Genomic DNA, 224781 nt, shown 5'->3' with positions numbered 1-224781 from the left:
CGGCAAGCACCTGCCGGGTCCGGTCCTTCCGACAGGCCGCGACCACCGCATCGCGTCCCGGCCCCGGCAGCTCGAACGCCTCGGCCACCGCCGCCACCACGGGCAGGTAGTAGTCACACGACGTCAACACCCCGTCAAACCGCAGCACGTCCCGAAGACCTCGCAGGTACTCCACCAAAGCGTCCGCATCGTTGGTCTCAGCGGTCACGATGTTGTCCGCGCCCAGCAGCGGGTGCGCGTTCGGCGTCGAGACCGACCGCAGATAGTGCTGCAGATCCCTGGTCACGAAGCTGAAGCGATGCCCTCCCTCCCGGATTCCGCGAGGGAGCAACGTGCTCATCGACCCCACCCAGCTCTCAACCATCAACAGGTGCCCCATCAGAACGTCCTCACCCTGCCAATCAACGATAACGATAACGATTATCATTTTAGCTTTTGCAGGTGTGACCCTAGGGCCGGAGATCGACAGCCGTCAAGCGGTCCGAGACAAAGCGCCGCGCCAAGGCAAGGCCCCCGTAGGGGTCGCATCTTCAAGAAACCGTTTACTGAGGATCCCCTCGGCGGATCGGAGGCGGCCCGATTCGCCTTCAAAATCTCGTTCAGAAACCCGCTCGTCCAACAAGCCCTCGAACGCCGTTCCCTAAGAAGATTCGCGGGCATGACCACTGAGCTGAAGCCCTCGGAGCTGCTCACCGCCGAACCGGCCGCAGCCACAGATATCCGGATCGGGTACGCCCGTTCCTCGACCGCTCGGCCGGCGCTGGATTCCCAGCTCGACGCGCTCGCCCAGGTAGGCGTCACCAGAGTGTTCTCCGAGAAGATCTCTACCCGCGCCACCAGACGACCCGAACTGGAAGCGGCGGTCGCGCTCGCCCACGAGATCCGTGGCTCCGGGGTGTCCGGGTCACGCTCGTCGTCCACGAACACAAACGCCTCGGTCGCGGCATCGACCTGGCTACCCTGGCCGAAGGGCTCAAGGCGCACGACGTCGGGCTGGAGTTCCTCACCGGCGAACTGAAAGGCTCCCACGATCCTGCCGGTGTGGCCTTCACCGTGCTCGCTGCCTTGTCCGGGATGGAACGCGTGCGTATGTGGCGCTGGCCCGCCATCAAGGATCTGAGACACTTCACTCACATTTCGCGCGGGTCATGCCGCCTGCGCCACAGTCGACTTCAGATCCATGACGTCGACGATCGCCGTATGAGGCGCGGATCAGAACCCGGCTTCGAGGATCCAGGACTCCGACTACGAGCGGAGCTCAGAACGTCAGCAAGGGCACGTTGAACAGGTCTGGTTGGCGTGGGCGGGAGAATCCCGGTGCGGTCACCTCGACCAGGTACATCTCGGTGAGGAACTGGATCGTGGCGCCGAGGAGATGGCTCGTGTGGGCGGTGGCTGAGTGGGCCTTTAGCCCGACGGATACATGGATGTGAGGCAAGACGGTTCCCGTCTCCTCGTCGTACGCGAGGGTGCCGCCGCCGATGGCCTCGACATTCTCGAGGTGGACAGCACTCCAGACCGGGGCGTCGGGGTTGTCGAGTTTCTCGCAGGTGCCGACGAGTTGGACGTCGCGCATGCCAGCGATGAACATCGGGATGAAGCCCTGCCGTACGTCGTACTCGGTGCAGAACTCGGCGAGCGCGGTGTAGAAGTCGTCGCCGTGGTCGAAGTGGACGGCGAATGTCCGGCCCATGGTCAGTTCAGCGGCGCGCAAGATCAGCTCCTTCGAGGGTGTCGATGTAGGCAACGTAGCGAACAGCGGCGCTCAGACCGCGAGTGGACAGCAGCCGGCTCCGAGGATGGGCGATGTCCTCGACGCCGGCCGCAGCGAGCTCCTCGCATCGCTTGCGGAACCATGGCCAAGGCACGTTCAGGTAGCCGGCGACGGCCTCGAGCCGCCTGGCCGAGGTCGGCTGAGCAATCAGCGAATCCGCCGCCAGATACGCATCGACATCCCGGTACGTGGACCTGCGCGATGGTGGCGCGCCGGCGTGGACATACCACAACCCATTGCCGCCCAACCAGTTGGCGACGAGCGCTTCCTCGCCAAGGACAAATCCCTCGACCGCGCGATGCTCAGGCTCCGGACTCAGTTCGACGGTGATCCCGAACGCTTCCACCAACGCGATCGCAAGCAGAAGCATCACCCGCTCGTACCTCGGCGACGCTGCCACGTCGTCCTCTGGAATGCAGAATCCTCGCCGCATGCCGGTGAACCATCTAGACGTTCGCCGGAGGTACTCGAACTTGTGCGACCACAGCAGCCACGATGCCGCCTCCTCACCACGTCGCTCCCGCGTCCAGAAGAACGGCGCCCCTGACAACCGGCCTAGATGCCGCGTGATGTGCCGCGCGCAAAAGCGCGACCCCAACCACTGACCCGACACCGCGTTCAACATCGGTAGCTCATGCATGGCCGGCTCCGAGGTGGACCTCGCCTCGTAGTGAGCCAACCGAGTCTGACTACCCGCCAGGACTGCATCATCAGCCAGGAGGGCCGTGTCGGCGTTGTTCGTTGCCCACATGATGCCGATCGTCATGTCGTCGATCACCGTCGCCGATGAGATCGGCTGCGGACCGGTACGACGCCCGGAACGGTCAACGAACCGCCGGCCGTCCGAGACGTAGTACCGATGATCGCGGTCAACCGCCAGCACCATCGAACGGCGGTCAGGCCGACGCAACGCAGTCGCCAGATCCTTGCCAGGATCAACCAACATCCAACCGCTACCGGTCTCTGCCACTTCACAGCGATGGGCAGCGAGCTCAACACCCGTGTACGCACGTCCGGTGGGCAGGCTGATGGTAGTGGTCTCGCCGAGCGCAGTGGCGTCACCCAACAGCTCCAGGACCGAGATCGCCGCCTTCTGGACTTGGCCGGATCGGATGATTCGCCGCTTGTAAAAGCCGAGCTGGGCCGACGACGTCGCCCCCAGCACCTGGCACAGGGCGTGGCGCACGTCCGCGGACGGCCAGGTGTACCACCCACGCTCCCAGTCCGAGATCGACTTTGAGGTGACCGCCGACTCGCGTCCGGTAGCTCGGTAGATCGCGAGGTTGACCCTGTCGGCAAGTGTCGCTTGGGACAGCTCTCCACGGGCTCGTTTGAGCAGCTCGTTCGGGCGCCGCTCGTGATCAGCCACGCCCGCCTCCGTCCAACGCCAGCTCCGGAGCCAGATAGTGATCACGAGAAGGTGGTGTGATCGGATCCTGACCTCGATCCAGCCCGATGTACGCCGCCGCCAGCTGGCGACCACCCAATCGATCAAGGACCCGGATCCGGACCGTCGCCTCGAAGGCCCTCGGCGGCCTCTGGCGCCTCCCTATGATGACGAGCCGGCCTCCGCGGAGCTGCCCCGCCTGCTCGAAGATCCAACGCTCAGCGATGCTGCGCGCCGTCGCCTTGGGCGACCTACTGAACGCCCCCGCCCGCGCCGCGACCACAACCCATTGGCCATCGCACCCGCGTGTCGCGATCTCGAATGCATACCCTCGTCTACCCCTCATGCCCCTCCTCGGGTCCTTGGAGGAAGGATGGCGCGGGCGCCCGAGACAGCGTCACGGCATCGAAAGACATCTCCGGGACGTCTCACCTCACCTCAAAATGTCCCGAAATGTCCTAGGTTAGGTCTCGTGCCTAACGAACGACTGCGAGCGGCGATGGTGGAGAACGGCCTCACGCATCATGCCCTCGCGGAGGAGCTCGGAGTCAACGTCAAGACGGTCGAGCGTTGGGTCGTCGGGGAGATCGTCCCGTTCCCGCGCAATCGTCACCAGTTGGCTGTCCGGCTCGGCCGCGACGAATCGTACCTCTGGCCAGACGCCCTACCGCGCGATCGAGCCGCTGCAATCTCAGAGAGCGAGATCGTCAGGGTGTACCCCCATCGCTCGGACGTGCCGCGCGATGAGTGGCGGCAGTTGTTCGAGTCAGGCACCGAGGAGATCGGGGTGCTCGTCTACGCCGGCCTGTTCCTGGCCGAGGATGCGAGCCTGCAACGAATCCTCCGCAGGAAGGCCAAGGCCGGCGCCCGGGTCCGAATCCTGCTCGGCGATCCCGACGACTCACACGTCGCCGAACGCGGAGCGGAGGAAGGCGTCGGCGACGCGGTGGCGGCCAAGATCCGCAACGCCGTCGTCCTTTACCGCGACCTGCCCCAGGTCCCCGGCGTCGAGTTCCGAATGCATCGCACAGTCCTCTACAACTCGATCTACCGAGCCGACGACCGACTCTTCGTGAACACCCACGTGTACGGGGCACCCGCCGCCCAGGCACCGGTGTGGCACCTGCGGAAGATCCCCGGCGGCGAACTCGCCAAGCACTACCTTGACAGCTTCGAGCTGGTCTGGGCCGACGCGATCCCGATGACGGAGGCTTGATGCCTAAGCGAATCGACTACTACGACGACCCGACCGCGCCGGCCGCGAACAGCATGGTTCCTTCCGTCAACGTCGTCATCGAGAACGACGCCGGCGACATCCTCTTGATCGAACGCTCCGACAACGGCAACTGGGCCGTCCCGGGTGGCGCGATCGACCTCGGCGAGTCCATGTCGCAGGCTGCCGTACGCGAAACCAAGGAGGAAACCGGCATCGACTGCGAGATCCTCGATGTCATCGGCATCTACACCGACCCCAAACACATCATCCTCTACACCAGCAACGGCGAAGCCCGCCAGGAGTTCTCCATCCTCCTCCGCGGCCGCGCCACCGGCGGCCACCCCACCACCAGCAGTGAAAGCACCAAAGTCCATTGGGTTCCCCAAGCCGACATCTCCAGGCTCCAGATGGATAGATCGATGCAAAGACGGATCGCTCACTACCTCCAGCGCCGCGGCACTCCGTACTTCGACTAGGCCCCAGCAGCAAGCCGCCGCTGCACATTACGCGCAGCCATCCGAAGCGCCGGCCCCGATCTGAGGATCGACCGGTGGACGACATGATCCCGCGGATACCGAGACAAGATCTCGCTAAGCCGATCCTCGACCCCAACTGTGCAACCGCGTACATCTGCGGTCAGGTCGCAGTACGTCAACGCCTCGAGCAACTGATGATCCGGCAACTCGAACTCGGCCCCCAGTTCAGCTATCCCCCGCTCCTCAGCCTCGATCATCGCTCCCGTGTGATGAGCCACCAGCCGACACACGACCTCATCAACGTCCAGCACGTCACGCAGGTATCGAGCGCCGTCCAGCGGATGAAACCCCGTCGACCGAACCGCCGACGAGTACCCGATGTCATGCAACCAAGCAGCCACTTCGACGCGCCCCGCCTGCTCTCCCAACATCGCCGCCAGCAGCCGAGCCCGGCCAGCCACGCCCCGAGTGTGCGCCCACCGCCGCGGCAACTCATCAGCGAGCACGCCACGTGCTACCGAGGCCGCCTCCTCAACACCCATCACAACCCGACAGTACGACGGACTCCGCCGAACCGCAGCCGCACCTAAGTCCATTTGTCCTGTCGAGTGCCCCGCCGGCGAGAGACGCCGCAGGGGAGATCGCCCCTCCGCCTCCCCCGGAAGGCGGCTTCACCCAGGAGGCCGATCAACGGGCGCCAGCCCGCCAAGGGTGCGGCACCGAGGTCGCTCACCATTCTTGACCAGGACTGGGAGGAGGAGTCTGGTCGACGGTCAGGCTTCAGACGTCGCCCATTCTCGGGTTGCCCTTTGACCAGATGTCTTCGAGGCTCACGAGGTAGGAGTCGAACATCTCACTGGGGTCGGTGCGGCGATAGTGGTAGACCGGGGACTGGGCGGCGGGGATGCCGTAGGCGTGCTGGTTGACCAACAGTTGGTCGTCGGCTCGGTAGATCGAGTTGTAGAGGACTGTGTCGTGCAGTCTCAAGTCGACTCTGGTGCGCCGTACGAGCGGGCGCAGCAGAGTCAGTGCGTTGCGGACCTTTGCTGCCATCGCCTCCCCGATCTCTTCCTCGGCACCCCGCCGCATGACGTTTGATCCGTCAGGTGTTCCGAGGACGATCCTGATCCGGACGCCATCCTCGGTCTTGTCGCTGAGGAGGCGGACTATGCGAGCGTCCTCTGCCAGGAAGAGTGCGCTGTACGCGAGGATGTCGATCTCGTTCTTGGCGGCTTCGAAGAACGAAAGCCAACCCTTCTGGCTGATCGCCGTACGGCGGGGATAGACAGCGGTGATGTCCGCCGGCCTGCTCGCGGACATCGGCTGGAGCTCGGGCCAGAGCATTTCCTCATCGATGCCAAGGAGCCTCGACAGGGCGGCGCGACGCTGCGGATGCGGTACCTGGCCTCGCATCCAGTTCCGCACCGTCTTTGGGTCGACGGACAACTCCACCGACAGGTCCAACTCTGTGAGGTTTGCGCTGTACATGGCCCGCCGAAGGAGCTCGTTCACGCAGAACACCAGCCTTACCCATGGGTAGATGTCTGTAAATGTCTGCTTGGACAGTAGCACGGAAATGTCCGTAAATGTCGGTCGATGGGGTTCTGCTGTCTGCGCGATCGCGACGACGCTTGGGTCATGCTCGACAACCTCGTCGGGCAGCTCGCAGAAGTTGATCAGGGAGTGCGAAGGGTGAGTCGAGTCGACGATCAGTTGGTTCGAGCGCGCGTGTGGTTCGGCCGGTGGCCGTTCATCGACTACACGGGTGGTCTCGAGGCGGGTACGGCGAACGCACGCACGATCAGCCGACGATTCTTCGGACTGCCGGTGGCAATCGATCCTGCTGCCGTGGATCGCGAGGGAGCTGAGCGATGATCGGCCGACGATTCCCGGTCGCGCCCGGCTACGTCCGCAGGTACCCCGGTCTGAGCGCGCGAGAACTCGGCGAGTTGCAGCGACGCCTGGCAGAGGTGGCCAAGCGGCACGGCCGCACATTGGGCACGGTTTACGTCGAGGAGCTCCCGTCCGACCCCAAGGCCTTCGAGGAGCTGCTGGTGTCGTTGAAGAGACTCGACGCGCCGGCCGTCGTCATCCCTTCGAAGGCACACCTCGGCCGGTGGGATCTCCCGGGATCGAAGTACGAGCAACTCCAGCAATCAACAGAGACCAAAGTCATCGTCGCTGACCAGTCTCCCTGATCGGGCGTGCCCGGCTCCCTGCTCGCAGGTCCTGACGCCTGCGTCAGCCGGGTCGCTCCATGGAGGCCTCGTCCGCGTGCCCCGAACTCCCCTGCGCGTCGCGCAACGGGGCCTCCCCCACTGCCGGCCGGCGAGCGTGCCGCACCATGTGCCGCGCTCGCCAGCCGTTCCACCTTCCCCAGTCCAGCGTGGCCAGCCATCTGGCATCGAAGGACCCGACATGGTTGCGGAGCGCCGTACCGACTGGCCGCAGCGGCAAGCAAGCGAGTACGTCGACCATGGCTGGCCGATAGCCCGTCTTGCCCTCCAGCACGACGGCACTGCGCGTGCGGACTCCTCGACTGCATCGAGCTGCACCTGCCGATAGCGCATCCACCGGTCCTCACGACTGCTGACTCCACCGCTGCCGCCCTTCGCCAGCACCAGATGGGCGATCGCTCTCCTCACCTGGCCCTTCGACTTGGGCTCCCCGCACATCTCGGCGCCCCGTTGCATCACCAACTCAAGTCCCAGTGTCCAACCGCCCTCGCACCAGTGACTCGACGGTGGCAACTCGTCGTAGCGCCGGGATCGGTGCCGCACGGCTCGATCGAAGCTGCCGCTGGTCGGGTGTTCGCCGGCTCATCCGGCTGGGTGATTGCCCTCGGCACCTACACCGAGGCGACGGGCCCTACCCTCTGGCAGCCCTACCGACCGCACAGCCCAATCGACACCGTGCTCAACACCACCAATTGGGCCGGAGCCGAGGCATCCATCCCGCGCTTGGTCGACGAGGCAGCGTGGTGATCACAGCTGTGGTCCATCTACGTCTTCGGCTGATCGGTGTCCGGTGATGCCGTGGTACGGCGCTCTGCCTGTCCAGGAGTACCCGGTCTCGACGCTGACGGTCTTCTGGTTGACTCGGGCAACCCTTCGCGATACGCCGCTGACCCTGACGTAGTCGCCCTTCCGAATCGTCTCTTTCGAGTAGGTTGGTCCGGCTGCATCGAGTTCGTCGCGGATGCCGTGCCAGTAGTCGAGCTGCGATGTGAGATCTGCGCGAGCAAGGCGTAGCGTCTCGGCAAACCTGCCCTCGGCCGGCGGGTGCACCTGTTCGTAGCCGCCGATGACTCGGGTATACCCGTCAAGCTGACGCTGGACCTTCCGGAGTTGTGTCTCGAGCCGGTCGATGCGCCGGCCCACGGAGATCGCCGAGTAGCGGCGGTCGGTCGCATCAGCCAAGGCTTCGGCTCGCCGCTGCGCATCGTCGGCTGCACGCGATTCCTCGACGGACTTGCGCGTCAGATCCTGGATACGTTGCAGATCGCGGCGATGGCGTCGCTCGGAATGGTGGCCGATGAGAATCGGCTGTCCGAGTGGGATGCCGTCGGCGATCCGCCGGGACGCGTTCGACGCAGCCTCGGCCGCGGCTCTGCGACGCTCGGCTGGTGTCTGAAGTAGCTCGGCCCGCCTCCGTGCCCGCGCGTCGCGTTCTGCCTCGCGGTCCTGAACGGGCCGCGAGACGGTGTTGTCGATGGTCACCGCGACGTCGAACCCCGCGTCTCGCAGCGCTTCCTCGGTTGCGTTGATGACCGCGGACTTGGCCGGTTGGTCGCGTGAGCGCGGGAGGTACCACGCCTCTAGGTGCGGCGACCATCGCCAGTTGTTGGCCTTGAAGATGTCGCGTGATCCGTCGCCTTTGCGGGTGCCGTGGGCGAGTGTGCCGTCGGCCTGGGTGTGGGCGATCTCGATGCGCTTGGTCATGAGTCGCACCTGTCGTCGAGATGGTCGTCAAGGGTTGCGAACCAGCTGATGACTTCGCTGGCGCGATAGCGGAGGTGCCGACCGACGCGTTTGCCGGGTGGGCCGTAGCCGAGGGTTCGCCACCGGTACAGGGTCCGCTTGGGGATGTTGAGGTACGCCGCGACCTGGTCGACGTCCCAGAGCGGATCTGAGTCAAGCGCGGCTGACATCGGCACCCCCGCCGCCTGTGTGCGGAGTTGCTGCGCTCTGTTCCTTGGCGGCCTTGATCACGCGCCGAACGTCGCGCACCGTCCAGCCGAGGATCTCGGCCGCCGCCTCGGCAGATCCGCAGACCCGGGCGAGCTGCGCGATCTCACCGGCCGACGCTGCCTCGGCGTCCGCCAGGCGCTCGTCGTGCCGCTCGATGGCGCGCGCCTTGGCTTCGACCGCGCGGTTGAGGGATGCTTGTGCTCTGATCGTGCGTGCCGTTGCGGCTTCGACCCGTGCCTGGCGTTCGCGTGCTCGCCGCAGTGCGGCGATCCTCTCGCTGGCTCCCATCGCTTCGTCATCTCCTCGCGACTCACAGCGCCGGGCCTGGGGCGTCCGGTGGGAGGAACAGCGAGTCGAGCGGCCGTGCCGCGACTGGTGGCAGCGGCGTGCGGTTGGTCTTCAGGTGCTTGTTCGTGGACTCGATCAAATCCCTCGCGGCGTTGACGACCCGGGCGCCGGTTGCCTTGATCACGCTGCCCGGATCGTCGGGGTCGACCAGGGCCGCCCAGCCCGCGACGTAGTCGAACGATGAGGCCTCGGTGCCGACTCCGTGGTGGGCCAGCACGATGTAGGCGACCGACTCGGCCTCGACCTCGCGAACACCGCGGCGCGTCTCGTCTGGCGTTGCGCCGGTGCCGGTCGCGGAGTGCAGGCGCATGTGCCCGACCTCGTGCGCCAGCCTCGCGACGGCGGTGTAGTCGTCGAGGTGATCGCCGAGCACGATCTGCTTGGCTTTGTAGTCGGTGTAGCCGTCGGATCCGTTGCCGGACGGACGCACCTCGAGCGCGAAGCCATCTGCGTAGACCTCCCGCGTCAACGCGTCCCACAGACCAACCGGAACCCTGCGGCTGTGGGGTGCCGGCGTGCTCGGAAGTTCGAGAGGGCGGCCGACGGTGTCCGTGACGTCGTACACGGTCGCGACTCTGAACCCGATCACCTGCTGATGGACCTGCCCGTCCACGGTGGGACCGTTGTCAGCTGGCGAGGTGCGCGAGTGCACCGGCTTCAGGATCCTGATCGCATTACGCCCCACGACCTGGCGACCTAACTTCTCCCACATCCCTGCGTTGGCCACCCAATTGGCGTGCGGCATCTGCAGGTTGATGAGAACGACGTTCCCGAAGCCGAAGCTGGGAAACAGCGCCGCGGCGTCCAGCCACTTGGCCCAGTCCGCGCCGGTTCTCATCTTGCGTATCTCTGTCTCGAGCGCCTGGTGCAGGTCCTCCGCGCTCACCACTTCTTTGCCCACCGCAACCTCCCAAGGATCGGTTCGACGTGGGCTCAACGGTCCAGCCCCGCCGGCTCCTGTCCTGGATCCGCAATCGGGGTGCTGCTGGGAGTAGTACGACGCAGCACGTTCGGCACATCGAGGTACGGCGGAGGCACCCGCAGGTGCTCCTCACCCGCCGGCCGGGCCAGACGCGACGTGCCCGCCAATCGACTCGCAACCGACGACGCGACCGCCAGGTGATCGACGCTCCACGCCAATGCCTCGGTCAACTCGTCGAAGTGGATCGGGAGCCCCGTCGAGACCCAGTGCGTCTGCAGCAGCCTCGCCCCACCACCCGGCCGGCGCAGGTACCGGAGATCGCGCCTGGCGACCTCGTGCCGCGGCACGAACAATCGCGCCTCCACAATCAAGCCTGCGACCGCGACCTGCTGTTGCCGGGCCACCTGGTCCGCCGACCACACGAGCTCATCGATCGCGTCCAGAAGCCCCATCGCGGCCCGCTGATTCGGTACCAGCTCAGCCGGCTGCAGCAGGCCTCCCTGCGGCCGGACGACGCGGTCGAGCGCGGCTCGCAGGTCAAGGAACGCGGCTTCCCCGGGCGTCCTGCTCTGCCCGCTCAAGTCGGACATCCGGCGCTGCCAGGACTTCGCGACACGGATCGCGCCCTCCTCGACCGCGCCCAGGCCGGCCCTCAACGTCTTGAGCTCAAGCTGCTGCCCCGCATCCAGACCGGCGGCCGGGGCCCCCAGGAGCTGCTGGACGAGGTACGACGAATACCCGCACACAGTTCGAAGCTGTGACGTCATCGAACGCAGATCCCGCGTCAACAAGGTCAACGGCGCGACGCAGGCGTGAGCCCGCTCCCACCGCGCCGCGCACCGAGCGACCAGCGACGAGTCATCGAACGGCACCGCCGGCGCGCCCGCCGTGAGACCACCAAGCGGCCCCAGCCGCGCACCCCGCACCCCGTCGGGCTGCACCAGCACCTCGAGCTCTGCCATCACCCGGGCGACATTCCGCTGGACTGGTGACCAGGAGGGCAGATCACGCGCGACCACCTTGGCGGCGATCAATGCGATCGCCGCGACCTCCGACCGCGCCACCGCCAGGTCGTCGGCTTCATCCAGCATTCCTGCGGTGTTGGAAGCCTGTGTCGCCAGCAGATCAGCACCCGCACCGATCGCCCGCGCCAGCCGACCGAGCGAGTTGTCCGGCACACTGGCCGGCCGGCCAACTCGTTCCGCGCTCCGCAGGCGAACACGCAGCCAGCGCAGGTGCCGCGACGTCGCCGCAAGCACCGCCCGCCACCCAGCCACCACCTCGGCACGATCCACGTACCTCCCGCGCTGCGCGTTCACCGCCATCCGCCGCGCCGTCCGCAGCAGGTCCTCATATGTCGCGCGCATCCCGAACCATCCCAATGTCCGCCGCGGCCGTCCGCAACGCATCGCCGAGCGCAAGCCGCCAACTGAGCTCCTCGACCGGAACGTCGATCTCGTGCACCAGCGCTCCTGCCTCGTCGAGCAACGCCGCCGGCTCAGCGTCGAGATCACCCTCGTACGGACCGTACGGCGCGATGTCGAGCAACTCGCACATCCGATACCGACTGAACGCCGTCATCGCCCACCGCCCATCAACCGCGGTAGCCTCCATCGCCTCCACAATCGCCTCCGCCCTGGTCACCAGTTCGACCACTCGACGACGCAGCTCGTCGTTGCTGGACAGGTTGCTGTTCATGCGGGTCCCTTTCCGTTGTAGTCCTGGAATGTGTGATCCAGGACCACCGGACGACACCGGCCGGCGTCACACGAAGTCGGCCGCACTTGCCGAAAGAACTTGAGTCCGTCTGGATCACGCCCACTCAACGGATGCCGCCGACAACTTTCCGGCCGAACGGCCAGACCGACCGCTGGCACACATCTGGCACCCGAGGAACGAAGGCCGTGAATCAACTCAGAATTGACCAGTTCCGGTGGTGCGCGGGGCGAGTTCTTTTGCCATGTTTCGCGGCGCGCCACAGGGCTGCTGGTCATGGGGACGCGAGCCGACGGCTGGTAACTTCCGGTTGTCATCGTCGCATCTAAGTTGACGGCTTTGGGGTGTCTTGTGTGAGTGTTCCGGGCTCTGCCCATCTGGTCCTGGCGCCTGGTGTGGTGCATCTGGACGAGCCGTCGGCGGTGTTCGAGGCGATGTTGTCCGGGTGGGCCAGGCAGCAGATGTCGCGGCTGCTGGCCGATGCCACGATCGAGCCGAGACTGTCGCTGGTACGACGGTTCTGCGAATTCGCCGGGGCGCATCCGTGGGAATGGACGGCCGGTGACGTGGAGGATTTCACGGCCAGTTTGATGTCGGGTGATGACCGGTTGGCGCCGTCGACGATCCGGGGGTATCACCTGACGTTGCGGCTGTTTTGCGACTATCTGCTGGATGGCCGTTACGGCTGGGTCGGGCAGTGCGAGGAGCGGTTCGGGGCGGTTCCGTCGCAGGTTTGCCACGACTACAACACCGCCGTGCACCTGGTCGACTACGAGGGTAAACCCGGGCGCCGGCCGTTCACCTACGACGAATTGCAGACACTGTTCGACTTCCTGGATTCCCGGGTCGAGGTGATCGCCCGATCGGGCCGCAAGGGCGCGTTGGCGGCATTGCGGGACGCGCAGATGGTCAAGACGGCCTACGCGTTCGGGCTGCGGCGGCGCGAGTTGTGCTTCCTCGATGTCGCCGACTTGCGCCCGAACCCGCGGATGCCGCAATGGGGAACCTTCGGCGCGGTGCATGTCCGCTATGCCAAGTCCAGCCGCGGCAGCGCACCCCGACGGCGCACAGTGCTGGCCGTCCCGGAGGTCGACTGGGCCATCGACGGGCTGCGGCAATGGGTCGACCAGGCGCGTCCGCTGCTACGGCCAGGGACCCGGCAGGAGTTGTGGCTGACCGAACGCAACCAGCGCGTTTCGGTCAAGACGATCGACAAACGGTTCGCGTCCCTGCGCGCCCAAGCCGGGCTGCCGAGCGATCTGACGTTGCACTGCCTGCGGCACTCCTACGTGACCCACCTGATCGAGTTCGGCTACCCCGAGCGGTTCGTCACCGAACAGGTCGGCCACTCCTACGCCTCGACCACCGCGATCTACACCTCGGTATCCAACGACTTCAAAACCAACACCCTGCAGGCCGCACTCCAGCGGGTCTACGGCACACACACGACCAACACGCACGACAACGAGAACGACGCCCAGGGCAACGGCCGGGAGGACGACTGACCATGGACACCAAGACGGTGATCCGGTGGAACCTGCGCCAGGTGATGGCCGAGAACGGCATCTTCCAGACCAGCGACCTGGTGGAGCCGCTGCGTCAACGGGGCGTCGAGATCTCCCGGCAGATGGTGCACCGGGTCGTCACCAAGACCCCGCAACGGATCAACGTCGACCTACTCGCGGCGCTGTGTGACATCTTGGACTGCACCCCCAACGACCTACTCGAACTGCGCCACGAACAGGCCCGTTCCGCACCCGCGGCCGGCGAGACCGGTCCCGGCACAGGGCCTGGAATCGGTGACCTGCGCCCGGTCCGCGCACGCGTTCGCCGTCCCGATGAGTGAGCCTTCCTGCTTCGACTGCGGCCGCCCCAGCACCCACACCCGGCTACCGCACGCCTGGATGTGCAAGACCTGCCGCCGGCGGCGCCACTACCATCCCCAACCCTGCCCGGGCTGCGGGACGACCCGCCCGCTGGCCTACCGATTCACCGACCCCACTGCCCGCGCCGACGACAGCGAAGACACCTCAATCGTCTGCGCGTCCTGCGCCAGCGCCGAGTCGGTCTTCGCCTGCCACGAGTGCGGCCGAGAAGACCACCCCTACGGCGCCAACCGCTGCGCCCGCTGCATCCTGCGCGAACGGCTCACCACGCTCCTGACCGACCCCGGCACCGGCCAGATCCATCCCCGGCTAAGGCCGGTATTCGACGAACTGGTCAACTCCGAACGCCCCCAGACCGGGATCTGGTGGCTGCGCAGGCAACCCGCAACCGGCCCACGGCTGCTCGGCCAAATGGCCCGCCGCGAACTCGACATCAGCCACGACACCTTCCGCGCCCTGCCCTGCGACCGCACCCACAACTACCTGCGTGAACTCCTCGCGTCGCTCGGCGTGCTGCCCGCCTACGAGCCCCGGATCGAACGGATCCCGCCCTGGCTCGACCACAAACTCGCACCGCTGCCCGCCGACCACGCCGACCTGGTCCGCCGCTTCGCCCACCGGCACGTGCTGCGCCGACTACGCACCATGGCCCGCCAAGGACAGCTCACCAAGACGGCCACCGACAGCGCCCGCGACCGCATCTCCGCAGCAATCCGCTTCCTCACCTACCTCCACGCACACGACACCACCGCAGCCACCGCCACCCAAGAACAACTCGAGCGCTACCAAACCAGCCACGCCATCAGCCTGGCCTCGGAATACACCTTCATCACCTGGCTGCGGCGCAGCCGGACCAACACCCGGCTGCGCATCCCCTACCTCCCCGCCGCCGCACCGACAGTCAGCATCTCCGACGAGCAGCGCTGGCAGCACGTCGAACGCCTGCTGCACGACCACACCCTGCGCAGCTACACCCGCCTCGGCGGCCTGTTCACCCTGCTGTTCGCCCAACCCCTCTCACGCATCGTCGCCATGCGCACCAGCCAGATCACCACCGCCACCGACAACCACGCCGACAGCCGCGTCGACGTCACCTTCAACACCCTCCCGATCCAGATGCCCACCCCAGTCGACCAGATCATCGAGACCACCTACAGCAGCGAGGCCAAAGCCTCTACGCCTCCCGCGGCAGCCAATGGCTCTTCCCCGGCGGCAAACCAGGACAACACCTCCAGACCGAGAACATCCGCGCCCAACTCGTTGCCATCGGCATCAAGCCCTACGAGTCACGCAAAGCCGCACTTTTCCAGCTCGCCGGCCAGATGCCCGCCCCAGTCCTGGCCGAACTCCTCGGCATCGCCGACACCACCGCCGCCGACTGGGCCAAACTCGCCGCCCGCGACTGGACCGGCTACATCGCCGACCGCGGGCCGGCCCTGAACTCGCCCCAGCCCGAATACGACCCCTCCGCCGACACCGCCCTGCCGACACGGCAGGAATCCGGCTCGGTACACGTCGCCCGTTGACCCGGTTATGGAGCACCCGACGCATCGACTTCTCGACAGATCCGGAGGCCCGCGACAATGCTGAGCATCCATCGGCTGACCGCCGGAGACGGCTACAAATACCTGCTTCGGCACATCGCCTCCGGCGACATCGACGTCCGCATGGCCACCCCGCTGACCGCCTACTACACGGCGTCGGGATACCCACCCGGGCGATGGATCGGCGCCGGCCTCAGCGGCCTCGGCGACAGCCGACTCCGGCCCGGTGACGAGGTGACCGAGGCCCAGATGGCGGCCCTTTTCGGGCGCGCCGAGGACCCGCTCAACGGCCGCCCACTCGGCCGGCCACATCAGCCATCCAAGGGCCCCTCAGGGCGGATAGCAGGCCAGATCCGGGCGCTCGATCCCGCACTCGACGCGGCCGCCAGAGACACCGCGATCAAGCAAATTCGCAGGCTTGAGATGCGCCAGAAGACCAAGCAACCGGTCGCAGGCTTCGACCTCACCTTCTCCCCCGCCAAATCAGTTTCGGCCCTCTGGGCGACCACCGACGTCGGCGTTCAGGAGCAGATTGTCGTCGCCCACCACGAGGCCGTGCACGACGTCCTCTCCCTGATCGAACAGCACGCCGCCTTCACGAGAACCGGCCACGGCGGTGTCGCTCAACTCGACACGCGTGGCCTGATCGCCACTGCCTTCGACCACTGGGACACCCGCAGCGGCGATCCCCAGCTCCATACTCACGTCGTCGTCGCCAACCGCGTCCAGGGCCCCGACGGCTCCTGGCGAACTCTCGATAGTCGCGTTCTCCACCGTTGCATCGTCGCGATGTCGGAGATTTACAACGTCTTCGTCGCCGACAAGCTGACGCAGCGACTCGGCGTGACCTGGGAGCTGCGCGAACGCGGCGCGCAGCGCAATCCGGCGTTCGAGATCGACGCCGTACCCGACTACCTGATCCGCGAGTTCTCCGCCCGAACCGAACAGATCGAGGCCAACCTCGCGGCCCTTCTCGACGAACGCGACGACCAGATTCCCCCACCGACCTGCCGCGAGATGTACGTATTGCGCCAGCAGGCGACCCTGATGAACCGCCCACCCAAACACCTCGCCCGACCGCTCGCCGCGATGATGACCGACTGGCGAACACGCGCCGACCAGGCCATCGGCCGCGACGCCATCGCCGCGATCCAGCACGCCCTCGACCAGGCCGCCCAGCGGCCCCTGACCGCAGCCGACCTCAGCCCGGACACGATCGAGGCCTACGGCGCAGCGACCGTCCTCACCCTGCAGACCAAGCGCGCGACCTGGAACCGCTGGAACCTCCTGGCCGAAGCCGCCCGCCAGACCCGGCTCCTCCGCCTCACCCACGCCGCTGACCGGTTCGCCGTACTCCAAGCCATCGTCGAACGCGCCGAACACCACTCGATCAGCCTCACCACCCCCGACCTCGTCACAGTCCCGGTCACCAGAGCCAGCGGCGAGAGCGTCTTCACGATCCACAACGGCGAGATCTTCACCTCACCCGTCATCCTCGGCGCCGAAGCTATCCTGCTCGACCTGTCCCGAGACTGCGCCGGCCCAACGATCGCCGCGACCGCAATGAGCACAGCAGGCCTGAGCGCAGACAAGGTCCGGGCACTGCACCGCATCGGCACCAGCGGACAGAGAATCGAGGCCCTGATCGGCCCTGCCGGCACCGGCAAGACCAGTCTCCTGTCCGCCCTCACCACCAGCTGGCAAGCCGTCCACGGCGAAGGATCGATCATCGCCCTCGCCCCCTCCTCCGCCGCATCGACCATCCTGTCCGACGCCATCGGCACACCCACCGAGAACATCGCCAAATGGATCTACGAATCCGCCGGCCTCGGCGCCGAACAACGCCGCGACCAGATCCACCACACCGAACACGCCGCCCAACTCGCCCACCGAGCACGCCGCAAACGCCGCCACCAGCGCCTCACCATCCAACTCGCCGCGCTACGCGCCGACCAGGACCGCTGGAGCTTCCGCAAGGACCAACTCGTCATCGTCGACGAAGCTTCCATGGCCAGCACCATGGAGCTCGCCACCCTCGCCCGTGCCGCCAACGCCGCGGGCGCCAAACTCCTCCTAGTCGGCGACGACCACCAACTCTCCGCCGCCGATACCGGCGGTGCCTTCCGCCTCATCGCCCGCGACACCGACGCCGCCGAACTCAGCGACGTCTGGCGCTTTGCCAACCCCTGGGAACGCGATGCCAGTCTCGCGCTGCGTCGCGGCGACCTCGGCGCCATCGACGCGTACGACGACCACCACCGCCTCTCCGCCGGCCCGAGCGATGCCATGGAAGACGCCGCCTACAAGGCCTGGAGTATCGACACCGCCAGTGGCAAGACCAGCCTTCTCATCGCCGCTGACAACGCCACCGTCGCCCGCCTCAACGCCCGCGCCCGCCTCGACCGCATCACCACCGGGCAAGTCGAACCCGACGGCATCGAACTCCACAACGGTAACCACGTCGGCCTCGGCGACCACATCGTCACCCGCGTCAACAACCGCCGCCTCCGCCACAACACCGGCTTCGTCAAGAACGGCGACCACTGGACCGTCATCCACCGCTGGCCCGACGGCTCCCTCACCGTCCAGAACCACTCCGGCGAGACTGTCACCCTTCCCAGCACCTACGTCCAGCAATCCGTCGAACTCGCCTACGCCACCACAGCCCACCGAGCCCAAGGCGCAACTGTCGACACCACCCACCTGATCGTCACGGCCAATCTCACCCGAGCTCTCCTTTATGTCGGCATGACACGCGGCCGCGACGCCAATCACGCCTACGTAGCCACCCGCCAAGCCACCACCGACCTCCACGAACCCCACGTGGAACAGAGCATGCAAGACATCCTCGAGGCTGTTCTCAACGACCCCGGCACCGAGCAATCCGCCCACGAGGTCATGCGCCAAGAGCTAGACAACGCCACGCGCCTCGACCGCCTAATCCCGATCCACGAGCACCTCTGCCAACTCGACGCCCGCACCCGCTACCACCACGCCATCACCACCAGCGGACTCGACCCCACAGACCAAGCCGCCGTGCAAGCCTCTCCGGCGTACGGCGCGCTGCTCGCCGAACTCCGCCGCGCCGAACACCTCCAACTCGACATCCTCCAACTCGTTCGCCGAGCCGTACAGCAATCCCCTCTGCACAACGCGCACGACATCGCCGCAGTCCTCCACAACAGAATCGACCACCTGGTGACCCGTCGAGAACGCCAGCGCCAGCAAGCTCCCTGCCTGATCGCCGGCCTCGTGGCACCCGCGCACCACGTCAGCGATCCGACACTGACCCCACCGCTGCGCGAGCTCGAGTCGCAAATCGCACAGCGCGCCAACTGGCTCGCGGAGCGCGCAATCACAGACTGCCCGCCATGGGCAGAGGCCCTGCTGCAAAGTCTCTCTGGCGCGTCGCAGCCCGTACAACTCGACTACCTACGCGCTATCGCGGCCTATCGCGAGCGCTACCAGATCCGCGAGACCGGCAGCTACGGACTGGGGCCCGCCACAAACAGCGCCGCACAGCATCGCCACCGTTCCCGCCTCCTGCACCACCTACGTGACCGACAGCCGTCGTCCACGCGACCGCCATCGAAAAGTCAGAGCGAGCCGCCTCGTCCTCCCACTCCTGCGGTCCCGGACAGCTAACCCATCCAACGCGGAGATGGTCTGCCCTGTGGCCCAGCTCGCTCGGTAAGGGCTACTCATCTACCTGCTGCACTAGCAGTTCTCGGTCTCACTGGTCGCATAAATGAGGGAGATACTCACAGTAAGATCGCGGTGACAGCTCGCCGTGCACAATGGGTCCAGTCATCACCGGGAGGACGTCAGCAGATTGCGACCAGCAGCGAGCTCACATCGACGAACTCTTGGATGAGAGTCCCCCGAGCCCACAGCCGATCGCAAGCCAGCAGTGCACCTCCAGCGTGGATACGATTCCGGATCCCTGCGTGATCCCCGACTCAGGTGCCTACAAACTAGCGTTGCCCCCTAGCACAGACTTGCGATTTTAGCAAGTTTCAGCTATAGTTCCGGGCATGCCAGTAGACCCAGGGATACTCGCCGGCCGCATCCGCAGCGCCATTCGAACTTCGGGACTCACTCAACAGTCGCTCGCAAACGCGATCGGACTGGATCCAACCGCGCTATCTAAGGTGCTGAGCGGCAAGCGACGCCTTAGCGGATTGGAGCTTGCGCTCGTCGCCGAGGCTACTGGGACACCCGTCGACGTCCTGCTTGGCAACAAAGACGGCGAGGACACGCGCATCTCAGCCCGCGCTCAGCCCCATTCGAGCCCTGCTGTACAGCAGGCATTGAGCCGCGTCGAGGATCTACTCGAAATTGACCGAATTCTCTGCGATCTCGGCCTAGGCGCAATGCCAAGTCGTTTCCCACTGAGGAAAGTTCGCGGCAGCGCGGTCCATCAGGCTGCCGAGCTCGCTAGCGCCGTTCGTAGCATCGCGGGCGTCGGAGACTCAGACATCGGGGAGCTCGACAACTTTTGTGAGCAGAAGCTTGGCATAGACGTCGCCGTTGAGCCACTTCCCGCAGGGCTCGATGGCCTCAGCGTATCCCGAGGTGATTACCGTCTAGCGCTTGTGAGTAGCGCTATTCCTGCCACGCGTCAACGCTACACACTCGCTCACGAGATTGGTCATATTGCTGCAGGTGATACGGATGGCGATACTGCCGGAATCACCATAGACGAGGATCTTTATGGACGTCGCAGCACAGCCGAGACAAGGGCAAACAGCTTCGCCGCAGCGTTCCTTATGCCCGAGAAGGGCCTGAGGCAACTGCTCGGATCAGGGGGTCCAACCGAAGCAGCGATCGGCGCATTGCTTGCTCAGTACCGTGTCAGCCTCGATGCGCTTGCATACCGCCTGCACAATCTTGGTCTGGTGAACGCGGCCGGTCGAGATCGTGTTCGGAGCATGGCTGCCCGCAAGCTGGTACTTCTCTCCGGGCATGCGGAGGAATATCAACGGCAACTGCAAAGCGTCGGATCTCGCCGTCTACCCACTGGCCTGCTTCAGCGGGCAGTGGAGGCATACACCACGGGCGGCATCAGCGTACGTGTGCTCGCGCGACTTAGCAGCGTTCCCGAGGACGTCCTTCTAAATCAACTGGAACCTCTGCCGCCGATGACCGAGGAGGAGATGGCGGATAAGGATCCGGTTCTGGTTCTATGACGAATCGGATCGGCGAGCGTAAACTCGAGGGGTGAATCCGCGTCGGCGAAGGTCTCGTGCGCAGGTATCCTCAACTGATCAACTGGTGCTGATCGATGCGTGCACTTTTCAGAATTTCGCCGTTGTCGACGCGCTCTGGATACTCGAAGGCCGATTTGGCAGTCGGGCAGGCTGGACTGAGGCGATACGGCACGAGGTCAGCCGTGGAGTCGCTGCTGAGCCCCTGCTCCAGCGGGTCGTCGACCTCGAATCCGGCTGGCTTGGGAGCCCGATCCGCCTCGATCAACCTGGTGATGAAGTAGTTGACCTCATCCGTCGCGGCTTGGGCGGAACGTCTGCCGAGCCGCTCCGCCATCTAGGCGAAGCGGAGGCGATTCGCGCACTTGAGCGAACAGACGTTCGTGACCGGATCTTCATCACCGACGACAGGCCGGCAGCCGACTTCGCTCGTCGTCGCCCAAGCGGACTGCACGTGATGGACACAGCGGACGTCCTGGCGGACGCGCACGCGCTAGGCGAGGTTGGTTGCCCCCAGGCGTACGAGCTGCTCAAGGCAATCTGGAACTATCCGCGCGAGGTCCGGGTTCCCCCACACCACGAGGTCTGCTGATCAGGGCGCCACATGCCCCAGAGCGGGGGCATCGCGGTCTGCTATTGCGCAGTTTGCGATTTTCGCAACCCTTGCGCTAGGATTCTTGCGATTTCAGCATCAGCTGTACGGCTCTTGGCATGCCTGTCCAAGGCCGCATGCCTCCATCAAAGGCGGCAATCGAAGGTGCGGCTGATTGCAACGGCACACGAAGGGGATCACCTGTGACTGGGTTCATCGACGCGCGGGCGACCGAGCGCCAACTGCCGGACGCTGCCACGCCGGGTATCGCGGATGCCAGGCTCCTGCCTGATGACCAGTTCTCAAGCGCGTGGTCGGCCATCGTCCTACCGGCAGACATGAAGGGTCGGCTCTTACGGACAGCGGTTGCTGGAATACACCTACGCGCTGCGGTGCCGTTCGATGCCCTCCCGCTGCACGGCGTCATCTTGCTGACGGGCCGTCCGGGCGTGGGCAAGACCACGGTCGCGCGGGGACTGGCCGACAAGGTGGCCGACACGGTGACCGGTGCAGCCGAGTGGCTCTTCCTCGAGATCGACCCGCACGCGTTGGCCAGTTCCTCGCTGGGACGCAGCCAGCGCAGCGTCGAGCAGCTGTTTGGGACTGTTCTAGACGAGCACGCTGCCGCCGGGCCGACGATCATCCTGATCGACGAGGTGGAGACGATGTTCACCGATAGGAACGCGCTGTCAATGGACAGTAACCCCATCGACGTCCACCGCGCAGTGGATGCAGCGCTTGTCGGCCTAGATCGGTTGGCTCGTCGGCACCCCGACGTACTCGTCATCGCGACGAGCAACTTCCCGCGGGCCATCGATGCCGCCCTGGATTCGCGCGCTGACTCGATCTTCGAGGTGCCGCTGCCTGATCGCGACGCTCGCCGAGCCATTTTGGAGCACACCGCTGCTGCGCTGGCTGCGGCCTTTCCGGGTGGGGCCGAGTTGCTCGAGCCCAGGGTTCTGGACCGCGCCGCCGACCTGGCGGACGGATTGGACGGTCGTCAACTACGGAAGGTGGTGGCCGCTGCTTGTGCACTCCGTCCGAAGAGTAAGGGCGACCCAGATCAAGTCACCGGCGCGGACCTGATCGCCGCGATCACCGAGATTCGAAGGGGGCGGGGATGAGCGTCATCTCGCGAAGGATCGCGTCCGTGCCGGTGCGTACGTCGGTGGAAACGTGGAGCGCGATCACCGCGCTGCTCACGATGGCCAATCACGAGGCGCGCAGGACCCTAGTTGCGATCACCAACATCGCCGCCATGCTGATCAGCGAGGAGTACACCCGCGATACACCGATCATCGTTGTGCCCGCCGTCGGTGACCGGATTCGCGTGTACACCGTGCACGGGACGGCCGCGATCGAAGCCGAACGCGATCCCGCCACCCTAGCCACCTGGCCGCTGGCCACGCCTGGCTGGACGCTGTCCCTACCCGCTGGCATCGACGACATCGACGACGTCCGCACTGCCCTGCAGGCCTACCCCTCCATCGACGCGCGAGACACCACTGCCGGCGTTTCTCTCGAGGCTGCCTCTCAGGCAGATCGCACGCCTGGATTGGTATCGATCAATTACGACGAGATGGAGCGACCGTGAGCACCCGTGTGCGGGTCAACACCCACACCTACGCGGCGACCCACGTCGCCACCAACATGCTCCGCAGCATGAAGCAGATCATCCGCGAGAGCGGCCTTAGTATCACCAGGCTTCAGAACGAGTGGTCGGTGCTGGAGGCCGGTGTCGCGACCTGGCTGGACACCCAGCACCTGAAGGGCCTCGTACTCGAGGTCTACGACCCCCTCAAGGCCCGCGGAGCAGATCTGGTCGGTCGGTTTGACTTCACCATCGACTACGGCTACTACGGCGATGGCGACGGCGATCTGTGGCTCGACCCAGACACAATCTCGTACACGGTGCGAAAGAGCGACTCCTACCCGAGCCGGTGCGAGTACCGGTTCGTTGCCGATACCTCGCCAGGTCACCCAGCCGTCGACGGCTGGTCCACCACCACGCTGCGGTCAACTGCCGGATTTAGCCGGCACTCGGTCGGCACCGCCATCGGCGGCGGCAGCCTCGGTGCCGGCCTGAGCTACTACACCAGGAGCAGCTGATGATCAGCGTCAACGAAGCCTTCTTCAAGTTCCGCGGACGACTGGAGACCACCACTGCCGAGGACGCGTCCGCCAGCTCCCGCCAAAAGAGGCTGCGCCAGCAACTCGACGCAGCGCTAGACATCGACGACGACTTCCTCACCGGCGCATACCGGCGACACACCAAAACCAAACCTCTCCGCGACGTCGACATCATGATCGTCCTTACAGACACCACATACCTAAACAAGCACCCACACGACGTACTGGAAGTAGTCCGCGAAGCGCTCGTTCCGCACTACGGCAAAGACCGCGTGAGCTGCGACCGCCGAGCGGTCCGCGTCGACTTCGGAGTGAACCTCGTTGACGACGTCAGCGACGAGGTCGTGTCCTTCGACGTCGTGCCCGCCTTCACGTCCGGCGACCACTACCTCATTCCTGACGACCTCACAGGCGAATGGATCCACACCAACCCAAAGGTCCACGCGGCCAAAGCAACCGAGGCGAACAAGAACTTCGCGGATCAATGGAAGCCGCTGGTCAAGATGCTCAAGAAATGGAACGAGGGCCAGGCCCATCCAGTGGAACCTTCATTCCTCATCGAGGTGATGGCACTGCAACTCATGGTCGGGCCGTGGACCGGCAACCACGCTCGAGAACTGCGGCAGTTCTTCGCCAGCGCAGCAGATCGGCTCGATCAGCGCTGGCCCGATCCGGCAGGTGTAGGCCCGGACATCTCCGACGTCCTCGACGCCGACGCCACCAAAATGGTGAACGCACGCAGGGCACTGCGTGAAGCCGAGAGTGCCTGTACCGCCGCTATCAACCTGGAACGGGCCGGACGCACCGGCGACGCACTCGCAGCCTGGCGCGCCCTGTTCGGCCCGCTGTTTCCCCTGTCATGACCAACAGGTCCGCCCCTCGACCCGTTCCAGCAGGCGAATCTGCGCGGATAAAGCAGCGACAGAACGAAGAAGAACATCTCCGCCGCCTTCTCGCCTACAGCCGCCACTACCAGATTGCCCACCGGTGGCGGCGCGCTCGAGCTCTCGGAACCGTTGGTCTCGCCTCAGTTGGCCCTATCCTCGCCCTCGCAATCCCAGCCAGCAGTGAAGTCGTGGCAGCAGTAAGTGCCGGCTGGCTGGTCCTCGGCCGTACCCTCCTGACCTGGCTGGAGCAACGCAGCACGTTGGACGCGGTCCGAACCCAGGAACTCTTCGACACCAGCCTCTTCCACCTGCCGTGGAACACCCCCCTCGTCGGCAGGCCACCCGCACCCGAAGATCAGGCGGCCGCGGCGCGTCACATCAAGGACGACACCAAATACCGGGACTGGTACAGCATTGAACTCGGCAACACACCGTGGCCCGCCGATGTCCTCCTGTGTCAGCGGCAAAGCATGGTTTGGAGCCGCCGGGATCACCACGCGTACGGCACTACCGTCCTGATCACCGGAACCTCCTGGTTCCTCGTCGGCCTTGCCGTCGCTCTCGTCGGAAACCTCACCCTGGCCGACTACCTGATCAAGATCTTCCTGCCCAGCGCGCCCGCATTCCTCGACACCCTCGATATCGCACGGCAGCACTGGACCCACAGCGCCGCCAGGCGGCAGATCGAGGAAAGGATCCACGACCTGTGGCAGGCGTACCTCCATCGGTCGTCAAGCCTCAGAGCGGCAGATTGTCGCGAAGTCCAAGACTCGGCATATCTCCTCCGTCGGGACGGACCACGCGTGCCCAACCTCTTCTATAGGCTCCGACGATCAACATCAGAAGCCACCACAAAGTCTGGAACGGCAGCGATCCGCAACACCAGCCCGTAGATTCCGAGCACTGAGAAGTCAAGACCTACTCTCGGTGCTGCCCGCTTGCGCCGGGAGGGGCGAAGGTGCTTCGGCTAGCTGCGTTTCTGCTATCGCTGGTCAGATTGAAGTGCGTGCTGGACACCGCTGCGTGCCGCGGTCGCGTCGGTCAAGATTCAGGGCGGTGGTTGGTTCGGGTGCAGCCGAGGAGGGAGGTCCAGTCGCGGAGGCGGCGCAGCGCGAGGGTTAGATCGCGGTGGAAAGCGAGAGGGTCGGTGGGCGCAGCGTCATCTTGGTAGCAGGCTTCCCAAAAGGTACGAAGAGCGGAGAGTTCCTCAAGAACGGCGCCGTGTTCGGGCCAGCAGGGTGGGATGACCTTGTGGTCGAGGCTGTAGCGGTTCGTTGCCCAGTCCACCCATTCGGTCAGGCGCTCTAGTTCCTGCTGCGTGCTGGTCGGGTCGAGGTCGCGCCAGCAGACGACGAAGGGGTCGCTTCCGCCGGCAAGGCTGAATGCTCTGGCGAGCTCGTCGTTGGGTTCCATCAGCGCACCGATGCTTGGTTGATGCTGTGGCGGATCTGGTCTGCGTCTCGGCGGTCGGTCCAGGGCGTCATGTTCAGCAGGATTGGTGGGGCGGTGCGAGCCAGGAGGATTCCGGTGCCGAAGGGCAGCGTCCGAATGACGTCGGGTGGGAGGATGGGGATCCGGCGGGTGCTGGTGGAGATGGTGCGGGCTCCGTCGGCGCCGCGGCTCCAGTTGCGGACTTCTTCGTCGCGTTCGCCGCAGACGGCGGCGAGGTCTTGGAGGTCGCGCGGTTGGGCGGAGCCGCCGAGGATGAGGCGCAGCGTGGCGGCGTCCCACATCGCGGCGGCGGCTTGTTCGCCCCAGCGTTCGCGGGCTTGGGCCAGGGATTGGATGACGACAAGGGTGGAGATGCCGGAGCCACCACCGTCGGCCATCAGGGATGGCAGCGACGGTACGGCGCAGAGGTTGGCGATCTCGTCGAGCACTAAGGCTAGGGGTGGTTCGAGGCGGCCGCCGGGGTTGTGGGCGGCGAGTTGGCGGGCTGTCTCGGTGATGTCTTCCAGCAGTGCGGCGATGAACGCTGAGGTGGCGCTCGCGCCGGCGCCGGTGCCGAGCAGGTAGATGGTGCCGCGTTGTTTGATGAAGGTGGCGGGGTCGAGGCCTTCGCCTCGTGGTGGGTCGAAGGAGCGGCGGACGGCGGGGTCGGCGAGGGCGGACAGGGCCGAGCGGACGCCGGCCCAGATGGCGTCGCGGGTGCGGCCGTCCATGCGGACGATGCCGTCGAGGGTGTCCCCCCAGCCTTCGGCGGCTTGCTCGGAGCGGTTGAGGATGGTGACGGCTTCGATGGCGGAGGCTGGTTCGAGGCCCCAGCGGTAGAGCTGGTCGATGCCGGTGTCGTCGATTGCCGCGGCATGCAGGAGGCCGCGCAGTGCCATCTCGGTTTGGCCGTGCCAGAAGGCGCCGTCGGTGACGCCGCCTTTGGTGAAGCCGGCGCCGGCGGCCAGGCCGCTGGCGCGGACCATCGCGGTGGTGGGGTTCTCGCAGCCGCGCACCGGTGACCAGCGAATGCCCTCGACGCGGCCCAGGCCTTGGGGGTCGAAGATCGCGACCGGGCCGATGGCGCGGCGTGACTCGAGGGTGGCGGCGAGGTTGTCGGGGCGGGTGGAGGTGGTGACGACGGCGCCGGGGGCGTCGATGATCGCGCTGATGATCTGGTGCAGGCCTTTGCCGGACCGGGGTGGGCCGACGGCGATCATCGAGTCCTCGACCGACGCCCAGCATTCGCGGCCCCGGGAGCGACCCAGCAGGACCCCGGCCTCGCCCGGCGACCTGGTCGGTGCTTGCGGCCGGGCCGAGCGTCCTCGCCGGACGACCTGCCGACGGCCGACGGCTGCCTCGACGTCGGCCCTGGACGCGAGACCGGCGCGAGTGGCGAGCGCCTTCGCCCGGTTGGCAGAGCCGGCTCGCCGTCCAAGCCAGAACCGGCCGACGAGGTAGGCGCCGGCGAGCGGGGTGCCGACCAGTAGCGTGAGGACGCTCCAGTACGCCGCCGGGGCGAGTTCGGCTGGGGTGAGTCCGAACGCGGCCGCCGGGTCGCCCGGGTGCACCACGACCCGCAAGGCGTCGATCCAGTGCGAGGTTACCCAGTGGCCGGTGGTGAGGAGGCTGGCGAGGCCGCCGGCCAGGTAGAGCACTCCTCCGCAGGCGAGCAGCACTCCGCCCGCGATGAGGAGCAGGTCGGTGGTGTCGCGGGGTGGGTGTGGGTTCATGGCGGTCTACATCCGGGCGTCGGTGTCGAAGAGTTCGACTTCGCGGGCGTGGCGGACGAGTTGGACCACAAAGGATCGGTTGGGCAGCCGCCACAGCGCGCGGCCTTTGGGGAGTTTGGCGATGGTGGCGATCTCGACGTCGGTGAGGCCCAGCAGGCTGGCGGTGCGTTCGAGTTGGTCGGGTTCTTGGCGGAGCATGATTCTGGTGGAGCAGTCGGCCAGCAGGCCCTCGGCGAGTGCGCGGGCTTCGGAGCCGAGGTCGCCGACGGCGGCCAGGTCGGACAGGCGGTGGACGATCAGGATGTTGGAAACACCCAAGGCGCGGGACAGCTTCCATTGCTCTTGCATCCGGCGCAGCAGCGCGGAGTCTCGCATCACCCGCCAGCCTTCGTCGTACACGATGTAGCGGTTACCGCCGACGGGGTCGGCGACCGCGGCCTCGAGCCAGGATGACGCGCAGGCCAGGGTGAGGCGCAGCGCCTGGTCGTTGCCGCCGGCTCCGAGCCAGGACGAGTCCAGGGTCACGATTGGCAGGGACGGGTCGAACTCGGTGGTTGATGGGCCGTCGAACATCCCTGACAGGTCGCCGTGGACGAGGCGCCGGATCGCGTGCGCGACCTCACGCCCGTCGGTGGTCAGGCCCGTGGTCTTCAGCCCAGCGTTCTCGGCGCGCGCCGTGTCGGGCGTGAAGAGTGCCACGACAACGTCGGGAATCGTGGGCGCTTGGACCTGCTGGGAGACGGTCTCGAGAGCCAGGTCCAGCGCTGTGTGCTCGACGGCGGCCAGTGGGCGGCCGAGGGTGGATTCGGCGAGGGTGCCAAGCAGGGCGCGGCGGCGTGACCACACGATCCGGTCCCACTCGTCGGCGTCGACCACGCTGGGTCGGCGGCCGGCGTCGAGTGGGTTGAGGCGGGTCGGCAGTCCCGGCCCGAGTTTGATCGCTGCCCCTCCCATGGCGTTCGCGACCGGTGTCCACTCGCCTTTCGGGTCGCACGGGACGTAGGCCTTGTGGCCGAGGGCTATGGAGCGGCTGATGAGTGCTTTCGCGGTGGATGACTTGCCGCTGCCGATGACACCGGCGAGCAGCACGTTCGGGTTCGTGATGACCCTGGCCTGATACAGCACCCAGGGGTCGTAGACGAACGACCCGCCGCTGAACACGTCGGCTCCGATGTAGGTGCCGTCGGCACCGAGTCCTCCTTCGGCCAGAAACGGATATGCGACCCGCAGCACTCTGGTGGTCGCTCGATGTCTGTCGACCATCAGACGTAGGCGCCGGCCACCGCCTGGTCCGTCCGGCGGTCCCTCCACCGCGCTGGCCCGTGGCACGACTTGCTCCGCGTGTGCGGACTTGCGGTTGGCGCGCCGGGTTGCCCGGTCGGCGCCAGCAGGCTCGTAGTAGGCAGACTGTTTCGTCATCAGAGTCCGATCCCGAACGGGAGCGCCGCGGCCAGGAAGCCCTCGACCTGCTGGCCGACCAGGCGGCGCAGGTCGAGGAGGGCCTGGGTGGCGGCGATCTCGATCTCCATGCAGGCGTCGTCGAGGGCTTCTGCGGTGTCGGCCGAGACGACGAGCAGGCCGAGCCATCGGACGTCGCCGTGTCCTGCCGCGAGGTCGCGTTCGCGTTGGGCGACGTCGGCGTCGAGTTGCCGGTCGTCCTCGGTCTCGAGTTGTCCGATCTTGGAGCGGGTGGCTCGGTCGGTGACGCGTTCCACCTGGTGCCGGCGGGCGTCGCGCAGGGCCTTGGCCATCGGGATCGGCTGCAGTACCAGGGTGAAGGTGCGGCGGATCCCTGGCTTGAGCAGCAAGGGACTGAGGAACGACGGCGTGGTCCGGACGCGCGGCCATTCGGTGACGACATACACGCGGTGCAGCGACGAGTCGGTCCGAAGGTGATCCCAGGCGCCGTCGACTCCGAGCGGGCCGGCGTCGGCGGCGTCCAGGTGGTCTGGGCTGGGGATGGTGCGGGTTGCGGCGGGGTCGAAGGCGACACGGAGACTCATGGCGAGGTCGCCGGCGCTCAGCCAGCAGCCGACCACGCCGGCCGCGGCGAGCGCGGATTGGAAGGCGCGTGCCTCCGATTCGAGCACCGCGGTGGCGCCGGTGAGTCCTCCGCCGTGCTTGCGGACCTCGCGTGAGACCGCGTCGAGGTCGACCGCGAAGCTGAACAGGGTCTCGTGTTTGGCTGCGGCCGGGGCTGCCTGCTCCAGTAGGTCCGTGTAGATCGCGCCGGCCGGGGTGCTTGGGTCGACGTGTCGTTTCCTGGCCCACTCGGTCAGTTCGTCGCCGGGGTCGGGCAGGGTGCGTTCGAGGATCTGGGCGCGCGCGATCCGGTGGCCCTGGCACAGTCCGGCGATCAGGCGCCCGTACGCGGTGACGCGTCGGTCCTGTTCGTCGGAGTTCTGCAGCAGGTGCGCGGGGCCCTCGATCTTCGCGACCGCGATCAGCCGGCGGCGGCGCGGGTCGTGCACCACACCAATCCCGGAGCCGCTGGTCAGGATCCGCAGCGCTCCGCCCTCGCCAGGCAGCTGCAGGTGACCGTGCCGTCGCGGCTGCATCACGTGCGCCCGGAAGGCGTGCTGTCCGCGCATGGAACGCAGTACGTGGAGGCCGCGGAGGATCAGCCAGCGATACACCGGCAGATCCTCGACCCGGGCGAACGCGACCACAGCGCACATCCCCGCCGCCGTCAGTCCGCCGAGCTTGCCGACAGCGGACAGCTGGCTGACCACCGAGAGCGTCGCAGCCACCACGGAGATCAACAGGAGTGTGACCTGGACCGGTCGAAGCCCGAGCAGGACGGCGTTTCGCTCCGGACGTGGGAATCGGGTCGACAGGGTGTTGGGACTCGTCATCGGCCTTCGCCACCCTGGTTGTCGCCGTCCGACTGCTGGCCAGGGCCGGCTGAGCCGTCGACGGACACCTGACTTGTCGCTACCGCGGTTGCCGTCGAGGCTTCGCCGCCGGCGACCGTGCCGGGCGCTGATGCCGCGGTGGCTCCTCCAGTCACTCTGCTCGGTTCGTCGCCACCTGACGACGACCAGCCGGTGGCGGCCGCTGCATCAGCCGAGCGATCATCGACCGGGTCGCTGTCCTTGCCGACCACATCGTCTGGGTCGTCGCCTCCGATGGAGCCGCCGAACTGGTCGGCGCGCCACTGCTGCGCCTGGTCGAGCCGTTCCCGCAAGGCGTTCGTGCCCGCGGTGCCTTGCTGCAGCGCATGGGCGGCGGCATGTCCCTGGTCGCCGGCCCAGTGGATGAACGAGAACGTCGCCAAAGGAGCGAACGCCGCCATCGCGACCAGCAGGATCCCGGTCAGGAACGTCCCGATCGACGCCTCGCCGTCGGTGTCGGTGTTGCCGGTTGCCGACAGGCCGACGGCGAACACGACGGCCATCGCGATCTTGGAGAACAGCAGCGCGCCGACGACCTCGATCCACCGGCGCAGCCAGTGCCGGGTGGCCGACCAGGTCCAGCTCGCCATCGCGATCGGTGCGAACACCACGAAGGCGACGATCGCGACCTCGCGGATCAGCATCACGAAGTACAGCGAGATGGTCGCCAGCAGACCCAGCAACACGGCGGTCAGGATGAACCCACCAAGGGTTGCCGCGGTCGGCAGTGCGCTGAGGTCGACCATCCGCTTCAGGCCGGCTTCGGTCGCCTGATTGCCCAGGATCGCGACGCAGATCCCGTCCACCACCTGGCCGACAGACGCCACGACCGCGACGGCGAGCGGGACACCGGCCGTGCCCAGCAGCGCACCCAAGAGCGCGTGACCGAGCCGTCCCGGCTCTCGCCGGATGACGGCGGACACGCACTGCAGCACGAAGACACCGACGAGCAGTGGCAGCGAGATCGCTGTCATGAGCCCGAGGTTGTCGCGCCACCACTGCTGGTCGAAGCGTGGCGCCGTACTGAGGCTGAAGGCCTGGAAGGTGTAGGACACGGTGGTGGTCAGGCCTTTGGCCATCCAGGTCAGGAACGAGTTCCACCAGGAGTCGGTGACGGCGTCAGCGCCGCCGGAGGCAAGGCAGCTGATCGGGGTGAGCAGGCACTCGGACCAAGACACGCGCATGTCTCCCGGTTCAGTTGAGGTTGATGCTGCTGAAGAAGCGGATCAGCCCGTTGGCCGAACCGATGAGGATCGCGGCGCCAGCCGCGACCAGGCAGCCGGTCTTCCCCTTGCCGGCGTAGTGGGCGTTGCTGTTGAAACTGCCCATCGCCCAGGCGACGGCCGAGATGACGAACGCGGCCACACAGATGACCAGGCTGAACGTCAACAGCGCACCAACCAACTGCCTTAGAGCCGGCAGCCCGGGCAGGCCGTGGGAGTTCGGGCTGATCCCTGGGTCCTGCAGAACGATCAGGTGCTGGATGAACCTGCTGCGGTTGAACACGTGGAAGTCCTTCAGTTGGTCGAGTAGATCGGAGGGGCCCAGCCGAGGTAGGTCGCGCCCCACTTGGACTCGATGAGTCCGACGTCGACGAGGTACACCCCACCCTCGCCCGGGACCCGGTCGTTGATGTCGTTGGAAACGACACGGCCATTGCCGACGTACACCGCGACGTGGCCGTACGGTCCCCCGGTCTCCCAGAAGACCAGCGCACCGACCGGCGGCCGCCGATCGCCGCGGTGTGCGTTGCCGGTAGCCACCATGTGCCGCCACTGCTCGGCGGCCGAGAAATAGCCCGACCGCGGCCGTCCCCAGATGTTCGCCGCGAGCCGGGCGCACAGTTGGTAGTAGCCGTGTCCGCCGACCAGCCGCAGTGCCCGGGCGACCGCCTCGTCGGCGCCGGCCAGCTCGCCAGCAACAGTGCCGGTGTTGATGCCCGTTTGGGCGTCAGGGTCGGTCGGTGGCTGGCAGTCGGCCGGCAGCGGCTCTGTAGGGGTGGCGACGCAGGTGTCGGCGCCGCTCGCTGCGATGGCGAGCGGAGCGACCATGCCGAGGCCGCTGACCAGCAGGCAGCCGGCCAGCGTCAGCTTGACGATCACGGCAGGACTTGCGCGGTCGCGGACCAGAACTTGCAGGTCGGCGTACACACCACCGCCACACTCGCCTGCCGATCCACGACCAGCGTCTCGGTGTCCAGGACGGTCGTCTGCGTTCCCTTGATGACGAAGCCGCGCCAGCCCGGCTTGGCGTTCCGCTCGAGCTCCTTGAGGCGCGGCGTGGTCTCGGCGGTGATGTCCGCGACGGTGCCGCGGGCCTTGCGCAACTCGAGATGCTTCCACTCCGACCAGGTCGGCAGCAGGCTCGTCGCGACCCGGGGAGCGGCGCCGGACGGGTCGGCGAACACGCTGACCGCGTTCTCCCAATCGACCTGGCTGTGGCGGGTGGTGTCGTAGGTCCAGATCGCCCGGGCATAGGCGATCGCGAACTCGTGCGGATCCGTCGTCGTCGGCCGCTTCCACTCCTCCAGCCGCGCCGGGCCCTGCCCGGACTCGCCTGGCACCACCGTGCGGCCTGGGTCCGGCGTAGCCGATCCGTCCTCCGGGGAGTCTTGCCAACGCAGGGCCAGGGCAAGGATCAGCGCGACGGCTCCCAGGCCGATCACGACAGGGATCACGATCTTCGATCGGGACGACTGCTTCACTTGGTTTCCTCTCTTCGGGATCTCGGTACGGCGCAGCCACGCGAACACGGCAGCGGCGATCGGCGCCGGGACGATCCGCAGCGCGGTGAGCACGCGCAGCTCGAACCTGAGCTGCGCGCGGTAGTACCGGATGAGCCAGTGGTGACGGGGTACTTCGTGGTGGTTGTGCGTCATGCCGGGCCTCAACGGTTGAGGCCGGGAGACTTTTCGTCAGGCCGCTGTGAGAAGCCCTGATCCGGCCCGTCGGCGGTGGCCGAGACGGACCGGTCCGCCGAAAAACCGCCGGTCACGGCCGGCCGCGGCCCGGATCCAGCGCCGTACGGCCGGGTCGGCGAACACCTGACCGGGTGCCTCGCCGACGGCGAGGCGTGCCAACGCGGACGCCTTCTCCGCGCCACCCCGCAGCAGCCACGCCAGCCCCTCCGCCTGCGCCCCCGTGGCGCCCGCGCGCCGGAGCCGAGCGATCATCACCGAGCGATAGAACGGCGGACCATCCGCGGCCACATGGATCAACCGGCGCACCACCGCCGCCGGCATTCCTTCGTGCTCAAGCTCGGACGCGATCCGCTCCAGATGCGGACCCAGGGACGACCGGTGGATCGCCTCGGGCTCAGGCGGCTGCTGCGTCAGCGGGTGCCGGCGGCGGCGAATGACCTCGGCACGTACCGCGTCTTGCAGCCGCCAGCGGATCAGGTTGGCCAGGTACCCCCACGACACCCCGGCCGCCGGCGGGTTGTCCGCGAGCTCCAGGCACCGCTCCCACGCGATCACCCGGGCGAGCTGGGCCGCCTCATCGTGGCCCAGCGCCATCCTCAACCGGCTCGACAACGGCACCACGATCCGCGCCTCGATCCCGGCAGCGAGGCGCCGCGATGGCTCCGGCGCCCAGCCCGAACGAGCCGCGTCGGCGATGAGGTCCTCCAGCTCAATATCCATCGAGTGACTCCGTCTCCAGGGGAAAGGAGGCGCCGGGTTGTAGGCCCCTCGTCGTACTGCGGTGCCACCAATCTGCTGTCCGTTGCCCCAGACAAGAACCTGGATTCCGGAATCAAGGAGTCCTGGAGGTCTCCGGCGGATCAGCCCCAGCCTCCAAGCTCCTGACCCTGCGGCCCATTCGCCGCCGCGTCGCGAGCTGCTCTCTGCGCAGCCCCACGGCCGCGACGACCTCGCGCGACACGATGTGCTCCTCCAGGCCGACCTTTCGCGACAGCCGAGTGATCTCCCCGGCTACCAGACCAGGCGGCATCCGGGCCACCAGCGGCGCCACCGCCCGTACAGCATTGACCTGTCCGCTGACGTGATCGAGCACCCGTGCCCACCGCGCCAACTCCACGTCGATCGCGAACTGAGCCAACGGCCGGGTCCGGCTCAAGACCCCGCGCAGCCGGCCGCGATCCGCGGCGAACAATGACGACGGATCATGGTCGCTCGGAAGCTCAGCGACCATCACCACCCCGAACGCACTCGACAGCGCGTCGAGGCTTCGCGCTGCGCCAAGCCGCCCGGCCGGGTTGCCGTCGAACGCCACGATCACCGTGTCCACCTTCGACGCCCGCCGAAGCATCATGGCCTGCTCACGACTGACCGTCGTACCACAGGGCGAGATCCCGGCCCAGCGCGCGCCTAGCTGGCTCACCGCGAGGGCGTCCATCGTGCCCTCGCCGAGAACCGGTAAAGCGCCGTCGCTGAGTCGCCGCAACTGAGCGTTGACTCCCAGCAACGCGTTCGCCTTGGTGTAGATCGAGGTACTCGGTGAATTCAGATATCTCACCGGACCACGACGACCACGACCGATGAACCCGACCGGATTCCGATCTCGGTCCTCGGCGACGAACATGATCCGCCCACGAAACCGGTCAATCAGATACCCAGACCGCGTCGCGGTCGCCAGCCCCGCCGCCAAGAGCACCTCGTCGGCGAAGCCTTCCCGACGCAGATGGTCGACCAAGCCCGTCCAGCTATCGGGCGCATACCCCAGCCACCAACCGGACTCACCAGCCAGGATCTCTTCGCCGATCCCACGCTCGCGTAGGTGCCGAACTGCCCAACCATCCGGCCTGTCTCGCAACTGATGCCAGTAAAACCTCGCCGTGGCCTCAGTGGCGCGAAGCAACTCGCTACGGCTGGCCACCGCGCATCACAACCCCGGCCCGCGATCGGGAGGATCCGGATCAACGCGTGGTACCGCAGCCACGCTTCTCCCGCTCGCGCGGTAAAGCATCAACGGCAGCGGCTTCGACAACGCATCACGCAGCCGCTCCGGCCCCGACTCACACAACGCCAGGGTCGCCGGCGAGTGCTCAGCCGGCATCCCCACCGCACGGACCCGGTCGAAGAAGAACGCAAGATCTAGCAGATACCCCGCGGCCTGGTTCCGCTGCGCCTGATCCCCGCTCAAAGCGACGATCACGTTGTCGGTCGCGCTGAACCGACGCAGCATTCTCGCTTGTGCCGTCGACAGCCCAGCGCCACACACCGGGATCCCAATCCACCGACCATCCGTCTGCCGACTCACCTTCGACACCGCGAAGGCATCCACAGGATCATCGACCACCACAGGCGTCGCACCTTGGCCCAGCAGGTCCAGTTGTTCCTCGACCCCGACGAGCACATTCGACGGCCGATGTACAGCAGTCACCGGACTCACCGACCGAGCCTGCCCATCCGGACCGATCCCAACAAACCCCACCGGTAGGAGCCGACCATCCCGAGCCACCAGCATCAACCGATCCCGATGCTGATCAACCGCCTCCCCATCGTCCGTCCAACGCACCAAGCCCGCACGCACCAAGGTCCCGAAACCGAACCCCTCACCCCGCAAGTGGTCAACCAGACTCGTCCAGGTATCCGGCGCATACCCCACCTTCCACACCGAGTCAGTCGCCGCCACCTCCTCAACACCCCAAGACTTCAAATACTCCACCGGCCAACTACTCGTTGCCCGAAGCAACTCCCGCCGATAGAACCGCGCAGCGGCAGCATTCGCCTCCAACAACCGGCGCCGCTCCTCCAGGGACAGCACAAATTCATTCACTTGGACCTCCACCAGCCCGACAGTTCAGGCCTCGAAGATCGCCGCACCCCCACTCAGACAGAACCCTGATCACGACTTCCAGGACACCGTTGAGTCGGGACGGACCGCGATGGAGTGTGTCAGAGCAGGCCAGGATCTTGTTTCCCATCAGGTGCCTCGAGCAGAGAGTCGTCGATCGGATCTCCCGACTTGAACGCTCGGCGCCGATGGTGCGTCGGATGAGTAGTCGCTGCGTGATGCCTGTCGTCCCAAAGCCCCGCTGACCGGGCCAATTGCGCACCTGCAGCGTCGATCGCTTCCTCGAGCAGACAGATCAACCTCGCGATGGACCACGCCTGCTCGCTTCGGCGCTGCGGGGCAGAACCCGGCTCGACTACACGTTCACCAACGACACGTCTCGCTGCATCCATAACGCCGAAGATCGCCTTGCCGTATCCTTCGCAGAACCCGGATGGGAAGATCCAGGACGCCGGCTCGCTAAGCCAAGGCTCGCTCACGCCCACGGGGAAGTCCGAGCTCCTCAGTCAACCTGATCTTCCCCGCGTAGCCGCCCAATTGCTCGGGTTGAGTACCGCGACTCCTATGTCACGAAGCGGATGCGACACGCTCAGAGGAAGTGGTGCCATCCGAGCGTGGGCTCGTCGAGTTGGCAGATCGACAGATCGAGCCCGATGCCCGCCCGCACTCGAGCTCGGTCAAGGTTCCATTCGCACGCCGACTAAGGTCCACTCCCGCTCCTCGGCCTGGTGCACGGTCATGGCGACACGACGCTCGTCTGGCTTCTTTCGAGCCGCAATCGCGGGAAGGGTCTGGTGCTGGGTGGGCTCGGCGCCCCCCAGCCGACGACGTGCACGCCCGTCAAGATGACCGCGACACGCCTCGAAGAAGTGGCTTGTCGCCGTCTGCGACACGTGCGCGGCGTCTGGCGCTCTCATGAGAACGCTCGGCGGTGTCCGCGAGGCCTTGAGGAATTCAGCCATGATGACGCCCGAACGACGTGCCCACCTCGCTCGCCGATTCGAGTACTGGTTCCAGCGGGACAAGGAGTTGCGCGAGACAACCCGACTGCCAACTGCCGTCTGGGGTACGAATGACCTGTCGCTGCCCGGGCTCGCTCGACTAAGTTGTCCTGATCAGACAGCTACTCGTTGCCACCACCTCGGACGCCACGGTCCGGGTCATCGCAATTGTCACGATTCTGGACGCGTCACTGCCTCGTGGGGGCACACGCGATGCCCGGGATCATCGGTCGCAGCAGCGAACGTTTGAGTGCTCACGGCGCAAGCTGTGCGCGGATCAACGCCCTGAACGAGGCGCAGCGGGCGCTGGTGAGCAAGCCGACCTGATCGGGGCCGGATCCGCGGCCGCGCAGTACGGCGTACCCGTCGCGCGACCGGCGGTCCTGTGTGGGCGGGGCAGACGTACCGGGTGAACGAGAAGGGCCAGGAGTACTTCACGGCCCCGATCAGCGGCTCCATCAGCCCGGCCGGCGACCCGAACCGGTACATCCGGTCAACGTCCGGCGGCCCCGGTGGTGGCGCGATCTCGGCCGGGAGCGTGGTCGAGGTCCATCAGCACATCACGATGAACGGTATAGATCCCGCCCACGCGGACCTGATCGCGTCCCGCGTCATGGCCAAAGCCGAGCTGGCAGCGAGGAGCTACTGATGGACGATCTTGAGGCGTTCGCGACGGGCTACGCAGCCAGCCTGCGGGTCACAAGGGACAACGGGTCGCCACTCGAGTCGGCGACAGCACAACTGAACATCTTCGCGCTCGCCGACGCGCCAGGCCTCCTGCAGTGGGCAGCCGTCGAGCTCGGGGCCATGATCGCGGACGGACCAGAAGCCGCCGGATTCTCGGCGGAACAGACGCGAACCGGCGTAGCCTACCAACAACTCGCCCGCCCCGCGATACCGGCAGATCCGGAACGTCTGGCGACCTTCGACACCCTCCAGGATCTCCGTGACGCTGCCGTCGCGGCCGGCTTGCCGCTCACCGCATGGATCGAGGACCCCACTCCCCTGCCTGGCACCGAGTCTGGGCGGTGCTCCGACTCGTCGTACCTCGTCCGCTTCGAGAGTGTGGGCGCGCAACTGGAGGTCGTCGAGCGAGTCCGTGCGGTTCTTCCGGAGCTGCGCTCCAGCGACGGCGAGCCGTGGCCCGTACTCGTCGGTCCCAACTGGATGATCTTCGCGCGAGAGGCAGAGAACCTCGGTCAAGTCCCTGGAAGTGGTGTAGTGCTGCGTGATCCTGGGTTGGGGTTAGGCGGTGAGTGCGGGTAGGGCGTCGGTTTCGATCTCGGTTTGGGTGTTGTTGATGGTGGTTAGGCGTGAGCGGGCGAGGACGTCGAGTCCGAGGTAGCGGCGGCCTTCGGCCCATTCGTCGGTTTGTTCGGCCAGGACTGCGCCGACGAGGCGGACGATGGCGTCGCGGTTGGGGAAGATCCCGACCGCGTCGGTGCGGCGCCGGATCTCCTTGTTCAACCGTTCGGCGGGGTTATTCGACCAGATCTGAGTCCACACGTCCTTGGGGAACGTCGTGAACGCCAGGACGTCTTCACGGGCCGCGGCGAGGTGGTCGGCGACGGCCGGGAGTTTCTCGCCGACGTAGTCGAGCAGCCGGTCGAACTGCGAGGCCACGGCGGCGGCGTCGGGCTGGTCGTAGACCGAGTGCAGCATCGCTTTCACCGCCGGCCACATGCTCTTGGGGCAGATCGACATCAGGTTCGCGGCGTAATGGGTGCGGCAGCGCTGCCACGTGGCGCCGGGAAGGTTCGCGGCGATCGCCTCCCGCAGGCCGGCGTGCGCGTCGGAGGTGACCAGGCGCACTCCGGCGAGGCCGCGGGCGACGAGGTCGGCGAAGAACTCGTTCCAGGCCGCCCCGGTTTCGCTGGTGGCCACGCGCAGGCCGAGGACCTCGCGGTGACCGTCACCGTTGACGCCGGTCGCGAGCAGGACAACGGCGTTGACCACGCGGCCCCCTTCGCGGACCTTCATCGTCAACGCGTCCGCGGCCACGAACGTGAACGGCCCAGCAGCCTCCAGCGGCCGGTGACGGAAGTCCTCCACGACCGCGTCCAGATCGGCCGCCATCCGGGAAACCTGCGACTTCGACAGCGAGTCGATGCCAAGAGTCTTCACCAGCTTGTCCATCCGCCGCGTGGACACGCCGGCGAGATAGCAGTCGGCCACGACGGTGATCAGGGCCGACTCGGCGCGCTTGCGACGCTCCAGCAGCCACTCGGGGAAGTAGGTGCCCTTCCTGAGCTTCGGGATCGCGACGTCGACGGTCCCGACGCGGGTGTCGAGATCGCGGTGACGGTAGCCGTTGCGCTGCGTCGTACGGCCCGGAGACGGGCGTCCCCACTCCGCACCGACCACAGCATCGGCATCGGCGGACAGCAGGGCGTTGATGATCGACTGCAGCAGCGAACGCATCAGATCAGGGCTCGCCTCGGCGAGCGCTTCGCCAAGCAGGCCGGCAGGGTCGACAATGTGTGGTGCGGTCATCGTGATGGTCCTCGAGGATTCTGTGGAAGGTTGACTCGAAGGATCACGCGGTGACCGCTTCCTCGTCCACGACGAGCTCGGCGACCGCGCTACACCACTATCGGGGACTCAACTAGAACCTCTCCGAGCGCCTCCACGGCGACGTCATCTGACCTGTGGATGAGTGGCCTCACCGCCGGCGGATTCCGGGCAAGCTAGAGCCGTCGTCAGCGCAGGTTCTTCGCGATCGCGCGTGCGAGTTCCTCGTGGCGGACGCGGCCATTCCATTCCCTCACAGGCCAAGGGATAGCAAGGCTGTCACCGATCTTGAGCTGCAGCTGCCACCTAGTCAGCCACTCGGTTTCCCCGGACTCTCCCTCGTGACCGATGAGTCGGCACCCAGCGACTTCCGACAAAGGGATCAGGTCACCGAAGACGGTCGCCTTTCCCTTCACCGTCCATGCCGGTGCACCCCAGAACCAGTCTCGACCCGGCCTCGACGCCCTAACTCCGATCACGGACCCGTTGACGAGCGCCAGGCACTCCCACGTCACCCGCTCGTCAGGCGACTTGGGTTCTCCCTCCTGGGTGTACGACGCGACGGCTTGGGTGACGTCTGCGTCGTCTATCAGGGCAGCAAGGCACTGCATGACTTCGAGCGGCGGCTTCATACCGTTGGCGGTGAAGTGCTCGCCAAGCTTGGCGAGCGCCTCGGGGGTTGATTCCATCGGGACTCCTCGGTAGGGCAGTTGCAGATCACCAGGATGCCCGTCGAGCGCTGGGATGCAGGTTGGGACTCGCGATGGAGCATCACCAAAACACGGCGTTGCCTGAGGGTGCTGCTCGCCTGGAGGTCCTAGTGTTTGAGTGAGTGAAGCCCCGAGAGGATCGAAGCTATGGCACGCAAGTTCGACTACCCAATCGTGGTCGCTGACCTCACTGAGCGGGTAGCCCCTGGTACGACCATCGACCCTGGACTCCTCGGCTACCTGGCTGTCAGGCCCGTTGCCGATGATCCAGAGGGCTCGATCCAGATCTGGGCAGCGATCCGTCCTGAAGCCGACTTTGACACGTTCGCCGAGTGGGCCGACCAACGGGTTGAGCGCTTCATGGAGTACGGCGCCGACGCCGATGGCTGGTTCGAACAATCAGACGGCAAACTCGCGGTGTGGGCACGGCTCCACGACATGCCGCCGCTCGACTAGGTTGGCTCCTTGGCAATTCCTCACCTGATTCGCCAGACTCGGGCGCTATGACAGTTCAGGAGCCACCGGAGGAGCCACGGACGGAGCTCGTCGACAAGCTGCTCGCAGGCGCACTGAGTTCGCTCCCCGTCGCTGGCGGGGCGGCTGGGGCCTGGTACGAGTACGTGATGGAGGGGCCATACAGCCGGCGCCTGGCCGGGTGGAGAGCACGTATCACCGAGGTGGTAAACGAACTCGTGCTGAAGGTCGAACGCCTCCTGGACAACGAGGTGTTCCTCGACGCCTTCATCCAGTCCACACGGATCGCCCAGACGACCCACCAGCAGGAGAAGCTCAGGGCGCTGCGGAACGCGCTGGTGAACTCGGTCGCTCTCGACGCTCCTGATGTGGACGAGCAGGCTCGATTCTTCCGAATGGTGGACGACTTCTCTGCTCGCCACATCGTCCTGCTCCGGTGGATCAACGATCACGAGAGCACAACCGACCAAGTCGACAGCGGCCAGCGTGTTACTGGCTCGGGAGTGTGGGCTCATCGGTTGCCAGCCTTCGCTGGCAGCGGCGAGATGCTGGCCTTGATCGTTGACGACCTGCAACGGTCGAGGCTGATCACCTTTCCGGACGGGTTCGCCGAACTGGGGGTCATCGGGGACACCCACTTCGTCGGCCGCGCGTCTGAGCTTGGTCAGCGTTTCCTGCGCTTCATCTCTGAGGGCGACGTGCAGACCACGAGACCCCGGTGACTCCGGGACGACGGCTGCGAAGTCCGGGACCGGACTTGACGAGGTCTCCTTGTCTCGCGTACGCGCGCGTGCGCGAAGAGGCGCCTTGAGCCCCCAGATCGCGACTCTCGTCCGACCGGACTCCACCGGACCGGACTTCCGCCGGCCATCCGTGGCTGTGACGCCCTCATGGCGTGATCGTCACCGAACCGGCACAAGGATCGGCAGCGTGGGAGAGGCCCAAACGACACGCCGATGCAGTCGAATCGTCCCTGTGGCTTGGCTCATCGTCTCCGAGGTCGCAGCGACCCTGCGCGTATCACAAGACCACGTCCGTCGCCTGATCCGGCGCGGGGAGTTGCCCGCTACGAACGTCGCCACCTCCGGCCGACCGCTGTACCGAGTGTCTGAAGAGAACATCGAGCAGTACATGAGCGAGCGGCAGACAGCACCTCAACCGCCGGTCGGACGGCGCCGGCGGCGACGTCGGGATTCGGCGGACTTCAGCGCCAGGCGCAGGTAGTACGCATTGCGCTTCGACTCGACGGCCTTCACCCGGTCGGCCGGCGACATCAGGCCCTCGGGGTCGGCTTCATCGACCTCGCGCTCGAACCGCGCCTCGAGGCATTGGCGGGCGGCCGGGTGCGAGCGGAGCGGTCGATGGTCTGCGCCCACGACTCGTGAGCTGCGATCTTGGTGGGCGATGCTCTTCAACCGAGACTCCTTCGATGTTCCGCGGGTCCGCAACCGCCGTGAATGATGCACAGACAACGACAGAGGGGGTTGCATGGCACACAGGCAACGGCTGCGCCTGACGCTCCGGAACCGGTCGAACGACCACGAGTGGACCAACCAGAGGGTCGATGTGACCGAGGACCCCGATGACCACGACGCGCTCCTCAAGCACCTCGAGGCGATGGCCCGCGACCTCGACGGCCGCGGCCGCGGCGACGCCTGGTGGCTTGACCAGTACGAGCTCCGCCTCCAGGGGATTGACCAACGTGCCCATCGCGCCGGGTCGGTACCGTCGATGAACGCCGCAGCCGATGTGAATTGCCACCGAAGATTGACCGGTCGCCGGGCGGCGAGACCCTGCACGAGTTCTTGGCTGGAAAAGGCCTGCGGTGATGGTTGGAACCGTCGGAACTGGCTCAGTGTGATTGTCCGCGGGGCGGCTCCTGCCAAGGCGTCGCAGAGAGCGACAACTGCATCATGGACCCAGCTGCCGTCGCAGGCGTCAGGCGCTGGGATGGGGATTCGCTGAACGCTGGCGATCACGTCTCGTCCCAGTGCCAGCGAGAGTCCTTCGGGGTCCTCGTGGTAGTTGAGGTAGCGGGCGACATCGACCTCCGGATGGCAGACCTCGTGCAGCTTCACATCGCCGAGGAAGTCGTTGGGTTCGATGACCCAGTCCTCTCTGACCGCAGTCGTCGGCTCGAGGCGGACGCGGTACAGGTAGAACTCGCTACCGCGATCGGCCCGGTCATTGATGCGCCGCAGCATGTTGTGGATCGCGGCCTCGTACGTGCCGACGTGGAGAGCCTTCGCCCGCTGACGCTCGGCCCAGGCAGCGACCTGTCGGTCTCCGCCCATCCTCAGCCGAGTCTCAGCGGTCGGCTTGGCCGCCGGGTCGCAGTCACTCGTCGGCCAGTCCGCCCATGTGCTGGTGTGGTATCACAACAGCCGGGTGACGCGGTCGTTGTCCAGCGCGGGGTCGGCGGGATCGACTGTTGCCTGCGGAGCGTCCTCGTGCTCGCAGGTCATGCCGCAACCGGGGCACTTTTCCTGTCCCTGCTCCCATCGGTCGATCCAATCCAGATCGACGACGAATCGCCGACCGAAGCCCCCGCACAACATGTGCCGGTCGCGCGAGAAGTCGATCGGCCGTTCCATGGCTTCATTCTCCGACGGGTCGGGGATCTCGACTCGCTTCTGGCGACGCCACCATTTCGAGCTCGACATCCCACCCGACTCCCATGTCCGCGCAGGTGCTCAGCGCTAGATGCAACTCCGTGGGTCGACCGCCGATAGCCCACCTCATGTTAGGTATTAATTGGGAAGATGCTAATCACAGCGTCGATCACGTGGCTGCGATTCCGCGTGCTCTCGCCACCGCCGCGCAATCGTTTGCGCAAAGACGGGTCCGACGTTGGCACTGGCGTGTCACCAAGGGGCAACGGGGCGATCAAGGTGGGGCAAGCGAAATGGCGGCGCGTCACTCAGCGAACGGGCGGCCGTCGTCCGTGCAGGCAGGCCTTAGCCGAACGACACATCACCTGATCGCGCCGCCGGGATCAGTGCAAGGTCACAACCGATCCGGAAATCTACGATGCCGCGCCTTATTGTGCTAATTCCAAGATAATAAGCGGATCAGCGAATCTAGTTTCGCAAGGGATGGAGAAACAGCGTCAACGACGTTAGTTACTGGCGCGACCATACGCAGACGCTTCAACTTACTATGAGCCAAGAATTCAGCGAGCGCGCGGGCGCTCTCCACGCTCGTTAGCACCGCGTTCGCTGCGCTGGGGACCTGTGCCCCGCAGGAGTCAACGTCAAGCGGTGGCTGCCGTCTATCAAACAGCGTCACACCGAGTTGACGCTTGAGCTGCTGAACTTGGCGAGACAGCGCCGGTTGGGTCCGAACTATCGCTTCCGCGGCCGCAGCAACGGACCCGGCCCAGCTACTGCGACGAAGCGATGAGGAGCCGCACGTCCATCGAGCCATTATGACCAGTGTGCATGGGCGCTATACAAAGTTGGCATTAGACGACATGACTCGGGCCGTTGGATGCTGACGCCGTCCCGGTGGGAGGAGGCTCCAACCCTCGCGCCAGTGGAAAGGGGCCTTGGAGTTGGTTCCAGCCAAGCCGAAGCCTCTTCATCTGGTTTGAACGGTCGTGGAAGAAACACCATCCGACTGTTCCTGTTAATGGGAGGTATTATCACATGAGTTATCACCATCCTCCGAAGTGGCTTCGCCCACTACGATCGCGACCCACGCTGTTGGCGGCGCTCGTCCTGCTTGTGGCCTCGACGGGTCTGGAGGCCAGCGCACGTTCTGCCCCAGCCGACGTGGCCAAGACGCCCCTCCAGGAATCTGCGACGCTCTCGACCTTGCAGCCATCGGCCTGCGCGTCGCAGGCACTGACGAATCTAGGGGCCAAGTGTTACGAGTTCACCGCCCCGGAGAACTGGGACAACCCCACCGGCAGGACAGTGCGGCTCCCAGTGGCCGTGGTCAGCAACGCCGACACCGACCCGAATGCGACGCCGGTCTTCAATATGCCCGGTGGCCCAGGTGGGTCCGGCCACATGACAAGCGAGAACGGCATCCGCTCGCAACTGGCGGAACTTGCCCCGCATCGGCTGGTGCTCGTCGGCAACAGAGGGTTGGAGATCGCTGAGCCTGCCCTGCTCTGCAACGGTATGGCCGACCGCCGCGGCTTTCGGCAATTCTCTCCGGACGTCTTCGGCATCAAGGGTCTACGGCAACGGATCGATCAGTATGCCGAGACCGTGTCGGCTTGCTACCAGAAACTGAAAGGCGAGGGCATCGACCCCACCCAGTACACGGACTACCACATCGCCCGAGACTACGACGAGATCCGCGAGGCCCTCGGCTTCGACAAGATCGATCTCTTCGGCGGGTCTACCGGCGGCGGCACGGTCGCCACATACATCACCTACCACGGGGCACACGTCCGATCGGCCATCATGCGGTCCCCATGGTTCCCGGCACTCCGCAACAGATCACTCTTCGACCTGATCATCGAGTCGAAGCAGTACGCCACCGACATCCTCAGCGTTTGCGTGCGCGACAACGAGGAGTGCGCATCCAGGTTCCCCGACTACTTGATGGCGATCGATCGCGCCCGCGCGATCCTCGACAAGAAGCCGTACGTCACGTCTGTCGCGAGTGAAGTCGAGCCCGGCGGCCGGCTCAACATCCGGATCGACGGCGCGACGTTCCTGACGACCCTCTATATGGAGGCGGATCTCAACCTCGCAGGCCGCTACAACCAGTTGCCCAAGGCGCTCGAGGCCATCGAGCGGGGCGACTATGCGGCCCTCGATGACTACTTCGGACTCGATGATGTAGACACGCGTCCCGACCCTGTCTCAGAAACTGTTGGTGGGGCGAATGGGCACAGGTATGCCAATCTCTGCGGCTCGATGGGGAAGAACCGTCCTACGCCCGAGGAGACCATCGCCATGATCGAGCGCGAGCCGGCTCTGCTGGCTTGGTCGTCGACGGTGCTCTGCGCCTGGTGGGGCGAAGACAGCGATGTGCCCCCCAGTCTGAACACGCTCCCCGCGAGCGATGTGCCGGTATTGGCAATCCACGGTCAGCTGGATCCGTGCTGCGGTACCAGGACGACAGATTTCCTCGCCCAGTCGATGCCCAATCTGCAGCGCGTGGTGCTTCAGGCGCAGGGCCACGGCGCGGGCGGCGCATGCCGTCGGAGCGTCATCGCACAATTCCTCGAGTCGCCAAACGAACCGGTGGACGATTCGTGTAAGAACGATCAACCACTTCGGCCGTGGGTCTTCTACGGCAACTGATCCCGCGTCCACTCAAGAAGGCAACGGCAAAACGATGAGTGGGCTGGCATCTCGACCGCGCGCGGCGAGATGCCAGCCCACCCTAGACGCGGATGGTTTGACTGAATCGCCCTGGGGCTTCTTGTAGACTCCCGAGCCTGGAAACGAGGATGGCGCCATGCCGAAGGAGCAGGTGTCCGGGAAGCCCCAGACGTGTCGTTACACCCCGGAGGAGAAGGCAGCAGCGCCCTGGATGGTCTACACGCTGCGAGCAGAACTCAAGACCGAGCGCGGGACGGTCCAGCTGGTCGCGACCCAGCTCGGGCACGGCGTGGAGTCGGTCCGGGCAGTGGGCAAGCAGGCCTGCATCGACGAGGGCCACGCACCTGTGGTCACCACGGCCGAGGCCCCGGTGGCCTTGGCCCGGACCCGTCCTCGACCGGGGCATGTTGGCGGTGCCGCAGCTCCAGCCCGGCGACCTGGCAGCTGCGCCTGGTCGACCCGGTCCAGAACTCCGCCACGTGGTCGGCATCGACGCCAACGGCCCCAACAGGTCCTCCCGATCACCCAGCACACCGATCCCGCTGATCGCGTCCGCGCCATCGGCCACCGCCACCGCCAGGTCGGTGAACACCCGCCCAGGGGATGCAGCGGGACACCCCGGTAGGTGCCGGTCAGCGCCGGGCTGATGCCGTCGACCAGACCGGTGTACTCCGCCAGCTCCCGCAGCAGACCGAGCCCGGCGTGCGACACCACGCCCTGCCCGTCCGCGCTGACCACGACTCGACGTACCCGCTTGCTACTCTCCACCCGCGAAGTGCCTGTTCTGTTGGTGATCCTCGACTGTCGCAAGCCGAGGTCTCCTTACAGCACAGGCACTCTCGCGTTCCCGGGCACGTCAACAGTACCCGCGTGAAACAGCTGGATTAGGGCGCGAGGTCGCCATATCGGTGGAGCCTGAAGTCGCTCAATCGCTTCACGAGGCGGTCGAGTTCGTGGGCGGCATGGTGCCCGGCGTCCCACGCGGCATGCACCGTCACGGTCAGGCGGCCGCGAGAAGTGCCTACGTACAGAGGTGCGAGATCGAACCATGGGTCGTCAGTACCAACGGCCACGCCGCGTCCAGAGGCGGCCAATGCCTGGACCACCCGCGGATTGGTGCACTCGACAATGTCGGGATTCGCAAGCCCCGCCTCAACGAACGCCTCGTCAACTATGCGCCGGGGTCGCGAACTTGTGTCGAGCATGATCAGCCGATGTTCGGCCAGCTCATCCAGAGACACCTCACCAGCGTGAGCGAGCGGATGACAGGCGTTGACGTAGGCCCGGACAGGCACAACGGCAACCTTCCGTGTCGCCAGATACCGGGGAGGCGGAGCAGAAACGAGCGCGAGGTCATTCCCCGACCTGAGGCGCCCGATAGCGTCGGCGTACTGAGCCTCTTCAACCGTGATCAAAGGATCGGCCGGTCCCAGCGTCGCCAGAAACGGAGCGACCATATCGATCACCGTTGTTGGAGGCGCCGCCATTCTGACCCGTGCCAACCTTCCCTCAGCAAGAGACTCGGCCAGCGAGCGAGCAGCCTCGGCGCTAGCCAGCACGGCTCGCGCGGCACCCAGAAATCGCTGGCCGGCAGCCGTCAGTATCAGCCGGTGGCGTTGGCGGTCAAAGAGCGCGATGCCTAGTTGACGCTCAAGCTGCTGAAGTTGCCGAGACAGGGCCGGTTGAGCGATCACAAGCGCCTCCGCCGCAGCGGTCACAGAGCCAGCGTCAACAACCGCGACGAAGGCGGTCAGCAAGCGGAGGTCCATGACACCACCATGCCCGGTCGGCATGGAGAAGGGAAGAGATCGGCATTGGACGGCATGCTCCTGGCCGTTTAAAGATGTCTCTAATCAGGAGAGCCCAGTTTTGAATGTGCGGATCGAGCCCCTCGGAGATCGAGGTTGCCAGTCTGACCAGCACCGGGCGTCGCCTAAACGGCCTGGCATAGCGGACCAGACCTGAGCCTGCCAACTTCGCACCTGTATCCCGGAAGGATCCACGCCATGACAAACCCAGACCCCCGTCCGGCGGGCATGCTGAAGAGTGTGCTGAGTCGCCGGTCTTTCGTGCAGGCGGCCGGGCTGGGGGGTTTGGTCGCGGTGAGCGGGGCTTGCTCCTCCGTGGCCGGCCGCTCGAGCGGCGGTCAGGATGGCGGCACTAGTGACGGCTGGGCGGCCAGCTTGACCGCTGAGCCGGCCAGCCTGGACCCGATCATCGACTTCAGCGTCGCGGGGCTCATCGCGCAGGGACATATTTACGATCCGCTCGTCGACTACCTCGGGGTCGACTTCACCAAGTCCATGCGGCTGGCGACCAGCCAGAAGGTTCTGGACAGCCTGACCTGGGAGTATAAGCTGCGCGAGGGCGTCAAGTTCCATGACGGGACCCCCCTCACCGCGGACGACGTGGTCTTCACCCTTCTCCGGGCTCGGGACGAGGCGCGGTCGACTCGGCAGCGGTACGTCGCGCCGATCGCCGACGTTGTGGCTGTCGACGACCTGACCGTGCACATCAAGACATCTCAACCCTTCGTCACGCTGCCTTACAGCCTTCCGTTCGTACCTATCCAGTCGCGGGCATACTTCGACAAGGTGGGGGCAAAGCAGGCGGGTATCGAGCCGATCGGCACCGGCCGCTACAAGGTTCGCAAGTGGGATCAGGGAGCGAACCTCGAGCTAGTGGCATACGAGGACTACTTCGACGGGCAGGTCACGCCGTCCACGTTGACCCTGCGCGGCATCACCGAACCTGCGACTCGCACCGCAGAACTATCGGCGGGCAGTCTTCAGGTCGTGACGGGTGTCCCTGTTGACCTGGCCAAGCCTCTCGAGTCCGACGACTCGGTTGAGCTTGGGGTCGTCGATGGAGCACGTCAGGTGTACTTCCTTCTGAACACCCTCAAGGGACCGCTGACTGATCCCCGCGTTCGACAGGCCATGAACTTCGGTGTCAACCGCGACACCATTGTTGACGACATCCTCGTCGGCTACGGCGAGTCCCGAACAGGCCCCTGGGCTCCGGATTTGCCTGGTTTCAATGCGAAGGCGGCGTCGTTCTACTCCTACGACCCGGATCGCGCGCGGTCGTTGCTCCGCGCCGCAGGCGCCGATCGTGTCCGTGCGACCTGGCAGATGTGGAGTGGGGTTACGCAGAAGGACGTCGACATCGCCTCCAGTATCGCATCCCAACTCGCGGAGGTGGGCTTCGATATCAAGGTGCAGACCACCGACTCCGCTCGCCTCGCTGAGCAGCGAGGCGCTGGTCAATTCGAGATGACTGTGTCGACGTGGTCCAAACAGGCCGACGTGGAAAGCATCCTGTCCGGGCTGACTTTGCAGTCAACGTCCAACAAGTTCTTCCACAACGAGCAGTTCGATCGCTTGCTGTCCCACGCCCGGGAGACGCTGGACGACAAGGCGCGGTACGCGCTGTACGAACAGATGTACCAGCTGCTGGTGGAGGACCCGCCTTATCTGTATGTCCACGCTCAAAGCGAAATCTACGCCAAGGCCAAAGGCCTGAACTGGACCGCCACCCCGTTCGCCGGCAACGCCGGCAACACCCTGTTCGTCTCCGCCAAATAGAGTCGTCATGGCCATCTACGTCTTCCGCAGGCTCCTCGGGCTCGTGCCCACCCTGCTCGGGGTGTCAGTGATCGTCTTCCTGCTGTTGCGGGTCATGGGTGACCCCACCGCGCTACTCCTCCCACCGGATGCCTCTGAACAGCAGCGGGCAGCGTTCCGAGCCGAGCTGGGGCTGGACCAGCCCCTACCGCTACAGTTTCTGAACTTCCTCTGGAATCTCGTGCAAGGGGATCTCGGGCCGTCCTTCTCGTTCAACCAGCCGGCACTGCAGGTGGTTCTCGACCGCATGCCTGCGACTGTTCTCCTGGCCGGCGCGGCGATGCTCATCACGGTGCTGGTGGGGATCCCCGTGGGACTGCTTGCCGCTCTCAATCGGAACCGGCTCTGGGCTCGAGGGTCGATGGGCTTGGTCCTGCTGGCGCAGGCGGTACCGACGTTCTGGCTCGGCATCGTCCTCATCTACGTCTTTGGGGTCTATCTGGACTGGTTCCCGATCTCCGGGATCGGGGATGGTTCGTGGCGATATTTCGTCCTCCCTTCCATCACCCTCGCGGCGTTCATGGCGGCGTTGACCACTCGGCTGACTCGCTCGGAGATGCTCGACGTCATGCACCAGGACTACCTGCGGACCGCGCGCGCTAAAGGGCTCCCACAGCGGCGAATCGTCGGGATTCACGCTCTGCGCAACAGTCTGGTGCCGATCGTGACCGTGCTGGGTTTGCAACTGGGCAATGTCCTAGCCGGCGCGATCGTGACTGAGGCCGTCTTTCAGTGGCCCGGGGTGGGGTCGCTTCTCGTTCGTTCCATCGAGCAGCGCGACTATCCCGTGGTACAGGCCGCGGTGCTGGTCATCGCAGTCGTGTACGTCGTAGTGAACCTCGTGACCGACCTTCTCTACGGCGTCATCGACCCTCGCATTCGCGTCTCGGAGGCAGACAAGTGACCGCGGTAGAGCTCACCATCACACAGACCCCTTCCAGGCGCCGCAAGGTCAGCGCGCTCACACTCGGAACTTTCATTTTGGTGACACTGGTCGCCCTCGCCCTCCTTGCCCCTCTCATCTTCCCGGGCGGACCGAACGTGCAACAGCCGGCGGCACGTCTGCTGCCGCCGTGGTCGCATGACAACTCGGGCGCGTTCCACTTGCTCGGCACCGATGGACTTGGACGGGACCTCTTGGTCCGAGTGATCTACGGGGCGCGATCCTCGCTCTTCGTTGCTGCCGTCGGGGTCGCCGTCGGGAGCGCGGTCGGCGTGGTAATGGGTCTCATCGCCGGGTACTACGGCGGCTGGTCGAGTTCCGTCATCATGCGCACCGCTGACATCCAGCTCGCTTTCCCCTACCTCCTGCTGGCCCTCGCGGTCGTCGCCGTACTGGGAGCAAACCTGGCAAACCTCGTGCTCGTCCTGGGGCTGACCACGTGGGTGTCCTATGCGCGGCTGATCCGAGGACAGGTCCTGGGCATCCGGGAGCGCGAGTTCGTGGCGGCCGCGAAAGCGCTGGGAGTCAGTGACCTGCAGATCATCCGCCGCCACGTTCTGCCGCACGTGTTGTCGCCATTACTCATCATCACCAGCGTGGAAGCAGGTCGATTGATCCTGCTGGAGGCGACCCTCAGTTTCCTGGGCCTCGGCGTACAGCCGCCGACGCCCGCTTGGGGAGCCGACCTGGCCGCCGCCCGCCAGTACATCACCGTCGCTTGGTGGGTCGGAACCTTCCCCGGCGTCATGATCGTCATCGCGGTTCTTGCGACCTATCTCATCGGCGACGGGTTACGCAATCGTTTCGACCCCTGGCAACACCATGCCAGATAGACGCCTCCCTCCCCTCAAAGACGCCGCGAACGGAGAACTCGCCACTGTGAACGTGGAGCCCGAACTGCAGAACCTCCTGGTCGACATCGTCAAGACCGTCAGCGTGAACCCTCCCGGCGACGAGTCGGCAGTGGCGAAACGGCTCGTCCAAGAGTTCGACGCACCCCAGTGGTCGCTGCGGGTGCTGGAAGCCCAAGAAGGACGTCCCAACGTGTTGGCCACCTTCGAAGCCGAACGCGAAGGTCCCACGCTCATCTTCAACGGGCACATGGACACGTTGCCTCCCGGCTCCGGCTACCTCGGTGAACCGTTCTCGGCTCAGGTCGAAGACGGGAAGCTCTACGGCCGCGGATCGTTGGACATGAAAGCCGGCGTCGCGGCGATGGTGCGCGCCGCAATCACCTCGGTCCGAGCCGGCGAGGTCACTCGCGGACGCCTCGTGGTGGCCTGCGTAGCCGACGAGACAAGCGGAGGGACCGCCGGGACCGGCTACCTCGTCTCATCCGGCGAACTGACCGGAGACGCCGCCATCGTCTGTGAGCCCAGCGGGTCCAGCATCCGGCTGGCCCATCGGGGATGCTTGTGGCTCGACATCACCATGCACGGCGAGTCGGCCCACGGAGGCCGGCCCTGGTTGGGCCGCAACGCCATCGTGGCGGCCGCCGAGCTCATCGTCCGTCTCGAGACCCGGCTGCCCGAGGTCTACGCCGTGACAACGCACCCGTTGGTTCCAAGCCCCACTCTGAACGTCGGCCGGATCGAGGGTGGTGACAAGCCGAATCTCGTGGCGGACCGCTGCGTCATCTCGGTCGATCGCCGCCTCGTGCCAGGAGAGACGTTCGAGGTGGCCGAAGCACAGATTGTCGAGGTCATTGAAGACCTGCTGAGCGACCGGCCGGGCTTCTTCACCTATGAGGTCGAGCGGCGGCTCGAGGTCAACCCGGCTGAGGTCGATCCCGACTCCCGAATCGTCCGGGAGTGCGCGGCGGCCTACCGCGCCGTCACCGGAGAAGACCCCGCGCTGGGCGCGACCGCCGGGTTCGAAGACGCGCACTACCTCCTCGACGCTGGCATCGAGACCGCAATGTTCGGGCCCTACGGGCGTGAGGAAACCAGCACGGACGCCTTCAGCACCAGCAGCGGATCCAACTCGGAGTCGGTGTCGCTGGCGGAGGTCCAGGAGGCCGTCGAGATCTACCGACGCATCATCCGTAGCTACCTCGGGGAGGCGAGCCAGGCATGACTGGAGCGGAGTCACTACGCGAGGTCCCGCGAGCAGCACCAGACGTCACCAGTCACGAGTCCACTCTTGAGGCCGGCGAGGTCTCGCGCCGACGACCGACGATCGCGGTCACTGTTGGCTACGACCTCCCTCATAACGCCGAGCGCATCGGCGTCCGAGCAAGTGTCCTCCACGCCCTCCTGGCGGCCGGAGCCTCAATCCGGATCGTCCCGCCGCTGGGCGAAGACGTCCTCGCCTCTGGGGTGCTCGACGAGCTCGACGGGATCCTGCTTCCTGGCGGCGTGGATCCCGACCCCGCACTGTGGGGCGAGGAGCCGCACCCGACAACGGTGATCGATGACGCCAGAGATGCCCTGGAGCTCCCACTCGTCAGGGCGGCCGTCGACCGACGCATCCCGGTCCTGGGGATCTGTCGTGGCGCCCAAGTCGTCAACGCGGCATTGGGGGGCACGCTCCTCCAAGACATCCCGCCCGGACCCATCGATCATCGCGGCCCTGCGGACCGCAGTCTGCACGTCCACGGGATGCGCATCCAGCCCGGGACCCGCTTGCACGAAGTGCTCGGGACGGACGAGATCGCGGTCAACTCGGTGCATCATCAAGCCGTCGCCAAGGTGGCGTCCGGACTCCGTGCGTCGGCGTGGTCGGAGGACGGATACATCGAGGCGATCGAATGGAATTCTGAAGAGTACTGGCTGCTGGCAGTTCAATACCATCCTGAAGACCTGCACCGCGACGAAGTCCATGCGCGCCTGTTCTCCAAGTTCGTGGACGCCGCGGTGGGGTACCGCGAAGCCGCCAGGCGGTCAACATCGTGAGGAGTCGACTGCAGATGGCCCAACCGGCTCGTTCTCACTCGACCGGATCGGGAACAACCTCACCCGTTGCTGCTGGTCCGCCAGCCACCGGCACGGTGACACACGACGATTCGACCAGCAGCCCGCGTCCGGACGGCGAACACCGCAGCGGTTCGCCAGTGCTGGAAGTCGATCACCTCAGCGTCGAGTTCGCTGCAAGCAGCGGCGTGGTCCATGCTGTTCGCGACGTCAGCTATTCGATCGGCCGCGGAGAGACGCTGGCCATCCTCGGTGAGTCCGGCTCCGGGAAAAGCGTCAGTGCGCAGGCCGTGATGGGCATCCTCGATTCTCCGCCTGCCCGCATCACCGGCGGAGCCATCCGCCTCGACGGCGAGGACCTGCTCCAGCTGCCTGAGGCTCGGCGACGCCGCCTGCGCGGCGCCGGCGTTTCCATGGTTTTCCAGGACGCGCTGACCGCTCTCAACCCGGTCTTCCCGGTGGGTTGGCAGATCGCTGAGATGTTCCGGGTGCACCGCGGCGTTCGCCGCGCAGAGGCACACCGAAGAGCGGTGCAGCTCCTCGACCGGGTCGGCATCCCGCGCGCAGCCGACCGTGCCGCCGACTATCCCCACCAGTTCTCCGGCGGTATGCGACAACGGGTCATGATCGCGATGGCCCTGGCGCTGGACCCGCAGGTACTCATTGCTGATGAACCGACAACCGCGCTCGACGTCACCGTCCAACTCCAGATCATGACCCTGCTCAAGGACCTGCAGGCAGAAAGATCCATGGCACTGGTGTTGATCACCCACGATCTGGGAGTCGTCGGCCACGTCGCCGACCGTGTTGCGGTTATGTACGCCGGCTCCATCGTGGAGACCGGTCCCACACGTTCGGTGCTGAGCAACCCAGCTCATCCCTACACTAAGGGGCTGATGCGCAGCGTGCCGACGGCATCGGCCAAGGGCGCGAGACTGGAACCCATCGCAGGTTCGCCACCCGACCTTGCGCGCATCCCGTCAGGGTGTGCATTCCATCCGCGCTGCCCTCGAGCCGAGGCGGTGTGCAAAGAGCGAACGCCGATGCTGACGACCGTCGCAGGCGCGCGGCACAGCGCGTGTCACTTCGCCGAGGAGGTCTTGCATGCCCGCACACCGTGACCAGCAGGAACCTATCCTCGAGATCGATCGCTTGGTCAAGCACTACCCTGTCCGCAGAGGTTTGCTGCGGCGTCAGGTCGGTGCGGTGCAGTCGGTTGACGGTGTGTCCCTCCGACTCTTCCCAGGCGAGACCCTCGGCTTAGTCGGAGAGTCTGGATGTGGGAAGTCCACGCTGACGCGTGTGGTCCTCGCCTTGGAGAAGCCCTCGTCGGGCGAGGTCCGCTACCGCGGGAGTGACGTCTTCAAAATGACCCGGCCCGAGCGGCGGCAGTTCCGGCGCGAGGTACAGGTCGTCTTCCAGGACCCCTACGCATCCCTCGACCCCCGCATGACTGTCGACGACATCGTCAGCGAGGGCCTGCGGGCTCATCCCGAGATAGCCGGGAAGTCGGGACACCGCGAACGCGTCAAGGAACTGCTCGAGCGAGTGGGGCTCAACGCTGACCACTCGGGTCGTTATCCCCACGAATTCTCGGGAGGACAACGACAGCGAATCGGCATCGCCCGGGCACTAGCGGTAGAACCACGCGTGCTGCTCTGCGACGAGCCGGTGAGCGCCCTGGACGTGTCGGTCCAGGCCCAGGTGATCAATCTGCTCGAAGATCTGCAGAACGACCTGGGACTTTCCTACCTGTTCATCGCCCACGATCTCTCGGTAGTCCGGCACATCTCCGACCGAGTCGCCGTCATGTACCTCGGACGCATCATCGAGACGGGCACAGACCAAGACATCTACGCGGCCGCTACTCATCCGTATACACAGGCCCTACTCTCGTCCAGCCTCGACGTCGACCGAGCCAGCTCGCAGAACTTCACCCCCATCCTCCTTGGCGGCGAATTGCCAAGTGCTGCCGACCCGCCCACGGGCTGCCGATTCCGGACACGCTGCTGGAAGGCTCGCGATGTCTGCGCTGCAGAAGACCCTCCACTGGTCGACCGCCACGGTCACCCATCGGCCTGTCACTTCGCAGCTGAGCTGCACAACGAAAGTGAACCACGCGACAGCACAAGAGCCCTGGAAAACTCCTGATGCTGGCCCATCCCGCGCAACCTGCCCACACGAGACGCAGCGGACCAGCAAGGCGTCACGCTCGCTGCCAAACCACAGGATTCAACCAAAGGAGCAGACGTAGTGAAGACGTCCCCGACGCCTCACATCGACCAAGTCGTCGACTTCTCCACCCGACTCACCTACGACGACATCCCCGAGCGAGTCACCACCCAGGCAGCCAGGTTGCTGATGGACACAGTTGGCTGCATGTTCGGCGGAGCACAAACAGACCTAGGTCGTCGGGTCGTCGATGCCCTAGTACCGCTCAGCGGCCGAAACGATGCCACGATCGTTGGGACGCCTCACCGGGCTGACCCGGTCACGGCCGCCTTCGCCAACGCCGTCCTCTCTGACGCACTCGATTATGAAGACACTCTCCGGGCGCATCCCAGCGCGGCCGCCATCCCAGCTGCGCTGGCTCTTGCGCAGGCGCGAGAACTCGACGGCCGCCGACTCATCGCCGGGATCGTCGCCGGCTACGAGGTCGGGGTACGCGTGGCGGACGCCATCCAACCAAGCAACGAGCAAAGTCGTCTGGTGCCGTCCAGCTTCTCCTGGATGGCATTCACAGCGGCCGCGACGGCGATAAACATCGCCGGTCTGGACCCACGGCAGGCCCGCCACGCCTTTGGGTACGCCTCCACCGGCAGCCCCCTACCCGTCTGGATCAGTAAGTCGCGGCGCCCGCTGCACGACGTCAAGAACAACTTCGGAGAGCAAACTCGCGCAGGGGTCCTCGCCATCCACATGGCCGAGCGTGGTGTGGAGACTCCCGTGGCCACTCTCGACAGCGATCTCGGGTTCTGGCGGATGGTCGGCTCCGATCGATACCGCCCAGAGTTGCTCGGCGACGGGTTGGGGACGGACTGGCGTATCGAAGAGACCTATTTCAAGGGCTACCCAGCTTGTCATTACCTGCACTCGATGCTCGATGGCCTCACGGAACTCCGCGACCGGCACGCTCTGCAGGCCGACCACATAGCCGAAATCACCATCGGCTCGTTCCGAGAAATGGTCCAGTGGTTCGACGACCCCGAGCCGCAAAGCATCGTCGACGCCGAATTCAGCGCGCCCTACACGGCGGCGATGGTGCTCCAAGGCCGTCGCCCAGGCCCCGACTGGTACGACCGAGCGACGATGACTGACCCGACCGTTCGGTCACTCACCAAGCGAGTAAAGCTGCACGAGGATCCCGAGATGGAGAAGATCTGGCTCGAACGGCACAGTTACGGCAGCCGAGTGCACGTGCGAACCACCGACGGTCGAGAGCTCGACATCGTCAAAGAGGACTGCCGCGGCAGCAGGAAGCATCCAATCGCCGACGTCGAGCTCGCACAGAAATTCCTCGCCATGACGACACCCGTCTTAGGGATCGATGCGGCCGAGCGCCTACGGAATGAGCTACTTAACGCGTCGGAGTGGACCCAGGTCGTCGACCTCGCATCCGCCCACGCATCGAGTTGAGGTTTCCATGCCATGACGGCACCCAAGACACCCCGGCACCGGCCATGATCAGCCCATCAGCATGGCCTCGCCGCAGCTTTGACTGCATAGTGATCGGGCTGGGAGTGGTCGGCGCAAGCGTGACGCGGGAGTTGGCGCGCCAAGGGCTCAGCGTGTTGGCCGTTGACCGCGCACAAGGCGTCGGAGGCGGTTGCTCGTACGCTAATGCCGCAATCTTGGCTCCAAGCCACGTCACGCCGCTCGCGACGCCAGCACTACTGCGGGAAGCCCCCGTCCAGATGGTGCGCCGACCTCCCGCAGTCAGGGTCCGGCCCGATCTACGGCTGCTTCCCTGGCTTGGGCGACTTGCGTCGGCGGCTGGTCGCGCCGATGCCGTGGAGGCCAAGCTGCGAGACCTAGCGTTCGAAAGCACGCAGCTTCATTGTCAGCTGGCCAGCGACGGCCTCAATCCCACACTCCGCAAGACCGGAGCACTTGACGTCTTCATGCAACAACCGCGCCGGCGGCAGACAGCACTCCTGACCGCTGTGGCTCTCAGACAGCGAGAGCCAGCCCTAGCGCGCGTGGTGGCCGGCACCTATGACTCAGAGGAGTGGACGCTCGAGAGCCGTAGCTTCGTAACAAGCATGCTCGCCGACGCCGACGCCGCAGGCGCGGTGACGTCGTTCGGAACGACCGTCGAACGTGTAGTTATACGCTCTGGGCGGGTCGCAGGCGTACAGGTGGACGGCCGAGAAATTCCGGCCAACCATGTCGTCCTGGCCGCAGGTCTCCAATCTGCTGAACTAGCAGCACAAGCAGGGGTCCGCCTCCCATTGCGCGGCGGTCGAGGGCATGTGGTCGATGTCTCGGTCCCCCACCGAGGTCCAAAGATTCCCGTGCGGCTCAAAGAACACCGGATCGTCATCACCCCGCTCGACGACCGAGTGCGGGTTTGCGGAGCCATCGAGTTCGGCAAGGAAACCCGCCCGGTGGACCAGCGGCGCGGGGAGGCCCTCCGCGAGCTCGCCATCAAGGTACTACCGGTGTTGGCAGACTGTCCTGTCGTCGATCGTTGGTCTGGTGAACGTCCCTGTACATGGGACGGCGTGCCCGTCATCGGGATGTCCAACCTAGTGCCCAACCTCGCGGTTGCTACCGGTCACGGCATGTGGGGAATGATCTTGGCGCCCATCACAGGTCGCCTTGTCTCCCAAGCCATAGCTAACAGCTCCCCCACAGAAGACTGGCTCAGCCCCGACAGGTTCACGCCGAAGGCAGCGATGCCCCGGCAATCCGGCTCTTCGGGTTGAAAGTAGTTGAGGGGTGCGTCACGGGCGCCGACACCGTTCGTTTGGTCGTCAGCACATCTGCCGACCCCAGCCCCTGGATGCTTACGGCCGGATTAGTGGACTCGCCGAGAAGAGGACCGCCGCGACAACGGCCAGCCCACTTTGAAGTCCGCTCTTACAACCTCGCGCGGCGCAACGCCACCTAACTCCCCGTTCGGCACCCAACTCACCGATCCCATCACCAGCATCGAAGGACATCCAACTATGCGCATCTCGGCCGTCAAGGAGATCAAGACCAAGGAAGCCCGAGTCGGTCTCACCCCAGCTGGCGTCGCCGTGCTCGTCGCTGACGGTCACAACGTGTTCGTCGAGCACAACGCCGGAACCCTTTCCGGCTTCTCCAACGACGAGTACGAGCGAGCCGGTGCCAAGCTCGTCGACCAGGCCGAGGCCTGGGCCAACGCCGAACTCCTGGTCAAGGTCAAGGAGCCCGTCTCCGCCGAGTACGGTTTTCTGCGCGACGACCTCACGTTGTTCGCCTATCTCCACCTCGCGGCAGACCGCCCGCTCACCGAAGCGCTCCTCAACACTAAGACCCTCGGGATCGCCTACGAGACCGTCCAGGACCACACTGGCCTGCCGCTGCTCACCCCCATGAGCGAGATCGCCGGCCGGCTCGCCGCCCACGCCGCAGCCACCTACCTCGCCGCCCCCGAAGGTGGCCCGGGCCGCCTCGTCGGCGGATCGCCCGGCGTCGTCCCATGCCGCGTGGTAGTCATCGGCGGCGGTGTCGTCGGCACCCAGGCCGCCCTCCTTGCCCTGGGCATGCAGGCCGAGGTCACCGTCGTGGACACCTCCGCGACAAGGATCCGCGAGCTCGGCAACCTGCTCGACGGCCGCGCCCGCGTCGTCATGAGCGACCCCGCCACCCTCGCCCGCGAACTCATCGGGGCCGACGTCGTCATCGGCGCCGTCCTGGTCCCCGGCCAGGCCGCACCGAAGGTCGTCTCCCGCACCGACCTCGCTCTGCTCCCCGAAGGTGCCCTGCTCATCGACGTAGCGATCGATCAGGGCGGCTGCTTCGAAACCTCACGACCCACCACCTACGCCAACCCCACGTACGAAATCGACGGAATCCGCCACTACTGCGTCGCAAACATGCCCGGCGGTGTCCCGCAGACCTCCACCCGGGCGCTGACGAACGCGACCTTCCCGTACCTGCGACGCCTCGCCAAACTCGGCCCCGCGGATGCTCTCGCCGCAGACCCAGCCCTAGCGCTTGGTCTGAACACTCAAAATGGCCTCATCATGCACAAGGGAGTCGCCGATGCCCTCCCCGATCTGCCAAATGCCTGACCCGAGACAAGCAACCGAGATGCCATCAACAATGCGGCCCGATGCTGAACTCACCTCGTCGTCCAACCGACCAGTCTCCAGAATGACCGTGCAGCAGACCCGGACGCTCGTGCTGGCTCGTGTATTCGCTCACCGGACCGATACGCCTGACATGGCGCACGCTGCGACAAGAGGTTCGACGATTGAACAGCGATCCTCAACGCAACACATCTCCAGTCCGAGCTCTCGTGACTCGCCGAAGCGTGGGGCGAGGTCCCGGAAGCCTGCGAACTTGCCGAGTCAGTGACAACAGATCCGCCGACATCTGTCCGCTGCTCCCGGTGAGGAATCCTCACAGTGGCGCCTTACTCACCTCTTTACGCACCTCAATCACCGCGAGAGGATGGTCAGCGATGAGAACAAGTGCGCAGCCCAGAGTCGATGAATCCCTTACCAGGAAGAGATTTCGCTCGCCATCGGCAACCAACGCTCATCCTTCGCTGGAAATCAGCGGTTCCGGGATTCGATACAGGCGACAGTGATGAGCCCGGGCCGCTGCGGCTCTTCCAGGGCGTCCTATCCCCCCGGAGATGTCACTCGTCCGTGGCCGGGGGTTCACGCGGGACTACGACTGACTGGAACGGCATGCCTTGGTCGTGAGCGTGCAGCGAAACTCAGTGGCCGGGCTCGCGCGAGATGTCCGCTTCCGAGAGGGGCGACCAGCCACTGACCGACGGCACTCGGTGTCAGTCGGTAGAGGGGTGGGGTTGACCCGGTTCGGCGGACAGGGTTGGTGTGGGGTTGGTTCACGCTACCTGTTCGTGGGTGGTGGCGTGGGTTGCTTCGAAGGTGGCGGGGCTGAGGTAGCCGAGGGTGGAGTGGCGTCGGCGGGTGTTGTACCAGCCCTCGATGTAGTCGAAGATCGCGCTGGTGGCGGCCTTGCGGGTCGGCCAGGTACGGCGGTGGATCAGTTCGGTCTTCACGGTGGCGAAGAAGGACTCGGCGACGGCGTTGTCCCAGCATTATCCGGCTAATCGGGGTTCTGCTGGGCAATTGACCGGTTAACGGGAGTCAGTTGCGGAGTCGGCGGAGTTGTTCTTCGTGGCTGCGGACTTGTTGGGCGAGGGTGTTGACTGCGGCGCGGAGCGTGGCGATCTCGTCGGTGATCGAGGTGATCGGTCCGTCTGGGGCGTGCTTGTGGTGTTCGACGATGGCGCGTAGTGCCGTGTTGCGGTAGAGCGTGGAGCGGCTGATCCCGGTGGCGGTGGCGATCGCGGTGAAGGTGATGGGTCGTCCGTCGCGGGCCAGGTCTGTGCAGGCACGCTCGACCTTGTTCAGGGTGTGGCTGGTGGTCATCCGGCGGTGGCCTTCGTGTCGGCGATCAGGGCGTCGAGGCGGGCGATGAGCTTGTGGTGGCGGTCGGCCTCGTCGATCCATCCTCGTTGTTCGGCGTCTCGGGCGAGCGCTTCGGCATCGACGCGTTGGGCGGCGAGGATCGGCAGGGATGACGGGTCGGCGCGGTAGCTGGGGCAGTGTTCGCAGATGTTGGCGTAGCTGCAGGCGCCCTGGGCGGGGGCGCGCAGGCAGAAGCCGCCGGCCATGCGTGACTTCAGCAGTGGTGTGGTGCGCCAGTCCTTGCCGCCGGTGATGTCGGCCAGCGGCAGCTGCACTCTTCCGGCCGGGCTGTTGCCGTCAGGCGGCGGCAACGTTTGCCGTTTGGCAAGTTCCAGGGCGCGTTCGTATTCGGTGCGGACGGTGGAGTCGAACAGCCGGCCGTAGCGCAGGCTCATCTCGGCGCTGACGTGGCCGAGCAGCGCCATCAGGGCTTGCAGGGACACTCCGGCGTTGACCAGGGCGGTCGCGTAGGTGTGCCGCAGTTGGTGGGAGGTGACGTGGTCCAGGCCCGCGGCGTGGGCAGCGTGGTCGAGTTCGCGGCGGACGCCCTGCTGGGTCAGCCTTCGCCCGAGGTAGGTGAACAGGAACTGCGCGGGGCGCCGGTAGCGCGGGTGCGGCATCGGTCGGCCGTGGGAGCGGATCTGGGTGATCCGGTCGATCAGGTCGAGGGTCTCGGTGTCGAGCGGGACCATCCGCTCGGTGTCCATCTTGCCGAGGGGAACCTTGAGCCAGGTGCCGTTGCCGTCGATCTCGTGCACGCAGCCCAGTTCCAGGTCGAGCAGCTCACCGATTCGCAGCCCGCAGGCCCGCTGCAGGCGCAGCGCCAGCGCGGCGAGTTCGTTGTCGGGATGCTCGGTCAGCGCAGCGGTCAGGCGCCGGTCAGCGTCGATGGGCAGGTAGCGCGGCAGGACCTGCGGGAGCTTGGGGATGTCGTCACGGAAGATCACCTTCCTGGGTGGGGCGTCGTCCCAGCCCCACTCGGTGACGTCGGTCAGGAATGTGGTCACGGCCATCACGCGCCGGTTGCGGTCGCCGATGCTGATCGGCTGCCCGTCCTTCTCGCTGACGATGTCGAGCAGCGAGGCCAGCCAGGGTTCGATGTGCCGGCGCCGGTCCAGGTTTCTGACGCTGGTCAGGTCGGGATCAAGGCTGGTCAGGAAGACCCCGAAGTGCTTGAGCCGGGTCGCCATCGCCGAGACGGTCTTGGCGCGACAGGTTGCCTTCTTGCGTTCCAGATAGCCGATCAGCTCGGCCCGGATCGGCGCGGCGACCTGCGCGAGGCGCTCGTCCAGCGGGACCGGGCCACCGGATCGGGGCAGCGAGTCGAGGATACCGAGATGGAACAGGACGGTCTGGGTGTTGCTGATCGCCGACAGGTAGTGGCGGTGGCTGGTCCCGGTGCGACGGGTGCGCTCGCGACAGGCTGCCGCGAGCCCGTCCAGGTCCTCTTGGAGCAATTCCTCGATCCGACGACCGGTCTGGATCAGCAACCGCACGGGGACCTGCGAACCGGTGCCCAGACGGACCCGCATCGTGAACCCGAGGCTCTCCGCAGCGTTCAGGAAACGGTCGACCTCGGCCTGCAGCGGGCCGCCTTCGATCTCCCGCCAGACCGAGGACAGCTTGCGTTCCAGCAGGTAGTCATACCCAGGGCGCAGACCCTGGTGGAGCATCAGGAACGTGATCAACGGGCGAGTCGACTGGTGCTCGGCCAACCGGTCCTGCAACGGCTGGGCGGCCCAGGCCTGCGGGTCAGGCCAGCGGCGCAGGAACCTGCGCGCGGACCGCTCGTAGGACGCGTTGCCGCGCCCCGTTGCCTCCAGCCGCTCGAGGTAGGCGGCCAACAGGTCCTCGCCGCGCAGGCGGGGCTCTGGGGCATCAACGGTTCTGGGCGCGGAGACGTTCGCGTGCTGCATCGAACTCGGCTTTCACGTGGGCCGGAGCAAGATGGACATACCGCGCGGTGGTGTCGACGTGCGCGTGCCCGAGCAGCGCCTGCATCACCGCGAGATCGACCCCGGCCTCTGCCAAGACGGTGCCGAACGTGTGCCGCAGCGCGTGCGGGTGCCCGCCCGTCACGCCCGTCAGATCCCGGTGGTAGCGGAAGATCGTGCGCAGCCCGGCCGGAGTCAAGCCCTGCCCGCGATGCGGGCCCTTGGCAACGAGGACGAGCCGGTCAGAGGTCGACTCGGGGCGTTCGGCGAGCAGATACACGTCGATCACCGAGGCGACGTCCGCGTCCAGCGGGACCCGTCGCTGCTTGGCGCCCTTGCCGGTGACCGTGACCCACCGGCCACCGATGTCGACATCCTTGACGTCCAGGCCAAGGACCTCACACGACCGCAGGCCGCACCACAGCATCAGCCCGGCGATCGCCCGGTCGCGCCACGTGCGCAGGCTCCCGACCAACTCGGCGGCCTCCGGCCCCGACAACGCGACCGGCAGCATCTTCGGTTCACGCAACCGCAACGCCGAACGGGGCTTGCGCCGCCGGGTCGTATGCGCGAGCAACCCAGATCGCTCCCCAGACACCGTCCAGCGCGCCTCCCGCCCCCGCGGCACCGGGTTCTTCGCATCCGGGGACCGCAGCCCGGCGAACGTGAACAGCCCGGAGATCGCCGCCAGCCGGCGGTTGATCGTCGTAGCCGCATACCGATCCACCCGCTGGCCGGTCATCGCGACCACGTTCGGGCCCGGCCGGCCCGGGACGGTCGCCTCCCGACAGGCCTTCAGATAGTCGAGCAAGACGCTGGTCGTCACCGCCTCCAGGTCGAGGTCCCGCTCGGTCAGCCAGCGGCAGAACGCGAGCAGGTCGTACCCGTAAGCCCGCACCGTCGCAGACGAGTAGTTCCGGTCCAGCAGATGGCCCAGATAGTCATCGACCAGCCCGAAACGCGCAGCCACTCCACCGGCGAGCACCCAGCCCTCACCGCGTTCCTCGAGCCGCAGCGCGGCCCTGGCGTCCATGAGCAACACATGTAGCACCACCGACCCACGCCACCACCGCAGCCACCAAACCACGGCGTGTCGCTGACCAGCAGGAACACCGTGATTAGCCGGTTAAGAGGGAGTCGCCGACGGTGCCGATCGACGGAGCCAGGCCGTGCAGTTGCAGGGTCTCGGTGAGGTGCACAGATGTATACTGAGATCCGGCGTCGGAGTGGTGAATCGCCTTGTTTTGCAGGGGATTTCCCTGCCTGGCGCGGAACACCGCGGCCTGGGAGATAGCTCGTTCGACGAAAGCAGTGTGCTTGGACCTCGAGCACTCCCAGCCGGTGATCAGCCCGGCGTAGGCGTCGATCACGAACGCCGTGTAGGCGAACGTACCGCCGGCCAGGCGCACGTAGGTGAAGTCGGCGACCAGCAACCGGTTCGGTGCCTCGACGGCGAACTGCCTGTTGACCAGGTCCGGCGCCCGGTCCGCGGACGGATCGCTGATGGTGGTGCGGACCTTCTTGCGCCGGGTCACACCCCGCCAGCCGTGGGCGCGCATCAACCGCTCCACGGTGCACCGTGCGACCTGGATGCCTTCGCGGTTGAGGTGAGCCCAGATCTTCACCGCCCCGTACAGCGACTCCGGCGACCGCCGGCCGTCGGGACCGGGCTCGTAGTACCCGGCCAGGATCTCGGTCATCGCCAGCTCCCACAAGGCGCGTTTCGACGGCGCCCGAGCGGCCCAGGCGTAGTAGGTTCTCGGGGCAATCTGGCAGCCGTGCGCACTCAGCGCACGGCAGATCGAAGCGACCCCGAACCGAGCCTTGTACTCGGTGATGAACCGGCAAATCAGCGCTGTCGCGGGTCGCTCTCCCGCACGAAGAAACTCGTCGCCGCCTTGAGGATCTCGATCGTCTGTTCCAGCTCGGCGTTCTTGCGCTTCAGCTCCCGGTTCTCCCGCGCCATCTGCGAGCTCACACCGTCGACCTCACCGGCATCGACCGCCGCCTGACGAACCCACCGGCGCAGCGTCTCCGGCGTCATCCCCAACCGACCCGCGACCGTAGTGATCGCCTCCCACTCACTGGCGTAATCACCTCGGTGCTCGGTCACCAACCGGACCGCCCTCGCCCGCGTCTGCTCGTCGTACTTCCTCGGCATGAATGCCACCTTCCCAACGAAGGAGGTGCGCATCAAACCCGGGGTGGTTCACCGACCTTGATGGCGGTGATCTCCGAGACCCGGGCGCCGGTGTTGTAGAGGGTGGCGAGCATGACGGCGTCGCGGTGACCGCTGTAGGTGCTGCGGTCGGGCGCGGCGAGGACCGCGGTGATCTGGTCGCGGGTGAGGTAGCCGAGTATCGGCTGGTCGAACCGTTTGGCCGGGATCGCCAGCACGCGTTGGGCGATCGGCAGCGATGCTGGGTCACGGAGTTGGGCGTAGCACATGAACGAGTGGATCGCGGCCAGGCGGGCGTTGCGGGTGCGGGTGCTGTTACCGCGCTCGGTTTCGAGATAGTCGAGGAAGTCCAGCACGAGCGGGGCGTCGATGTCGTTCAGTTCCAGCGCAGATGCTGGCGTGCCGGTGCGCTGCTCGATGAAGCTGAACAGCAGCCCGAACGCGTCGCGGTAGCTTTCGATGGTCCGAGCGCTGGCGCCGCGCTGGTCGATCAGACGGCGCAGGAAGAAGTCCTGCACAAGCTGTGCGAAGCTGATCTGCGGCGGTCTCATGACACACCTGCCGCATCGGTGCGGGTGAAGGCTTCGAACCGGTCGGCGATGATGCTCATCAGCTCCGGCACGGCAGACAGGTACCAGTACAGGTCGCGCACCTCCACGTGGCCGAGATAGGTCGCCAGCGCGCTGATCTTGGCATCGACGTCGACACCGTCGGCGTGCCAGGTCTGGATGCGGCGGACGACCATCCGATGCCGCAGATCATGAATACGTGGCGCGTGGGTGCGTCCGTGGGCGCTCCAGCCCAGCCGCTCGCGCAGCACCGTGAATGCGTGGTGTGCGGCGTTGTAGCCGATGCGGTCGCTGCGGTCGGTGCGGAAGAACGCCTGGTCATCGCCCGGCCGGCCGTGCAGACGTCGGCGGTGATCGGCGTAGTCTCGTAGCGGCCCGACCGCGCTCGGGTGCAGCGGCACCAGCCGCGTCCGGCCGCGTTTGCCGGTCACAGTGAGGACCCCGGCGTCCAGGTCGACGCCGCCGCAGGACAGTGCCAACGCTTCGGGGATCCGCAGCCCGGTGCAGGCCAGCAGGACGAACAACACGGCGTAGCAGTGCGGCCGCAGCCCGCCCACCGGGGCCAGCCCGGCCGCGGCCTGGATAAGATCGGCGATCTCGTCGTCGGAGTAGATATGCGGAGGCGAGCGGTGCCCGGTAGGGCCGAGCAGCCCAGGCGGCGGAACCTGCGTGGCGCCGTCGCGGGCGGTGAGGTGACGCAGAAACCCACGCACGGTGGTCAGCCGCCGGGCCGGGTTGCACGGATCGGCCGAGCGGGTCGCGCACGCCCAGTCCAGGCTCGCTTCCAGCGGGATCGGCCCGTCATGGCCGCGTTGGTCCAGGTATCGGGCAAACGAGCGCAGCATGCGTTCCTGGGTGGGTGAGCGGTATCCCAGGCCACGGCGCAGCTCGATGTAGTCCGCGACGAGCACGCCGACACGCCCGCTCACGACGTCACCGGCCAGGGCAGCGCGACCTCGCGCAAGGCCACAACATCCACCGCCGCGTAGATCCGGGTGGTGGCCAACATCCGGTGCCCGAAGACGTCGGCGATCTCGTGCAGGCTCGCCCCGTGATCCAGCAGCTGCGTGGCCAGCGAGTGCCGCAGCAGGTTCGCCCCGCCCGCCGGCGCGGCCACACCCGCGCGCCGCAGCGCGTTGTCGACCGCCCGGCCGACGATGCTGTCGCTGATCGGCGCACCCGGGCGAAGGCGATGCAGCACGAACACCTCTCGCACGTGCGTGTCCGGACGCGCGTGCTGCAGGTAGTCGGCCAGCGCCGAGCCCACCTCGTCCGGTAATGGAAGCAGCGCGCCGTGGCCGGTCTTCCGGGCGCGTATCCGCACCGTCGCGTTACGCCAGTCGATGTCCTCCAGCCGTAGCTGCACGACCTCGCTGGTTCTCAGTCCCAGCCGCGCGCTGCACAAGATGATCGCCCGGTCACGCAGCCCACGCGGTGAACTCGCCTCCAACGAGGCGATCAGCCGCTCGAACTCATCCGGGCCCAAATGCCGGACCAGACCCGTCCGGCGACGTGGCACCATCGGGACCACGTTCACCAACTGGTCGTCGCACAGGCCCTCGACATACAGAAAGCCGAAGAACGACCGCAACGCTGACGCGGCCAGCTCCACCGTCCCCGCCCTATAGCGATATGTCAGCTCACCGACGAACTCCCCACCTCACGCGGGCCAATCTCCGTCCCCGTCCCAGCAGCGCCGACGAGCACGGCCTGCAAGAACGCCCGCACATGCTCGACATAGTTGCGCCGCGTCCCCGCGCACACGCCGCGGACGCGGCCCAGATACTCATCGAACGCTACAAGCGGATCCTCTAGCCTCCGTCGATCGACCGTCACGCTGATCATCAGCCGCTCCTTGCCTCCCGAACTGATCGGACACAAGAAGCATCACGGTTATGTGCAGCAACAACGAGCGCCCACGAACGCAAGACACCAGCTCAGCGCCAGGACCGAACGCGTTCACCCAGCCGGACTGCACATAACGACGGACTGAGCCGAATAGGTTATGTCGCCACACCATCGAGTGTCCAGCGCGGCCAGCTGGTCGGGATCGACCGCGAAGTCGCGGCCGATCAGGTCCGGGCGGTCCGCGGCGTCCGGGTCAGTGATCGTGGTCTTCTTCCACCGTCGCGGCACGTGCCCGTGGCGCCCGGCGGCCCGCATCAGCCGGGCCACGCGTTTGCGAGAGCACCGCTCGCCTCGAGCCCGCAGCTCGTGGTGGACCCGCGGCGAGCCGTAGGTCTGGGTCGACTCGTCGTGGATCTCGATGATCTTGCCGGTCAGCTCGGCGTCGCGCCGCTCGCGCATCGAGGGGACATTGGCGCGGTGGGCGTAGTAGGCGGAACGGGAGACCTTCAGCAACTCACACGCCCGCTTCAGGCTGTGGTCGCCCGCCTTCTCCGCCTCGATGAACGAATAGCAGTTCACCGGGTCTCCTTCACGAAGAAAGCCGTGGCACGCTTGAGGATCTCGACATCCTCACGCAGCCGGCGGTTCTCCCGCCGCAACTGCGCGAGCTCGTCCTTCTCACTCGAGGTCAACCCGTCGCTGCGGGTGCCGGCGTCGCGCTCGGCCTGTCTCAGCCACGCCCGGACCGCGGTCTCGGTCAGATCAAAGTCCTTCGCAACCTGACCAACCGACCGATCGCCGCGCTGACACAGCTCGACAATCTCGGCCTTGAACTCAGACGTGAACGAACGACGAGGCCGCGGCTTCTTCTTGCCCATGGACTCCATGATGTACACCCTTCCGGAGCACGAGCTCCTGATCTCGGATGTCCGTCAAAACGGGTCAGGCCCAGGGGAGGCGAGGCCTCGGCACGTGGACACTCATCGTTTAGCTCATTTAATTGAACGGGAATCACTGGTCAACGTCGCGATCTTGCGACAACCGAATTTTCATGTTTCCGCAGGTCACGCGCATCTTCGGCAACCGCTGAGAGGACACGGCAGTCCTGGCCCGGTAAAGCGGTGGTTAGGGGTTCGAATCCCCTCACCGGCTCTCTCGCAGTGGTGTTATCCACGCCGGCGCTCTCGGGACGACGACGCCTCGTCGCGCGGGCAATTGCTAATCGATGCAAGCACAGCTGTGAGGAGACGGGGGCAGGACCGTTGACGGGGCCGTCCGTGGTCGCTGCGGTCGGTTACGTGTCCTGGTCGGCTGTTGGTGGCCGCGCTGCACGCGGGTGGCGGTGCTCGGCGGGCTCGTGATCGCCGTCGCGCTCTGGTTCATCACCGCTCTTTGCAGGCCTGTCGGTTCGTGCTCGGGGCGATTGTGCCAGGTGGGTGGCGCTCGTGGCCTGGACGCCCTCGACCGCGTCCAGAAGGGCGCGGACCTTGGTCGCTTCGGGTACGTCGAGTTCGGTGTGGATGTCGAGGGCCACCAGCCAATGATGGCGGGCCTTGTCGGCCGAGCGTCCATGGTAGGCGTGCGCCAGGCCGTCGTACGCCCGGGCCTGCTGGTACCGGGCACCGACACCACGGGCGACCACCAGAGCCTCCTCGTGGTGCGTGCATGCCTCGTCCGGCCGGCCGGCCATCTGGGCGGTGTATCCAAGGTTGTTCAGGGTCTCCGCCTCACCGAGGCAGAGGCCGTGCCGACGTCGCAGGTCGAGGGCCTGGTGCAGGTGGTCGAGCGCCAGGTCCAGCTGATGTCGTTGCCGGTAGAGGCAGCCGAGGCTGTCCAGGGTGGCGGCCAAGCAGTCACGGTTACCGGTCTGCCTATGGACCGCCGCCGCCTGCTGGAGCAGCGCGAGCGCATGCTCGTCCCGGCCGAGGAGTCGGCAGACCTCACCGAGCCTCTGGGCGGCCCGGGCCTGACCGTCCCGGTTGCCCAGCCGGCGGTGCAGCACGAGCGCAATTCCGAGATGCTCGAGCGCCTCGTCGTACTGTCCCAGCCGAGCCTGGATGCCGCCGAGGGCATGACGGGTGCGAGCCAGGTTGAGCATGTCGCCGAGCTGACTGTAATTGGACAGGGCCCGTCGGCAGAGGTCGAGCGACTCGTGATACTGATCGGCGGCCAAGCTGACCAGACCGAGGCTGTACAGCACGTGTGCCTCGCCCGCTGGGTCGTCGATCCGGTCGTACAGCACGAGAGCCTGCCGCAGCAGTTCCCTGGCCGACTCGATCAGGCCCCACCGGGCATGGACGCTGGCGAGATAGCGCAGCGCGTCCGCCTGCCCATGGTCGTCGCCACACCGGCGGGCCGCCGCCTGGGCGTGCCCGTGCAGGCGCTCCGCGTCGGCGAACAGCCCCTGGCTGTCGAGGTGCCGGAACAGGATGCGGGACAGGTCGACGGCATGCGCCGGCCAGCCGTCGGTCGCCCGGGCCGCCACCGCCAGCAGGTTCGTCCGTTCCCGGCCGAGCCATTCGGCGGCGGTCGCCGGATGGTCCAGGCCAGGAACGCTGCTTGCCCGGTAGAGCCTGGTCGGCAGCCGGCCTGCCGACGGGTGGCAGGCTGCGGTCGCGGACCGAGCGGAGCCGGAGTAGTGGTCGAACAGCCTGGTCAGAGCGGACCGGCGGGAGGACTCGCTCTCGTCCTCGGCGGCGGCGGTCGCGGCGTATGCGCGGATCAGGTCGTGCAACCGGTACCGGTCCGGCCGCGGACTCTCCAGCAGATGTACGTCGACCAGTTCTTCCAGCAGCCTGCTCGTCTCCGACAGCGGCGTGTCGGCCAACGCGGCGGCGGCATGACAGTCGAGGTCCGGCCCCGGGTGCAGGCCGAGCAACCGGAACACCCGTCGCTGGTCGGCGGCGAGCTTGCCGTACGACAGACCGAACGCGGCGGCCACACTGCTCCGCCCGGCCACCAGCTCACCAAGCCGGGTCCGCTGGTCGCGGAGCCTGTCGGCCAGGTGGGCCATCGTCCACGCAGGGCGGGCGCGGAACCGTGCGGCCGCAATCCGAACCGCCAACGGCAGCCTTCCGCACATATCGACGATCTGTTCGACCGGATCACCCGGGGCAGTCTCACCGGCGATCCGGTTGAACAGGCCGATGGCCTCCACCGACCCGAGAACGTCCAGCGACAGCAGCCGAGCACCGTCCAAGCCGGTGAGCCGCCGTCGGCTGGTTGTCAGCACGAGGCACCGGCCTGCGCCGGGCAGCAACGGCCGCACCTGCTCTTCGCTGACGGCGTTGTCCAGCACGATCAGAACCTGCCGCCGCGCGAGTTCGCTGCGGTACAGCGCCGACCGCTCAGGCAACGAGTGCGGGATCTGGCTGCCGGCACAGCCGAGGGCCCGGAGCATCCGGTCGAGTGCCTCCTCCGGATCGACTGGCCTGCCGCCGTCAGAGCCGCCGTGCAGGTCGACGAAGAGCTGCCCGTCAGGAAACTCGCGGGCGAGCCGGTGGCTGGCCCGGACCGCCAGCGCCGTCTTGCCGACCCCGGCCATGCCGTCGATCACGATCACCGCCGGCAGGCCATGGTCGCGAGAACCCTTGAGCAGCGCGGTCAGCTCTGCCGCACGACCGGTGAACGTGGGCAGGTCGGCCGGCAGTTGGGCCGGCGGAGCAGCCGGACGTACGGCGTCCGGCCGGCAGTCGCCGCGCAGCAGTGACTGGTGCACCGTCCGGAGCTGCGGCCCCGGTTCGATGCTGAGCTGTACGGCCAGCATCTTGCGGGTCTGTTCGAACAGTTCGATCGCGTCGGCGGTCCGGCCAGTCCGGCCCAGCGCCTCCATCAGCAGGCCGACCAGGCGCTCCCGGAGCGGGTATGCGGCGACCATCTCGGTCAGCTCAGCGACCAGACTTGGTCCCTCACCCAGCCGGAGTGCCACGTCGTACTGCTCTTCCTGGCCAGCGAGCCGCAGTTCGGTGAGCGCCGCTGCGGTCGCGGCCGTGCTGGCAGTGGGTGACGTGTCGGCGAGCGGCTCGCCCCGCCACAACCGGTCGGCCTGGCGGTAGGTAGCCAGGCTGTCGTCCAGTGCGCCGGTCCGTGCCGCGGACCGTGCGGCGGTGAGCAGTCGCTCGAATCGCCAGCGGTCCAGTTCCTGCTCGTCCACCCGCAGCAGGTATCCCGGCCGGCGGGTGACCAGCCGGTCGGCAGCCGACGCGGCGCGCAGTGCCCGGCGTAGGCGGGAGACGTACCCGTGGACAAGGTCTCGCGGCTCGGCCGGCGGCTGCTCGGGCCACAGCTCGTCCACCAGCCGGTCGACGCTGACCAGGGTGTTCGGCGAGCAGAGCAGCAGCGCCAGCACCGTCCGGATGCGCGGCGGGCCGATCACCAGTTGCCGGCCCTGCTCACGGGCTTCGAGTGGACCCAGAACCAGGAACTCCATGGCACCCCCCAGGCGCTCTGGGTAGTCATCTTCGTCCATCGGTGCCCGTCCGGCCAGTGGTGGCGAGCCAGGCGACCAGCTTTCAGCCAGGTTCTGACCAGGCGACCACGGCAGCCTGAGCGATGCCGCGCCGCACACCGTGGCGCGGATCCAGCCCTAGGGGAAGGATTTCGGATGCGATCTCGACTACTCGCCGTTGCGGCGGGACTGACCCTCGCCGCGGCAACCCAGGTGGTGCTCGCGGCTCCGGCCAGTGCGGCGTGCGGCCACGACACCCACCCGGACCTGTACAGCGGCGGCGGAATCTACTTCCAGGAGAACGGCACCTACATCCGCACAGGTCCGCACGAGGGCTGTACTGCCTTGGGCATCGGCTATGCGGGCGAAGGTATCGACGTCCACTGCGTCGTGTACAGCGAACACACGAACTGGCAGGTCTGGTTCTTCGTCCGCGACCTCGACGATGGAACCGCCGGCTGGGCACGCCGCAACGACTTGCGCATCCCCAACACGGTCACCGTCCCGTTCTGTGTTCAGTGATCCTGCGATGAGGCGGACCGGCGGTCGCCCGGCGGCCGCCGGTCCTGATGTCTGCACGGCACTATCCAGTCCGCAGATGGACAGTGCGGCGACGGAGTGCTGCGGTCCTGCACGGCACAACCACAGGTCGTCGCACCAAGGCCGCCCTGACCGCCAACAGTCGCACCGAAATGACAGTGATTCCCCGGACGCGGCAGGCCGGTCCTGATCCTTAGCCTGCAAGGACGGGGCCCGTGACACGGGTCGGGGGGAGGATTCGACATGTGCAAGAAGGTGTCGGCCGCATTGTCTGCGCTAGCAGTCGTGTATGGCATTACCACCACGGACGTGCCGGCGGCGCAAACTGCGACCACCGGCAGGGTCTCCGTCGTCTACGGGAACTGGAACTGCCCGAACGGCGGCAAGGTCACCGCGATCCAGGCGTCGAACGCGGGCCTGTGGAAGACGAACTGGGACCGGGGCGATGCCGTCATCACCCCGAAGGTGCACTTGGGTCAGAGCAACACGATCAACGCAAACCTCTACTGCAGCGCAACGCGGGCACGACGCGGCGTGTACGTGTACGCCACCAACCGCACCTTCACACCCACGGCGAACGATCAGACATTCTGGCTGTGATCCTTGCCCGCGCTCAGGTGGTGGGTGCGCGAGCGGCACCGGCAGCAGCGGATTCTCCGGATCGTGCCGTTGCTGCCGCACGGCAGTGTGTACGTCGACGACGACGTGTCCGGCGTACGGGCCGAGATCGGGACCGGACGTGAACCGGTCGCGGGTTGATCGCGCCGTACCTGATCGTCGCCGAGAGGAACGTGATGTCACTGCCGCCGGAGCCGTGCGGGTTCGAAGACTCGGGCTGTCCACGAAGGAGATCGTCGAGGTCCAGTCGTTGATCGCCGAGAAGATCAACCTTCGCAACGCCATCGAGAATCGCTGACCGTCGAGCAAGCTTTCATGCATGCAAGCTGTCAGCCGTTGCCAGGCTCCGGTGGGGCGCCCGGAGCCTGGGCGGGGCGGGTTCAGCGGGCGAGCGGTATCGCGAGGTCGACGACGCGCGCGTTGCTCGGGAACGAGCCGAGGCGGGTTGCCTTGCCGGTGGTCAGGCCGATGTCGTACAGACGCATACGGCCGCCGGTTTCCAGTACGGCGAAGCCGCGGTTGCCGTCGCGCCGGGTCGAGATGTCGAACCCGGCCCATGGGCCGACGTCGATGGTGAGCTTGCCAGTGGCGGCGAGCAGCCCGGCGTTCGCGGGCGACTGGATGACTACCTGGTCGAGCATGGTGTCGATGTCGAACAGCGTCGTCGCGGTGTTCGGGTCGAGGTCGTTGTTCGTGTACGCCGCGGCCGTCACCTGGGTCGCCGTCGTCGGCGGGGCGGGCGGGACGCCCGGGTAGGCGAGCGTGCCGTCGGTGGCGGTCGTGCCGGCGGCCGGCGTACCGGCGGGGTCGTCGAGGTTGTGGCGCAGGTTCTGGCCGGTGTCGCTGATCACCCGCAGCCGGTTCGCGGCCGGGTTGAAGTCGACGCCGAAGTTCTGGCCGGCCAGCGGGACGGTGAGCTGGGAGACCTTGGTGGTCTGGCCGAAGTTGCGGGTGGTGTTGATGGTGTAGATGCCGCCCCGGTCGCCGACGCCGTACAGCTTGCCGTCCTGGACGCGGTAGTCGATGCCGACCAGGCGCTGGTCGTCCTTCAGTCCCTGGACCTTCGCCGTACGGCGGATCTTCTCGGCAGAGGTGACGCGGAACGTCACCAGGCGACCCTTGTCTGTCAGGCCGACCGTGTCTGAGCTCTGGACCGTCGCGGCCGGTGCCGTCGCGGTCTGCTGCGCTGCCTCTGTCCTGGCGCCGGCCGTGGCCTGTGTTGCGTTGCTGAGGAGCAGGGCTGTTGCGGGTAAGGCGATCGCGGCCAGCGTCGCCGCGAGGACCCGGACGCGTCGTCGTGATTGATGCATGCTGATTCACCCTCTCGATCGCGGCGCCGAACCACCCGGCGCCTCAACCACCTCTTCGACACCGTCCGTCGATCGGATGTGCTCGGGCGGTGTGGTGTCCGATAGACGGCAAGTGGGCTGGTACGTCGAGCCCGGGTGCGGCCGCTGTCACCCGGGAGGGATGAGGTTTGGGCTGCTCCTCGCGTCGAGAATCGACAGCAACTGGAGGAGGCAGCATGTGGTACGTGGTCATGTTCTCCCTGCTGGCGATTCTCTGCGTGGTCGTGGTTCTGATCCGCAATGCTCGCGCGCACGCGCGCGATGACGCCGCCTCGCCGGGGAGGGTCGCCCAGACCCACACCGCGTCGGGACATGCCGCCTCGAGCCACACCGAGGAGGACCGGGCTCGGCGCGAACGCAAGCGCCGGCGTGCACAGTCGAAGGCTGATCGCCGCAAACGCCACTGAATCATTGGCTAGGGCGGGCGTCGCTTGGGCTGACTGGAGCAGATCGACAGGAGGTGTCGCGCGCCGGCGGCGTCACGCACGCTCAGGTGACTGGCCATGCCGCTGTAGTGGGGGTCTACGTCCTGTCGATTTGTACCTCGTGGGTCTGTGGGGAGGATCGTGTGCCCGCACTGACCAGTCGCACTCCCCTAGTCCGCTCCCGGGCGCCGAAGGGCGCAACCCCAGATCGGCTGATCAGAACGTTGCTTGATGCGGCGCTAGTTGCTGTGAGCAACGGCAGTGCGGCGGGCCGGCGGTGGCAGCGATTCGCTGCCGGTGCGTCGGCGAGCCATGCGGTGGAACCGATTCACTGCCCTGCGTCCGCGAACCGTGCGGCAGAAGCGATTCAATGCCCTGCGCCGGCGAACCGTGCGGTTGAACTGATTGACTGCCGGTGCGTTGGCTGCAGCGATTCACCGCCGGTGCGGCGGCGACCAGCGCGGTGGCACCGATTCACCGCCGGTGCGGCGGCGACCAGCGCGGTGGCACCGATTCACCGCCGGTGCGTCGGCGAGGTGTGCGGTGGCACCGATTCACCGCCGGTGCGGTGGAGAGCGCGGTGGGGCCGAGCACTGCCGGGGCGTCGGCGAGGAGCGAGGTGGGACCGGTTCACTGCCGGGTGCGGTGGCGTGGAGCGCGGTGGGATCGGTAGACGGATTGCGTCGGTGGCGGTGCGGGGGTTGGCGGGTCAGCGCTCGGTTGCCGTCGGTGGGCGGGGGAGCCCGGGGACGGCAAGGCCGAGAGCTGGGTCGTCCGCATCTACCGTGGCTTGCAGGTGTTCTGTGGGGTGCATGGTTTGCGGTTCTTGGTGTCTTGGGGTGGCGACGGGGTTGCGGGATCGTTGGGGCAGGTGTTGGAGGGTTTGTTCGGTTGGGGTTTGGGGGGTTGGGGGCAGGCGGGGCGGGTTAGGACCTGGCCGACTACTTGGCGCATTGCTGGAGCCCAGCCGACGGCGGCTGTTGTCGGCTCCTGCGCCGGGGTTGGAGCGGTGGACGGCGCGGAGGTTCGGTCGGATGGCGCCGGGGTTGGTGAGTCGGCCGACGACCCGGAGTCGGCTGGCGCCGGGGTTCGGTCGGCGGATGGCGCCGGTGAGGGTGAGTCGGTCGGCGACTCGGGGGTGGACGGGTCGGGCACGGAAGGCGCGGGCTCGGTCGCCTTTGGGTCGGACGGCTTCGGGTCGGAGGCCGTCGGGGCAGACGGCTTGGGCTCGGGCGGTCGTGTGGTGTCGGGGTCGGACGGTCGCGTGGTGCTCGGCGTTGATGGCCGGGTCGGATCCGAGGTGGTGGGGCGGGTCGTAGTCGGGGCGGTCGGGCGAGCGGTGGTCGGGGCGGTCGGGCGGGTCGTAGCCGGGGCGGTCGGGCGGGTCGTAGCCGGGGCGGTCGGGCGAGCGGTGGTCGGGGCGGACGGGCGGGTGGTGGACGGGCGGGACGTGGGTGGGGCGGACGGGCGGGTCGTGGGTGGGGTTGGGGTGGTGGGGTTCCAGAGGGGCGGTTTGGTTTGGTTGGTTGGCCAGGGGATGGGGCGCCAGGGGCGTACTGGTGGCGGGGTGGTTGGGTCGGGTGGGAGTAGGTCGCCGGTTGATGGGAGGGCGGTTATCCGGCCGGACTGGTACATGCGGGACAGGGCTAGTACTACGCGGACGTAGGAGGCGGCGTTGTTGTAGCGGCGTACTGCTTGGGCGGCGCGGGCGGGGTTGGTGAGGTTGGAGGTGTTGGTGCAGAGGTATTGGGCGGCGCCTTGGGTGGCGTCGAAGAGGTTGTTGGGGTCGGCGAAGCCGTCAGCGTTGGCGTCGGCGTTGACCGCGCGCCAGGTGGTCGGGATGAACTGCATCGGGCCGACCGCGCGGTCGTAGGTGGTGTCGCCGTCGAGGGCGCCGTTGTCGGTGTCGCGGATCAGGGCGACGTTCGGGCGACCGTCGAGGGGGATGCCGCGAATCCGGCGGGTCGCCGAGCCATCGGCACGCAGCTGGGCACCGCCGAACCGGCCGTGGTTCGACTCGACCCGGCCGATCGCAGCGAGCAGCGTCCACGGCACCCCGCAGCCGGGGTCGCTGACCGCCAGCCGTGCCTCAGCCTGCTTGTACGCCCGTACCGCGACGTCCGGGATCCCGCTCTCGCCGAGCGTCTTGATCACCGGTGCGCCGGCAAGCACCATCTGCACCGGTTTCGCGACCCGGCCGGGCCCGGCGGGGACCGCCTCCAGCTGCTCCGGTTCGACGTACTCGGCCAGCACCTCGTCCTCGATGAACGGGTCGTAGCGAACGGTCACCGCAGGATCGGAAAGCGGTGCAAACGCCAACCCTGCAAGGGTGACCACCGCGGCGATCGAGCCCCCCAACTTCCAGCGACTCTGGTCGGCCGGCACCCGGCGATGCCGAGCAGGGTGTCGTCGCAGTACAGGTACACGCATGATCCCGATCCCTCCGCCGTTGCTCTCCGAGGTGTTCGGGGCGGGCGGCGGAGCGGATCGGAGGAGGTTCAGCCGGTGATCTGGCCGGCGAGCTTCTCGGCGTCCTTCTGGCTGTAGTTGCCGGTGATCTGGAGCTTGCCGCCGGGGATGGCGGACTGCACGGCCGGTGCGGCGACGACCTGGTTGCGTACGACGATTGCGAGCTGGTTGAGCGGGGTCCGCTGGGTGGCGAGGTCGCCGGTGAGCTTGGCGAAGAGCTGGGCCCCCGAGTCATCAAGTGTCAGGTTCACCAACCACCCGGTGTTCTCGGGCGCCTGCCCGGCCTTCACCTCGGTCACGTGGCTGCCGTCGAGCTCGACCTTGCCGAGCACGTAGTTGAAGCCATCCAGACCGCACACGCTCGGAGACGCGGCCGGCGATGCGCTGTCGCAACCACCTGGCGAAGCCTTCAGCACGCGCCGGAACTGCACTGCGTCAGCAGACGACGGCTTGATCGCTACGGCCGGCGGGTCAGGCTCGTTGGCCAGCCGTACGACGACCACCGCACCGACCGCCAGCACAGCGATCAGGATCAGCACGAGTACGCCGACCAGCACAACCGGACCGCGGCTCCGCTGAGGTGGGACGCCATAAGCCATGACAGCAGATGCTATGCGCCGATGAAGTCACCCACGGAGCAGCCGGGAGGCGAGTTCGGCGTTGCGGTGGGCGAACGCCTGCCAGAGCAGCGGGGTGGCCGCCACCCGATCGCGCGCGACTGCCTCGGAGACGAGACGCTGGGTCCACGTACACATCCGGCCGGCGCGTACCCGGAACTGCACCAACACACCGCCGGCCCATCCGTAGACATCTGCCTCGCGCGGCTCCAGCCAGGACACCTTCTGCTCGGCGACGATCCAGTCGATCGCCGCGATCTCCTCCTGCAACTTCGCCGCGAACTCGAACCGGAGCTCGGCGGCCGCGCGATCCCGCCGCCGTTCCAGCTCACCCCGTACTTCGTCGACTGCCGCAGGTTCACGTTCGAGTACGGCGATTGCCGTGCGAGCGAGCGTCTCCCGATCGGCCGCGCCGACCCCGAGCAGTTCGGCGAACTCGCGCGCCGAACCCTTCGTCGTACCCGCGTAGGTCAGCGGCAGCACCCGATGGAGCGCGGACAGCGCCAGCCGGACCTGGACCCCGCCGAGGTAGGGGCCGAAGTGCGGCGCCGGCCCGGTGGGCACATGGGTGAACCGCAGCTCGGACCGCTGAGGGCCTTCGTCGTACCGGATGTAGCCGACGACTTCCTGACCGCCTTTGGTCCGGTTCCAGCGCGGTTTGGAGTGCTCGAGCAGGTTGCGTTCCAGCCAGGCCGCCTCGTGCGCCGAGTCGCACCACACGCCCTCGACCCGGTCGATGCGCTCCACCATCCGGCGCAGCCGCGGCCGGTCCCCGAGGTTCGTCCAGTACGACTGCACGCGTCGGCGCAGGTTCACCGCGCGTCCGACGTACAGCACCTTCCCGGTCGCATCCCGGAACCGGTAGACGCCCGGCCCCACCGGGAGGCTTCGTGCCGCAGTCCGTGCCGAACTCACCCGGTCATTGTCACTTGCCGGCGACCAGATCGAGCCCGACCGTGCCGTCGGCCCGCCGAAGTTCCATGCGGTCGTGGTCGATGGTGTAGGTGAGTTTGCCCTTCAGCCTGGCCAGTACGGCGTCCTGCAGCCGAAGCGCCTCGCCCGAACAGCCCTCGTTGGTGACGATCAAGTCCCCGAAGGTCAACGTGGTGCCGCTCTGCGTGACCGTGCCGTGGAACTGGTTACAGCTGGTCGTCCCACTGACCTTGCCGCCGACGATGGTGAGGGTGGCCGGCGGCACGCTGTAGTAGTGGTCGACGATCTCCTTCGTCACCAGGCCGTCGACGTTCCAGATCGTCCCGGCGAGCGGAACGTCGGGTTCGACGACCTCCCGGTCCTGCAGCACGATCGTCGTACTCCCCCGGGTGATGGTGAGGCGGTCGCCCTCGACCTTCCAGGTGGGGCCCTCCGACAGCAGCTCCCCAAACCATTTCTCCTGAGCGTCCACGGCCGCACCGCAGCTCATCTCGGTCCCGCCGTACGCCGTCATCGCCAGCGTGCCGCCGTTGAGCGAGGCCTCGCCGCCCATCTGGTTACACCCGGCATGGAAGCCCAGCGTGCCGTCCCTCGTGAAGTCGAGTCGGAGTCGTGTCCCGCGAACGAGCTGCTTGTCCTTGCCGTCCTCGGTGACCCGCACCGACAGGTACGACGTACCAACCGGTGAGCCGGTGGTGTCACCGGCTGCCCCCACCTCGTTACCGCAGGCGGTCAATGCCATCCCTGCCAGCAGCACCAGCCCCAGGATCTTCATACTCCGAGGACGTCAGACGGACCCCGTTCGTTGCATGACCCGATCGTGTGATGGGATCTGTGGCTGGGTTCCCCGGGTCGTCGGGTTACCGTCCAGGCGCAGGTCGCCCGCTCGGGGAGCGTCCCGGGGAACCCACCACTCAGTTCTTCGCGACCATCAGCCAGCTGACCTGGATGTCGGGGGCGCGGGTCGGGGCGATGGTGACGGTGAGCTTCCCATCGGCGCCCACTTCACCGGCGTACGACGCTGCCGTCGGCGTCGCCGTGAACAGGCGCTCGGTGTCGACGACCGTGCCGTTGACCGAGACCGAGGCGGCGCGATTCGCCCACGGCCAGGGGTCGTAGTAGCCGGCGTGGACTGTGTAGCTGCCGGGTTCCAGACCGCCGAAGGTGTAGACGAGCGGCTCGTGATTCTTGGCGTAACGCAGTGTCGTGTAGAGATCACCGGTGCCGGAAGGCGCGCTGGAACCGGTGTATCCCCAGGTAGTCCCAGTAGCTGGGTCCGTCCCCAGCGGTTGCTCGGGAGCGGAGTTCAGCAACGGCGAGGCGACCTCGGCCAGACGGGTCCAGTCCGGCGTGGCGGTGCCGCCGGCGTTCACGGCGTACCGCAGACCGCGCGGGACGACGACCACGGACCGGGTGAAGGTCCGCCCATCGGCAAGTGTCCCCTTCAGTTGCGCCGGACCGGGCTGCGCGATCGAGGCCGCGTCCCAGGTGACGCCGACCTGCGACGAGCCGCGAGCCGTGGTCACTGTGACGGTGCTGGGCAGCGTGCTGGTGTCGTTGAGCCACACGTGGTCCGGGATGGCCGACGTGACAGTCCAACGTGTGTAGGGCTGCAGATCCTTGAGCGTCCACTCCTGGTCCGGGCCGATCGTCAGCGCACCGCCCTCGCCGAAGCTCATCGGCATCCACACGTACGGCGCGTTCGCAAGGTCACTCGGTGTCCACCGGTCACCCATGAAGACGAACTTGTTGTGCTTGCGGTCGACCGGGATCACGTTGGTGCTCTGCGACCGGTACGTGTTCGCCGCCCCGGCGCCCGGCACCGGGTTCCCGCGATCGGTGAACTGGCCGAGGATGTTCTGCGAGGTCGCGTACCGCGCCGGGTTCGGGTCCCAGCCGGTCGCGCCCGACGTCACCAGGTAGTAGGTCCCCTCGGACTTGAACATCGCTGGCGCCTCGCGCTGGTTGCACGGCAGTGTCCGGACGAAGTCCTTGCCCTGTACGGCGTTCTCCGGCGCGGCGGACAGGTACGTGTAGGACTTGTTCAGCCTGGAGATGTACATCGTCCGGTTCTCCTCGGACGAGTAGATGATGTAGCCGGTGCCGTCGTCGTCCACGAACAGGTTCATGTCCCGGGCCATCCCGCCGGCCGGGTCGAACGCGGACGAGGTGCCGCACCACGGCACCGAGTCGCTCGGAACCCGGTTCAGCCGGTAGGAGTCGATCCAGCGGAACGGGCCGACCGGCGAGTCCGCGATCGCGACACCTGCCTCGGCCCGGGCGTACGTCGAGGTGCTCGTCGGCGACGACGGCCCGTCGGAGTGCACCCACATCACCCACTTGCCGGTGGCCTCGTTGTAGATCACCTTGGGCCGCTCGAGGATCGACGGCCGCGCCCAGCCGTCCTCGCGGACGCTGTTGGTCGACAGGTCACGCCACACGATCTCCTTCTGCGCGGCCGTGTATCCCTTGTAGAGCTTCGCGAAGTACTTGTCGTTCTCGAACTGGTCGACCGAGCTCAGCGCACGCAGCGCGAGACCCTCGTCCTTCCAGTTGTAGAGGTCGTACGACGAGTAGACGTGCACGCCGGGGCTGTCGAAGTACCCCTCGCTGCGGTCCTCGCCGTACCAGTAGTAGATCCGTTGTCCCCGGTTGTCGGTCGCCGGCACGACCTGACCGCCGTGGGCCTGGACGACCTGCCCGTTGGTGTCGAGCCACGGCTGTCCCGGGCGGAAGGACTCGTACTTCTCGGACGCTGCGGCGGGGGCGGCACCGGCGACCGGGACCAGCAGGATCGCCAAGGCTGCAACGGCTGTTCGGAACATCGTGACTGTCTCCTCACCAGGCGAAAACGTGCGCCTCAATCTGCTGCGCCGACCTCGTGACTTCAACGGTCCGTACACGTTCGAACACAGTCGATCCGCTCAGAACTCTTCCCGGTAACCGTTTCAAACGGGGTCTTGCTCCGCGGCTGGATCGTGCCGCATGCTGTCGGCCAGTCCGCGCGCTCACCTGTGGGGGATGGGGCCGGGCGGGTGAGGACTATCTTGGCCTGGGGGCTCCATCATGTTTTCCGCCAGAAGAATGCTGGCCGCAGTGTGCGTGCTGTTGCTGGCGCCGGTGACGACGATCGAGCCGGCACGCGCTGCAGTCGCGCCGACCGGTTTCAGTGAGCAGGTCGTGTTCGGCGGGCTGACGGACCCGACGAACGTCGCGTTCTCCGCGGACGGCCGGGTCTTCGTCGCCGAGAAGAGCGGACTGGTCAAGGTCTTCGACTCGCTCGACGACAGCACCCCGAGCGTGTTCGCCGATCTGCGCACGAAGGTCTACAACTACTGGGATCGCGGCCTCCTCGGCCTGGCCCTGCACCCTGACTTCCCCGCCGACCCGCGCGTCTACGTCCTCTACACGTACGACGGGCTGATCGGCGGCACCGCCCCGAAGTGGGGAACTGTTGGCGGAACCAACGACCCGTGCCCGTCGCCGCCCGGCCCGACCGGTGACGGCTGCCAAGCCAGCGCCCGGTTGTCCGTGCTGACGCCGAACGGCACGGCCGTCGCCGAGCAGGTGCTGATCGAGGACTGGTGCCAGGTGTTCCCGAGCCACTCGATCGGGTCGATCGAGTTCGGTCCGGACGGCATGCTCTACGCGGGCGGCGGCGACGGCGCGAACTTCAACTACGCCGACTACGGCCAGGACTCCCTCCAGTCCTCCGACATCACGCCCGACAACCCGTGTGCCGACCCGCCGTCGCCGACCGGCACCGCGCTGACCCCGCCGACGGCCGAGGGCGGTGCGTTGCGCGCCCAGGACATCCGCACCAGCGGCGACCCGGCCACGCTCGACGGATCGATCATCCGGATCAACCCCGACACCGGCCTGGCCGCGCCCGGCAACCCGATGCTGAGCAGCCCGGACCTGAACGCGCGCCGGATCGTCGCGCACGGTCTGCGCAACCCGATGCGCTTCGACTTCCGCCCCGGCACCAACGAGCTCTGGGTCGGCGACGTCGGCTGGAGCGCGTGGGAGGAGATCAACCGAATCGTCAGTCCGACCGCGGGCGTGACCAACTTCGGCTGGCCCTGCTACGAGGGCTCGGCCAAGCAGAGCGGGTACGACGCGAACGACCTGAGCATCTGCGAGAACCTGTACGCCGCCGGTTCGTCGGCGGTGGCAGCGCCGTACTACGCCTACCACCACTCCCAGAAGGTCGTGGCCGGTGAGAGCTGTGGCACCGGCAGTTCGTCGCTCACCGGGATGTCCTTCTACGAGGACGGAAACTACCCACCGGAGTACGACGGCGCGCTCTTCTTCGCCGACTACAGCCGAAAGTGCGTCTGGGCGATGCTGCCCGGCGCCGACGGCTTGCCCGACCCGGACGAGACCGTCACGTTCGCCTCGGGCTACGGCACCACCAGGCTGCAGACCGGGCCGGGCGGCGACATCTTCGCCGTCGACTACGACAACGGCCGGATCATCCGCTACGTCTACAACGGCACCAACAACCCGCCGACCGCGATCATCAACGCGGACCCGACCTCCGGCCCGAGCCCACTCACGGTCACCTTCGACGGCACCGCCTCGAACGACGCCGACGGCGACGCGCTCAGCTACGCGTGGGACCTCGACGGTGACGGCCAGTACGACGACTCGACCGCAGCGACCGTGCAGTACACGTACACGGGCAGTCGCACTGTGACTGCCAGACTGCGGGTGAGTGACGCCCAGGGCGGCATCGGCACCGCGACGACCGAGATCGACGTGGCCAACGGCCCGCCGACCGCGACCATCACCGCACCGACCCCATCGACGAAGTGGAAGGTCGGCGACACGATCAGCTTCGCCGGCACGGCGACCGACGCCGAGCAGGGCACATTGCCCGGGTCGGCGCTCACCTGGGCGCTGATCATGAACCACTGCCCGAGTGACTGCCACGCGCACCAGATCACCACGATGACCGGGAGCAGCGGCACGTTCACGGCACCCGATCACGAGTATCCGTCGTACCTGGAGCTCAAGCTCACCGCCCGGGACGCCGGCGGGCTGACCAGCGTGAAGAGTGTGCGGCTGGATCCGCAGACCGTCGGCCTCACCTTCGCGACCCAGCCGGCCGGCATGAAGGTCACGTACTTCTCGAAGACGGTGGGCACGCCGACGACCAGTACGGCGATCGTCGGGTCGAACGGATCGCTGTCCGCCGACCTGCTGCAGCCGTCGGCCGGCAAGCTCTACCGGTTCGCGTCCTGGTCCGATGGCGGCGCGCGGAACCACAACTTCACCGCGCCGGCCACGCCGACGACGTACACGGCGACGTACGTCGCGAAGCGGAACCTGGCGCTCAACCGACCGGTGGCCGTCTCCAGCGTCTACACCGCGGGACGTGAAGGACCGAAGGCGGTCGACGGGTCGATGACGACGGCGTGGTCGAGTGCGCGGAGCGATCCGCAGTGGCTGCGGGTCGACCTCGGCTCGGTGAAGCTGGTCGACCGCGTGCTGCTCAGCTGGCTGGGGTCGGCGTGGGCGAAGTCGTACCAGATCCAGGTGTCCGGGAGTGGGCGGACGTGGAAGACCGTCTACTCGACCACGGCCGGGGACGGCGGCACCGACAGCCTGACGTTCACCCCCAATTACGCCAGGTACGTGCGGATCAACGCGACGGCCCGGGGTGTCGCGGGGAGCTACTACTCGCTGTGGGAGTTCGGGGTGTTCCAGAACGCCGGCCCGATCAGCGGGATCGGCGGGAAGTGCGTCGACGTCTACCAGGCCAACTCGGCCGACGGGACGCCGACGGTGCTGTACACCTGCCACAGCAACGCGAACCAGCAGTGGACCCAGTTCGAGGACGGCACCATCAGGGCGCTGGGCAAGTGCCTGGACGCCCGCGGTACGGCGCTTCGCACACCGGCTGTCCTGTGGACCTGCGACGGCAGCGCAGGCCAGAAGTGGCTGCCACGCCCGAACGGCACGCTCATCAACGTCCGCGCCGCCCAATGCCTCGACGCCACCGGCGGCTCCAGCGCCAACGGCACCCGCCTGATCCTCTACACCTGCCACTCCTCCCTCAACCAGAAGTGGGTCCTGCCGTAACCACATCACGACCCGTCGTTGGGGTGGTGTTCGGTCCGGGGCCAGCAGGTGTTCACCTGCGGCGAGGAATGTCGCGGTGACGTTCCAGGGAGGGACCCATGATGCGACGGTTGGTTGTGGTGGGCGCGGCGGCTGTGGTCGCGACGGCTTTGGTGGCGGGTGGCGCCCAGGCTGCGAGCCCGGAAGCGCAGGTCGTCGGTACGGCGACGCTGCCGGACATCCCGCTGGCGGCGTTCTCCAACACGTTGCTGCCGGGCAGTGTCGCGAACGACCGGAGCGTCGACCTCGGCGGGATCGGCAGCGACCTGTTCCCCGCCGGGCGGCCGGGTGAGTTCTGGACCGTCACCGACCGCGGCCCGAACGGCCAGATCAAGATCGACGGCGTCAACCGCCGTACCTTCCCGGTGCCCGGCTTCGACCCGGCGATCGTCAAGGTGAAGGTCTCCGGCAGCAAGCTGCAGGTGCTGACCGCGATCCCGATCACCACCCGCCACGGCGCGCCCGTGACCGGCCTGTCCAACCAGGTGAGTCGCGACGAGATCCCTTACACGTACGACGCGTCCACCCGGCTGGACCTGAACCCGAACGGGCTGGACACCGAGGGCATCGTCCGGGCGCACGACGGGACGTTCTGGCTGGTCGACGAGTACAGCCCGTCGCTCGTACACGTGTCGGCGCGCGGCATGGTGCTCGCCCGGTACGTGCCGAAGGGCCTGTCGCTGACCGGCGCCGACTACCCGGTGATCGAGGCGCTGCCGTCGATCTTCCTGACCCGCAAGGGCAATCGCGGCTTCGAGGGTCTCGCGCAACTGCCCGGCGGTGATCTGGTGCTGGCGTTGCAGAGCCCGCTGCTCAACCCGACCAAGGCGGTCGGCGAGGCTTCCCGGACCACGCGCCTGCTGCGCTTCTCGCCGCGCCGCGGGAAGGTCACGGCGGAGTACGGGTACCAGTTCGACCCGGTCGGGGTGGTCGACCCCGGTGAGGACGACACCACGGAGCTGAAGATCTCCTCGGTCGTTGCCGCAGGCCCCGAAACCCTGTTGGTCCAGGAGCGCACCGACAACGCGGCCCGGCTGCAGACCGTCGTCCTCAAGTCCCGCTACGACATCCTCGGCAGCCGCTGGGACGACGCGGCCACGACACCCTCGCTGGAAGCCTCGGCGAACCCGCCGGTGCTGCCGAAGAAGCTGTTCCTCGACCTCAACACGATCCCCGGCGTGCCGAAGAAGATCGAGGGCGTCGCGTTGGTCACCCCGCACACCCTGGCTGTCATCAACGACAACGACTTCGGCATGACCGACGGCCCGGCCGCCTTCGACGCCGCCGGCAACCTCGTCGACAGCGGCGTCGAGACCAGGATGGTGACCATCCGGCTCAGCCGTTGAGCCGCTGGTCGTAGCAGAGCCTGGCGATCCAGGTCCAGCCGAGGATGATGGCGATGCCGAAGGCAACGATGGTGGGGCGGGAGCCGGCGCCGGCGGAGAGGCCGGCGAAGGCGCCGAAGAACAGGATGCCGGTGGCGGCGGAGTAGCGGCTGAAGGCTGTGCGGCCGATGCTGCGGTAGTGCGCGGCGACCACCAGGCAGGCGGCGATCAGGCCGGTGAAGCCGATGGTGCCCGCGACGAAGTGTCCCATGCCGCGGGTGCTGATCTCGGCGTAGTCGGCCGGGGTGCCCGCCGGGAAGCCGGCCGCGGGGTCGGCCGGGAAGATCGCCGCCAGCAGCAGGCCGACGCCGTCCGCGCCGAGCAGTCGGGGTGCCCACGTGCTGCCGCGGCCGGTGAGGGTACGGCGAAGCCCGATCGCGGCGCCGAGCGACAGCAGGCCGCAGACGACGAAGTTCGCGGTCTGGATCCAGCCCGGACCGCCGTTGGCCAGCAGGCTGGCCGGGTGCCGGGTCGGGTCGAACCCCTCGCGGGTGAACGCCTGACCCAGCCAGACGGCGACGTACAGCGGACCCGCCACGATCCCGCCGGTCAGCAGGGCACGGGTGGAGACACGACGGGTGGCCGGAACCGTCAACTCGTTGGTGGTCATCGCAGGGGTCCTTCCAGGTGGTCTGAGGTGGTCCTTCACCCGTGCGTCGATCGACCCCTGCCGAAATCGACACCCCTAGCGAAGAATCTCCAGGTGGCAGCGCCCAAGCCTGGTTCGACGACTTCTCATTGGTCCGCGAGTAGCTTCTCGTAAACCTCGGGGGACCACCCGGCGGCCGTCTTGGTGCGGAGGTTCGCGCCAAGACGGTCGTAGAAGCGGTAGCCGGCCTCGTTCTCCAGGCGCAGGCCCCAGCTGATCGGCATCCGGTCGGGCAGGGCGTGCTTGGCCAGTGCGAGCATCAACTGGCGGCCGACGCCGGCGTCGCGGAACTGCTCCCGGACGTACAAGTCGTCCAGCGCGAGCATGTCGCCACCGACCCAGAGGTACGGGCGGCGCAAGGACGACACATAACCGGCCGGCGTCCCGTCGACCTCGGCGATCAGGACGATCACGTCGTCCCGGCCGAGGAAGCCCTGCCAGTCCCCGACGCCGGCGGTCACGTCCTTCGCCTGGTTCTGGTAGCTGGCGAGCTCGACCAGCATGGTCCGGACGAGCTCGGCGTCGGCGGGCACCGCGCGGCGGATCTCAGTGGGCATGAGCTGCTCCTGTCGAAGGCTTGGCGACCGGTACGACGACCAGCGCGAGAACGGCTGCTACCGCCGCAGTGATCGCGGCGAAGGTGAATCCGCGGCCGAACCCGGTCGTCACGGTCCCGGCGAGGCTGGCTGCCGCGATACTCGACACGACCGCCACCCCGAGCGACGCACCGAACTCGTGGAAGGTGCTCAGGATGCCGGACGCCAGCCCGGCCTCGGTGTAGTGGATCTGCGCGAACGTGGTGGTCGAGGCCGCGACGAAGGCAGCGCCGATACCGCCGGCGCCGAAGCTCGTCCCGATCACGACCATGGCAGCACCCTCCCAGATGGCGGGGACAGCGATGCCGATCGCGGCGATGGTGAGCCCGATCATCGCGACCGGACGGGCGCCGACCTTGCCGATGACCTGACCGGCCACCTGGGCGCCGATGATCGTCAGCACGGCGATCGGCAGGAACAGCAGTCCGGTGCGCAGGGCGCCGTACCCCTCGTAGTGCTGCAGGTAGAACGACCCGAGGAAGAAGACCGCGATCATCAGCGCGGTCGCGACCAGGATCAGGAACGTGCCGGCCGCCACCGGACGGCGGGTCAGGATCCGCAGGTCCATCAGCGGCGAGCTCGCGACCCTCTGCCGCCAGGCGAACAGCGCGTACAGCACGACCGCGCCGGCCAGCGTGCCGAGCGTCGCGGCGGACAGCCAGCCGCGGTCACCGGCGTTGATCAAGGCGTAGATCGCCGTACCCGTGCCCGCCGTGACCAGGATCGCGCCCAGCACGTCGAGCCGGCCCTGGCGCTCGGCCGGACGGTCGGCGGGCAGCATCCGCAGCAGGATCGCGAACACGATCACGCCGATCGGCACGTTCACGTAGAACACCCACTGCCAGCCCGGGCCGGCGGTCAGCACGCCACCGAGCAGCACGCCGATCGCGGAGCCGCCGCCACCGATGGCGGACCAGATCCCGAGCGCCTTGTTCCGCTCGTCGCCGTCGAAGGTCTTGGTCACCGTCGACAGCGCGGCCGGGGACAGCATCGCGGCGCCGATCCCCTGCGCGATCCGGCCGCCGATCAGCAACTCGGCGCTGTTCGCCAGGCCGGTCGCCAGCGAGGCCGCGGTGAACACCGCGAGACCGGCCAGCACGATCGTGCGGGAGCCGAACAGGTCGGCCGCCCGTCCGCCGAGCAGCATCAGGCCGCCGAACATCAGCGTGTAGGCGCTGACCACCCAGGTCAGGGTCTCGCGCTCCAGTCCCAGGTCCGTGCCGATGTGCGGCAGCGCGATCGCCACCACGGTCACGTCCAGGATCAGCATGAACTGCGCTGTCGCGAGCAGTCCCAGCATCCGCCACCGCCGCGGGTCGACCGCGGTGATCTCGGGTTCCGTCATGGTTCGTTCCCTTGTCTCTGCGATTATCTCGAACACTGTTGTTCGACTTAATTGCGCTACCATAACTCGAACAGTGGTGTTCGACAAGAGGAGGCCGGATGCCGGCGAAAGCAGCGAGTACGGCGACCAAGCGGGCCGACGCGCAGCGCAACATCGCGGCGATCGTCGAGGCCGCGACCGTCTGCCTCAGCCGTGATCCGTCCGCGAGCACCAGCGAGATCGCCAAGGCGGCCGGCGTCGGCCGGGTCACTCTCTACGGCCACTTCCCGTCCCGGACCGACCTGGTCGACGCGGTGTTCGTGCACGCGATCGAGGGCGGCGAGGCCGCGCTCGGCCAGGTCGACCTGTCCGGCGACCCGCGCGCGGCGCTCGCCCGGCTGATCGAGTCGAGCTGGCACCTGGTCGACCGGTTCCGCTCACTCCTGATCGCCGCGCAGGACGCGCTCCCGCCGGGCCGGGTCCGCGAACTGCACGCCGACCCGATGGTTCGGGTGGAGCGCCTGATCGAGCGGGGGCGGAAGGAGGGCGTGTTCCGGACCGACCTCCCGACCACCTGGCTGGTCGGGACCATGCACAGCGTCATGCACGGCGCGGCCGAGGAGATCAACACCGGCCGCGTCACGCCCGACAAGGCCGCGGAGTACATCACCGCCACGGTCCTGGCCGCCTTCACCGCACCGGGCGAGCGCGTCCCGAGCTGACGTCCTGGGTACTGCGATGACTGTGCTCAACGTTGCCGACCTGGCGGAGCTGCAGAAGCGGCGGAGCGAGAAGTGGTCCGGCCACGCGCCGGGCGTGATCGCCGCGACGGTCGCGGAGATGGACTTCGACCTCGCCGAGCCGATCGCGCGGGTGCTGCACGACGCGATCGACCGCAGCGACATCGGCTACGCGTTCGAGGTCCCGCAGGCGCTGCAGGACGCGTTCACCGGGTTCGCGAAGCGGCGGCTCGGCTGGACCGTCGATTCGGACCGGATCAGCTTGGTGCCCGACGTGATGGCCGGGCTGATCGAGCTCTGCCTGGCGCTCGCGCCCGGTGGTTCGGTCGGGTTTGCGACGGCGGCGTACCCGCCGTTCATCCAGCAGTTCCCGCAGGCCGGTCTGCGGACGGTGCTGATCCCGCTGCGCACGGACGGCTGGTTCGATCTCGCGCGACTCGAGGCGGAGTTGCGGGACGGTCTGCGGGTGCTCGTGCTCGCGAACCCGCACAACCCGACCGGGCGGGTGCTGCCGCGGGACGAGCTCGCGCAGATCGCCGAGCTCTGCGCGTCGTACGACGCCTGGGTGTTGGCGGACGAGATCCACGCGCCACTGGTCCTGCCGGGCGCGACGCATGTGCCGTGGCTCGAGGTGTCCGACGCGGCGCGCGAGCGCGGGATCTCGCTGACCTCGGCCTCGAAGGCGTTCAACCTCGCTGCGTTGAAGACAGCGCAGGTCGTGACTGCGTCGGATCGCGCACAGGACGTCGTACGGCGCCTGCCGTACACCGCCGAGCAGGCCGGGCTGCTCGGCGTACTGGCCGCCGAGGTCGCGTTTTCGGACTGCGACGACTGGCTGGACGCCGTACTGCGCCAACTGGCCGACAACCGGTCCTACCTCCGCGACAACCTCCCCGACGGCATCACGTGGACCCCACCGGAGGCGACGTACCTCGCCTGGCTCGACTGCCGCGACCTTGATCTCCCCGAGGAGCCCCACGACTTCTTCCTCCACCGCGCGCAAGTCGCCCTCGCACCGGGCCGCGACTACGACCCCTCAGCCTCCGCCTTCGCCCGCCTCAACTTCGGCACCGGCCCCAACCTCCTCCAAGAACTCGTCTCCCGCCTACGCTCAGCCGTCCTCGACTGAGCCGATGCGTCAGGCGGCGGCCAGTTCGGGTTCGGGGGTGGTGGGGAGGGGAGTGACGTCGGCGGTCGGGGTGGCGGCGGCGTCGTACTCGGCGGTCAGGCGGCGGTAGGTCTTGGTGAGGAAGGCCAGCAGGACGACGATCAGCATGATCGCGCTGCCGATGACGAACGTGAGGGCCAGGCCGCGGGCTTGGCCGTCGCCCAGCAGCCAGCCGAAGGTCGAGTGGCCCGGCGTGGAGTTCATGTAGGGGACCAGCAGGAACTGGGCGACCGGGCCGATCACGAAGGCGGCGACCGGGGTCGAGGCCGTCTCGATGCTCTGCGCGAAGCCGAAGATCCGGCCCTGGGTCTCGAACGGGACGACGCGCTGCAGGATGGTCTGCTCGGCCGCCTCGGCGATCGGGATCACCAGCATGAAGCCGAACATCCCCAGCACCAGCAGCGACTGCCACTCGCGGATCGAGATCGTCATCCCGACCACGGCGATCGCGACGTTCGCGATCAGCAGGATCCGCAGCGGCGAGCGGCCCAGGCCGAAGCGGGCCACGAACGCGCCGCCGGCGATGAAGCCGACGCTGGTGACGCCGAGCACGATGCCCCAGGCCTCGACGGAGAACAGCTCCAGGCCGTACGGGTCCATCAGCGTCATGAACACACCCAGGATCAGGTTGTTGAAGGTGCTGAACAGGACCAGCGGGACCAGCCCCGGTACGGCGCGCATCGTCCGCCACGAGCCGCGCAGGTCCAGGTGCTTGCGGTTGTGCCGGGCCGGCGGCGCCTCGTCGATCCGGATCGCCAGCAGCAGGTGACTCAGTACGACGGCCGTCAGCACGACGGCGATCACGACCGTGCCGCCCATCCCCAGGAAGCCGACCGACAGGCCGCTGAGGATGCTGGTGACCAGGTGGGAGACGCCGGTGACCGTGCCGACCATGCCGTTGGCCTTGTCACGCCGATCCTCGGGGACCAGCAGCGTCACGGTCGTCGACAGCGCGATGCTCCGCAACCCGCCCGCCAGGCTGCCGACCAGCACGAACCCGGCGAAGACCCAGAACCAGGGCTTCGACCAGTCGGTGACCGGGACGGCCAGGTAGACCAGGCCGGCGGCGGCGAACGCGACGCCGGTGATCGAGCTGGAGAGCACCATGACGGTCTTCTTGCGGTGCGCGTCGACGATCGCGCCGAAGATCGTGCCGAAGACCGCGCCGGCCAGCATCGAGCTGCCGGAGACGATCGACGCGACCAGCACCGACTCGGTCACCAGGTACACCCAGAACGCCAGCGCGAAGGACAGGAACGTGGTGGTGACGTTGGCGATCAGGGTGTTCGCCAGCAGCCGCTTGAAGGTGCTGTGGTGCTCACTCATGGTGACTCCCAGGTCGTGATCCGCTGTGCTCTCACTGATTCGTCGGATCGGGGGCGCGAGATTTGACACAGTCGGCGGAAAGAATTTCGGCGCGCGGCTAAGGTGCGGTCCATGCCGCCGCTGACCCAGTCCTCCAAGCTCGCGAACGTCTGCTACGAGATCCGCGGACCGGTCCTGGAGGAGGCACAGCGGCTGGAGGCCGCCGGGCACCGGATCCTCAAGCTCAACACCGGCAACCCGGCGCCGTTCGGGTTCGAGTGCCCGCCGGAGATCCTCGAGGACATCGTGCGTAGTCTCGCGGACGCGCACGGTTACGGCGACGCGAAGGGGCTGCCGGCCGCGCGCCGGGCGATCGTGCAGCACTACCAGCCGTGGGGGATCCACCTCGACATCGACGACGTGTACATCGGGAACGGTGTCTCCGAGCTGATCCAGATGGCCGTGCAGGCGCTGCTCGAGGACGGCGACGAGGTCCTCATCCCGGCGCCTGACTACCCGCTGTGGACCGCGGCGGTCGCCCTTGCCGGAGGTACGCCGGTGCACTACCGCTGCGACGAGCAGTCCGACTGGATGCCCGATCCGGCTGACATCGAGCAGAAGATCACCGACCGCACCAAGGCGCTGGTGATCATCAACCCGAACAACCCGACCGGCGCCGTCTACGACCGCGAGCTCCTGGTCCAGCTCACCGACATCGCGCGCCGGCACGGCTTGCTGGTCTACGCCGACGAGATCTACGACAAGATCCTGTACGACGACGTCGTACACACGCCGGTGGCTTCACTGGCTCCCGACGTACTGACGCTGACCTTCAACGGGCTGTCCAAGGCGTACCGGGTGGCCGGCTACAGGTGTGGGTGGATGGCGGTGAGCGGGCCGAAGCACCAGGCGGCGAGCTACCTCGAAGGCCTGACGATCCTGTCGAACATGCGGTTGTGCGCCAACATGCCTGCGCAGCATGCGGTCGCGACCGCGCTCGGCGGGAAGCAGTCGATCAAGGATCTGGTGCTGCCCGGCGGACGACTGCTGGCTCAGCGCGACACGGCGTACGAGCTGCTGACCCAGATCCCGGGGGTGAGCTGTGTGAAGCCGAAGGGGGCGCTGTACGTGTTCCCCCGGCTGGATCCGAAGGTGTTCGGGATCACCGACGACCGGCAGTTCGTGCTCGACCTGCTGCGGGCCGAGAAGATCATGATCGTGCAAGGCACCGGCTTCAACTGGCCCGAACCCGACCACATCCGCATCGTCACGCTCCCCCACAAGGACCAGCTCCACGACGCCCTCACCCGAATCGCGACGTTCCTCGAGAGCTATCGCCAGCGGCCATGACGGCACGCAACTGCTCGAAATCCTCAACCGGCAGCTCGACCAAGCCGCGCCGGAGCTGGTAGCCCCAGTTGGGTGGCCGGGTGAGCTGAAGATCCAGCTCGCGCAGCGGCGCCGGCTCGACCGGCAGGAAGTCGACCTGGCGTCGCCACGGGCGGATGGTGCCGCGGGCGCCCATCGACATCGGCTCGGCCAGGTAGGGCTCGGCGTCGGCGACAATGCCGAGCGCGGTGAACGCGCGGAGTGGCGTCCGGTCGCCGAGGCGGTTGGTCGGGGAGTAGATGACGAAGCCGTCGCCTCGGCGCAGGCGGGCGACGTTCGGCCGCTTGCCGTGATTGAGCTGGATGAAGCTGTGCTGTACGGCGATCCGCGCATGCTCCGCGGACACGACGCCGAGCCAGGCTCGTTCGGGGTTCATGGTGTCAGTCTCCAGGCGGATATCTGACACGGACTGTCTTATATCTGATCGGCTGCGGCGGGCTCGACCGGGCTAGGGTGCCGCCATGCCCTTGTTCTCGTTTGAAGGTAAGAGTCCTGTGGTGCATCCGGATGCGTGGATTGCGCCGACGGCGACGTTGGTGGGCGATGTGGTGGTCGAGGAAGGGGTGTCGATCTGGTACGGCGCGGTGGTGCGAGCCGATCTGGGGCGGATCACCATCCGGGCCGGGGCGAACATCCAGGACAACACCGTCATCCACGTCGGCAGCAACGGGTGTGAGATCGGGCCGAACGCGACCGTCGGGCACCAGTGCCTGGTGCACGACTGTGTGATCGGCGAGCAGGCGCTGGTGGGGAACGGCGCGATCGTGCTCGACGGCGCGGTCGTGGGCGAGCGCAGTCTGGTCGCGGCCGGGTCGACGGTCACGCCGGCGGCGGTGATTCCGCCGGAGTCGGTCGCGATGGGCAGCCCGGCGAAGAAGATCGTGCCGCTGGAAGGCGTCGCCAAGCTGTTCGTCGACCACAACGCCGCCGTCTACCACGACCTGGCCCGCCGCCACGCGGCCACGGTCAAGCCGGTCGACTGAGCGACGCCGGCCGAGTCGGCCGATTCAGCGGCGGCCCCCGGGGCGGGACTCAGGTGGACTCCCGCCACGGGGGTTCCGCTGGTGCGGGCTGGCTGCTTAACCCGACACACCTCCAGTACCCAGGTCGGCGCGCAGAATTCTTGTCTCCGAGGCCACACCGCTGGTAATTTTGCGCGTCTTGTAACGCTTGCAAGAAAGGGTCCGGAATGCGTGGAGAGCTCGACCGGGCCGCCAAGGTGCGGTTCGCGCGCGAGGCGGTGGTCGCGCAGGTCCGCGGCCTGCCCGACCAGCTCCGCGCCCGGCTGACGGACGGACCGCGTACGCCGTTCGTCCTGCCCGACCCACCGGACACCGCGTTGACCTGCGACGTGCTCGAGCTCGCGAGGTCGTCGTACCAGGAACCGTTGCTCGGTCACTGCATCCGCACCTGGTTCTGGGCGAGCCTGCTCGGCGCCCGCGACGGGATCAAGACCGACGACGAGCTCCTCTACGTCGCGTGCCTCCTGCACGACATCGCCCTCACCGACGACTACCGCCCACCGGAGTCGGCCGCGTGCTTCGCCGTACACGGCGCCGAAGTCGCCCGTACGACGCTGGCCGGGCTCGGATCGCCGTACGCCGACGACGTCGCCGAGGCGATCGCCCTGCACATGAACATCAACGTCGCCCAAAGCCCCGAAGCCCACCTCCTGCACGCCGGCGCCCACCTCGACGTCGCCGGGACCCGAGCCGGCGACCTCCCGCGCCCCGCGATCCGCCAGGTCGTCGCCAAGCACCCGCGCGACGGCTTCCCCACCTGCTTCGCCACGCTCATGCGTCGCGAGTCCACCGAACGCCCCAACTCCCGAGCCGCCCTGCTCTGGCGCCTCGGCATGCGGCTGCCGCTCAACCACAACCCCTTGGACCGATGAGCTGATTAGGGTTGAGCGGGTGCGCAGGACTCTGGTGGGATTCGGTGCGTTCGGGCTGTTCTGGGGTGCTTGGGGCGCGATCCTGCCCGCGGTGCGGAGCGAGTCGGGGGTCGGGGACGGTGAACTCGGGCTCGCGTTGCTCATGGTGGGGCTGGGCGCACTCGCCTCGATGCGGTTCACCGGATACCTGATCGATCGGTACGGCGGCCCGGTCCTGCCGGTCGTGGTCGTGCTGTTCGGCGCGACCGGCGTACTCCCCGCGCTCGCCGACTCAGCGGTGACGTTGAGCGCCGCGCTCTTCCTGCTCGGCGCGACCTCCGGCGCCACCGACGTCGCGATCAACGCGACCGGGTCCCACGCGGAGGCGGTCACCGGCAAACCGTTGATGAACCTTGCCCACGGCATCTTTTCCGTCGCGGTCGTGGTCGCCAGCCTCGGTACGGCGGCCTTGCGCACGGCCGGCGCGGACGCGTTGCCGGTGCTCGGCGGAGTCGGACTGATCGTCGCGGTCGTCGGCTGCGCGCTCGCTGCCGGGTCTCAGGAGAACCTTCACACTCCAACAGAGCCAACCACGAGGCGCCGGCTCGAGCCCGTGCTCCTGGTCTTCGGCGGGCTCTGCGCACTCGCGTACGTCGTCGAAAACGCCTGGCAGAGCTGGAGCGCCGTACACCTCGACACCTCACTCGACGCTGCCCCCGGGTTGGCGTCGAGCGCCCCGGCCGTGTTCGCCGCCGCGGCCGCGACCGGGCGGATCGCGGGGAACGCGCTGCTCCGGCGACTCCGGCCTGTCCAGCTGCTGGTAGCCGGCGGCGTCCTCGCGGCGTTCGGATCAGTCGTCGCCGCGACGGCCGGTACGGCGTGGCTGGCGTTGATCGGGATCGGTGTCGCCGGCCTCGGTACGTCGGTCTGCGCGCCGACCATCATCGGCATGGCCGGCGCGTGGGCCGGTCCGGAGCGGCGAGCCGGTGCGATCTCGACGGTCACCACACTGGCCTATCTCGGCTTCCTGCTCGGTCCGGCAGCGGTCGGCGCGGCGTCGTCGGCCTGGTCGTTGCCGGTCGCGCTCGGCGGCGTCGCCGTACTCGCGCTGCTCGTCGCGGCCCTCGGTCCGGTCGCCGCGCGGCAGTCGGAGCGAACCTTTCAGTCCTGATCAATGGTGTCGCGACCGACCCGTTCGCGAACTACGGTGGGCAGCAACTGAGGGGAGAGATCTGTCATGACCGAGATCGCGAACACCGGCGCAGCGGTGATCGACCGCGCCGACGGACGAGACGACGGCGAGGACTGGACCGAGAACTACGAGTTGCTCCCGGGTGGGGCCGGCATCTCGATCATCCTGGAGTCGACCACGAAGGAGGGCGTCGGCCCGCGGTTGCACCTGCACCCGTACGCCGAGACGTTCATCATCCGGCGTGGTTCGGCCATGTTCACCGTCGGCACCGAGCAGGTCGTCGGCCGCGCCGGCCAGATCCTGGTCGTCCCCGCCGACACCCCGCACAAGTTCGCCACCGGCCCCGGCGGCTACGAAGCAGTCCACATCCACGCCAACCCCACCTTCGAAACCACCTGGCTGGAGTAGTCGCACGAGCGGCACGGCCGCTGCCTAGGCGACCGACCGGATCTGGCGGACGAGGAGGCCGGCCAGGAGGGTGACGGTGGCGGCCAGGAGGTAGAGGACGGGGTAGCCGCCGAGGTGTTTGACGATGGGGGCGGCGATCGCGGGGGCGAAGACCTGGGGCAGGGAGTTGGCGATGTTGATGACACCGAGGTCCTTGGCGCGGTCGCGAGCGTTGGGGAGGATCTGGGTGAGCAGGGCGAAGTCGACGGAGAGGTAGACGCCGAAGCCGGCGCCGAGGATGATCGCGCCGAGGACGGCGCCGGGCCAGGTGGGCCAGAAGGCGAGCACGACGCCGGCGAGCGCCATCACCACACCGGACCAGGTGACGAAGATCTTGCGGCGGGCGATCCGGTCGGACCAGGTGCCGAAGACGACCGAGGTGACCAGGACGCAGACGCTGTAGATCGCGGTCAGGATCAGTACGGCGTTGTCCGGCTCGTCGACGCCGACCTCGTCCTGCAGGTAATAGAACAGGTACAGCGTCCCGAGCGCGTTCCCCACGTTGAACAGGAACCGGGTCAGCCACCCCCACCCGAAGTCCGGGTAGCGCCGCGGGCTGATCCAGAACCCGCGCAGAAACGACCGCACGGCCAACGGCGGCCGCGACGTCAGCCGCTCGTCACCACTGCCGACCAAGTACGGCACGACCGACAACAGCAAGAAGACCGCGCAGGCGACATACCCGGCTCCGATCCCACCGAAGTACGTCGCAAGCCCCGTGCCGACCAGTGCGCCGAGGACCTGCGACAACGCGACCCAACCCCCGACAGAGCCCCGCTGCAGCGTCGGCACCCGGTCCGGCACCGCGGCCGTAATCGCCGCCAGCAACGCGTTGCCGAACAGTTGCACCAGGCACCAACCGACCAGCATCCACGCAACCGACGCGACCCCCGACAGGACGAGCAGTCCGACGGCGCCACCCACCGCGCCCGCCAGCACCCACGGCACGCGGCGCCCGAGCCGCGACGTCGTACGGTCGGAGATCGCGCCAGCAACCGGGTTCGCGACCACCGAGACGGCAGCGCCGACCCCGGTGACCAGCCCGAACACGAACTCCTTGTTGCCCGGCGCAACCGCCTCGGACTGTTTGGCCAGGATCACCTGGATCGGCCCCAGCCAGGCCGCGAACACCCCGACGTTCGCCAGTACGACGGCCGCCGTCCAGCGCGACCGGACCCGGTCGACCGGTTCCGTGAACGCCGTCGGGACGACGCCCGGCTCCGGGATCATCCTCGGCTCTGCACGATCACGTCACGGAACCAGTGGTACGACGCTTTCGGCGTCCGCACCTGGCTGTCGAAGTCGACGTGCACCAGGCCGAACCGCTGGGCGTACCCGGCCGCCCACTCGAAGTTGTCCAGCAGCGACCACTGGAAGTACCCGCGGACATCGATCCCGTCGTCGATGGCCTGCTTCAGCGACCGCAGGTACCCGTCGAGGTAGTCGATCCGCCGCTGATCGTCGACCGGTTCGGCGAACGAGCAGCCGTTCTCGGTGATGTAGAGCGGTGGCAGCCGGTCGCCGTACCGGTCCTTGAAGATGCGCAGGATCTCGCCGAACGCCGACGGCACGATCGGCCAGCCGAAGTCCGTCTGCGGATATCCCTCCAGCGAGCGCGGCTCGAACGGCAGGCCGGGCGGCAGCAGGATCCCGTCGGTGGCAGCGGTGTCGGCCTGACCGGTCGCGGCGCCGACGGACACCGGCGCGTAGTGGTTGATGCCGAAGAAGTCCAGCGGACTCGAGATCACGGCCAGGTCGTCCTCGACCGGCCCCGGCATAACAGCCTCGAAGCCGGTCGGGTAGGTCCCGAGCAGCACCGGGTCGGCGAACAGCCAGTTGATCAGGTTGTCGTAGAGGCCGGCCGCTTCCTTGTCCCCGACGCTGTCGCTGGCCGGCCAGGTCGGCGCGTGGTTGCTGGCGATCCCGATGTTCGTCGCACCGGCCGCCCGCAACGCCTGCACTGCGCGGCCGTGGGCCAGCAGCTGGTGGTGAGCGACCGGGAGCGCGTCGAACAGCAGCTCCCGGCCGGGTGCGTGGGCGCCCAGTGAGTACCCCATCAGCGTGAGCACCATCGGCTCGTTGATCGTGATCCACATCGGCACCCGGTCCGCGAAGCGGGCAGCCAGGATGCCGGCGTAGTCGGCGAACCGGTCCGCGATCGAGCGATCAAGCCACCCGCCCGCGTCCTCCAGCGGCTGCGGGGTGTCCCAGTGGTACAGCGTCGGCGCCGGCTGGATCCCGGCGCCGAGCAGCGTGTCGATCAGCCGGTCGTAGAAGTCCAGCCCGGCCGCGTTCCCCGGTCCCTGGCCGGACGGCTGGATCCGCGGCCAGGCGAACGAGAACCGGTAGCAGTCGACCCCGAGCTCCCGCATCAGCGCGACGTCCTCGGCGTACCGGTGGTAGTGGTCGCAGGCCACCGTGCCCGTGTCGCCGTTCAGGATCCGGCCCGGCTCGGCGCAGAACGTGTCCCAGGTCGACGGCCCGCGGCCGTCTTCGGCCACGGCCCCCTCGATCTGGTACGCCGACGTCGACACCCCCCACCGGAACCCGGGTCCGAAGACGAGCTCAGCTGTCATTCACGTCCTCCTGGTCGCGGGCCGGGGCCGGCTCGGGCTTGCGGACGATGACCGCCGTACCGTAGGCGGCCACCTCGCTCATCGTGTTGGCGATCTCCGTGCAGTCGAACCGCATCGCCAGGATCGCGTTCGCGCCCATCTGCTGGGCCATCTGGCACATCCGCATCACCGCGACGTGCCGCGACTCGGCCAGCATCTGGGTGTACTCCGGCACCTCGCCACCGGCCAGCGACCGGAACCCGGCGGTGAAGTTCGACCCGAAGTCGCGGCTGCGCACGGTCAGCCCGAACACCTCGCCGAACACCTTCTCCGCGGTGTAACCGGGCAGGTCGTTCATCGTCGAGACCAGCACCGGGTACGGCGAACCCTGCGGCGCGACATGCGGTGCCGGCTGCTGCGCCGGCTGGTAGTTCCCCGGCGCCTGGCCGTACCCCGGCTGCCCGTAGCCCGGCTGCGGCGGACCCTGCTGGTAGCCGCTCTGCTGCTGCGGCGGCGCGTAACCGGGCGGCGGGCCCTGCTGGTACCCCTGCTGCGGCGGGTACGGCTGGTTCGGGTTCGGAGGGAAAGTCTGGTTCATGCCCCTCATCCTGACAGGCCCGGGTTACTCATTGCCGGTAGACCTGAAGCTCGTAGATCGAGTACCCGTACGACGTCGCCCGCTGCGTCCCGGTCACCCGGACATACCTGGCCGACACCGCGCCGAACCGGACCACGTCCTCCCCACCGTTCCCGGTCGTCGTCGCATACACCTGCCGCCACGAGGACCCATCCGACGACACCTCGACCCGGTACGACCTCCCGTACGCCGCCTCCCACTGCAGCACCACCCGCCGGATCGTCTGCTCGTTGCCGAGGTCAACCTTCAGCCACTGCGGATCGGACCAGTCGCTCGCCCACCGCGTGGTCAGCTTGCCGTCGACTGCCAACGCCGGCGGCGAGTTGTACCAGCCCTTCTCGTAGCTGCTCGCGGACGCCGTCTTGCCGACCGCCAGGTTGCTCACGTCGTCACCCCGGCGGGCGGGGAACTCGATCACCTGCTGGTACGTCGGCCGGTTCACCCACGCGATCCGGTCCTGGGTGATCCCGCCCATCGGGTTGTGCGCGATCTGGTCCGCGCAGAACTGGTCGCCCGCCGCGCAGTCCGCAGTCGCCGGGTACGTCGTCGCCGCCGGGACCTTGGTTGCCGCCAGCAAGGTGTCGGCAAGGACAGTCCGGCACGCCGCCAGTGCGCCGCCGCCGCAGTACGTGACCGGCTGTGGCGTCTGCACCGGATCGCCGAGCACCTTGCGCAGGTCGCGCTGAACGAAACCCCACCATCCGTTCTGGAACGCGGAGCCTTGTGCACTCGGCCGCTCGTCGATCTTCAGGTTCGCGACCAGAGCGCCGTAGAGGTCGGGGCCGAGGTCCTTGAACTGGGCCGGGACGAGCAGCGGCCACCAGGCATCGAGGATCCGGATCGCCTCGCTGTGGTCGTAGACCTTCGAGGAGGCGTTCGGCGTCTTGCGATGACTGCCGGCGGCCTGCCACGCGGTCAGCTTGGCGATCGCGTCGGCGACCGCCGGGTCGGTGACCGGAGCCGACTTCAGAACCCGCAACAGGTACGGCAGGACCTGGTCGCCCCGGAGGTCGACGGTCGCCGCGTCGTCCATCGCCTCGACCAGCTTGCCGCGGGTGAACTTCTGCCCGCTGCCGATGACGGCCTCGATCCGGTCGTCCAGCGGCTGGCTCCGGTAGACCGAGTTGTAGCCGAACTGACCGTCGGACGCGGAGAACCCGGGCGCCTGCTTGTTGTTCCAGCTGGTCAGGTAGTCCTGGTTCACCACCTGCGGGTGCTGCGCGGCCGGGGTGTAGGTCGCACGGTTGGTGTCCGGGTTCCAGCCCTGCCACTCGTACGAGCTCCAGGTCGGCAGGTTCGGGTCGCCACCGGCCGCGCGGACCGGGTTGTCACCGGAGTTGTAGTACGCGATCGAGGTCTTGTCGGTGTAGAACCAGTTGAAGGTGTAGCCGATGTTGTGCGCCGCGGCCTTGAAGTCGGCCGCGTCGTGGATCCTGTCCGGGTCGTTGAGCTGCATGAACCCGAGTGCGGACCCGGCCTCGTTGCCGTAGGTCGAGCGGTTCTTGGTGAACAGCACCGGCCGGCCGCCGACCGTACCGCGGTGCGTGACGATGCCGTACTTGGTGCGCAGGGCAACCAGTGTGTACGAGCCGGCCGGTTCGGACGATCCGAGGCTGGAGTACCACTCGTTGTGCCGCTCGAGCCGCTCGATCGGCGTGCACTGGCCGCGGTACTCGTAGTACTGCGAGTTCTTCGTCGGCGTCCCGCCACCGGGCTCGCACAGCGGTACGGCGAACGTGTCGGTGATGTCCTGTCCCGCCGAGGTCGCGCTCCACGAGTAGTCGGGGCCGCGGCCGATCAGCGTGTAGAAGTTCAGCCCGGCGAACGCGATGCCGCGCGAGCTGACGCCCGGACCTTGGAGCTCCTGCCGGAGCAGCAGTTGGGGTGCGAAGTAGCCGGTCTGTGGTCCGTAGACGGCGACCGGGTTGCCGCTCTCGGTGTGTGCGCCGGAGACGAGCAGGGCGTTCGACATGCCCTTGTCGCCGAAGCCCTCCGGGAACAGGCCCTTGTCGAAGATGCCGCGGAGGGACTCCGATCCCTTCGGCGCCGACTTGCTCGCCGTTCCGGCGGTCTGGTCGATGACCTGCGGTTCCGGCGTGACCGAGCCGCGATCCGGCATCGCGCGACCTGCCGGGTTCGGGCCGGTCTCGCCGTACGGGAAGGTCGCGCCGTTGTGCACGGTGGTGTTGGCCTCCGGGTCGTTCTGCGACCGGAACGACTCCCACACCTTGGTGCCTTGGGCAACGCCGTACTTCGCCTGTGCCTCGAGCAACGCCAGCGCGGACGTCACCTCGTGCCCGCCGCCGGTGCCGAAGATGCCTGCGACAACGGCCGCTGTGGCGACTACGTCGGTCACCTTCCACTGCGGCGTCGGCCAGTCCAGACCGAGTGCGACGTACTCACCGGGGTAGGCGATGCCGACCGTGTTGATGTAGTGGTTGACCCCGGCCACCCAGGCCAGGATGTCCTGCTGCATCTTCACGCCGTCGGCGCCGTACCGCTCGTCGGCGTCGTCGAACTGCTTCTGCAGATCGGCTTCGGTGTACGGCGCGGTCCGCCAGAACTCCTGCTCGAACGCTCGATTGGCCGGCGCCCCGCCCGCGAACGGGGTCAGCTGGCCGCGACCGAGATGCCGGAACACGTCCATCACGAACAGCCGGTCCTGCGCTCCGGCGTACCCGGCGCCGAACATCACGCCCGCCCGCGTCGTGCCGGTGACGTGCGGGATGCCGCGCGACTTGTCCCGCACGATCGTGACGTCCGAGCGCAGCTGGACGGTGCTCGCGACATCACCCGCCTGCACCCCGAACGACGCGTCGTCGAAGTACGCGCCGAGGCCGTCGTCGGTGATGCCCTGAGAGTTCCAGACCAGGTTCTCGTACGGCTTCAGCGAGTCGCTGAAGTGCGCCGGCCGGGTCCCGAACGCCTTGAAAAGAAGGAGATCCGTGAAGGTCGCGTGACCGTTCTGCCCGGGTGTGACGATGTCGCCACACTGCCCGACGCAGTAGTCGGCCGGGACGGCAGCGGCGGCTTGGGGCGCCGCTTGCGTGGGCGCGGGCAGAGCAGCGAGTACGGCGACCGCGGCTGCGGCGGCGATCGTCGTACGCAGTGAACGGCGTGGAGTTCGCGGGGCGGTGCGAGGCGACACGGATTCCTCCCTCGGGACGCGGGCCGGCGGCAGGGGAGTTACGAAAACTGAGAATGACTCACCAGTAGCTTCGGGTCAAGATGCTGCCCGGTCCGAACGCGATTGAGTCTCGCCAACCACAGTCAGTCACCACTACTGTGTGCAGCACCATGAGCATTCACGATCGCTATCGGCTCAGTGTGGTGATCAATGCCAAGGGGACGTACACCCCGCTGGGGGTGTCCCGGAGTTCCCACGGGGTGGCGGAGGCCGTCGCACAGGCACTGCCTGAGTTCTTCGTCATGGACGAGCTCGGCGACCGGGCCAGCGAGGCCATCGCCCAGGTGACCGGCGCCCAGGCCGGAGCCGTCGTCCACTGCACCGCCGCGGGCATCACGCTCGCCGTGGCGGCCACCATGACCGGCGGCGACCCGCGCCGGATCGCGTCGTTGCCGGACACAACGGACATGCACAACCGGGTGGTGCTGCCGGCCAACCACGTCGTCAACTACGGCCACTCGAACCTGCAGGGCATCCGGCTGGCGGGTGCGCACGTCGACCTCGCCGGCGACGAAAACCGTTGCAGCGTTGACGATCTGGAGGAGGAGCTCGACGGCCCGGACATCGCCTGCCTGTTCCTCGTCTCGTCCCGGCTGACCCAAGGCGAGCCGATCGACCTGGTGGCCGCCGTACGTGCTGCGCACCGGCGCGGCGTGCCGGCGATCGTCGACGGTGCCGCGCAGTTCCCGCGGATCGCGGACCTGCTGTCGACGGGCGCGGACCTGGTGCTGGTCAGCGGGCAGAAGTACCTCGGCTCCCCTACCGCCGGCCTGGTCGCGGGCAGCTGGCCGCTCGTGCAGTCGGTGCGGGCGCAGGACAAGGGCATCGGCCGGGTGATGAAGCCGACCAAGGAGGCCGTCGTCGGCGTGCTGGCCGCGCTCGAGGAGTGGCAGGCCTTCGACCGGGTCAAGTGGGAGGCGGACCAACTCGCGAAGGTGGTCTCGTTCGCCCGGGCCGCCGAGGAGATCCCGGGAGTGTCGGCAGAGGTGCTGCCGGATCCGACCGGCCTGCAGGTGTCCCGCGTCCTGCTGAAGGTCGCCGACGCGAAACGCATCGCGACCGAGCTGGAGGCGGGATCACCGCCGATCTACGTGCTGACCGACCGGGCGGACGACGACGAACTGGTGCTCGAGCTCATTCCACTCGACGACACCGAGATCGCCGCCATCCTCGCCCGGCTCTGGGCCGTCCTGACCCAGTAGGTCAGTGCTGGTAGATCAGTGCTGGTAGGACCTGTTCTCGGTACGGCGGGGGCCGTTGGGGCGACGCGGACCGTTGCCGCCGCGACCCGGGCGGTTGTTGTTGAACCGCTTGCCGCCGCCCTTGCCGAAGCGCTGCGGTTTCGGCGCCGGCAGCTTCACCGGGTAGCCCGACGGCGTGCTGCCGCCGGTCAGCTCGGTGACCAGCTCGTCGCCCGGACGCGCGCGCACCGGTGAGGCGTCGACACCGGCGGACTCGGCCAGCCGGATCATGCCGCGCCGCTGGTGCGGCAGGACCAGGGTGACGACCGCGCCCTTGCCACCGGCCCGCGCCGTACGGCCGGCCCGGTGCAGGTAGTCCTTGTGGTCCGCGGCCGGGTCGGCCTGGACGACCAGCCCGACATCGTCGACGTGGATACCGCGGGCCGCGACATCCGTTGCCACCAGCACCGGAACCGAACCGTCCTTGAACTGGTCCAGCGTCCGGTTCCGCGCGCCCTGGGTCAGGCCGCCGTGCAGCGCCGCCGCCATCACGCCGCGGTCCCGCAGCTGGGTGGCGACCCGGTCGGCGCCCAGTTTGGTGCGGACGAACACGATCGTCCGGCCGTCCCGGCTGGCCAGCTCGGCCGTCAGCGACTGCTTGTGCCCCGGCTCGATCACCAGCAGGTGGTGCTCCATCGTGGTCACGGTCGCCTGGCCGGACTCGGTCGAGTGCGTGACCGGGTCCTTCAGGTACGTCTTCACGATGGTGTCGACGTCGTTGTCCAGCGTCGCCGAGAACAGCAGCCGCTGGCCGTCGGCCGGGGTCATGTCGAGCAGCGTGGTGACCGCCGGCATGAAGCCCATGTCGCACATGTGGTCGGCCTCGTCGAGGACGGCGATCTCCACCGCGCCGAGGTCGGCCGCGCCCTGCTCACACAGGTCGATCAGCCGGCCGGGGGTCGCGATCAGGAGGTCGACGCCGCGGCGGAGCGACTCGATCTGCTTCGGGTACGGCAGGCCGCCCGCGATCAGCTTCAGCGACACGTTCATCACGTGCGCCAGCGGCTCGAGCGCGTCGTGCACCTGCATCGCCAGCTCGCGGGTCGGGACCAGGACCACGCCGCGCGGGCGGCGGGACTCGGTGTGGCCGCCGGACAGCCGCATCAGCGTCGGCAGGCCGAAGCCGAGCGTCTTGCCGGAGCCGGTCTGGCCGCGGCCGAGCACGTCCTTGCCGGCCAGCGCGTCCGGGATGGTCGCGGCCTGGATCGGGAACGGCGTGGTGATGCCGTCGCGGGCCAGCCGCTGGACCAGCCGCGGGGCCAGGCCGAGCGCGGCGAACTGGTTGTCCGGGGCAACAGTGCCCAGGTCCACCGGCTCCTCGCGCCGCTTCTCCTGCACGACCGGACGCTCGTCCCGCCGCTCGTAGCGCGGCTTCTGGTACGACGGACGGTCGTCGCGGCGCTCGAAGCGGGGCTTGTCCTGGTACGACGAACGCTCGTAGCGCGGCTTGTCGCCGTACTGCTGCTGCGACCGCTCGGAGCGGTTGTACTGCGGACGGTCGTCCCGGTTGTACCGCGGCCGCTCGTCACGGTTGTACTGCGGACGGTCGTCGCGGTTGTATCGCGGCCGCTCGTCACGGTTGTACTGCGGACGGTCGTCGCGGTTGTACGGCCGCTCGTCGCGGTTGTACTGCGGACGGTCGTCGCGGCGGTAGCGCGGGCGGTCGTCGTCGTACTTGCGGGGCTGGGTGCTGCGGTCGGCGCGGTAGCCCTTCACCGGACGGTTGTCGCGACGCTCGTCACGACGGTCCTCGTCCCGGGCCGGGGTGTTGCCCATCCGCTCGCCGTACGACTGGTTCTGGAACTTCTTGTGCCGGGGCTTCTTCGCCCGGCCGTCGGGCTGGTTGCTCTCCGGGTGGTGCTGGGTCACGCAAACTCTCTCTCAACGTCACGGACGAGGCCCACGGAGCCGCACGCAAAGGCCGGCCAACGGATGCTGGCCGGACTGGACGAACAAGCAGGAGATAGGCATCGACCTGCGGGTGCTATCGCGTTGCACCCATGTCGCCGGGGATCATCAGCGGGATGCTGAAACCGACGGGTCGGAGCGCCTGGGGAAAATCTCTGGTGACGCGACATACGCACCGACTCGAGAAGTATACCCGACTCGGCACGCTCCCCCGACCACGCCGATCCCGCCAGACCACCGGCAGCACTGGTACGACGCGACCCACTTCAAGTCAGGTTGAATTCTTGGCCGGCGGTCCTAGGGTGGCGGTATGGCGGAGGAGAACGTTCCGAGCAAAGAGCACTGGCTGTCCATCGGGGAGATCGCTCATCGGTCCGGAGTCGCCGCGTCGGCCTTGCGGTTCTACGAGGACCAGGGGCTGATCAGCTCGCGACGGACAGCCGGCAACCAGCGCCAGTACCAGCGCAGCACGTTGCGGCGGATCGCGTTCGTGCAGGCGGCCCAGCGGGTCGGGCTGGCGCTGGCCGAGATCAAGGGCGCGCTGGACTCGCTGCCGGACGACCGGACGCCGACCCGCGCGGACTGGAGCCGGTTGTCCAAGTCGTGGCGCAGCCGGCTCGACGAGCGCATCTCCGAGCTCGAGCGGCTGCGCGACGACCTGGACGGCTGCATCGGCTGCGGCTGCCTGTCCCTCCAGCGCTGCAACCTCTACAACAAGGCCGACCGCCTCGCCGAGCGCGGCCCCGGCGCCCGGATCCTCAACGTCGGAATCCCCGGCGAGTGACCTCGATGTGCCGGGCGATGCGCCGCGCGTCCCGCCCGACACCGCCGATCAGCGGCGACGACCCCGCGGACAGGAAGAACAGGCCGACGAAGTAGAGCCCGGGCTCGGCCCGGACGATCCCGCGATCGTGCCGCGGTTCACCGTCGGGTTCGAGGACCGGGAGCCGGATCCAGTCGAACGCCGGCCGGAACCCGGTGCTCCAGATCACAGTGGCGGCGCCCAGTCCCAGCAGTACGACCCGACCCGGATCACCGCCCACGAGACCGGCCACGTGCTCGGCCTGCCGGACCACTACTCCGGTCCGTGCTCCGAGCTGATGTCCGGCGGCGGCCCCGGCCCGTCCTGCACCAACGCCTACCCGGACGCCAACGAGCGCGCCCGCGTGGACCAGCTCTGGGCCAACGGCATCGCCTCCGCCGCGGCAGCCGCTTACCAGAAGTAGTCCCACCCAGGCCCTCCGGCCCGGAACCGCCCGGCAGGGGACGGTCCCGGGCCGGAGTCCTCCGTACGACGCTTTGAACGTCTAGCCTGCTGTCGTGCTGAGCCGCCTGGGGATGTGCCTGACACTGATCGGCTGCTCGGCAGCCCTGTCCGGATGCGGAGTCGAGGCCGGCGGGATCGTCGGCATGACGGTCGACAACGCCGGCCGGCCGGTGGCCGTCGTCCAGATGTGCGAAGGCCATATCGACGGCGCCACCCTGTACCTGTCCCGCGACAACAACGAGAGCGAGCACTTCGGCCGGTGGGAAGTCAGCCCGCCGGTGACGGGATTCTCCCAGTTCGACCTCAATGCAGGCGGGAACGGCTGGCGACTCGTCGGCACGCTGAAGCCGCGCGATCCGGCGACGAAGTACACGATCTACGGCTGGTCGAACGACAGCAGTCGGTCGGCGGCCCACCTCGAGTTCAGTGAGCAGGACCTGAAAGGCCTCCGGCCCGGCACCGTGCTGGCGCCGTCGCTCGACGACTTCGACACGCTGGAAACCCGCTCCGTGGCCGACTTCCGAAACAAGACCTGCGAGAACTGGTTCTGACCCGCCGGGTGTGACCGCGGAGATCACGGACATCCGGACCACCAACAGCACCGCGCCGCCCGGCCTCCGCGTCAGGTACCCGTTCTGACCGGGCCGGTGGAGCCGCGGACGACCAGCTCCGGGCGGAACAGGAACTCCGTGTGCGGCGTCGTGTGGCCGCGGACTTCTTCCAGGAGTGACTGGACCGCGGCGAGGCCCATGGCCTGGACGGGTTGGCGGATCGTGGTGAGGGGTGGGTCGGTGAACTCCATCATCGGGGCGTCGTCGTAGCCGACGACCGAGATGTCGCCGGGGACGGAGAGGCCGCGCTGGCGGGCAGCGCGGATGACGCCGAGCGCCATCATGTCGGAGCCGCAGATGACCGCGCTGACTCCGGCGTCGAGCAGCTGCTGCGCGGCCGCGGCGCCGCCCTCGACGCCGAACATGCTCAAGGCGACCAGCTCGTCGAGCTCCGGATCGGTCAGGCCGAGCTGCGCCTTCATCGAGGTGCGGTAGCCGGCCAGCTTGCGCTGGACGACGATGAATCGCTCCGGCCCGGACGCGAACCCGATCCGGCGGTGGCCGAGGGCGACCGCATGGGAGACCGCGAGCTCCATCGCGGCGTACTCGTCCGACGACACGAACGGCGCCTCGACCGCGGGCAGCCAGCCGTTCACGAACACCACCGGCAGCCGCCGGTCCACCAGCGACTGGTAGCGCTCGTGGTCGGCTCCGGTGTCCGCATGCAGGCCGGAGACGAAGATGATCCCGGAGACGCCGCGCTCCAGCAGCATCTCGACGTACTCCTCCTCGGTCGCGCCGGACGGCGACTGCGTGCACAGCACCGGGGTGAACCCGCGCTGCGACAAGGCCGACTCGATCACCTGGGCGAACGCCGGGAAGATCGGGTTGATCAGCTCCGGCATCACCAGCCCGATCAGCCCCGCCGATCGGCGCCGCAACCGGGTCGGCCGTTCGAACCCGAGAACGTCGAGCGCGGTCAGGACCGACTGCTTGGTCTCCTCCGCCACCCCCGGCTTGCCGTTCAGCACCCGCGAGACCGTGGCCTCGCTCACCCCCGCCTTGGCCGCGATGTCCGCCAGCCGTGCTCTGCTGCTCACGCCCGGCACTGTACCCAGCCGATCGCTGATCTTGCAGCAAGATCCTGCAAGAACTTGCAGGATGCGTGGAGCTGTCCACAACGTGAACAGTACGGACACGTCACACGCCGTACACCTTGTCAGGACGAGCCGGGCGGGTGAGGATAGGCGCACCCCCAGCCCGGGGGCCTTTACTCGGATCGTCCGGCACGTTCCTGCCGGTGAAGGGATGTACATCGTCATGGCCACTGTGTCTTTCAAGGCAGCCACCCGGATCTACCCCGGTGGTGACACCCCCGCCGTCGACAAGCTCAACCTCGAGATCGAGGACGGCGAGTTCATGGTTCTCGTCGGCCCGTCGGGTTGCGGCAAGTCCACCTCGCTCCGGATGCTCGCGGGCCTCGAAGAGGTCAACGAGGGCTCCATCTACATCGGCGACCGCGACGTCACGCACCGTCCGCCGAAGGAGCGGGACATCGCGATGGTGTTCCAGAACTACGCTCTCTACCCGCACATGTCGGTCGCCGACAACATGGGCTTCGCCCTGAAGATGCAGGGTGTCTCCAAGGAGGACCGCGCCAAGCGCGTGATGGAGGCCGCCAAGCTGCTCGGCCTGGAGGAGTACCTGGAGCGCAAGCCGAAGGCGCTGTCCGGTGGTCAGCGTCAGCGGGTCGCGATGGGCCGCGCGATCGTGCGTAACCCGCAGGTCTTCCTGATGGACGAGCCGCTGTCGAACCTCGACGCCAAGCTCCGGGTCCAGACCCGCACCCAGATCGCCGAGCTCCAGCAGCGTCTCGGTGTCACGACCGTCTACGTCACCCACGACCAGGTCGAGGCCATGACGATGGGCGACCGGGTCGCCGTACTGAAGGACGGCCTGCTGCAGCAGGTCGACACCCCGCTGAACCTGTACGACCACCCGAAGAACAAGTTCGTCGCGGGCTTCATCGGTTCGCCGGCGATGAACCTGCTGAACGCCGACATCACCGAGGGCGGCGCGAAGCTGGGCGACTACGTCATCCCGCTCGAGCGCAGCCTGCTCGCCAAGGCCGGCAGCGACAAGACGCTGACCGTGGGTGTCCGGCCGGAGGCCTTCAAGGTCGCCGACCAGGGCCTGCCCGTCCACGTCGCGGTGGTCGAGGAGCTCGGCGCCGACGCGTACCTGTACGGCACCGCGGAGCACAACAACGAGCACCAGCAGATCGTCGCCCGGATCGACGCCCGGATGCCGGTCGAGAAGGGCTCGACCGTTCACCTCGCGGCGGTGCCGGACAAGCTGCACCTCTTCTCCGCCTCCACCGAGGAGCGCCTGACCGCCTGATCCGATCAGCGCGGTACGACGGAACGCAGCTGCGGCCCCGGATGGCTCGACCATCCGGGGCCGTGGTCCGTCTAGGTCACCTTCCGCCGCTGTTCGTCCTGGGTGGCCGGGTGGTCGGCCGGGTTCAGGTTGGTCTGCTTCAGCAGGTAGTGCGGGCGCTTCTTGGTCTCGTAGTAGATCCGGCCGATGTACTCGCCGATCACCCCGAGCATCACCATCTGCAGCCCGCCGAGCCCGACGATGGCCGCGATCAGCGTGACGTACCCGGGCATCTCCACCCCGCGCAGCACCGCGACCGCGATCACCCAGACCGCGTACCCGGCGGCGACCGCGGTGAGCAGCAGGCCGATGTAGATCGCCAGCCGCAGCGGCCGGTTGTTGAACGACAGCAGCCCGTCCAGCCCGTACTCGAGCAACCGGCGGAAGGTCCACCGGCTCTTCCGCTCGGCCGGCTGCTTCACGTTGTCGTACTCGAACAGGATCGACTCGAACCCGATCCAGGCGAACAGCCCCTTGGAGAACCGGTTGTACTCCCCCAGCTCCAGCAGCCCGTTCACGGCCCGGCGGGACAGCAGCCGGAAGTCGCCCACCCCGTCGACCAGCTCGACGTCGGCCCACTTGTTGATCAGCCAGTAGTAAGCGCGGGCGAACAGCGTCCGGGTAGCCGGGTCGCCGACCCGGTTCCGGCGGGCGATCACCTGGTCGAAGCCGCGCTCGTACAGGTCCAGCATCCGGCCGATCAGCTCCGGCGGGTGCTGCAGGTCGGCGTCCATGATCACCACCGCGTCGCCGGAGGCGTACCGCAGGCCGGCCAGCATCGCGGCCTCCTTGCCGAAGTTCCGGCTGAAGGACAGGTACCGGACCGCTGGATCGTTGTCCGCGAGCTGCACCAGGGCGTCGAGCGTCCCGTCGCTGCTGCCGTCGTCGACGTACACGATCTCGTAGGGCCGGCCGAGCTCGGCGAGCTCCCGGCTGACGGCTTCATGGAACCGGTCGACCACGTCGACCTCGTTGTAACACGGCACCACGAGACTCAGCCGCATCAGCCGTCCCACCTCCCTCGCCAGGACCGATTCTTGTCCAGACCGGAACTACGCGCTACTTTGGCGCTCGATCGAGCGGGTGGGTACGGGGACTGAACTGAGGGGCGACCAGTGGACGGCGGAGCGGAGCAGGACCCGAGGCGCTCGGCTCTCCTGCCTGCGCTCGTGGCCGGTGTGCTGGTGGCGGCGGTGTTCGCCGCCTCCGGATTCATCCGCGGTACCTTTCCCTTCGGTTCACTGTCCCGCAGTACCAACGATCTCGGTACCCAGTACATCCCCTTCTTCGCCCACCTGTGTGACGTCCTGCACGGCCGCGCCCAAGGTGACCTGCTCTTCAACTGGCAGAGCGCGTTCGGCGTCGGGTTCCTGGCCGACTACGGCGTCGACCTCGGCAGCCCATTGTCCTTGCTGGTGGGTCTCTTCCCGCGCGACCAGATCGACCTGGCCGTCTACGTCATCACCGTCCTCAAGCTGAGCCTGGCCGCCGCCGCGATGGCGGTCCTACTACTCAAGATGTCGCCAGGACCCCGTTGGGTTGCAGCTATTTTGGGAGCGTCGTACGGCGTCTGTGGGTGGGCGATCGACGACGGAGCGTACGTGCCGATGTGGCTGGACGGCCTGATCGCGCTGCCGATGTTCTTCCTGGTCGCCGAGTGGTCACTGCGCCGGACCAACCGGCTGCTCAGCGTGCTCGTGGTCGCCGTCTTCTGGGTCTCCAACTTCTACACCGCCTACATGGCAACGATCGCGGCCGGGCTGTACCTGATCGCGCGGGTGCTGACCAGTGACCTGACCTGGTGGCTGCGACTGCGCGGCGTCGTCCGGCACGGTATCGCGTTCGTGCTCGGGATCGCGCTGGCCGGGCCGATCCTGCTGCCGATCTTCGCCGCGAACGACGACGCCACCCCGTCGCCGTCCGGCATCTTCACGCCGTCCCCGGTCGACATCTTCCTGTCCCGCCTGCTGCCGCTGTCCGAGGGCGTCGGCCGCACCGCCAGCCTGTACGTCGGAACCGCCGCCCTGCTCCTTGCCCTGACGTTGCCGTTCAACAAGTTCGTGCCGATCCGGACCAAGCTGGTCTGGATCGTGACGACCGCCGCGATCGCGCTGTCGTTCAGGTGGACGCCGACGCAGGAGATGTGGCACGGCTTCGACACCCCGAACGGCAGCCAGTACCGCGAGGCCTTCGTGCTCTGCGGCGTGCTCATCGTCGTGGCCTGGATCTCGGTCGCCGCTCGGGTGCCCGGCCCGTTGGCTTTGCTGGGCGGCGGGGCTCTGCTCGCGGTCATCGCCGTACTCTCCGACGGCAGTCCGCTGCTGACCGATCACGCGATGACCGTGCTGATCGCCTCCGGCGCTGTCACGATCGCTGCACTGGGCACCATCTGGGTCGTACGGCGCTTTGCCGCCGGGCGACGCGTCAAGTGGCCGATCGCGGCGGCGTTCGCCGTCGTGATGGCCGTCGTCGCGGTCGAGACCACGTGGACCGCGGTGGTGACGGACGAGGAGCGAGCGAAGCTCCTCAGCTCGTCGGTGCCGCCGTGGAACCAGCACCAGACCGAGCGGTCCGAGGCGATCCAGGGCGCCAACGCCTGGCCGCAGTACCGGGCCGATCCGGGGACGTCGGTGACGCCGAACGACCCGATGCTGCTCGGCGGGCAGGGCGCCGGGCTCTACAGCAGCCTGCTCCCCTACTCGGTGAACCAGACCCTGACCGGCCTCGGCTTCGGCTGGACCGGGTACGGGCGCGCGTCCGACGATCTGGAGCACCCGGTGACCGACGCGATCTTCTCGATCGGCGCGCGGATGCACCTCGAGGCGGGCGGCAAGGAGACGATCACCCGGTCCCAGGTGCCGCCGCTGGTGACGGTCCGGCGGCGGCTCGGGGCGACGGCCGCCTCGAACGCGTTCGTCGCCCAGGAGCGGCTGCTCGGGACGCAGGTGTACGAGGTGCCCGAGTACCGCGGCAGCAAATCGATCACAGGCGGCGACGTGAAACTGGTCGGGCGCTGCACACCTGGTACGACGGCGTTCCTGCACCAGCCACGGGTGTCCGGCGCGGCCCGGCTGACCGACGGCGAGCAGTGGCATGAGTTGACCGCGAGCCGCCGGCCGGGCATCAACACGAACAGCGAGATGGTTCGGCTCGGCACGGTCCCGGCGTCCGGGGTGGTGTCGGCCGAGATCAAGTTCAGCGGCTCCCCGTCCGGGATCACCGCCACCGGCGCGCTCGGCTGCCTCGACGAGCAGCGTCTCGCGAAGGCGGTGCGGATGCTGCGGTTGAGCGGGGCGACGGACGTCGAGGTGGGCGGTCACTCGATCAGCGCGACGCTGCCTCCGGGCACCCAGGGGTACGCCGTGATCGCCGTACCGAAGCTGCCGGGTTGGAAGTGCTCGGCCGGCGGCGGCAAGGCGCAGACGCCCCGGGACTACGGCGGTCTGGTCGCCGTACAGCTGACCGGCAACGCGGACCGGATCGACTGCACCTACACGCCGCCCGGTCTCCGTCGTGGCCTCGCACTGGGCGCAGTCGCCGCCGCCATCACGCTCGGGCTCGTGCTGTTCGGCCGCCTCCGCCGCTCTAGGAGGTGATGTCCCGGCGGTAGAACACCGCTCCGCCGAGGACGATCAGGACGACGGCAAGAATGCCGAGGTACCAGGCGCCGTGCTCGAAGGACAGCGTCTTCTCGATGCTGCTACACATGTAGCTGCCGTCGGATCCGGTCGAGCACTGGTTCACGAAGTACGTCGCGTCGTGCCGGACGAAGGCGTCGAAGTTGAGCTTCACCAGCCACGGCTGGGCCTGGTTCAGGAATCCGGCGAAGACACCCTCGATCAGGACCAGGTATCCCATCGCCACGCCGATCGCGGCCGCGGTGTGCCGGAGCAGCAGCCCGACCACCCCACCGAGCGCGGCGCCGACGGCGACCAGCAGGACGGCCCGGCCGCCCGTCGCAGTGAGGTCGCGCCAGACCTTCCCCGTCGTACTCGAGGTGTCTCCGAGTTGGTCGACGATCACGTACGTCCCGAACGTCAGGATGGCGAGCACGCCGACCGCCACCGGGACGAACCCGATCGCGGCGGCCAGCAACTTGCTGCCGTACACCCGCAGCCGCCGCGGCTCGAACGTCAGCCAGTTGCCGATCGCGCCGGTGCTGAACTCGGCCCCGACGAAACTGGCCCCGATCAGGAACGCGGCGAAGACCAGCAGGTACGACGACCCGAGCAGCAACTCCGGCATCAGTTCGGCGAACACCACCCGCGGCTTGCCGAAGTCGTCGATGACCGGCTCCCGGAAGTTGCAGAACTCCGCCTTCGCCGGCTTCGGGTCCGGCTGGTTCTCCCAGTCCGCCTCGCAGCGCTTGCGATCTGCCTCGCCGTTCTGCACCCAGTACTCGTGCGCGGCCTCGAACTGCGCCTGCGACGACCGCTGCTCCTCCGCGGACATCGGGCGGGCGTCGTTCCAGACGACGACCATCAGCAGCACGGTGATCGCCAGCACCCCGAGTACGCCGATGACCGTCAGCCGGCGCGCGGTCAGCCGGCGGAGCTCCACTCCGGTGAGGCGCAGCATCACAACCCCTCGCCTTCGGTGAGCTCGAGGAAGACCGACTCCAGGTCGGCGCGGACCGGGATCAGCTCGGACACGTACAGCTCCTGCTGCGCCAGCCGGCGGGTCACGTCGGCCGGGTGCTCGGCGCCGTCGACGAGCAGGTAGCTGCCGTCGGCGCGCACCGTCATCCCGGCCGCGGTCAGGATCCGGGTCGCCGCCTCGTGGTTGTCCACGGCAACCTTCACGGTTCCCGCCGTACCACCGCCGATCACCTCGGTGACCGAGCCGGCGGCGAGCAGCCGGCCGTGGCCGATGATCGAGACGGTGTCGGCGACCTGCTCGACCTCGGCCAGGATGTGCGAGCTGACCAGCACCGTCCTGCCCTGGTCGCCGAGACTGCGCATGGTCTCGCGGATCTCCCGGATCCCGGCCGGGTCGAGCCCGTTGGTCGGCTCGTCGAAGATCAGCAGGTCGGGCTCCTTGAGCAGCGTGGCCGCGATCGCCAGCCGCTGCTTCATGCCGAGCGAGTACGCCCGGAACCGGTCCTTGCCGCGCTCGCCGAGCGAGGTCTGCTCGAGCACCTCGCCGACCCGCTGCCGCGGCGCGCCGATCGCCTCGGCGAGCAGCTCGAGATTCTTCCGGCCGCTGAACGCCGGGAAGAACTTCGGCGACTCGACGATCGCGCCGACCCGGCCGACCACGTCCGGCAGCTCGGCCGGCACCGGCCGGCCGAACACCGTCATCGTCCCCGCGTCGGCCCGGATCAGCCCGAGCAGCATCCGGATCGACGTGGTCTTTCCGGACCCGTTCGGGCCCAGGAACCCGTGCACCCCGCCGACCGGCACGTCCAGGTCGAGGCCCTGGACCGCCACCACCTTCCGGCCCCGCCGGTTCCGGAAGGTCTTGCGCAGGCCGCGTGTGCTGATCGCCAGCTCCGGCATCTGACCCCCTTGTCGCCGTTCCGACGCACAGCTTGGCAGGTTTGTTCGCAGAGCGCTCGTAAAAATACCCCCCGCCGGTATCACCCAAGGACTTGCATCTGATACCCCAAGGGGGTAACTTCTTGCCTGTCGACATACCCCCAAGGGGTAGCAGTGAGGAAGCTGAAGGAGCCGGAGATGACCCACGACGCCGAGCACGTGCACGGATACACCGCCGAGAAGACCAGCCACCTGAAGCGGCTGCGGCGGATCGAGGGCCAGATCCGCGGCCTGCAGCGGATGGTCGAGGAGGACAAGTACTGCATCGACATCCTCACCCAGGTGTCGGCGGCCACCAAGGCGCTGCAGTCCTTCTCGCTGGAGTTGCTGGACGAGCACCTGGCGCACTGCGTGGTCGAGGCCGCGCAGAAGGGCGGCGCCGAGGCCGAGGAGAAGGTCCGCGAGGCCTCCGACGCCATCGCCCGTCTGGTCCGCAGCTGAATCGAGATCCCGAGCAAGGAGAACCACTATGACCACCACGACCTACTCCGTCTCCGGCATGACCTGCGGGCACTGCTCCGCTTCCGTCACCGAGGAGATCAGCAAGATCGCAGGGGTGCAGGAAGTCAGCATCGACCTCGTCGCGGGTGGCACCTCCGCGGTGCACGTGACGAGTGAGTCCGCTCTCGACGAGGTCTCCGTCCGTGAGGCCGTCGACGAGGCGGGTTACGAACTGGCGGCGTCGTGAGCCGGGCCGCCGCGCTCCGGCTCGGCGCGTTCGCCGGTGCGCTGGCGCTCGCCTTCGGGGCGGCGTTCGCGGTCGGCTCCGCGGTGGACCCGATCGCGGCGGCCGACACCACCGCCCCGGCGCACAACGAGGAGATGGGCGGTATGGAGGAACCAGCAGCAGGACACGGGGCGGGGCACAGCGAGTCCGGTGGGCAACTGCCCGGGCTCTCGGTCTCCGAGGCCGGCTACACCCTCACCCCCGCGACGACGTTCTACCAGCCCGGCGCCAAGACCGAGCTGCGCTTCACCATCCAGGGCCCGGACGGCAAGCCGGTCACGCAGTACACCGAGACGCACGAGAAGGACCTGCACCTGATCGTGGTCCGGCGTGACCTGTCCGGTTTCCACCACGTGCACCCGACCCGGGACGCGAGTGGGACCTGGAGCATTCCGTTCACGTTCACCGCCGGTGGCACGTGGCGGCTGTTCGCCGACTTCCAGCCGGCCGGTCTCGACCGGACGCTGACCCTCGGCACGGACGTCAACGTCTCCGGCCTCTACATCCCGGTCCCGCTCAGCGAGCCGGCCAGTGTCTACAGCTTCGACGGGTACGACGTGACGCTGGCAGGCAACCCGGTTGCGGGCAAGGAGTCCGAGCTGACGTTCACGATCAGCCGGGGCGGGAAGCCGGTCACCGACCTGCAGCCGTACCTCGGCGCCTTCGGGCACCTGGTGTCCCTGCGCAGCGGCGACCTCGCCTACCTGCACACCCACCCGTCCCAGGACGCGAAGCCGGGTATGAAGGGCGGGCCGCAGATCACCTTCGGCACCACCTTCCCGACCGCAGGCACGTACAGCCTGTTCCTGGACTTCCAGCACGCGGGCGCGGTCCACACCGCCGAGTTCACCGTGCAGGTGGGCGCCGACGGCAAGACCCAGATCGTTCCGCCCACGTCGCTGCCGTCGGCAGAGCCGTCCATGAAGCAGTCGGGGCAGCCGTCGGGGCAGCCGTCTGCTCCGGGGCACGAAGAGACCCCGCACGGCCACTGAGAGAGGAGGCACACTGCAATGACCACCACAGAATCCGGTCAGTCCGTCGAGCTCATCATCGGTGGCATGACGTGCGCCTCGTGCGCCGCCCGGGTGGAGAAGAAGCTGAACCGGATGGACGGTGTCACCGCGACCGTCAACTACGCCACCGAGAAGGCGAAGGTCACGTTCGCGGACGGCATCACCACCGACGACCTGGTCGCGACCGTCGAGAAGACCGGCTACACCGCCGCGCTTCCGGCGCCCGCGGTCAACGCGCCGGACGCCGAGGAGCCGGACGAGCTCAAGCCGCTGCGGCAGCGCCTGTTCGCCAGCATCGCGCTGGCGGTCCCGGTGATCGCGTTCGGCATGATCCCCGCGCTGCAGTTCGACTTCTGGCAGTGGGCGTCGCTGACGCTGGCCTTCCCGGTGGTCACGTGGGCGGCGTGGCCGTTCCACAAGGCCGCCTGGACCAACCTGCGGCACGGCGCCGCCACGATGGACACGCTGATCTCGCTGGGCGTGGTGAGCGCCTTCCTGTGGTCGCTGTACGCGTTGTTCATCGGCGGAGCCGGCGAGCCGGGGATGAAGATGCCGTTCACGCTGATCCCGTCCCGGGGCGGCGGTGCGGAGGAGATCTACCTCGAGGTCGCGGCCGGCGTCACCACGTTCATCCTGGCCGGCCGGTACTTCGAGGCCCGTGCCAAGCGCCGGTCCGGTGCAGCCCTGCGGGCACTGCTGGAGCTGGGTGCGAAGGATGTCGCCGTACTGCGGAACGGTTCCGAGGTCCGGATTCCGGCGGACCAGCTGGTGGTCGGCGACCATTTCGTCGTACGGCCGGGTGAGAAGGTCGCCACTGACGGCGTGATCGTCACCGGGAGCAGCGCGGTGGACGCGTCGATGCTGACCGGTGAGTCGGTGCCGGTCGAGGTCGGCGAGGGCGACGCGGTCGTCGGCGCCACCGTGAACGCCGGCGGCCGGCTCGTGGTCCGGGCGACCCGGGTCGGGTCGGACACCCAGCTGGCGCAGATGGCCCGGCTGGTCGAGGACGCCCAGAACGGGAAGGCCGCGGTCCAGCGGCTGGCCGACAAGGTGTCCGGGATCTTCGTGCCGATCGTGATCGGGCTGGCGCTGGGCACGCTCGGGTTCTGGCTCGGGAACGGGTCGCCGGTGGAGGTCGCGTTCACCGCGGCGGTCGCCGTACTGATCATCGCCTGCCCCTGTGCGCTCGGGCTGGCCACGCCGACCGCGCTGATGGTCGGCACCGGTCGCGGCGCGCAGCTGGGCATCCTGATCAAGGGCCCGGAGGTGCTCGAGTCCACCCGCCGGATCGACACCGTCGTGCTGGACAAGACGGGCACCGTGACCACGGGCCGGATGGAGCTGGTCGACGTACTGCTGGCGCCGTCCGAGGACCGGGCCGAGGTGCTGCGGCTGGCCGGGGCGCTGGAGCACTCCAGCGAGCACCCGATCGCTGCCGCCATTGCACGAGGAGCTGCTGCCGAGGTCGGCACGCTGCCCGAGGTCGAGGACTTCGGGAACGTCGAGGGCCTTGGCGTCCAGGGCATCGTCGACGGGCACGCCGTACTGGTCGGACGGACCCGGCTGCTGGAGGAGTGGAGCCAGTACCTGCCGGACGACCTGGCGCACGCGAAGGAGCACGCCGAGGCCGAGGGCAGTACTGCGGTTGCCGTCGGCTGGGACGGTCAGGCGCGGGCAGTGCTGGTCGTCGCGGACACCGTGAAGGAGACGTCGGCGCAGGCCATCAAGCAGCTTCGTGAGCTTGGACTGCGGCCGGTGCTGCTGACCGGTGACAACGAAGCGGTGGCGTCGAAGGTGGCGGCCGAGGTCGGCATCGACGAGGTGATCGCCGAGGTGCTTCCGGCTGACAAGGTCGACGCGGTCAAGAAGCTCCAGGACGAGGGCCGCGTGGTCGCCATGGTCGGCGACGGCGTCAACGACGCGGCTGCCCTGGCCCAGGCCGACCTCGGCCTGAGCATGGGCACCGGCACCGACGTGGCGATCGAGGCCAGCGACCTGACCCTGGTCCGCGGCGACCTGCGCGCGGCGGCGGACGCCATCCGCCTGTCCCGCAGCACGCTGCGCACCATCAAGGGCAACCTGTTCTGGGCCTTCGCCTACAACGTGGCCGCGATCCCGTTGGCCGCTGCGGGGCTGCTCAACCCGATGCTGGCGGGGGCCGCGATGGCGTTCAGTTCGGTCTTCGTGGTGTCGAACAGCCTGCGGTTGCGGCGATTCCGTCCGCTCACCTGATCCACGCCGTACTGTCGCTGGCCAGTAGTCCGTCGTCCAACGGGCTGCTGGCCAGCAGCAGTTCGTCGTACGGCTGAAGCTCGATCGGCTCCGGGGTCAGGTTGGTGATGGAGATCAGGCTCTCGCGGGTGAAGGCGAGGACGCCGGGTGGGGTGTCGAGCCAGCGCAGGGTGCCGTCGCCGAGGTGGGTGCGGCGGAGCTTGAGGCCGGTGCGGTAGAGGGTGAGCATCGAGTTCTGGTCGTCGTGCTGAGACTCGGCCGTGAGGTTCTTCCAGTCGGCAGGCTGCGGGAGCCACGGTGTCCCGGCGCCGAAGCCGAACGGCGGCTCCTTGCCGGACCAGGGAAGGGGCACTCGGCAACCATCGCGACCGCGGTCGGTGCCGTTGGAGCGGGTGAAGATCGGGTCCTGCAGCAGGTGGTCGGGCAGGTCCTCGACCTCGGGCAGGCCGAGCTCCTCGCCTTGGTAGACGTACAGGCCGCCGGGGAGCGCCATCGCGAGCAGGGCGGCCGCGCGGGCCCGGCGTTCGCCGAGGACCAGGTCGGTGCGCATGCCGTGCTTGCGGTCCTGGTGTGAGAACGACGTGTCCGGGCGGCCGTACTTCGTGACCGGCCGGGTGACGTCGTGGTTCGACAGCACCCAGGTCGGCGGGGCGCCGATCGGGACGTGGGTGGTCAGGGTGAGGTCGATCGAGGCCTTCAGCTCGTCGGCCTGCCACGGGCGGGACAGGAAGTCGAAGTTGAAGGCGGTCTGCATCTCGTCCGGGCGCAGGTACAGCGCGAACCGCTCCTGGTCCGGCATCCACATCTCGCCGACCAGGAACCGGTCGTCGTACTCGTCGGTGATTCGCCGCCAGCCCCGGTACACCCCGTGCACCTCGTCGTGGTCGGTGTACGACTCCTCGACGCTGTCCAGGTCCTTGAACAGTACGGCGGCGCTGTCGATCCGGATCCCGTCGACGCCGCGGTCCAGCCAGAACCGGAGGATGTCGTGGAACTCCTCGACCACCTCGGGGTTGCGCCAGTTGAAGTCGGGCTGCTCGGGGGCGAACAGGTGCAGGTACCACTCGCCGTCCTCGACACGGGTCCAGGCCGGGCCGTTGAAGATGGACTGCCAGTCGTTGGGCGGCTGGTCTCCGTTGCCTTGGCGGAAGATGAAGCGCTCGCGCTCGGGTGAGCCGGGGCCGGCCTGGAGGGCCTGGACGAACCAGTCCTGCTGGTCGGAGCCGTGGTTCGGGACGATGTCGATGATGGTGCGGATGTTCAGCGCGTGCGCCTCGGCGATGTACGCCTCGGCCTCCGCCAGCGTCCCGAACGCCGGATCGATCGCCCGGTAGTCCGCGACGTCGTACCCACCATCCGCCATCGGCGACGGATACCAGGGGTTCAACCAGATCGCATCCACCCCCAACTCAGCCAGATACGGCAACCTCTCCCGCAACCCCGCCAGATCCCCGATCCCATCCCCATTCCCATCAGCAAAACTCCGCAGATAAACCTGATAAATCGCAGCACCCCGCCACCACGCGTCCGCCATGAAATCTCCTTATCCTTTGAGGCTTCCGGCGGTGAGGCCGGACATGATGCTGCGTTGGAAGATGAAGAACACCAAGATGGTGGGCAGGCTGGCGATCACCAGGGCGGCGATCAGCACGTTCTGCGGCATCTGCGCGGACAGCGACGCGATGCCGACGCTGATCGACATCTTGTCCGGCTCCGGCAGCACCAGCAGCGGCCAGACGAAGTCCTTCCACACCGTGACCACCGACAGGATCGACACCACGCCGAGGATCGGCCGCGACACCGGCAGCACGATCGACCACAGGATCCTGGCCGGCGACGCCCCGTCGATCTCCGCCGCCTCCAGCAGTTCCCGCGGAATCGAGTCGAAGAACCGCTTCAGCAGGAACACGAAGAACCCGTTCGCTGCCGCCGGCAACCAAATGGCCCACGGCGTGTTCAGCAGGTCGAGGTGCAGGATCGGCAGGTCCTTCGCGGTCAGGTACGTCGGCAGCAGCAACACCATCGGCGGGATCATCAAGGTCGCGAGCATCGCGCCCAGCACCACCTTCCCGAACACCGGCCGCAACTTCGACAACGCGTACGCCGCCGTGACGTCGACCGCAAGCGTGATCAGCCAGGCGCCCCCGGCGTACAGCACGGTGTTCTTCAGGAACACCCCGAGCTGCAGCTGCTCCCACGCCTCCTTGTAGACCCCGAAGTCGTAGTCGTCCGGGAAGAAACTCGGCGGGATCTGCGCCAGCTCGTCCGGCGACTTGAGCGCGCCGGTCACCATCCAGTACAGCGGGAACACGAAGGCGCCGGTGAATCCGACCACCGTCAGGGTCAGCGTCGCCCAGTACATGATCCGGCCGTGCGGAGTCCGCAACGCCTGTGGTGAGACGAGGGTTCTCATCGTTCGGCCTCCCGGGACACGCGCAGGTAGATCGCGGAGAACACCATCAGCACGACCATCAGCATCAGCCCGAGCGCGCCACCGCCGCCGAAGTCGCCGAAGTTGAAGGCGTACTGGTACATCAGGTAGGCGACCGTGACGGTCGCGTTCTCCGGGCCGCCGCCGGTCAGCAGGTACGGCTCGATGAAGACCTGCATGGTCGCGACCACCTGCAGCAGCAACATCACCAGCAGGATCAGCTTGGTCTGCGGGATCGTCACGTGCCAGACCCGCCGGAACAGGCCGGCCCCGTCGAGCTCGGCCGACTCGTACAGGTCCCCCGGGATGCTCTGCAACGCGGCCAGGTAGATCAGCGTGCCGGTGCCGAGGTTCATCCAGGTCGAGACGAGCACCAGACTGACGAGCGCCGTACTGGTCGAGTCGAGCCAGCTCAACGGCGGGATGCCGAACACGTCCAGGACCTGGTTGAACAGGCCGGATCCCGGGTCGTAGAACCACTTGAACAGCAGTACGGCGACCGCCGGGGGCAGCATCACCGGGAGGTAGACGACGAACCGCAGGTACGCCTTCGCGTGCTTGAGCTCGTTGAGTACGACGGCCAGCACGAACGGCACGGCGTACCCGATGACGAGCGCAAGCCCGCTGAACACCGCCGTGTTGATCCAGGCCGACCGGAACGCCGGGTCCTCGATCACGGTCCGGAAGTTGTCGAACCCCACCCACTTCGGCGGGTCGACGAAGTTGTTCTCCTGGAAGGACAGCAGCACCTCCCACACCATCGGGTACCAGGAGAACAAGGCGAAACAGATCAACGCCCCACACAAGAACCCGTACGCCGTAAGATTCCGCCCCACCGCCCTCCGCAGAGCGCCGTGGTCGCCCGGTGACTGCGGGTCCGTCGTCCGCACCGGGTGCGAACGACGGACCTGCTCCTCGGTAACGGTCATCTAGGTGTTCTTCGCCAGGATCTTGTTGGCCTTGGACTCCGCGTCGGCGAGGAGTTTGTCGATGTCGGCGTCCTGGCGGGTGAGGACGGCGGACATCGCGACGTCGAGGACGGCGTACAGCTCCTGCGCCTTGGGCGGCTCGAGCTTGTTGGTGATGCTGGACTGGGCGGCGACGTACGGCGCGAAGTGGTCGACCGGAACGGTGGCGTACTGCTTGCGAAGGGCAACGATCTCCTTGCCCGGCGCGGAGTCGCCGTACAGGTCCGGGATCGGCAGCCCGACCGGGCGGCCCTGCTCCTTCGACCGCTGGTAGTTGAACTGCCCCTTGCCGGGCGTGAGCTCGTGGAACTCAAGCCACAGCAGGCCGGCCTTGATCTTCTCCGGCGTCGCCTTTGGGTTGAACATGTAGCCGTCGCCACCGCTCAGCGACGCCTTGCCCTCGGACTCCGGTACGGCGGTGACGCCGTAGTCCTCGAACTTGCCCTGGAAGTCGTTGTTCACCGACTGCACCACGTCCGGCGCGCCGATCATCATGCCGAGCTTGCCGGAGCCCATCATCCGCATCAGGTCCTCCCACTGGAGGAGCTGCTTGCTGCCCATCGAGTTGTCGTTCCAGCGCATCTGCTTGAGGTTCTCCAGGACCGCCTTGCCCTCGGCGCTGTTGAACGCGGCCGTCTTGCCGTCGTCGCTGACCATCGAGCCACCGCGTGCGTACAGGCTCGCGGCGAAGTGCCAGCCGCCGGTGTTGCCCGCGGAGTACTCACCGAAGCCGACGTACCCGGCGCCGAGGCCGGCGATCTTCTTGGCGGCCGCCTGCACCTCGGACCAGGTCTTCGGCGGCGCGTCCGGGTCGAGACCGGCCTGGGTGAACAGCTTGCGGTTGTAGACCAGGCCCATGTTGTAGTTGTTGCGCGGCAGGCCGTAGGTCTTGTCGCCGTCCTCGAACACGCCCAGGACGTCGTCGCGCAGGTCAGCGGTCGCCTTCACGGTGCCGACGTGCTCGCTGATGTCGGCGGCCTGCCGGGCTTTGATGATCTTCTGCACGTCGGTGTAGTAGACGTAGAAGACGTCCTCCTGGGTGCCGCCGGCCAGCTTCGCCTGGAAGGTGTCCGGGTTGATGCAGGGGAACGCGTCCTTGCTCTGGACGGTGATGTTCGGGTGCAGCTTCTGGAACTCGGCCACGTCCGCGTCCCAGGCCGCGCGTTCCTTCGGATTGCTCTTCGGCGGCTGGCAGCCGACCGTGATCGTGACCGGCCCGTCGGCTCCCGCTGAGCTCTGAGCGTCCGGTGTGTCGTCCCCCGATCCACAGGACACGGCCCCCAGGCCCAGTCCCACCGCCAGCAACAGGCCGAGGCCGCGGCGCGTTGTCGTCATCTTCCACCCTCTCCCTCGATCGTGAGCACACCGTAGGCAACTCGACGCGAGCGCGCAATACCTCGACTTTAGAATGCAAAATCGTGACTGCAGTCAGGAAGTCGAGCCCAACGCAAACAGCCGCCGACCGGCCAGCGGTCGACGGCTGTGGAGTTGCGGGTACGGCGGGCGGCTCAGCCGCGGGCGCGGGTCGTCGAGGCCCGGACCACCAACTCGGGTTCGAAAAGGAGTTCGTCGGCGGGTACTGCGGCGCGCTCGATCAGGGCGACCAGCATGTCGACGGCCGCCCGGCCCATCGCGTCGATCGGCTGCCGGACGGTGGTGAGTGGCGGGTCGGTGCAGTTCATCATCGCGGAGTCGTCGTACCCGATCACGGAGACGTCGTCGGGCACCCGGAGGCCGGCCCGGCGGACCGCGCGAATGGCGCCCAGGGCAAGGATGTCGCTGGCGCAGACGATGCCGGTGACGCCGTTGTTGACCAGCCGGGTGGCGGCCGCGTGCCCGCCCTCGAGCGAGAACATCGTGTGCTCGACCAGGTCCGGATCGGACTCGTCCGACGCGGCGAACGCCTCCAGCTTGCGCCGGGACGGAATGTGGTCGCGCGGGCCGAGCACCATGCCGATCCGCCGGTGGCCGAGCGCCCGCAGGTGTCCGATCGCCATCTCGGCGGCGACGTAGTCGTCCGAGGACACCTGCGGGAAGCCGAGGTGGTCGACGGCCGCGTTGACCAGCACGGTCGGCAGCTTGCGCTCCTGGATCAGCTCGTAGTGCTGGTGCGGCGCGTCCGCCTGCGCGTAGAACCCGCCGGCGAACACCACGCCGGACACCTGCTGCTGCAGGAGCAGGTCGACGTAGTCCGCCTCGGACACACCGCCGACCGTCCGGGTGCAGAGCAAGGACGTGAAACCTTGCTGCGCCAGCGCTCCCCCGACCACCTCGGCGAACGCCGGGAAGATCGGGTTCTGCAACTCCGGCAGCACCAGGCCGACCAGTCGTGCGCGATCCCCGCGCAACTGGGTGGGGCGCTCGTACCCGAGCACGTCCAGCGCGGTGAGCACGGCCTCCCGGGTGGCTTCCGACACTCCCGGCTTCCCGTTCAGGACCCGGCTCACGGTGGCTTCGCTGACGCCGACCTTCTTGGCCACCTCTGCAAGTCGTCGTGTCATGCCGCAAACACTACGCCAGATCACGCAAGTTCTTGCAACGACTTGCGCTCCTCGCTGAAGCCTCAGGATTCCTGACAGACTGGGGGCCGTGCCCCGATTCGTCGCCACCCGCCCGGACACCGGTCTGCTGTCGCTCCCGTGGGATGTCCCGCTGGAGGACTGGCCCGAGGACCAGCTGGTCGCGCTGCCGCGCGGTATCTCGCGGCACGTGGTCCGGTTCGTCCGGGTCAACGGCACTGTCTACGCGATCAAGGAGGTGCTCGAGCATCTCGCGCTGCACGAGTACCGGCTGCTGCGCGACCTGGAACGGCTGGAGTCGCCCTCGGTCGAGCCCGTCGGCGTGATCACCGACCGGATCGACCGCAACGGCGAGCCGATCGACTCGATCCTGATCACCCGGCACCTGCAGTTCTCGCTGCCGTACCGCGCGCTGTTCTCCAGCACGCTGCGCCCGGACACGGTCAACCGGCTGATCGACGCGCTGGTCGCGCTGATCGTCCGGCTGCACCTGCTCGGCTTCTTCTGGGGCGACTGCTCGCTGTCCAACACGTTGTTCCGGCGCGACGCCGGCGCGTTCGCGGCGTACCTGGTGGACGCCGAGACCGGTGAGCTGCACCAGGACATCTCCGACGGGCAGCGGGCGCACGACCTCTACACCGCCGAGATCAACCTGTTCGGCGAGCTGCTCGACCTGCAGGAGGGCGGGCTGCTCGACCCGGACATCGACCCGCAGGAGACGGTCCAGTCCATCCAGGACCGGTACGAGGCGCTCTGGGGCGAGCTGACCGCGCCGGAGGAGTTCGCCACCGACGAGATGCACCGGCTGGACTCGCGGATCCGCCGGCTCAACGAGCTCGGGTTCGACGTCGCCGAGATCGACATCATCACCGACTGGGACGGCAGCCAGGTCCGGATCCAGCCGAAGGTCGTGGACGCCGGCCACCACTCCCGCCGGCTGCTCCGGCTGACCGGCCTGGACGTGGAGGAGAACCAGGCCCGCCGGCTGCTCAACGACCTCGACTCGTTCGCCGCCGCCACCGACCAGCAGAACGAGGACGAGGAGATCGTCGCCCACCAGTGGCTGACCGACGTCTTCGAGCCGGTGGTGCGCTCGGTCCCGCGCGACCTGAAGCGCAAGCTCGAGCCGGCCGAGGTCTTCCACGAGGTTCTTGAGCACCGGTGGTTCCTGTCCGAGGAGGCCGGCCACGAGGTCGACACGATGGAGGCGGCGCGCTCGTACGTCGACGACGTACTCCGGGCCAAGCCCGACGAGAAGCTGGCCCTCCCGACCCCGGCCGCCTCCGAGGCGGACTGACGCTGCAACGTTCCGCTCTTCCACCGCGTGGTTAGGGGTGGGAGGTACCAATGGAACGGCCGGAGTTCGATGCGTGGGTGGGACAGCGCGGCGCGGCGTTGTTGCGGTTCGCGTACCTGATCACACGCGACCACAGCCGGGCCGAGGAGGCCGTGCAGGACGCGCTGGTGGCGGCGTACTCGCGGTGGGCACGGATCTGCCGCGACGGTGACCCGGAGTCCTACGTACGGCGCTCGATCGTCAACGCCGACATCTCCCGCTGGCGACGGTTCTTCCGCCGGGAGAGCCCGACGGCGGATCCACCGGCGGACTCGCCGAGCCCGGATCATGCGGTCGCTCAGGCCGAGCAGGACGCGGTCTGGGCGTTGTGTGCGACGTTGCCGGCCAAGCAGCGGGCGGCCGTCGTACTGCGGTACTACGAAGACCTGCCCGACGCCGAGATCGCCGAGATCCTCGAGTGCAGCCCGGCGACCGTGCGGTCGCAGATCCATCGTGCGCTGGCGAGCCTGCGCACCACTCTGACCACAGCCGAGGAGGTCAACCGCTGATGGACGCCCACGAGAAGCTGATCGTGACGAGCTTGTCGAAGCATGCGACGGAGGCGCCGTCGGACGACGACCTGCTGGCCGCCGTCCACTTCCGGCTCCGGCGTCGCCGGACCGGTCGCACGATCGGCGCCGCCGTACTCGCGTGTGCAGCGGTCGCGACCGCGCTCACCGCGACACATTCGATCAACGAGATTCGCACGGACCCTCAGGTCGCGCGGCCCGGGACGCCGGACGCCGGGTGGCGGTGGGAGTCGTACAAGACCGTGCAGGTCCAGGTGCCTGCGGACTGGACTCAGCACGTCTCCGGGCCGGCGCCGTGTCCCGCATTCCCGTCGCCGGGCAGCAGGCCGATCATCGGCCGGAACAACGACTGGCTCGGCAACTGGGGCTACACCTGCGAGGAGGCCGTCCTGCCGGTCGAGCGACGGCAGCAGTACGTGTGGTTCAACGACGTACAGGCACCTGGCATCAAGCAGTACGACGCCGGTTGGACCGAGGAGACGCGGTTGGTCGCCGGGGTGAAGATCAGCGTGCTGACCACAGACGACGCTCTCCGCAAGCGCATCCTCGACTCGGCCCGCCCGATCACCGGCACCGACTACTACGGCTGCTCCCCGACCGACTCGGGCCCTCGCGGCACCGGCCTCGACGCCACCGACCGCATCACGTCAGCCGGCATCTGCGAGTACTGGAACAACACCCTGGTCGCCGCCTCCACTCTGACCGGCGCCCAAGCCACCAGCCTCGCCCAACGCCTGGCCACCGCCCCGAAGGGCGCACCCCCGGGCGGCTGGGCACCAGGCTGCACGGACGACGACCAACGCACCTTCGTCGTCACCCTGCACGGCCGCACCCAGTCCTACCCAGTCCGCATCACCTACGCCCTGTGCTACGTCTCCGGCACCTTCCAGTTCCCCACCACCGACGGCATCACCGAACGCCACACAGACGCAGCCACCCTCGACCTCGTCCGCCAGAACGTCCACCACCCCCACCAACCGAGCGACCTCTTCGACGGCCCCCGCCTGACCCCGTCACCCCGCTGACCGTCGTGCCTCAAGGCAACCGACTGTTCAGTCCACGCCCGGGCTCGCGGTGGGAAGACCGATGGCCTTGGCAGTGGCCAGCAGCCGACGGTCGTAGGAGACAAAAGCCGTGAGATCGTCGCCGAGGACAGCGTCCGCGGTGGCTAGGTGGATAGCGTCGAGCGACCGGATCCCCGGGTCCTGATATGCCGCCGCAGTGGTGCGCACCGTCTCGTCGACGTCATACACAGCGATCTGCGCCAGCACGGAGGGCGCCGCAGTGAGCAGAGCCGGCTCATGGCGCCGGAGCGCACGCGGGAGCTCCACCTCGACCAATGACGACGAGACGAAGATCCGATCGACCTGTTCGTTCAGCCAGTCAACGAGTGCGTCCGACGCGGCCTCCCGGCGGATGAGCTTCACCACCGCCGCAGAGTCGAGATAGATCATCAGTAGCGCTCCTCGTTCCGCATCTCCTCCAACAGCGCACCCGACTCGTAGTCGGTCCGCACCTCTCCGCGCGGGCGCGAGAACCGCCTGTTCAGCCGGGCCGGACGGAAGCTTCCGGTAGCGAGCAGCCGTGCCGTCGGCGACGGCACGGCTGGGATGAGGCGAGCGACGACCACACCGCGCTCGGTGATCTCGATCTCCTCGCCGTGCTTGACCCGGGCCAGCACTCGGGCCGTTTCCTGGTTCAACATCCGAATTGGGACCTCAGCCATGGCCGCATCATAGTACATATTTGTCTGACACCATCCTCTCCTCGTCGGTCGCCAGAGAAGATAGAGGTGTTGCGACCCGGATCAGGCGTTGTCCACAGGGCTATTTCGAGCGGTAGAGACGCCGACGTGTGCTGCGCGCAGGTCGGCCGGCCCAATCGACCAGGGTCGTAGTTTCATCACTTGATTCCTGAGGTGGAGAAGCCGCTGACGAAGCGGCGTTGCATGAACATGAAGAGGATGAGGACGGGGAGGACGTACATGACGGCGCCGGCGGCGACCAGGTTGTTGAGGGGGAGGCCCTTGTCGTTGACGTAGCCGGTCGCCATCGCCACCGCCAGCGTGGTGCTGTCCTGGCTGAGGAACATGGCCGGCCCGACGAAGTCGCCCCAGGCGCCGGTGAAGGACAGGATCACGCTGGCCGCGATCACCGGCCAGGACTGTGGCAGGAAGATCCGCCAGAAGATCCCGACGTACCCGCAGCCGTCGATGATCGCCGCCTCCTCCATCTCCCGCGGGATGCCGGCGAAGAACTGCCGGAACAGGAAGATCAGGAACGCGCTGCCGCCGAGCCCCCACGCCACCCACGGCCAGTACGTGTTGACCATGTGCAGCTTCGCGAAGATCAGGTACGTCGGCACCAGCGTCACGATGCCCGGCAGCATCATCGTGGACAGCAGGACGACGAACAGCTGCTTCTTCCCCGGCGCGGTCAGCCGGGCGAACCCGAACCCGACCCAGGCCGAGCTGAGCGTGGTCAGCGTCGTGGTGATGAACGCGATCGTCAGTGAGTTCTGCAGGGCGCCGACGAAGTTCACGCTGGTGACCGCCTCGGTGTAGTTCGCGAGCCGCGGCGTGTTCGGGAACCAGGTCGGCGGGAAGGACGCCATCTCGGCCGGCGACTTCAGCGAGGTCTGCACCAGCCAGTAGATCGGGCTGAGCATCACCAGCACGACGCTCAGCAACACGATGTAGAGCGCGTAGCGGTAGGACCGGGTCATCGCTTCCCCTCCGGCTCGACGGTGTAGAAGACGGTCCGGGCACTGACTTTGATGATCACCAGCGTGACGAGCAGGATGACCGCGAACAGCATCCACAGCATCGCTGAGGCATAGCCGAAGCGGGACGCGGAGAAGTACTGCGCGAACACGTGGATCATGTACATGTAGTTGCCCTGCGGCACCGTCCCGGCCCCACTGAGCGAACCCGAGGACAGCAGCAGTGGCGCGAACGACTGCAACGATCCGATCACCCCGGTGATCACCTGGAACAGGATCACCGGCGACAGCAGCGGCACGGTGATCCTGGCGAAGGACTGCCAGTACGACGCCCCGTCCACCTGAGCCGCCTCCTGCAACTCCTTCGGGATGTCCTGCAACCCTGCCAGCGAGATGATCATCGCGCCGCCACAGCCCCACATCACCAAGCCGTACAGCACATAGCGGGCGTTCGGATCGACCAGCCAGGTGATCGGATCCAGGCCGAAGCTACTCAGGATCCCGTTCGCCGCCCCGGCGTCCCGGTCGAAGATCAGCCGGAACGTCAGCGCCGCACCCACCGGCGGGACCACCGCCGGTAGGTAGATCAGCGCCCGGAACAGCCCACGGGCCCGGATCGGCTGGTTCAGGATCACCGCGAGCAGCAGGCCGGCCAGGATCGACAACGGCACCGTGACGAGGGTGAACACGCCGGTCTTGGCCAGCGAGCTCAACGTCAGCGGATCCTGGAAGATCTCGACGTAGTTCGCGAAGCCGACGAAGTGCGTCTTGGGCGACAGACCGTCGGAGTCGGTCAGGCTGAGCCAGAACGCGTACCCCAGCGGGAACACGGTCAGCGCGACGAACCCGATCAGCCACGGCGCGACGAACAGGTAGAAGGTCCGCGCCCGCCGCAGGCTCGGCGGCCGTTTCGGAGCCTCGACAGCCGGCGGCGCCTCCGGACGTCGTACCTCGGTCAGGACCGAGCTCACCGGAGCCGCTTCTTTCCGTCCTCGAGCTGCGCGTTGATCTGCGAGTTCAGCGTGTCACCGAGCTGCGCCGCCGAGACCGTGCCCTTGATTGCCTTGGGCAACTCACGGCCGATCACGGTGTTGATCGCGTCCAGCCGCACGTACGGCGTGAACGACATCACCGAGAAGTGCTCCTTCTCGGCCATCTGCACGTCGTAGGCCTGCTTCTGGTACGGCAGCTTCTGCGGCATGAGCTTCTGCAGCGACTTCAGCGGCGGGATGCCCCAGCCCCCGGCCGCCCGCGCCTTGGCCGGGTCACCGGCCAGGAACCACTCCATCACCGCGAACGCGGCATCCTTGTTCTTGCTGGCCTTCGGGATCCACAGCCCGGTGCCACCGAAGCAAGGGCTGACCCGGCGGCCGGTGTCGAACTGGGGCGCCGGCGCGAAGCCCGCGACCTTGGCGGACTTGGCGTCGCCGGAGAACAGGCCGCCGAGCCAGTAGCCGCTCAGTGTGGCCGCCATCCGGCCGGCCTGGAACGTCGGCCCGTCCCAGCCGTTCGGGTCGGGGTTGAGGACGGTCGGGCCGATGCCTGCCTTGGCGTACTCCAGGTACCAGCTCAGCGCCCGCTGGGCCTCCGGGCTGCTGAAGTCGACCGACGCGAGGTCGTCGGCGGTGAGCTTGCCGCCGGCCAGGTCGGTCAGCCAGGTCAGCTGGGTGAACAGGCCGAGCCCGTTCGGGTTCAGGCCGTAGACGCTGACCTTGGCGCCCTGCCGCTTGGTCAGCTTCCGGCCCTCTTCGAGCAGGTCGTCGAGCAGCAGCGGCGTGGTCGCGCTCGGCCGGGCCACCTTGGCCGCGTCGAACAGGCCGCCGTTGTACCAGAGCGTGCAGTCCTGCGAGTAGTCCTTCGCGAACCCGTACCGCGGCCCGCTGCCCTGCTTCTGGCCGTCGTACCGCCAGACGTCGTTGACCGGGTCGATGTCGTCGGCCTTGATCAGCGTGCTCTTCTCGAAGTACGGATCGAGGTTCTCCGCGACCTGCCGGGCCACCAGGTACGGCGTCTCGGTCGCGCCCATCCCACGGACGACGTCCGGCGGGTTGCCGCTGGCCAGCATCGCGGTCAGCTTGGTCAGGTCGTACTCGACCGTCTTGACCGTGATGCCGAGCGCCTGCGAGGCCGCCTTGGCCTCCTTCGGGCCGAACTCACCCGACTGGGACATCACGGTCACGGTCCCCTTGACGGCCGAACCCGAGCCCGTGCCCGATCCCGCGGCCGGCGTGTTCGTCGAGGACGCGGGCGAGCAGCCGACCGCGAGCGCGCCGCCGACGGCGGTCCCCGAGAGCGCGAGGAACCGGCGGCGGGAGAGCCCTGGATTCGTGGTGGTCATGTCGAACCTCTCATTCCGAAGTCATTCCGAAAAGTCGTCGAAGAGCCGGCAGACCGGACCGGAGGAGGGGCCGGCCCGGTCTGCCAGCGGCTCGCTGTCGTCCTCGGGCCGGTAGCCGAGCTCGTGCCGGGCCGAGGTGATGTCCCAGTGGTTGCGGGTGTTGGCGGAGACGCCGAAGTGCACGCCGTAGTGCTCCCGGGCGTTGAGCGCTGCGAGCACCAGTCGCCCGGCGTCGCCGTCGGACAGCCACTGGCCCAGGTAGCGCCGCTCGGTCAGCGGCCAGCCGGTCAGACCGAGTCGCAGGCAAGTGACCGAAGCACCGGTCCGCGCCGCGTGCGTCCGGCCCAGCGCTTCCAGCACGACCTTGCCGAGGCCGTACGGACAGCACGGGCGCGGATCGACCCGCGGATCGACCGGCCAGTACTGCGGCCGGTTGTACTCACCGACCACATGCAGGGAGCTGGCCAGCACGATCTTCGGTACGGCGTGGGCCGCAGCCGCCTCCAGCACGGCCTGGGTCGGCCGGACGTTGGCGGCGTACACGCTGTCCCAGGTCTGCCACGGGCTGCTGTTCGCGGCCAGGTGCAGCACGGCGTCGGCGCCTTCGAAGGCCCGGTACGCCGCATCTGGGTCGCCGATGTCTGCCTGCAGGACCTCCTCGCCGGACGCGGCCGGCGCAGACCGGTCGACGAGCCGGAGCCGGTAGTGCTTGCGCAGCTGAGGCAGCACCACCCCGGCCACCCGGCCCAGTCCGCCGGTGATCACCACCAGCGGCTCACGGTCGTTCCGCACAGCGCTCATGTCGTGCCATCCATGTCGCCCGGCCGGGACCGATACCCGATCTGTGTCGGGAATTGTTCGAGCAGTTCCGGGTCTGTGTCAAGAGTGTGAACACACCATGTCAATTTTGTTGACGTCGACCGGACCGGGCGTCGATACTCGACGACGTGGCTGCCAAGGACACCGGATCACTGCGAGCGCTACGGCGTACCAACTCCGAACGGATGCTGTCCGCCCTGATGGATCACGGGGCGTTGCACCGGGCGGAGCTGGCTCGCATCTGCGGCCTGTCCCGGACCACCGTGTCGACGATCGTCGCGGACCTGATCACCGGTGGGGTGGTGATCGAGGTGGTCGGCGACCAGGTCGCCCAGGCCGGGATCGACGCCTCCGAGGTCGACGGGCGGGCCCGCGGCTTCCTGCGGGCGAACCCGGACGCGGGCGCCGCGGCCGGCCTGGACTTCACCCTCGAGCGCGTCTGGGGTCACGTCACCGACCTGTCCGGGCGGACGCTCGCCAGCGCGGGCGTCACCACGCCGCGGGACACCCCGTGGCAGGAGCGGCTGACCGCCGGCGTCGCGCTGCTCGATGACCTGCTCACCGAGACCGGCCTCGATCGCCATGACCTGGTGGGTGTCGCGATCGGTGTCCCCGGTCCGATCGATCTGCAGACCGGAGTGGTCGGGCCGTCCCTGCCGGGTCAGGCCTGGGCGGGCGTGAACGTGTCCGCCGAGTTCGGGCGGCATCTCGACGTGCCACTGCTGGTGGACAACAACACCCGGCTCGAGGCGGTGGCCGAGTTCACCTGGGGCGCGGGCCGGGGTGTCCGGGACGTGCTGTTCCTCGGGCTGTCCACCGGGATCGGGGCCGGATTGCTTGTCGACGGCAACCTTCACCACGGGGGCGCCCGCGGCGGCGGTGGCGAGGCCGGGCACATCTCCGCGGACCCGGCCGGCGCCCCGTGCCCGTGCGGGAACCGCGGCTGCCTGGTGCAGTACGCGTCGCTGACCGCCGTACTGAAAGCCCTGCAGCTGAACGACATCGACGAGTTGCTCGCCTCGGCGAGCGCCGGCGACCCGGAGACGGTGCGCGTGCTGCGGGAGGCCGGTGAGGTGACCGGGCGGGTGCTGGCGAACATCTGCAACCTGATCAACCCGGGCGTGATCATCATCGGCGGCGAGCTCGCCCGGACCGGCGACCTGATCCTGGAGCCGATCCGGGCCACCCTGCGCCGGTCCGCGATGGCGCTCACCCGCGACGCCGAGGTGGTCGCCGCGGAGCTCGACCTCGGGGTCCGCGCGGGCGCGTCCGGCGCCGCCGCCCTGGTCCTGCGACAGACCGACCAACTCGTCGCCGCCCTGCTGGCCGGCGCAGAACTCCGAACGAATGAGGCCGTGTGAAGATCGTCGGGTACGAGACCTTTCTGGTGGCGCCGCGATGGCAGTTCCTGCGGATCGACACCGACGAAGGCATCAGCGGCTGGGGTGAGCCGATCGTCGAAGGCCGGGCCGAGGCGGTGCAGGGGGCGGTCGGCGCGCTGATGGAGTACCTGGTCGGCACGGATCCGCTGCGCATCGAGGACCACTGGCAGACGCTCGCCAAGGGCGGTTTCTACCGCGGCGGTCCGGTGCTCTCCAGTGCGCTGGCCGGGATCGACCAGGCGCTGTGGGACATCAAGGGCCGCTACCACGAGACGCCGGTGCACGAGTTGCTCGGCGGTCCGGTCCGCGAGCGGGTCCGCATCTACACCTGGGTGCACGGCCGCGACAACGCGCAGATCGTCGACGACGCCCAGGCGAAGGTGGCCAAGGGATTCTCCGCGATCAAGCTCAACCTCGCGGAGGCGCTGCCGCCGATCCCGTCCGCCGCGCAGATCCATGCGATGGTGAGCCGGGTCGCCGCGCTGCGCGAGGCGCTCGGCGACGCGGTGGACATCGCGCTCGACTTCCACGGCCGGTTCAGTACGGCGGCCACCCGCCAGATCCTGCCGTTGCTCGAGCCGCTGCTGCCGATGTTCGTCGAGGAGCCGGTGCTGCCGGAGTTCGCCCGGGACCTGCGCCGGGTCACCGAGTCGACCAGCATCCCGATCGCGATCGGCGAACGCCTGTACTCACGCTGGGACTTCCGCGACGTCCTCCCGGCCGGCATCGCGGTCGCCCAGCCGGACATCTCGCACGCCGGCGGCATCTCCGAGGTCCGCCGGATCGCCGCGATGGCCGAGGCATACGACGTCGCCGTCGCGCCGCACTGCCCGCTGGGCCCGATCACGCTGGCCGCGAGTCTGCAGGTCGACCTGGCCACGCCGAACTTCCTGATCCAGGAGCAGAGCCTCGGCATCGAGTACGGCGGTGGCAGCGCAGGGCTCGACTACCTGGTCGATCCGCAGGTGTTCGCCTTCGTGGACGGCCACATCGTGCGGCCCGCCGGTCCAGGCCTCGGCATCGAGGTGAACGAGGAGGCCGTCAGGGCCGCCGCGGCCGAGGGGCATACGTGGAGATCACCGGTGCTGCGGCACTCCGACGGCTCGTTCGCCGAATGGTGACCCGGGCGCACACCCCGCCGATGGGGTGGAACAGCTGGGACTGCTTCGGGACCACGGTCACCGAGGCCGAGGTGCTCGCGAACGCGCAGGTGATGCATGACAAGCTGCTCGCGTCCGGCTGGGACACCGTGGTCGTCGACATCGCCTGGTACGACCCGACCGCCCGCTCGCACGGGTACAACACGGACGCGCCGATCGTTCTGGACGACCACGGCCGCCAGTTGCCGGCGCCGAACCGCTTCCCCTCGGCGGCCGACGGCGCCGGCTTCCGGCCGCTGGCCGCCGCGGTGCACGACCTCGGCCTGAAGTTCGGTCTGCACATCATGCGCGGCATCCCGCGTCGCGCGGTCGAGCTGGATCTGCCGGTGCTCGGCACCGAGTGGACCGCGCGCGAGATCGCCGACCCGGAGCACGTCTGCGCGTGGAACCCGGACAACCTCGGCCTGAACCACGACCACCCCGGCGCCCAGGCGTACTACGACGCGCAGGTGGCGCAGTTCGCCGCGTGGGGTGTGGACTTCATCAAGGCCGACGACATGCTGGCGCCGTACCACGATCGTGAGATCGCGGCGTACGCGAAGGCGATCGAGCGCAGCGGCCGGGACATCGTGCTGTCGCTGTCACCCGGCACGCACCTGTCGACGCACCACCTCGACCACCTGCGGGCGAACGCGCAGATGTGGCGGATCTCCGACGACCTGTGGGACCGCTGGGAGGACGTGCACGCACAGTTCGCGCGGCTGGCGCGCTGGGCGCCGTTCCAGCAGGCCGGCGGGTGGGCGGATGCCGACATGCTTCCGCTCGGGCACATCGGGATCCGGGCCGAACGCGGCGACGACCGCGCCAGCCGGCTCACCTGGGACGAGCAGAAGACACTGCTCACGCTGTGGGTGATGGGCCGGTCGCCGCTGATGATGGGCGGTGACCTGCCGACGACCGATGACGAAACCCTTGCCCTGCTGGCCAACCCCGCGCTGTCGGAGCTGCTGACCTCGTCGTACGACGGCCGCGAGGTGATCCGCGAGCCGCTCGACGACGGCGAGCTGATCGTGTGGACCGCCCGATCGCAGGAGTCCGCCTACGTGGCGATCTTCTGGACCGGGGAGTCCGCGCGGAAGGTGTCCGTGCCACTCGAGTCCCTGGCAGCAGCATCCGGCCAGGCGCACGACCTGTGGGACGGGACTTCCCAGCCCGTCACCGGACACCTCGAGTACGACGTGCCCGCGCACGGCGTGCGCTGGCTGAAACTCAGCGCGGCGGCATCCTGAGGGCGCCGTCGAGGCGGATGACCTCGCCGTTCAGCAGCTGGTTGTCGATGATGTGACCGACCAGGGCGGCGTACTCCGCCGGGCGCCCGAGCCGGGACGGGTGCGGTACCTGCTGCTCGAGGACCGTGCGGGTCTCCTCCGGGAGGCCCGCCAGCATCGGCGTCTCCATCGTGCCCGGCGCGATCGTGACGACCCGGATCCCCTTGTCCGCAAGGTCGCGCGCCGCGGTCAGCGTGAGGCCGACGATGCCGCCCTTGCTGGCCGCGTACGCCGCCTGCCCGACCTGGCCGTCGTACGCCGCGATGGACGCCGTCATCACCACGACACCGCGGTCACCGTCGGCGCCGGCCGGCTGCGCGACCATCCGCTCGGCGGCCAGCCGGAGCACGTTGAAGGTGCCGATCAGGTTCACCTCGACGACCTGCCGGAAGGTTGCCAGCGGCAACGGACCCTTCCGGCCGACGACTCGGCCCGGAGTGGCGATCCCTGCGCAGGTGACCACCACGCGGAGCTCACCCAGCTCGGCGGCCGCGTCCAGGGCCGCGGTCACCGCGGCCTCGTCGGTGACGTCGGCCGGGGCGAAGACGACCCGGTCGCCGAGCTCGTCCGCGATCGCCTTGCCCGGGGACGACGGCAGGTCGACGATCACGACCCCCAGTCCGTCGGCGGCGAGCCGCCGTACGGTCGCCTCACCGAGGCCCGAACCACCGCCGGTGACGAGTGCGACGTCGGACGGGGCAAGCTTCATTTGACGCTCCTGAGCAGGTCGCGGCTGATCACCAGCCGCTGGATCTGGTTGGTGCCTTCGAAGATCTGGGTGACCTTGGCCTCGCGCATGTAGCGCTCGGCCGGGAACTCGCGGGTGTAACCGTACCCACCGAGGACCTGGACCGCGTCCGTGGTCACCTTCATCGCGGCGTCGGTGCAGACCAGCTTGGCGATCGCCGCCTGCTGGGTGAACGGCTTGCCGAGGTCGCGCCGCCGGGCGGCCTGCAGGTACGTCGCCCGGCCCGACTCGACCGCGGCCGCCATGTCGGCGAGCAGGAACTGCATGCCCTGGAAGTCCGCGATCGCGTGGCCGAACTGCTGCCGCTCCAGCGCGTACGACGCGGCCACGTCGAGCGCAGCCTGGGCGAGGCCGATCGCCGCGGCGGCGATGCCGAGCCGCCCGGAGTCCAGGGCGGACAGGGCGATCCGCATGCCGTCGCCCTCGGCGCCGATCAGGTTCGCCGCCGGGACCCGGACCTGGTCGTAGTTGACCAGCGTCGTGGTCGAACCGGTCATGCCCATCTTGCGCTCGGGCGCGCCGAAGCTGAGCCCCTTGGACGAGGCCGGCACGTGGAACGCGGAGATGCCGCGCTTCGGGTCGTCCGACGTCCGGGCGAAGGTGGTGTAGAAGTCGGCGTGCGAGCCGTGGCTGATCCAGGCCTTGGTGCCGGTCAGGACGTAGTCGTCGCCGTCGCGGACCGCCTTCGTGGTCATCGAGCTGATGTCGGACCCGGCCTGCGGCTCGGACAGCGCGTAGGCGCCCAGCTGCTCACCGCCGACCATGTCGGGCAGCAACCGGGCCCGCTGCTCCTCCGTGCCGAAGGTGGCGACGGCGTAGCTGGTCATTGTGTGCACCGACACCCCCACACCGACCGACATCCAGGCGGCGGCGATCTCCTCCAGCATCTGGAGGTACACCTCGTACGGCTGCTCGGCGCCGCCGTACTGCTCCGGGTAGGGCAGGCCGAGCAGGCCGGCCTTGCCGAGCGTGCGGAACGCGTCCCGCGGGAACGTCTCGCTCTCCTCGGCCTGCGCGGCGTACGGCGCCAGCTCGTGCTCGCACAGGTCGCGGACCAGGGCGAGCAGGTCAATGGATTCCTCAGTCGGCAACAGCCGATCGACAGCCATCAGGCACCCCTCTCAACGGCTGACGAAATGATACTCGTAACGATACTGAAGCCCAAAGTTCCGTATCGTTCTATGCTGTCTCGATATGACAACAGTCGTTCCGGGGCGGCGTACCCGCAGGCAGTCCGAGCTGCTCGACCGGCTCCTGTCCCTGTTTCTGACGCAGGGCTTCAGCCGGTTCACCCTGGACGACCTGGCCGCCGAGCTGCGCTGCAGCAAGACGACCCTCTATGCGCTCGCGCCGAGCAAGGAGCAGCTCGCCGTCGAGGTGGTGAAGCACTACTTCAAGAATGCCACCGCTCAGGTGGAGTCCGCGGTGGCCCGGCAGACCCGGCACGACCGGCGGATCGCGGCGTACCTGAACGCGGTCGCGGACGCGCTCCGGCCGGCCAGCCGGACCTTCCTCGACGACGTGGCCCGGTTCGCGCCGGCCCGCTCGGTGTACGAGCGGAACACCCGGATCGCCGCCGACCGGGTCCGGACGCTGATCGAGGACGGGATCAACCACAAGGCGTTCCGCCCGGTCGACATCGCGTTCGCCGCCGAGATGATCGCGCACACCATGCAGGCGATCCAGCGCGGCGACATCGCTCGCCGGACCGGCCTCAACGACGCCGAGGCCTACCGCGAGCTCGCCTCGTTCGTCCTGCATTCCCTCAGGTTGGATTGAGCTTGTAGTTTTTCCGGATGGAACTCAGGTTGGGGCCGCTGCTGCGGTACGTCGACGACACCCGGGCCACCGTCTGGGTCGAGACCAGCGAGCCCTGCGAGGTCGAGGTGCTCGGCCACCAGGCCCCGACCTGGTCGGTGCACGGGCACCACTACGCGCTGGTCCGGATCGAGGGTCTGACGCCGGCCAGCGAGACGCCGTACGAGGTCCGGCTGGACGGGGCGAGAGTGTGGCCCCCCGAGGACCAGCCGTACGGCGCGAGCGTGATCCGGACACCGCGGGCGGACGGGACCTTCCGGCTGACGTTCGGGTCCTGCCGGCGGTCGGCGCCGTTCGACGCCAAGGGGTTCAAGGCGTTCGGCCCGGACGCGCTGGTCGCGCTGGCCGAGCGGATGGCGGCCGGCGTCGAGGAACCGCCCGACGCGATCCTGCTGCTCGGCGACCAGGTGTATGCCGACGACCCGTCGGACGTCGTACTCGAGAAGTTGCGGGAGGCGCACGGCGGGCGACAAGGGTCCGAGGTGGCCGACGAGATCGGCAACTACGAGGAGTACACCTGGCTGTACGACGACGCGTGGCTGACGCCGGCGGTGCGCTGGCTGTTCTCCACGGTCCCGCTGTGCATGCTGCTCGACGACCACGACCTGCGCGACGACTGGAACACCTCGCTGACCTGGCGCCGCTGGGTAACTGCACAGCCGTGGTGGCATGACCGGGTCGTCGGCGCGTACGCGTCGTACTGGGTCTATCAGCACCTCGGCAACCTCTCGCCGGAGCAGCTCGACCAGGACGCGACGTACCGGGCGATGCTCTCGATCGAGGACGACGAGGAACGTACGGCGTACCTCGACAGCTTCGCGTGGGCAGCGGACGAGGACCCGGCCTCCACGCGATGGAGTTTCGTCCGCGACTTCGGCGCAGCATCCCGCGGAGTCCGGCTGGTCGCCGTCGACTCGCGCTGCTCGCGGCACCTCGAGCCCGACGAGCGGGCGATGGTCGACGCGCACGAGTGGGAGTGGGTGCGCCACCACACCGTCGAGGCGTCCCGGTCGATCCACCACCTGCTGCTCGCGTCGACGCTGCCGTTCCTGCTCGCGCCCGGGCTGCATCACCTGGAGGGCTGGGACGAGGCGATCTCGTCCGGCGCCTGGGGATCGCGGGCGGCGAAGGTCGGCGAGCGGATCCGGCAGGGCATGGACCTGGAGCACTGGGCGTCGTTCCGGAAGTCGTTCGACGACGTGACCGATCTGCTGGCCGCTCTGGCCGGTGGCGAGGACCCGCCGGCCTCGATCCTGATGCTGTCCGGCGACGTGCACTGCAGCTACCTCGCCGAGGCCGACCTGCTCGCCATCGACCATCCCAGTACGGCGATCCGCCAGCTCACCATGTCGCCGTTCCGCAACCCGGTCCCCCGTCACATCCGATGGGCCAACCACCTGCTCGACAAGCGGTTCATGACGACGTTGCTGCACAAGCTCGCCCGGTCGGCCGGCGTCCGGGATGTCGCGGCCGAGTGGCGGATCGCGCGGGGGCCGTGGTTCGGCAACGGCGCGATGACGGTGACGCTGTCCGGCGAGGACTGGGCGGTCGACGTCGACCACGCCGAGCTCCGCGGCGACCGTCAGTTGCTCGACCGGACGTTGACCTACCGACGCTTAGACTCGCCTTCCAATCGTTTGATGTCCTGAAGCTGCCACGGCCGGTTCGCCCGCGGCTTGTCACGGAAGGCTTATGACATGCGATCTTCCACCCTCAGACGTACGGCGGCAGTCGTCGCCGCTACTGCTTTGTCTCTGGCTGCGCTGCCACTGGCGCAGGCCGACCCGGTCAAGCCGCCGCGGCTGTCCGCGGCCAAGATCACGTCCACGCTCAACGAGGAGGTACACACCCCCGGCACGGCCTGGATGACCCGGCCGGACGGCAAGGTGCTCGTCTCCTACGACTCCACCGTCACCGGTTCGAAGCTGACCGCCCTGACCAACGTCACCAAGAAGCTCGGCGAGAACGTCGTCGTCGAGAAGCTGCCCGGCAAGCTGACCAAGTACGTCACCGGCGGCACCGGCATGTGGGGTGGCGAGGTCAAGTGCTCGGCCGGCTTCAACGTCCAGCGGAAAGGCAAGTACTACCTGCTGACCGCCGGGCACTGCGGCAACGAGGCGACCACCTGGTACCAGGACGCCGACCACGACCTCCACCTCGGCAAGCTGCACCACTCCAGCTACCCGTGGAACGACTACGCCCTGGTCATCTACCCGACCGTCATCCGTCCGCCGGGCGGCGCCGTCTACCTGTACAACGGCCGCTCGCAGGACATCACCACGGCGATGAACCCGGGCATCGGTCAGCTGGTGTACCGCTCCGGCATCACCACCGGCCTGCACAGCGGCCGGGTGACCGGGCTGAACGCCACCGTGAACTACGGCGACGGCCGGGTCGCGGGCCTGATCCGGACCAGCGTCTGCGCCGAGCCCGGCGACTCCGGCGGCCCGCTGTTCTACCGGCACTGGGCCTTCGGCCTGACCTCCGGTGGCTCCGGCGACTGCGACTCCGGCGGTGTCACCTACTTCCAGCCGGTGGTCGAGGCCCTCAACGCGTACGGGGTGTCGGTCTACTAGACGCAGGATTTCCCTCACGCTCCGAACTCGCCTGAATACTCAGGGACAAAAGCGGGTACTAATGCACACGGTTTAAGTCAAGGACGCACCCGCCCCGAGCGCGTCCTCATCGTGAGGAGGCTGAAACCGTGAACATTCTGCCCATCCGCCGTACCGCTGCCATCCTGGTAGCAGCCGGACTGACGGCCGCCGGCCTGCTGTCGACGCAGGCCTCGGCCGCTCCGGTCGACCCGTCGACCCTGTCGGCCTCGGCCATCAGCGCGACCCTGTCCAGGGACGCGTCCATCCCGGGCACCGCCTGGCAGACCAACCCGGACGGCCGGATCATCGTCTCGTACGACGAAACGGTCACCGGTGGGAAGCTGACGGCGCTCACCAACGTCACGAAGCAGTTCGGCAACCGGGTCACGCTGGAGAAGATGTCCGGCAAGCTGTCGAAACTCATCCGCGGCGGCGACGCCATCTACGGCGGGCAGTACCGCTGCTCGCTCGGCTTCAACGTCCGCAGCGGCAGCACGTACTACTTCCTGACCGCCGGTCACTGCACCAACATCGCGTCCAGCTGGTACGCGAACTCGAGCAAGACCACGCTGCTGGGCTCCCGCTACGGGACGAGCTTCCCGGGCAACGACTACGGGATCGTCCGGTACAGCACGTCGTACACCAACCACCCCGGCACGGTGAACCTGTACAACGGCTCGTCGCAGGACATCACCTCGGCCGGGAACGCGTACGTCGGCCAGGCGGTCAAGCGCAGTGGTAGCACGACCGGTCTGCGCAGCGGCTCGGTCACCGGCACCAACGCGACGGTGAACTACGCCGAAGGAACCGTCACCGGCCTGATCCGTACCAACGTCTGCGCCGAGGGTGGTGACTCCGGCGGTGCGCTGTTCGCCGGCACCGTGGCCCTGGGCCTGACCTCGGGCGGCTCCGGCAACTGCTCCTCCGGTGGCACGACCTACTTCCAGCCCGTCACCGAAGTTCTCTCCCGCTACGGCGTCAGCGTCTACTGACACCAACGCAGAACAGCGCCCCGGATCCACCATGGATCCGGGGCGCTGCCCGCCTCGCGCTTCCCCACCGCACCTGCTTTTTGGTCTTGCTTTTCAGCTTGCTCGGCGGCGGGAGATCTCGTACAGGGCGACTCCGGTGGCGATGCCCGCGTTGAGGGACTCGGTGGCACTCGTCATCGGGATCGAGACGATCAGGTCGCAGTTCTCCCGGACCAGGCGGGCCAGGCCCTTGCCCTCGGAGCCGACCACGAGAACGAGCGGCTCGGTGGCCGCCTCGAGCTCGGGGAGCTCGACCCCGCCGCCCATGTCCAGGCCGACGACCAGCAGACCGGCGTCCTTGTAGGACTTGAGCGCCCGGTTCAGGTTCGTCGCACGAGCGACCGGGATCCGGGCCGCCGCGCCGGCCGACGTCTTCCACGCCGACGCCGACATGGACGCCGTACGGCGCTCCGGCACGAGCACACCGTGGGCGCCGAACGCGGCCGCGGACCGGGTGATGGCGCCCAGGTTCCGCGGGTCGGTCACGCCGTCGAGCGCGACCACGAGCGGCACCTCCTGCGCGTCGTACGCCCGGGAGAGCAGGTCGTCCGGGTGCGCGTACTCGTACGGCGGGATCTGCACCGCGACACCCTGGTGGGCGCCGCCGGCGGTGACCCGGTCCAGTTCGGCGCGCGGAACCTCGAGGACCGAGATGCCGTGCTCGACCGCGACGTGCAGGGCCTCGCGCAGCCGGGCGTCCCGTTCGGTGCCTTCGGCAACATGCAGCGCCGCGACCGGGACACCGGCCCGCAACGCCTCGACCACCGGATTGCGCCCGTACACCCACTCGACCGATGAGTCGGTGTCCCGCCGGGCCGGGCGACGGGTGCGCTCGCGCTCCTGGGCGCGCTCCTTCGCCTTCGCCCGCTTGTGCGCGGGGTGCTTGACCCGGTCCACCGCCTTCGGCGTCGGGCCCTTGCCCTCCAGGCCACGGCGGACCCGGCCACCGGACCCGGCGGTCGGGTTGCCCCGCGGCTTCTTGCGGATTGCTCCCTTGCGCTGGCTACTGCCTGGCACGTCAGCTTCCTTCGTTGTTGGTTGCCGGCCCGGAACCTGACACGGCGATCGACCAGCGTGGTCCCTGAGGGGTGTCCTCGACGACCACGCCGAGCGCCTTCAGCCGGTCGCGGATCTCGTCCGACGCGGCATAGTCCTTACGCTCCCGGGCTGCCTGCCGCTGCTCCAGCAGCGCCTTGACCAGCCCGTCCACCACCTCGCTGAGCTCTTCGGTGGCACCGGTCCGCGAGGCCCACGGCTCGGCCAGCGGGTCCAGCCCGAGCACGCCGAGCATCCCGCGCACCGCGGCCAGACTCTCCCGCAGGGCCGGCGAGTCCCCGTCCGCGACCAGCTTGTTCCCGTCCCGCACGGTGTTGTGCAGTACGGCGAGCGCGGCCGGCGTCCCCAGGTCGTCGTCCATCGCGGCGACGAAGTCCGACGGCAGCTCGGCGGCCGGCTCGGCCCCGCCGGTCACCTCGGTGGCCCGGGTGACGAAACCCTCGACCCGCTGGAAGCTCTTCGCGGCCTCGTCCAGCGCCTCGAAGGAGAACTCCACCACCGACCGGTAGTGCGACTGCACCAGGTACCAGCGCAGCTCGATCGGGCGGACCCGCTCGACCACGTTGCGCACCACCGCGCTGTTGCCCATCGACTTCGACATCTTCTCGCCGGCCGTGGTGACGAGCGCGTTGTGCATCCAGAACCGGGCGAACTTCTGGCCGACCGCGGTCGACTGGGCCAGCTCGTTCTCGTGGTGCGGGAACCGCAGGTCCAGCCCGCCGCCGTGGATGTCGAACTCCGCGCCCAGGTACTTGCCGGCCATCGCCGAGCACTCCAGGTGCCACCCCGGGCGGCCGCGGCCCCACGGGGTCGGCCAGGATGCCGTCCGCGGGGTGCCCTCGGTGTGGCCCTTCCAGAGCGCGAAGTCGCGCGGGTCCCGCTTGCCACGCGGGTCCGCGTCCTCGGCGGCCTCCATGTCCTCGATCCGCTGGTTCGACAGCTCGCCGTACGACGGCCAGGACCGGACGTCGAAGTAGACGTCGCCGGACCCGTCCGGGGCGATGTACGCGTGCCCGCGCTCGACCAGCTGGTCGATCATCTCCAGCATCTCCGGGATGTGCCCGGTGGCACGCGGCTCGTACGTCGGCGGGCGGCAGCCGAGCACGTCGTACGCCCAGTGCAACTCGCGCTCGAACTCGTAGGCGTGCGCCCACCACGGGACGCCGCGGTCCGCGGACTTGGCGAGGATCTTGTCCTCGATGTCGGTCACGTTCGCGATCACGGTGACCTCGTACCCGGAGCGCTCGAGCCAGCGCCGCAGGACGTCGAACACGACCTCCTTGTAGATGTGCCCGACGTGCGGGGCACCCTGCACCGTCAGCCCACAGTGGTAGATCCCGACCTTGCCCGGCTGGACCGGCTCGAAATCCCTCACTGCTGCTGTCGCGGTGTCGTACAAGCGAAGTGTCACCGACCAAGGGTAACGGGATCGGATAGGGTAAATACTCACCGGCAGTCGAAGATCGAGGGTTGATTCTTACCAAAGCCGGGTAAAACCTCTGCCGAGCGCTCTGTTCCGCCCCTCATCGCTCTGTGGAGGTTCACCGTGAAGTCCGCCCTTTTCACGGGTGCCGCCGTCACTCTTGGCCTGCTCCTGGCCTCGATCGGCTCCGCCCAAGCCAGCACCACCGCGTCAACCGCAGCACCCCAGCCCACCCCGCAAGCCCGCCAGCACGGCATCACCAAGGCCGGCGAGGCCTACATGGGCTGGCTGCTGAACACCACGACCAGTGCGGCACCCGCCGTCATGGCCCCCGCTGCCACCGTCGAAGGCATCGACGTGTCCAGCCACCAAGGCAACGTCAACTGGACCACCCAGTGGAACAACGGCAAGCGGTTCGCCTACGTGAAGGCGACCGAGGGCACGTCGTACAAGAACCCGTACTTCGCCCAGCAGTACAACGGTTCCTACAACGTCGGCATGATCCGCGGCGCGTACCACTTCGCGCTGCCGAACAACTCCAGCGGCGCCACCCAGGCCAACTACTTCGCCACCAACGGCGGCGGCTGGTCCGGGGACGGCAAGACCCTGCCGGGCGCCCTCGACATCGAGTACAACCCGTACGGCGCCACCTGCTACGGACTGAGCCAGTCCGCGATGGTGAGCTGGATCCGGGACTTCCTGACCACCTACAAGTCCCGCACCGGCCGCGACGCCGTCATCTACAGCAACCTGGACTGGTGGACCCGCTGCACCGGTAACACCACCGCCTTCAACACGACCAACCCGCTCTGGGTGGCCCGGTACGCCTCGTCGCCGGGCACGCTGCCGGGCGGCTGGCCCTTCTACACCTTCTGGCAGTGGACCTCGACTCCGCTCGACCAGAACCGCTTCAACGGCGACATGACCCGCCTGGTGGCGCTCGCCAACGGCTAGCAGACAAATCGGTTGCGACGGTCGCATAGTCTCGATCGGTGAGCTACTCGCTGCCGATCGAGACTGACCGTCTGACCCTTCGCCGCTACCGCGAGACCGACTACGAAGCCCTCCTGAAACTGCAGTCCAACGACGACGTGACGCGCTTCCTGCTGTACGACTCGAAGACGCCGGAGCAGGTGCGCGAGTCGCTGGCCGACCGGTTGGCCGACGTACCGATGGACGAGGACGGCCAGGCGTTGACGCTGGCCGTGATCCTGCGCGAGACCGGGCAGCACGTCGGCGAGGTGTCGCTGTTCGTGCAGAACGCGGCGCACCAGGGCGGGGAGATCGGGTTCGTGTTCCACCCGGAGTTCCACGGGCACGGGTACGCCGCGGAGGCCTCGGTGGAATTGCTGCGGCTCGGGTTCGAGGAGCTCGGCATGCACCGGATCATCGGCCGGCTGGACGCCAGCAACACCGCGTCGGCGAACCTGCTGAAGCGGCTCGGGATGCGCCACGAGGCAACCTTCGTGAAGAACGAGTTCCTGAAGGGTGAGTGGACCGACGAAGCGGTCTTCGCGATGCTCGCGGACGAGTGGAAACAGTGCTCGTAAGTCGCTCGTAAGTATTTGACCGGACAAGACCACAACCGCGGCACGCGTTCACCGCGACAGCGGGGAGCGCCGGGTCTACGGTCGATTCATGACCGTGCTCATTGCCCCGCTGCCGCGCGGCGGATCATGGGGCTGTGACTCCCCATGATCGGCGCCCAGAGTCTCACCGCCTTGCTTGCCGGCGTGGTCGTGCTGACCTCCGGCACCTTGCCCAGCGAGGCCGCGAAGGTGCCGCAACTGCGCGACATCGCCTACCACACGTGGACGTCGACCGACGACTTCCTCGCCGGTGCCCACTCCGGCACCACCGTCGCCGACGGCACCCTGACCTTCGGGACGCCGGACGGCAGCACGTCGTACGTCGACCCGTTCGGTGACGGCGCCGCGAAGAGCTACGACCGGACCACCTGGACCTCGCCGGTCGTCACGCCCGGGTTCGGCCTGACCGAGCTGATCGCGTCCTGGAACGCGACCACTCCGCCCGGCACCTGGGTCGAAGTCGCGATGTCCGGCCGCACCGACCTCGGCACGTCGACCAAGTGGTACGTGCTCGGCCGGTGGTCGAGCGGCGACGACACCGCGGCCGGCGACATCCACCGGACGTCGGTGCCGTCGCAGGGCGACACGAACGGATCGGTAGCCGTCGACACCTTCGTCGCGGCCAAGGACCGGTCGCTCGACCGCTGGCAACTGAAGGTCTCGCTCTACCGTCTGGCCGGTACGACGCAGACCCCGTCGGTCCGGTCCGTCGGGGCAGTGGCGTCCCGGCTGCCCGATGCGAAGAAGGTTGCCGTGAGCCCCCTTGGCGGCGCCGAGGGGATCGTGCTCGACGTCCCGACGTACTCGCAGGAGACGCACATCGGGCACTATCCGCAGTGGGACGGCGGCGGCGAGGCCTGGTGCTCGGCGACGTCTACGGCCATGGTGCTGGACCACTTCGGCGCCGGCCCGACCGACGAGGAGACGGCCTGGGTCGACCCGGACGACGCCGATCCACAGGTCGACCACGCGGCCCGCTCGGTCTTCGACTACGCCTACGACGGCGCCGGGAACTGGCCGTTCAACACGGCGTACGCCGGGACCCGTGGCATCGACGGGTTCGTCACCCGGCTGCGGTCGCTGACCGAGGCGGAGCAGTTCATCAAGGCCGGGATCCCGCTGGTCGCGTCGCTGTCGTTCAAGAAGGGCGACCTGCCCGGAGCCGGCTACGGGACGAACGGGCACCTGATGGTGATCGTCGGGTTCGACGCCAACGGCAACGTGGTGGTGAACGACCCGGCGTCGCACCTGATCCCGAGCAACGACGAGGTCCGGACGACGTACGACCGGGCCGCTTTCGAGAACGCGTGGGTTCCGCACTCCGGCGGGCTCGTGTACGTCATCCACCCGGCAGGGATGCCGCTACCGCCGGCGGGGCCGCAGGCCAACTGGTGACAAGCGACGGCGCCCGCCACACCGGGGCGGTGTGGCGGGCGCCGTTCTCGACCTGGGCTCAGCGGGCGAACAGCGCGCCCGTGAGGTTCGTGGTGAGGTTGCGGAGCGAGTCCGGCAGGTACTGCAGGTGCCAGCCGCGCGGGCCGCGATACCAGGCGAAGCCCTCGTCCTCGTCGACGTCGTCGTCGGTCGCGACCAGCGCGTCGATCCAGCGCTCCGAGCCGCCGAGCACGACGGCGTACGGGAGAGCTCGCGAGCACAGCTCCGCGTGCTGGTCGTTCGGCAGCTCGCTGACGTCCATCTCGAGCAGCTCACCGCGGATCGCGGCGACCTGGCCGAGCACCCGGCCGGCGGCCGGAGCCTTGGCCGGCATGTAGCGGCCGACCACGATCAGGCCGACGCCGACGGCGGTGATCGCCAGGCCGACCAGGCCCCAGGTCGACAGCAGCGCGAGGAGGACGGTCAGCGCGACCCCCAGCACGGTGACGACGATCCCGATCGTCGCCCACAGCGAGCGGGTCCGGTCCGGCCGCTCGGTGAACCAGCCGCGCTTGACGACCCCGTCGTACAGGGCGTCCTGGACCTGGCCGAGGTTCGCCCGGACCTGGCGGCCGAGCTCGGAGACCAGCACCGAGTCGGAGTCGCCGAAGATCGCCCGGATCAGGACGTTCTCGTAGCGCTGCAGCTCCTCGGACGGGGCGTTCGCGACCCGGCGCAGCTCCCAGTCCGGCCGCGCGTACTCGGAGTCGTGCTCCTGCTCGATGATCGTGATGTGCCCGCGGACGGCCAGGTCGATGATCGTCGCGGTCACGTCGACCGGGTCGATCCGCTCGTCGATCAGGGTGCCCACCTCACCGGGCCGCAGGTTCGACGGCGGGGTGAAGTCGATCCGGGTGTCGTTGCCGAGGCTGAACAGCGACGCCGGTACGACGCGGCGCGGGTCGACGCGGTCCTTGCCACGGAGCCGGTAGAGCACCACCAGCGCGATCGCGCCGAGCAGCAGCAGGCCGAGCGCGGTCAGCAGCTGCGCGGTGTCGGTGGAGAAGGCGCGCTTGAGGCTCTTGCGGTACTCGACGATCGAGTTCGCGGCCACCTCGCCCTCGGGGAAGCCGACCGTCATCCGGACGGTGTTGCCCGGCGGCAGGCCCTGCTGCTGGAACGTCGGCCCGGCCGTCTCGCCGATCTGTGCCAGCGTGCACGGGGTGTTGCTGTCGACCGCGCCGGCGAAGCAGGAGACGTGGGTGACCTCCGGCGTGCTGAAGACGATGTTCGCCTGCTGGACGGTCAGGTTGATGCCGGTCAGCGGGGCGAACCGCACCTCGGTGCCGTTCAGCGTCTCGGCGACCGCGCCCTTGACCGTGTAGGTGAAGTCCAGTTGGGTGCTGCCGCTGACGTCCGCGACCGCGATCGAGGTGACGTTGTCGTTCGTGCTCAGCTCGGTCTGCTTGTCCTGGCCGCCGGCCGTGACCTTCAGGTCGGAGATCTGCTGCACATGGTCGACGTCGTCGGGCAACTGGTCGCGGGTCACCACGAATCGGGTGAACGTCCCGGTCACGTTGCTGAGCTTCCAGGTCTCGGAGACCTTGAGCAGGCCGTCGCGTTCGACCCGGATCTGGCTGTCGAAGTTGGTCACGACCGGGTCGGCGGCACCGTGGGAACCGGTCGCACCGGCCGGGACGCCGGTCAAGGCGGAGAGACCGAGGGCACACAGGGTTAGCCCGAGCAGACGTAGACGCATCGCCCAATCACACCGTATAGAGAGGGTCAGTTGACTCGGGCACCATATCGTGAGCAGCGCCGGGGGCAACGTGATCCTCGGCTCCGCTAGCGTCTGGCGGGTGTCAGGCAACCAGTGGGGACCACCAACTGGCCCACCACAGGGCCCCGGGCAGTACGGACCACCGCCGCAGCAGCCGGGTCAGTACGGCGCACCGCCGGCGTATTACGGTCCGCCCCAACAGCCGCAGTACTACGGTCCGCCGCAGGGCAGCCCGCAGTACGGATGGGGCCCGTTGCCCGGTGGTCAGCAGCCTGGCATGCCGCCGAAGAAGTCGAGCGGCGGCAAGATCGCGGTGGTCTTCGGGCTGCTCGCCGTACTGGGTGCGGCGGGTGTGTTCATTGCCATCAAGGCCACGCAGGGCGGGGACGACCCGTCGGTGGCGCAGCCGGTGGCCACGAGCGCTCCGACGTACTCCACGCCTTCGGTGCCGGTGGCAACCACCTCTCGGCCGACGATCCCGCCGCCGACCCGCGCCACGACAACCCGAACGACCTCGCCCAAGCCGGTCGAGGTCGACCCACTGCAGTTCGTTGCCGCGCACCGGCTCTACAAGACCGGTGTGATGCGGCCGGTGAACTGCAAGGAGTCGCGGGGCGGCCTTGCCAACGGGTCCAAGGCGCACGCGTACTACAAGGCGATCAAGGGCTGCCTGGACCGCGCCTGGCCGCGACAGGTGGCGGCGTCCGGCCGCACCTTCCGGTCGCCGGGCCTGGTGTCCTGGGTCGGCTCGGCGAACTCGCCGTGCGGCAACTCCGACCGGAGCCTGTCGTTCTACTGCCCGTCGAACCACACCATCTATATGGACGTGGCGGACGACGTGAAGTACTGGAGGCAGAACCAGCCGTTCACCCGCGCGCTGGCCACGCACACGGTGGCACACGAGTACGCGCACGCGGTCCAGCAGATGACCGGCATCCTGCCTGCGTTCTACCGGGTCCGGTACGACGCTCCGAACCAAGCGGCGAAGCTGCTGGTGAACCGGCGGATGGAACTCCAGGCGTCCTGCCTGGGCAACGCGTTCCTCGGAGCCAATCGGAACAGCTACCCGATCAAGGGCGAGCTGTACCGGCAGTGGCTGTGGGTGGTGACGCAGAGCGGGGACGTGTCGTACCTGCCGCGCGACCACGGCAGCAAGGCCAGCCACGGGGCCTGGAGCCGGGCCGCGTACGCCAGCCGCAACCTGGGCAAGTGCAACACGTTCACCGCCAGCCCAGCCAAGGTCAGCTAGCTCATCTGTTGAGCAGGGCAACGGTTGGTGGACCGGGGCTCGGATAGCGTCTGCCCCGTGTCAGGCAACCAGTGGGGCCCGCCGCCCGGGCCGCAGCAGCAGCCTCCCTACGGTGCACCCCACGGTGGACAGCCGTGGCAGCAGCCTCCGCAGTACGGCGGTCCGCCGCCGGGCGCGCCGTACCAGGGCATGCCTGCGCAGGGTCCGCCGTACGGGCAGCCGCAGTTCGGCTGGGGCGCGCCGCCTGGTGGGCCGGGTGGACCTGGTGGACCGCCGCGGAAGAAGGGTGGTGGCGGGGGCAAGGCTGTCCTTGTCGTGCTCGGCGTCGTGGCGCTCGGGGCGGTCGGCCTCTTTGGAGTCTCCAACGCGCTGAAGGGCGACGGCGACCCGTACACCAGCCCGACGTACGGGACCTCCAGCTACAGCCCGACGTACGGGCCGTCGAACAGCCCGTCGGTGTCGCCGACTCGGACGACCAGCGCGCCGGCCCGGACCACGACGCGGCCGACCGCGACCAAGCCGACGGCGCCGCGGACGACGTCCAAGCCGAAGCCGAAGCCCGGGCCGACCGACACCGACCTGGTGCTGCGCAACCAGCTGTACAAGGCCGGGGCGATGAAGGCGGTGAACTGCAAGGAGTCCAGGTCCCGCCCGTCGAACGTGTCGGGCGCGCGAGCCAACTACGCCAACCTGCTGAAGTGCCTGAACCGCTCGTGGCCGGCGCTGGTCGCCAAGTCCGGCGCCCGGTTCCGGCCGCCGACGGTGCAGCCGTTCAGCGGGACCGTCAGCACGCCGTGCGGGATGGGCAACGACTCCGGGCCGCCGTTCTACTGCGGCAGCAACGAGACCATCTACATGAACCTCAGCGAGGACATCGGCAACTACAACCGCTACCCGCAGGCGTACCAGAAGGTGTGGGCGCGGATGTGGATGCTGCACCAGTTCGCGCACGAGTACGGCCACCACGTCCAGAACCTGACCGGCATCCTCGCCGCCAACCACCGGATCCGGTACGAGGCCCCGACCCAGGCGCTGGAGCTGGAGGGCAGTCGGCGGCTCGAGCTGCAGGCGTCCTGCTTCGGCGACATCTTCATCGGGTCGAACCGGCGCACGTACCCGATCACCGGGGAGGCGCTGTTCCAGTGGAAGTGGCTGATCCTGCACTGGACCGACCACAACAACGACCACGGCGACGGGGTGAACCACCGGTACTGGGCGACCCGCGGGTTCAACAGCCGCAACCCCAGCGTGTGCAACACCTTCGCGGTGGGCTCTGCGAAGGTGCAGTAGGGCTGGTCGCTGTGCCTTTGGAACGGGTGCGGCACCTCACAACGTCATGACCGGGGCGGTGCGGCGGGGGAAGGAATTCGGAGTGGTCTCGGTCACGAGGCGGCGGGCTGCAGACGGCGACCTGCCGGGCTGGCTAGCCTGGTGCGCCCCGGATCCCGCAAAGTATGTCCGGGGACCTGCATCTGTCCGGGGGGATCTAACGACCGGGCGCGGCGTCGGCACCCCGAACAGCGCCGGATGCACCACCGTGACGGCTACACCCAGCAAGGTCGTGAGGAGTATCGATGTCGGACAACTGGAATCCACCCCCGGAGCGCGAACCGGCTGACGGCGACCAGCCGGCCGGTCCGCCGGAGCAGCCTGCCGGGGATGGCCAGTCGCGCAGGTGGTGGAGCGACAGCACGGACGCCAAGCGCGAGTTCCAGGACCCCAACCAGTCCCCGGACGAGCCCCCCGCCAACAACTGGTTCGGCCAAGGCTGGGAAGGCCGCCGCCCCCCAGGCCAGGACGACCCCTCCACCTGGCAAACCCACCCCAACCAATCCCGGCCAACCATGCCAGGCCCCAACCAGCCCCGCCCCGAGCAGCCGCGGACTGAGCAGTCCGGCGTGGACCAGCCCCGGCCTGAGCCCTCACGCCCTGACCAGGCTCGGCCCGACCAGTCCAGCCTGGACCAATCGCGCGCCGACCAGCCTCGTCCCGAGCAGCCCGGCCCCACGCAGCCCGGCCCTGCCGAGCCTGGTCCGGCCCAGTCCGGCTCTGCCCAACCCGGCCCAGCTCAGTCCGGCTCAGCCCAGTCCGGGTCGCAGTCGCGCCCGGGGCAGCCTGCTCCGTGGGCGCGTGAGCAGGGCCCAAGCCAGCCCGGCCCGCAGTCGGGTTCCGGTCGCCCCACTCCGCCGCCAGGCCCCAGCTGGTCCGGTCCGCACCCGGGTCCGAACCAGCCCGGTCCGCAGCAGGGTTCGACGTGGTCAGGTCCACAACCAGGTCCGAGCCAGTCCGGTCCCACCGCCAACCGACCTGCGCAGGGTCAGTTCGGTCCACCTCAACCCCGCTCGGGCCAGCCAGGTCCGGGACAGGCCGGGGGTGGGTTGGCGGGTTGGCAGCCTGGGGGTCCGGAGCGGGGTGAGTCTTCGGGGCCGCACTCGGAGGGGTCGTACCTTTGGGCGCCGTCGCAGCCGCCGCAGCAGCAGCCGCAGTCGCCGTGGAGTAATGCACTGCCGCCAAACCGGCAGCAGGGCGGGCCGCGGCACGCGGCTCCGCGTCAGCAGCAGATCGGTCCGATGGGTCAGCCGGTCCAGCAAGCCCCGACCTGGCAATACCCGCCGATCCCGATTCCGCAGCCACCCGGCCCCGGCCGCCGGCGCAAGCCGAGGACCCGCACCCGCGGTCTCCTGATCGGCCTCGTCGTACTCGCCGTGCTCGTCGTCGGATCCGGCGTCACGCTCCTGGTCCGCAACACCGGCAACGACACCCCACAGACGACCGACAGCCCCTCGCCGACGCAGAGCCAGTCAGAGTCGCCGTCCCCGAGCCCGACGCCGACCGAGGCCCCCGCACCGGCCGAGGACGAGATCCTCACCGCGAACAAGCTGTACACAGTCGGTCCGATCGCGGCCTCCAAGTGCGCCGAGCCGCCGTTCGCACCGGTCAACATCACCACCGCCCGGGCCTACTACGCCCGCCTACTTCCATGCCTCGACCGCACCTGGTCGCTGGCGCTGAAGAAGATCGGCGTCGGCTTCCGCTCCCCGAAGGCAGTCGTGTACGTCGGCAAGCTGTCCTCCCCCTGTGGCATGCAGCGCAGCGTCCGGTCGTCGTACTGCGCCGCGAACGCGACCATCTACATCCCGTTCACGGTGGACAACCGGTACTACCGGTCCAACCCGGTCTACGCGCGGGCGATCATGCTGAACACGTTCGCGCACGAGTACGGCCATCACGTCCAGAACCTGTCCGGCATCCTGATGGCCTCGGTGACCCGGCAGCAGAAGCTGACGCCGAACCAGAAGCTGCTGGAGAGCCGTCGCCGCGAACTGCAGGCCACCTGCCTCGGTGCGGCGTACCTGGGCGCCAACGCGGCGTTCATCCCGATGCGTAAGCCGCTGCTGGACAACTGGCGGTTCCTGATCGCCCACAGCGGTGACGACTACGCCCGCCCGCGGATCCACGACCACGGCAACCGCGTCAGCAACTACCAATGGTCGATTGCCGGGTACAACAGCAAGCAGCCCAACTCCTGCAACACCTTCACCGTCGACGAAGCCCGCGTGGCGTAGTCAGCGCCGTGTAGTCAGTCAACAGAGAAGCCCCGGATCCGCAGTGGATCCGGGGCTTCTCTGTGTTCGTCTCAGAACAGGCGGCGGGCCGTGGTGAGCGAGCCGCCGAACGAGGTGACGAAGTTGCTGAGCGACTCGCCGATGTCGGACAGGTGCCAGTTCTCCGGTCCGGAGTACCAGCCGATCCCGGCGTCCGGATCGTCGTCGTCATCGGTCGCCGCGATCTCCAACGCCCACTTCTCGGTCAGCCCGAGCACAGCGGCGTACGGGAGGCACCGGGACGCGAACTCGAGCCGGTGGCTGTGCGGCAGGTCGGCCGACGTCTCGTCGAGCAGGTACTGCTGCAGGCCGGCCACGCGTCCCAGCACGGCCGCACCACGCGCAGTGCGGGCCGGCGCGACCTGACCGACGAGCGCGAGCACCAGGCCGGCCAGCATCACCGCGAGGCCAACCAGTGCGTACTTGCTGACGATGGCAAGCACGATCGTCAGTACGACGCCCGCACCGAGCAGCACCACGCCCGCAGTGGTCCAGCGGTTCCGCACTGCGTCCGGCCGAGTGGTGAACCAGCCCTGCGTGACGACGTCGGCGTACAGCTGCTCACGCACCAGGTTGAGTCGCGGCCGCAGCGACGGGCCGAGCGCGGAGACGACCACCGAGTCGCCGTCCGCGAACACCGCGTCGAGCAGCGCCTTCTCGTACGGCAGCAGTTCGGGACCGCCCTGGTTGAGCCGGTGCAGCTCCCAGTCCAGCTTGCCGAACTGGCTCTGCCGCGGCAGCTCCACGATGGTCAGGTAGTTGCGTACGGCGAGGTCCAGCAGCGTCGCGGTGATGTCCACGACGTCGGCCGTCTCGTCGACCACGGTGCCGACCTGCCCCGGGCGAATACCGTCCGGCGCAGCGAACTGCGGCCCGTCCGAGCCGTCCAGCACCGGCCGCTCCGGCGCACCGCCACCAACCTTGTCCGCGTCGCGACCGCGGAAGAACCACAGCGCCGCGGCAGCAAGCAGCCCGAGGCCGAGCACGACCGCGGCGAGACCGAGCGTGCCCGAGTCGACCGTGAACGCCCGGCCGAGGCTCCAGCGGGTGCTGAACTCGGCGTTCGGCTGCACGGTCGCCTGGTCGCTCAGCCCGGTCAGGAAGGTCAGCCGTCCACCCGCGGGTACGCCGTTCTGGTCGATCTGCAGCGCCGCCGACTCGGCCAGCTGGGACGACGTGCACGGCATGCTCGAACCGACCCGGCCGGCGATGCACGTCACCCAGGTCGCGAACGGGACGTCGACGGTCACCGAGGCCTGCGGGATCGCCGTACCGAAGCCCTGCACGATCGGCCAGCTCACCTCGCGGCCCTCGGTGGACTCGGCCACCACGTTGTCCACGGTGTAGCTGTAGACGATCTTCGACTGACCGGACACGTCCAGCGTGAGCCGGCGGCCGTCGTCGATGCTCTCGTCCTGGAACCCCTGAGCCGGCTGGCCGTTCACGGTCGCCGACACGTCGCGGACGTCGTACGTCCGGTCCCGCTCGGCGTCGGCCCGGACCCGGGTGGCCAGGGTGCGGCTGAACGTCGCACTGCCCGCGGTCAGGTCGACTGTCTCCTTGACCTGCAGGACGCCGTCCTTGGTCAGCGTCGCCTGGGCGGAGTAAGCCGTGATCTGGTCGTCGGTGGCGCGCGTCGGCGCGGCCTGGGCCGGCAACATGCCGAGGGCAACGAACGGGGCGGTCAGGGACATCAGCAGGGCAGCCGGCAGGATGCGGCGCTTCAGTGACATGGGTCGAGAGTAGTCTCGTGCCGGTTCGTCCAGCGAACTCGAGTCAGGACCGTCCAGCGGCAGGAGGGCAACACCGGTGAGCAGCCCATACGGCTACGGGGGCCGGCCACAGGATCGGCCCGTGGGTCCACCGCCTGGCGTCCTCCCACCTCCGCAGGCCGCGCCGTATCCCCAGCAGCACGGGCAGTTCCAGGGCGGGCCAGGGCAGTTCCAGCCGGGGCCGCCGCCGGGACAGGCGCCGTACCCGGGTCAGTGGCCGCAGCCGTACTACGGGGGTCCTGGGCAGTTCAACGGGTTCCAGCCGCCGAAGCGCCGCGGTGGCGCGACCCGGCTGATCCTGTTCGGCTTCGCGATGCTCGTCATCGTCGGCGGCGCGCTGGCCGCGATCAGCGTGATCCTGACCGGCGGTGACAGCGACGACAACGCCGCCACTCCCGAGATCACCGGCCCTTCGATCGTGCCGACGCCGACCAGCAACCCGCAGAAGGGGTCCGCCGAGGACTACCTGCTCAACGCCCAGATCTACCGTACGGGCGCGCTGCCGGAGCAGAACTGCAAGGCCGCCAGCCTCGGCAGCGGCAACCTCGCGGCGCAGAAGGTCTACTACGAGAAGTTGTTCGCCTGCCTCAACGACGCCTGGCGGCCGATCTTCAAGGAGCTCGGCGAGGAGAAGGAGGACCCCGGCCTGGTCGTGTTCGACAAGCCGGTCGTGACCCCGTGCGGCAACTTCGCACCGCTGTCCGGTCGCGTCCTCGCCTTCTACTGCTACGGCAACTCGGTGATGTACACCGACGTCCAGCAGATGAACAAGGCGTTCGGCCCGCAGCAGGATCTCGCCTACCTGATGACGATCGCGCACGAGTACGGCCACCACGTCCAGGGCGTCACCGGGTTGTTCTACGCGCGAGCGGCGTACCTGCAGGACCATCCCGACAAGAAGCTCGAGTACTCCCGCCGCAACGAGCTCCAGGCCTCCTGCTTCGCCGGCGTCTTCAGCAAGGCCGTCGCGTCGACCTACCCGCTGACCGACCGCATGTCCGAGTTCCGCGAACAGTCCAGCAACAGCTTCGGCGAGTCTCCCAGCGCCCCCGAGGACGAACGCACCCACGGTCTCGCCACCAGCCAAGGCTTCTGGATCCAGAACGGCTTCAACATCTCCGAAAACAAGGCCTGCAACACCTACGCCGCCCGCACCGACCTGGTCAAGTGACCCACCCCCTGCGCTGACTTGTGGATTTCGGTCGTTCAGAGGGCTCTGGATCGACAGATTTCCACAAGTCGGCGAGTTGTCCGGGTGTTAACCCGGGGGCGTATTATCCGGGCGTGACGTTGCGACGCGGGGAGGCGGCGCCGCACGCGCGGACGCTGGTGGATGTGTTGCAGGAGACGGCTGCTGCGTTTGCGGACGAGCCGGCACTGGATGACGGCAGTGTGAGTCTGAGCTACCGGGAGCTGCTGGAGCAGACGGGGAAGTTCGCGGCACGGTTGACCGAGGGTGGGGTCGGGCCGGGCGACCGGGTCGGGGTGCGGATCTCGTCGGGTCACAACGACTTGTACGTCGCGATCCTCGGCACACTGCAGGCCGGGGCGGCGTACGTGCCGGTGGATGCGGACGATCCGGACGAGCGGGCGGAGCTCGTGTTCGGCGAGGCGTCCGTGGCGGCGATCGTCACCGACGACCTCGAGCTCACCTTGATGCGTCCGACGCCGGGACCGCTGCCGGACAACGACAACGCCGACGGGTACTACGACTATCCGTACTCGGCCCGCATGGACTCACCGCAGACCGCGGCACCCCGAGCCGACGGCCCCGAGCCGGGCGACGATGCGTGGATCATCTTCACCTCAGGCTCGACCGGCGTACCCAAGGGTGTCGCCGTCTCGCACCGATCGGCCGCGGCGTTCGTGGACGCGGAGGCGCGGATGTTCCTGCAGAAGGAGCCGATCGGCGCGGACGACCGGGTCCTCGCCGGCCTGTCGGTCGCGTTCGACGCGTCCTGTGAGGAGATGTGGCTGGCCTGGCGGCACGGGGCCTGCCTCGTCCCGGCGCCGCGGTCGCTCGTGCGTAGCGGTATGGACCTGGGCCCGTGGCTCGTCGCGCAGGGCATCACCATCGTGTCGACGGTGCCGACGCTTGCGGCGCTGTGGCCGCCGGACGCGCTCGACCAGGTGCGGCTGCTGATCTTCGGCGGTGAGGCCTGCCCGCCCGAGCTCGCCGAGCGCCTGGCGACCGACGGCCGCGAGGTCTGGAACACGTACGGCCCCACCGAGGCGACCGTGGTCGCTTGTGGCGCGCAGCTGACCGGCGAGGGACCGGTCCGGATCGGCCTCCCGCTGGACGGCTGGGACCTCGCCGTGGTCGATGCCGAAGGCAACGAGGTGGAAGAGGGCCAGATCGGTGAGCTGATCATCGGCGGTGTCGGCCTGGCCCGGTACCTGGACCCGGCGAAGGACGCGGAGAAGTTCGCCCCGATGCCGACACTCGGCTGGGACCGCGCGTACCGCAGCGGCGACCTGGTCCGGTACGAGCCCGAGGGACTGCTGTTCCAGGGTCGCGCGGACGAGCAGGTCAAGCTCGGCGGTCGCCGGATCGAGCTCGGCGAGGTCGACGCCGCCCTGCAGGCGTTGCCCAGCGTGTCCGGTGCAGCCGCCGCGGTCCGCGCCAGCGCCGCGGGGAATCAGTTGCTCGTCGGGTACGTCGTACCAGAAGACCCCACGCACTTCGACCAGCAAGCGGCCACCGAGCAGCTCCGCAAGGCCCTGCCCGCGGCGCTCGTCCCGCTGATCGCCGTCGTCGACACGTTGCCGACCAGGACGTCCGGCAAGGTGGACCGCAACGCGCTCCCCTGGCCGCTGGAGAACCTGGACACCGAGGGTCCCGCAGCCGAGCTCGAGGGCACGGCGGGATGGCTGGCGGAGCGTTGGACGAAGGTCCTCGGCGCGAAGGTCACCGGACCCGACAACGACTTCTTCCTGCACGGCGGCGGCAGCCTGGCCGCCGCACAACTGGTGTCGGCCCTGCGCGAGCGCTACCCGGACGTCACGGTCGGAGACATCTACGAGTACCCCCGGCTCGGGGCGCTCGCGGACCGGCTCGACGAGGCGACCCCGATGGTCGCCGAGCCCGTCGAGCTCCGCGAGATCCGGCCGACGCCGCGGGCGACCCAGCTCCTGCAGACCGCGCTGACGCTCATCCTGCAGACCGTCGTCGGCGTCCGCTGGCTCGTCTACCTGTTCACGCTGAACAACCTGCTCGCCGAGTTCGCCGGCCCGCTGCCCTGGCTGCGGACCGTGTCCTGGTGGTGGATCCTGGCCGGCTGGCTGATCCTGATCACGCCGGCCGGGCGGATGGGGATCGCCGTCGTCGGGGCCCGCATCCTGCTGCACAACCTGAAACCCGGCACGTACCCAAGGGGCGGCAACGTCCACGTCCGGCTGTGGGCGGCCGAGAACCTCGCGGACGCCGCCGGCGCCGCCAACCTCGCCGGCGCACCCTGGATCGCCTACTACGCGAGAGCCCTCGGCGCGAAGATCGGCCGCGGCGTCGACCTGCACACGCTGCCACCGGTGACCGGCATGCTGACCATGGGCCGCGGCGCCTCGATCGAGCCCGAGGTCGACCTGGCCGGCTACTGGATCGACGGCGACCAACTGCACGTCGGCCCGGTGACCGTCGGCGCCGAGGCGGTCGTCGGCTCGCGCAGTACGCTCCTGCCCGGCGCGGAGATCGGCCGGAACGCCGAGATCGCCGCCGGCTCGGCCGTGTCCGGCAAGGTGCCCGCGAGCGAGCGCTGGTCCGGCTCCCCCGCGACCCGCATCGGCCGAGCGCGGCACCCCTGGCCCGACCACCGCCCGAGCCGCGCGCCGTGGTGGGTCCTCGCGTACGGCGCTCAGTCCGCCCTCATGTCGTTGCTCCCGGTGGCCGCGGCCGCGGCGGCCCTCGTCGTACTGGGCAATGCGCTCGAAGGCACGACGACGCTGCAGGCTGCAGCCCTCGAAGGGCTCAAGGCCGTGCCGCTGATGACGGTCGTCGGCTTCGCGACGCTGGCCGTGCTGACGCTGATCGGCGTACGGCTGCTCGGCATCGGCATCAAGCCCGGCCACTACCCCGTCCGGAGCCGGATCGGGTGGCAGGTGTGGGCGACCGAGCGGCTGCTGGACGCGGCCCGCACTCTGCTCTTCCCGCTGTACGCCAGCCTGCTGACGCCGTGGTGGCTGCGCGCGCTCGGTGCGAAGGTCGGCCGCGACGTCGAGGCGTCGACGGTGCTCCTGCTGCCGAAGATGACCACCGTCGGTGAGGGCGCGTTCCTGGCCGACGACACGATGATCGCGTCGTACGAACTGGGCGGCGGCTGGCTGCACGTGGCCGGCGCGAAGGTCGGCAAGCGCGCGTTCCTCGGCAACTCCGGCATGACGGCACCGGGTCGCAGCGTGCCGAAGAACGGCCTCGTCGCGGTGCTGAGCGCGGCCCCGAAGAAGTCCAAGGCCGGTACGTCGTGGCTCGGATCGCCGCCCGTGAAGCTGCGGCGCCAGGCGGTCGGGGGCGACCAGAGCCGGACCTTCAACCCGCCGGGCAAGCTGAAGGTCGCCCGGGCGCTGGTCGAGCTGTGCCGGTTCGTGCCGATGATGTGCACGGTGGCGATCGCGCTCGGCGTGCTGTTCACCTTGCAGGCGCTGGACGTGGGGATCGGCCCGTGGTGGACCGTTCTGCTGTCCGGTGCGGTGATCCTCGCCGCCGGCGCGGTCGCGGGCGGGATGGCGACGGTTGCCAAGTGGCTGATCGTCGGCCGGACCCGAGCGGTCGAGTACCCGTTGTGGAGCTCGTTCGTCTGGCGCAACGAGGTGGTAGACAGCTTCGTCGAGCTGGTCGCCGCGCCCTGGTTCGCCAACGCCGCCGCCGGCACGCCGGTCCTCAACCTCTGGCTGCGGACGCTCGGGGCCAAGATCGGCAAGGGTGTCTGGTGCGAGACGTACTGGTTGCCGGAGGCCGATCTGGTCACCCTCGGCGACGGCGCCACGGTGAATCGCGGTTGCGTGCTGCAGACGCACCTGTTTCATGATCGAGTTCTCTCCATGAGCACAGTCACCTTCGGGCCGGGAGCGACCCTCGGGCCCCACGGCATCGTCCTGCCGGCCGCCAGTGTGGGAGCAGGAGCTACCATCGGGCCGGTGTCTCTCGTGATGCGTGGTGAAGGTGTGCCCGCCGGGACGCGCTGGGCCGGAAACCCGATCGCACCCTGGCAGGGCTGATGGTTGCCCGCAACATCGGGCAGCCCGGGGCGTCCAGTGCAGGCGACCCGTACGTGTCCTCGCACGGCAACGGCGGCTACCACGTCGAGTCCTACGAGCTCGACCTCGACTACCGGGTCAACAGCAACCGGCTGACCGGCAAGGCGACCATCACCGCGGTGGCCAACCAGGCGCTGTCCCGGATCAGCTTCGACCTGGCCGGACTGCGGGTGTCGAAGGTGTCGGTGAACGGCCGCCGGCCGCAGCGCTACACGCACCGGGCCGGCAAGCTGCACATCTCGGCGAACATCATGGACGGCGCCGAGTTCGTCGTCGACGTCCAGTACGCCGGGAATCCCAAGCCGGAGGACAGTCCGTGGGGTGAGCTGGGCTGGGAGGAGCTCACCGAGGGCGTGATCGTCGCCAGCCAGCCGAGTGGCGCGGCGACCTGGTTCCCCTGCAACGACCACCCCGGCGACAAGGCCCACTACCGGATCTCGGTCACCACCGACTCGCCGTACCACGTGGTCGCGAACGGGCGGCTGGTGTCCCGCCGGGTGAAGGCCAGCCGGACCACCTGGGTCTACGACCAGGCTGCGCCGATGGCGACGTACCTGGCGACCGTGCAGATCGGCCGGTACGACGCGATCGAGCTGGCCGCGTCACCCGTGACGACACGCGCTGTCCTTCCCACCTCGTTGACGCGCAACGCCCGAGTGGATCTCGGCCGGCAGCAGGACATGATGAAGCTGTTCTGCCGGCTGTTCGGGCCGTACCCGTTCGGCGCCTACACGGTCGTGGTCACCGATGACCCGTTGGAGATTCCGCTGGAGGCGCAGGGCATCTCGGTGTTCGGCAGCAACCATCTCGACGGCCGGCGCGGGTCCGAGCGGCTGGTCGCGCACGAGCTCGCGCACCAGTGGTTCGGCAACAGCCTGACGCCCGCGAGCTGGCAGCACATCTGGCTGAACGAAGGATTCGCCTGCTACGCAGAGTGGCTGTGGTCTGAGGCATCGGGTGGCCTGACCGCGACGCAGCAGGTGTCGAAGGCGCACACGCGGTTGCGGGGCCTGCCGCAGGACCTGCTGCTGTCGGATCCCGGTCCGGAGCTGATGTTCGACGACCGCCTCTACAAGCGTGGCGCGATCACCCTGCACGCGCTGCGCCAGCACCTCGGCGACGACGCGTTCTTCGAGCTGCTGCGGACCTGGACCAGGACCTACCGGCACGGCTCGGTGACCACGGACGACTTCATCACAATGGCCGTGTCCTACAGCCCGGACGAGGACGCCGTACGCGAGCTGTTCGAACAGTGGCTGGACGCAACGGATCTGCCGGCGCTCAAGACGACCGGGCGACCTCGGCAGCGGCCTTGACGAAGCGCTCGGTGAGCGGGGTCCGCGTGGCCCAGGCCGTACCGATCCACCAGGTTGCGGCCCGGCCGCTCAGTGGCACGAGACGGAGCCCCGACGGCGCGATCCGCTCGGCCGACACCGGTACGACGGCCGGCCCGGCGCCAGCCGCGACCAGAGCCAGCACGGTCTGCAGGTCGGCCGCCTCCTGAAGGACACCGGGATGGCAACCGAGCTCGGCGTACAGCCCCTGGATCTGCGCGGTCAGCCCCGGACCGCGCGCCGGGACGAGCCGGACGAGTGGCCGCCCGTCGAGCCAGGAACCGACATCACGCGGTACGTCGACACCGTCAGCGACCGCGAGAGCGAGCCGGTCGCGTCGTAACCGCAGGTGTTCAAGGCCGGCCGGCACCGGCAGCCGGACGAATCCGATCTGCAGGCTGCCCGCGAGCAGCCGCTCGCACTGGACCGCCGACGACATGTCGTCCAGTGACACTGCGACACCAGGCCAACGGCTGCGGAAGAGCGCGACCGACCGTGGCGCGAGGTCGATCCCGGACAACCCGAACCCGATCGCCAGCGACCCCTCGCTACCCGCTGCGACCAGCGCCGCCCGCCGATCGAACGCCTCGGCTCGGTCCAGCAACTCCAGAGCGTCAGGAAGCAGCAGCTCCCCGGCCGGGGTCAGCCGGGCGCCGTGCCGGCCGCGGCTGAACAGGACCGAGCCGACCCGCCGCTCGAGCACCTGGATCTGCTTGGTCAGCGCGGGCTGGCTGGTCGACAACTCCTCGGCCGCGGCCCCGAAGTTGTGCAGCCGGGCGACCGTGACGAACGCCCGGAGCAGTCGGAGATCCATAACTCCACGATATGGAATCTGACCAAACAACTATTGGACGTGATGGAACGGTCGGCGTTTCGATAGGGGTATGAACTTCTTTCGGAGCGCCGTCGTCCAGTTCGAGCCGGTGCCGGACCAGCCGGCCGCCAACCTCGCGATCGTCGAGCGGCTAGCCCGCCAGGCAGTGGCCGACGGCGCCAAGCTGGTGGTCTTCCCGGAGATGTGCCTGCTCGGCTACTGGCACCTCCGCCGGCACACCGCCGAGCGGCTGCACGAGCTCGCCTCGCCCGCGGACGGGCCGCTGGTCGACCGGGTCCTCGCCCTGGCCAAGGAGCTGGACGCCGGGATCGGCGTCGGGTTCCTGGAGGATGCCGACGGCAAGCTCTTCAACTCGTACGCCGTCTGCCTGCCGACCGGAGCAGTCCACGTGCACCGGAAGCTGCATGCGTTCGAGCACGAGGCGATCGCCAGCGGGTCGTCGTACACGGTGTTCGACACGCCTTGGGGGTTCCGGGCCGGGATCCTGATCTGCTGGGACAACAACCTGGTCGAGAACGTCCGGATCACCGCGTTGCTCGGAGCAACCGTCCTGCTGGCGCCGCACCAGACCGGCGGCACCAGCTCCCGCAGCCCGCACGGGATGAAGCCGATCCCGCTGGAGGTCTGGGAGCGCGGGGACCGGACCGAGCTGGAGGCCGCGTTCAACGGCCCGAACGGGCGCGGCTGGCTGCTGCGCTGGCTGCCGGCGCGGGCGCACGACAACGGCCTGTTCGTGCTGTTCAGCAACGGGGTCGGCCGGGACGACGACGAGGTCCGCACCGGCAACGCGATGATCCTGGACCCGTACGGCCGGATCGTCGCCGAGACCCCGGTGCCGGCCGAGTCCGTGGTGGTCGCCGACCTCGACCTGGACCTGGTGCCGCTGGCAACCGGCCGCCGCTGGCTCCGCGGCCGGCGTCCCGAGTTGTACGGCGTCCTGACACAACCGACCGGGGACGAGCTGGACCCGCGGGCCGCCCGGTTCTCACCCGATCCGGTGAGCCTGCGAACGCTGGACGGTCAGTAGACGAGCGCGGTGGCGATGGCCGCGACGCCTTCGCCGCGGCCGGTCAGGCCGAGCCCGTCGGTCGTCGTCGCACTCACCGAGACCTCGGCGTCGCACGCGGCGCTCATCGCCTTCTCGGCCTCCTCGCGGCGACCGGCGAACCGCGGCCGGTTGCAGATGATCTGCACCGACACGTTCCCGATCTCGAACCCCGCGGCGCGCACCCGGCGAGCGGCCTCGGCCAGCAGCGCGGCCCCCGAAGCACCGGCCCACTCGGGCTCCGACGTACCGAAGTTGGACCCCAGGTCGCCCAGCCGCGCCGCGCTGAGCAGCGCATCGCAGACCGCGTGCGCCGCCACGTCGCCGTCCGAGTGCCCCGTCGGTCCGGACGTCTCCTCCGGCCACAGCAACCCGGCCAGCCACATCGGCCGGCCCGCTTCCAGCGGATGGACGTCGACGCCGGTCCCGACCCTGGGAACCTTCACGTCAGCCTCCTGTCCGCCAGTAACGCCTCGGCCAGCAGCAGGTCCCGCGGCCGTGTCACCTTGAACGCGTCCTCGGACCCTTCGACCGTCAGCACGGTCACGCCGAGCCGCTCACACAGCATCGCGTCATCCGTCGCCCCGGTGCCACCGGCCGCATGCGCACGACGCAGCACCGCGGGGTCGAACCCCTGCGGCGTCTGTACGGCGACCAGCGTCGAGCGATCGGGCGTGTCCACGACCTCGCCGGCCCCGGAGACCTGCTTGATCGTGTCCGTCACCGGCACCGCCGGTACGACGGCCGCGGCCCCGCCACGCACCGCCTCGACCACCCGCTCGACGACCGCCGCCGGGACGAAGGCCCGGGCCGCGTCGTGGACCAGGATGCAGTCGATCCCGTCGGCCGGGACCAGGTCCAGGGCCGCCCGGACCGAGTCGGCCCGCTCGACGCCACCCGGGACCACGAGCAGCCGGGCGGCACCGGCGTACGGCTCGAGCTCCTTGTGGACCGCGTCCTCGGTGCCGGGTGGAACGGCGACCACAAAACACGTGAGGTCGGCGGCGGTCGCTGCCCGCAGTCCACGAACGGCGTGGACCAGCAGCGATTCGCCACCGACCTCTCGAAATGCCTTCGGGGTCTCACCACCGAGCCGGAGCCCGAGACCGGCCGCCGGGATGATGGCCGCGGTGCTCATCGGGAGCAGTCCGCGCAGGGCGGCAGGATCACGTGTTCCGTCTCGGTCTGATCGGGTGGATCAGGAAGCGAGAACCTCGTCGAGGATGGCTTCCGCCTTGTCCTCGTTGGTGTGCTCGGCCAGGGCCAGCTCGGAGACCAGGATCTGGCGAGCCTTCGCCAGCATCCGCTTCTCACCGGCGGAGAGACCGCGGTCACGTTCACGGCGCCACAGGTCGCGAACGACCTCTGCCACCTTCATCACGTCGCCCGAGTGCAGCTTCTCGAGGTTCGCCTTGTACCGTCGCGACCAGTTGGTCGGCTCCTCCGTGTGCGGTGCGCGCAGCACGTCGAAGACGCGCTCCAGGCCAGCCTGATCCACGACGTCACGCACGCCGACGAGATCGAGGTTGCACGCGGGGACCCGGACGACCAGGTCGTTCTGAGCGACGATCCTCAAGACCAGATAGGTCTTGTCCTCACCTTTGATCTGACGGGTCTCGATGTCCTCGATGACGGCCGCACCGTGATTGGGGTAAACAACCGTCTCGCCGACTGTGAAAGTCATATGTCACGTGCCCCTTTCCAAGGTCCATCCTACCACGTGGCAAATGGTCCGGCCGGGACGTTTGCGCTGGTCAGGGGCCACTTCCCGGCTTGACAAACGCTCTCACCCGTGCCTTGTGCGCGCGTGAAAGGTTGCCCGGGACACCGGTGCGACGGACCGTGACGCCAGCCCGCCGTCGAGCCCGGACGAGGCGAGAGCTACGCTTTGACGCGCCGGAGGCCGCTGCCTCAGGGCGTCGAACAGCTTTGCAGGAGAGGGATCCCAGTGCCGATCACGTTGTCCTCGCGGTCCGTCCGGCGCGCCGCGCTGGCGGGTGCCGCCGCCACCCTGAGTATCGTGCTGACGGCCTGCGGCGCGAACTTCAACGCCCAGACGCTGCAGCCCTACCAGGCCGCCGAGGGCACCAACGCCGACTCCGGCTCGATCGCGGTCCGCAACGCCCTGGTGATCGCCTCCGAGGACGGCAAGGGCGAGTTGCACGCCGTCATCGTCAACAACGGCTCCGAGGACGACACCCTGGTCGGGATCGCCCAGGCGCCGGCCCAGACGCAGGACGGGCAGGCCGGCGGCGACCAGCCCGGTGAGGTCACGTTCGGCAACGTCAAGGAGCTGGACCTCAAGGCCGGTACGTCGACCCTGCTCCCGCCGGCCGCCGGTGAGGGCACCGAGGCCACGGCGACGCCGACCCCGGGCAGCACCGAGACCCCCGCGGCCCCGGGCGAGCCGATCACCGTGACCGGCGCGAAGCCCGGCCAGATGGTCAACGTGACGATGACCTTCGGCAAGGCCGCCCCGATCACCACCTACATCCCGGTCCTCGCGGAGGACCACTACTCGCCGTCGCCGCGTGCCGACGGCGAGGGCGGCCACGGCTGAGCCTGACCTGACCCGGCCACCGAACAGCCGAACGGGCCGCCCCGGCGCGGGACGGCCCGTTCGTCGTGCCGGCGGGACCTGTGGCCGAGGTCCCGGCGGACGGATGCGGCCCGGTACGACGGATCGGTCGTCGTACCGGGCGGGTTCGCGGGTCAGCCCGCGGACTCGGCGGCCTTGGACAGGCTCGGGATGATCTTGTCCAGCACCCACGGGACGCTCAGCACGCTGACGGCGCTCATCCCGGAGATCACCTGCTGGTCCTCCATCACGTAGGCGCTGCCGCGCTTGACCGCGGCCAGCGAGGAGTAGACCGGGTCGGCCTGGAACTTCTGCGCGCCCAGCCCGTCGACGTACGCGACCACCACGTCGGCGTCCACGTCGGTCACCTTCTCCTTGCTGATGGTGAGCGCGAACTCCTTCTTGGTGTTGGTTTTCTCGAGCGCCTCAACACCCGGCGCGTTCACGAAGCCCATCTCGTTCAGGATCTGCACCCGGGGGTCACCCGGCATGTACACGTAGTTGTCGGCGCCGAACGAGCCGACGGTGATGGTCTTGCCCTTGAACTCCGGGTGCTCGCTCGCGACCTGCTTGATCCGGTCCTGGATGCCGCTGATCAGCTTCTCGGCCTCGGCCTTCTTGCCCAGCGCCTCGCCGACCAGCAGCGTCTGGTCCTGCCAGGTGGTCTGCCACGGGGCGCCCGGGTAGGCGACGGTCGGCGCGATGTCCGACAGCGTCTTGTACGTCGCCGCGTCGAAACCCTCGTACGGCGCCAGGATGACGTCCGGCTTCAGCGCCGCGATCTTCTCGAACGGGAACTTGTCGCCGGTGTCCAGCAACTCGGTCTTCGACGCGTCGAACTTGTCGGCGTCCCACGCGGTCACGCCGGCCGGGGTCGGGCCGTAGGTCACCTTCGGCATCCCGACCGGTGTCTCGCCGAGCGCGTAGACCACGTCCTGGGCGTTCCAGCCGAGCGTGACGATCCGCTCCGGCTTCTTGGTGATGGTGGTCTCGCCGAACGTGTTCTTCAGCGTGACCGGGAACCCGGCAGCCGCCGTACCGGCCGAACTGTCGGCCTGCTTGTCGGCGTCGCTCCCACAGGCGGCCAGCGAGGTGGTCACGACCAATGCAGTAGCGATCGCGGTGACGGCCCGGGTACGGGACCAGGACATGGGACTCTCCTTAGTGACGACTTGCCTCAACTAAGGAGAGCCTAAGCTAACCCCACGAGCCGTCGCGACCTGTGGGGATGTGACTCAGGACTCGAACTTGTAGCCCAGGCCACGCACCGTGACGAGATGCTGCGGGTTCGACGGGTCCTTCTCCAACTTGGACCGCAGCCGCTTCACGTGCACGTCCAGGGTCTTGGTGTCGCCCACGTAGTCGGCGCCCCAGATCCGGTCGATCAGCTGCCCGCGGGTCAGCACCCGGCCGGTGTTGCGCAGCAGCATCTCGAGCAGCTCGAACTCCTTCAGCGGGAGCCGGATCTCGGTCCCGGACACCGTCACCACGTGCCGCTCCACGTCCATCCGGACCGGCCCGGCCTCCAGCGTGTCCGGCAGCAGCTCGACGTCCTGGCCGCGCCGCAGCACGGCGCGGACCCGGGCCAGCAGCTCGCGCGGGCTGTACGGCTTGGTGACGTAGTCGTCGGCGCCCAGCTCGAGCCCGACCACCTTGTCCACCTCGGTGTCCTTGGCGCTGACGATGATCACCGGGACGTTGCCCCGGCTACGCAGCGCCCGGCACACCTCGGTGCCGGACAGCCCCGGCAGCATCAGGTCGAGCAGGACGATGTCCGCACCGGCCCGGTCGTACTCGTCCAGCGCATCCGGCCCGGTCTCCGCGACGGCGACCTCGAACCCTTCCTTGCGCAGCACGTACGACAACGCGTCGCTGTAGCTCTCTTCGTCTTCGACGACCAGCACTCGGGTCACGAAGCTGTCTCCTTTGCGATCAGGGGGCCTGCAAGGCAGGCCGCTCACCTGACGGGGTAGGCGTCAGGTTTACGGCCGGCTCCTCCTGGCTGGGGGAACCGGTCTGGCCCGGCGCGGGTTCGAGCCGCAACGGGAGTCTCACAGTGAAGGTGGAGCCCTGGCCCTCGACGCTCCAGACCCGGACATCGCCCCCGTGGATAGAGGCGATGTGCTTGACGATCGAGAGGCCGAGGCCGGTCCCACCGGTCTCACGGCTCCGGGCCCGGTCGACCCGGTAGAACCGTTCGAAGATGCGTTCCAGGTCGCTGCTCGGGATCCCCACGCCCTGGTCGCTGACGGTCACCTCGACCAGGTCGCCGATCGGGTGCGCGGCGACCGCCACCCGGGTGCCGTCGGGGCTGTAGTTGACCGCGTTCTCGACCAGGTTGCCGATCGCCATCGCCAACTGGTCCGCGCTGCCCATCACCTCGAGCTCGGGCTCGGTCTTGACGATGATCTTGATGTCGCGGTCCTCGGCGTCGATCTGGCAGCGGTCCACCGCGCTCTCGATCACCACGTTGATGTCGACCGGGCCGGGGTTCTCCAGCGGATCGTCGCCCTGCAGCCGGGACAGCTCGATGATCTCCTTCACCAGCCGGCTCAGCCGGGAGGCCTCGACCCGCATCCGGTCCGAGAACCGCTGCACCGCCTCCGGGTCGTCGGACGCCTCGGAGACCGCGTCGGCGAGCAGGATCAGCGCGCCGACCGGGGTCTTCAGCTCGTGGCTGACGTTGACGGTGAAGTCCCGCCGGATCGCGTCCAGCCGCCGCTCCCGGGTCCGGTCCTCGACCAGGACCAGCACCAACTGGCTGCCCAGCGGCGCCACCCGGGCGCTCACGTACTGCGTCGCGCCGAGCCGGCCGCGGACGATCTCCAGGTCCTGCTGGCGGATCTCACCGTCCCGCCGTACCGCCCGGACCATGGTCAGCAGGTCGTCGACGACGAGCCGCTCGCCCCGGACGATGCCGAGTACGTGCGCCGGGGCGCTGGCCTGGAGCACCTGATCTTCGGGGCCCATCACGACCGCGGACGACCGGAGCACGGACAAGACGGTGGCGACGCCGTTCGGGACGATCGGGTCCGGGGACTCCGGAATCTTGCGCTGGGAGCGTTCGCTGAGCATCATCGCACCGAGCGAAAGCAGGGCCAGGGCCGCGCCGATGACGCCGCCCAGCACCGCAGCCAGCGTGGGGTCCACGGCAACGATGCTACGCGGGCAACCAGCAGGGAAAGACCGAATGATCACCGGATGACCGGGGGACGACCTAACTGTTCATCATGCGTTCACCACTCGTCGCCGTCCGGCAACCTCGACGGCATACGGTCACGATGTGGCGGGTACCAGGTGCGTGCCTCCCACTCCGCCCACCGTGGCACCGGACACCACAGATCGGAAACGAACACAATGCGTGACACCTACCACGAGCAGCTCGACGACATCCTCGCCGAGCTGGAGCGGATGACCCGGACGGTGTCCACCGCCGTACGACGCTCGACCGCCGCGCTGCTGGAGGCCGACATCCGCAAGGCCGAAGAGGTCATCGCGGCCGACATCCAGCTGGACGCGGCCGGCGAGGGCGTCGAGGACAAGGTCTTCGAGCTGATGGCCCGGCAGTCCCCGGTCGCCAACGAGCTGCGGATGCTGGTCGCCGCGCTGCGGATGGTCGCCGACCTGGAGCGGATGGGCGACCTGGCCGCGCACGTGTCGAAGATCGCCCGGATGCGCTACCCGGCGCCGGCGATCCCGGACGAGCTGCACACCGTCATCGCGGAGATGGGCTCGGTGGCCGGCAAGATGGTCGACGCCGCCGGCGACGTGATCCAGACCCGCGACGTCGAGGCGGCCGGCCGGCTGGAGGCCACCGACGACCAGATGGACAAGCTGCGCACCAACCAGTTCCGCCTGATGATGGACGACTCCTGGCCGCACGGCGTCGAGGTCGCCGTCGACATCGCCCTGCTCGGCCGCTACTACGAGCGCATCTCCGACCACGCCGTCTCGATGGCCCGCCGCGTCGTCTACCTGGTCACCGGCGAGCTCCCGGTAGCCGTCGGCGGCACCGCAGCCGGCTCCGGCGCCGGCGCCTCCACCCCCAACCCCAACGGCAACTGACCTCCAGCACTAGGCGCCCCCGGCAACCACTGCCGGGGGCGCCTGCTGTTGGGCTTGCAACCACCTGGAGACCGGGCCACACGGTCGCGATCATCGACCCGTCCGCCCGCGCCAGGTGCCGGACGACGTCCCTGGCGGACTCTCACCACGCCACGGCCGGCGAGCCGCACGAGCAGCCCACCCGACCGCCCCCGCCCCCAGCAGCTCTGGCGACGGCAAGCCAGTCGCGGCAACCACCCCAGCCAACGGCCGCCACCGCGGCAACCCCAGCCGAAGGCCTCGCCGTGGCACCACCCCAGCCGAAGGCGTCGCCTCCACCCTCGCTGCTCGCTCTCGCCCCTCGCCCCTCGCCTCTCGCCTCTCGCCCTACGAGCGGATACCCGGCTCTTGTGACGGATGTGTCGGCGCGGGTTGAGCGGGCGCACACCGTTGGGTTGTTGTCGGGTTTGTAAGCGTCGAGGGCGGACCGCCGGGCCATCACAATCGGCTGGCGTCGGCGGTGCCAGGCAGGGTGCCGGGTGGTAGGTGGTGATTGTGATGGCCTGGCGGTCCGCAGCATCGGGATCCCATTCGCGGGCGGTCCGACTGGCATGGGCCCGGTCCACTCGACCGCCCAGGGTGGCGAACTAGGGCACCAACCTGACCCACACATCAGTCAGAAGACCCGGATATCCCCTCAGGTAGTGGGTTCTCTGCTCGCACACGAGGGGAGAACGCCCAACGCCGACAGCTATCCCCTGATGTGAGAGGCGGACTGCGACACCCGAGCCCCGAGCCAGCCAGAGCCCGAGCGCGCCCGAGACCGCGCAGCCGGGGGCCTGGCCGAACGTGATCGGCGCGTGGCCGAACGTGATCGGGGCCTAGCCGCCGTGGTCGAGGGCTGGCCGCCGTGATCGGGGGCTTGCCATTGTGGTCGGGCCTGGCCGACGTGGTCGGGGCCTCGCCAACGGCGTCGGGGCCTCGCCGACGTGGCCGTGGCTTGAACACGCTATTTCCTGTTCAAGCCCACAAGTCCCCGCCTGCACCCACGACCGCTGGCACAGCACCAACCGGAATCCACCACTGCGCAGGCCGGACAGGATGTCCTCCGGTCTGGCACACGTCCGGGTCGGCCATTTCCCCAACCCAGCGGCTCACATCCACACCGGTCGCAGATGCTCACCGCAGCAAGCGCCAGCTCGTGACCGGCCCGCGCCCCGGCGAAGCCGGCAACAAGACAGCCACGCCGAAGGCGTGCCCTTCCTGCGGAGCCGACCCGATTGCACACCGCCGAAAGCGCCGGTCCGTGATCACCGTCCGCGGCCCGGCGCAGCCGGCGATCAGGCAGCCGCGCCGAAGGCATGTCCGTCCCGCGAAGCCGACCTGGTTGGTTGCCGCCGCAGGCCCCGGCTCGTGACATCGTCCGCGGCCCGGCGGAGCCGGCAACAGAACAGCCGCGCCGGAGGCGTGTCCTTTTGGGGACACAGCTGGGCTGTGGGTTAGCGGCCTTGGTTTTTTACGGCTTCGATGGCGTCTTTGGCTGCTTGGGGGTCGAGGTACTCGCCGCCGGGGGTTACCGGGTGGAAGTCGTCGTCGAGTTCGTAGTAGAGGGGGATGCCGGTGGGGATGTTGAGGCCGACGATGGTGGCCTCGTCGAGGTTGTCGAGGTGCTTGACCAGGGCGCGCAGCGAGTTGCCGTGGGCGGTGACGAGGACCGTCTTGTTGTCGGCCAGGTCGGGGACGATCGCGTCGTACCAGTAGGGCAGCATCCGCTCGACGACGTCCTTCAGGCACTCGGTCGCGGGCAGCAGCTCCGAGGGGAGGGCGGCGTACCGCGGGTCGCCGGCCTGGTCGTACTCCGAGCCGCGCTCGATCGGCGGCGGCGGGGTGTCGTAGGAGCGGCGGAAGAGCATGAACTGCTCCTCGCCGAGCTCCTCGAGGGTCTGCTTCTTGTCCTTGCCCTGCAGCCCGCCGTAGTGCCGCTCGTTCAGCCGCCAGGAGCGCCGTACGTCGATCCACTGGCGGTCGGCCACCTCGAGGGCGATGTTCGCGGTGCGGATCGCCCGGCGCAGCACCGAGGTGTGCAGTACGTCGGGGAGCAGGCCGCGGTCGCGCAGCAGCTCGCCACCACGCTGGGCCTCCTCGACGCCCTGGGCGTTCAGGTCGACGTCCACCCAGCCGGTGAAGAGGTTCTTGGCGTTCCAGTCGCTGTGGCCGTGGCGGAGCAGGATCAGACGATAGGTCATGGCGCCCAGACTACTGGGGCTCCAGCCAGCCCTTGAAAGCGTCCAGATTGCGGGTGGACTCGCCGCGGGAGACCCGCCACTCGTACTCCTTGCGGATCGAGGAGGCGAAGCCGAGCTCGAGGATCGTGTTGAACGACGAGTCGGCGTACTCGAGCACCGCGCCGAGCAGCCGGTCCACCTCCGTCGGGGTGATGGCGTGCAGCGGCACCCGGCCGTCCAGGTGGATGTCGCCGAGGTGGTCGACGGCGAACGCGACGCCGTACATCTTCAGGTTCCGCTCCAGCAGCCAGCGGTAGACGGCCTCGTGGTTCTCGTCCGGACGCCGGGCGACGAACGCGTGCACGTGGACCGACTGCGGCCCGACCGTCAGGGTGACCGTCGTCTTCAGCTTCCGCTCCCCGGGCAGGTCCGCGGTGAACGCGCCGGGCTCGCCCTCGGTGAAGTCGAGCTCGTTCTCCTTCAGGACCTGACGGATCACGTCCGCCGCCGACACTCTCATCCGGCTACCTCCGCGGCCAGTTCGGTCGCCATCGTCTGGGTTGCGACTCGGTATGCGGCGACTGTCTTCTGCGCGGTCAGCTCCCAGCCGAAGCCTTGCGCGTGCTTGACCGCCGCCCGGCCCATGCTCTCGCGGGTGTGCGGATCCGTCGCGATCCGTGTCAGCGCGTCGGCAAAGTCGTCCACCCCGTGCCCGGGCACCAGCAGCCCGGTCTGCCCGTCCACGACCGCTGTAGTCAGCCCGCCCACGGCCGCCGCGACCACCGGCGTCCCGCAGGCCTGCGCCTCCAACGCGACCAGCCCGAAGGATTCCGAGTACGACGGAACACACACGACCGACGCGGATCGGTACCAGTCGGCCAACCCAGATCGCTCCATCGGCTTGACGAACCGGATCACGTCGTCGACCTCCAGCGCTCGCGCAAGCTCGGCGTGCGACTCGGGGTGCTCCATCCCGTTGCCCGACGGCCCGCCGATGATCGCCACCACCAGCCGATCCCGCAGCGACGGGTCCCGCTCGAGCATCCGCGCGGCCGCCCGGATCAGCAGGTCGGGCGCCTTCAACGGCTGGATCCGCCCGACGAACGCCAGTACGACGGCATCCTCGGGCAACCCGATCGCACGCCGGGCCGCGGCCTGGTCGCCGGGGCTGAACATGTCCAGGTCAACGCCCGGGTTGACCACGCCGACCTTCGACGGCTGGGCGCCGTACAGGGTGATCAGCTCGTTCGCCTCGTCGTCGGTGTTGGCGAGCAGCCGGTCCGCGGCCTCGACGACCTGTTCCTCACCGAGCAGCCGGGCGGGCGGTTCGGGTACGTCGTCGTCCGCGAGGCTGGCGTTCTTCACCTTCGCCATCGTGTGCATGGTGTGGACGAGCGGGACGGCCCAGCGGTCGCGGGCGAGCAGGCCAACCTGGCCGGACAACCAGTAGTGCGAGTGGATCACGTCGTAGTGCCCGGGTTCGTGAATCGCTTCCGCCCGCAGGACCGCGCGGGCGAACGTGCACAACTGGGCGGGCAACTCGTTCTTGGTGAGGCCTTCGTACGGACCGGCGGCGACGTTGCGAACCATCACGCCGGGCATCAGCTCCACTCGCGCGGGCAGGGCCGACGCGGTCGCCCGAGTGAAGACGTCGACCTCGACCCCCAGGTCCGCGAGGCGTTTCGACAGCTCCACCACGTAGACGTTCATCCCACCGGCGTCACCGGTCCCCGGCAGGTCCAGCGGCGACGTGTGCAGGCTGATCATCGCGACCCGCCGGAGAGGACGGTCGGCGGAGGGAAGGCTCACCTGGTCAGAGTAACCCTGCGCGGTCAGTCGGTCTTCCGGGTCGGCAGGGCGAGGGTCTGGCCGATCTCGAGGGCTGCCGCGATCCGGCGGGACAGGGTCGCGTTCAGGTCCGCGGTCTCCTGGCTGAGCTCTTCGATCAGGCCACTGTGGCCGGCGACCTCGGTGCTGGACAGCAGCTCGACGTACCGGTCGCGGTCCTGCAGGGCCCCTTCCAGCAAGGTCTCCACCCTGAGTACGGCGTCGGCCTCGCGGACCTGGTCGGCGTACCGCTCGAGCTTCGCCACCTTCGTCTCCATCGCGGTCGCGGACAACTCGAGAGCCTCGCGCTGCGGGCGGAGGACCGCTTCGAGTCGGGCGGACTGCAACTGGTCCTCGATGTCGGCCTGCCGGGACCGCAGCGCGGACAACTGCTGGAGGACGCGGCCGATATCCCACAGCTGCTCGGGCAGGACCACGTCGTTCTTGGCTGCGTCGAGCAGGCCGCGCTTGTTCACCTCGGAGTCCTGGATGGTCTCGACCGCGCGCTGGGCCCGCTCCATCAGCGCGGTGGCGTCGCCGTCCCAGTCCTCGGCGAGCAGGTACTGGCCGTGGTGCTTGCGGGCAGCGACCCGGGCCCTGCCCTCGCCTGTCATCGCGGCGACTCCTGCGACCAGCAGCAGTACGCCGAACACGCCGGCGCCGAGGCTCAGCCAGAAGGCCAGGCCGTCGGGGAAGATCGCGTAGACCAGCCAGCGCAGCGCGAACCAGAGGCCGACCTCGATCCCGGCGAACACCACCAGACCGCCGATCGTCTCTCCCGCCGCCTGCCGTCCGACGGCGTCCTGCTTCGGCGCACTGGCCGGCAGCAGCACGCTCGGATGCTCGCTCAGCAAGGACCGGACCGCCGGCGGTACGTCGGGCGCGAAGAGCACCGGACCCGGCGGCGTCTCGTCGTCCGGCTCGGTCGCCATGCGCTCGCCCCCTGTGATCCGCTCCCCAAAGTCCCGACGTTCTACTGTGCGGACTGGTTCCCGCCGATGGCAACCGGGCTGGGAGACTCAGAGGCATGACTTCGAATGCGCGTCCTCTAGCCGTCGTCACCGGAGCGAGCAGCGGGATCGGTGCCGCGTCGGCCCGGCACCTGGCCCACGAGGGGTTCGAGGTGATCTGCGCGGCCCGCCGGCTGGACCGGATCGAGGCGCTGGCCAAGGAGATCGACGGCCGTGCGGTCCAGTGCGACGTGTCCGTGGCCGCGGACGTCGCCGCCCTCGCCGACGCGGTCGGTGACCGGCTCGCACTGCTGGTGAACAACGCCGGCGGCGCGTTCGGCTTCGAGCCGGTCGCGGAGGCGGACCTGGAGGCCTGGCGGCAGATGTACGAGGTGAACGTGATCGGTGTCGCGGCCGTCACGAAGTCGTTGCTCCCGGCCCTTGTCGCCGGCCGCGGCACGATCATCGTGATGGGCTCGACGGCCGGCCAGGTCGCCTACGAGGGCGGCGGTGGTTACGTGGCCGCCAAGCATGCGGCCAAGGCGATCGTCGACACTCTCCGGCTGGAGCTGTACGACCAGCCGGTGCGGGTCTGCGAGATCGCGCCGGGCATGGTGCGCAGCGAGGGGTTCGCGCTGACCCGGTTCGGCGGCGACCAGGACAAAGCCGACGCCGTGTACGCCGGCGTGGCCGAGCCGCTCACCTCCGACGACATCGCCGACATCGTCACCTGGATCGCGACCCGGCCGCCGCACGTGAACATCGACCGGCTCACCGTCCGTCCCCGGGCGCAGGCCGCCCAGCACAAGGTGCACCGCGTTCAGTAGCCACGCACTGCAGTGACCCGGCGGCAGTGGACCAGTACGTCGTACCACTCGGCGATGCTGCCGCCGGTCATCCACGACGACGCCCCGGCCTCCGGGTAGCCGCGGGTCTTCGCCGTCGCGTCGAGCCAGTCCTGTACGGCGCCGTGCGCCGGCCTGCGCAGGTCCAGGCTGAACACGTCGGTCCCGCCCGCTCGGAGCTGGTACTCGAACCAGTCCGGTGCAGCCGGTGGCATGTCGATCGGTCCCATCGGGCCGAGCGTCGTCCCGGTCTCGAAGGTGAAGCCGAGGATGCGGTACCGGTCGCCGTACCAGCCCTTCAGGTAGGAGCCGGCGCTCGGGAAGACGGTGTCCGGGTACGGCGGCGCCGTGATGCGCAGACCGGGTGCGTTGGCGGTGTGCGCGCTCGCCGCCCAGTAGACGACCTTGTCGCCGGTGGAGCGGCGCACCCACCGGACGTTCTCCGCGGCGCGGGCGTCGCGGTAGGCCGGGATCTCGGCCTCCGGCAGGCTGAACGCCTCGTAGAACGAGACGATCTGCCGCGCGTGATGGACGATCTCATCGTCCGGCAGGTCGCGGACCAGCTCGTAGACGGCCTTCGCCTTGCTGATGTACGGCGCCTTGTCGTCGACCTCCTTCCAGTACCACTGGACGTACTTGCCCATGTCCGTGGTGTTCGGGCGGATCGGTCTGAGACTGCGACGCAGTTCGGCCAGGCGGTCGGGTGCGTGACGGGCGACGTACTTGTCGATGGCGTCGTACGCCAGCGGCCGGGTCGCGTAGTACTCGACGCCGGCGAAGTAGACCTTGTCGCGATGCCTGGCGTTGTAGGCGCGCACGTACTCGAGCACGTCGGCGAGTTCCTGCGAGCGCCAGGCCGGACTCATCTGGCCGATCAGCGCCTTCAGGTCACCCCGACCGGTCCGCACGTACTCGTTCACCTGGGTGCACAGCGACCAGTCCTCCTCGAACGCAATCGCCCGGAAGCCCATCCGCTCGACGAGGTGCCGCAGGACGCGGTGCTTCAGCCGGGTGATCTCCGCCGTACTGTGCACGGCCTCGCCCAGCCCGACGATCTGCGCGCCACCGATGGACCGCCGCAGCTGCGTCAGGTCACCCAGCGGCACCGCATTCCGCCGGATCCATTCGGCTACCGACTCGTCCACCCGGCCGGCATATCCGGACGACGCCACGCCACCAGCGACAGCCACGCCGGCCAGCGAGCCGGCCAACAGTGTTCTTCGGGAAACCCCACTCTTTTCCATACCTCACAACCCTGGCGTCGAGTGGCGGCCCGAACATCCCACAGCGGGCGGCTCTGCTCGTACGCCGTACGTCGTACTACTTGGCGCGGAGGCGGTGGACCGGAGGCGAGCTGATCGGGAGTGGGGCAGCCGGCTCGGGGAGGGCGTAGCCGGCGTAGAGGCGGCGGCGGACCTCCTCGAGGGGGAAGGTGTGCGCGTAGATCGCGAGCTTGACGGTGACGCCCTCCAAGGTTGCCCGGAGCAACATTTCCTCGACGGCCGGGTCGGCGGCGCCGCGGGCCACGAAGATCGAGCGGATCGCGTCCTCCACCTGGCACAGGCGGGCGTTCTTCTCGGCCTCCACCTGGGCGAAGACGTCGTGTGTGGTGGGCTGCATCATCAACGTGATGGCCAGGCGCTGGATCGGCAGCGTGGTGGCGGCCGCCATCAGGGCCCCGTCGATGATCGCGGCCAGGCGTTCGTCCGGGGTGCCCTCGATGCCGGTGATCGCGGTGATGCCGTCCAGCCAGCGGTCCAGGAGCTCGGCGGCGAGCCGGTCCTTGGACGCGAAGTAGTAGGCGACGAGTCCCCGGGACACGCCCGCCCGGCTGGTGATCTCGGAGATGGACGCGGCCTCGTACCCGCGCTCGGCGAAGACCTCGAGCGCGGCGGCGAGGATGCGTTCGCGCGAGCGTTCCCGCATCTCCTGGTTCACGGTGGCCGAGCGCGGCACGGTTCCTTCTCCGTTGCTGGTCTGGGCCCTGGAGGTCCGAGCAACCCCCCACTCATGCTCGGCCCTCCGGGGCCTGACCCCCCGTGGTTGCGGACCCCTCCCCAGGCGTCCCGTCTATAGACTGGACGTCCAGTCAACCAATGTCAAAGGGTTGCCCGATTCGTGAACACAGTCCGTCACCGGTAGGATGAAGGGGCTGCGCCCTGTGTCGAGTGGCACGTGAAACAGCCGTAGCCACCGCCTGAAAACCCTCTGACTACTTGGAGCGCTTCCCCATGCCTGTCCGTAACGACCTGCGCAACGTGGCGATCGTCGCCCACGTCGACCACGGGAAGACCACCCTGGTGGACGCGATGCTGTGGCAGTCCGGCGCCTTCGGGGCCCACCAGCACGTGGACGAGCGGGCGATGGACTCCGGCGACCTGGAACGTGAGAAGGGCATCACGATCCTGGCCAAGAACACCGCCGTACGGCACAAGATGGCCAGCGGCGAGCAGGTCACCATCAACATCATCGACACCCCCGGTCACGCCGACTTCGGCGGCGAGGTCGAGCGCGGCCTGTCGATGGTGGACGCGATCGTGCTGCTGGTGGACGCCTCCGAGGGCCCGCTGCCGCAGACCCGGTTCGTGCTGCGCAAGGCGCTGGCCCGGAAGATGCCGGTGATCCTGGTGGTCAACAAGGTGGACCGGCCGGACGCCCGGATCTCCGAGGTCGTCGACGAGACCTACGAGCTGTTCCTCGACCTGCTCGACCACGACGCCGACCAGAGCGCGCTGGACTTCCCGGTCGTGTACGCGTCCGCCCGGGCCGGCCGCGCCTCGCTGACCCAGCCCGCCGACGGCGGCCTGCCGGACTCCGAGGACCTCGAGCCGCTGTTCGAGACGATCCTGGCCAACGTGCCGGCTCCGACGTACGTCCAGGACGCGCCGCTGCAGGCGCACGTCACCAACCTGGACGCGTCGCCGTTCCTCGGCCGGCTCGCGCTGGTCCGGGTGCACGAAGGCACGCTGAAGAAGGGCGCGCAGGTCGCGTGGTGCAAGCACGACGGCAGCGTCGAGCGGGTGAAGATCACCGAACTGCTGGTCACCGAGGCCCTCGAGCGGGTGCCGGGCGACTCGGCCGGTCCCGGTGACATCGTCGCGATCGCGGGCATCCCGGAGATCATGATCGGCGACACCCTCGCCGACCCGGAGGACCCGAAGCCGCTGCCGCTGATCACCGTGGACGAGCCGGCCATCTCGATGACGATCGGCACCAACACCTCGCCGCTGGCCGGCCGGGTCAAGGGCACCAAGGTCACCGCCCGGCTGGTCAAGGACCGGCTGGACAAGGAGCTCGTCGGCAACGTGTCGATCCGGGTGCTGCCGACCGAGCGGCCGGACGCCTGGGAGGTGCAGGGCCGTGGTGAGCTGGCGCTGGCCATCCTGGTCGAGCAGATGCGCCGCGAGGGCTACGAGCTGACCGTCGGCAAGCCGCAGGTGGTCACCCGCGAGATCGACGGCAAGCGGCACGAGCCGGTCGAGCGGCTGACGATCGACTGCCCGGAGGAGTACCTCGGCACGGTCACCCAGCTGCTCGCGGTCCGCAAGGGCCGGATGGAGCAGATGACCAACCACGGCACCGGCTGGGTCCGGATGGAGTTCCTGGTGCCGGCGCGTGGGCTGATCGGGTTCCGGACCGAGTTCCTCACCGACACGCGTGGGACCGGGATCGCGCACCACGTGTTCGAGGGGTACGAGCCGTGGTTCGGCGAGCTGCGGACCCGGCCGAGCGGGTCGCTGGTGGCGGACCGCGCCGGCGCGGCGACGTCGTACGCGATGATCAACCTGCAGGAGCGCGGCACGCTGTTCGTCGAGCCGACCACCGAGGTGTACGAGGGCATGATCGTCGGCGAGAACTCGCGCTCGGACGACATGGACGTGAACATCACCAAGGAAAAGAAGATGACCAACGTCCGGTCGTCGACGGCGGACGAGTTCGAGAAGCTGGTGCCGGCCCGGAAGCTGTCGCTCGAACAGTCCCTGGAGTTCTGCCGCGAAGACGAGTGCGTCGAGGTCACCCCCGAGGCCATCCGTATGCGCAAGGTAGCCCTCAACCAGGTAGACCGCGCCAAACTGGGCCGCAAGAACAAGGCCTGATCACGCCCTTGGGCGCAGACCGACAGGACGTATACGCCCATTGCGGCCACGTTCTGCGGTCACCTGAGCGTGCGTCACGCCGTCCGTAGCCGACACCTCCTGTCGATCTGCCCCGGCGCCTCGGGAACTACAGCGGTGTGATACACCATTGGTCGGTCGGGGGCGGGGGAAGTTGTTCCGGATCGTTACCAACCAGGCGTGCGGTGCTGACGTCTGTCATGTGCAAGCAAGACTTCAGTTGGGGGAAGGACAAGAAAACATGGGCATTCTGCGTAAGCTCGGCGCCACCGTCACGGCTGCCGCGTTCGTGGGAGTGGGCGCTCTGACCGCCACCACGACGGCCGAGGCGGCCACGGTGGCGCCGAAGGTTGCGCCCCAGGTCGTGGTCGCGCCGCAGGCGGCCACGGCGGCGGCCGGTTCGACCGCGGTCGTCCCGGGGAAGCTTCGGATCGACAAGCGGTGCATGACCCGAGGCCGGGTGCTGTGCCTGAACAAGCGCACCCGCAAACTGGTGTACCTGGTGAACGGCAAGCCGATCCAGATCGCCGACGCACGGTTCGGCGGTCGCAAGACCCCGACCCGCAACGGCGTGTTCAAGGTCTACCGCAAGTCGAAGAACCACGTGTCGTCGCTGTACAAGTCGCCGATGCCGTACGCGATGTTCTTCAGCGGCGGCCAGGCGGTCCACTACTCGTCGGACTTCAAGGCCCGCGGGTACAACGGCGCCTCGCACGGCTGCGCGAACATCCGGGACAAGAGGAAGATCGCCTGGATCTTCGCCCGGGTGAAGATCGGCGACAAGGTCGTCGTCTACAGCGCCTGATCTGCAGTCACAGCGGCCGGGGAGTCACTCCCCGGCCGCTGTCGCGTTCCGGAACGCCTTGTACAGCCGGGGTTCCACGAGACAGAAGGTGGCCGTCACGACGTCGGTCGCCGTACGACGCAGCGTCTGTACGGCGATGTCCGCCGCGGACTGCGCCGGCCAGCCGTAGATCCCGGCCGACACCGCCGGCAGCGCCAGCGTCTTCACACCCAACTCGTCCGCGATCCGCAAAGCGTTGCGATAGCAGGACTCGAGCAGCGCCGGATCCCGTTGCCCTGCGGTGTAGTTGGGCCCGACCACATGGATCACGTACGACGCCGGCAGCGCACCCGCAGTCGTCCACGCGGCCTCACCAGTCGCGGCACCGTCCGGATAGCGCTCGATCAACTCGGACAGGATCTCCGGTCCGCCGGCCCGATGGATCGCACCATCGACCCCACCACCGCCGCGCAGGGCGTGGTGAGCCGCGTTGACGATCGCATCCGCGGGGACCGTGGTGATGTCCGCAGTACTGAGAACGATGTCCATGGACGATCTCCTGATCAGCAGGTCGGGATCCAGTCGAGCAACGCCGCGGCAATCTCGTCCGGCGAGTCCTCCGGCAGGAAGTGCAGGCCGTTGACCGTCACCTCTCGCTGGTTCGGCCACTGCCGGCACTGCTCGCGAAGCGGGCCGTTGAGTAACGCCCCGGGCTCGGCGTTGACGAAGAGCTTCGGAATCGGGGTGTTCGCCATCCAGATGGCGTTGGCGGCAACGATGTCGTGGACGTCGGCCGGGGTTCCGTCGATGGGGATCTCCCGCGCCCAGGTCAGCGTCGGGCGCCGCGATTCGCCGGCCTCGGCGAAAGGAGCGCGGTAGGTGGCGTGTTCGTCCGGTGTCAGCTCACGCAGGATCCCGCTCGGGAGAACCGTTTCGACGAACACGTTCTGCTCCAGGACCAACTGCTCCCCTTCCGGGCTCCGCAGTCTGCGGAAGAGCTCCGGAGCCGGCGCGTTCGGGCTGTCCCAGGTCACCGGCGCGACCAGCGTCTCCAGGTAGGCGATCCCGCGTACGGCGTCCGCGTGCCGACGAGCCCAGTCCGTCGCGAGAACCCCACCCCAGTCGTGACCGACCAGGATCACCTGCTCGGTCAATCCCAGTGCTGCCAGGAATCCGTCGACGTACCGCCGGTGGTCGAGGAAGCGGTACCGCAGCGCCTCGTCGGCAGTCGACGTACCGGAACGGCCCATCCCGAACAGATCGAGCGCGATGCAGTGAGCGATCCGCGACACCGGGCCGAGGACGTCACGCCACAGGTACGACGAGGTCGGGTTGCCGTGCAGCAAGACCACCGGTGGTCCGGCGCCGGCCTCACGGTAGGCGAGCCGGACACCGTCGACGTCGATCGACTCGTAACTGCCTGTCGTCACGGGCATCACGGTATACGCTAGGGCGCCAACCAAAAGGCCGGTGAGGACGTCCTATCAGTGTGGGACGGGGTCTATCCAAAGGGGTGTCCGATGCGCGGACTGATCGTTCGGAAGCTGGTGACCGGGCTGGTCGCGGGCGCCGCCATTGCGGCACTGCTGAGTTCCGGAAGCCTCGCCACCGCGCGTCCAGCCGCCACCACCGACCTGAAGACGGTGCCGTTCGAGGTCAGCGGCGAGCTGCCGATCTATCCGAAGGCCCTGTGGAAGAACGGTTCCACCGGGACGAACGTGCGCAAGGTCGAGGCCCGGCTGGTCCAGCTGAAGCTGCTCGAGAAGCGCTACCTGGACGACGAGTTCGGCACCATGACCCGGTCCGCGGTGAAGAAGTTCCAGAAGTCCAAGGGCGTTCCCGAGCTCGGGTACGTCGACCAGAACACCTGGAACAAGCTGGCCGCAGTCACCCACGAGCCGACCCAGACCGAGCTCTACCCGCCGGCCCCGGTGGTGAACGGCAAGAAGCTGGACGCCCGCTGCGCGACCGGCGTCGTACTCTGCATCGACAAGTCCACCCGCAAGCTGCGGTACGTCGTCGACGGTGTGGTGAAGATGCAGCTGGACGTGCGGTTCGGCGCGGTCAAGACGGCAACCCGCGAAGGCAGCTTCACGGTGGGTTGGAAGAGCCGCAACCACGTGTCGAAGCTGTACGACTCACCGATGCCGTTCGCGATGTTCTTCAGCGGCGGCCAGGCGGTGCACTACTCCTCGGACTTCGCCGCCCGCGGGTACAACGGCGCCTCGCACGGCTGCGTGAACGTCCGGGACCTGGGCAAGATCAAGCTCCTGTTCGACCAGATCAAGGTCGGCGACAAGGTGATCGTGTACCGCTCGTAGTGAACTACAGGGGACGCGGACCGCGCCGGCGCCGGATCCCCCAGCCACCCCGGCCGCGACCGGTGGCGGCGCGCAGGGCCGGGCGGGCGTCGACCAGGTAGACCGCCGAGGCGACGATGCCGATCAGGCCGAAGAAGCTCAGCCAGCCCTGGAAGATCTGACTCAGCGTGAACACGACCAGGATCAGCACCCAGCCGGGCTTGGTCAGCTTGTCCGCTGCGGTGAACACCGCCCGCGGCCGGAAGGCCGCGTCGAGCAGCGCCACCAGCTTGATCCCGAGCAGCACCCACCAGATGATCTCGAGCGGACCGGCGAACCCTGGGAACAGGTTCGGGAACGTGGCGAGTGGGACCATGCGTACGAGCCTACCGAAAGACCGGGCAGCCTACCTCTGCTGAGCGCAGATTGGGGGCTGCCCGGCCTCAGGATTCACCCAGGTGGTGGGTGTTGTTACTCTCAGTCGCCGATCTTGGAGGCGGCGTCCGAGGCGGCCTTGGAGGCGGTCTTCGCGGTCTTGCGGGCGCTGGTCGCGGTCGCCTTGACGTTGCGGGTCGCGCTGTCGGCGGTCTTCTTCGCGGTGGTCCGGGTGGCCTTGGCCTTGCTCGCCGTGGTCTTGGCCTGGGTGACCAGGTCCTCGGTGGCCTTCTGGCTGCGGATCCGCTCGACCAGGTCCTTGCCGCGGCCGGCCAGGTCCTCGTAGGTCTCCTCGGCCTGGCCCAGCACGGTGGTGAAACCGGCCTGCGCGGTCTTCGGCAGCTCACGCAGCTTGGCCGGGGCGGTCTTCGCGTCGGCGACGATCGCCTCGAACCGCTTGGCGAGCTCGGTCTGCGCCTTGGTCAGCTCGGTCTGCAGGGCCTTCTGGTCCAGCTTGGTGAGCTCCAGCTTGGCGAACCGGGCGGTGACGTCGTCGCTGACCGCGCGGAACTTCTCCACGGCCAGGTCGCCGGCGCCGGCGATCGCGTAGAACGGGGTGACGGGCGTACGGGTAGCCATCAGGCTTCTCCTCGGGATGTCTTTCAGCAGGAAGGTGTTACTTGCGCTTGCTTGCAGGGGTCTTCTTGGCCGCAGGCTTCTCGGCGGCAGCCGGCTCGGCAGGCTCCGGCTCCGGCTCCACCGCGGCGTCGTCGTCGGACGTGTTCTCACGGACGAAGGACGCGTAGACGTCCAGCAGGACACGCTTCTGCCGCTCGTTCAGCGCCGGATCGAGCAGTACGGCCTCGACCACGCCGGCGGCCCGTCGGCCGTCCGAGCTGTCGTCCGGGTCGAGGATGCCGGCCCGCACGTACAGGGTCTCCGCGGAGATCCGCAACGCCTTCGCGAGCTGCTGCAGCACATCGGCCGACGGTTTCCGCAGGCCGCGCTCGATCTGGCTGAGGTACGGGTTCGACACACCGGCCAGGTCGGACAGCTGCCGCAACGACAACTGCGCATGCCGCCGCTGCTCGGCGAGGTACTCCCCGAGGGAGCCCACCGCCCCAGCCGCACGATCACTCAACCTGGCCATGCGTCCAGTGTGCTAGCAGAGTGCTTGCAATTGCAAGCAGGACCACCGTGACCCGCCTCACGCGGGGCGGCGAGCCCGATTCAGCTGAAGGTCGAGGCGTGTGGCTGGACCGCGCCGACGACGGCGCCACCGCCGTACAACGGGAACTGGGACTGCTGGTCGAGCACCTCGTGCTCGAGGCCGAGCATCTGCAGTACGGCGGCCATCACCACGGCTCGCGCTCGCGGCGTACCGTCCTCGATCTTCACCGCGATCCCGCGTCCGTCCTCGAGGCCGACGGCGTACACAGCCTCCGCGCCGACCTTGCAGAACAGGCCCGGGATGGCCCGCATCAGGGCGGCCTCGTCGCGCATACTCCCGCTGGCGTACTCCGGGTATCCCCGGAACGCGTCCTTCACCTGAGCCTCGAGCGTGCCCGGCGCGGCGGCAGCGAACAGGCCGAACGACCGAGCGAGGCCGGCCAGGCTGATCGCGAGGATCGGGGCGCCGCAGCCGTCCACGGCGACGTACGAGACCTTCTCGCCGGCGGTGTCCTCGACCGCGGTCCGGATGACCTGCTGCAGCGGGTGATCCGGCGCGCGGTAGTCGTCCAGCGGCCAGCCGTTGATCACGCAGGTGAGCAGCATCGCCGCGTGCTTGCCCGAGCAGTTCATGACGATCCGCTCCTGGCCGTGGCCCGCGCGAACCCAGGCGTCCCGGCCGGCATCCTCGAGCGGGTACGCCGGCGGCGTCCGCAGCGCCGACTCGTCCAGCCCACCCAGCGCGAGGATCTCGCGGACGCCGTCCAGGTGGATCTGCTCGCCGGAGTGCGACGCGCCCGCCAGCGACAGCAGTTTGCCGTCGAGCGGCAGCCCGTTGCGGAGCATGCCGAGGGCCTGCATCGGCTTGTTCGACGAGCGCGGGAACATCGGCTGGTCCACCACACCAACGGACCACTCGACCGCGCCGTCGGGGTTCGTCACCACGACGGAGCCACGGTGGTGGCCCTCGACGAAGCCGCTGCGGACGACGTCGGCCAGGATCACAGGTTCGGTCACGGCAGAACTGTACAGGTGCAAAATGCGGCATTGCGAATGAATCGGTTCACAGCCGGGCGCGGACGTGCAACCCCACCTCAGGGTCGACCAGCAGCTCCTGGGTCGCGGTCACCGTCGGCTGGTCCTCGGCGACGACGTCGAGCACAGCCGCCGGATCCACGTTCCGCTTCACCAGCGCGAGCGCGATCGGGCCGAACTCGTGGTGCCGCGCCGCCGACCCGACGAACCCGACCTGCTTGTCTCCGACGCGTACGGCGTACCCGTGCTGCGGCAGGTGGTCGACCGAGCCGTCCAGGTGCAGCCGCACCAGCCGCCGCGGCGGACGGCCGAGGTTGTGCACCCTGGCGACCGTCTCCTGACCGCGGTAGCAGCCCTTGTTCAGATGTACGCCGACACCGAGCCAGCCCAGCTCGTTGGGAATCGCCCGCTCGTCCGAGTCCAGGCCGAACCGCGGCGCACCCGCCTCGATCCGGAGCGCCTCGTAGGCCCAGATCCCGGCCGCCGGACCCTCGAGCCCGGCCAGCTCGGCCCGCGGCAGAAAGACCTCGTGCCCGCCGAGCGAGTCCTCGCCGCTGCGGGTCAAGAACTCTCCCTGAGCCGGACCGGGACGCCAGATGATCGCGTAGTCGTCGGTCACGTCGGTGATCTCGACGCGGGACATGAAGACCATCTTCTGCAGCCAGTCCACGAGCGCCGCGGCGGCACCCGGCTCGGTGTGCAGCCAGAACGTCTCGCCGTCGTCGACGCCGTACATCACGTGCTCGACGTGACCGGTCGGCGACAGCAGCAGTGCGGTCGTCGACGTACCGGGCTTCAGGCCCTCGAAGTACTGCGTCGTCAGCGCGTGCAGCCAGGTCAGCCGGTCCGGACCGGTGATCTTGACGACCTCGCGGTGCGACAGGTCGACGAACCCGTCACCGGCCGCGAGCGTCCGCTGCTCCCGCAGGTCGGAGCCGTAGTGGGCCGCGACGCCGGCGTCGAGTCCGTCGGCCTCGACCGCGCCGGGCCGGTCGAGCAGGGGGCTGCGCTTCCGTGACATGTCACCAGAGTACGTCGAGCGGCGTACCGCGAACGCCTCCCACCGTGGGATGTGGACAACACCCGGTCCCGGACAGCCTGGAGGTACCAAATCTCGAAGGGAGCAAGGCGATGAGCGACAGGCGATTCCGGTTCGGCGTGGTGGGCAGCCCGGCGACCGCGGAGCAGTGGACCACGACCGTACGGCGGGCGGCCGACCTCGGCTACTCGAGCGTGCTCATGCCCGACGGACTGCAGTTGCCGTCGCCGTTCGCCTCCCTCGCGATGGCAGCGACGCTCGCAGACATCCGGGTCGGGACGTTCGTCGCCGCCGCGCCGCTGCGGACGCCCCGGCAGGCTGCCTGGGACGCGCACACGCTGACCGTGCTGACCGACGGGCGGTTCGACTTCGGCATCGGCACCGGGCGGCCGGGCACCGACCAGCAGGCCGCCGAGCTCGGGCTGCCGTTCGGCTCGGGCAAGGAGCGCCGCGACCAGGTGCGCGAGACCCTCGACATCCTGGAGCGGCTCGACGGCGAGCGCCGTACGCCGATCATGCTGGCGGCCGGCGGACCGCGGGCGCTGGCGCTGGCCGCGGCCCGGGCGGACATCGTGTCGATCGCCAAGGACGCGATGACACCGCGGGCGGAGATCCAGCGGCTGGTCCGGGACCTGCGCGAGCTGGCCGGACCGCGGGCGGACCGGATCGAGCTGGCGATGAACCTGTTCGCGGCCGGGACCCGCGAGCTGCCGCCGTGGACCCGGCAGGCCGCGGGCGTGTCCCCGGAGGAGCTCGAGGCGAGTGACTCGCTGATGATGCTGCGCGGGACGCCGCAGCAGATGGTCGACGAGCTCGAGCGGCGCCGCGACGAGTTCGGTACGACGTACATCACCGTCAACGCGACGTACGTCGAGGACCTGGCTCCTGTGGTCGAGAAGCTCGCCGGCAGCTAGACGTGGCACTGCCCGTCAGCTGCAGGAAGCTGACGGGCAGTGCCGGAGGGGTGGAGAGGTGGATCAGTGGCGGGAACCGCTGTCTACTGCGGGCGCATCCGCCAGAGGTACGTCGCCGGCGTGCGTGTCACCGGCGGCGAAGGCTTCCTCGTCGAACGGGTCCTCACCGGCGAAGACCTGCTTGGCCTGGGCCTTGTCGAACTCACCGACCCAATGCCCGATCAGGACGGTCGCAACCGCGTTGCCGGCGAAGTTCGTCAACGCCCGGGCCTCGGACATGAACCGATCGATGCCGACGATCAGGCCGACGCCGTCGACCAGCTCCGGCCGGTGCGACTGCAGGCCGCCGGCCAGCGTGGCCAGGCCGGCGCCGGTGACACCGGCGGCGCCCTTCGAGGCGACGATCATGAATACCAGCAGCGAGATCTGCTGGCCGATCGAGAACGGTTCGTCCATCGCCTCGGCGATGAACAGCGACGCCATGGTCAGGTAGATCGCGGTGCCGTCCAGGTTGAACGAGTAGCCGGTCGGGACGGTGATGCCGACCACGGACTTGTCGACGCCGAGGTGCTCCATCTTCCCGATCAGCCGCGGCAGCGCGGTCTCCGACGACGATGTCGAGACGATCAGCAGGAACTCGCGGCCGAGGTAGCGCAGCAGCTGGAAGATCGACAGCCCGGTCACGACCCGCAGCAGGGTGCCGAGCACGACCACCACGAACAGCAGGCAGGTCACGTAGAACGCCAGCATGATCTTCAGCAGGCTGACCAGCGCGGTCGAGCCGGCCGCGCCGACCACCGCGGCGATCGCGCCGAAGGCGCCGACCGGGGCCGCCCACATGATCATCGACAGCACCTTGAACACCAACCGCTGCAGGTGCCCGATGCCGTTCAGGATCGGCTGCCCGCCGGCGCCCATGGCCTGCAGCGCGAAACCGATCAGCAGCGCCACCAGGACGGTCTGCAGCACCTCGCCCTCGGTCACCGCGGACACGATCGTCTTCGGGATGATGCCGAGGATGAAGTCCGTGGTGGTCTCGTGCGCACCGGCGGCCTGCTTCTGGCCGGCCTCCCGCAGCTTGTCGGTCAGGTCCAGGCCGGAACCGGGCTGGACCAGGTTGCCGACCACCAGGCCGATGGCGAGCGCGGCCGTCGACATCACCAGGAAGTAGGCGAGCGCCAGGCCGCCGACCTTGCCGACACTGGCGGCCTTGCGGACCGAGCCGATGCCGAGCACCAGCGTGCAGAAGATGACTGGGCTGATCATCATCTTGATCAGGTTGACGAACCCGGTGCCGAGCGGTTTCAGCTCGACCGCGAAGTTCGGGAACAGGAAGCCGACACCGATGCCGAGCAGGACGGCGACGATGACGGCGATGTAGAGGAAGTGGGTGCGATCGTTGCGGACCGGGGTGGGCCGCGATTCTGTCGGGCTCGACATGGGGGACACTCCTGTATCGGCCGGGCGGGCTGTACCTGAGTAACTGTGACGTGACGCACAGGGGAACTGCGCATTTCGTTCATATCGTTCGCAACACCGGACCAGTGGGCCCGCTGGAATGCACAAATCCGGCCCATCCTGTGCACACTGTCGGCATGAAGCGTCGGCCGTGGGAACTGCGTCGCCAGGTGCTCTGGCTGCAGACCGTCACGGCACTGGTGTTGATCGCGGTCGTCTGGCTCACGATGATCGCCCAGTCCCGCACGCAGGCCGACCGGGACGCCGCGGCCGCCGGGGTCGAGCCGCCCGGCTGGGGCGAGCTGATCCGGCTCGACATCCGCTCGATGCTCGGCGTCGCAAGCCTGATGCTCGGCTTCGCGATCGCCGGCAACGCCCTCGTCTCCTGGCGGGTACGACGCGCCACCCGAGGCATCGGCACGCAAGCGCTGGCCCGGATGCTCGACTTCTACGAAGGCGTACTGCGGGCCGCCCGCGAGGGCCTGGTCCTGCTCGACGCGGACGGCCGGGTCCAACTCGTCAACGACGAGGCCCGTCGGTTGCTAGGTCTGCAGACGGTTCCTCCTGGCACTCCGATCCGGGAGCTCCACCTGGGCAACACTTTGTCGGAGCTGCTGACGGCGGGTCGGACGGCGTACGACGAACTCCACCTCGGCGCCGAGGGCGTCGTGGTCGTGAACCAGCAGCCGGCCAGGTCCGGACGGATCGTGACACTGCGGGATCACACCCAACTGCAGCGGCTGCTCGGTGAGCTGGACGCGGTCCGCAGCCTCGCGGAATCCCTGCAGGCACAGAATCATGAGGCTTCGAACCGCCTGCACACGGTCGTCAGCCTGATCGAGATCGGCAAGCCGGAGAAGGCCCGCGAGTTCGCGGTCTCCGAGCTGCAGTTCGCCCAGGCGATGACCGATCGCGTCGTCGGCACGGTCGGCGATCCGGTGCTCGCGTCACTGCTGCTGGCCAAGCTGTCCCAGGCCCAGGAACGCGGTGTCGCCCTCACGCTGGAGCTCGGTCACGAAGCCCTCAACACCCGCCTGCCTGCGCAGGACGTCGTCACCGTCGTCGGCAACCTGCTCGACAACGCGATCGAGGCCGCTCGCGGTGGATCCGCACCCCGCCGGGTCGAGCTGAGGGCGAGTACGACGCCGGACGCGATCGACCTGGCCGTCACCAACACCGGTGCCGAACTGGGGTCGGCCGAGCTGGCGCACATGTTCGACCGCGGCTGGACCACGAAGGCCGAGCCGGGACACGGACTCGGGCTCGTACTGGTGCGCAGTACGGTCGAACGCTGGCAGGGTTCGCTCATGGTCGACCCGGATTCCGAGCTGGACGACGTACCGGCGCTGACCGTGCGGGTCCGGCTGCCGCGGGCGGTGGGCGTCAGTGCCTGACCTGCGCGTGCTCGTCGTCGAGGACGACCCGGTCGCCGCCGAGGCCCATCGCACGTACGTCGACCGGCTGCCCGGCTTCGCGTGCCTCGGAGTCGCCGGTACGGCGGCCCGCGCGCTGCAGGTGCTCGCCCGCGGAGACGTGGACCTGGTGCTGCTGGACATGAACCTGCCCGATGGACACGGTCTCGACGTGGTCCGGCGGATGCGGGCCCTCGGCAACCAAACCGACGTGGTCGCGGTGACATCGGCCCGCGAGGTCGCCGCAGTACAGGCTGCAGCCCGGATCGGCGTGGTGCAGTACGTGCTGAAACCCTTTGCCTACGAGACTTTGCGCGACCGACTGACGGCGTACGCACGACAGCGCAAGGCCGCCGAGTCCGGCCAGGTGGTGGCGGATCAGGACGAGGTCGACCGTCTGTTGCACCCGGCAACCGTCTCGTCAGTGCCGAAGGGACTGGCCGGATCCGTGCTGGATCGCGTCGTCCAACTGCTCGGCGATCGCGAGGGCTGGACGGCTGAAGAAGTCGCGGCGTCGCTCGGCACGTCCCGGATCACCGCGCGGCGCTATCTCGAGCACCTCGCCGACCAGGGCCAGGCGCTCCGCACGCAACGGTACGACGGCCGCAGCGGGCGACCGAAAGTCGAGTACTCCTGGGTGGCGGAGAGTTAGCTCGACCGGACCAGAGTGGCCCAGAGGTGGGGCTGGAGCGGGTGCCCCTCGGCGGCCATGTCGTAGGCCCACATCAGCTCGCCCTTGACCAGGCCGTAGAGCCGGTGGCCGGCGCTGACCTCCTTGGCCGTCTCGGTGCGGGCGACGACGTCGGTCCGAAGCTCGATCTTCGCGCCCTCGATCTCGCCGTACCAGATCTCGGCGAAGCCGGTCGGGTGGGCCAGGATCACCTCGAGCTTGTTGTCCGGCTTGGGCCGCCAGAACCCGGTCTCGACCGCGAGCGGGCGCTCCTTGGTGCCGTCCGCGCCGACCACGTAGGTCTGGCTGACGTAGTGCAGGTACGGCTTGCCGTTGTGGCTGAAATCGATCTGCTGGCCGAACTCGAACTTCTCGATCGTCGGGTAGTCCCCGTGACCGCGGCCCTCCCAGCGACCGAGCAGCCAGGCCAGCGGCATCAGGTCGGGGTGCAGGTCCTGCGGGATCTCGAACGCCATCTCAGTTCGCACTGCGGCCGCGGTACAGCCGGTAGACGACGAACGCGGAGAACCAGCCCATGAAGACACAGACCAGGACCAGCAGCGTGGTGAAGATGACGTGCAGCACGTCGGCCAGTCTAGAGGATCGGCGCCGGGGTCTCTGGGCTACCGTGGCGTGATGTCCCGCACGCTGGTGATCAAGCTGACCGCAGGCGCCGAGGAAGCCGAGCGCGCCAACCAGGCCTTCACCGTCGCGGCCACGGCGGTCGCGGCCGGTGCCACGGTGTCCCTGTGGCTGACCGGGGAGGCTGTCTGGTTCGCCGTACCCGGGCGGGCGGAGGAGTTCGACCTCCCGCACGCCGCGCCCCTGGCCGACCTCCTGACCGCCGTCCTCGAAGGCGGCCAGTTGACGGTCTGCACCCAGTGCGCCAAGCGCCGCGACCTGACCGAGCCCGACCTTCGCCCCGGCACCCGAATCGCCGGCGCCCCCGCCTTCACCGAAGAAGTCCTCACCGACAACACCCAAGCCCTCGTCTACTAACCGCCGACCGCTCCTGAGAGGTCACCACTCTGGGGGTGTCAGCGTTCCTGGCCGGGGCCGTCGGTTCGGCTGCCTGGGCCGCGGCTGGCGCCGGCGTGCACCTGGGCTGCGGTTTGGCCGCCGCGGCCGCCTTCGAGTGTGCCCGGCTCGGGCCGCGTCGCCGCACCGCCGGCAGGCGCACGGCCGCTGGAGTAGACAGTCTCGTTGCGCTGCCGCTCCGCATCCGGTACGTCGCGACCGGGCCCACGCTCACCTTGTTGCGCCGCCCGCTCGGCCCGCTGCCCTTCGAGATTCTGCTCGACCGGGTGGTACTGCTGCCCGTCGATCCACACCTCGCCACTACCGACGTTCTGGACGTTCGCCCCGTCCTGACGCCCCTGCGTCTGACCGGGCCCGTCCTGCTCCTGATCAGGCCCGTTCACCGTGAACGTCGCGTTGTTGATCGACCCGTCCTCCTGCATGACGTCCCGATAATCCTGCCCCTCCTGCCCCTGCAAACGCTGAGGCCGCTCCCCCTGCTCTCCTAGCTCACCCTCCCGCTCCGGCTCCCGGTCGTCCCGGGCTTGGTCAGCCTGCTGGTCCAGCTCCGGCTCCCGCCCCTCCCGGGCTTGCTCCGCCTGCTGATCCAGCTCCGGCTCCCGCCCGTCTCGGGCTTGCTCGGCCTGCTGGTCGAGCTCGGGCTCCCGGTCGTCCAGCGTCTGCTGTGGCTCCTGGTCGAGCTCCCGGTCGTCCCGCGCCTGCTCTGCCTGCCGGTCGAGCTCGGGCTCTCGGTCGTCCTGCGCCTGCTGCTGTTCTTCTCGGTCGTCGAGTTCGTCGGCGACGGCGGCTGCTGTGCCTGCGGCTGCTACCGGGGCCGTCGGGTCGACGGCCTGATCGCGGCGGCGTTCGTCCTCCTCGCGTTCCCGCTGCTCACGAGCGTCGCGCTGCCGATCGGTCTCGTCGTCCCGGTCGCGGTCAGCCTCAGCCTCCTGGTCGTCCTCGACCCGATCGAGGACCCCGTCTTCGTCCCGATCACCCTGCCGCTCGTCGACCTCGGCGTCTTCCTCGCGCTGCTGCGCGTCGTCGACCGCCCGGTCCCGATCGTCGATCTCGTCCGGCTGGAGATTGTTGTTCAGGTCGCCGTTGGCCTCCGCCTGCCGGTCGGCCTCCTCCTGCAGCCGCTCGAGCTCGGCCCGCCGCTCGGCGTTCTGCTCCGCCAACCGCGCGTTCTCCTCCTCGAGCTGCCGGACCTGCCGCTCGTGCTCGTTCCACTGGTCGGCCCGGTCCGGGTTCTCGTTCAAGTACCGGTCGAGGACCGGGTTCTGCTGTCGCGCATTTCGCATGTGCTCCAGCGCCGCGCGCGCCCGCTTGCGCCGGTCGAGCGCCTCCTTGACCAGCTTCAGGTTGTTGAGCAGCCGCCGGACCTCGTTCAGGGTCTGCTGAAAGATCTCTTCCGCTTCGTCGGCCATCACGCCACCTCACTCGCATAGACGGAGTACCCGAAGCCGGCCTGCGTGTTCTCCGGCCCGGGCTGTGTCGCGTACAGGTGGATCTCGGCGCCCGGCCGCAACCAGACCGCCAGGTGCCGACGGCGCCCCCGCCACTCCACAGGCACCCGCGGATCCGCCCCCGGCCCGACGAACACCGGATCGCCCCAGTACTTGCGCCCGAGCGCGAGCTGCGCGGGCCAATGCGTGTCCAGGCCCTCCTCGGCATCGGCCAGCTCCGCCGACCCGATCTCGTACGCCGACCACCCGCTGCGAGGACTCTCCGGCAGTACGGCGTCCGGCAGCACAAGCATCACGGTCTCGCGCGGAGTGACAAGACCCCAGGTATAGCGGTCGGGATCGATGTTGCCGGGGGCCCAGGGACGCCAGCCGGTGACCGCGGTGACCCGGGACACCAGCGCCCGGATCGCGTCCAGGCCGGTTCCCGGGGGTCCCCAGATCGATCGCCAGTCGGAGACCTCGGCCAGGTCGGCCATGGCGCGTTCGTCATCGTCGGACGACCGCAGCTGCGTCTTCACCCGCCGACTCCTCTCATCGACAACCCGCACAGCCTATGCCCGCCCCGGTGCATCCGGTTCAGACCGACAGGACGTATATGCCCACTCGGCGGTTCCACGACGCCTGGCCTCGCGGAGCGCTCGACGAGGTGAGGCGATACCTCCTGTCGTTCGGCACCCGTAATCGCACGACGGCCCACAGATCGTCTCACCTGGGTTCTAGTGGAACCATGAAGATCCCGACGGAGCAGTCGTTCCGTTCCGCGCTGCACCATCCGCGGGTGGCGGTCGTGATCGGCCGCTGGCTCGGCGTCGCAGTCGCGGTCTGCTTCCTCACCGGCCTGTTCAGCCATCTGCAGCAGACGACACCCGGCTGGCTCGTCATCCCGAGCCGGCCGGCCTCGCTGTACCGGGTCACGCAGGGACCGCACGTGCTGACCGGCCTCGTCGCGGTTCCGTTGCTGCTGGCAAAGTTGTGGACGGTCTACCCCAAGCTGTTCGCCAAGCCGCCCTGGCCGCCGAGCCGGCAGGCGCTCGGCACGGTCCTGGAACGCCTCTCGATCCTGGTCCTGGTCGCCGCGCTGGCCCTCGAGCTGTTCATCGGATTCGTCAACACGATCCAGTGGTACCCGTGGCCGTTCCCGTTCCGGCAGACCCACTACGCCCTCGCCTGGATCATCGTCGGCGCCATGCTCGTGCACGTCGCAGTCAAGCTCCCGCTGATCGCCGCGAACTGGCGTCGCACCCCCGAACCGTTGCCAGCCGCAACCACCGGGATGACGCGCCGTACCTTGTTCCGGACCGTGGCAGGCGCCGGCGCGCTGGTCGGCATCACCTCGGCCGGCCAGTCCGTCCGAGCGCTCGGGCCGGTCGCCGTCCTGGCGCCACGGAAGCCTGGCATCGGCCCCCAGGGCCTGCCGGTCAACCGTACGGCGCAGGACGCAGGCGTCACGGCGATCGGCGCGGACTGGCGCTTCACGGTCGACGGTCCACAACCGCTGTCCTACACGATCGACGAGTTGCGCGGGCTGCCGCAGAACCGCTCCGACCTCCCGATCGCCTGTGTCGAGGGGTGGAGCCAAGGTGCGCGGTGGGAGGGCGTCCGGATCCGCGACCTGCTCCGGCTGTGCGGTGCGCCCGAAGGATCACGGGTCCGGGTCGTGTCGATGGAGCAGGGCGGCTTTTACGCCACGAGTGAGCTGCCGCCCGAGTTCGCCGACGACCCACTCACCCTGCTCGCCCTGCGCCTCAACGGCAGCGAGCTCGCGCTCGACCACGGGTACCCGGCGCGGATCATCGCGCCGAACCGCCCCGGCGTACTGCAGACCAAGTGGGTGCACCGGCTGGAGGTTCTGTCGTGAAGGCCCGGGTCGCGCTGGCTGCGGTAGGCCTAGGCGTCGGGCTCTGGGGCCTGTGGCTGTTGCTGGATGCCCTGGACCCGCCGGCACTCCTCCGCCTCCCGCTGTGGCTCGGCGGCGCCGTACTCGCAGACGACTTCGTCCTCGTCCCGCTGACTCTTGCTGTCGGGTGGCTGCTGACGCGGCGGTCCGGCCTGGGCGCCGTCCGGACGACCTTGACGTACGTCGGCCTGACCACTCTGATCGCAATCCCGCTGCTGCTCCGTCAAGGCAGCGGCGCCAACCCGACCGTGCTCCCCCGGAACTACCTGCGCGACTGGTTGCTGCTCGAGGCCGCGATCATCACGGTCGGCCTGATCGTGTTCGCCGCTCAGCGCTTGACGTTGAGGAGGTCGCGGGCCTCGTCCGGGGACATGGGCGGGCGCTGAGCCATCGTCGCGAGGGCGGCGGCGCGCTCGACCAGTTCGGCGTTGTGGGTGACCGGCTGACCCTTCGCCAGGGTCAGCGTGTCCTCCATGCCGACCCGGAGGTGACCGCCCTTCGACAACGCGGCCAGCGCGACCGGGAGCGCCGTACGCCCGATTCCCGTTGCGGACCAAGAGGTGACTGCGTCCGGCAGTGCGTTGACTGCGGCAACCAACGCGTCCGTCGTGCCGGGCATGCCGCCCGGGACGCCCATCACCAGGTCACAGTGCACGCGGCCGCCGTACGGGAGGCCGTACTTGTCGAGCAGCCGGTGCAGCGCGGCCACGTGCCCGAGGTCGAACAGCTCGAACTCCGGCACCACCTCACGCTCCTGCGACAGCTGATACAGCTCGGTGACGAACGGCCACGGGTTCATGAAGACGTCGTCGCCGAAGTTGACCGTGCCCATCGTCAGCGAGCACGAGTCCGGTACGGCGTCCAGCACCCGGAGCCGGTGGTCGAGCGGATCGGTCACCGCGCCACCGGTGGACAGCTGCACGATCACGGCCGTGTTCTCGCGGACCGCGGCGACCGACTCGCTCAGCCGGCCGAGGTCGAGCGTCGGCCGGTGCTCGGCGTCGCGGATGTGCAGGTGGATCATCGCGGCACCGGCGGCCTCGCACCGCTTCGCCGTCTCGACCAGCTCCTCGAGCGTGGTCGGCAGCGCCGGGCAGTCCGCCTTGGCGGTCTCGGCGCCGGTGGGTGCAACAGTGATCAGGGTCGAAGCCATGAAGAGATCTTGCCAGATCCGGGGCAGTGACGGGACATTTGCCTGCCGGACGGCCTGATTACCGGACGATCTCCCGCGAGGCAGGATGGTCGCATGAGAGCCGTCGTACAGCGAGTCAGCCAGGCATCGGTCACCGTCGAGGGCGAGGTGGTCGGGGCGATCCACGAGCCCGGGCTACTCGTCCTGCTCGGCGTCACCCACGACGACACCGAGGAGAAAGCGAAGGCGCTCGCGGCGAAGATCTGGACGCTGCGCATCCTGCACGACGAGCGGTCCTGCTCCGACGAGCAGGCGCCGATCCTCGCGATCAGCCAGTTCACCCTGTACGCCGACACCCGCAAGGGCCGCCGCCCGTCCTGGAGCGCCGCCGCCCCCGGCCCCGTCTCCGAACCCCTGTACGACGCCTTCTGCACGGCGCTGGAATCCCTCGGCGCCAAGGTCGAACGCGGCCGCTTCGGCGCGCACATGGACGTTGCCCTGACCAACGACGGCCCCGTCACCCTGATCCTCGACGCCTGACAAGACGAACGGCCCCCGGCGGGATCCGTGGATCCCGGCCGGGGGCCGGTGTGTTGTGTTCTGAATCGGTGAGGTTCGACTCAGAAGGGTGCGTTCGGCTGGATCAGCCGATGACGCCGGCGGCCGAGTGGCCGACGATGACCTTGGTGTTCAGGCTGTAGACGTCGATCACCAGGGCGTTCACCGCGACGTACCGCTGCTGCTTGACGACCTGGTTGAAGGTCAGCTTCGCGACACCCGGGATGTCCAGCGTCTGGTTCACACCGGTCCTGACCGGGTAGACCTTGTTGCCCACGCGGATCGAGGCGATGCTCGAGGAGTGGTCCAGGCCGACCTTGCCATCCTTGGTCTTCCAGGCCGCGGCCGAGGACTCGATCGCGCCGATCGACAGCGTGCCGACCTTCACACCCGCGACGTGCGAGGTGAACTTCACGGCCGACTTGTCCATGCTCATGAAGCCGTTCTTCGTGGTGTAGACCGCACCCACGTAGGCGACCTTCGGGATGTTCAGCTCGCCGACCGCGTTCCGGATCGTCTTGCCCTCAGTGCCCTGGCAGGTGGACTGGTAGGAGGTCGGGCCGGAGACGACCAGCTTGTCCGCGTGCGCCTTGGTGCCGTACGCGTCACCGATCACCATCGCGGTGGCCGGCTTGGTGATCTCGGCGCGGGTCTTCAGCACCGCGACGTCGACACCCTCGGGGATGTACTGGTTCTTCACGTTCGCGTGCAGCACGACGGCCTGCGCGTACGAGTAGATGCCGGTGTTGGTCTTCACGCCACCGACGCGGTTCAGCACCATGTAGCCGAGGCCCGGGATCGCGACCTTGGTGTTCGGCTTCGGGTTGAGCAGCGACGGCACCGAGACGGCGCCGATCTTGACGCCGGCGAAGGTGGTGCTGCCGGTGTAGGACAGCTTGCCGTCCTTGTAGACCGACGTGGTGGTGGTCTTCACACCCGTCAGGTGCAGCAGGCTGCCGAGCTTGATGTCGACGGCCGTCGCGTTGCTGGTGACGCCGTTGCCGTGCTTGTTGTTGAACGAGTGGGTGTCGGTCCGCACGGTGCGGGCGATCGCCTGGTTGTTCACGTTCGCGGCGGCGAGGTCGTTCTTGTCGGACCGGTTCGAGTCCGTGGTGCAGCTGATCTGGCTGACCACCTGCGGGCCGCTGTTCGCCAGGCCCGACTGGACGTCGGTGCCGAACGCGTAGCCGCTGTACCCGAAGACGGGCGACGCGGACGCCGAGCCCGAGGTCAGCGCGATCGTAGAAGCCACGCCGACAACCGCCGCAACACCGACGGCAGCGAGCTTCTTGTATCCGATGCGGGGTCTCATGACCCCTCCTCCCTGAGTGATGACGTGACCCGGATGGCGGGCCAGGACACAGACACAACTCAGTCGGTTGCGGTAGGTAACGAGAAGGTTCCGCTCCGAGATCAAACCGTTACATCACCGCCCGATGCGCGAGATTTCCGGGTCGGACCCGTAACCCCGGGATGATGCCGAAAACCCCTGTGGACAACTGGATTCCGGACATGCCGAAGGGTCCGGACGCGCAAGGTCCGGACCCTACGGGGCTTGCATCAGGGTGGGCCGCCCTCGGTCGGAGGCGGCACCATGAGTAACGAACGAATGCTCAGACGGCTACGGCCACCTCGGCGACTTCGCCGTACTGGGCGACCACCTGGCGGTCGACCGGCTCGGCCTTCGGGGCCAGCGTCCGCAGCGTCCAGCTGCCCGGCGCCGCGAAGAACCGGAAGTGCCCGGTCGCGGACGTCGGCACCTCCGCGGTGAACTCACCGGAGGCGTCCAGCAGCCGCACGTAGGCGCCGCCGACCGGCTCCTCGCCGCGCAGCACCTGGCCCTGGATCACTGCTTCCTTGTCGACGTCCACGCCCTTGAGGTCGAGACCGCCCTGCTTTGCTCCGCACATGTGTCAGGCCTTTCCGGGTTCGTCGCCGAGGGCAACGGGTACGCCGACCAGCGAACCCCACTCGGTCCAGGAACCGTCGTAGTTCTTGACGTTCGGCTGCCCGAGGATCTCGTGCAGCACGAACCAGGTGTGCGCCGACCGCTCGCCGATGCGGCAGTAGGCGATGGTGTCCTTCCCGAAGTCGACTCCGGCGTCGGCGTACAGCGCCTGCAGCTCGTCGTCGGACCGGAAAGTGCCGTCGTCATTGGCGGCCTTGCTCCAGGGGATGCTCGCGGCGGTCGGGATGTGACCCGCACGCTGCGCCTGCTCCTGCGGCAGGTGGGCCGGGGCCAGCAGCCGGCCGGCGTACTCGTCGGGGCTGCGGACGTCGACCAGGTTCTTCACGCCGATGGCTTCCTTGACCTCGTCACGGAAGGCGCGGATGTTCAGGTCCGGCTCCTGGGCCTGGTACTCGGTCGCGTCCCGCTTGACGACCTCGTCGGTCAGCTCGCGGCTGTCCAGCTCCCAGCGCTTGCGGCCGCCGTCGAGCAGCCGGACGTCACCGTGGCCGTACAGCTTGAAGTACCAGTACGCGTACGCCGCGAACCAGTTGTTGTTGCCGCCGTACAGCACGACCGTGTCGTCGCTCTTGACGCCGCGGTCGGACAGCAGTGCCTCGAACTGCTCCTTGTTGACGAAGTCCCGCCGGACGTGGTCCTGCAGGTCTTCCTTCCAGTCCAGCTTGATCGCACCGGCGATGTGGCCGGCGTCGTACGCCGAGACGTCTTCGTCGACCTCGATCAGGACGACCCCGGCGTCGTTCTTGTGCTCCTCGACCCAGTCGGCCGAGACGAGCGCGGATTCCCTGCTCATGGTGTGCTGCCTCTCAGTGGTTGGTAGCGGTGGTTGGCGTACGAATGCGGTGGATCAGCAGAAAGGCCTCGCAACCGAGGCAGAGCCCGACGGCCGCGTTCACGAAGGCGGCGACCAGGGCGAATCCGGTGGCGACCACGCCGAGCACGGTGACGCCGGTCAGGTACCCGATCAGACCGGCGGCCGCGAAGACGAGGCCGACCAGCTGGGCGAACCGCGGCGGCGCCGCGTCCTCCAGGTCCTTGGGCGGACCCAGCCGGGGCCGGATCAGCCGCTTGAAGAGCTGCCCGTACGGCGACGCCTGGACGCCGAACGCGACGGAGACCGCGAACACCACGGCCTGGACCGCGAGCGGCCAGGCGCTGTTCAGGATCAGCGTCAGCGCGAGCAGCACAGTGGTGATTCCCGCGGCGAAGCGGAGTCCGCGGGGGTCGACCTTCGCTGTCGTTTCGGACATGCACACTCCCGAAGGAGGAGGTGGATCGAGCCGGACCCGCCCGGGTACGCGGGAGGCGGCGTACGCGAAACCGTGCTCAGCTACCGGTTCCGCAGCGCTCGGGACGCCGCCTGGTCAGCGGCGACGACACAGCGACGAGCGCACCCGGCAGTTGTCCACTGCCCGGCGCTTGGTCAGCCATGTCGTGTAAGCCACGGATCGAGAGTACGGAAAGCGGGCGGGTGCACCAGCTGTGGTCCCATGTTATGAGACAACTGTTCACATCGCGGTCAGGTGCGGACCACGTTGGTGTCGGCGACCTTGTCGTGCAGGGCCTGCTTCTTGTCATCCCACAGCGGCCACAGGTAGTTGATCAGGCTGAGGAAGCTGAACAGGGCGCCGACCACTGGGATCGCGCTGAGCAGGCTGAGCCCGGTGTAGACGCTGAACCGCTTCGCCACTGCCGAACCCGGTGGCGGACCAGGCACGTCGCGTAGCCGGACCGCGATGCCGACCGCCTTCTTGCCGGGTGTGGCGCCGCTGCGGGTGAGGAAGAAGTACTCGTAGACGAACGAGACGGCGATCCCGATCAGCACTGCGGGGATCATCCACTGGTAGACCTCGCTGGGCAGCGCGAACGTCGACTGCGGCGTGCCGGCGGCGGCAGCGTCCATGGTGTCTTCCATGTAGTCCCAGATGACCTGGAAGTACTGCCAGTAGAAGTAGCCGGTGAAGGGCAGCCCGATGATGCCGACGATGATCCCGTCGATGATGCGGGCGAACACGCGGCGCCACCAGCCGGACAGCGGCTGGCCGTCGGGGGTGGTGGCGACCCGCTGGCCGGGGTAGCCGAAGCCCTGCCGCGGGTACTGCTGTCCGTGCTGCTGGGGGTATTGGGGCTGGCCGTACTGCGGCTGGCCTGGCTGACCGTACTGGGGCTGGCCTGGCTGACCGTACTGCGGCTGGCCAGGCTGACCGTACTGGGGCTGGCGTGGCTGACCGTACTGCGGTTGGCCCTGCTGACCGGGCTGGGGTTGGGCGTACTGCGTCGGCGTCGGCTGGGCGCCGCCGTACACCTGACCGTGCTGCATCGGCTGGCCGAACTGCGGCTTGCCCGCCGCGGGCTGGCCGAGCTGGCCCTGGTACGGCGGTGGGCCCTGCCGTGGACGGCGGTTGTCCGTCCACGTGCTGCCGTCCCAGTACCGCTCTTGGGACTGGTCCTCGGGGTCGTCGTACCAACCGGCTGGAGAGCTCACCGGCAAAGTCTCACCCAACTGGTGGTCCATCCGCCATTCGGTGGCAGTTAACGGACGCGGCGGTTGACCCGGCTCAGCGCGGCGCGTGCTCGATCGCGGTCGCCAGGGCGGCGATCACGTCCGACTTGCGCGGGGCGCCGCTGGCGCGCTTCACGATCGCACCGGTGCGGTCGAGCACGAGCGTCGTCGGGGTGCGCAGGATGTCGAGCCGCCGGACCAGGTCCAGGTGCTTCTCCGCGTCGATCTCGACGTGCCGCACGCCGTCGACCATGCCCTCGACCTCGGCCAGCGTCCGCCGGGTCGCCCGGCACGGGGCGCAGAACGCGGAGGAGAACTGCAGCAACGTCGCGCGCTCGCCGAGCTCGTCACCGATGTCCGCAGCAGACACCCGGTCCATGCTGTCCACCTGCTCGGTGTCCGCCTTTCGCACCACGTGGGTCCCTCGGAACCGGCCGTCGAGTGTGGCCTTGAGCACACTGAGCACGACACCGGCGGCGACTGCGCCGACCAGCACCCACGTCCCCAGGCTCATGACAATCCAGAGTACGTCGCTGGTCTATGGGCTCAATCGGTCGTTCACCCCTCGGACGGCGGCCGCGATCGCAGGCGCTTGGTGTCGCCCCGGCGCTTCTTGTCGTCCAGTCGCCGACGGACCGACCCCTTGCTCGGCTTGGTCGGCCGCCGCTGCCGTGGCGGCGCCGCGATCGCGTCCCGCAGGAGTGCCGCGAGCCGGGTCCGCGCAGCCTCGCGGTTGCGCCACTGCGACTTGTGCTCCGAGGCAGCGACGGTCAGCACGCCGTTCACGAGCCGCGACCGCAGTCGCTCGAGCGCGCGTTCCCGCAGTACGTCGGACAGCGCCGTCGTACTCGCGACGTCGAAGCTCAGCTCGACTCGGCTGTCCGTCGTGTTCACCGACTGACCGCCCGGCCCGCTGGACCGTGAGAAGCGCCACCCCAGCTCCGTCTCCGGGATCACCACCCCGGCGCGCACCTCCAGCCCGCTGTCCACACACCCCATTCAACCGGACCCTTCGCTGGTTAGGCTTCTGCCCGTGCAGGAAACGGGGAGCGGGGACGGGGACCGGGAGGAAGAAGAGCTCCCGGAACTGAAGGACATCAGAGTGCGCGGCCGATCGGTCCGCACGTGGGTGATCGGCGCGGGCGCGCTGATGCTGGCGGTCTCGGCTGCGTTCGGCGGGCTCAAGAAGGCAGCAGACGAGACACCGCGAGTCGAGGCAGGCACGGCGATCGATGCAGGCCGCTACGAGGTGACGATCCAGCGGGTGGTCACCGTCGCCGACCTGAAGCCGCTGTTCACGCCCGACGACGGTGGCGCGCTGATCGCGGTGGTCACCAAGCTGAAGGTCACCGACGACCTTGGTACGGCGCCGTCCAGCGACCTCATCCGGCTGGTCGGCGTACAGGGGATCGAGGACACCGCCGCACCACTCGGCACCACCAACCTGCGCGACGCGACGATGAACCCGGTGCTCACGCCCGGTTTCGCCGAGGACGTCGCCTATGTCTGGAAGTTGCCCAAGGCCACCGAGTTGCCGACGTCGGTCGAGCTCACGGTGCGCGGGTACGAGCACCAGGAGAAGTCCCTGCTCGACCACCACGAGAAGTGGCTGCCGGGCGAGGTCGCCGCCGAGAGCTCCGTCACGGTCAAGGACAACACCAAATGAGCAGGCGCAAGGCGATCAACGTGGCGCTCACGCTCGCCGTACTGGTCGGGATCGTCGGGCTGTACCGGCTGACGCCGACGCAGAAGGACATCCAGGAGCCGGTCGCGGTGAACGGGGTCGTCGGCCGTGTGGTGAAGACACCGCGGTTCGAGCTGACCGTCGAGGGCGTACGGGTCGGTCGCACACTCCGGCTTCCGGGCGCCTCGAAGGCCCGCGACACGTTGTCGAACTTCGTCGTTGTGGACGCCGTCGTCACCGCCACCCGGGAGCCGATCCACCTGGCCTCGATCCGGATCCAGGCCGCGGACGGGGTGACCTATCTCGGCGCCAACCGCAGCGGCTTCGGCCGGGTGGACCTGACCGGGATCGAGTTCGCCCCGGACATCTCGGTGCGCGGATCGTTCGTGGTCGAGCTGCCGGCCGACCAGTTGCCTGGCGCAACCTTGCAGGTGATGGAGAAGTCGATCTTCAACGACCTCGAGGCGCAGGCGACGATCCCGCTCGGGGTCGACGCAGAGCCGGCCGTCGAGGACGTGGTGACGCTGACCAAGGCGAGCGAGTCATGAGCGGCGCACGCCGGGCCCGGCGTGGATGGTTCCGCAAGAACACGGCTGCGTTGGCGGTGCTGGTCGTCGCTGTACCGTTCGCCGGCTGGTGGACGACCCGCAGCGACTACAAGTCCTGGTACGACGCCGAGCCGCGCGACCCGATCGCGGTCGCCGCGGGTGGGACGTCGTACGCAGGAGCCACTTGGTTCGCGGCGAGCGTCGAGGAGGGCCCGCAGGCGCGTGCTGGTCGTGAGGTCGAGCCGACGCCTCCGGGGACCACTCGGGTGCGCGTGTACCTCCGGCTGCAGGTCGACGACCTGGCTGCGCTGGAGGGGCTCGGTGGCTGCCGCGTGCAGTTGCGTGCGCCGGACGGGCGGCTGTGGAGCGAGTCGTTCACGGCCGGCGACTTCCAGGATCGGCCGTCGGGGTGCACTGGTGGGGACGACTCGTCTCTGCAGAGCTGGCGTGGGACGTCGGCGCAGTACTACCTGAAGCCGGTGGCCGGGAAGCCGTTCGAGACCGTTGCGGTGTTCGTCGTACCCGCTGCGGTCGCGTCCAGCGTGCAGCCGACGGTCACGTGGGCTACGAAGCTCCCTCAGTACTTGGCATTCCCGAGGTAGCCGCGGTCAGGTCGGTGACGCCCTGGTCGCCCTCGGGCTGCTGGTGGACGGCGCGCGTCCACGGGGTGAGGTAGCCGGCCAGGCCACCGACCATCCGGTCGTACGCCGCGGCCAGCAGGCTGACCTGGAGCATGATCTTCAGGCCGTCGGTGACCAGGTCGAGCGGCTCGTCGATGACCTGCCAGAACTGCAGCGAGTGCGGACCGAGCACCCACAGCTTCAGCGCGATCCACACGCCGCTGGCTGCGAACGTGACGACCGCCCAGGCCAGGAAGTAGCCCAGCATCGGCCGCAGCCCGGAGCGCACCACCAGCCGGAACGCATCCACGACCGGCGTCCACCGGTCCCGCCAGTCCGACACCACCGAGTTGCCGGCCGCCCGGACGATCCGCGGCGTCTGCTGCCAGCGCTGCGTGATCCGGTCGAACCGCCAGCGCAGCTGCGCCTTCGCGGGCTTGTGCACGACCCGGCCGTAGATCACCGCCGTCATCGTGATCCACATCAGCGGCAGCACCGCGGCGTTCCACAGGTCACCGATGCCAGCGGCAACGAATCCGGTGACGGCGTCCCAGATCTCGCGGACCTGCGAGATGCCCAGCACATGGTCCAGCACCCAGCCGTACCCGTCCTTCACCCAAAGCCAGACCTGGCGCTCCTCCAGCCACGCCTGCGGCGACGGGATGAACGAGGACGCCTGGTACGCGACCACGAACAGCCACAACGCCTCGAGGTAGGTGACGAACAGCTTGCGGACCGGGCCCTCCTTCTCCTTCTTCCACTTCTTGAAGCCGAGACGGAGCAGGTACGCCGAAGCGCCCAGGCCGATGAACAGCCAGGTCGACAGGGACTGCAGCCCCTCGGACTCGTGTGGCGCCGTACCGCCGGTCAGGACGGTTGCCACCGTCTCATTCACCTTGTGGACGGCCAACTGGTACTCGTAGTCGAGCGCCTCGGCCTGCAGGAACTTGTAGGCCGCGTAGAACGCCAGGAATGGCAGCAACGCCGCGGCGAGCGCGTCGAGCGCCCGGTGCTCCTTGCCGGGCTCCACGCCGTCCGGGGCGAGCATGCCCTCGGCAACGGCTCGCTGGTGGAACGGCAACTCGCCCCTGAGCACCAGGAACATCGCCACGTACATCGCCAGCGACACCAGCACGAGCAACGCCAGTACGGCGATGCCGGCCGCCTCAGCCTTGGCCCCCGCTTGCACCGCCACCCACTGCAGCCCTCGATGCGCCAACTGCGCGATCAAGAACACCGCCAGCAAGCGAGGCCAAGCCCTCGCGAACAGTCCCCCCGCCCGCCCCACCGTGGTGAGCAGGCTCCCCGTTTCCACTGCCACGCCCGCAATCTACCCGCCCAGAGCGTCACCCAGCCCGCCTCGACCACGCATCCCACCGCCGCCGGCATCTGCCCACCCGGCGCCTGCATGCCCCGGACAACCAACAAGCCGCCGGGAGCGAGTTCCGGCGGCTTGCTGGTGAGACTGGGTCAGGCGTTGGCGCCGACGGCTTGCTGGTGAGACTGGGTCAGGCGTTGGCGCCGGCGGCTTGCTGGTGAGACTGGGTCAGGCGTTGGCGTCGGCGGTTTCCCGGGTGGTGCTGGGCGGGATGACGAAGCGGTACCCGACGTTCCGCACCGTCCCGATCAGCGACTCGTGCTCCGGGCCGAGCTTCGCGCGCAACCGCCGTACGTGAACGTCCACCGTCCGCGTGCCACCGAAGTAGTCGTACCCCCATACCTCCTGCAGCAGCTGCTCCCGCGTGAACACCCGCCCCGGGTGCTGCGCGAGGAACTTGAACAGCTCGAACTCCTTGTAGGTCAGGTCGAGCGCCCGCCCGTTCAGCTTCGCCGTGTACGACGCCTCGTCGATGACCACGTCACCGCTGCGGATCAGCGTGCTGTCGGGCTCCTCGTTCCGCGCCGCGGCGAGCCGGCCGATCACCAGCCGCAGCCGGGCCTCGATCTCGGCCGGGCCGGCGGTGTCGAGCAGCACGTCGTCCGCGCCCCAGTCCGCGTTCACCGCGGTCAGGCCGCCCTCGGTCACGACCAGGATCAGCGGCACGTCGATCCCGGTGGTCCGGATCAGGCGGGACACGCCACGCACTGCGACCAGGTCACGGCGGGCGTCGAGCAGGACGGCGTCGGCATCGGGAGCGTCGACCAGCGCGGCGACCTCGGCGGGAAGGATCCGGATCTGGTGCGGCAGCAGGGCGAGCGAGGGCAGCACCTCGGTGGAGGCCTGCAGCGCGTTCGTCAGCAGAAGCAACGTACTCACGCTGTCTCCTTGTGCTGGTCGGCGGATCCCCGGTCAGCGATCCGGTCCTTATGCACGTCAGGCCCCGACGGCGTCATTGCCGGGGGGCCTGAGTCACACTGGATAGCAACAGCAAGCTGACATAATAGCGGAAGACTTAGCCGACTAGTGAGGCCTTCTCCCAGATGCCGGAAGTGACCATCAGGTACTTCGCCGCCGCCCGCGCGGCCGCCGGCGAGTCCTCCGCGACCGCCGAAGCCACCTCGATCAGCGACCTGATCAGCACCGTCTCCGCCGACCGCCCCGAGCTCGCCCGCGTCCTCACCATCTGCACCTTCCTCCTCGACGGCGAACGCGCCACCCCCACCACCCCCCTCCACCCCGGCGCCCAAGTAGACGCCCTCCCACCCTTCGCCGGCGGCTAACCCCTACTCCCACCCCGGACCCCGGCGGCTACCTCCGCCTCCCGGCACGGACCCCGGCGGGTCACCACCCCGCCCGCCACCAAGACGCCCAACGACTCACCACCCGCTCCCGGGCGCGAACACGCACGACAGCCCACCACCCCCACAGCGGCGCGGACCCATCCGGCGGCTGACCACCTATCTCCCGGCGGAGACGCCCGGCCGCTAACCACCCACCTCCCGCGCGGAGACGCCCGGCGGCGGCTAACCACCGCACCTCCCAGGTGCGGAGACGCCCGGGAGCTAACCACCCCGCTCCCGGCGCGAAGACCCCGGCCGTCGGCCGCCCACCTGCCGGGGTGCGGAGACGCCCGCCTGACCACCCGCGGCACGGGTGCGGAGAGGCCCGCCGCTGACCGCCCACTCCCGGGTGCGGGAGGGGTTGGCGGGTGGGTTTAGGTGAGTGGGCAGCTTTTTGTTCTGGGCGGGATGCTGGTACCTTGCGTACTCGGTCTTTCACGGAAGGTGACCGATGGCGCACGTTGCTCCGACTTCGCATCGCCGTGCGGCCCGCGCGTCGCATCGCGGACATCGCAGTGAGGACGGGCCGATCCAGCTCACCACCTGGCTGGGGCTCACGTTCGCGATGATTCTCGGCCTGGTGCTGACCGCACGGTCGCACGTAGGTGTTCACGCAGCCGGCGTGACGCTGCTGGTGATGCTGGTGCCGTTGACCATTGCGGTGTTCGGTGCCGCGTTCAAGCGCGGGATCGGCTCCGGCAAGGCGGCGTTGACCACAGCCGTCGCCCTGACCTTCGTCCTGCTCAAGTTCTTCCTCTGAGCGAACCGCCTCAGTTCTTCTCCTGGGCGACCGCCTCAGTTCTTCTCCTGAGCGATCGCCTCAGTTCTCTTCTGAAGCGAATCGCCTCCGCGACTTCACGAACCACCGGACACCCGGCTCCCCCGGGATGCCGGTACGCCGTCCCTGGACGACGTACCGGCACCTAGTCAGCTCAGGATCCGGTGGAGATCCGGTCGGTGGCGACCGGGGTGTACGGGTCGTGCGCGGTCAGGTAGTTGGCGAAGGCGTCGATGTCCAGACCGCCGAAGAACTTGTTCGTCGCGGTGGTGAAGGCCGGGAAGCCGTCGCCGCCGTCGGACAGGAAGTTGTTCGTGACGATGCGGTACGTCGTGCCGTCCACCAGCGGCTGCCCGGCGATCATGATCGACCCGGGCACCACCTTCGAGCCCGCGGCCGCGGCCGGGTTCCAGGTGTAGGTGATCCCGGCCACCTGGAGCACCTTGAACTTCGGCGCCTCCGGACCGTTCACCCCGGAGAACTGCTGCTCCAGCAGCGCCTTGATCTGGGTCCCGGTCATGTCCATCGATACCAGGAAGTTGTTGAACGGTTGCACGGTGAACGCCTGTCCGAAGGTGACCTCACCCGCGTTCGACGCCAGGTCGGCGCGGATACCGCCCGGGTTCATGAACGCCACCACCGGCGTCTTCCCGCCGGTCACCACCGACGGGTCCGCGAGCTGGGCGTCGGCGATCAGGTTGCCCAACGGCGATTCGAGCGACGCGTCCGCCGTACGCGAGACCGAGGTGTTGCCGGCGGCCAGGTGCCCGATGACCTTGTTCGCGATCGGCGCGACCAGGGTCTGGTACTTGGTGATCAGCGTGCTCGTGCGGGGGTCCTTCGCCACGTCCTGGGTGACGATCTGGTTGTTGGCGACCGTGTTCGCCCGGTCCACGTCACCGGTCGTATTGTCGATGCTCAGCCGCACCTCGGTGACCAGCTTGCCGAACGAGGACGCGCTGGTGACGAGGCGCGGCTGGCCGGCCTTGTCCTGCAGCGTGCAGTTGTAGCCCTGGTGGGTGTGGCCGGAGATGATCGTGTCGATCTCCGGGTCCAGGCCGGCGTTGATGTCGACGACCGGGCCGGAGATCCCCGGGCAGCTGTTGTACGCCCGCGGGTCGGCCGGGAAGCCGCCCTCGTGCAGCAGCACGACGATCGACTCGGCGCCCTTCTGCTTCAGGATCGGGACGAGCTTGTTCGCGGTCTCGATCTCGTCGGTGAAGGTCAGGCCCTCGACGCCGGCCTTGGTGACGATGTTCGGCGTGTCCTCCAGCGTCATGCCGATGAAGCCGACCTTGCGGCCGTCCTTGAAGGTCTTGATCTTGTACGGCGCGAACAGCGTCTCCTGGGTGTTCTCGAAGAACACGTTCGCCGCGAGGTACTTGAACTTCGCGCCGGTGAAGGGCTTGCTCGGGTCCGGGCAGGAGTTCTGGTTGTTCTGCCCGTCGCCGTCCGGCAGGCAGCCGCCGGTCTGCATCCGGAGCAGCTCATGCCAGCCCTCGTCGAACTCGTGGTTGCCGACGGAGGCGATCTCCAGGCCCATCCCGCTCAGCGCCTCGACCGTTGGCTCGTCGTGGAACGCGGCCGACAGCAGCGGCGAGGCGCCGATCAGGTCGCCCGCGGCGACGGTGACCGACTGCTGGCCCTTCGCGGCCGCGGCCGCGCGCATCTGCTTGAGGTGGGTCGCGAGGTACTCGGCGCCGCCCGCGGGAGTGCCGTTCACGTTGCCGCTCGAGCTGGTCGGGCTGTTCGGCGCCAGGTTGCCGTGGAAGTCGTTGATGGCGAGCAACTGGATCTGGGTGTGCGTCGGCGTGGGTTTCGCCGTCGCCGTCGTGGTCGCTGCCTGGGTCACGGTTCCCCCCGTGGCCAAGCCGAGCACCGCGGCGGTCCCCGCGGCCAGCAGGCCGATCGCCCGCCGTCCCCGCAGCCGCGTCCTGTCTCGTCCTGTGAAGGCCATGTCTACTCCGTCGTAGGTTTGGTCCGCTGGTGTGCGGTTCCGAGAAATTACCCGACGTGACGCGGCCCTTCCAAGGACCTGAGCATGAACTGCCCCGGACCTTTTACGGTATTCCGGTGACCCTCGAAGCCGTTCCCTCACCGTTGCCCTCGGCCACTGCCTCGGCCGTCACGGATCTCGCCCGCGCGGCCGCACAGAGCGACGGCGTGAATCCGCTGTCCGAACGCACACTGCTCCACCTCGACGGCGAACACCCGGGCGACGTCCACATCCTCGCGTACGAGGGCGACCCCGGCACGATCGAAGTCTCCGGCCTCCAAAGCGCCCGAAACCTGATCGGGTACGCCGCCCTGTCACCAGACGGCTCGGCCGAGCTGGTCGTCACCCCTTCAGCCCGACGGCAAGGCATCGGTACGGCGCTTCTGCGCATGCTGATCGACCACGGTGGAGCACGGCTCCGCGTGTGGGCGCACGGACGGCTGCCTGGCAGCGACGAACTCGCACAGCGGCTCGGTCTGGAAGTGACACGGGAGCTCTACTTCCTCCGCCGCACCAGGGCCTCTCTTCCCGAACCGGTGTGGGCGGACGGGATCGCCGTACGGACGTTCGTCCCCGGACAGGACGAGGCGGCGTGGCTGGAGGTGAACAGCCAGGCCTTTGCGGACCACCCGGAGCAGGGGAGCTGGACGGCAGCGGACCTGGCCGAACGGGTCCACCAACCGTGGTTCGACGCAGCCGGCTTCTTCCTGGCCGTGGACTCTTCTACTGGTGCACTGGCCGGCTACCACTGGACGAAGGTGGAGGAGGGAGTAGGAGAGGTGTACGTCGTCGGCGTCTCCCCCGCCTACCAGGGCCGCGGCCTGGGCAAGGCCTTAACCCTCCAGGGCCTGCACTACCTCCAGGAGGACCGCGGCCTCGACACCGTCGTCCTCTACGTAGACGGCACCAACACCCCCGCCCGGGCCCTCTACACCAACCTCGGCTTCACCACAGCCGCAGTGGACGTCCAGTACGCCCCCACCGCTTCCCTGTGAACGACATCACAACGAATCCACCCGCTCACCTCGCGTCATAATCCCGACCTGCCTCCGTCTCACCAACACCAGGAGCCGTCCGAGCCTCTAACCCCCCAGCCGGGCGGCTCCTGGCCCACCCCCACTTATCCACAGCCCCCGAATTCCCCACCCACCCCGCCCCGGCCCACCGTTACGATCACATCGACTACGGAGGGCAAACACCCATGACTACCCGCAACAGGCCAAGACCACTCCTCCTGGCCTGCCTAGCCACCACCACACTCCTAACCGCCTGCACCACAGGCAGCCCCGAAGCCGGCCGCCCGAATACGAACCCGCCAAGCACCCCGACTGCGACCTCAAGCAACGCAACGCCGACGACAACATCTGGCACCTCAGCGCCGACGTCCGCTCCCCCTAGCCGGCCTTCCGCGGCCGACGGGCTCACCCTTGCCGCGGCCGAGGCCTTCATTCGGCACTACATCGACCTGATGAACTATGCGTCGCAGACCGGTGACGGCGCACCACTCCTTGCCGCGAGCGAATCCGGCTGTGAGGGGTGCAAGCAGTACGCCGCCTTCGCGGCGAAGGTCAACGGCGCCAACGGCGGTCTCAGCGGTGACTATTTCGAGCGAGTGACCGAGGTGACCGAGTTGGTCAAGCGCGACAGCGGCCATCTCGGCGGCTCGGCAAAGGTCACCGTCGGCGCTTACACGACCAAGGAATCGCCGACAGCGCAGCCGGTCACGAGCACCCCTGCGAGCTACACCGAACAGATCGCGCTGTCGCCTGCCGGAGGCAACTGGGTCATGTACGAGATCAAGCTCGAAGACCGATGATGATCAAGCTATCGAGTACGGCGCTGCTCGGCGCGGCCCTCGCGATGCTCGCCCCTCCTGGCGGGAATGCACACGCGGTGCCACATCAGGTCGAGTCTCCATTGGTGGTAGCCACCACTGCTGCCGACCCCTCTCCGAAACCACCGAAGCGGAAATTGCCGACGACCTCCGGGAGGGCGAAGCGAGAAGGCATGCGCCTGAAGGGCACGACCTCCAACCAATTCACGCGCCTCGGCAACACGCCTCCGCCCAAAGCCAAACCGATGCCTCCCGCGAAGGCTCCTAGAAAATCATCTCCGCCGAGGGAGCGGAGAGCCAAGACCGGCACGCCACCCAGTGAGTTCCGTATCAACATCGGTATCTGTGGGCGGCAGATGCCTGATGGGAGCTTTCCAGGTCCGGCGAGGTGTACTCCTGCCGAACCGGAGGAGCCGGAGATGTCCAGGCGGACGTTGCCGCCGGAGGTGGTGGGGCCGCGGCCGCAGGACGTGTCGTGGGAGGACGTTCGTACCGAGGTTAAGGATGTGCTGTTTCCGCGGTTGATTGTGCGGGTTCAGCCTCGGGGGCGGACTTTGGTTAATTTGGACACGATTGTTTATACCGAGGATCGGGGGGTGACCTCGGCGACTGTGGAGTTGCTGGGGTTTCCGGTGGTGGTTGAGGCTACGCCGATGAGTTATGTGTGGCGGTTCGGGGATGGGGCGTCGTTGACGACGACCTCACCGGGGAAGCCGTATCCGGCCAAGGAGATCACGCACAAGTACATGAAGCGGGCGTCGGTCGGGCTGACCGTTACGACGAACTATGCGGCGCGGTTCAACGTCGCGGGGACGGGTTGGCAGTACGTCGACGTGCTGGTCGGCATCCCCGGGCCGGTGACGCCGCTTACCGTTCGGGAGGCGGTGCCGGTGTTGGTTGAGCCGGGGGTTAGGGGTTTAGGGCTTGGTTCAGGTGGGTGGTTAGGGCTTTGTGGGCTTGGCGGGTGGGGCCGGGGATGGACTGGAGGTTGTAGTGGCCGTGGGTGAGGGAGGGGTGGGGGTGGTGGGTTACGTCGACGCCGGCGGCGGTGAGGGCTTCGGCGTACTCGGTGCCTTCGTCTCGGAGGGGGTCGAAGCCGGCGGTAGTGATGTATGCGGGTGGGAGGTTGGAGAGGTCTTCGGCCAGGATGGGTGAGATCAGGGGGTCGGGGCGGATCGAGGGGTCCGGGGTGTAGTGGTCGCGGTACCAGATGATGTCTTCCTCGGTGAGGAGGAAGTCGCCTTCGCCGAAGAGATCCCGGCTCGGACGGCGGCCGACCAGGTCCAGGGCCGGGTAGAGGAGGACTTGGAGCGCGGGGCGTGGGAGATCGCGCCATACAGATTGCTGGGCGACGACGGCGGCCAGGTTGCCACCGGCACTGTCGCCGCCGACGGCCACGAAGGCAGCATCGGCGCCAAGGTCCTCAGCGTGGTCGACGGCCCAGGTGAACGCGGCGATGGCGTCTTCGGCCGCGGTCGGCGCGGGGGCCTCCGGGGCGAGGCGGTAGTCGACGGACAGCACCCGGATGCCGGCGTCATCGGCGATCGAGCGGCAGAGCGAGTCGTGGGTGTCGAGGTCGCCGACCACCCAGCCGCCGCCGTGGAAGAAGACGAGCAGGCCGCGACCGGCGGAGCGTGGGACGTAGAGGCGGGCCCCGAGTTGGCCGTCGGCACCGCGGACGGTGAGCTCGGTCACACGCTGTAACTCCGGTGGGTGACCCGCGACGAGCTTGCACAGGAACCGCAGGTGCGACCGGGCCTTGGCGACCGAGGATTTAGGTGCATTCGGCAACAAACCCTTCACCCGCAGGAGCAGCTGCAGCTCCGGGTCGAGGATGTTGCCGTCGATCTGGATCGGTGCACCGGCGAGCCGGCGCCGGACGGCCGTGGGCAACGCGAACAACGGCGTCAGGGCGTTCGTCTGTACGGCGTTGGCCGTGCCACGCAGCACCGAGTCCAGTCGTGGGTTCACAAGGAGTGACGCTAGCAACAAGTGCCGGGCAATCGACACAAACCACCATGTGATTCGGCTACCGGTAGTTCACCAAAGGATGGGATGCTGGTCAACGTGGCTGGAGACTTGCTGGCATCCCACAACCGGGAGTACGACGTCGAGCCGCCGTACGACATCACGGCGGCCGGAGACCTTCCCGCGGACCGGTTCTCGGACCGGGAGTTGAGCTGGCTCGCCTTCAACCAACGCGTCCTCGAGCTCGCCGAGAACGACCGGATCCCGTTGCTCGAGCGGGCGAAGTTCCTGGCCATCTTCGCCAGCAACCTGGACGAGTTCTTCATGGTCCGGATCGCCGGCCTGAAGCGCCGGATCGCGGCCGGGGTCGCGGTGCGGGCGGCCAGCGGCCTGCTGCCGCGCGAGGTGCTCGACCGGAGCCTGGCCCGCAGCCGCGAGCTGATGGACCGGCACGCCGAGACCTGGCGGAAGGCGGTGCAGCCGGCGCTGACCGAGCAGGGCATCGACATCCTGCGCTGGGACGAGCTGGAGCACTCGGAGCGCGAGGACATGACCCGGTTCTTCCGGGAGCGCGTGTTCCCGGTGCTGACTCCGCTGGCGGTCGACCCGTCGCACCCGTTCCCGTACATCTCCGGACTGTCGCTGAACCTGGCCGTCGTGGTCCGCAACCCCGACACCGGCGGCGAGCACTTCGCCCGGGTGAAGGTGCCGCCGCTGCTGCCGCGGTTCATCCCGGTGGCCGAGGGCCGGTTCGTGCCGCTCGAGGACGTCATCGCGACCCACCTGGGACAGCTGTTCCCGGGTATGGAGGTCACCCAGCACCACACCTTCCGGGTCACCCGCAACGAGGACCTGGAGGTCGAGGAGGACGACGCCGAGAACCTGCTGGCCGCGCTCGAGAAGGAGCTGCTGCGCCGCCGGTTCGGCCCGCCGGTCCGGCTCGAGGTGGAGGAGTCGATCGACCCGCAGGTGAAGGCGCTGCTGCTGTCGGAGCTGGGCGTCACCGAGGCCGAGGTGTTCGAGCTGCCCGGCCCGCTCGACCTGCGAGGCCTGTTCGCGATCGCCGGCCTGGACCGGGCCGAGCTGAAGTACCCGGCGTTCGTCCCGTCCACGCACCCGCACCTGGCCGAGGTCGAGACCTCGAACCCGGCCGACATGTTCCACGCGCTGAAGCAGCGCGACGTCCTGGTGCACCACCCGTACGACTCGTTCTCGACCAGCGTGCAGCGCTTCATCGAGCAGGCCGCGGCCGACCCGCACGTGCTCGCGATCAAGCAGACGCTGTACCGGACCAGCGGCGACTCCCCGATCGTGGACGCGCTGATCGACGCCGCCGAGTCCGGCAAGCAGGTGCTGGTGCTGGTGGAGATCCAGGCGCGTTTCGACGAGCAGGCGAACATCAAGTGGGCCCGTCAGCTGGAGCATGCCGGCTGCCACGTCGTGTACGGCGTGATCGGGCTCAAGACGCACTGCAAGCTGTCGATGGTGGTCCGCGACGAGCCGGACGGCCTGCGCAGATACGCCCACGTCGGCACCGGCAACTACCACCCGAAGACCGCCCGGCTGTACGAGGATCTCGGGCTGCTGACCAGCGACAAGGTGGTCACCGAGGACGTCGCGCACCTGTTCAACCACCTGTCCGGCTTCGCCCGCAGCGCCGGCTACCGGCGGATCCTGGTCGCTCCACAGTCGGTACGGCGAGGGCTCGTCGAGCGGATCGACCGCGAGGTGCAGCACCATCTGGCGGGCCGCCCGGCCCGGGTCCGGTTCAAGGTGAACAGCCTGGTCGACGAGGCCCTGTGTGACGCGCTCTACCGAGCGTCGCAGGCCGGCGTCCCGGTGGAGCTGTGGATCCGCGGCATCTGCACGCTCCGTCCCGGTGTCCCAGGGCTGTCCGAGAACATCCAGGTGCGCAGCATTCTCGGCCGGTTCCTCGAGCACAGCCGGGTGTTCTCCTTCGAGAACGGCGGTGAGCCGGAGGTGTGGATCGGCTCGGCCGACCTGATGCACCGCAACCTGGACCGCCGGGTCGAGGTGCTGGTCCAGCTGAAGGAGCAGGACCACGTCGCCGAGCTCCGGGAGATGTTCGACCTGGCCGTCGACGAGAGCACCGGCTCGTGGTGGCTGCAGCCCGACGACACCTGGCAGCCCAGACTCACCCAGCCGGACGGCGAACCGCTGCGCGATCTGCAGGAAAGACTCATCGCCACGCGTGGCCGCCGCAGAACTGCTGACCCCATTACCTAGGGTTGATTCCATGAACAACCCGGCGACCGTCATCGCCGCGGGTGGTGTCGTGTGGCGTGAGAGCCGCGGCACCCGGCAGGTGCTGCTCGTGCACCGGCCCCGGTACGACGACTGGTCCCTTCCGAAGGGCAAACTCACCACGCACGAGCACGTGCTGGTCGGTGCGCGCCGCGAGATCGAGGAAGAGACCGGACTGCAGGTCGTGCTCGGTCCACCGCTCGGCGTGCAGCGCTACACGGTCCGCAAGAACGGCGGGACCGCGCAGAAGCTCGTGCACTACTGGTCCGCCATACCGCTCGACGACGCCGAGTTCGAGCCGAACAGCGAGGTCGACGAGGTCGCGTGGCTGCCGGTGGACAAGGCGCGCACCAAGCTCAGCTACCCGCGTGACGTGGACATCCTCGACGAACTCGGTCGCGTCGTACCTGTCGTCTCGACACTGGTCCTGCTTCGGCACACCGAGGCCATCAAGCGCAAGGACTGGGAGAGCAAGGACACCTCCCGGCCGCTCAGCACGAACGGGACCGGTCAGGCCGACCGACTGACCGCCGTACTCGGTGCGCTCGGGGCGGACAGGCTGATCAGCAGCGACGCGGAACGGTGTGTCGCGACCGTCACGCCGTACGCCGCTTCTATCGACAGGCACATCCACCTTTGGCCGGAGATCTCCGAGCGTGGGTACGAAGCGGATGCTGGCGCGATCAGCGGGCTGGCCGAGAAGGCGTGGAAGGCGGACAAGGTGACGGTCGTGTGTTCGCACCGGCCGGTGCTGCCGGCACTGGCGCGGGAATTCGGCCTGCGGGTGGGCAAGTTTTCGCCGGGGGCGTTCCTGGTCGCGCACCGGCTGGGTGACGGACGTCTCATCTACGAGCGGTTCAGCGCTCCGTAGGTGCGCACCCCGCAGCACATGTCGGTGACGATCCAGGCACAGCCGCCGGGGCGGCCGGATGACTCTGGAGGCGCCGGGTATGTTCCTACGGAGGAACCTGGCGCCCCACCGGGCCCGGGTCTGAGGAGAGGTTCGGGTCGCACCATGACGATGATGCGAGAACTGACACTGATCGGGATCCGGATGGAATCGCCCAACCGGGCCCCGGTCATGATGCTGCGCGAGACCGAGGGCTACCGCTACCTGCCGATCTCGATCGGCTCGGTCGAAGCGACCGCGATCGCCTACGAGGAGCAAGGCCTGCGGCCGTCGCGGCCGCTCACCCACGACCTGATGCGCGACCTGATCCAGGCGTTCGGGGTACACATCGAGGCGGTCGAGATCGTCGAGCTTCGCGACGCGGTGTTCTACGCCGAGCTCGTGCTGGCCAACGGCGCCCGGGTCTCGGCCCGGCCGAGCGACTCGGTCGCGCTCGCGGTCCGGCTCAACACCCCGATCCGCTGTACGGAACAAGTGCTCCGCGAGGCCGGTGTCGCCACCCCCGAGGAGGAGCAGGCAGAGCTCGAACGCTTCCGCCAGTTCCTCGACGGCGTAGCCCCCGAGGACTTCTCCAGCTGACTCCCCCGCTTCCGGCCCAGTGCGCGCTTCACGTCGTACACCTTCGGGTTCCAGGCACAGTCCGTTGCGACCGGCCGCCGGGTACGGTCATGTACGTGCGGGCCGCCGGGCGTGGCACTACGACGTACTACCGTGTGGCCGTTCCGGGGATGACGTACTACGGGCTGCCGATCGGCACCACCGGGAGCAAGGCGTTCACGTTGACAGTGCGCTGAGCGTTACCGAAACGTGAGCCAACAGCCGGTTGGATCGACGCAGAGTCACGGCTCTTAACTCAGTTCACCTGTTGGCCGCCTGGCGGCACGCCAAGCGTCGCCGACGCTATCGAAACCGTTCACCGCTCGTTCACCAACGACGGACCGGTCGGACACCTGCTCTCCCTACCGTCTGTGGAAGTTCAAGAAGTCTGATTCCCGCAGAAGGGCAACACTCTCGTGTCCGTCAATCGCCTGCTCCGCGTCGGCACCGTCGCCGTGGCTTCCCTCGGCGTCCTCGCTCTGAGCGCCTGTGGCAGTGACCCGGAGCCATCCGGTTCCTCCAGCCCGGAGGGTTCGGCCTCGACCGCCGACTGCCCGCAGGGCACCCTGAACGCAGAGGGCTCCTCGGCACAGAAGAACGCCATCGAGGAAGTCATCGCCAAGTACAACGAGAAGTGCGCCGACGTCACGGTGAACTACAACCCGACCGGTTCCGGTGCGGGTATCAAGCAGTTCAACGCCGCCCAGGTCGACTTCGCCGGTTCGGACTCCGCGCTGAAGACCGAGGCTTCCGACGGTGACTCCGAGGCGGCCACCGCGGCCAAGCGGTGCCAGAACAACCCGGCGCTGAACCTGCCGATGGTGATCGGCCCGGTCGCGATCGCCTACAACCTGGACGGCGTCGACAAGCTGGTCCTCGACGGCGCGACCGCCGCGAAGATCTTCCAGGGCAGCATCAAGACCTGGAACGACCCGGCGATCGCCAAGCTGAACGCCGGCGTGACGCTGCCGGGCGACCCGATCTCGGTCTTCTTCCGGTCCGACGAGTCGGGCACCACCGAGAACTTCACCAAGTACCTGGCCGCCGCCGGCGGTGGCGCCTGGACCGGCAAGCCTGCCAAGAAGTGGACCGGCACCGGCGCCGGCAAGGAGAAGTCCGCGGGTGTCGCCGAGGGCGTCAAGAGCACCAAGAACTCGATCACCTACGTCGAGTGGTCGTACGCCGTCGACAACAAGCTCGGTGTCGCGCAGGTCGACAACGGCTCCGGCTCCCCGGTCGAGCTGACCGCCGAGTCCGCCGGTAAGGCGCTGGCCGCCGCGAAGGTGAAGGGCACCGGCAACGACCTGTCGATGTCGCTGGACTACGCGACCAAGGAGGCGGGCGCGTACCCGATCATCCTGGTCACCTACGAGATCGCCTGCAGCAAGGGCCTGGCGGCCGAGAAGACCGCGCTGGTCAAGAGCTTCCTGAGCTACTTCGCCAGCACCGAGGGCCAGGCCTCGCTGACCGAGCTGAACTACGCGCCGCTCCCGGACGAGATCCGGACCAAGGTCGACGCCGCCGTTCAGGCGATCAGCTGACGACGAAACAGCAGTGATGCGAGCCCCGGCCGGTCCGAGTCATCGGAGGCGGCCGGGGCTTCGCCTCGTCGGACCCGAAGCACACAGAGCCCACGAACCAGGCGCTTGGAGCACCATCGATGAGTAGTCCAGACGGCACGGAACCGCCCGGCCGGCCCGCCGGCGAGGCCGCCGCTCAAGAGGACCCCCGGATCGAGGACCTGGTCCACGAGCCGGCCGGACCCACCCCGCACTTCGACGGGCTGGCCGACAAGCACGCCGAGGAGCAGCCCGCCGAGACCGCCGAGACCGGCACGGCCGCGGCGGAGGCCAAGGGCCCGAAGCTCGACCTCGGCCCGGTCGGTCACCTCGGCGACCGGCTGTTCGCCGGCCTGGCCCACGGCTCCGGCGGCCTGGTGATCGCGATCGTCGCGTTCGTCGGCATCTTCCTGCTGGCGCTGGCGGTCCCGGCCCTGATCGACGACCAGAGCAGCTTCCTGTTCTCCCGGGTCTGGGAGCCGGGCGGCGAGGAGCCGCGGTTCGGTATCGCGGCGCTGTTCTACACCACCGTGATCAGCTCGATCATCGCGATGCTGATCGCGGTCCCGATCGCGGTCGGCGTCGCGCTGTACATCACGTACTACGCCCCGAAGCGGCTGGCGACGCCGGTCGCGCACGCGGTCGACCTGCTGGCCGCCGTACCGTCGATCATCTACGGCCTGTGGGGCATCCTGTTCTTCGCGCCGATCCTGCGCCCGGTGATCGACGGGCTGTCGACGGCGCTCGGCTGGCTCCCGGTGTTCGAGAAGCCGCCGGGCGACAACGTCGGCGTCGTGTTCACCGTCTCGGTGGTGCTGGCGATCATGATCCTGCCAGTGGTCACCGCGATCAGCCGGGAGATCTTCGCGCAGACCCCGATCGCGCACCGCGAGGGCGCCCTCGCCCTCGGCGCGACCAAGTGGGAGATGATCCGGATGTCCGTGCTGCCGTACGGCCGCTCGGGTGTGGTGAGCGCCTCGATGCTCGGCCTCGGCCGGGCGCTCGGCGAGACCGTCGCCGTGATGATCATCCTCACGGTGCCGAACAGCAACGACCCGTGGAACTCGTCGATCTTCGCCGGTGGCGAGACCTTCGCGTCGAAGATCGCCAACAACGCCGCCGAGTTCGACTCGCCGGAGAAGACCGGCGCCTACATCGCAGCCGGCCTGGTGCTGTTCGTCGTGACGTTCCTGGTCAACTCCGCGGCCCGGATCATCGTCGCCCGCAGCGGCCCGGGCGGGAAGCGGCCGCGCCGCAACAACCGTAGCGCCGCGGGAGCGGCCGCGAAGGAAGGAGCGGTGGCATGACGACGCTCGCTGCGAACAAGCCGGCGTACGACGGCCAGACGCTGGACCTCACCGGGAAGTCGGGCGCTCGCGCCTTCCGGAACACCCTGGCCACCGTGCTGATCACGCTGGCCTTCGTGATCGCGCTGATCCCGCTGATCTGGATCCTCTGGACCGTGATCAGCAAGGGCTACAGCCTGCTGCTCGACGCCGGATGGTGGGGCGAGTCGCAGCGCGGCATCACCGTACGGCGGGAGGGCGGCGGCGCGTACCACGCCATCATGGGCACGCTGATCATGGGCCTGATCACCGCCCTGATCGCGGTTCCGATCGCCGTCATGGGCGCGATCTTCCTGGTCGAGTACGGCAAGGGCACCAAGGTCGCCCGCGCGGTCAGCTTCATGGTCGACGTGCTCACCGGTGTGCCGTCGATCGTGGCCGCGCTGTTCATCTACGCGGTCTGGATCACGGTGTTCGGCTTCAACCGGGTCGGCTTCGCCGTCTCGCTGTCGCTGGTGCTGCTGATGCTTCCGGTCGTACTGCGCTCCACCGAGGAGATGCTGAAACTGGTGCCGGACGAGTTGCGCGAGGCGTCGTACGCGCTCGGGGTGCCGAAGTGGAAGACGATCCTGAAGGTGGTCGTGCCGACCGCGTTCGGCGGCATCGTCACCGGCGTGATGCTCGGCCTGGCCCGCGTGATGGGTGAGACCGCGCCGCTGCTGATCCTGGTCGGCTACTCCAAGAACATCAACCTGAACCCGTTCGACGGTTTCATGGGCGCGCTGCCGACGATGATCAACCAGGACCGGACCGAGCTGGCGCTGGAGCCGGCCGCCGACCGGGTCTGGGCGGCGGCGCTCACGCTGATCCTGCTGGTCCTTGCCCTCAACCTGCTGGCCCGGCTGATCGCCCGGTTCAGCACCATCAAGTCGAAATAGCCAGAGAGGTTCTGAGTCGATATGGCAAAGCGCATCGAGGTCAGCGGCCTCAACGTCTACTACGGCGACTTCAAGGCCGTCGAGGACGTGTCGATGACGATCGAGCCCCGCTCGGTCACGGCGTTCATCGGCCCGTCCGGCTGCGGCAAGTCCACCTACCTGCGGACCCTGAACCGGATGCACGAGGTGATCCCCGGCGCCCGGGTCGA

General features: G+C 68.3%; 215 protein-coding genes and 5 pseudogenes (1 of these 220 cut by a window edge). 104 read left to right on the top strand and 116 right to left on the bottom strand.

Annotation, left to right across the window (positions count from 1 at the left end; genetic code table 11):
- Positions 1-340, bottom strand: a pseudogene (locus AB0H36_RS05325) (carboxylate--amine ligase); the annotation flags it as partial.
- 318 nt (positions 341-658) lie between these two features.
- On the opposite strand from AB0H36_RS05325, the gene AB0H36_RS05320 reads away from it, so the two are divergent.
- Both AB0H36_RS05320 and AB0H36_RS05315 read left to right on the top strand, forming a co-directional pair.
- Positions 659-1018, top strand: coding sequence for a recombinase family protein (locus AB0H36_RS05320; protein WP_360516822.1), 360 nt, complete (start codon positions 659-661; stop codon positions 1016-1018).
- Positions 946-1284 carry a hypothetical protein gene (locus AB0H36_RS05315; protein WP_360516849.1) on the top strand — a complete coding sequence of 113 codons (339 nt, stop codon included), beginning with the start codon at positions 946-948 and terminating at the stop codon, positions 1282-1284. Before AB0H36_RS05320 ends, AB0H36_RS05315 begins: the two co-directional genes overlap by 73 nt.
- Here AB0H36_RS05315 and AB0H36_RS05310 read toward each other — a convergent pair.
- Together AB0H36_RS05310 and AB0H36_RS05305 are read right to left on the bottom strand one after the other, a co-directional pair.
- On the bottom strand, positions 1259-1714 hold the full coding sequence (locus tag AB0H36_RS05310) for a PPC domain-containing DNA-binding protein (RefSeq protein WP_360516819.1): 456 nt from the start codon (positions 1712-1714) through the stop codon (positions 1259-1261). The genes AB0H36_RS05315 and AB0H36_RS05310 overlap by 26 nt on opposite strands.
- Positions 1701-3143 (bottom strand): helix-turn-helix transcriptional regulator, encoded by a 1443-nt coding sequence (locus tag AB0H36_RS05305; RefSeq protein ID WP_360516816.1) that lies wholly within the window; start codon positions 3141-3143, stop codon positions 1701-1703. The genes AB0H36_RS05310 and AB0H36_RS05305 overlap by 14 nt, the downstream gene beginning before the upstream one ends.
- A 490-nt stretch (positions 3144-3633) precedes the next feature.
- Between AB0H36_RS05305 and AB0H36_RS05300 the strand changes: the two genes are divergently transcribed.
- On the top strand, positions 3634-4377 hold the full coding sequence (locus AB0H36_RS05300; protein WP_360516813.1) for a helix-turn-helix transcriptional regulator: 744 nt from the start codon (positions 3634-3636) through the stop codon (positions 4375-4377).
- Positions 4377-4853 (top strand): NUDIX domain-containing protein, encoded by a 477-nt coding sequence (locus AB0H36_RS05295; RefSeq protein ID WP_360516810.1) that lies wholly within the window; start codon positions 4377-4379, stop codon positions 4851-4853. The genes AB0H36_RS05300 and AB0H36_RS05295 overlap by 1 nt, the downstream gene beginning before the upstream one ends.
- On the opposite strand, the gene AB0H36_RS05290 is transcribed toward AB0H36_RS05295, so the two are convergent.
- Together AB0H36_RS05290 and AB0H36_RS05285 are read right to left on the bottom strand one after the other, a co-directional pair.
- A complete protein-coding gene (locus tag AB0H36_RS05290; protein WP_360516846.1) occupies positions 4850-5395 on the bottom strand; it encodes an HD domain-containing protein in 546 nt (181 codons plus the stop codon). The genes AB0H36_RS05295 and AB0H36_RS05290 overlap by 4 nt on opposite strands.
- 238 nt (positions 5396-5633) lie before the next feature.
- Positions 5634-6173, bottom strand: coding sequence for a hypothetical protein (locus tag AB0H36_RS05285; RefSeq protein WP_360516807.1), 540 nt, complete (start codon positions 6171-6173; stop codon positions 5634-5636).
- 372 nt (positions 6174-6545) lie between these two features.
- Between AB0H36_RS05285 and AB0H36_RS05280 the strand changes: the two genes are divergently transcribed.
- Both AB0H36_RS05280 and AB0H36_RS05275 read left to right on the top strand, forming a co-directional pair.
- A complete protein-coding gene (locus AB0H36_RS05280; RefSeq protein ID WP_360516804.1) occupies positions 6546-6728 on the top strand; it encodes a hypothetical protein in 183 nt (60 codons plus the stop codon).
- A complete protein-coding gene (locus tag AB0H36_RS05275) occupies positions 6725-7051 on the top strand; it encodes a hypothetical protein (RefSeq protein ID WP_360516801.1) in 327 nt (108 codons plus the stop codon). Before AB0H36_RS05280 ends, AB0H36_RS05275 begins: the two co-directional genes overlap by 4 nt.
- 786 nt (positions 7052-7837) lie before the next feature.
- Here the strand turns inward: AB0H36_RS05275 and AB0H36_RS05270 are convergent.
- The 6 genes from AB0H36_RS05270 to AB0H36_RS05245 are packed head-to-tail and all read right to left on the bottom strand — an operon-like array spanning position 7838 to position 12011.
- Positions 7838-8794 carry a DUF3560 domain-containing protein gene (locus AB0H36_RS05270; RefSeq protein WP_360516798.1) on the bottom strand — a complete coding sequence of 319 codons (957 nt, stop codon included), beginning with the start codon at positions 8792-8794 and terminating at the stop codon, positions 7838-7840.
- The gene (locus AB0H36_RS05265) at positions 8791-9003 is read right to left on the bottom strand and encodes a helix-turn-helix domain-containing protein (RefSeq protein WP_360516795.1); all 213 of its coding nucleotides are present in this window, start codon (positions 9001-9003) and stop codon (positions 8791-8793) included. Before AB0H36_RS05265 ends, AB0H36_RS05270 begins: the two co-directional genes overlap by 4 nt.
- The gene (locus tag AB0H36_RS05260; RefSeq protein ID WP_360516792.1) at positions 8987-9331 is read right to left on the bottom strand and encodes a hypothetical protein; all 345 of its coding nucleotides are present in this window, start codon (positions 9329-9331) and stop codon (positions 8987-8989) included. Before AB0H36_RS05260 ends, AB0H36_RS05265 begins: the two co-directional genes overlap by 17 nt.
- A 22-nt stretch (positions 9332-9353) precedes the next feature.
- Complete coding sequence (locus AB0H36_RS05255) at positions 9354-10292, bottom strand: hypothetical protein (RefSeq protein WP_360516789.1); 939 nt, start codon at positions 10290-10292, stop codon at positions 9354-9356.
- A gap of 32 nt (positions 10293-10324) precedes the next feature.
- Positions 10325-11680: a hypothetical protein gene (locus tag AB0H36_RS05250; protein ID WP_360516786.1), complete on the bottom strand. Its 1356-nt coding sequence runs from the start codon at positions 11678-11680 to the stop codon at positions 10325-10327.
- On the bottom strand, positions 11664-12011 hold the full coding sequence (locus AB0H36_RS05245) for a hypothetical protein (RefSeq protein ID WP_360516783.1): 348 nt from the start codon (positions 12009-12011) through the stop codon (positions 11664-11666). Before AB0H36_RS05245 ends, AB0H36_RS05250 begins: the two co-directional genes overlap by 17 nt.
- A gap of 371 nt (positions 12012-12382) precedes the next feature.
- Between AB0H36_RS05245 and AB0H36_RS05240 the strand changes: the two genes are divergently transcribed.
- The 5 genes from AB0H36_RS05240 to AB0H36_RS05220 all read left to right on the top strand — a co-directional run bounded on the left by AB0H36_RS05240 (position 12383) and on the right by AB0H36_RS05220 (position 20648).
- Positions 12383-13534 carry a tyrosine-type recombinase/integrase gene (locus AB0H36_RS05240; protein WP_360516780.1) on the top strand — a complete coding sequence of 384 codons (1152 nt, stop codon included), beginning with the start codon at positions 12383-12385 and terminating at the stop codon, positions 13532-13534.
- Positions 13535-13536: 2 nt separating this feature from the next.
- On the top strand, positions 13537-13875 hold the full coding sequence (locus tag AB0H36_RS05235) for a helix-turn-helix transcriptional regulator (protein WP_360516777.1): 339 nt from the start codon (positions 13537-13539) through the stop codon (positions 13873-13875).
- Positions 13876-14326: 451 nt separating this feature from the next.
- Positions 14327-15355: a hypothetical protein gene (locus tag AB0H36_RS05230; RefSeq protein WP_360516774.1), complete on the top strand. Its 1029-nt coding sequence runs from the start codon at positions 14327-14329 to the stop codon at positions 15353-15355.
- A 143-nt stretch (positions 15356-15498) separates the two neighbouring features.
- The gene (gene mobF, locus AB0H36_RS05225; protein ID WP_360516771.1) at positions 15499-19104 is read left to right on the top strand and encodes a MobF family relaxase; all 3606 of its coding nucleotides are present in this window, start codon (positions 15499-15501) and stop codon (positions 19102-19104) included.
- Positions 19105-19493: 389 nt separating this feature from the next.
- Positions 19494-20648 carry an XRE family transcriptional regulator gene (locus tag AB0H36_RS05220; protein ID WP_360516768.1) on the top strand — a complete coding sequence of 385 codons (1155 nt, stop codon included), beginning with the start codon at positions 19494-19496 and terminating at the stop codon, positions 20646-20648.
- A 70-nt stretch (positions 20649-20718) separates the two neighbouring features.
- On the opposite strand, the gene AB0H36_RS05215 is transcribed toward AB0H36_RS05220, so the two are convergent.
- Complete coding sequence (locus AB0H36_RS05215) at positions 20719-21003, bottom strand: hypothetical protein (RefSeq protein WP_360516765.1); 285 nt, start codon at positions 21001-21003, stop codon at positions 20719-20721.
- A gap of 120 nt (positions 21004-21123) precedes the next feature.
- Here AB0H36_RS05215 and AB0H36_RS05210 point away from each other — a divergent pair, with 120 nt between their 5' ends.
- From AB0H36_RS05210 to AB0H36_RS05185, 6 genes are all read left to right on the top strand, one after another.
- Positions 21124-21258 carry a hypothetical protein gene (locus AB0H36_RS05210; RefSeq protein WP_360516762.1) on the top strand — a complete coding sequence of 45 codons (135 nt, stop codon included), beginning with the start codon at positions 21124-21126 and terminating at the stop codon, positions 21256-21258.
- A gap of 203 nt (positions 21259-21461) precedes the next feature.
- Positions 21462-22382: an ATP-binding protein gene (locus AB0H36_RS05205; protein ID WP_360516759.1), complete on the top strand. Its 921-nt coding sequence runs from the start codon at positions 21462-21464 to the stop codon at positions 22380-22382.
- Positions 22379-22852 (top strand): hypothetical protein, encoded by a 474-nt coding sequence (locus AB0H36_RS05200; RefSeq protein WP_360516756.1) that lies wholly within the window; start codon positions 22379-22381, stop codon positions 22850-22852. Before AB0H36_RS05205 ends, AB0H36_RS05200 begins: the two co-directional genes overlap by 4 nt.
- Positions 22849-23367, top strand: coding sequence for an HORMA domain containing protein (locus AB0H36_RS05195; RefSeq protein WP_360516753.1), 519 nt, complete (start codon positions 22849-22851; stop codon positions 23365-23367). Before AB0H36_RS05200 ends, AB0H36_RS05195 begins: the two co-directional genes overlap by 4 nt.
- Positions 23367-24251: a CBASS oligonucleotide cyclase gene (locus AB0H36_RS05190; RefSeq protein ID WP_360516750.1), complete on the top strand. Its 885-nt coding sequence runs from the start codon at positions 23367-23369 to the stop codon at positions 24249-24251. The genes AB0H36_RS05195 and AB0H36_RS05190 overlap by 1 nt, the downstream gene beginning before the upstream one ends.
- Positions 24248-25168: an S-4TM family putative pore-forming effector gene (locus tag AB0H36_RS05185; protein ID WP_360516747.1), complete on the top strand. Its 921-nt coding sequence runs from the start codon at positions 24248-24250 to the stop codon at positions 25166-25168. The genes AB0H36_RS05190 and AB0H36_RS05185 overlap by 4 nt, the downstream gene beginning before the upstream one ends.
- Positions 25169-25316: 148 nt before the next feature.
- Here the strand turns inward: AB0H36_RS05185 and AB0H36_RS05180 are convergent, their stop codons facing one another.
- The 11 genes from AB0H36_RS05180 to AB0H36_RS05130 all read right to left on the bottom strand — a co-directional run bounded on the left by AB0H36_RS05180 (position 25317) and on the right by AB0H36_RS05130 (position 36071).
- Positions 25317-25688 (bottom strand): hypothetical protein, encoded by a 372-nt coding sequence (locus AB0H36_RS05180; RefSeq protein ID WP_360516744.1) that lies wholly within the window; start codon positions 25686-25688, stop codon positions 25317-25319.
- On the bottom strand, positions 25688-27439 hold the full coding sequence (locus AB0H36_RS05175; RefSeq protein WP_360516741.1) for a TraM recognition domain-containing protein: 1752 nt from the start codon (positions 27437-27439) through the stop codon (positions 25688-25690). Before AB0H36_RS05175 ends, AB0H36_RS05180 begins: the two co-directional genes overlap by 1 nt.
- A 6-nt stretch (positions 27440-27445) precedes the next feature.
- Positions 27446-28858, bottom strand: coding sequence for an ATP-binding protein (locus AB0H36_RS05170; RefSeq protein ID WP_360516738.1), 1413 nt, complete (start codon positions 28856-28858; stop codon positions 27446-27448).
- A complete protein-coding gene (locus tag AB0H36_RS05165; protein ID WP_360516735.1) occupies positions 28858-30294 on the bottom strand; it encodes an SCO6880 family protein in 1437 nt (478 codons plus the stop codon). Before AB0H36_RS05165 ends, AB0H36_RS05170 begins: the two co-directional genes overlap by 1 nt.
- Complete coding sequence (locus AB0H36_RS05160; RefSeq protein ID WP_360516732.1) at positions 30291-31511, bottom strand: hypothetical protein; 1221 nt, start codon at positions 31509-31511, stop codon at positions 30291-30293. The genes AB0H36_RS05165 and AB0H36_RS05160 overlap by 4 nt, the downstream gene beginning before the upstream one ends.
- 16 nt (positions 31512-31527) lie before the next feature.
- Complete coding sequence (locus tag AB0H36_RS05155; protein ID WP_360516728.1) at positions 31528-31839, bottom strand: DUF6112 family protein; 312 nt, start codon at positions 31837-31839, stop codon at positions 31528-31530.
- An 11-nt stretch (positions 31840-31850) separates the two neighbouring features.
- Complete coding sequence (locus tag AB0H36_RS05150) at positions 31851-32435, bottom strand: CHAP domain-containing protein (protein ID WP_360516725.1); 585 nt, start codon at positions 32433-32435, stop codon at positions 31851-31853.
- Positions 32432-33211, bottom strand: coding sequence for a hypothetical protein (locus tag AB0H36_RS05145; RefSeq protein ID WP_360516722.1), 780 nt, complete (start codon positions 33209-33211; stop codon positions 32432-32434). The genes AB0H36_RS05150 and AB0H36_RS05145 overlap by 4 nt, the downstream gene beginning before the upstream one ends.
- A gap of 36 nt (positions 33212-33247) precedes the next feature.
- Positions 33248-33973, bottom strand: a complete 726-nt coding sequence (locus tag AB0H36_RS05140; protein WP_360516719.1) for a hypothetical protein — start codon at positions 33971-33973, stop codon at positions 33248-33250.
- A 112-nt stretch (positions 33974-34085) separates the two neighbouring features.
- Entirely contained in the window at positions 34086-35168 is a 1083-nt protein-coding gene (locus AB0H36_RS05135) for a toprim domain-containing protein (RefSeq protein ID WP_360516716.1), read from the bottom strand.
- A 6-nt stretch (positions 35169-35174) separates the two neighbouring features.
- The gene (locus AB0H36_RS05130; protein WP_360516713.1) at positions 35175-36071 is read right to left on the bottom strand and encodes a hypothetical protein; all 897 of its coding nucleotides are present in this window, start codon (positions 36069-36071) and stop codon (positions 35175-35177) included.
- A 1428-nt stretch (positions 36072-37499) separates the two neighbouring features.
- Here AB0H36_RS05130 and AB0H36_RS05125 point away from each other — a divergent pair.
- Together AB0H36_RS05125 and AB0H36_RS05120 are read left to right on the top strand one after the other, a co-directional pair.
- Complete coding sequence (locus tag AB0H36_RS05125; protein ID WP_360516710.1) at positions 37500-37739, top strand: hypothetical protein; 240 nt, start codon at positions 37500-37502, stop codon at positions 37737-37739.
- Positions 37739-38356, top strand: coding sequence for a hypothetical protein (locus AB0H36_RS05120; RefSeq protein WP_360516707.1), 618 nt, complete (start codon positions 37739-37741; stop codon positions 38354-38356). Before AB0H36_RS05125 ends, AB0H36_RS05120 begins: the two co-directional genes overlap by 1 nt.
- On the opposite strand, the gene AB0H36_RS05115 is transcribed toward AB0H36_RS05120, so the two are convergent.
- Both AB0H36_RS05115 and AB0H36_RS05110 read right to left on the bottom strand, forming a co-directional pair.
- Positions 38336-39583 carry an IS256 family transposase gene (locus AB0H36_RS05115; protein ID WP_360516704.1) on the bottom strand — a complete coding sequence of 416 codons (1248 nt, stop codon included), beginning with the start codon at positions 39581-39583 and terminating at the stop codon, positions 38336-38338. The genes AB0H36_RS05120 and AB0H36_RS05115 overlap by 21 nt on opposite strands.
- Before the next feature lie 206 nt (positions 39584-39789).
- Complete coding sequence (locus tag AB0H36_RS05110) at positions 39790-40290, bottom strand: hypothetical protein (protein ID WP_360516701.1); 501 nt, start codon at positions 40288-40290, stop codon at positions 39790-39792.
- Between the two features lie 168 nt (positions 40291-40458).
- Between AB0H36_RS05110 and AB0H36_RS05105 the strand changes: the two genes are divergently transcribed.
- The 3 genes from AB0H36_RS05105 (at position 40459) to AB0H36_RS05095 (ending at position 42009) form a co-directional block, all read left to right on the top strand.
- The gene (locus AB0H36_RS05105) at positions 40459-40767 is read left to right on the top strand and encodes a hypothetical protein (protein ID WP_360516698.1); all 309 of its coding nucleotides are present in this window, start codon (positions 40459-40461) and stop codon (positions 40765-40767) included.
- A 47-nt stretch (positions 40768-40814) separates the two neighbouring features.
- Positions 40815-41507 carry a hypothetical protein gene (locus tag AB0H36_RS05100; protein WP_360516695.1) on the top strand — a complete coding sequence of 231 codons (693 nt, stop codon included), beginning with the start codon at positions 40815-40817 and terminating at the stop codon, positions 41505-41507.
- A 151-nt stretch (positions 41508-41658) separates the two neighbouring features.
- On the top strand, positions 41659-42009 hold the full coding sequence (locus tag AB0H36_RS05095) for a helix-turn-helix domain-containing protein (protein WP_360516843.1): 351 nt from the start codon (positions 41659-41661) through the stop codon (positions 42007-42009).
- Here AB0H36_RS05095 and AB0H36_RS05090 read toward each other — a convergent pair.
- The 3 genes from AB0H36_RS05090 to AB0H36_RS05080 form a co-directional block, all read right to left on the bottom strand.
- Positions 41940-42200: a hypothetical protein gene (locus AB0H36_RS05090; protein WP_360516852.1), complete on the bottom strand. Its 261-nt coding sequence runs from the start codon at positions 42198-42200 to the stop codon at positions 41940-41942. The genes AB0H36_RS05095 and AB0H36_RS05090 overlap by 70 nt on opposite strands.
- A 960-nt stretch (positions 42201-43160) precedes the next feature.
- The gene (locus tag AB0H36_RS05085; protein WP_360516692.1) at positions 43161-43379 is read right to left on the bottom strand and encodes a hypothetical protein; all 219 of its coding nucleotides are present in this window, start codon (positions 43377-43379) and stop codon (positions 43161-43163) included.
- A gap of 454 nt (positions 43380-43833) precedes the next feature.
- Positions 43834-44211: a LysR family transcriptional regulator gene (locus tag AB0H36_RS05080; protein ID WP_360516689.1), complete on the bottom strand. Its 378-nt coding sequence runs from the start codon at positions 44209-44211 to the stop codon at positions 43834-43836.
- A gap of 278 nt (positions 44212-44489) precedes the next feature.
- Here AB0H36_RS05080 and AB0H36_RS05075 point away from each other — a divergent pair, with 278 nt between their 5' ends.
- Positions 44490-46049 (top strand): alpha/beta fold hydrolase, encoded by a 1560-nt coding sequence (locus tag AB0H36_RS05075; RefSeq protein ID WP_360516686.1) that lies wholly within the window; start codon positions 44490-44492, stop codon positions 46047-46049.
- 157 nt (positions 46050-46206) lie between these two features.
- Positions 46207-46437, top strand: a pseudogene (locus tag AB0H36_RS05070) (IS3 family transposase); the annotation flags it as partial.
- Between the two features lie 59 nt (positions 46438-46496).
- On the opposite strand, the pseudogene AB0H36_RS05065 reads toward AB0H36_RS05070, so the two are convergent.
- A pseudogene (locus AB0H36_RS05065) lies at positions 46497-46838 on the bottom strand (IS1380 family transposase); the annotation flags it as partial.
- 116 nt (positions 46839-46954) lie between these two features.
- On the bottom strand, positions 46955-47839 hold the full coding sequence (locus AB0H36_RS05060) for a LysR family transcriptional regulator (RefSeq protein WP_360516683.1): 885 nt from the start codon (positions 47837-47839) through the stop codon (positions 46955-46957).
- 237 nt (positions 47840-48076) lie between these two features.
- Between AB0H36_RS05060 and AB0H36_RS05055 the strand changes: the two genes are divergently transcribed.
- The 10 genes from AB0H36_RS05055 to ald all read left to right on the top strand — a co-directional run bounded on the left by AB0H36_RS05055 (position 48077) and on the right by ald (position 59814).
- Positions 48077-49657, top strand: a complete 1581-nt coding sequence (locus AB0H36_RS05055) for an ABC transporter substrate-binding protein (RefSeq protein WP_360516680.1) — start codon at positions 48077-48079, stop codon at positions 49655-49657.
- A gap of 7 nt (positions 49658-49664) precedes the next feature.
- Positions 49665-50600 (top strand): ABC transporter permease, encoded by a 936-nt coding sequence (locus tag AB0H36_RS05050; RefSeq protein ID WP_360516677.1) that lies wholly within the window; start codon positions 49665-49667, stop codon positions 50598-50600.
- Positions 50597-51472, top strand: coding sequence for an ABC transporter permease (locus AB0H36_RS05045; protein WP_360516674.1), 876 nt, complete (start codon positions 50597-50599; stop codon positions 51470-51472). Before AB0H36_RS05050 ends, AB0H36_RS05045 begins: the two co-directional genes overlap by 4 nt.
- Positions 51405-52715 carry a M20 family metallopeptidase gene (locus AB0H36_RS05040; protein WP_360516671.1) on the top strand — a complete coding sequence of 437 codons (1311 nt, stop codon included), beginning with the start codon at positions 51405-51407 and terminating at the stop codon, positions 52713-52715. The genes AB0H36_RS05045 and AB0H36_RS05040 overlap by 68 nt, the downstream gene beginning before the upstream one ends.
- A complete protein-coding gene (locus AB0H36_RS05035) occupies positions 52712-53533 on the top strand; it encodes a gamma-glutamyl-gamma-aminobutyrate hydrolase family protein (protein ID WP_360516668.1) in 822 nt (273 codons plus the stop codon). The genes AB0H36_RS05040 and AB0H36_RS05035 overlap by 4 nt, the downstream gene beginning before the upstream one ends.
- A 158-nt stretch (positions 53534-53691) precedes the next feature.
- Positions 53692-54672 carry an ABC transporter ATP-binding protein gene (locus AB0H36_RS05030; protein ID WP_360516840.1) on the top strand — a complete coding sequence of 327 codons (981 nt, stop codon included), beginning with the start codon at positions 53692-53694 and terminating at the stop codon, positions 54670-54672.
- The gene (locus AB0H36_RS05025) at positions 54656-55702 is read left to right on the top strand and encodes a dipeptide ABC transporter ATP-binding protein (RefSeq protein ID WP_360516665.1); all 1047 of its coding nucleotides are present in this window, start codon (positions 54656-54658) and stop codon (positions 55700-55702) included. The genes AB0H36_RS05030 and AB0H36_RS05025 overlap by 17 nt, the downstream gene beginning before the upstream one ends.
- A gap of 102 nt (positions 55703-55804) precedes the next feature.
- The gene (locus AB0H36_RS05020; RefSeq protein WP_360516662.1) at positions 55805-57187 is read left to right on the top strand and encodes an MmgE/PrpD family protein; all 1383 of its coding nucleotides are present in this window, start codon (positions 55805-55807) and stop codon (positions 57185-57187) included.
- A gap of 44 nt (positions 57188-57231) precedes the next feature.
- Complete coding sequence (locus tag AB0H36_RS05015; protein ID WP_360516659.1) at positions 57232-58479, top strand: FAD-dependent oxidoreductase; 1248 nt, start codon at positions 57232-57234, stop codon at positions 58477-58479.
- Positions 58480-58722: 243 nt separating this feature from the next.
- On the top strand, positions 58723-59814 hold the full coding sequence (ald, locus tag AB0H36_RS05010) for an alanine dehydrogenase (RefSeq protein WP_360516656.1): 1092 nt from the start codon (positions 58723-58725) through the stop codon (positions 59812-59814).
- Between the two features lie 785 nt (positions 59815-60599).
- On the opposite strand, the pseudogene AB0H36_RS05005 reads toward ald, so the two are convergent.
- The 12 genes and pseudogenes from AB0H36_RS05005 to AB0H36_RS04950 form a co-directional block, all read right to left on the bottom strand.
- A pseudogene (locus AB0H36_RS05005) lies at positions 60600-60821 on the bottom strand (IS3 family transposase); the annotation flags it as partial.
- A gap of 43 nt (positions 60822-60864) precedes the next feature.
- Complete coding sequence (locus AB0H36_RS05000) at positions 60865-61149, bottom strand: DUF6262 family protein (RefSeq protein WP_360516653.1); 285 nt, start codon at positions 61147-61149, stop codon at positions 60865-60867.
- On the bottom strand, positions 61146-63104 hold the full coding sequence (locus tag AB0H36_RS04995) for a tyrosine-type recombinase/integrase (protein WP_360516650.1): 1959 nt from the start codon (positions 63102-63104) through the stop codon (positions 61146-61148). Before AB0H36_RS04995 ends, AB0H36_RS05000 begins: the two co-directional genes overlap by 4 nt.
- Positions 63067-64155, bottom strand: a complete 1089-nt coding sequence (locus AB0H36_RS04990; protein WP_360516647.1) for a tyrosine-type recombinase/integrase — start codon at positions 64153-64155, stop codon at positions 63067-63069. Before AB0H36_RS04990 ends, AB0H36_RS04995 begins: the two co-directional genes overlap by 38 nt.
- A gap of 100 nt (positions 64156-64255) precedes the next feature.
- Positions 64256-65283 (bottom strand): annotated as a pseudogene (locus AB0H36_RS04985) (IS3 family transposase); the annotation flags it as partial.
- Between the two features lie 32 nt (positions 65284-65315).
- The gene (locus AB0H36_RS04980) at positions 65316-65852 is read right to left on the bottom strand and encodes a site-specific integrase (RefSeq protein WP_360516644.1); all 537 of its coding nucleotides are present in this window, start codon (positions 65850-65852) and stop codon (positions 65316-65318) included.
- On the bottom strand, positions 65849-66799 hold the full coding sequence (locus AB0H36_RS04975) for a tyrosine-type recombinase/integrase (protein ID WP_360516641.1): 951 nt from the start codon (positions 66797-66799) through the stop codon (positions 65849-65851). Before AB0H36_RS04975 ends, AB0H36_RS04980 begins: the two co-directional genes overlap by 4 nt.
- Complete coding sequence (locus AB0H36_RS04970; RefSeq protein WP_360516638.1) at positions 66796-67482, bottom strand: site-specific integrase; 687 nt, start codon at positions 67480-67482, stop codon at positions 66796-66798. Before AB0H36_RS04970 ends, AB0H36_RS04975 begins: the two co-directional genes overlap by 4 nt.
- Before the next feature lie 23 nt (positions 67483-67505).
- Entirely contained in the window at positions 67506-67715 is a 210-nt protein-coding gene (locus AB0H36_RS04965) for a hypothetical protein (RefSeq protein WP_360516635.1), read from the bottom strand.
- Positions 67716-67829: 114 nt separating this feature from the next.
- Positions 67830-68297, bottom strand: a complete 468-nt coding sequence (locus AB0H36_RS04960) for an IS3 family transposase (RefSeq protein WP_360516632.1) — start codon at positions 68295-68297, stop codon at positions 67830-67832.
- Positions 68294-68605: a transposase gene (locus AB0H36_RS04955; RefSeq protein WP_360516629.1), complete on the bottom strand. Its 312-nt coding sequence runs from the start codon at positions 68603-68605 to the stop codon at positions 68294-68296. Before AB0H36_RS04955 ends, AB0H36_RS04960 begins: the two co-directional genes overlap by 4 nt.
- 407 nt (positions 68606-69012) lie before the next feature.
- Entirely contained in the window at positions 69013-72147 is a 3135-nt protein-coding gene (locus AB0H36_RS04950) for a BTAD domain-containing putative transcriptional regulator (RefSeq protein ID WP_360516626.1), read from the bottom strand.
- A 174-nt stretch (positions 72148-72321) separates the two neighbouring features.
- On the opposite strand from AB0H36_RS04950, the gene AB0H36_RS04945 reads away from it, so the two are divergent.
- The 3 genes from AB0H36_RS04945 to AB0H36_RS04935 all read left to right on the top strand — a co-directional run bounded on the left by AB0H36_RS04945 (position 72322) and on the right by AB0H36_RS04935 (position 73464).
- Positions 72322-72687, top strand: a complete 366-nt coding sequence (locus AB0H36_RS04945; protein WP_360516623.1) for a hypothetical protein — start codon at positions 72322-72324, stop codon at positions 72685-72687.
- A 261-nt stretch (positions 72688-72948) separates the two neighbouring features.
- Positions 72949-73305 carry a hypothetical protein gene (locus tag AB0H36_RS04940; RefSeq protein WP_360516620.1) on the top strand — a complete coding sequence of 119 codons (357 nt, stop codon included), beginning with the start codon at positions 72949-72951 and terminating at the stop codon, positions 73303-73305.
- A 24-nt stretch (positions 73306-73329) separates the two neighbouring features.
- Complete coding sequence (locus tag AB0H36_RS04935) at positions 73330-73464, top strand: hypothetical protein (protein ID WP_360516617.1); 135 nt, start codon at positions 73330-73332, stop codon at positions 73462-73464.
- 239 nt (positions 73465-73703) lie between these two features.
- Here the strand turns inward: AB0H36_RS04935 and AB0H36_RS04930 are convergent, their stop codons facing one another.
- Complete coding sequence (locus AB0H36_RS04930; protein WP_360516614.1) at positions 73704-74633, bottom strand: DUF4394 domain-containing protein; 930 nt, start codon at positions 74631-74633, stop codon at positions 73704-73706.
- 215 nt (positions 74634-74848) lie between these two features.
- Here AB0H36_RS04930 and AB0H36_RS04925 point away from each other — a divergent pair, with 215 nt between their 5' ends.
- Positions 74849-75079 carry a hypothetical protein gene (locus tag AB0H36_RS04925; RefSeq protein WP_360516611.1) on the top strand — a complete coding sequence of 77 codons (231 nt, stop codon included), beginning with the start codon at positions 74849-74851 and terminating at the stop codon, positions 75077-75079.
- 798 nt (positions 75080-75877) lie between these two features.
- Here the strand turns inward: AB0H36_RS04925 and AB0H36_RS04920 are convergent.
- From AB0H36_RS04920 to AB0H36_RS04900, 5 genes are all read right to left on the bottom strand, one after another.
- Positions 75878-77386: a lytic murein transglycosylase gene (locus AB0H36_RS04920; RefSeq protein ID WP_360516608.1), complete on the bottom strand. Its 1509-nt coding sequence runs from the start codon at positions 77384-77386 to the stop codon at positions 75878-75880.
- A gap of 209 nt (positions 77387-77595) precedes the next feature.
- Positions 77596-78165 (bottom strand): hypothetical protein, encoded by a 570-nt coding sequence (locus tag AB0H36_RS04915; protein WP_360516605.1) that lies wholly within the window; start codon positions 78163-78165, stop codon positions 77596-77598.
- Between the two features lie 27 nt (positions 78166-78192).
- A complete protein-coding gene (locus tag AB0H36_RS04910; protein ID WP_360516602.1) occupies positions 78193-79098 on the bottom strand; it encodes a GIY-YIG nuclease family protein in 906 nt (301 codons plus the stop codon).
- 10 nt (positions 79099-79108) lie between these two features.
- The gene (locus AB0H36_RS04905) at positions 79109-79891 is read right to left on the bottom strand and encodes an META domain-containing protein (protein WP_360516599.1); all 783 of its coding nucleotides are present in this window, start codon (positions 79889-79891) and stop codon (positions 79109-79111) included.
- Between the two features lie 139 nt (positions 79892-80030).
- Positions 80031-81941 (bottom strand): family 43 glycosylhydrolase, encoded by a 1911-nt coding sequence (locus AB0H36_RS04900; protein ID WP_360516596.1) that lies wholly within the window; start codon positions 81939-81941, stop codon positions 80031-80033.
- Positions 81942-82200: 259 nt separating this feature from the next.
- Between AB0H36_RS04900 and AB0H36_RS04895 the strand changes: the two genes are divergently transcribed.
- Complete coding sequence (locus AB0H36_RS04895; RefSeq protein ID WP_360516593.1) at positions 82201-85203, top strand: PQQ-dependent sugar dehydrogenase; 3003 nt, start codon at positions 82201-82203, stop codon at positions 85201-85203.
- 98 nt (positions 85204-85301) lie between these two features.
- Complete coding sequence (locus tag AB0H36_RS04890) at positions 85302-86588, top strand: esterase-like activity of phytase family protein (RefSeq protein WP_360516590.1); 1287 nt, start codon at positions 85302-85304, stop codon at positions 86586-86588.
- Here the strand turns inward: AB0H36_RS04890 and AB0H36_RS04885 are convergent.
- The 3 genes from AB0H36_RS04885 to AB0H36_RS04875 form a co-directional block, all read right to left on the bottom strand.
- Positions 86578-87237, bottom strand: a complete 660-nt coding sequence (locus tag AB0H36_RS04885) for a DUF998 domain-containing protein (protein ID WP_360516587.1) — start codon at positions 87235-87237, stop codon at positions 86578-86580. The two genes, AB0H36_RS04890 and AB0H36_RS04885, sit on opposite strands and share 11 nt — an antisense overlap.
- Before the next feature lie 125 nt (positions 87238-87362).
- On the bottom strand, positions 87363-87833 hold the full coding sequence (locus tag AB0H36_RS04880; protein WP_360516585.1) for a GNAT family N-acetyltransferase: 471 nt from the start codon (positions 87831-87833) through the stop codon (positions 87363-87365).
- Positions 87823-89217, bottom strand: coding sequence for an MFS transporter (locus tag AB0H36_RS04875; RefSeq protein WP_360516583.1), 1395 nt, complete (start codon positions 89215-89217; stop codon positions 87823-87825). Before AB0H36_RS04875 ends, AB0H36_RS04880 begins: the two co-directional genes overlap by 11 nt.
- Positions 89218-89315: 98 nt before the next feature.
- On the opposite strand from AB0H36_RS04875, the gene AB0H36_RS04870 reads away from it, so the two are divergent.
- Together AB0H36_RS04870 and AB0H36_RS04865 are read left to right on the top strand one after the other, a co-directional pair.
- Complete coding sequence (locus AB0H36_RS04870) at positions 89316-89918, top strand: TetR/AcrR family transcriptional regulator (protein ID WP_360516580.1); 603 nt, start codon at positions 89316-89318, stop codon at positions 89916-89918.
- A 16-nt stretch (positions 89919-89934) separates the two neighbouring features.
- On the top strand, positions 89935-91065 hold the full coding sequence (locus AB0H36_RS04865) for an aminotransferase class I/II-fold pyridoxal phosphate-dependent enzyme (protein ID WP_360516577.1): 1131 nt from the start codon (positions 89935-89937) through the stop codon (positions 91063-91065).
- 9 nt (positions 91066-91074) lie between these two features.
- Here AB0H36_RS04865 and AB0H36_RS04860 read toward each other — a convergent pair whose 3' ends face one another.
- On the bottom strand, positions 91075-92430 hold the full coding sequence (locus tag AB0H36_RS04860; RefSeq protein WP_360516574.1) for an MFS transporter: 1356 nt from the start codon (positions 92428-92430) through the stop codon (positions 91075-91077).
- A gap of 111 nt (positions 92431-92541) precedes the next feature.
- Here AB0H36_RS04860 and AB0H36_RS04855 point away from each other — a divergent pair, with 111 nt between their 5' ends.
- Entirely contained in the window at positions 92542-93759 is a 1218-nt protein-coding gene (locus AB0H36_RS04855; RefSeq protein ID WP_360516571.1) for a pyridoxal phosphate-dependent aminotransferase, read from the top strand.
- Here AB0H36_RS04855 and AB0H36_RS04850 read toward each other — a convergent pair.
- A complete protein-coding gene (locus AB0H36_RS04850) occupies positions 93713-94174 on the bottom strand; it encodes an EVE domain-containing protein (protein WP_360516568.1) in 462 nt (153 codons plus the stop codon). The two genes, AB0H36_RS04855 and AB0H36_RS04850, sit on opposite strands and share 47 nt — an antisense overlap.
- Positions 94175-94259: 85 nt before the next feature.
- On the opposite strand from AB0H36_RS04850, the gene AB0H36_RS04845 reads away from it, so the two are divergent.
- From AB0H36_RS04845 to AB0H36_RS04830, 4 genes are all read left to right on the top strand, one after another.
- Positions 94260-94781: a gamma carbonic anhydrase family protein gene (locus tag AB0H36_RS04845; protein WP_360516565.1), complete on the top strand. Its 522-nt coding sequence runs from the start codon at positions 94260-94262 to the stop codon at positions 94779-94781.
- A 206-nt stretch (positions 94782-94987) separates the two neighbouring features.
- On the top strand, positions 94988-95692 hold the full coding sequence (locus AB0H36_RS04840) for an HD domain-containing protein (protein WP_360516562.1): 705 nt from the start codon (positions 94988-94990) through the stop codon (positions 95690-95692).
- Positions 95693-95711: 19 nt separating this feature from the next.
- The gene (locus tag AB0H36_RS04835) at positions 95712-96842 is read left to right on the top strand and encodes an MFS transporter (protein ID WP_360516559.1); all 1131 of its coding nucleotides are present in this window, start codon (positions 95712-95714) and stop codon (positions 96840-96842) included.
- A gap of 66 nt (positions 96843-96908) precedes the next feature.
- Entirely contained in the window at positions 96909-97271 is a 363-nt protein-coding gene (locus AB0H36_RS04830) for a cupin domain-containing protein (protein ID WP_360516556.1), read from the top strand.
- Between the two features lie 24 nt (positions 97272-97295).
- Here AB0H36_RS04830 and AB0H36_RS04825 read toward each other — a convergent pair whose 3' ends face one another.
- Genes AB0H36_RS04825 through AB0H36_RS04810 form a run of 4 tightly spaced genes read right to left on the bottom strand, consistent with a single transcriptional unit; the run spans position 97296 to position 103650 of the window.
- On the bottom strand, positions 97296-98540 hold the full coding sequence (locus tag AB0H36_RS04825) for an MFS transporter (protein WP_360516553.1): 1245 nt from the start codon (positions 98538-98540) through the stop codon (positions 97296-97298).
- Positions 98537-99886, bottom strand: coding sequence for a GH1 family beta-glucosidase (locus tag AB0H36_RS04820; RefSeq protein WP_360516550.1), 1350 nt, complete (start codon positions 99884-99886; stop codon positions 98537-98539). Before AB0H36_RS04820 ends, AB0H36_RS04825 begins: the two co-directional genes overlap by 4 nt.
- Positions 99876-100463, bottom strand: a complete 588-nt coding sequence (locus tag AB0H36_RS04815) for a heavy metal-binding domain-containing protein (protein ID WP_360516548.1) — start codon at positions 100461-100463, stop codon at positions 99876-99878. Before AB0H36_RS04815 ends, AB0H36_RS04820 begins: the two co-directional genes overlap by 11 nt.
- 28 nt (positions 100464-100491) lie before the next feature.
- Positions 100492-103650 (bottom strand): penicillin acylase family protein, encoded by a 3159-nt coding sequence (locus tag AB0H36_RS04810; protein WP_360516545.1) that lies wholly within the window; start codon positions 103648-103650, stop codon positions 100492-100494.
- 149 nt (positions 103651-103799) lie between these two features.
- Between AB0H36_RS04810 and AB0H36_RS04805 the strand changes: the two genes are divergently transcribed.
- Positions 103800-104891 (top strand): aminotransferase class V-fold PLP-dependent enzyme, encoded by a 1092-nt coding sequence (locus AB0H36_RS04805; protein ID WP_360516542.1) that lies wholly within the window; start codon positions 103800-103802, stop codon positions 104889-104891.
- A gap of 15 nt (positions 104892-104906) precedes the next feature.
- On the opposite strand, the gene AB0H36_RS04800 is transcribed toward AB0H36_RS04805, so the two are convergent.
- Complete coding sequence (locus AB0H36_RS04800; protein ID WP_360516539.1) at positions 104907-106799, bottom strand: DEAD/DEAH box helicase; 1893 nt, start codon at positions 106797-106799, stop codon at positions 104907-104909.
- A gap of 349 nt (positions 106800-107148) precedes the next feature.
- On the opposite strand from AB0H36_RS04800, the gene soxR reads away from it, so the two are divergent.
- Complete coding sequence (gene soxR / locus AB0H36_RS04795) at positions 107149-107622, top strand: redox-sensitive transcriptional activator SoxR (RefSeq protein ID WP_360516536.1); 474 nt, start codon at positions 107149-107151, stop codon at positions 107620-107622.
- Here the strand turns inward: soxR and AB0H36_RS04790 are convergent.
- Positions 107597-107893: a hypothetical protein gene (locus AB0H36_RS04790; protein ID WP_360516533.1), complete on the bottom strand. Its 297-nt coding sequence runs from the start codon at positions 107891-107893 to the stop codon at positions 107597-107599. The genes soxR and AB0H36_RS04790 overlap by 26 nt on opposite strands.
- Here AB0H36_RS04790 and AB0H36_RS04785 point away from each other — a divergent pair, their 5' ends adjacent.
- The gene (locus AB0H36_RS04785; RefSeq protein ID WP_360516530.1) at positions 107894-108064 is read left to right on the top strand and encodes a snapalysin family zinc-dependent metalloprotease; all 171 of its coding nucleotides are present in this window, start codon (positions 107894-107896) and stop codon (positions 108062-108064) included.
- A gap of 94 nt (positions 108065-108158) precedes the next feature.
- Entirely contained in the window at positions 108159-108656 is a 498-nt protein-coding gene (locus AB0H36_RS04780) for a hypothetical protein (RefSeq protein ID WP_360516527.1), read from the top strand.
- A gap of 71 nt (positions 108657-108727) precedes the next feature.
- Here AB0H36_RS04780 and AB0H36_RS04775 read toward each other — a convergent pair whose 3' ends face one another.
- Positions 108728-109756, bottom strand: coding sequence for a LacI family DNA-binding transcriptional regulator (locus AB0H36_RS04775; protein ID WP_360516524.1), 1029 nt, complete (start codon positions 109754-109756; stop codon positions 108728-108730).
- Between the two features lie 220 nt (positions 109757-109976).
- Here AB0H36_RS04775 and ugpC point away from each other — a divergent pair, with 220 nt between their 5' ends.
- Entirely contained in the window at positions 109977-111056 is a 1080-nt protein-coding gene (gene ugpC / locus AB0H36_RS04770; protein ID WP_360516522.1) for a sn-glycerol-3-phosphate ABC transporter ATP-binding protein UgpC, read from the top strand.
- Between the two features lie 71 nt (positions 111057-111127).
- Here the strand turns inward: ugpC and AB0H36_RS04765 are convergent, their stop codons facing one another.
- A complete protein-coding gene (locus tag AB0H36_RS04765; protein WP_360516519.1) occupies positions 111128-112099 on the bottom strand; it encodes a glycosyltransferase family 2 protein in 972 nt (323 codons plus the stop codon).
- 111 nt (positions 112100-112210) lie between these two features.
- Here AB0H36_RS04765 and AB0H36_RS04760 point away from each other — a divergent pair, with 111 nt between their 5' ends.
- Entirely contained in the window at positions 112211-114691 is a 2481-nt protein-coding gene (locus AB0H36_RS04760; RefSeq protein WP_360516516.1) for a YfhO family protein, read from the top strand.
- Here the strand turns inward: AB0H36_RS04760 and AB0H36_RS04755 are convergent.
- Positions 114681-115673: an ABC transporter permease subunit gene (locus AB0H36_RS04755; protein ID WP_360516514.1), complete on the bottom strand. Its 993-nt coding sequence runs from the start codon at positions 115671-115673 to the stop codon at positions 114681-114683. The genes AB0H36_RS04760 and AB0H36_RS04755 overlap by 11 nt on opposite strands.
- Positions 115673-116593, bottom strand: coding sequence for an ATP-binding cassette domain-containing protein (locus AB0H36_RS04750; protein WP_360516511.1), 921 nt, complete (start codon positions 116591-116593; stop codon positions 115673-115675). The genes AB0H36_RS04755 and AB0H36_RS04750 overlap by 1 nt, the downstream gene beginning before the upstream one ends.
- A gap of 198 nt (positions 116594-116791) precedes the next feature.
- Between AB0H36_RS04750 and AB0H36_RS04745 the strand changes: the two genes are divergently transcribed.
- From AB0H36_RS04745 to AB0H36_RS04730, 4 genes are read left to right on the top strand one after another with little or no spacing between them, the layout of a single operon-like run.
- Positions 116792-117073 carry a metal-sensitive transcriptional regulator gene (locus AB0H36_RS04745; protein WP_360516837.1) on the top strand — a complete coding sequence of 94 codons (282 nt, stop codon included), beginning with the start codon at positions 116792-116794 and terminating at the stop codon, positions 117071-117073.
- A gap of 28 nt (positions 117074-117101) precedes the next feature.
- A complete protein-coding gene (locus AB0H36_RS04740) occupies positions 117102-117320 on the top strand; it encodes a heavy-metal-associated domain-containing protein (protein ID WP_360516508.1) in 219 nt (72 codons plus the stop codon).
- Positions 117317-118351: a hypothetical protein gene (locus AB0H36_RS04735; protein WP_360516505.1), complete on the top strand. Its 1035-nt coding sequence runs from the start codon at positions 117317-117319 to the stop codon at positions 118349-118351. The genes AB0H36_RS04740 and AB0H36_RS04735 overlap by 4 nt, the downstream gene beginning before the upstream one ends.
- An 18-nt stretch (positions 118352-118369) precedes the next feature.
- The gene (locus tag AB0H36_RS04730) at positions 118370-120604 is read left to right on the top strand and encodes a heavy metal translocating P-type ATPase (protein ID WP_360516502.1); all 2235 of its coding nucleotides are present in this window, start codon (positions 118370-118372) and stop codon (positions 120602-120604) included.
- Here AB0H36_RS04730 and AB0H36_RS04725 read toward each other — a convergent pair.
- The 5 genes from AB0H36_RS04725 to AB0H36_RS04705 all read right to left on the bottom strand — a co-directional run bounded on the left by AB0H36_RS04725 (position 120597) and on the right by AB0H36_RS04705 (position 126504).
- Positions 120597-122138 carry a glycoside hydrolase family 13 protein gene (locus AB0H36_RS04725; protein ID WP_360516499.1) on the bottom strand — a complete coding sequence of 514 codons (1542 nt, stop codon included), beginning with the start codon at positions 122136-122138 and terminating at the stop codon, positions 120597-120599. The genes AB0H36_RS04730 and AB0H36_RS04725 overlap by 8 nt on opposite strands.
- Before the next feature lie 9 nt (positions 122139-122147).
- Positions 122148-123017 (bottom strand): carbohydrate ABC transporter permease, encoded by an 870-nt coding sequence (locus AB0H36_RS04720; protein ID WP_360516496.1) that lies wholly within the window; start codon positions 123015-123017, stop codon positions 122148-122150.
- The gene (locus AB0H36_RS04715; protein WP_360516494.1) at positions 123014-123964 is read right to left on the bottom strand and encodes a sugar ABC transporter permease; all 951 of its coding nucleotides are present in this window, start codon (positions 123962-123964) and stop codon (positions 123014-123016) included. Before AB0H36_RS04715 ends, AB0H36_RS04720 begins: the two co-directional genes overlap by 4 nt.
- On the bottom strand, positions 123965-125338 hold the full coding sequence (locus AB0H36_RS04710; protein ID WP_360516491.1) for an extracellular solute-binding protein: 1374 nt from the start codon (positions 125336-125338) through the stop codon (positions 123965-123967). It lies immediately after the preceding gene.
- Positions 125339-125511: 173 nt separating this feature from the next.
- Positions 125512-126504, bottom strand: a complete 993-nt coding sequence (locus AB0H36_RS04705) for a LacI family DNA-binding transcriptional regulator (RefSeq protein WP_360516488.1) — start codon at positions 126502-126504, stop codon at positions 125512-125514.
- Between the two features lie 67 nt (positions 126505-126571).
- Between AB0H36_RS04705 and AB0H36_RS04700 the strand changes: the two genes are divergently transcribed.
- The 3 genes from AB0H36_RS04700 to AB0H36_RS04690 are packed head-to-tail and all read left to right on the top strand — an operon-like array spanning position 126572 to position 129413.
- Entirely contained in the window at positions 126572-127819 is a 1248-nt protein-coding gene (locus tag AB0H36_RS04700; RefSeq protein WP_360516834.1) for a DUF4032 domain-containing protein, read from the top strand.
- A 50-nt stretch (positions 127820-127869) separates the two neighbouring features.
- Positions 127870-128367, top strand: a complete 498-nt coding sequence (locus tag AB0H36_RS04695) for a SigE family RNA polymerase sigma factor (protein WP_360516485.1) — start codon at positions 127870-127872, stop codon at positions 128365-128367.
- Positions 128367-129413 (top strand): hypothetical protein, encoded by a 1047-nt coding sequence (locus AB0H36_RS04690; protein WP_360516482.1) that lies wholly within the window; start codon positions 128367-128369, stop codon positions 129411-129413. Before AB0H36_RS04695 ends, AB0H36_RS04690 begins: the two co-directional genes overlap by 1 nt.
- A gap of 27 nt (positions 129414-129440) precedes the next feature.
- Here AB0H36_RS04690 and AB0H36_RS04685 read toward each other — a convergent pair whose 3' ends face one another.
- From AB0H36_RS04685 to AB0H36_RS04660, 6 genes are all read right to left on the bottom strand, one after another.
- Positions 129441-129842: a type II toxin-antitoxin system VapC family toxin gene (locus AB0H36_RS04685; RefSeq protein WP_360516479.1), complete on the bottom strand. Its 402-nt coding sequence runs from the start codon at positions 129840-129842 to the stop codon at positions 129441-129443.
- Positions 129842-130114, bottom strand: coding sequence for a type II toxin-antitoxin system prevent-host-death family antitoxin (locus AB0H36_RS04680; RefSeq protein ID WP_360516476.1), 273 nt, complete (start codon positions 130112-130114; stop codon positions 129842-129844). Before AB0H36_RS04680 ends, AB0H36_RS04685 begins: the two co-directional genes overlap by 1 nt.
- 176 nt (positions 130115-130290) lie before the next feature.
- The gene (locus AB0H36_RS04675) at positions 130291-131112 is read right to left on the bottom strand and encodes a carbohydrate ABC transporter permease (RefSeq protein WP_360516473.1); all 822 of its coding nucleotides are present in this window, start codon (positions 131110-131112) and stop codon (positions 130291-130293) included.
- Positions 131109-132080, bottom strand: coding sequence for a sugar ABC transporter permease (locus AB0H36_RS04670; RefSeq protein WP_360516470.1), 972 nt, complete (start codon positions 132078-132080; stop codon positions 131109-131111). The genes AB0H36_RS04675 and AB0H36_RS04670 overlap by 4 nt, the downstream gene beginning before the upstream one ends.
- Positions 132077-133447: an extracellular solute-binding protein gene (locus tag AB0H36_RS04665; protein ID WP_360516467.1), complete on the bottom strand. Its 1371-nt coding sequence runs from the start codon at positions 133445-133447 to the stop codon at positions 132077-132079. Before AB0H36_RS04665 ends, AB0H36_RS04670 begins: the two co-directional genes overlap by 4 nt.
- A gap of 21 nt (positions 133448-133468) precedes the next feature.
- A complete protein-coding gene (locus tag AB0H36_RS04660) occupies positions 133469-134248 on the bottom strand; it encodes an NAD(P)-dependent oxidoreductase (RefSeq protein ID WP_360516464.1) in 780 nt (259 codons plus the stop codon).
- 146 nt (positions 134249-134394) lie between these two features.
- Between AB0H36_RS04660 and AB0H36_RS04655 the strand changes: the two genes are divergently transcribed.
- Genes AB0H36_RS04655 through AB0H36_RS04645 form a run of 3 tightly spaced genes read left to right on the top strand, consistent with a single transcriptional unit; the run spans position 134395 to position 138037 of the window.
- Positions 134395-135627, top strand: coding sequence for an ROK family transcriptional regulator (locus AB0H36_RS04655; protein ID WP_360516461.1), 1233 nt, complete (start codon positions 134395-134397; stop codon positions 135625-135627).
- Entirely contained in the window at positions 135624-136769 is a 1146-nt protein-coding gene (gene dgoD / locus AB0H36_RS04650; RefSeq protein ID WP_360516458.1) for a galactonate dehydratase, read from the top strand. The genes AB0H36_RS04655 and dgoD overlap by 4 nt, the downstream gene beginning before the upstream one ends.
- Before the next feature lie 20 nt (positions 136770-136789).
- Complete coding sequence (locus AB0H36_RS04645) at positions 136790-138037, top strand: glycoside hydrolase family 27 protein (protein ID WP_360516455.1); 1248 nt, start codon at positions 136790-136792, stop codon at positions 138035-138037.
- Here the strand turns inward: AB0H36_RS04645 and AB0H36_RS04640 are convergent.
- Complete coding sequence (locus tag AB0H36_RS04640; protein ID WP_360516452.1) at positions 138018-138785, bottom strand: SDR family NAD(P)-dependent oxidoreductase; 768 nt, start codon at positions 138783-138785, stop codon at positions 138018-138020. The two genes, AB0H36_RS04645 and AB0H36_RS04640, sit on opposite strands and share 20 nt — an antisense overlap.
- Positions 138782-139933, bottom strand: a complete 1152-nt coding sequence (locus AB0H36_RS04635) for an acyl-CoA dehydrogenase family protein (protein ID WP_360516450.1) — start codon at positions 139931-139933, stop codon at positions 138782-138784. Before AB0H36_RS04635 ends, AB0H36_RS04640 begins: the two co-directional genes overlap by 4 nt.
- Positions 139934-140018: 85 nt before the next feature.
- Here AB0H36_RS04635 and AB0H36_RS04630 point away from each other — a divergent pair, with 85 nt between their 5' ends.
- The 4 genes from AB0H36_RS04630 (at position 140019) to AB0H36_RS04615 (ending at position 144231) form a co-directional block, all read left to right on the top strand.
- A complete protein-coding gene (locus AB0H36_RS04630; protein ID WP_360516447.1) occupies positions 140019-140603 on the top strand; it encodes a TetR/AcrR family transcriptional regulator in 585 nt (194 codons plus the stop codon).
- Between the two features lie 17 nt (positions 140604-140620).
- Positions 140621-142291: an alkaline phosphatase D family protein gene (locus tag AB0H36_RS04625; protein ID WP_360516444.1), complete on the top strand. Its 1671-nt coding sequence runs from the start codon at positions 140621-140623 to the stop codon at positions 142289-142291.
- A gap of 48 nt (positions 142292-142339) precedes the next feature.
- The gene (locus AB0H36_RS04620; protein ID WP_360516441.1) at positions 142340-143218 is read left to right on the top strand and encodes a S1 family peptidase; all 879 of its coding nucleotides are present in this window, start codon (positions 142340-142342) and stop codon (positions 143216-143218) included.
- Positions 143219-143346: 128 nt separating this feature from the next.
- Positions 143347-144231, top strand: coding sequence for a S1 family peptidase (locus AB0H36_RS04615; protein WP_360516438.1), 885 nt, complete (start codon positions 143347-143349; stop codon positions 144229-144231).
- 93 nt (positions 144232-144324) lie between these two features.
- Here AB0H36_RS04615 and rlmB read toward each other — a convergent pair whose 3' ends face one another.
- Positions 144325-145287 carry a 23S rRNA (guanosine(2251)-2'-O)-methyltransferase RlmB gene (gene rlmB, locus AB0H36_RS04610; RefSeq protein WP_360516435.1) on the bottom strand — a complete coding sequence of 321 codons (963 nt, stop codon included), beginning with the start codon at positions 145285-145287 and terminating at the stop codon, positions 144325-144327.
- Between the two features lies 1 nt (position 145288).
- On the bottom strand, positions 145289-146737 hold the full coding sequence (gene cysS, locus AB0H36_RS04605) for a cysteine--tRNA ligase (RefSeq protein ID WP_360516432.1): 1449 nt from the start codon (positions 146735-146737) through the stop codon (positions 145289-145291).
- Positions 146738-146872: 135 nt separating this feature from the next.
- Between cysS and AB0H36_RS04600 the strand changes: the two genes are divergently transcribed.
- From AB0H36_RS04600 to AB0H36_RS04590, 3 genes are all read left to right on the top strand, one after another.
- Positions 146873-147703 carry a lysozyme gene (locus AB0H36_RS04600; protein ID WP_360516429.1) on the top strand — a complete coding sequence of 277 codons (831 nt, stop codon included), beginning with the start codon at positions 146873-146875 and terminating at the stop codon, positions 147701-147703.
- 38 nt (positions 147704-147741) lie between these two features.
- On the top strand, positions 147742-148299 hold the full coding sequence (locus AB0H36_RS04595; RefSeq protein WP_360516427.1) for a GNAT family N-acetyltransferase: 558 nt from the start codon (positions 147742-147744) through the stop codon (positions 148297-148299).
- Between the two features lie 144 nt (positions 148300-148443).
- Complete coding sequence (locus tag AB0H36_RS04590; RefSeq protein WP_360516425.1) at positions 148444-149733, top strand: peptidase C39 family protein; 1290 nt, start codon at positions 148444-148446, stop codon at positions 149731-149733.
- 58 nt (positions 149734-149791) lie between these two features.
- Here the strand turns inward: AB0H36_RS04590 and AB0H36_RS04585 are convergent, their stop codons facing one another.
- The gene (locus AB0H36_RS04585; RefSeq protein ID WP_360516422.1) at positions 149792-151471 is read right to left on the bottom strand and encodes a DUF2207 domain-containing protein; all 1680 of its coding nucleotides are present in this window, start codon (positions 151469-151471) and stop codon (positions 149792-149794) included.
- Between the two features lie 49 nt (positions 151472-151520).
- Between AB0H36_RS04585 and AB0H36_RS04580 the strand changes: the two genes are divergently transcribed.
- From AB0H36_RS04580 to AB0H36_RS04570, 3 genes are all read left to right on the top strand, one after another.
- Entirely contained in the window at positions 151521-152741 is a 1221-nt protein-coding gene (locus AB0H36_RS04580; RefSeq protein WP_360516419.1) for a neutral zinc metallopeptidase, read from the top strand.
- Positions 152742-152798: 57 nt separating this feature from the next.
- Positions 152799-154031 carry a neutral zinc metallopeptidase gene (locus AB0H36_RS04575; protein ID WP_360516416.1) on the top strand — a complete coding sequence of 411 codons (1233 nt, stop codon included), beginning with the start codon at positions 152799-152801 and terminating at the stop codon, positions 154029-154031.
- 1280 nt (positions 154032-155311) lie between these two features.
- Positions 155312-156307: a neutral zinc metallopeptidase gene (locus AB0H36_RS04570; protein WP_360516413.1), complete on the top strand. Its 996-nt coding sequence runs from the start codon at positions 155312-155314 to the stop codon at positions 156305-156307.
- A 71-nt stretch (positions 156308-156378) separates the two neighbouring features.
- Here AB0H36_RS04570 and AB0H36_RS04565 read toward each other — a convergent pair whose 3' ends face one another.
- The gene (locus AB0H36_RS04565) at positions 156379-158079 is read right to left on the bottom strand and encodes a DUF2207 domain-containing protein (RefSeq protein WP_360516410.1); all 1701 of its coding nucleotides are present in this window, start codon (positions 158077-158079) and stop codon (positions 156379-156381) included.
- A gap of 121 nt (positions 158080-158200) precedes the next feature.
- On the opposite strand from AB0H36_RS04565, the gene AB0H36_RS04560 reads away from it, so the two are divergent.
- The 3 genes from AB0H36_RS04560 (at position 158201) to AB0H36_RS04550 (ending at position 164684) form a co-directional block, all read left to right on the top strand.
- Positions 158201-159289, top strand: coding sequence for a neutral zinc metallopeptidase (locus tag AB0H36_RS04560; protein ID WP_360516407.1), 1089 nt, complete (start codon positions 158201-158203; stop codon positions 159287-159289).
- Between the two features lie 113 nt (positions 159290-159402).
- Positions 159403-163329, top strand: coding sequence for a Pls/PosA family non-ribosomal peptide synthetase (locus tag AB0H36_RS04555; RefSeq protein ID WP_360516404.1), 3927 nt, complete (start codon positions 159403-159405; stop codon positions 163327-163329).
- The gene (locus AB0H36_RS04550) at positions 163329-164684 is read left to right on the top strand and encodes a M1 family metallopeptidase (protein WP_360516401.1); all 1356 of its coding nucleotides are present in this window, start codon (positions 163329-163331) and stop codon (positions 164682-164684) included. The genes AB0H36_RS04555 and AB0H36_RS04550 overlap by 1 nt, the downstream gene beginning before the upstream one ends.
- Here the strand turns inward: AB0H36_RS04550 and AB0H36_RS04545 are convergent.
- Positions 164650-165516 carry a LysR family transcriptional regulator gene (locus AB0H36_RS04545; protein ID WP_360516398.1) on the bottom strand — a complete coding sequence of 289 codons (867 nt, stop codon included), beginning with the start codon at positions 165514-165516 and terminating at the stop codon, positions 164650-164652. The two genes, AB0H36_RS04550 and AB0H36_RS04545, sit on opposite strands and share 35 nt — an antisense overlap.
- Before the next feature lie 70 nt (positions 165517-165586).
- On the opposite strand from AB0H36_RS04545, the gene AB0H36_RS04540 reads away from it, so the two are divergent.
- Entirely contained in the window at positions 165587-166564 is a 978-nt protein-coding gene (locus tag AB0H36_RS04540) for a nitrilase family protein (protein WP_360516395.1), read from the top strand.
- On the opposite strand, the gene ispF is transcribed toward AB0H36_RS04540, so the two are convergent.
- Genes ispF through AB0H36_RS04525 form a run of 3 tightly spaced genes read right to left on the bottom strand, consistent with a single transcriptional unit; the run spans position 166558 to position 168266 of the window.
- A complete protein-coding gene (gene ispF, locus AB0H36_RS04535) occupies positions 166558-167028 on the bottom strand; it encodes a 2-C-methyl-D-erythritol 2,4-cyclodiphosphate synthase (protein WP_360516392.1) in 471 nt (156 codons plus the stop codon). The genes AB0H36_RS04540 and ispF overlap by 7 nt on opposite strands.
- Positions 167025-167720, bottom strand: coding sequence for a 2-C-methyl-D-erythritol 4-phosphate cytidylyltransferase (gene ispD / locus AB0H36_RS04530; RefSeq protein WP_360516389.1), 696 nt, complete (start codon positions 167718-167720; stop codon positions 167025-167027). The genes ispF and ispD overlap by 4 nt, the downstream gene beginning before the upstream one ends.
- 60 nt (positions 167721-167780) lie before the next feature.
- Positions 167781-168266, bottom strand: coding sequence for a CarD family transcriptional regulator (locus tag AB0H36_RS04525; RefSeq protein ID WP_012918679.1), 486 nt, complete (start codon positions 168264-168266; stop codon positions 167781-167783).
- A gap of 264 nt (positions 168267-168530) precedes the next feature.
- Here AB0H36_RS04525 and AB0H36_RS04520 point away from each other — a divergent pair, with 264 nt between their 5' ends.
- Positions 168531-169142 carry a hypothetical protein gene (locus AB0H36_RS04520; RefSeq protein ID WP_360516386.1) on the top strand — a complete coding sequence of 204 codons (612 nt, stop codon included), beginning with the start codon at positions 168531-168533 and terminating at the stop codon, positions 169140-169142.
- 152 nt (positions 169143-169294) lie between these two features.
- Here the strand turns inward: AB0H36_RS04520 and AB0H36_RS04515 are convergent, their stop codons facing one another.
- The 3 genes from AB0H36_RS04515 to AB0H36_RS04505 form a co-directional block, all read right to left on the bottom strand.
- Entirely contained in the window at positions 169295-170311 is a 1017-nt protein-coding gene (locus tag AB0H36_RS04515; RefSeq protein ID WP_360516383.1) for an iron-siderophore ABC transporter substrate-binding protein, read from the bottom strand.
- Positions 170312-170395: 84 nt separating this feature from the next.
- On the bottom strand, positions 170396-171073 hold the full coding sequence (locus AB0H36_RS04510) for a response regulator transcription factor (RefSeq protein ID WP_133787236.1): 678 nt from the start codon (positions 171071-171073) through the stop codon (positions 170396-170398).
- Between the two features lie 19 nt (positions 171074-171092).
- Positions 171093-172310 carry an ATP-binding protein gene (locus AB0H36_RS04505; protein ID WP_360516380.1) on the bottom strand — a complete coding sequence of 406 codons (1218 nt, stop codon included), beginning with the start codon at positions 172308-172310 and terminating at the stop codon, positions 171093-171095.
- A gap of 207 nt (positions 172311-172517) precedes the next feature.
- On the opposite strand from AB0H36_RS04505, the gene phoU reads away from it, so the two are divergent.
- The gene (gene phoU / locus AB0H36_RS04500; RefSeq protein WP_360516377.1) at positions 172518-173225 is read left to right on the top strand and encodes a phosphate signaling complex protein PhoU; all 708 of its coding nucleotides are present in this window, start codon (positions 172518-172520) and stop codon (positions 173223-173225) included.
- A 1478-nt stretch (positions 173226-174703) separates the two neighbouring features.
- Here phoU and AB0H36_RS04495 read toward each other — a convergent pair.
- From AB0H36_RS04495 to AB0H36_RS04480, 4 genes are all read right to left on the bottom strand, one after another.
- Positions 174704-175450 carry a phosphoglyceromutase gene (locus tag AB0H36_RS04495; protein ID WP_360516374.1) on the bottom strand — a complete coding sequence of 249 codons (747 nt, stop codon included), beginning with the start codon at positions 175448-175450 and terminating at the stop codon, positions 174704-174706.
- A 10-nt stretch (positions 175451-175460) separates the two neighbouring features.
- Complete coding sequence (locus AB0H36_RS04490; protein WP_360516371.1) at positions 175461-175949, bottom strand: YbjN domain-containing protein; 489 nt, start codon at positions 175947-175949, stop codon at positions 175461-175463.
- Positions 175946-177196, bottom strand: a complete 1251-nt coding sequence (gene mshA / locus AB0H36_RS04485) for a D-inositol-3-phosphate glycosyltransferase (RefSeq protein WP_360516831.1) — start codon at positions 177194-177196, stop codon at positions 175946-175948. The genes AB0H36_RS04490 and mshA overlap by 4 nt, the downstream gene beginning before the upstream one ends.
- Positions 177197-177261: 65 nt before the next feature.
- Positions 177262-178188, bottom strand: coding sequence for a hypothetical protein (locus tag AB0H36_RS04480; protein WP_360516368.1), 927 nt, complete (start codon positions 178186-178188; stop codon positions 177262-177264).
- Positions 178189-178283: 95 nt separating this feature from the next.
- Between AB0H36_RS04480 and AB0H36_RS04475 the strand changes: the two genes are divergently transcribed.
- Positions 178284-179033, top strand: a complete 750-nt coding sequence (locus AB0H36_RS04475) for an SDR family NAD(P)-dependent oxidoreductase (RefSeq protein WP_360516365.1) — start codon at positions 178284-178286, stop codon at positions 179031-179033.
- On the opposite strand, the gene AB0H36_RS04470 is transcribed toward AB0H36_RS04475, so the two are convergent.
- The gene (locus tag AB0H36_RS04470) at positions 179027-180295 is read right to left on the bottom strand and encodes an erythromycin esterase family protein (RefSeq protein WP_360516362.1); all 1269 of its coding nucleotides are present in this window, start codon (positions 180293-180295) and stop codon (positions 179027-179029) included. The two genes, AB0H36_RS04475 and AB0H36_RS04470, sit on opposite strands and share 7 nt — an antisense overlap.
- A gap of 76 nt (positions 180296-180371) precedes the next feature.
- Positions 180372-181007: a helix-turn-helix domain-containing protein gene (locus tag AB0H36_RS04465; RefSeq protein ID WP_360516359.1), complete on the bottom strand. Its 636-nt coding sequence runs from the start codon at positions 181005-181007 to the stop codon at positions 180372-180374.
- Positions 181008-181282: 275 nt separating this feature from the next.
- On the opposite strand from AB0H36_RS04465, the gene typA reads away from it, so the two are divergent.
- Both typA and AB0H36_RS04455 read left to right on the top strand, forming a co-directional pair.
- The gene (typA, locus tag AB0H36_RS04460; RefSeq protein WP_360516356.1) at positions 181283-183148 is read left to right on the top strand and encodes a translational GTPase TypA; all 1866 of its coding nucleotides are present in this window, start codon (positions 181283-181285) and stop codon (positions 183146-183148) included.
- Between the two features lie 259 nt (positions 183149-183407).
- Complete coding sequence (locus tag AB0H36_RS04455) at positions 183408-183971, top strand: L,D-transpeptidase (RefSeq protein WP_360516353.1); 564 nt, start codon at positions 183408-183410, stop codon at positions 183969-183971.
- A 24-nt stretch (positions 183972-183995) separates the two neighbouring features.
- Here the strand turns inward: AB0H36_RS04455 and AB0H36_RS04450 are convergent, their stop codons facing one another.
- The gene (locus AB0H36_RS04450) at positions 183996-184499 is read right to left on the bottom strand and encodes an O-acetyl-ADP-ribose deacetylase (protein WP_360516349.1); all 504 of its coding nucleotides are present in this window, start codon (positions 184497-184499) and stop codon (positions 183996-183998) included.
- 14 nt (positions 184500-184513) lie between these two features.
- Positions 184514-185380: a haloalkane dehalogenase gene (locus AB0H36_RS04445; protein WP_360516346.1), complete on the bottom strand. Its 867-nt coding sequence runs from the start codon at positions 185378-185380 to the stop codon at positions 184514-184516.
- A gap of 90 nt (positions 185381-185470) precedes the next feature.
- Between AB0H36_RS04445 and AB0H36_RS04440 the strand changes: the two genes are divergently transcribed.
- Complete coding sequence (locus AB0H36_RS04440; protein ID WP_360516343.1) at positions 185471-186271, top strand: L,D-transpeptidase family protein; 801 nt, start codon at positions 185471-185473, stop codon at positions 186269-186271.
- A 4-nt stretch (positions 186272-186275) separates the two neighbouring features.
- Here the strand turns inward: AB0H36_RS04440 and AB0H36_RS04435 are convergent, their stop codons facing one another.
- From AB0H36_RS04435 to AB0H36_RS04415, 5 genes are all read right to left on the bottom strand, one after another.
- Complete coding sequence (locus AB0H36_RS04435) at positions 186276-186626, bottom strand: DUF2516 family protein (RefSeq protein ID WP_360516340.1); 351 nt, start codon at positions 186624-186626, stop codon at positions 186276-186278.
- Between the two features lie 101 nt (positions 186627-186727).
- On the bottom strand, positions 186728-187264 hold the full coding sequence (locus tag AB0H36_RS04430; RefSeq protein ID WP_360516337.1) for a hypothetical protein: 537 nt from the start codon (positions 187262-187264) through the stop codon (positions 186728-186730).
- A 37-nt stretch (positions 187265-187301) separates the two neighbouring features.
- Positions 187302-187775 carry a helix-turn-helix transcriptional regulator gene (locus tag AB0H36_RS04425; RefSeq protein WP_360516334.1) on the bottom strand — a complete coding sequence of 158 codons (474 nt, stop codon included), beginning with the start codon at positions 187773-187775 and terminating at the stop codon, positions 187302-187304.
- 80 nt (positions 187776-187855) lie between these two features.
- Positions 187856-188812, bottom strand: a complete 957-nt coding sequence (locus AB0H36_RS04420; protein ID WP_360516331.1) for an asparaginase — start codon at positions 188810-188812, stop codon at positions 187856-187858.
- 46 nt (positions 188813-188858) lie between these two features.
- A complete protein-coding gene (locus AB0H36_RS04415) occupies positions 188859-189851 on the bottom strand; it encodes a glycine cleavage T C-terminal barrel domain-containing protein (RefSeq protein WP_360516328.1) in 993 nt (330 codons plus the stop codon).
- Positions 189852-189961: 110 nt separating this feature from the next.
- Here AB0H36_RS04415 and AB0H36_RS04410 point away from each other — a divergent pair, with 110 nt between their 5' ends.
- The gene (locus AB0H36_RS04410; RefSeq protein ID WP_360516325.1) at positions 189962-190783 is read left to right on the top strand and encodes an LLM class flavin-dependent oxidoreductase; all 822 of its coding nucleotides are present in this window, start codon (positions 189962-189964) and stop codon (positions 190781-190783) included.
- A gap of 63 nt (positions 190784-190846) precedes the next feature.
- Here AB0H36_RS04410 and AB0H36_RS04405 read toward each other — a convergent pair whose 3' ends face one another.
- Positions 190847-192223, bottom strand: a complete 1377-nt coding sequence (locus AB0H36_RS04405; RefSeq protein WP_360516322.1) for a cation:dicarboxylase symporter family transporter — start codon at positions 192221-192223, stop codon at positions 190847-190849.
- Between the two features lie 155 nt (positions 192224-192378).
- Between AB0H36_RS04405 and AB0H36_RS04400 the strand changes: the two genes are divergently transcribed.
- Together AB0H36_RS04400 and AB0H36_RS04395 are read left to right on the top strand one after the other, a co-directional pair.
- On the top strand, positions 192379-193635 hold the full coding sequence (locus tag AB0H36_RS04400) for an ATP-binding protein (RefSeq protein WP_360516319.1): 1257 nt from the start codon (positions 192379-192381) through the stop codon (positions 193633-193635).
- A complete protein-coding gene (locus AB0H36_RS04395) occupies positions 193628-194305 on the top strand; it encodes a response regulator (protein WP_360516316.1) in 678 nt (225 codons plus the stop codon). Before AB0H36_RS04400 ends, AB0H36_RS04395 begins: the two co-directional genes overlap by 8 nt.
- Here the strand turns inward: AB0H36_RS04395 and AB0H36_RS04390 are convergent.
- Entirely contained in the window at positions 194302-194799 is a 498-nt protein-coding gene (locus AB0H36_RS04390) for an FABP family protein (protein ID WP_360516828.1), read from the bottom strand. The genes AB0H36_RS04395 and AB0H36_RS04390 overlap by 4 nt on opposite strands.
- Positions 194800-194959: 160 nt before the next feature.
- On the opposite strand from AB0H36_RS04390, the gene AB0H36_RS04385 reads away from it, so the two are divergent.
- On the top strand, positions 194960-195322 hold the full coding sequence (locus tag AB0H36_RS04385) for a DsrE family protein (protein WP_360516313.1): 363 nt from the start codon (positions 194960-194962) through the stop codon (positions 195320-195322).
- 38 nt (positions 195323-195360) lie between these two features.
- Here the strand turns inward: AB0H36_RS04385 and AB0H36_RS04380 are convergent, their stop codons facing one another.
- Positions 195361-196770, bottom strand: a complete 1410-nt coding sequence (locus AB0H36_RS04380) for a hypothetical protein (protein ID WP_360516310.1) — start codon at positions 196768-196770, stop codon at positions 195361-195363.
- Complete coding sequence (locus AB0H36_RS04375; RefSeq protein ID WP_360516307.1) at positions 196770-197327, bottom strand: hypothetical protein; 558 nt, start codon at positions 197325-197327, stop codon at positions 196770-196772. The genes AB0H36_RS04380 and AB0H36_RS04375 overlap by 1 nt, the downstream gene beginning before the upstream one ends.
- 209 nt (positions 197328-197536) lie before the next feature.
- Between AB0H36_RS04375 and AB0H36_RS04370 the strand changes: the two genes are divergently transcribed.
- Positions 197537-198667 (top strand): molybdopterin-dependent oxidoreductase, encoded by a 1131-nt coding sequence (locus AB0H36_RS04370; protein ID WP_360516304.1) that lies wholly within the window; start codon positions 197537-197539, stop codon positions 198665-198667.
- Entirely contained in the window at positions 198664-199092 is a 429-nt protein-coding gene (locus tag AB0H36_RS04365) for a hypothetical protein (RefSeq protein ID WP_360516302.1), read from the top strand. Before AB0H36_RS04370 ends, AB0H36_RS04365 begins: the two co-directional genes overlap by 4 nt.
- On the opposite strand, the gene AB0H36_RS04360 is transcribed toward AB0H36_RS04365, so the two are convergent.
- The gene (locus tag AB0H36_RS04360; protein ID WP_360516299.1) at positions 199035-199859 is read right to left on the bottom strand and encodes a 3-keto-5-aminohexanoate cleavage protein; all 825 of its coding nucleotides are present in this window, start codon (positions 199857-199859) and stop codon (positions 199035-199037) included. The genes AB0H36_RS04365 and AB0H36_RS04360 overlap by 58 nt on opposite strands.
- Positions 199860-199952: 93 nt before the next feature.
- On the opposite strand from AB0H36_RS04360, the gene dtd reads away from it, so the two are divergent.
- Complete coding sequence (gene dtd, locus AB0H36_RS04355; protein WP_360516296.1) at positions 199953-200378, top strand: D-aminoacyl-tRNA deacylase; 426 nt, start codon at positions 199953-199955, stop codon at positions 200376-200378.
- A gap of 103 nt (positions 200379-200481) precedes the next feature.
- Here dtd and AB0H36_RS04350 read toward each other — a convergent pair whose 3' ends face one another.
- The 7 genes from AB0H36_RS04350 to arfB all read right to left on the bottom strand — a co-directional run bounded on the left by AB0H36_RS04350 (position 200482) and on the right by arfB (position 205867).
- The gene (locus AB0H36_RS04350; RefSeq protein WP_360516293.1) at positions 200482-201708 is read right to left on the bottom strand and encodes a choice-of-anchor P family protein; all 1227 of its coding nucleotides are present in this window, start codon (positions 201706-201708) and stop codon (positions 200482-200484) included.
- Between the two features lie 301 nt (positions 201709-202009).
- A complete protein-coding gene (locus AB0H36_RS04345) occupies positions 202010-202306 on the bottom strand; it encodes a DUF1416 domain-containing protein (RefSeq protein ID WP_360516290.1) in 297 nt (98 codons plus the stop codon).
- A gap of 3 nt (positions 202307-202309) precedes the next feature.
- The gene (locus tag AB0H36_RS04340; RefSeq protein ID WP_360516287.1) at positions 202310-203158 is read right to left on the bottom strand and encodes a sulfurtransferase; all 849 of its coding nucleotides are present in this window, start codon (positions 203156-203158) and stop codon (positions 202310-202312) included.
- A 13-nt stretch (positions 203159-203171) separates the two neighbouring features.
- A complete protein-coding gene (locus AB0H36_RS04335; protein WP_360516284.1) occupies positions 203172-203615 on the bottom strand; it encodes a DUF4395 domain-containing protein in 444 nt (147 codons plus the stop codon).
- 269 nt (positions 203616-203884) lie between these two features.
- Entirely contained in the window at positions 203885-204850 is a 966-nt protein-coding gene (locus AB0H36_RS04330) for an RDD family protein (protein ID WP_360516281.1), read from the bottom strand.
- A gap of 73 nt (positions 204851-204923) precedes the next feature.
- Positions 204924-205382: a thioredoxin family protein gene (locus tag AB0H36_RS04325; protein WP_360516278.1), complete on the bottom strand. Its 459-nt coding sequence runs from the start codon at positions 205380-205382 to the stop codon at positions 204924-204926.
- Positions 205383-205426: 44 nt separating this feature from the next.
- Positions 205427-205867 carry an alternative ribosome rescue aminoacyl-tRNA hydrolase ArfB gene (gene arfB, locus AB0H36_RS04320; RefSeq protein ID WP_360516275.1) on the bottom strand — a complete coding sequence of 147 codons (441 nt, stop codon included), beginning with the start codon at positions 205865-205867 and terminating at the stop codon, positions 205427-205429.
- A 34-nt stretch (positions 205868-205901) separates the two neighbouring features.
- Here arfB and AB0H36_RS04315 point away from each other — a divergent pair, with 34 nt between their 5' ends.
- The 3 genes from AB0H36_RS04315 to AB0H36_RS04305 are packed head-to-tail and all read left to right on the top strand — an operon-like array spanning position 205902 to position 207702.
- Entirely contained in the window at positions 205902-206534 is a 633-nt protein-coding gene (locus AB0H36_RS04315; RefSeq protein WP_360516272.1) for a hypothetical protein, read from the top strand.
- On the top strand, positions 206531-207100 hold the full coding sequence (locus AB0H36_RS04310; RefSeq protein WP_360516269.1) for a hypothetical protein: 570 nt from the start codon (positions 206531-206533) through the stop codon (positions 207098-207100). Before AB0H36_RS04315 ends, AB0H36_RS04310 begins: the two co-directional genes overlap by 4 nt.
- Complete coding sequence (locus AB0H36_RS04305) at positions 207097-207702, top strand: hypothetical protein (RefSeq protein ID WP_360516266.1); 606 nt, start codon at positions 207097-207099, stop codon at positions 207700-207702. The genes AB0H36_RS04310 and AB0H36_RS04305 overlap by 4 nt, the downstream gene beginning before the upstream one ends.
- On the opposite strand, the gene AB0H36_RS04300 is transcribed toward AB0H36_RS04305, so the two are convergent.
- Both AB0H36_RS04300 and AB0H36_RS04295 read right to left on the bottom strand, forming a co-directional pair.
- Entirely contained in the window at positions 207665-209041 is a 1377-nt protein-coding gene (locus AB0H36_RS04300; RefSeq protein ID WP_360516263.1) for a hypothetical protein, read from the bottom strand. The two genes, AB0H36_RS04305 and AB0H36_RS04300, sit on opposite strands and share 38 nt — an antisense overlap.
- Positions 209042-209266: 225 nt before the next feature.
- A complete protein-coding gene (locus AB0H36_RS04295) occupies positions 209267-209977 on the bottom strand; it encodes a response regulator transcription factor (RefSeq protein WP_360516260.1) in 711 nt (236 codons plus the stop codon).
- A 164-nt stretch (positions 209978-210141) separates the two neighbouring features.
- Between AB0H36_RS04295 and AB0H36_RS04290 the strand changes: the two genes are divergently transcribed.
- On the top strand, positions 210142-210381 hold the full coding sequence (locus tag AB0H36_RS04290) for a MoaD/ThiS family protein (RefSeq protein ID WP_360516257.1): 240 nt from the start codon (positions 210142-210144) through the stop codon (positions 210379-210381).
- Positions 210382-210892: 511 nt separating this feature from the next.
- Positions 210893-211201, top strand: coding sequence for a hypothetical protein (locus AB0H36_RS04285; protein WP_360516254.1), 309 nt, complete (start codon positions 210893-210895; stop codon positions 211199-211201).
- 172 nt (positions 211202-211373) lie between these two features.
- Here AB0H36_RS04285 and AB0H36_RS04280 read toward each other — a convergent pair whose 3' ends face one another.
- Positions 211374-213176, bottom strand: a complete 1803-nt coding sequence (locus AB0H36_RS04280; protein ID WP_360516251.1) for a bifunctional metallophosphatase/5'-nucleotidase — start codon at positions 213174-213176, stop codon at positions 211374-211376.
- A 116-nt stretch (positions 213177-213292) separates the two neighbouring features.
- Between AB0H36_RS04280 and mshD the strand changes: the two genes are divergently transcribed.
- Together mshD and AB0H36_RS04270 are read left to right on the top strand one after the other, a co-directional pair.
- A complete protein-coding gene (mshD, locus tag AB0H36_RS04275) occupies positions 213293-214210 on the top strand; it encodes a mycothiol synthase (RefSeq protein WP_360516248.1) in 918 nt (305 codons plus the stop codon).
- Positions 214211-214416: 206 nt separating this feature from the next.
- Complete coding sequence (locus tag AB0H36_RS04270) at positions 214417-215031, top strand: DUF6318 family protein (RefSeq protein ID WP_360516245.1); 615 nt, start codon at positions 214417-214419, stop codon at positions 215029-215031.
- A 927-nt stretch (positions 215032-215958) separates the two neighbouring features.
- Here the strand turns inward: AB0H36_RS04270 and AB0H36_RS04265 are convergent.
- Complete coding sequence (locus AB0H36_RS04265) at positions 215959-217020, bottom strand: alpha/beta hydrolase (protein ID WP_360516242.1); 1062 nt, start codon at positions 217018-217020, stop codon at positions 215959-215961.
- An 84-nt stretch (positions 217021-217104) separates the two neighbouring features.
- Here AB0H36_RS04265 and AB0H36_RS04260 point away from each other — a divergent pair, with 84 nt between their 5' ends.
- The 7 genes from AB0H36_RS04260 to pstB all read left to right on the top strand — a co-directional run.
- The gene (locus tag AB0H36_RS04260) at positions 217105-219264 is read left to right on the top strand and encodes an RNA degradosome polyphosphate kinase (RefSeq protein ID WP_360516239.1); all 2160 of its coding nucleotides are present in this window, start codon (positions 217105-217107) and stop codon (positions 219262-219264) included.
- 10 nt (positions 219265-219274) lie between these two features.
- Complete coding sequence (locus AB0H36_RS04255; RefSeq protein ID WP_360516236.1) at positions 219275-220153, top strand: NUDIX domain-containing protein; 879 nt, start codon at positions 219275-219277, stop codon at positions 220151-220153.
- 153 nt (positions 220154-220306) lie between these two features.
- A complete protein-coding gene (locus AB0H36_RS04250; protein WP_165949283.1) occupies positions 220307-220771 on the top strand; it encodes a bifunctional nuclease family protein in 465 nt (154 codons plus the stop codon).
- Positions 220772-221205: 434 nt separating this feature from the next.
- Complete coding sequence (gene pstS, locus AB0H36_RS04245; protein ID WP_360516232.1) at positions 221206-222330, top strand: phosphate ABC transporter substrate-binding protein PstS; 1125 nt, start codon at positions 221206-221208, stop codon at positions 222328-222330.
- Positions 222331-222449: 119 nt separating this feature from the next.
- Entirely contained in the window at positions 222450-223655 is a 1206-nt protein-coding gene (pstC, locus tag AB0H36_RS04240; RefSeq protein ID WP_360516229.1) for a phosphate ABC transporter permease subunit PstC, read from the top strand.
- Positions 223652-224572 carry a phosphate ABC transporter permease PstA gene (gene pstA, locus AB0H36_RS04235; RefSeq protein ID WP_360516226.1) on the top strand — a complete coding sequence of 307 codons (921 nt, stop codon included), beginning with the start codon at positions 223652-223654 and terminating at the stop codon, positions 224570-224572. Before pstC ends, pstA begins: the two co-directional genes overlap by 4 nt.
- A gap of 21 nt (positions 224573-224593) precedes the next feature.
- A protein-coding gene (gene pstB, locus AB0H36_RS04230; RefSeq protein ID WP_360516224.1) for a phosphate ABC transporter ATP-binding protein PstB crosses the window boundary here: on the top strand, positions 224594-224781 show its beginning. It continues 589 nt past the right edge of the window; 188 of the gene's 777 nt are visible here — the first part of the coding sequence; its start codon is at positions 224594-224596; the stop codon falls past the right edge of the window.

This window comes from Kribbella sp. NPDC050820, from assembly GCF_040653975.1.
Classification (GTDB): Bacteria; Actinomycetota; Actinomycetes; order Propionibacteriales; family Kribbellaceae; genus Kribbella.
The sequence above is the reverse complement of the archived record's forward strand: the minus strand, read 5'-3'. Positions and strand labels throughout refer to the sequence as shown.

What these genes read in the sequence shown, in the direction of transcription:
- AB0H36_RS04540 (WP_360516395.1), top strand. Translation starts at nt 165,587, where the DNA reads ATGAACTTCTTTCGGAGCGCCGTCGTCCAGTTCGAGCCGGTGCCGGAC.
- AB0H36_RS04885 (WP_360516587.1), bottom strand. Translation starts at nt 87,237, where the DNA reads ATGACCACCAACGAGTTGACGGTTCCGGCCACCCGTCGTGTCTCCACC.
- AB0H36_RS04400 (WP_360516319.1), top strand. Translation starts at nt 192,379, where the DNA reads ATGAAGCGTCGGCCGTGGGAACTGCGTCGCCAGGTGCTCTGGCTGCAG.
- AB0H36_RS04990 (WP_360516647.1), bottom strand. Translation starts at nt 64,155, where the DNA reads ATGGACGCCAGGGCCGCGCTGCGGCTCGAGGAACGCGGTGAGGGCTGG.
- AB0H36_RS04965 (WP_360516635.1), bottom strand. Translation starts at nt 67,715, where the DNA reads ATGATCAGCGTGACGGTCGATCGACGGAGGCTAGAGGATCCGCTTGTA.
- AB0H36_RS04710 (WP_360516491.1), bottom strand. Translation starts at nt 125,338, where the DNA reads ATGACGACAACGCGCCGCGGCCTCGGCCTGTTGCTGGCGGTGGGACTG.
- AB0H36_RS04685 (WP_360516479.1), bottom strand. Translation starts at nt 129,842, where the DNA reads ATGATCTATCTCGACTCTGCGGCGGTGGTGAAGCTCATCCGCCGGGAG.
- AB0H36_RS04550 (WP_360516401.1), top strand. Translation starts at nt 163,329, where the DNA reads ATGGTTGCCCGCAACATCGGGCAGCCCGGGGCGTCCAGTGCAGGCGAC.
- AB0H36_RS04570 (WP_360516413.1), top strand. Translation starts at nt 155,312, where the DNA reads ATGGGTCAGCCGGTCCAGCAAGCCCCGACCTGGCAATACCCGCCGATC.
- AB0H36_RS05100 (WP_360516695.1), top strand. Translation starts at nt 40,815, where the DNA reads ATGACAGTTCAGGAGCCACCGGAGGAGCCACGGACGGAGCTCGTCGAC.
- AB0H36_RS04725 (WP_360516499.1), bottom strand. Translation starts at nt 122,138, where the DNA reads ATGGCGGACGCGTGGTGGCGGGGTGCTGCGATTTATCAGGTTTATCTG.
- AB0H36_RS04665 (WP_360516467.1), bottom strand. Translation starts at nt 133,447, where the DNA reads ATGACCACCACGAATCCAGGGCTCTCCCGCCGCCGGTTCCTCGCGCTC.
- AB0H36_RS04635 (WP_360516450.1), bottom strand. Translation starts at nt 139,933, where the DNA reads ATGGCTGTCGATCGGCTGTTGCCGACTGAGGAATCCATTGACCTGCTC.
- typA (WP_360516356.1), top strand. Translation starts at nt 181,283, where the DNA reads ATGCCTGTCCGTAACGACCTGCGCAACGTGGCGATCGTCGCCCACGTC.
- mshA (WP_360516831.1), bottom strand. Translation starts at nt 177,196, where the DNA reads ATGATCAGCCTGCACACGTCGCCGCTGGACCTGCCGGGGACCGGTGAC.
- AB0H36_RS04415 (WP_360516328.1), bottom strand. Translation starts at nt 189,851, where the DNA reads ATGTCACGGAAGCGCAGCCCCCTGCTCGACCGGCCCGGCGCGGTCGAG.
- AB0H36_RS04455 (WP_360516353.1), top strand. Translation starts at nt 183,408, where the DNA reads ATGGGCATTCTGCGTAAGCTCGGCGCCACCGTCACGGCTGCCGCGTTC.
- AB0H36_RS05260 (WP_360516792.1), bottom strand. Translation starts at nt 9,331, where the DNA reads ATGGGAGCCAGCGAGAGGATCGCCGCACTGCGGCGAGCACGCGAACGC.
- AB0H36_RS04905 (WP_360516599.1), bottom strand. Translation starts at nt 79,891, where the DNA reads ATGAAGATCCTGGGGCTGGTGCTGCTGGCAGGGATGGCATTGACCGCC.
- AB0H36_RS04305 (WP_360516266.1), top strand. Translation starts at nt 207,097, where the DNA reads ATGAGCGGCGCACGCCGGGCCCGGCGTGGATGGTTCCGCAAGAACACG.
- AB0H36_RS04490 (WP_360516371.1), bottom strand. Translation starts at nt 175,949, where the DNA reads ATGAGAGTGTCGGCGGCGGACGTGATCCGTCAGGTCCTGAAGGAGAAC.
- AB0H36_RS05015 (WP_360516659.1), top strand. Translation starts at nt 57,232, where the DNA reads ATGATCAGCCCATCAGCATGGCCTCGCCGCAGCTTTGACTGCATAGTG.
- AB0H36_RS04495 (WP_360516374.1), bottom strand. Translation starts at nt 175,450, where the DNA reads ATGACCTATCGTCTGATCCTGCTCCGCCACGGCCACAGCGACTGGAAC.
- AB0H36_RS04740 (WP_360516508.1), top strand. Translation starts at nt 117,102, where the DNA reads ATGACCACCACGACCTACTCCGTCTCCGGCATGACCTGCGGGCACTGC.
- soxR (WP_360516536.1), top strand. Translation starts at nt 107,149, where the DNA reads ATGGCGGAGGAGAACGTTCCGAGCAAAGAGCACTGGCTGTCCATCGGG.
- AB0H36_RS04645 (WP_360516455.1), top strand. Translation starts at nt 136,790, where the DNA reads ATGGGGTGGAACAGCTGGGACTGCTTCGGGACCACGGTCACCGAGGCC.
- AB0H36_RS05275 (WP_360516801.1), top strand. Translation starts at nt 6,725, where the DNA reads ATGATCGGCCGACGATTCCCGGTCGCGCCCGGCTACGTCCGCAGGTAC.
- AB0H36_RS04525 (WP_012918679.1), bottom strand. Translation starts at nt 168,266, where the DNA reads ATGACTTTCACAGTCGGCGAGACGGTTGTTTACCCCAATCACGGTGCG.
- AB0H36_RS04350 (WP_360516293.1), bottom strand. Translation starts at nt 201,708, where the DNA reads ATGAGACCCCGCATCGGATACAAGAAGCTCGCTGCCGTCGGTGTTGCG.
- AB0H36_RS04940 (WP_360516620.1), top strand. Translation starts at nt 72,949, where the DNA reads ATGTGCAAGAAGGTGTCGGCCGCATTGTCTGCGCTAGCAGTCGTGTAT.
- AB0H36_RS05115 (WP_360516704.1), bottom strand. Translation starts at nt 39,583, where the DNA reads ATGACCGCACCACACATTGTCGACCCTGCCGGCCTGCTTGGCGAAGCG.
- AB0H36_RS04805 (WP_360516542.1), top strand. Translation starts at nt 103,800, where the DNA reads ATGAGCATTCACGATCGCTATCGGCTCAGTGTGGTGATCAATGCCAAG.
- AB0H36_RS05000 (WP_360516653.1), bottom strand. Translation starts at nt 61,149, where the DNA reads ATGACCACCAGCCACACCCTGAACAAGGTCGAGCGTGCCTGCACAGAC.
- AB0H36_RS05270 (WP_360516798.1), bottom strand. Translation starts at nt 8,794, where the DNA reads ATGACCAAGCGCATCGAGATCGCCCACACCCAGGCCGACGGCACACTC.
- AB0H36_RS05060 (WP_360516683.1), bottom strand. Translation starts at nt 47,839, where the DNA reads ATGGACCTCCGCTTGCTGACCGCCTTCGTCGCGGTTGTTGACGCTGGC.
- AB0H36_RS04695 (WP_360516485.1), top strand. Translation starts at nt 127,870, where the DNA reads ATGGAACGGCCGGAGTTCGATGCGTGGGTGGGACAGCGCGGCGCGGCG.
- AB0H36_RS04855 (WP_360516571.1), top strand. Translation starts at nt 92,542, where the DNA reads ATGCCGCCGCTGACCCAGTCCTCCAAGCTCGCGAACGTCTGCTACGAG.
- AB0H36_RS04345 (WP_360516290.1), bottom strand. Translation starts at nt 202,306, where the DNA reads ATGTGCGGAGCAAAGCAGGGCGGTCTCGACCTCAAGGGCGTGGACGTC.
- AB0H36_RS05035 (WP_360516668.1), top strand. Translation starts at nt 52,712, where the DNA reads ATGACTGGAGCGGAGTCACTACGCGAGGTCCCGCGAGCAGCACCAGAC.
- AB0H36_RS04950 (WP_360516626.1), bottom strand. Translation starts at nt 72,147, where the DNA reads ATGGAGTTCCTGGTTCTGGGTCCACTCGAAGCCCGTGAGCAGGGCCGG.
- AB0H36_RS04875 (WP_360516583.1), bottom strand. Translation starts at nt 89,217, where the DNA reads ATGACGGAACCCGAGATCACCGCGGTCGACCCGCGGCGGTGGCGGATG.
- AB0H36_RS04765 (WP_360516519.1), bottom strand. Translation starts at nt 112,099, where the DNA reads ATGCGGCTGAGTCTCGTGGTGCCGTGTTACAACGAGGTCGACGTGGTC.
- AB0H36_RS05145 (WP_360516722.1), bottom strand. Translation starts at nt 33,211, where the DNA reads ATGACGCACAACCACCACGAAGTACCCCGTCACCACTGGCTCATCCGG.
- AB0H36_RS04590 (WP_360516425.1), top strand. Translation starts at nt 148,444, where the DNA reads ATGATCGGCGCCCAGAGTCTCACCGCCTTGCTTGCCGGCGTGGTCGTG.
- AB0H36_RS04250 (WP_165949283.1), top strand. Translation starts at nt 220,307, where the DNA reads ATGCGAGAACTGACACTGATCGGGATCCGGATGGAATCGCCCAACCGG.
- AB0H36_RS05055 (WP_360516680.1), top strand. Translation starts at nt 48,077, where the DNA reads ATGACAAACCCAGACCCCCGTCCGGCGGGCATGCTGAAGAGTGTGCTG.
- ugpC (WP_360516522.1), top strand. Translation starts at nt 109,977, where the DNA reads ATGGCCACTGTGTCTTTCAAGGCAGCCACCCGGATCTACCCCGGTGGT.
- AB0H36_RS04450 (WP_360516349.1), bottom strand. Translation starts at nt 184,499, where the DNA reads ATGGACATCGTTCTCAGTACTGCGGACATCACCACGGTCCCCGCGGAT.
- AB0H36_RS05025 (WP_360516665.1), top strand. Translation starts at nt 54,656, where the DNA reads ATGCCCGCACACCGTGACCAGCAGGAACCTATCCTCGAGATCGATCGC.
- AB0H36_RS04260 (WP_360516239.1), top strand. Translation starts at nt 217,105, where the DNA reads ATGCTGGTCAACGTGGCTGGAGACTTGCTGGCATCCCACAACCGGGAG.
- AB0H36_RS04915 (WP_360516605.1), bottom strand. Translation starts at nt 78,165, where the DNA reads ATGGCTTATGGCGTCCCACCTCAGCGGAGCCGCGGTCCGGTTGTGCTG.
- AB0H36_RS04840 (WP_360516562.1), top strand. Translation starts at nt 94,988, where the DNA reads ATGCGTGGAGAGCTCGACCGGGCCGCCAAGGTGCGGTTCGCGCGCGAG.
- AB0H36_RS04995 (WP_360516650.1), bottom strand. Translation starts at nt 63,104, where the DNA reads ATGCAGCACGCGAACGTCTCCGCGCCCAGAACCGTTGATGCCCCAGAG.
- AB0H36_RS04310 (WP_360516269.1), top strand. Translation starts at nt 206,531, where the DNA reads ATGAGCAGGCGCAAGGCGATCAACGTGGCGCTCACGCTCGCCGTACTG.
- AB0H36_RS05185 (WP_360516747.1), top strand. Translation starts at nt 24,248, where the DNA reads ATGACCAACAGGTCCGCCCCTCGACCCGTTCCAGCAGGCGAATCTGCG.
- AB0H36_RS05250 (WP_360516786.1), bottom strand. Translation starts at nt 11,680, where the DNA reads ATGCGCGCGACATATGAGGACCTGCTGCGGACGGCGCGGCGGATGGCG.
- AB0H36_RS04850 (WP_360516568.1), bottom strand. Translation starts at nt 94,174, where the DNA reads ATGAACCCCGAACGAGCCTGGCTCGGCGTCGTGTCCGCGGAGCATGCG.
- AB0H36_RS04360 (WP_360516299.1), bottom strand. Translation starts at nt 199,859, where the DNA reads ATGGCTTCGACCCTGATCACTGTTGCACCCACCGGCGCCGAGACCGCC.
- AB0H36_RS04255 (WP_360516236.1), top strand. Translation starts at nt 219,275, where the DNA reads ATGAACAACCCGGCGACCGTCATCGCCGCGGGTGGTGTCGTGTGGCGT.
- ispD (WP_360516389.1), bottom strand. Translation starts at nt 167,720, where the DNA reads ATGAGCACCGCGGCCATCATCCCGGCGGCCGGTCTCGGGCTCCGGCTC.
- AB0H36_RS05180 (WP_360516744.1), bottom strand. Translation starts at nt 25,688, where the DNA reads ATGGAACCCAACGACGAGCTCGCCAGAGCATTCAGCCTTGCCGGCGGA.
- AB0H36_RS04325 (WP_360516278.1), bottom strand. Translation starts at nt 205,382, where the DNA reads ATGAGCCTGGGGACGTGGGTGCTGGTCGGCGCAGTCGCCGCCGGTGTC.
- AB0H36_RS05215 (WP_360516765.1), bottom strand. Translation starts at nt 21,003, where the DNA reads ATGGCGGAGCGGCTCGGCAGACGTTCCGCCCAAGCCGCGACGGATGAG.
- AB0H36_RS05140 (WP_360516719.1), bottom strand. Translation starts at nt 33,973, where the DNA reads ATGGATATTGAGCTGGAGGACCTCATCGCCGACGCGGCTCGTTCGGGC.
- AB0H36_RS04385 (WP_360516313.1), top strand. Translation starts at nt 194,960, where the DNA reads ATGTCCCGCACGCTGGTGATCAAGCTGACCGCAGGCGCCGAGGAAGCC.
- AB0H36_RS04955 (WP_360516629.1), bottom strand. Translation starts at nt 68,605, where the DNA reads ATGGAGTCCATGGGCAAGAAGAAGCCGCGGCCTCGTCGTTCGTTCACG.
- AB0H36_RS04410 (WP_360516325.1), top strand. Translation starts at nt 189,962, where the DNA reads ATGAGCGACAGGCGATTCCGGTTCGGCGTGGTGGGCAGCCCGGCGACC.
- AB0H36_RS04480 (WP_360516368.1), bottom strand. Translation starts at nt 178,188, where the DNA reads ATGGCGACCGAGCCGGACGACGAGACGCCGCCGGGTCCGGTGCTCTTC.
- AB0H36_RS04690 (WP_360516482.1), top strand. Translation starts at nt 128,367, where the DNA reads ATGGACGCCCACGAGAAGCTGATCGTGACGAGCTTGTCGAAGCATGCG.
- AB0H36_RS04715 (WP_360516494.1), bottom strand. Translation starts at nt 123,964, where the DNA reads ATGACCGTTACCGAGGAGCAGGTCCGTCGTTCGCACCCGGTGCGGACG.
- AB0H36_RS04660 (WP_360516464.1), bottom strand. Translation starts at nt 134,248, where the DNA reads ATGAGCGCTGTGCGGAACGACCGTGAGCCGCTGGTGGTGATCACCGGC.
- AB0H36_RS04750 (WP_360516511.1), bottom strand. Translation starts at nt 116,593, where the DNA reads ATGCCGGAGCTGGCGATCAGCACACGCGGCCTGCGCAAGACCTTCCGG.
- AB0H36_RS04945 (WP_360516623.1), top strand. Translation starts at nt 72,322, where the DNA reads ATGCGATCTCGACTACTCGCCGTTGCGGCGGGACTGACCCTCGCCGCG.
- AB0H36_RS04830 (WP_360516556.1), top strand. Translation starts at nt 96,909, where the DNA reads ATGACCGAGATCGCGAACACCGGCGCAGCGGTGATCGACCGCGCCGAC.
- AB0H36_RS04880 (WP_360516585.1), bottom strand. Translation starts at nt 87,833, where the DNA reads ATGCCCACTGAGATCCGCCGCGCGGTGCCCGCCGACGCCGAGCTCGTC.
- AB0H36_RS04565 (WP_360516410.1), bottom strand. Translation starts at nt 158,079, where the DNA reads ATGTCACTGAAGCGCCGCATCCTGCCGGCTGCCCTGCTGATGTCCCTG.
- AB0H36_RS04405 (WP_360516322.1), bottom strand. Translation starts at nt 192,223, where the DNA reads ATGTCGAGCCCGACAGAATCGCGGCCCACCCCGGTCCGCAACGATCGC.
- AB0H36_RS04675 (WP_360516473.1), bottom strand. Translation starts at nt 131,112, where the DNA reads ATGACCCGGTCCTACCGCTACGCGCTCTACATCGTGTTGCTGAGCGTC.
- AB0H36_RS04335 (WP_360516284.1), bottom strand. Translation starts at nt 203,615, where the DNA reads ATGTCCGAAACGACAGCGAAGGTCGACCCCCGCGGACTCCGCTTCGCC.
- AB0H36_RS04930 (WP_360516614.1), bottom strand. Translation starts at nt 74,633, where the DNA reads ATGCATCAATCACGACGACGCGTCCGGGTCCTCGCGGCGACGCTGGCC.
- AB0H36_RS05110 (WP_360516701.1), bottom strand. Translation starts at nt 40,290, where the DNA reads ATGGAATCAACCCCCGAGGCGCTCGCCAAGCTTGGCGAGCACTTCACC.
- AB0H36_RS04825 (WP_360516553.1), bottom strand. Translation starts at nt 98,540, where the DNA reads ATGATCCCGGAGCCGGGCGTCGTCCCGACGGCGTTCACGGAACCGGTC.
- arfB (WP_360516275.1), bottom strand. Translation starts at nt 205,867, where the DNA reads ATGGGGTGTGTGGACAGCGGGCTGGAGGTGCGCGCCGGGGTGGTGATC.
- AB0H36_RS04845 (WP_360516565.1), top strand. Translation starts at nt 94,260, where the DNA reads ATGCCCTTGTTCTCGTTTGAAGGTAAGAGTCCTGTGGTGCATCCGGAT.
- AB0H36_RS04640 (WP_360516452.1), bottom strand. Translation starts at nt 138,785, where the DNA reads ATGAAGCTTGCCCCGTCCGACGTCGCACTCGTCACCGGCGGTGGTTCG.
- AB0H36_RS05230 (WP_360516774.1), top strand. Translation starts at nt 14,327, where the DNA reads ATGGCCCGCCGCGAACTCGACATCAGCCACGACACCTTCCGCGCCCTG.
- AB0H36_RS04865 (WP_360516577.1), top strand. Translation starts at nt 89,935, where the DNA reads ATGACTGTGCTCAACGTTGCCGACCTGGCGGAGCTGCAGAAGCGGCGG.
- AB0H36_RS04270 (WP_360516245.1), top strand. Translation starts at nt 214,417, where the DNA reads ATGACTACCCGCAACAGGCCAAGACCACTCCTCCTGGCCTGCCTAGCC.
- AB0H36_RS05080 (WP_360516689.1), bottom strand. Translation starts at nt 44,211, where the DNA reads ATGGCTCGATGGACGTGCGGCTCCTCATCGCTTCGTCGCAGTAGCTGG.
- AB0H36_RS05220 (WP_360516768.1), top strand. Translation starts at nt 19,494, where the DNA reads ATGCCAGTAGACCCAGGGATACTCGCCGGCCGCATCCGCAGCGCCATT.
- phoU (WP_360516377.1), top strand. Translation starts at nt 172,518, where the DNA reads ATGCGTGACACCTACCACGAGCAGCTCGACGACATCCTCGCCGAGCTG.
- AB0H36_RS05165 (WP_360516735.1), bottom strand. Translation starts at nt 30,294, where the DNA reads ATGACGAGTCCCAACACCCTGTCGACCCGATTCCCACGTCCGGAGCGA.
- AB0H36_RS04730 (WP_360516502.1), top strand. Translation starts at nt 118,370, where the DNA reads ATGACCACCACAGAATCCGGTCAGTCCGTCGAGCTCATCATCGGTGGC.
- mobF (WP_360516771.1), top strand. Translation starts at nt 15,499, where the DNA reads ATGCTGAGCATCCATCGGCTGACCGCCGGAGACGGCTACAAATACCTG.
- AB0H36_RS04475 (WP_360516365.1), top strand. Translation starts at nt 178,284, where the DNA reads ATGACTTCGAATGCGCGTCCTCTAGCCGTCGTCACCGGAGCGAGCAGC.
- ald (WP_360516656.1), top strand. Translation starts at nt 58,723, where the DNA reads ATGCGCATCTCGGCCGTCAAGGAGATCAAGACCAAGGAAGCCCGAGTC.
- AB0H36_RS04860 (WP_360516574.1), bottom strand. Translation starts at nt 92,430, where the DNA reads ATGAGTGAGCACCACAGCACCTTCAAGCGGCTGCTGGCGAACACCCTG.
- AB0H36_RS04925 (WP_360516611.1), top strand. Translation starts at nt 74,849, where the DNA reads ATGTGGTACGTGGTCATGTTCTCCCTGCTGGCGATTCTCTGCGTGGTC.
- AB0H36_RS04290 (WP_360516257.1), top strand. Translation starts at nt 210,142, where the DNA reads ATGCCGGAAGTGACCATCAGGTACTTCGCCGCCGCCCGCGCGGCCGCC.
- AB0H36_RS04285 (WP_360516254.1), top strand. Translation starts at nt 210,893, where the DNA reads ATGGCGCACGTTGCTCCGACTTCGCATCGCCGTGCGGCCCGCGCGTCG.
- AB0H36_RS04380 (WP_360516310.1), bottom strand. Translation starts at nt 196,770, where the DNA reads ATGGCCGACGAAGCGGAAGAGATCTTTCAGCAGACCCTGAACGAGGTC.
- AB0H36_RS05085 (WP_360516692.1), bottom strand. Translation starts at nt 43,379, where the DNA reads ATGGAACGGCCGATCGACTTCTCGCGCGACCGGCACATGTTGTGCGGG.
- AB0H36_RS05120 (WP_360516707.1), top strand. Translation starts at nt 37,739, where the DNA reads ATGGACGATCTTGAGGCGTTCGCGACGGGCTACGCAGCCAGCCTGCGG.
- AB0H36_RS04425 (WP_360516334.1), bottom strand. Translation starts at nt 187,775, where the DNA reads ATGGCCAGGTTGAGTGATCGTGCGGCTGGGGCGGTGGGCTCCCTCGGG.
- AB0H36_RS04585 (WP_360516422.1), bottom strand. Translation starts at nt 151,471, where the DNA reads ATGCGTCTACGTCTGCTCGGGCTAACCCTGTGTGCCCTCGGTCTCTCC.
- AB0H36_RS04755 (WP_360516514.1), bottom strand. Translation starts at nt 115,673, where the DNA reads ATGCTGCGCCTCACCGGAGTGGAGCTCCGCCGGCTGACCGCGCGCCGG.
- AB0H36_RS04430 (WP_360516337.1), bottom strand. Translation starts at nt 187,264, where the DNA reads ATGGCTACCCGTACGCCCGTCACCCCGTTCTACGCGATCGCCGGCGCC.
- AB0H36_RS04980 (WP_360516644.1), bottom strand. Translation starts at nt 65,852, where the DNA reads ATGAGACCGCCGCAGATCAGCTTCGCACAGCTTGTGCAGGACTTCTTC.
- AB0H36_RS05245 (WP_360516783.1), bottom strand. Translation starts at nt 12,011, where the DNA reads ATGAACAGCAACCTGTCCAGCAACGACGAGCTGCGTCGTCGAGTGGTC.
- AB0H36_RS05200 (WP_360516756.1), top strand. Translation starts at nt 22,379, where the DNA reads ATGAGCGTCATCTCGCGAAGGATCGCGTCCGTGCCGGTGCGTACGTCG.
- AB0H36_RS05235 (WP_360516777.1), top strand. Translation starts at nt 13,537, where the DNA reads ATGGACACCAAGACGGTGATCCGGTGGAACCTGCGCCAGGTGATGGCC.
- AB0H36_RS04625 (WP_360516444.1), top strand. Translation starts at nt 140,621, where the DNA reads ATGGAACTCAGGTTGGGGCCGCTGCTGCGGTACGTCGACGACACCCGG.
- AB0H36_RS05175 (WP_360516741.1), bottom strand. Translation starts at nt 27,439, where the DNA reads ATGAACCCACACCCACCCCGCGACACCACCGACCTGCTCCTCATCGCG.
- AB0H36_RS04280 (WP_360516251.1), bottom strand. Translation starts at nt 213,176, where the DNA reads ATGGCCTTCACAGGACGAGACAGGACGCGGCTGCGGGGACGGCGGGCG.
- AB0H36_RS05295 (WP_360516810.1), top strand. Translation starts at nt 4,377, where the DNA reads ATGCCTAAGCGAATCGACTACTACGACGACCCGACCGCGCCGGCCGCG.
- AB0H36_RS05050 (WP_360516677.1), top strand. Translation starts at nt 49,665, where the DNA reads ATGGCCATCTACGTCTTCCGCAGGCTCCTCGGGCTCGTGCCCACCCTG.
- AB0H36_RS05265 (WP_360516795.1), bottom strand. Translation starts at nt 9,003, where the DNA reads ATGTCAGCCGCGCTTGACTCAGATCCGCTCTGGGACGTCGACCAGGTC.
- AB0H36_RS04870 (WP_360516580.1), top strand. Translation starts at nt 89,316, where the DNA reads ATGCCGGCGAAAGCAGCGAGTACGGCGACCAAGCGGGCCGACGCGCAG.
- AB0H36_RS04630 (WP_360516447.1), top strand. Translation starts at nt 140,019, where the DNA reads ATGACAACAGTCGTTCCGGGGCGGCGTACCCGCAGGCAGTCCGAGCTG.
- AB0H36_RS04680 (WP_360516476.1), bottom strand. Translation starts at nt 130,114, where the DNA reads ATGGCTGAGGTCCCAATTCGGATGTTGAACCAGGAAACGGCCCGAGTG.
- pstA (WP_360516226.1), top strand. Translation starts at nt 223,652, where the DNA reads ATGACGACGCTCGCTGCGAACAAGCCGGCGTACGACGGCCAGACGCTG.
- AB0H36_RS05320 (WP_360516822.1), top strand. Translation starts at nt 659, where the DNA reads ATGACCACTGAGCTGAAGCCCTCGGAGCTGCTCACCGCCGAACCGGCC.
- AB0H36_RS04815 (WP_360516548.1), bottom strand. Translation starts at nt 100,463, where the DNA reads ATGAACCAGACTTTCCCTCCGAACCCGAACCAGCCGTACCCGCCGCAG.
- AB0H36_RS04545 (WP_360516398.1), bottom strand. Translation starts at nt 165,516, where the DNA reads ATGGATCTCCGACTGCTCCGGGCGTTCGTCACGGTCGCCCGGCTGCAC.
- AB0H36_RS04620 (WP_360516441.1), top strand. Translation starts at nt 142,340, where the DNA reads ATGCGATCTTCCACCCTCAGACGTACGGCGGCAGTCGTCGCCGCTACT.
- AB0H36_RS04900 (WP_360516596.1), bottom strand. Translation starts at nt 81,941, where the DNA reads ATGTTCCGAACAGCCGTTGCAGCCTTGGCGATCCTGCTGGTCCCGGTC.
- AB0H36_RS04890 (WP_360516590.1), top strand. Translation starts at nt 85,302, where the DNA reads ATGATGCGACGGTTGGTTGTGGTGGGCGCGGCGGCTGTGGTCGCGACG.
- AB0H36_RS04705 (WP_360516488.1), bottom strand. Translation starts at nt 126,504, where the DNA reads ATGACACGACGACTTGCAGAGGTGGCCAAGAAGGTCGGCGTCAGCGAA.
- AB0H36_RS05170 (WP_360516738.1), bottom strand. Translation starts at nt 28,858, where the DNA reads ATGACGAAACAGTCTGCCTACTACGAGCCTGCTGGCGCCGACCGGGCA.
- AB0H36_RS05105 (WP_360516698.1), top strand. Translation starts at nt 40,459, where the DNA reads ATGGCACGCAAGTTCGACTACCCAATCGTGGTCGCTGACCTCACTGAG.
- AB0H36_RS05290 (WP_360516846.1), bottom strand. Translation starts at nt 5,395, where the DNA reads ATGGGTGTTGAGGAGGCGGCCTCGGTAGCACGTGGCGTGCTCGCTGAT.
- AB0H36_RS04435 (WP_360516340.1), bottom strand. Translation starts at nt 186,626, where the DNA reads ATGGTCCCACTCGCCACGTTCCCGAACCTGTTCCCAGGGTTCGCCGGT.
- AB0H36_RS04895 (WP_360516593.1), top strand. Translation starts at nt 82,201, where the DNA reads ATGCTGGCCGCAGTGTGCGTGCTGTTGCTGGCGCCGGTGACGACGATC.
- AB0H36_RS04515 (WP_360516383.1), bottom strand. Translation starts at nt 170,311, where the DNA reads ATGTCCTGGTCCCGTACCCGGGCCGTCACCGCGATCGCTACTGCATTG.
- pstC (WP_360516229.1), top strand. Translation starts at nt 222,450, where the DNA reads ATGAGTAGTCCAGACGGCACGGAACCGCCCGGCCGGCCCGCCGGCGAG.
- dtd (WP_360516296.1), top strand. Translation starts at nt 199,953, where the DNA reads ATGAGAGCCGTCGTACAGCGAGTCAGCCAGGCATCGGTCACCGTCGAG.
- AB0H36_RS04820 (WP_360516550.1), bottom strand. Translation starts at nt 99,886, where the DNA reads ATGACAGCTGAGCTCGTCTTCGGACCCGGGTTCCGGTGGGGGGTGTCG.
- AB0H36_RS05285 (WP_360516807.1), bottom strand. Translation starts at nt 6,173, where the DNA reads ATGTCCGCGAGCAGGCCGGCGGACATCACCGCTGTCTATCCCCGCCGT.
- AB0H36_RS04440 (WP_360516343.1), top strand. Translation starts at nt 185,471, where the DNA reads ATGCGCGGACTGATCGTTCGGAAGCTGGTGACCGGGCTGGTCGCGGGC.
- AB0H36_RS04370 (WP_360516304.1), top strand. Translation starts at nt 197,537, where the DNA reads ATGAAGATCCCGACGGAGCAGTCGTTCCGTTCCGCGCTGCACCATCCG.
- AB0H36_RS05190 (WP_360516750.1), top strand. Translation starts at nt 23,367, where the DNA reads ATGATCAGCGTCAACGAAGCCTTCTTCAAGTTCCGCGGACGACTGGAG.
- AB0H36_RS04390 (WP_360516828.1), bottom strand. Translation starts at nt 194,799, where the DNA reads ATGGCGTTCGAGATCCCGCAGGACCTGCACCCCGACCTGATGCCGCTG.
- AB0H36_RS04720 (WP_360516496.1), bottom strand. Translation starts at nt 123,017, where the DNA reads ATGAGAACCCTCGTCTCACCACAGGCGTTGCGGACTCCGCACGGCCGG.
- AB0H36_RS05210 (WP_360516762.1), top strand. Translation starts at nt 21,124, where the DNA reads ATGGACACAGCGGACGTCCTGGCGGACGCGCACGCGCTAGGCGAGGTT.
- AB0H36_RS04340 (WP_360516287.1), bottom strand. Translation starts at nt 203,158, where the DNA reads ATGAGCAGGGAATCCGCGCTCGTCTCGGCCGACTGGGTCGAGGAGCAC.
- AB0H36_RS04470 (WP_360516362.1), bottom strand. Translation starts at nt 180,295, where the DNA reads ATGGAAAAGAGTGGGGTTTCCCGAAGAACACTGTTGGCCGGCTCGCTG.